At 67.2% G+C, this 230,686-nt stretch carries 203 protein-coding genes, 1 tRNA gene, 2 pseudogenes and 1 other annotated feature (1 of these 207 cut by a window edge); of the genes and pseudogenes, 94 read left to right on the plus strand and 112 right to left on the minus strand.

Going from position 1 to position 230,686, the window contains the following annotated elements; translation table 11 throughout:
• The 3 genes from CGU34_RS10025 to nusA form a co-directional block, all read right to left on the minus strand.
• Positions 1–314 (minus strand): translation initiation factor IF-2 N-terminal domain-containing protein (locus CGU34_RS10025; RefSeq protein ID WP_198517746.1); only part of this gene is annotated, 314 nt, incomplete at its 3' end.
• Positions 315–369: 55 nt separating this feature from the next.
• A complete protein-coding gene (locus CGU34_RS10030) occupies positions 370–642 on the minus strand; it encodes a YlxR family protein (RefSeq protein ID WP_100814022.1) in 273 nt (90 codons plus the stop codon).
• A 62-nt stretch (positions 643–704) separates the two neighbouring features.
• Complete coding sequence (gene nusA, locus CGU34_RS10035; RefSeq protein ID WP_100814023.1) at positions 705–1,691, minus strand: transcription termination factor NusA; 987 nt, start codon at positions 1,689–1,691, stop codon at positions 705–707.
• 105 nt (positions 1,692–1,796) lie between these two features.
• On the opposite strand from nusA, the gene CGU34_RS10040 reads away from it, so the two are divergent.
• The 4 genes from CGU34_RS10040 (at position 1,797) to CGU34_RS10055 (ending at position 5,849) form a co-directional block, all read left to right on the plus strand.
• A complete protein-coding gene (locus CGU34_RS10040; protein WP_198517747.1) occupies positions 1,797–2,570 on the plus strand; it encodes an NADH:ubiquinone oxidoreductase subunit 4 (chain M) in 774 nt (257 codons plus the stop codon).
• A 106-nt stretch (positions 2,571–2,676) separates the two neighbouring features.
• Positions 2,677–4,125, plus strand: a complete 1,449-nt coding sequence (locus tag CGU34_RS10045) for an alanine/glycine:cation symporter family protein (protein WP_332870617.1) — start codon at positions 2,677–2,679, stop codon at positions 4,123–4,125.
• Positions 4,126–4,177: 52 nt separating this feature from the next.
• Positions 4,178–4,984, plus strand: a complete 807-nt coding sequence (locus tag CGU34_RS10050) for a DUF1206 domain-containing protein (RefSeq protein ID WP_100814024.1) — start codon at positions 4,178–4,180, stop codon at positions 4,982–4,984.
• 52 nt (positions 4,985–5,036) lie between these two features.
• Positions 5,037–5,849, plus strand: a complete 813-nt coding sequence (locus tag CGU34_RS10055) for a DUF1206 domain-containing protein (protein ID WP_100814025.1) — start codon at positions 5,037–5,039, stop codon at positions 5,847–5,849.
• Between the two features lie 30 nt (positions 5,850–5,879).
• On the opposite strand, the gene CGU34_RS10060 is transcribed toward CGU34_RS10055, so the two are convergent.
• The gene (locus CGU34_RS10060; RefSeq protein ID WP_232711631.1) at positions 5,880–7,718 is read right to left on the minus strand and encodes a lipase family protein; all 1,839 of its coding nucleotides are present in this window, start codon (positions 7,716–7,718) and stop codon (positions 5,880–5,882) included.
• A 127-nt stretch (positions 7,719–7,845) separates the two neighbouring features.
• Here CGU34_RS10060 and CGU34_RS17390 point away from each other — a divergent pair, with 127 nt between their 5' ends.
• The gene (locus tag CGU34_RS17390) at positions 7,846–8,076 is read left to right on the plus strand and encodes a GPR1/FUN34/YaaH family transporter (protein WP_232711632.1); all 231 of its coding nucleotides are present in this window, start codon (positions 7,846–7,848) and stop codon (positions 8,074–8,076) included.
• Between the two features lie 27 nt (positions 8,077–8,103).
• Complete coding sequence (locus tag CGU34_RS17395) at positions 8,104–8,460, plus strand: hypothetical protein (RefSeq protein ID WP_232711633.1); 357 nt, start codon at positions 8,104–8,106, stop codon at positions 8,458–8,460.
• Positions 8,461–8,506: 46 nt separating this feature from the next.
• Here the strand turns inward: CGU34_RS17395 and CGU34_RS10070 are convergent, their stop codons facing one another.
• Positions 8,507–10,273, minus strand: coding sequence for a proline--tRNA ligase (locus CGU34_RS10070; protein WP_100814027.1), 1,767 nt, complete (start codon positions 10,271–10,273; stop codon positions 8,507–8,509).
• A 196-nt stretch (positions 10,274–10,469) separates the two neighbouring features.
• On the opposite strand from CGU34_RS10070, the gene CGU34_RS10075 reads away from it, so the two are divergent.
• From CGU34_RS10075 to CGU34_RS10090, 4 genes are all read left to right on the plus strand, one after another.
• Positions 10,470–11,411, plus strand: coding sequence for a linear amide C-N hydrolase (locus CGU34_RS10075; RefSeq protein ID WP_100814028.1), 942 nt, complete (start codon positions 10,470–10,472; stop codon positions 11,409–11,411).
• 73 nt (positions 11,412–11,484) lie between these two features.
• On the plus strand, positions 11,485–12,729 hold the full coding sequence (locus tag CGU34_RS10080) for an IS30 family transposase (protein WP_306342117.1): 1,245 nt from the start codon (positions 11,485–11,487) through the stop codon (positions 12,727–12,729).
• Between the two features lie 263 nt (positions 12,730–12,992).
• Positions 12,993–14,714, plus strand: coding sequence for a maltose alpha-D-glucosyltransferase (treS, locus tag CGU34_RS10085; protein ID WP_232711661.1), 1,722 nt, complete (start codon positions 12,993–12,995; stop codon positions 14,712–14,714).
• Entirely contained in the window at positions 14,711–16,183 is a 1,473-nt protein-coding gene (locus CGU34_RS10090; protein WP_198517748.1) for a maltokinase N-terminal cap-like domain-containing protein, read from the plus strand. The genes treS and CGU34_RS10090 overlap by 4 nt, the downstream gene beginning before the upstream one ends.
• 93 nt (positions 16,184–16,276) lie before the next feature.
• Here CGU34_RS10090 and ispG read toward each other — a convergent pair whose 3' ends face one another.
• Positions 16,277–17,407 carry a flavodoxin-dependent (E)-4-hydroxy-3-methylbut-2-enyl-diphosphate synthase gene (ispG, locus tag CGU34_RS10095; RefSeq protein WP_100814030.1) on the minus strand — a complete coding sequence of 377 codons (1,131 nt, stop codon included), beginning with the start codon at positions 17,405–17,407 and terminating at the stop codon, positions 16,277–16,279.
• A gap of 67 nt (positions 17,408–17,474) precedes the next feature.
• On the minus strand, positions 17,475–17,753 hold the full coding sequence (locus tag CGU34_RS10100) for a 2TM domain-containing protein (protein WP_100814031.1): 279 nt from the start codon (positions 17,751–17,753) through the stop codon (positions 17,475–17,477).
• Between the two features lie 203 nt (positions 17,754–17,956).
• Here CGU34_RS10100 and CGU34_RS10105 point away from each other — a divergent pair, with 203 nt between their 5' ends.
• On the plus strand, positions 17,957–19,882 hold the full coding sequence (locus tag CGU34_RS10105) for a chorismate-binding protein (RefSeq protein WP_100814032.1): 1,926 nt from the start codon (positions 17,957–17,959) through the stop codon (positions 19,880–19,882).
• Between the two features lie 19 nt (positions 19,883–19,901).
• Here the strand turns inward: CGU34_RS10105 and CGU34_RS10110 are convergent, their stop codons facing one another.
• On the minus strand, positions 19,902–21,281 hold the full coding sequence (locus CGU34_RS10110; protein WP_100814033.1) for a M50 family metallopeptidase: 1,380 nt from the start codon (positions 21,279–21,281) through the stop codon (positions 19,902–19,904).
• A gap of 124 nt (positions 21,282–21,405) precedes the next feature.
• Here CGU34_RS10110 and CGU34_RS10115 point away from each other — a divergent pair, with 124 nt between their 5' ends.
• From CGU34_RS10115 to CGU34_RS10125, 3 genes are all read left to right on the plus strand, one after another.
• The gene (locus CGU34_RS10115; RefSeq protein ID WP_144237953.1) at positions 21,406–22,014 is read left to right on the plus strand and encodes a hypothetical protein; all 609 of its coding nucleotides are present in this window, start codon (positions 21,406–21,408) and stop codon (positions 22,012–22,014) included.
• A gap of 86 nt (positions 22,015–22,100) precedes the next feature.
• Complete coding sequence (locus CGU34_RS10120) at positions 22,101–22,832, plus strand: YcnI family protein (RefSeq protein ID WP_100814034.1); 732 nt, start codon at positions 22,101–22,103, stop codon at positions 22,830–22,832.
• Positions 22,833–22,935: 103 nt separating this feature from the next.
• The gene (locus CGU34_RS10125; RefSeq protein WP_198517749.1) at positions 22,936–24,582 is read left to right on the plus strand and encodes a Mur ligase family protein; all 1,647 of its coding nucleotides are present in this window, start codon (positions 22,936–22,938) and stop codon (positions 24,580–24,582) included.
• Positions 24,583–24,650: 68 nt separating this feature from the next.
• On the opposite strand, the gene dxr is transcribed toward CGU34_RS10125, so the two are convergent.
• Positions 24,651–25,736, minus strand: a complete 1,086-nt coding sequence (dxr, locus tag CGU34_RS10130) for a 1-deoxy-D-xylulose-5-phosphate reductoisomerase (protein WP_100814035.1) — start codon at positions 25,734–25,736, stop codon at positions 24,651–24,653.
• 93 nt (positions 25,737–25,829) lie between these two features.
• Positions 25,830–26,780 carry an FKBP-type peptidyl-prolyl cis-trans isomerase gene (locus CGU34_RS10135; RefSeq protein ID WP_100814036.1) on the minus strand — a complete coding sequence of 317 codons (951 nt, stop codon included), beginning with the start codon at positions 26,778–26,780 and terminating at the stop codon, positions 25,830–25,832.
• A 128-nt stretch (positions 26,781–26,908) separates the two neighbouring features.
• Between CGU34_RS10135 and CGU34_RS10140 the strand changes: the two genes are divergently transcribed.
• Positions 26,909–27,694, plus strand: a complete 786-nt coding sequence (locus tag CGU34_RS10140) for a lysophospholipid acyltransferase family protein (protein ID WP_100814037.1) — start codon at positions 26,909–26,911, stop codon at positions 27,692–27,694.
• A 39-nt stretch (positions 27,695–27,733) separates the two neighbouring features.
• On the opposite strand, the gene CGU34_RS10145 is transcribed toward CGU34_RS10140, so the two are convergent.
• Complete coding sequence (locus tag CGU34_RS10145) at positions 27,734–28,207, minus strand: OsmC family protein (protein ID WP_036294882.1); 474 nt, start codon at positions 28,205–28,207, stop codon at positions 27,734–27,736.
• A 53-nt stretch (positions 28,208–28,260) separates the two neighbouring features.
• On the opposite strand from CGU34_RS10145, the gene CGU34_RS10150 reads away from it, so the two are divergent.
• Both CGU34_RS10150 and ald read left to right on the plus strand, forming a co-directional pair.
• The gene (locus CGU34_RS10150; RefSeq protein WP_100814038.1) at positions 28,261–29,259 is read left to right on the plus strand and encodes an asparaginase; all 999 of its coding nucleotides are present in this window, start codon (positions 28,261–28,263) and stop codon (positions 29,257–29,259) included.
• A 59-nt stretch (positions 29,260–29,318) separates the two neighbouring features.
• The gene (gene ald / locus CGU34_RS10155; RefSeq protein WP_100814039.1) at positions 29,319–30,434 is read left to right on the plus strand and encodes an alanine dehydrogenase; all 1,116 of its coding nucleotides are present in this window, start codon (positions 29,319–29,321) and stop codon (positions 30,432–30,434) included.
• Between the two features lie 19 nt (positions 30,435–30,453).
• Here the strand turns inward: ald and CGU34_RS10160 are convergent, their stop codons facing one another.
• From CGU34_RS10160 to prmC, 17 genes are all read right to left on the minus strand, one after another.
• Complete coding sequence (locus tag CGU34_RS10160) at positions 30,454–32,004, minus strand: APC family permease (RefSeq protein ID WP_100814040.1); 1,551 nt, start codon at positions 32,002–32,004, stop codon at positions 30,454–30,456.
• 113 nt (positions 32,005–32,117) lie between these two features.
• Positions 32,118–34,916 carry an FtsK/SpoIIIE domain-containing protein gene (locus tag CGU34_RS10165; protein ID WP_100814041.1) on the minus strand — a complete coding sequence of 933 codons (2,799 nt, stop codon included), beginning with the start codon at positions 34,914–34,916 and terminating at the stop codon, positions 32,118–32,120.
• A 57-nt stretch (positions 34,917–34,973) separates the two neighbouring features.
• Positions 34,974–35,867 carry a PP2C family protein-serine/threonine phosphatase gene (locus CGU34_RS10170; RefSeq protein ID WP_232711634.1) on the minus strand — a complete coding sequence of 298 codons (894 nt, stop codon included), beginning with the start codon at positions 35,865–35,867 and terminating at the stop codon, positions 34,974–34,976.
• Between the two features lie 285 nt (positions 35,868–36,152).
• Positions 36,153–36,800: a DUF5684 domain-containing protein gene (locus CGU34_RS10175; protein ID WP_036294917.1), complete on the minus strand. Its 648-nt coding sequence runs from the start codon at positions 36,798–36,800 to the stop codon at positions 36,153–36,155.
• Between the two features lie 99 nt (positions 36,801–36,899).
• On the minus strand, positions 36,900–37,667 hold the full coding sequence (locus tag CGU34_RS10180; RefSeq protein ID WP_036294870.1) for a YaaA family protein: 768 nt from the start codon (positions 37,665–37,667) through the stop codon (positions 36,900–36,902).
• Positions 37,668–37,757: 90 nt separating this feature from the next.
• Positions 37,758–38,018, minus strand: a complete 261-nt coding sequence (locus CGU34_RS10185) for a F0F1 ATP synthase subunit epsilon (RefSeq protein ID WP_036294867.1) — start codon at positions 38,016–38,018, stop codon at positions 37,758–37,760.
• Between the two features lie 2 nt (positions 38,019–38,020).
• Positions 38,021–39,475: a F0F1 ATP synthase subunit beta gene (gene atpD, locus CGU34_RS10190; protein ID WP_036294864.1), complete on the minus strand. Its 1,455-nt coding sequence runs from the start codon at positions 39,473–39,475 to the stop codon at positions 38,021–38,023.
• Between the two features lie 41 nt (positions 39,476–39,516).
• The gene (locus CGU34_RS10195) at positions 39,517–40,419 is read right to left on the minus strand and encodes a F0F1 ATP synthase subunit gamma (protein ID WP_100814042.1); all 903 of its coding nucleotides are present in this window, start codon (positions 40,417–40,419) and stop codon (positions 39,517–39,519) included.
• Positions 40,420–40,439: 20 nt separating this feature from the next.
• The gene (gene atpA, locus CGU34_RS10200; protein ID WP_036294857.1) at positions 40,440–42,080 is read right to left on the minus strand and encodes a F0F1 ATP synthase subunit alpha; all 1,641 of its coding nucleotides are present in this window, start codon (positions 42,078–42,080) and stop codon (positions 40,440–40,442) included.
• Positions 42,081–42,160: 80 nt separating this feature from the next.
• Entirely contained in the window at positions 42,161–42,967 is an 807-nt protein-coding gene (locus CGU34_RS10205) for a F0F1 ATP synthase subunit delta (protein WP_100814043.1), read from the minus strand.
• On the minus strand, positions 42,967–43,536 hold the full coding sequence (locus CGU34_RS10210; RefSeq protein WP_100814044.1) for a F0F1 ATP synthase subunit B: 570 nt from the start codon (positions 43,534–43,536) through the stop codon (positions 42,967–42,969). Before CGU34_RS10210 ends, CGU34_RS10205 begins: the two co-directional genes overlap by 1 nt.
• A gap of 29 nt (positions 43,537–43,565) precedes the next feature.
• On the minus strand, positions 43,566–43,802 hold the full coding sequence (atpE, locus tag CGU34_RS10215) for a F0F1 ATP synthase subunit C (RefSeq protein ID WP_036294846.1): 237 nt from the start codon (positions 43,800–43,802) through the stop codon (positions 43,566–43,568).
• Between the two features lie 43 nt (positions 43,803–43,845).
• Positions 43,846–44,682: a F0F1 ATP synthase subunit A gene (gene atpB, locus CGU34_RS10220; RefSeq protein ID WP_198517750.1), complete on the minus strand. Its 837-nt coding sequence runs from the start codon at positions 44,680–44,682 to the stop codon at positions 43,846–43,848.
• A 194-nt stretch (positions 44,683–44,876) separates the two neighbouring features.
• Positions 44,877–45,446, minus strand: a complete 570-nt coding sequence (locus tag CGU34_RS10225) for a hypothetical protein (RefSeq protein WP_100814045.1) — start codon at positions 45,444–45,446, stop codon at positions 44,877–44,879.
• On the minus strand, positions 45,443–46,618 hold the full coding sequence (locus CGU34_RS10230; RefSeq protein ID WP_198517751.1) for an MraY family glycosyltransferase: 1,176 nt from the start codon (positions 46,616–46,618) through the stop codon (positions 45,443–45,445). Before CGU34_RS10230 ends, CGU34_RS10225 begins: the two co-directional genes overlap by 4 nt.
• Positions 46,615–47,307, minus strand: a complete 693-nt coding sequence (locus CGU34_RS10235) for an L-threonylcarbamoyladenylate synthase (RefSeq protein WP_100814046.1) — start codon at positions 47,305–47,307, stop codon at positions 46,615–46,617. The genes CGU34_RS10230 and CGU34_RS10235 overlap by 4 nt, the downstream gene beginning before the upstream one ends.
• 192 nt (positions 47,308–47,499) lie before the next feature.
• A complete protein-coding gene (gene prmC, locus CGU34_RS10240; RefSeq protein WP_100814226.1) occupies positions 47,500–48,387 on the minus strand; it encodes a peptide chain release factor N(5)-glutamine methyltransferase in 888 nt (295 codons plus the stop codon).
• 203 nt (positions 48,388–48,590) lie between these two features.
• Between prmC and cysK the strand changes: the two genes are divergently transcribed.
• From cysK to CGU34_RS10260, 4 genes are all read left to right on the plus strand, one after another.
• Positions 48,591–49,529 carry a cysteine synthase A gene (gene cysK, locus CGU34_RS10245; RefSeq protein WP_100814047.1) on the plus strand — a complete coding sequence of 313 codons (939 nt, stop codon included), beginning with the start codon at positions 48,591–48,593 and terminating at the stop codon, positions 49,527–49,529.
• 1 nt (position 49,530) lies between these two features.
• Positions 49,531–50,109, plus strand: coding sequence for a serine O-acetyltransferase EpsC (gene epsC, locus CGU34_RS10250; protein WP_198517752.1), 579 nt, complete (start codon positions 49,531–49,533; stop codon positions 50,107–50,109).
• 165 nt (positions 50,110–50,274) lie between these two features.
• The gene (locus tag CGU34_RS10255; RefSeq protein ID WP_100814048.1) at positions 50,275–51,018 is read left to right on the plus strand and encodes an ABC transporter ATP-binding protein; all 744 of its coding nucleotides are present in this window, start codon (positions 50,275–50,277) and stop codon (positions 51,016–51,018) included.
• The gene (locus CGU34_RS10260; RefSeq protein ID WP_036298826.1) at positions 51,000–52,595 is read left to right on the plus strand and encodes a hypothetical protein; all 1,596 of its coding nucleotides are present in this window, start codon (positions 51,000–51,002) and stop codon (positions 52,593–52,595) included. The genes CGU34_RS10255 and CGU34_RS10260 overlap by 19 nt, the downstream gene beginning before the upstream one ends.
• 16 nt (positions 52,596–52,611) lie before the next feature.
• Here CGU34_RS10260 and CGU34_RS10265 read toward each other — a convergent pair whose 3' ends face one another.
• The 12 genes from CGU34_RS10265 to CGU34_RS10320 all read right to left on the minus strand — a co-directional run bounded on the left by CGU34_RS10265 (position 52,612) and on the right by CGU34_RS10320 (position 67,308).
• Positions 52,612–53,019 (minus strand): phage holin family protein, encoded by a 408-nt coding sequence (locus tag CGU34_RS10265; RefSeq protein ID WP_036298833.1) that lies wholly within the window; start codon positions 53,017–53,019, stop codon positions 52,612–52,614.
• Between the two features lie 112 nt (positions 53,020–53,131).
• A complete protein-coding gene (locus CGU34_RS10270) occupies positions 53,132–54,100 on the minus strand; it encodes an endonuclease domain-containing protein (protein ID WP_036298828.1) in 969 nt (322 codons plus the stop codon).
• Positions 54,101–54,279: 179 nt separating this feature from the next.
• Entirely contained in the window at positions 54,280–55,353 is a 1,074-nt protein-coding gene (gene prfA, locus CGU34_RS10275; protein ID WP_100814228.1) for a peptide chain release factor 1, read from the minus strand.
• Positions 55,354–55,379: 26 nt separating this feature from the next.
• Positions 55,380–57,680, minus strand: a complete 2,301-nt coding sequence (gene rho / locus CGU34_RS10280; protein ID WP_036298845.1) for a transcription termination factor Rho — start codon at positions 57,678–57,680, stop codon at positions 55,380–55,382.
• A 134-nt stretch (positions 57,681–57,814) separates the two neighbouring features.
• A complete protein-coding gene (gene thrB, locus CGU34_RS10285; RefSeq protein WP_036298836.1) occupies positions 57,815–58,801 on the minus strand; it encodes a homoserine kinase in 987 nt (328 codons plus the stop codon).
• A gap of 13 nt (positions 58,802–58,814) precedes the next feature.
• Positions 58,815–59,900 (minus strand): threonine synthase, encoded by a 1,086-nt coding sequence (thrC, locus tag CGU34_RS10290; protein WP_036298838.1) that lies wholly within the window; start codon positions 59,898–59,900, stop codon positions 58,815–58,817.
• Position 59,901: 1 nt separating this feature from the next.
• Complete coding sequence (locus tag CGU34_RS10295) at positions 59,902–61,227, minus strand: homoserine dehydrogenase (RefSeq protein ID WP_036298840.1); 1,326 nt, start codon at positions 61,225–61,227, stop codon at positions 59,902–59,904.
• A complete protein-coding gene (gene lysA / locus CGU34_RS10300; RefSeq protein WP_036298842.1) occupies positions 61,224–62,660 on the minus strand; it encodes a diaminopimelate decarboxylase in 1,437 nt (478 codons plus the stop codon). Before lysA ends, CGU34_RS10295 begins: the two co-directional genes overlap by 4 nt.
• Before the next feature lie 93 nt (positions 62,661–62,753).
• Complete coding sequence (add, locus tag CGU34_RS10305) at positions 62,754–63,854, minus strand: adenosine deaminase (RefSeq protein ID WP_157811277.1); 1,101 nt, start codon at positions 63,852–63,854, stop codon at positions 62,754–62,756.
• Positions 63,854–64,663, minus strand: a complete 810-nt coding sequence (locus tag CGU34_RS10310) for an LmeA family phospholipid-binding protein (RefSeq protein WP_232711635.1) — start codon at positions 64,661–64,663, stop codon at positions 63,854–63,856. Before CGU34_RS10310 ends, add begins: the two co-directional genes overlap by 1 nt.
• A gap of 2 nt (positions 64,664–64,665) precedes the next feature.
• Positions 64,666–66,333 (minus strand): arginine--tRNA ligase, encoded by a 1,668-nt coding sequence (argS, locus tag CGU34_RS10315; RefSeq protein WP_036298855.1) that lies wholly within the window; start codon positions 66,331–66,333, stop codon positions 64,666–64,668.
• A 123-nt stretch (positions 66,334–66,456) separates the two neighbouring features.
• Complete coding sequence (locus CGU34_RS10320; protein WP_036298858.1) at positions 66,457–67,308, minus strand: transglutaminase-like domain-containing protein; 852 nt, start codon at positions 67,306–67,308, stop codon at positions 66,457–66,459.
• A 307-nt stretch (positions 67,309–67,615) separates the two neighbouring features.
• Between CGU34_RS10320 and CGU34_RS10325 the strand changes: the two genes are divergently transcribed.
• Positions 67,616–68,431: an SGNH/GDSL hydrolase family protein gene (locus tag CGU34_RS10325; protein WP_051513525.1), complete on the plus strand. Its 816-nt coding sequence runs from the start codon at positions 67,616–67,618 to the stop codon at positions 68,429–68,431.
• A 66-nt stretch (positions 68,432–68,497) separates the two neighbouring features.
• A tRNA-Arg gene (locus tag CGU34_RS10330) sits at positions 68,498–68,570 on the plus strand.
• Between the two features lie 280 nt (positions 68,571–68,850).
• Here the strand turns inward: CGU34_RS10330 and CGU34_RS10335 are convergent.
• From CGU34_RS10335 to CGU34_RS10355, 5 genes are all read right to left on the minus strand, one after another.
• On the minus strand, positions 68,851–69,456 hold the full coding sequence (locus tag CGU34_RS10335) for a hypothetical protein (protein WP_036300627.1): 606 nt from the start codon (positions 69,454–69,456) through the stop codon (positions 68,851–68,853).
• 1 nt (position 69,457) lies between these two features.
• Positions 69,458–69,874 (minus strand): RNA polymerase sigma factor, encoded by a 417-nt coding sequence (locus CGU34_RS10340; protein WP_332870622.1) that lies wholly within the window; start codon positions 69,872–69,874, stop codon positions 69,458–69,460.
• Positions 69,875–70,045: 171 nt separating this feature from the next.
• On the minus strand, positions 70,046–70,954 hold the full coding sequence (locus CGU34_RS10345; RefSeq protein ID WP_036300626.1) for a CPBP family intramembrane glutamic endopeptidase: 909 nt from the start codon (positions 70,952–70,954) through the stop codon (positions 70,046–70,048).
• 53 nt (positions 70,955–71,007) lie between these two features.
• A complete protein-coding gene (gene trmB, locus CGU34_RS10350; RefSeq protein WP_100814051.1) occupies positions 71,008–71,763 on the minus strand; it encodes a tRNA (guanosine(46)-N7)-methyltransferase TrmB in 756 nt (251 codons plus the stop codon).
• Between the two features lie 162 nt (positions 71,764–71,925).
• Positions 71,926–72,768 (minus strand): DUF3097 family protein, encoded by an 843-nt coding sequence (locus CGU34_RS10355; RefSeq protein WP_100814052.1) that lies wholly within the window; start codon positions 72,766–72,768, stop codon positions 71,926–71,928.
• A gap of 222 nt (positions 72,769–72,990) precedes the next feature.
• Here CGU34_RS10355 and CGU34_RS17550 point away from each other — a divergent pair, with 222 nt between their 5' ends.
• The 4 genes from CGU34_RS17550 (at position 72,991) to CGU34_RS10375 (ending at position 77,316) form a co-directional block, all read left to right on the plus strand.
• Positions 72,991–75,084 carry a TPM domain-containing protein gene (locus tag CGU34_RS17550; protein ID WP_100814053.1) on the plus strand — a complete coding sequence of 698 codons (2,094 nt, stop codon included), beginning with the start codon at positions 72,991–72,993 and terminating at the stop codon, positions 75,082–75,084.
• A 102-nt stretch (positions 75,085–75,186) separates the two neighbouring features.
• On the plus strand, positions 75,187–75,939 hold the full coding sequence (locus CGU34_RS10365; RefSeq protein ID WP_036300614.1) for a PspA/IM30 family protein: 753 nt from the start codon (positions 75,187–75,189) through the stop codon (positions 75,937–75,939).
• A gap of 85 nt (positions 75,940–76,024) precedes the next feature.
• Positions 76,025–76,855 (plus strand): arginase family protein, encoded by an 831-nt coding sequence (locus CGU34_RS10370; RefSeq protein WP_100814054.1) that lies wholly within the window; start codon positions 76,025–76,027, stop codon positions 76,853–76,855.
• Positions 76,852–77,316: a hypothetical protein gene (locus tag CGU34_RS10375; protein ID WP_036300610.1), complete on the plus strand. Its 465-nt coding sequence runs from the start codon at positions 76,852–76,854 to the stop codon at positions 77,314–77,316. The genes CGU34_RS10370 and CGU34_RS10375 overlap by 4 nt, the downstream gene beginning before the upstream one ends.
• Here the strand turns inward: CGU34_RS10375 and CGU34_RS10380 are convergent.
• Positions 77,295–77,768: an SIP domain-containing protein gene (locus tag CGU34_RS10380; RefSeq protein WP_100814055.1), complete on the minus strand. Its 474-nt coding sequence runs from the start codon at positions 77,766–77,768 to the stop codon at positions 77,295–77,297. The genes CGU34_RS10375 and CGU34_RS10380 overlap by 22 nt on opposite strands.
• Positions 77,769–77,955: 187 nt before the next feature.
• Here CGU34_RS10380 and CGU34_RS10385 point away from each other — a divergent pair, with 187 nt between their 5' ends.
• Genes CGU34_RS10385 through CGU34_RS10395 form a run of 3 tightly spaced genes read left to right on the plus strand, consistent with a single transcriptional unit; the run spans position 77,956 to position 80,888 of the window.
• Positions 77,956–78,807 (plus strand): DUF222 domain-containing protein, encoded by an 852-nt coding sequence (locus tag CGU34_RS10385; protein ID WP_157811278.1) that lies wholly within the window; start codon positions 77,956–77,958, stop codon positions 78,805–78,807.
• Positions 78,740–80,089: an IS256 family transposase gene (locus CGU34_RS10390; RefSeq protein WP_100813506.1), complete on the plus strand. Its 1,350-nt coding sequence runs from the start codon at positions 78,740–78,742 to the stop codon at positions 80,087–80,089. The genes CGU34_RS10385 and CGU34_RS10390 overlap by 68 nt, the downstream gene beginning before the upstream one ends.
• Positions 80,090–80,120: 31 nt before the next feature.
• Entirely contained in the window at positions 80,121–80,888 is a 768-nt protein-coding gene (locus tag CGU34_RS10395) for an HNH endonuclease signature motif containing protein (protein WP_157811279.1), read from the plus strand.
• A 181-nt stretch (positions 80,889–81,069) separates the two neighbouring features.
• Here CGU34_RS10395 and CGU34_RS10400 read toward each other — a convergent pair whose 3' ends face one another.
• Positions 81,070–81,789: a tyrosine-protein phosphatase gene (locus CGU34_RS10400; protein WP_036302041.1), complete on the minus strand. Its 720-nt coding sequence runs from the start codon at positions 81,787–81,789 to the stop codon at positions 81,070–81,072.
• Positions 81,786–82,286 carry a carboxymuconolactone decarboxylase family protein gene (locus CGU34_RS10405; RefSeq protein WP_036302039.1) on the minus strand — a complete coding sequence of 167 codons (501 nt, stop codon included), beginning with the start codon at positions 82,284–82,286 and terminating at the stop codon, positions 81,786–81,788. The genes CGU34_RS10400 and CGU34_RS10405 overlap by 4 nt, the downstream gene beginning before the upstream one ends.
• A gap of 115 nt (positions 82,287–82,401) precedes the next feature.
• Here CGU34_RS10405 and CGU34_RS10410 point away from each other — a divergent pair, with 115 nt between their 5' ends.
• The 6 genes from CGU34_RS10410 (at position 82,402) to CGU34_RS10435 (ending at position 88,589) form a co-directional block, all read left to right on the plus strand.
• The gene (locus tag CGU34_RS10410) at positions 82,402–83,340 is read left to right on the plus strand and encodes an alpha/beta fold hydrolase (protein WP_036302037.1); all 939 of its coding nucleotides are present in this window, start codon (positions 82,402–82,404) and stop codon (positions 83,338–83,340) included.
• Between the two features lie 201 nt (positions 83,341–83,541).
• Positions 83,542–85,053 (plus strand): ABC transporter substrate-binding protein, encoded by a 1,512-nt coding sequence (locus tag CGU34_RS10415; RefSeq protein WP_100814058.1) that lies wholly within the window; start codon positions 83,542–83,544, stop codon positions 85,051–85,053.
• On the plus strand, positions 85,050–86,000 hold the full coding sequence (locus CGU34_RS10420; RefSeq protein WP_036302018.1) for an ABC transporter permease: 951 nt from the start codon (positions 85,050–85,052) through the stop codon (positions 85,998–86,000). Before CGU34_RS10415 ends, CGU34_RS10420 begins: the two co-directional genes overlap by 4 nt.
• 56 nt (positions 86,001–86,056) lie before the next feature.
• Positions 86,057–86,974: an ABC transporter permease gene (locus tag CGU34_RS10425; protein ID WP_036302029.1), complete on the plus strand. Its 918-nt coding sequence runs from the start codon at positions 86,057–86,059 to the stop codon at positions 86,972–86,974.
• Positions 86,971–87,792: an ABC transporter ATP-binding protein gene (locus tag CGU34_RS10430; RefSeq protein ID WP_036302016.1), complete on the plus strand. Its 822-nt coding sequence runs from the start codon at positions 86,971–86,973 to the stop codon at positions 87,790–87,792. Before CGU34_RS10425 ends, CGU34_RS10430 begins: the two co-directional genes overlap by 4 nt.
• On the plus strand, positions 87,789–88,589 hold the full coding sequence (locus CGU34_RS10435) for an ABC transporter ATP-binding protein (protein ID WP_036302014.1): 801 nt from the start codon (positions 87,789–87,791) through the stop codon (positions 88,587–88,589). The genes CGU34_RS10430 and CGU34_RS10435 overlap by 4 nt, the downstream gene beginning before the upstream one ends.
• A gap of 162 nt (positions 88,590–88,751) precedes the next feature.
• On the opposite strand, the gene CGU34_RS10440 is transcribed toward CGU34_RS10435, so the two are convergent.
• The 4 genes from CGU34_RS10440 to CGU34_RS10455 all read right to left on the minus strand — a co-directional run bounded on the left by CGU34_RS10440 (position 88,752) and on the right by CGU34_RS10455 (position 91,425).
• Positions 88,752–89,369: a GNAT family N-acetyltransferase gene (locus CGU34_RS10440; protein ID WP_100814059.1), complete on the minus strand. Its 618-nt coding sequence runs from the start codon at positions 89,367–89,369 to the stop codon at positions 88,752–88,754.
• A gap of 9 nt (positions 89,370–89,378) precedes the next feature.
• Complete coding sequence (locus CGU34_RS10445) at positions 89,379–90,071, minus strand: uracil-DNA glycosylase (RefSeq protein WP_100814060.1); 693 nt, start codon at positions 90,069–90,071, stop codon at positions 89,379–89,381.
• Between the two features lie 4 nt (positions 90,072–90,075).
• Complete coding sequence (locus tag CGU34_RS10450; RefSeq protein ID WP_100814061.1) at positions 90,076–90,570, minus strand: phosphoribosyltransferase; 495 nt, start codon at positions 90,568–90,570, stop codon at positions 90,076–90,078.
• Positions 90,571–90,639: 69 nt separating this feature from the next.
• The gene (locus CGU34_RS10455) at positions 90,640–91,425 is read right to left on the minus strand and encodes an SDR family oxidoreductase (RefSeq protein WP_100814062.1); all 786 of its coding nucleotides are present in this window, start codon (positions 91,423–91,425) and stop codon (positions 90,640–90,642) included.
• 289 nt (positions 91,426–91,714) lie between these two features.
• Between CGU34_RS10455 and CGU34_RS10460 the strand changes: the two genes are divergently transcribed.
• Both CGU34_RS10460 and metX read left to right on the plus strand, forming a co-directional pair.
• On the plus strand, positions 91,715–93,037 hold the full coding sequence (locus CGU34_RS10460) for a bifunctional o-acetylhomoserine/o-acetylserine sulfhydrylase (protein WP_100814063.1): 1,323 nt from the start codon (positions 91,715–91,717) through the stop codon (positions 93,035–93,037).
• A 258-nt stretch (positions 93,038–93,295) separates the two neighbouring features.
• Positions 93,296–94,501, plus strand: a complete 1,206-nt coding sequence (metX, locus tag CGU34_RS10465) for a homoserine O-acetyltransferase MetX (protein WP_036302003.1) — start codon at positions 93,296–93,298, stop codon at positions 94,499–94,501.
• 21 nt (positions 94,502–94,522) lie between these two features.
• Here metX and CGU34_RS10470 read toward each other — a convergent pair whose 3' ends face one another.
• From CGU34_RS10470 to CGU34_RS10495, 6 genes and pseudogenes are all read right to left on the minus strand, one after another.
• Positions 94,523–95,221 (minus strand): potassium channel family protein, encoded by a 699-nt coding sequence (locus CGU34_RS10470; RefSeq protein ID WP_036302002.1) that lies wholly within the window; start codon positions 95,219–95,221, stop codon positions 94,523–94,525.
• A pseudogene (locus CGU34_RS10475) lies at positions 95,214–96,544 on the minus strand (TrkH family potassium uptake protein). The gene CGU34_RS10470 and the pseudogene CGU34_RS10475 overlap by 8 nt, the downstream one beginning before the upstream one ends.
• A gap of 65 nt (positions 96,545–96,609) precedes the next feature.
• Positions 96,610–97,872: an MFS transporter gene (locus CGU34_RS10480; protein ID WP_036302027.1), complete on the minus strand. Its 1,263-nt coding sequence runs from the start codon at positions 97,870–97,872 to the stop codon at positions 96,610–96,612.
• Positions 97,873–97,976: 104 nt separating this feature from the next.
• Positions 97,977–98,315: a thiamine-binding protein gene (locus tag CGU34_RS10485; RefSeq protein WP_036302000.1), complete on the minus strand. Its 339-nt coding sequence runs from the start codon at positions 98,313–98,315 to the stop codon at positions 97,977–97,979.
• A gap of 14 nt (positions 98,316–98,329) precedes the next feature.
• Entirely contained in the window at positions 98,330–99,598 is a 1,269-nt protein-coding gene (locus tag CGU34_RS10490; RefSeq protein ID WP_232711636.1) for a hypothetical protein, read from the minus strand.
• A gap of 35 nt (positions 99,599–99,633) precedes the next feature.
• Positions 99,634–100,419, minus strand: a complete 786-nt coding sequence (locus tag CGU34_RS10495; RefSeq protein ID WP_332870623.1) for an ADP-dependent NAD(P)H-hydrate dehydratase — start codon at positions 100,417–100,419, stop codon at positions 99,634–99,636.
• A 136-nt stretch (positions 100,420–100,555) separates the two neighbouring features.
• Between CGU34_RS10495 and CGU34_RS10500 the strand changes: the two genes are divergently transcribed.
• Positions 100,556–101,644 carry an NADH:flavin oxidoreductase/NADH oxidase gene (locus CGU34_RS10500; RefSeq protein ID WP_036301996.1) on the plus strand — a complete coding sequence of 363 codons (1,089 nt, stop codon included), beginning with the start codon at positions 100,556–100,558 and terminating at the stop codon, positions 101,642–101,644.
• 24 nt (positions 101,645–101,668) lie between these two features.
• Here CGU34_RS10500 and CGU34_RS10505 read toward each other — a convergent pair whose 3' ends face one another.
• From CGU34_RS10505 to CGU34_RS10515, 3 genes are all read right to left on the minus strand, one after another.
• Positions 101,669–102,760: an epoxide hydrolase family protein gene (locus CGU34_RS10505; RefSeq protein ID WP_036301994.1), complete on the minus strand. Its 1,092-nt coding sequence runs from the start codon at positions 102,758–102,760 to the stop codon at positions 101,669–101,671.
• A gap of 68 nt (positions 102,761–102,828) precedes the next feature.
• Positions 102,829–103,875 carry a hemolysin family protein gene (locus CGU34_RS10510; RefSeq protein ID WP_036301992.1) on the minus strand — a complete coding sequence of 349 codons (1,047 nt, stop codon included), beginning with the start codon at positions 103,873–103,875 and terminating at the stop codon, positions 102,829–102,831.
• Entirely contained in the window at positions 103,872–105,269 is a 1,398-nt protein-coding gene (locus CGU34_RS10515; RefSeq protein ID WP_081766491.1) for a hemolysin family protein, read from the minus strand. The genes CGU34_RS10510 and CGU34_RS10515 overlap by 4 nt, the downstream gene beginning before the upstream one ends.
• A gap of 771 nt (positions 105,270–106,040) precedes the next feature.
• Between CGU34_RS10515 and CGU34_RS10520 the strand changes: the two genes are divergently transcribed.
• Positions 106,041–106,604, plus strand: a complete 564-nt coding sequence (locus CGU34_RS10520; RefSeq protein WP_036302020.1) for a hypothetical protein — start codon at positions 106,041–106,043, stop codon at positions 106,602–106,604.
• Between the two features lie 145 nt (positions 106,605–106,749).
• Here CGU34_RS10520 and CGU34_RS10525 read toward each other — a convergent pair whose 3' ends face one another.
• Positions 106,750–108,204, minus strand: a complete 1,455-nt coding sequence (locus CGU34_RS10525; protein WP_100814064.1) for a GuaB1 family IMP dehydrogenase-related protein — start codon at positions 108,202–108,204, stop codon at positions 106,750–106,752.
• Between the two features lie 156 nt (positions 108,205–108,360).
• On the opposite strand from CGU34_RS10525, the gene CGU34_RS10530 reads away from it, so the two are divergent.
• Positions 108,361–112,137, plus strand: coding sequence for a multifunctional oxoglutarate decarboxylase/oxoglutarate dehydrogenase thiamine pyrophosphate-binding subunit/dihydrolipoyllysine-residue succinyltransferase subunit (locus tag CGU34_RS10530; protein ID WP_100814065.1), 3,777 nt, complete (start codon positions 108,361–108,363; stop codon positions 112,135–112,137).
• A 108-nt stretch (positions 112,138–112,245) separates the two neighbouring features.
• Here CGU34_RS10530 and CGU34_RS10535 read toward each other — a convergent pair whose 3' ends face one another.
• Genes CGU34_RS10535 through CGU34_RS10545 form a run of 3 tightly spaced genes read right to left on the minus strand, consistent with a single transcriptional unit; the run spans position 112,246 to position 114,495 of the window.
• Entirely contained in the window at positions 112,246–113,550 is a 1,305-nt protein-coding gene (locus CGU34_RS10535; RefSeq protein ID WP_036301986.1) for a GNAT family N-acetyltransferase, read from the minus strand.
• Between the two features lie 34 nt (positions 113,551–113,584).
• Positions 113,585–113,830 (minus strand): zf-HC2 domain-containing protein, encoded by a 246-nt coding sequence (locus CGU34_RS10540; RefSeq protein WP_036301984.1) that lies wholly within the window; start codon positions 113,828–113,830, stop codon positions 113,585–113,587.
• Positions 113,827–114,495, minus strand: coding sequence for a sigma-70 family RNA polymerase sigma factor (locus CGU34_RS10545; protein WP_036301982.1), 669 nt, complete (start codon positions 114,493–114,495; stop codon positions 113,827–113,829). Before CGU34_RS10545 ends, CGU34_RS10540 begins: the two co-directional genes overlap by 4 nt.
• A gap of 46 nt (positions 114,496–114,541) precedes the next feature.
• Here CGU34_RS10545 and aroA point away from each other — a divergent pair, with 46 nt between their 5' ends.
• From aroA to bcp, 3 genes are read left to right on the plus strand one after another with little or no spacing between them, the layout of a single operon-like run.
• A complete protein-coding gene (gene aroA, locus CGU34_RS10550; protein WP_100814066.1) occupies positions 114,542–115,912 on the plus strand; it encodes a 3-phosphoshikimate 1-carboxyvinyltransferase in 1,371 nt (456 codons plus the stop codon).
• Positions 115,913–115,926: 14 nt separating this feature from the next.
• Positions 115,927–117,024 (plus strand): ribosome small subunit-dependent GTPase A, encoded by a 1,098-nt coding sequence (rsgA, locus tag CGU34_RS10555; protein WP_100814067.1) that lies wholly within the window; start codon positions 115,927–115,929, stop codon positions 117,022–117,024.
• Positions 117,021–117,497, plus strand: coding sequence for a thioredoxin-dependent thiol peroxidase (gene bcp, locus CGU34_RS10560; protein ID WP_036295597.1), 477 nt, complete (start codon positions 117,021–117,023; stop codon positions 117,495–117,497). Before rsgA ends, bcp begins: the two co-directional genes overlap by 4 nt.
• 30 nt (positions 117,498–117,527) lie before the next feature.
• Here the strand turns inward: bcp and CGU34_RS10565 are convergent, their stop codons facing one another.
• Positions 117,528–117,953: a histidine kinase gene (locus CGU34_RS10565; RefSeq protein WP_100814068.1), complete on the minus strand. Its 426-nt coding sequence runs from the start codon at positions 117,951–117,953 to the stop codon at positions 117,528–117,530.
• A gap of 257 nt (positions 117,954–118,210) precedes the next feature.
• Between CGU34_RS10565 and CGU34_RS10570 the strand changes: the two genes are divergently transcribed.
• Positions 118,211–118,459, plus strand: a complete 249-nt coding sequence (locus CGU34_RS10570; protein WP_036295594.1) for a WhiB family transcriptional regulator — start codon at positions 118,211–118,213, stop codon at positions 118,457–118,459.
• A 6-nt stretch (positions 118,460–118,465) separates the two neighbouring features.
• Here CGU34_RS10570 and CGU34_RS10575 read toward each other — a convergent pair whose 3' ends face one another.
• From CGU34_RS10575 to CGU34_RS10585, 3 genes are read right to left on the minus strand one after another with little or no spacing between them, the layout of a single operon-like run.
• Positions 118,466–119,959, minus strand: coding sequence for a sensor histidine kinase (locus CGU34_RS10575; protein ID WP_036295592.1), 1,494 nt, complete (start codon positions 119,957–119,959; stop codon positions 118,466–118,468).
• A gap of 9 nt (positions 119,960–119,968) precedes the next feature.
• Positions 119,969–121,297: an AAA family ATPase gene (locus tag CGU34_RS10580; RefSeq protein WP_144237967.1), complete on the minus strand. Its 1,329-nt coding sequence runs from the start codon at positions 121,295–121,297 to the stop codon at positions 119,969–119,971.
• Positions 121,294–121,920 (minus strand): SAF domain-containing protein, encoded by a 627-nt coding sequence (locus CGU34_RS10585; protein WP_100814069.1) that lies wholly within the window; start codon positions 121,918–121,920, stop codon positions 121,294–121,296. The genes CGU34_RS10580 and CGU34_RS10585 overlap by 4 nt, the downstream gene beginning before the upstream one ends.
• A 179-nt stretch (positions 121,921–122,099) precedes the next feature.
• Between CGU34_RS10585 and CGU34_RS10590 the strand changes: the two genes are divergently transcribed.
• Entirely contained in the window at positions 122,100–122,378 is a 279-nt protein-coding gene (locus tag CGU34_RS10590) for a helix-turn-helix domain-containing protein (protein ID WP_100814070.1), read from the plus strand.
• A gap of 16 nt (positions 122,379–122,394) precedes the next feature.
• Here CGU34_RS10590 and CGU34_RS10595 read toward each other — a convergent pair whose 3' ends face one another.
• Positions 122,395–123,009 carry a hypothetical protein gene (locus CGU34_RS10595; RefSeq protein WP_100814071.1) on the minus strand — a complete coding sequence of 205 codons (615 nt, stop codon included), beginning with the start codon at positions 123,007–123,009 and terminating at the stop codon, positions 122,395–122,397.
• A gap of 129 nt (positions 123,010–123,138) precedes the next feature.
• Here CGU34_RS10595 and CGU34_RS10600 point away from each other — a divergent pair, with 129 nt between their 5' ends.
• Together CGU34_RS10600 and CGU34_RS10605 are read left to right on the plus strand one after the other, a co-directional pair.
• Positions 123,139–123,612, plus strand: a complete 474-nt coding sequence (locus CGU34_RS10600) for an Rv3235 family protein (RefSeq protein ID WP_232711637.1) — start codon at positions 123,139–123,141, stop codon at positions 123,610–123,612.
• A 67-nt stretch (positions 123,613–123,679) separates the two neighbouring features.
• Positions 123,680–125,155, plus strand: a complete 1,476-nt coding sequence (locus CGU34_RS10605) for a DHA2 family efflux MFS transporter permease subunit (protein ID WP_100814072.1) — start codon at positions 123,680–123,682, stop codon at positions 125,153–125,155.
• Positions 125,156–125,174: 19 nt separating this feature from the next.
• Here CGU34_RS10605 and CGU34_RS10610 read toward each other — a convergent pair whose 3' ends face one another.
• The 3 genes from CGU34_RS10610 to secA all read right to left on the minus strand — a co-directional run bounded on the left by CGU34_RS10610 (position 125,175) and on the right by secA (position 129,815).
• Positions 125,175–125,528, minus strand: a complete 354-nt coding sequence (locus CGU34_RS10610) for a hypothetical protein (RefSeq protein ID WP_100814073.1) — start codon at positions 125,526–125,528, stop codon at positions 125,175–125,177.
• Between the two features lie 66 nt (positions 125,529–125,594).
• Positions 125,595–126,821: a pyridoxal phosphate-dependent aminotransferase gene (locus CGU34_RS10615; RefSeq protein WP_036295575.1), complete on the minus strand. Its 1,227-nt coding sequence runs from the start codon at positions 126,819–126,821 to the stop codon at positions 125,595–125,597.
• 171 nt (positions 126,822–126,992) lie between these two features.
• Positions 126,993–129,815, minus strand: a complete 2,823-nt coding sequence (gene secA / locus CGU34_RS10620) for a preprotein translocase subunit SecA (RefSeq protein ID WP_100814074.1) — start codon at positions 129,813–129,815, stop codon at positions 126,993–126,995.
• A gap of 437 nt (positions 129,816–130,252) precedes the next feature.
• Here secA and CGU34_RS10625 point away from each other — a divergent pair, with 437 nt between their 5' ends.
• Positions 130,253–131,788 carry a stealth family protein gene (locus CGU34_RS10625; protein ID WP_232711638.1) on the plus strand — a complete coding sequence of 512 codons (1,536 nt, stop codon included), beginning with the start codon at positions 130,253–130,255 and terminating at the stop codon, positions 131,786–131,788.
• Here CGU34_RS10625 and CGU34_RS10630 read toward each other — a convergent pair.
• Together CGU34_RS10630 and CGU34_RS10635 are read right to left on the minus strand one after the other, a co-directional pair.
• Positions 131,745–132,734 (minus strand): phosphodiesterase, encoded by a 990-nt coding sequence (locus CGU34_RS10630; protein WP_269800304.1) that lies wholly within the window; start codon positions 132,732–132,734, stop codon positions 131,745–131,747. The two genes, CGU34_RS10625 and CGU34_RS10630, sit on opposite strands and share 44 nt — an antisense overlap.
• Positions 132,735–132,837: 103 nt before the next feature.
• Entirely contained in the window at positions 132,838–133,575 is a 738-nt protein-coding gene (locus CGU34_RS10635; RefSeq protein WP_036295571.1) for a YqjF family protein, read from the minus strand.
• Between the two features lie 79 nt (positions 133,576–133,654).
• On the opposite strand from CGU34_RS10635, the gene CGU34_RS10640 reads away from it, so the two are divergent.
• Complete coding sequence (locus CGU34_RS10640) at positions 133,655–134,296, plus strand: PadR family transcriptional regulator (RefSeq protein ID WP_036295569.1); 642 nt, start codon at positions 133,655–133,657, stop codon at positions 134,294–134,296.
• A gap of 41 nt (positions 134,297–134,337) precedes the next feature.
• Positions 134,338–135,651 carry a hypothetical protein gene (locus CGU34_RS10645; RefSeq protein WP_036295567.1) on the plus strand — a complete coding sequence of 438 codons (1,314 nt, stop codon included), beginning with the start codon at positions 134,338–134,340 and terminating at the stop codon, positions 135,649–135,651.
• A 95-nt stretch (positions 135,652–135,746) separates the two neighbouring features.
• On the opposite strand, the gene hpf is transcribed toward CGU34_RS10645, so the two are convergent.
• The 5 genes from hpf to mtrA all read right to left on the minus strand — a co-directional run bounded on the left by hpf (position 135,747) and on the right by mtrA (position 141,511).
• Positions 135,747–136,412, minus strand: coding sequence for a ribosome hibernation-promoting factor, HPF/YfiA family (gene hpf / locus CGU34_RS10650; protein WP_036295564.1), 666 nt, complete (start codon positions 136,410–136,412; stop codon positions 135,747–135,749).
• Positions 136,413–136,528: 116 nt separating this feature from the next.
• Positions 136,529–137,239 carry a ComF family protein gene (locus CGU34_RS10655; RefSeq protein WP_100814075.1) on the minus strand — a complete coding sequence of 237 codons (711 nt, stop codon included), beginning with the start codon at positions 137,237–137,239 and terminating at the stop codon, positions 136,529–136,531.
• Positions 137,240–137,326: 87 nt separating this feature from the next.
• The gene (locus CGU34_RS10660) at positions 137,327–139,009 is read right to left on the minus strand and encodes an LpqB family beta-propeller domain-containing protein (RefSeq protein WP_100814076.1); all 1,683 of its coding nucleotides are present in this window, start codon (positions 139,007–139,009) and stop codon (positions 137,327–137,329) included.
• Positions 139,006–140,706, minus strand: a complete 1,701-nt coding sequence (gene mtrB / locus CGU34_RS10665; RefSeq protein ID WP_232711639.1) for an MtrAB system histidine kinase MtrB — start codon at positions 140,704–140,706, stop codon at positions 139,006–139,008. The genes CGU34_RS10660 and mtrB overlap by 4 nt, the downstream gene beginning before the upstream one ends.
• Positions 140,707–140,830: 124 nt before the next feature.
• Positions 140,831–141,511, minus strand: a complete 681-nt coding sequence (gene mtrA / locus CGU34_RS10670) for an MtrAB system response regulator MtrA (protein WP_036295559.1) — start codon at positions 141,509–141,511, stop codon at positions 140,831–140,833.
• A gap of 218 nt (positions 141,512–141,729) precedes the next feature.
• On the opposite strand from mtrA, the gene CGU34_RS10675 reads away from it, so the two are divergent.
• From CGU34_RS10675 to CGU34_RS10700, 6 genes are all read left to right on the plus strand, one after another.
• On the plus strand, positions 141,730–143,031 hold the full coding sequence (locus CGU34_RS10675; RefSeq protein WP_100814077.1) for a hypothetical protein: 1,302 nt from the start codon (positions 141,730–141,732) through the stop codon (positions 143,029–143,031).
• Positions 143,028–143,690 (plus strand): DUF4129 domain-containing protein, encoded by a 663-nt coding sequence (locus tag CGU34_RS10680; RefSeq protein WP_051512988.1) that lies wholly within the window; start codon positions 143,028–143,030, stop codon positions 143,688–143,690. Before CGU34_RS10675 ends, CGU34_RS10680 begins: the two co-directional genes overlap by 4 nt.
• 26 nt (positions 143,691–143,716) lie before the next feature.
• On the plus strand, positions 143,717–144,934 hold the full coding sequence (locus tag CGU34_RS10685) for a DUF4350 domain-containing protein (protein WP_232711640.1): 1,218 nt from the start codon (positions 143,717–143,719) through the stop codon (positions 144,932–144,934).
• 20 nt (positions 144,935–144,954) lie between these two features.
• Entirely contained in the window at positions 144,955–145,911 is a 957-nt protein-coding gene (locus tag CGU34_RS10690) for an AAA family ATPase (protein ID WP_036295603.1), read from the plus strand.
• 8 nt (positions 145,912–145,919) lie between these two features.
• The gene (locus tag CGU34_RS10695; protein ID WP_036295556.1) at positions 145,920–147,245 is read left to right on the plus strand and encodes a DUF58 domain-containing protein; all 1,326 of its coding nucleotides are present in this window, start codon (positions 145,920–145,922) and stop codon (positions 147,243–147,245) included.
• 145 nt (positions 147,246–147,390) lie between these two features.
• Positions 147,391–148,179: an aquaporin gene (locus CGU34_RS10700; protein WP_036295553.1), complete on the plus strand. Its 789-nt coding sequence runs from the start codon at positions 147,391–147,393 to the stop codon at positions 148,177–148,179.
• Between the two features lie 84 nt (positions 148,180–148,263).
• Here the strand turns inward: CGU34_RS10700 and katG are convergent, their stop codons facing one another.
• From katG to CGU34_RS10715, 3 genes are all read right to left on the minus strand, one after another.
• Positions 148,264–150,588, minus strand: coding sequence for a catalase/peroxidase HPI (gene katG / locus CGU34_RS10705; protein ID WP_036295550.1), 2,325 nt, complete (start codon positions 150,586–150,588; stop codon positions 148,264–148,266).
• Positions 150,589–150,619: 31 nt separating this feature from the next.
• A complete protein-coding gene (locus tag CGU34_RS10710) occupies positions 150,620–151,096 on the minus strand; it encodes a Fur family transcriptional regulator (RefSeq protein WP_036295547.1) in 477 nt (158 codons plus the stop codon).
• 72 nt (positions 151,097–151,168) lie between these two features.
• Positions 151,169–152,164 carry a stage II sporulation protein M gene (locus tag CGU34_RS10715; protein ID WP_036295543.1) on the minus strand — a complete coding sequence of 332 codons (996 nt, stop codon included), beginning with the start codon at positions 152,162–152,164 and terminating at the stop codon, positions 151,169–151,171.
• Between the two features lie 17 nt (positions 152,165–152,181).
• On the opposite strand from CGU34_RS10715, the gene CGU34_RS10720 reads away from it, so the two are divergent.
• Positions 152,182–153,027 carry an RDD family protein gene (locus tag CGU34_RS10720; RefSeq protein WP_036295541.1) on the plus strand — a complete coding sequence of 282 codons (846 nt, stop codon included), beginning with the start codon at positions 152,182–152,184 and terminating at the stop codon, positions 153,025–153,027.
• A gap of 43 nt (positions 153,028–153,070) precedes the next feature.
• On the opposite strand, the gene CGU34_RS10725 is transcribed toward CGU34_RS10720, so the two are convergent.
• On the minus strand, positions 153,071–154,354 hold the full coding sequence (locus CGU34_RS10725) for an HNH endonuclease signature motif containing protein (protein ID WP_157811280.1): 1,284 nt from the start codon (positions 154,352–154,354) through the stop codon (positions 153,071–153,073).
• 145 nt (positions 154,355–154,499) lie between these two features.
• Positions 154,500–154,706, minus strand: a complete 207-nt coding sequence (locus tag CGU34_RS10730) for a DUF3499 family protein (protein WP_036297937.1) — start codon at positions 154,704–154,706, stop codon at positions 154,500–154,502.
• A gap of 141 nt (positions 154,707–154,847) precedes the next feature.
• On the opposite strand from CGU34_RS10730, the gene CGU34_RS10735 reads away from it, so the two are divergent.
• Positions 154,848–155,294, plus strand: a complete 447-nt coding sequence (locus tag CGU34_RS10735; protein ID WP_232711641.1) for a metallopeptidase family protein — start codon at positions 154,848–154,850, stop codon at positions 155,292–155,294.
• A gap of 68 nt (positions 155,295–155,362) precedes the next feature.
• Here the strand turns inward: CGU34_RS10735 and CGU34_RS10740 are convergent, their stop codons facing one another.
• The 4 genes from CGU34_RS10740 to manA all read right to left on the minus strand — a co-directional run bounded on the left by CGU34_RS10740 (position 155,363) and on the right by manA (position 161,637).
• Positions 155,363–156,766, minus strand: coding sequence for a DUF5719 family protein (locus CGU34_RS10740; RefSeq protein WP_051513321.1), 1,404 nt, complete (start codon positions 156,764–156,766; stop codon positions 155,363–155,365).
• On the minus strand, positions 156,763–159,927 hold the full coding sequence (locus tag CGU34_RS10745; protein ID WP_232711642.1) for a glycosyltransferase: 3,165 nt from the start codon (positions 159,925–159,927) through the stop codon (positions 156,763–156,765). The genes CGU34_RS10740 and CGU34_RS10745 overlap by 4 nt, the downstream gene beginning before the upstream one ends.
• A gap of 57 nt (positions 159,928–159,984) precedes the next feature.
• Positions 159,985–160,305, minus strand: a complete 321-nt coding sequence (locus CGU34_RS10750; RefSeq protein WP_081766244.1) for a WhiB family transcriptional regulator — start codon at positions 160,303–160,305, stop codon at positions 159,985–159,987.
• A 159-nt stretch (positions 160,306–160,464) separates the two neighbouring features.
• Positions 160,465–161,637 carry a mannose-6-phosphate isomerase, class I gene (gene manA / locus CGU34_RS10755; RefSeq protein ID WP_036297941.1) on the minus strand — a complete coding sequence of 391 codons (1,173 nt, stop codon included), beginning with the start codon at positions 161,635–161,637 and terminating at the stop codon, positions 160,465–160,467.
• Positions 161,638–161,834: 197 nt separating this feature from the next.
• Here manA and CGU34_RS10760 point away from each other — a divergent pair, with 197 nt between their 5' ends.
• From CGU34_RS10760 to CGU34_RS10780, 5 genes are all read left to right on the plus strand, one after another.
• Complete coding sequence (locus CGU34_RS10760; RefSeq protein WP_100814079.1) at positions 161,835–163,238, plus strand: O-antigen ligase family protein; 1,404 nt, start codon at positions 161,835–161,837, stop codon at positions 163,236–163,238.
• On the plus strand, positions 163,235–164,581 hold the full coding sequence (locus tag CGU34_RS10765; protein ID WP_232711643.1) for an O-antigen ligase family protein: 1,347 nt from the start codon (positions 163,235–163,237) through the stop codon (positions 164,579–164,581). The genes CGU34_RS10760 and CGU34_RS10765 overlap by 4 nt, the downstream gene beginning before the upstream one ends.
• Positions 164,582–164,634: 53 nt before the next feature.
• Positions 164,635–166,545 carry a glycosyltransferase gene (locus CGU34_RS10770; protein ID WP_100814080.1) on the plus strand — a complete coding sequence of 637 codons (1,911 nt, stop codon included), beginning with the start codon at positions 164,635–164,637 and terminating at the stop codon, positions 166,543–166,545.
• The gene (locus CGU34_RS10775; protein WP_100814081.1) at positions 166,542–167,555 is read left to right on the plus strand and encodes a glycosyltransferase family 2 protein; all 1,014 of its coding nucleotides are present in this window, start codon (positions 166,542–166,544) and stop codon (positions 167,553–167,555) included. The genes CGU34_RS10770 and CGU34_RS10775 overlap by 4 nt, the downstream gene beginning before the upstream one ends.
• A gap of 93 nt (positions 167,556–167,648) precedes the next feature.
• Positions 167,649–168,761, plus strand: a complete 1,113-nt coding sequence (locus tag CGU34_RS10780; RefSeq protein WP_100814082.1) for a CAP domain-containing protein — start codon at positions 167,649–167,651, stop codon at positions 168,759–168,761.
• Between the two features lie 58 nt (positions 168,762–168,819).
• Here CGU34_RS10780 and CGU34_RS10785 read toward each other — a convergent pair whose 3' ends face one another.
• Both CGU34_RS10785 and CGU34_RS10790 read right to left on the minus strand, forming a co-directional pair.
• Positions 168,820–169,557, minus strand: a complete 738-nt coding sequence (locus tag CGU34_RS10785) for an ABC transporter ATP-binding protein (protein ID WP_100814083.1) — start codon at positions 169,555–169,557, stop codon at positions 168,820–168,822.
• Positions 169,557–170,348, minus strand: a complete 792-nt coding sequence (locus CGU34_RS10790; protein WP_100814084.1) for an ABC transporter permease — start codon at positions 170,346–170,348, stop codon at positions 169,557–169,559. The genes CGU34_RS10785 and CGU34_RS10790 overlap by 1 nt, the downstream gene beginning before the upstream one ends.
• Before the next feature lie 822 nt (positions 170,349–171,170).
• On the opposite strand from CGU34_RS10790, the gene CGU34_RS10795 reads away from it, so the two are divergent.
• Entirely contained in the window at positions 171,171–171,659 is a 489-nt protein-coding gene (locus tag CGU34_RS10795; protein ID WP_100814085.1) for a nucleoside deaminase, read from the plus strand.
• 12 nt (positions 171,660–171,671) lie between these two features.
• Here CGU34_RS10795 and CGU34_RS10800 read toward each other — a convergent pair whose 3' ends face one another.
• Together CGU34_RS10800 and glf are read right to left on the minus strand one after the other, a co-directional pair.
• Positions 171,672–171,929 carry a hypothetical protein gene (locus CGU34_RS10800; RefSeq protein ID WP_100814086.1) on the minus strand — a complete coding sequence of 86 codons (258 nt, stop codon included), beginning with the start codon at positions 171,927–171,929 and terminating at the stop codon, positions 171,672–171,674.
• Between the two features lie 292 nt (positions 171,930–172,221).
• Positions 172,222–173,358: a UDP-galactopyranose mutase gene (glf, locus tag CGU34_RS10805; RefSeq protein ID WP_100814087.1), complete on the minus strand. Its 1,137-nt coding sequence runs from the start codon at positions 173,356–173,358 to the stop codon at positions 172,222–172,224.
• A 181-nt stretch (positions 173,359–173,539) separates the two neighbouring features.
• Between glf and CGU34_RS10810 the strand changes: the two genes are divergently transcribed.
• The 5 genes from CGU34_RS10810 to CGU34_RS10830 are packed head-to-tail and all read left to right on the plus strand — an operon-like array spanning position 173,540 to position 178,616.
• On the plus strand, positions 173,540–174,076 hold the full coding sequence (locus tag CGU34_RS10810; protein ID WP_232711644.1) for a GtrA family protein: 537 nt from the start codon (positions 173,540–173,542) through the stop codon (positions 174,074–174,076).
• Complete coding sequence (locus tag CGU34_RS10815; RefSeq protein ID WP_100814088.1) at positions 174,073–174,906, plus strand: glycosyltransferase family 2 protein; 834 nt, start codon at positions 174,073–174,075, stop codon at positions 174,904–174,906. Before CGU34_RS10810 ends, CGU34_RS10815 begins: the two co-directional genes overlap by 4 nt.
• On the plus strand, positions 174,903–175,913 hold the full coding sequence (locus tag CGU34_RS10820; protein WP_198517753.1) for a glycosyltransferase: 1,011 nt from the start codon (positions 174,903–174,905) through the stop codon (positions 175,911–175,913). The genes CGU34_RS10815 and CGU34_RS10820 overlap by 4 nt, the downstream gene beginning before the upstream one ends.
• Positions 175,897–176,826 carry an NAD-dependent epimerase/dehydratase family protein gene (locus CGU34_RS10825; RefSeq protein ID WP_157811281.1) on the plus strand — a complete coding sequence of 310 codons (930 nt, stop codon included), beginning with the start codon at positions 175,897–175,899 and terminating at the stop codon, positions 176,824–176,826. The genes CGU34_RS10820 and CGU34_RS10825 overlap by 17 nt, the downstream gene beginning before the upstream one ends.
• Positions 176,826–178,616 carry a hypothetical protein gene (locus CGU34_RS10830; protein WP_100814089.1) on the plus strand — a complete coding sequence of 597 codons (1,791 nt, stop codon included), beginning with the start codon at positions 176,826–176,828 and terminating at the stop codon, positions 178,614–178,616. The genes CGU34_RS10825 and CGU34_RS10830 overlap by 1 nt, the downstream gene beginning before the upstream one ends.
• Here CGU34_RS10830 and CGU34_RS10835 read toward each other — a convergent pair.
• Positions 178,588–180,825: a hypothetical protein gene (locus tag CGU34_RS10835; RefSeq protein WP_100814090.1), complete on the minus strand. Its 2,238-nt coding sequence runs from the start codon at positions 180,823–180,825 to the stop codon at positions 178,588–178,590. The genes CGU34_RS10830 and CGU34_RS10835 overlap by 29 nt on opposite strands.
• A 145-nt stretch (positions 180,826–180,970) precedes the next feature.
• Between CGU34_RS10835 and CGU34_RS10840 the strand changes: the two genes are divergently transcribed.
• The 12 genes and pseudogenes from CGU34_RS10840 to CGU34_RS10900 all read left to right on the plus strand — a co-directional run bounded on the left by CGU34_RS10840 (position 180,971) and on the right by CGU34_RS10900 (position 193,182).
• Positions 180,971–182,104: an NAD-dependent epimerase/dehydratase family protein gene (locus CGU34_RS10840; protein ID WP_100814091.1), complete on the plus strand. Its 1,134-nt coding sequence runs from the start codon at positions 180,971–180,973 to the stop codon at positions 182,102–182,104.
• 58 nt (positions 182,105–182,162) lie between these two features.
• Entirely contained in the window at positions 182,163–183,032 is an 870-nt protein-coding gene (gene rfbA / locus CGU34_RS10845; protein ID WP_100814092.1) for a glucose-1-phosphate thymidylyltransferase RfbA, read from the plus strand.
• Positions 183,032–184,030, plus strand: a complete 999-nt coding sequence (gene rfbB / locus CGU34_RS10850; RefSeq protein ID WP_100814093.1) for a dTDP-glucose 4,6-dehydratase — start codon at positions 183,032–183,034, stop codon at positions 184,028–184,030. The genes rfbA and rfbB overlap by 1 nt, the downstream gene beginning before the upstream one ends.
• Before the next feature lies 1 nt (position 184,031).
• Positions 184,032–184,589 (plus strand): annotated as a pseudogene (locus tag CGU34_RS10855) (dTDP-4-dehydrorhamnose 3,5-epimerase family protein); the annotation flags it as partial.
• A gap of 138 nt (positions 184,590–184,727) precedes the next feature.
• The gene (locus CGU34_RS10860; RefSeq protein ID WP_100814095.1) at positions 184,728–185,564 is read left to right on the plus strand and encodes an ABC transporter permease; all 837 of its coding nucleotides are present in this window, start codon (positions 184,728–184,730) and stop codon (positions 185,562–185,564) included.
• Positions 185,564–186,301, plus strand: coding sequence for an ABC transporter ATP-binding protein (locus CGU34_RS10865; protein WP_100814096.1), 738 nt, complete (start codon positions 185,564–185,566; stop codon positions 186,299–186,301). The genes CGU34_RS10860 and CGU34_RS10865 overlap by 1 nt, the downstream gene beginning before the upstream one ends.
• A gap of 15 nt (positions 186,302–186,316) precedes the next feature.
• Positions 186,317–187,564, plus strand: a complete 1,248-nt coding sequence (locus CGU34_RS10870; protein WP_100814097.1) for an acyltransferase family protein — start codon at positions 186,317–186,319, stop codon at positions 187,562–187,564.
• A 5-nt stretch (positions 187,565–187,569) separates the two neighbouring features.
• Positions 187,570–188,448: a glycosyltransferase family 2 protein gene (locus tag CGU34_RS10875; protein ID WP_157811282.1), complete on the plus strand. Its 879-nt coding sequence runs from the start codon at positions 187,570–187,572 to the stop codon at positions 188,446–188,448.
• 112 nt (positions 188,449–188,560) lie between these two features.
• On the plus strand, positions 188,561–189,556 hold the full coding sequence (locus CGU34_RS10880; RefSeq protein WP_100814099.1) for a glycosyltransferase family 2 protein: 996 nt from the start codon (positions 188,561–188,563) through the stop codon (positions 189,554–189,556).
• 504 nt (positions 189,557–190,060) lie between these two features.
• A complete protein-coding gene (locus CGU34_RS10890) occupies positions 190,061–191,275 on the plus strand; it encodes an aminotransferase class I/II-fold pyridoxal phosphate-dependent enzyme (protein ID WP_232711645.1) in 1,215 nt (404 codons plus the stop codon).
• 18 nt (positions 191,276–191,293) lie between these two features.
• On the plus strand, positions 191,294–192,223 hold the full coding sequence (locus tag CGU34_RS10895; RefSeq protein ID WP_100814101.1) for a glycosyltransferase family 2 protein: 930 nt from the start codon (positions 191,294–191,296) through the stop codon (positions 192,221–192,223).
• Entirely contained in the window at positions 192,220–193,182 is a 963-nt protein-coding gene (locus tag CGU34_RS10900; protein WP_100814102.1) for a hypothetical protein, read from the plus strand. Before CGU34_RS10895 ends, CGU34_RS10900 begins: the two co-directional genes overlap by 4 nt.
• Before the next feature lie 563 nt (positions 193,183–193,745).
• Here the strand turns inward: CGU34_RS10900 and istB are convergent.
• The 3 genes from istB to CGU34_RS10915 all read right to left on the minus strand — a co-directional run bounded on the left by istB (position 193,746) and on the right by CGU34_RS10915 (position 198,292).
• Positions 193,746–194,534, minus strand: coding sequence for an IS21-like element helper ATPase IstB (gene istB, locus CGU34_RS10905; protein ID WP_100814103.1), 789 nt, complete (start codon positions 194,532–194,534; stop codon positions 193,746–193,748).
• Entirely contained in the window at positions 194,534–195,739 is a 1,206-nt protein-coding gene (istA, locus tag CGU34_RS10910; protein WP_100814104.1) for an IS21 family transposase, read from the minus strand. The genes istB and istA overlap by 1 nt, the downstream gene beginning before the upstream one ends.
• Positions 195,740–195,840: 101 nt before the next feature.
• Positions 195,841–195,958 (minus strand) — a sequence feature (AL1L pseudoknot).
• A gap of 420 nt (positions 195,959–196,378) precedes the next feature.
• Positions 196,379–198,292, minus strand: a complete 1,914-nt coding sequence (locus CGU34_RS10915) for a hypothetical protein (protein WP_157811285.1) — start codon at positions 198,290–198,292, stop codon at positions 196,379–196,381.
• Positions 198,293–198,448: 156 nt separating this feature from the next.
• Here CGU34_RS10915 and CGU34_RS10920 point away from each other — a divergent pair, with 156 nt between their 5' ends.
• On the plus strand, positions 198,449–199,669 hold the full coding sequence (locus tag CGU34_RS10920) for a hypothetical protein (protein ID WP_157811286.1): 1,221 nt from the start codon (positions 198,449–198,451) through the stop codon (positions 199,667–199,669).
• A gap of 228 nt (positions 199,670–199,897) precedes the next feature.
• Here CGU34_RS10920 and CGU34_RS10925 read toward each other — a convergent pair whose 3' ends face one another.
• The 5 genes from CGU34_RS10925 to CGU34_RS10945 form a co-directional block, all read right to left on the minus strand.
• Positions 199,898–200,770, minus strand: coding sequence for an NAD-dependent epimerase/dehydratase family protein (locus CGU34_RS10925; protein WP_100814107.1), 873 nt, complete (start codon positions 200,768–200,770; stop codon positions 199,898–199,900).
• A 50-nt stretch (positions 200,771–200,820) separates the two neighbouring features.
• Positions 200,821–202,803 (minus strand): hypothetical protein, encoded by a 1,983-nt coding sequence (locus tag CGU34_RS16970; RefSeq protein ID WP_198517754.1) that lies wholly within the window; start codon positions 202,801–202,803, stop codon positions 200,821–200,823.
• Positions 202,804–203,078: 275 nt separating this feature from the next.
• Positions 203,079–205,202: a glycosyltransferase gene (locus CGU34_RS10935; RefSeq protein WP_157811288.1), complete on the minus strand. Its 2,124-nt coding sequence runs from the start codon at positions 205,200–205,202 to the stop codon at positions 203,079–203,081.
• 158 nt (positions 205,203–205,360) lie between these two features.
• On the minus strand, positions 205,361–206,302 hold the full coding sequence (locus tag CGU34_RS10940; RefSeq protein WP_100814110.1) for a glycosyltransferase family 2 protein: 942 nt from the start codon (positions 206,300–206,302) through the stop codon (positions 205,361–205,363).
• A gap of 25 nt (positions 206,303–206,327) precedes the next feature.
• Entirely contained in the window at positions 206,328–207,443 is a 1,116-nt protein-coding gene (locus CGU34_RS10945) for a glycosyltransferase (protein WP_100814111.1), read from the minus strand.
• A gap of 144 nt (positions 207,444–207,587) precedes the next feature.
• On the opposite strand from CGU34_RS10945, the gene CGU34_RS10950 reads away from it, so the two are divergent.
• From CGU34_RS10950 to CGU34_RS10965, 4 genes are all read left to right on the plus strand, one after another.
• A complete protein-coding gene (locus CGU34_RS10950) occupies positions 207,588–209,369 on the plus strand; it encodes a DUF4012 domain-containing protein (RefSeq protein WP_157811289.1) in 1,782 nt (593 codons plus the stop codon).
• A gap of 145 nt (positions 209,370–209,514) precedes the next feature.
• Positions 209,515–210,039, plus strand: coding sequence for a hypothetical protein (locus tag CGU34_RS10955; protein WP_157811290.1), 525 nt, complete (start codon positions 209,515–209,517; stop codon positions 210,037–210,039).
• 118 nt (positions 210,040–210,157) lie between these two features.
• The gene (locus tag CGU34_RS10960; protein WP_100814114.1) at positions 210,158–210,838 is read left to right on the plus strand and encodes a hypothetical protein; all 681 of its coding nucleotides are present in this window, start codon (positions 210,158–210,160) and stop codon (positions 210,836–210,838) included.
• A 142-nt stretch (positions 210,839–210,980) separates the two neighbouring features.
• Positions 210,981–212,123, plus strand: a complete 1,143-nt coding sequence (locus CGU34_RS10965; protein ID WP_036298517.1) for a glycosyltransferase — start codon at positions 210,981–210,983, stop codon at positions 212,121–212,123.
• A 10-nt stretch (positions 212,124–212,133) separates the two neighbouring features.
• On the opposite strand, the gene CGU34_RS10970 is transcribed toward CGU34_RS10965, so the two are convergent.
• The 5 genes from CGU34_RS10970 to CGU34_RS10990 all read right to left on the minus strand — a co-directional run bounded on the left by CGU34_RS10970 (position 212,134) and on the right by CGU34_RS10990 (position 216,941).
• On the minus strand, positions 212,134–213,573 hold the full coding sequence (locus CGU34_RS10970; protein WP_100814115.1) for an LCP family glycopolymer transferase: 1,440 nt from the start codon (positions 213,571–213,573) through the stop codon (positions 212,134–212,136).
• Positions 213,570–214,037: a 5-(carboxyamino)imidazole ribonucleotide mutase gene (gene purE, locus CGU34_RS10975; RefSeq protein WP_036300365.1), complete on the minus strand. Its 468-nt coding sequence runs from the start codon at positions 214,035–214,037 to the stop codon at positions 213,570–213,572. The genes CGU34_RS10970 and purE overlap by 4 nt, the downstream gene beginning before the upstream one ends.
• A gap of 193 nt (positions 214,038–214,230) precedes the next feature.
• A complete protein-coding gene (locus CGU34_RS10980; RefSeq protein WP_100814116.1) occupies positions 214,231–215,364 on the minus strand; it encodes a 5-(carboxyamino)imidazole ribonucleotide synthase in 1,134 nt (377 codons plus the stop codon).
• A 101-nt stretch (positions 215,365–215,465) separates the two neighbouring features.
• Positions 215,466–216,047, minus strand: coding sequence for a PH domain-containing protein (locus CGU34_RS10985; RefSeq protein ID WP_100814117.1), 582 nt, complete (start codon positions 216,045–216,047; stop codon positions 215,466–215,468).
• Between the two features lie 81 nt (positions 216,048–216,128).
• A complete protein-coding gene (locus CGU34_RS10990) occupies positions 216,129–216,941 on the minus strand; it encodes a biotin--[acetyl-CoA-carboxylase] ligase (protein WP_100814118.1) in 813 nt (270 codons plus the stop codon).
• A gap of 233 nt (positions 216,942–217,174) precedes the next feature.
• On the opposite strand from CGU34_RS10990, the gene CGU34_RS10995 reads away from it, so the two are divergent.
• From CGU34_RS10995 to CGU34_RS11005, 3 genes are all read left to right on the plus strand, one after another.
• Positions 217,175–218,002, plus strand: coding sequence for an endonuclease domain-containing protein (locus tag CGU34_RS10995; RefSeq protein ID WP_100814119.1), 828 nt, complete (start codon positions 217,175–217,177; stop codon positions 218,000–218,002).
• A 208-nt stretch (positions 218,003–218,210) separates the two neighbouring features.
• Positions 218,211–219,815 (plus strand): acyl-CoA carboxylase subunit beta, encoded by a 1,605-nt coding sequence (locus tag CGU34_RS11000; RefSeq protein WP_036300354.1) that lies wholly within the window; start codon positions 218,211–218,213, stop codon positions 219,813–219,815.
• The gene (locus tag CGU34_RS11005) at positions 219,812–220,027 is read left to right on the plus strand and encodes an acyl-CoA carboxylase subunit epsilon (RefSeq protein ID WP_036300355.1); all 216 of its coding nucleotides are present in this window, start codon (positions 219,812–219,814) and stop codon (positions 220,025–220,027) included. Before CGU34_RS11000 ends, CGU34_RS11005 begins: the two co-directional genes overlap by 4 nt.
• A gap of 257 nt (positions 220,028–220,284) precedes the next feature.
• Here the strand turns inward: CGU34_RS11005 and CGU34_RS11010 are convergent, their stop codons facing one another.
• Genes CGU34_RS11010 through CGU34_RS11025 form a run of 4 tightly spaced genes read right to left on the minus strand, consistent with a single transcriptional unit; the run spans position 220,285 to position 224,670 of the window.
• Complete coding sequence (locus tag CGU34_RS11010) at positions 220,285–221,313, minus strand: hypothetical protein (protein ID WP_036300357.1); 1,029 nt, start codon at positions 221,311–221,313, stop codon at positions 220,285–220,287.
• Positions 221,310–222,680: an ATP-binding protein gene (locus CGU34_RS11015; RefSeq protein ID WP_232711646.1), complete on the minus strand. Its 1,371-nt coding sequence runs from the start codon at positions 222,678–222,680 to the stop codon at positions 221,310–221,312. The genes CGU34_RS11010 and CGU34_RS11015 overlap by 4 nt, the downstream gene beginning before the upstream one ends.
• The gene (locus tag CGU34_RS11020; RefSeq protein WP_036300359.1) at positions 222,670–223,332 is read right to left on the minus strand and encodes a response regulator transcription factor; all 663 of its coding nucleotides are present in this window, start codon (positions 223,330–223,332) and stop codon (positions 222,670–222,672) included. Before CGU34_RS11020 ends, CGU34_RS11015 begins: the two co-directional genes overlap by 11 nt.
• Before the next feature lie 9 nt (positions 223,333–223,341).
• Positions 223,342–224,670 (minus strand): class I SAM-dependent RNA methyltransferase, encoded by a 1,329-nt coding sequence (locus tag CGU34_RS11025; protein ID WP_100814121.1) that lies wholly within the window; start codon positions 224,668–224,670, stop codon positions 223,342–223,344.
• A 118-nt stretch (positions 224,671–224,788) separates the two neighbouring features.
• On the opposite strand from CGU34_RS11025, the gene CGU34_RS11030 reads away from it, so the two are divergent.
• On the plus strand, positions 224,789–225,436 hold the full coding sequence (locus CGU34_RS11030) for a Maf family protein (RefSeq protein ID WP_100814122.1): 648 nt from the start codon (positions 224,789–224,791) through the stop codon (positions 225,434–225,436).
• 78 nt (positions 225,437–225,514) lie between these two features.
• A complete protein-coding gene (locus CGU34_RS11035) occupies positions 225,515–227,281 on the plus strand; it encodes an acetyl/propionyl/methylcrotonyl-CoA carboxylase subunit alpha (RefSeq protein WP_100814123.1) in 1,767 nt (588 codons plus the stop codon).
• Between the two features lie 53 nt (positions 227,282–227,334).
• On the opposite strand, the gene CGU34_RS11040 is transcribed toward CGU34_RS11035, so the two are convergent.
• On the minus strand, positions 227,335–228,789 hold the full coding sequence (locus tag CGU34_RS11040) for an NAD(P)H-quinone dehydrogenase (RefSeq protein WP_100814236.1): 1,455 nt from the start codon (positions 228,787–228,789) through the stop codon (positions 227,335–227,337).
• Between the two features lie 136 nt (positions 228,790–228,925).
• Between CGU34_RS11040 and CGU34_RS11045 the strand changes: the two genes are divergently transcribed.
• Together CGU34_RS11045 and CGU34_RS11050 are read left to right on the plus strand one after the other, a co-directional pair.
• Positions 228,926–229,759, plus strand: a complete 834-nt coding sequence (locus CGU34_RS11045) for a purine-nucleoside phosphorylase (RefSeq protein WP_036298381.1) — start codon at positions 228,926–228,928, stop codon at positions 229,757–229,759.
• A protein-coding gene (locus CGU34_RS11050) for a phospho-sugar mutase (RefSeq protein ID WP_051513459.1) crosses the window boundary here: on the plus strand, positions 229,756–230,686 show its 5' portion. It continues 797 nt past the right edge of the window; the window shows 931 of its 1,728 coding nt (coding positions 1–931); the start codon lies at positions 229,756–229,758; the stop codon falls past the right edge of the window. The genes CGU34_RS11045 and CGU34_RS11050 overlap by 4 nt, the downstream gene beginning before the upstream one ends.

A 230,686-nucleotide genomic window follows, 5' to 3' on the forward strand; every position in this document is an offset into this window, starting at 1 on the left:
GGGGTCGGCGCAGCCGGAGCGGGAGCGGGAGCGGGAGTCGCGGCGGGTGCCGCGGGAGCAGCCGGAGCCGCGGGACGCACGGGGCCGGGACGACCGGCCGGGCGCGGTGACGATGCGGCGGCGGGTGCCGGAGCCGCGGGCGCTGCTGCACCCTCGGCCTGAAGCGCCTGACGAAGCTTGCGAGCCACGGGGGGCTCGATGGTGGACGAGGGGCTCTTCACGAACTCACCGAGCTCTTTGAGCTTGGCCAGCGCGACTTTACTGTCGACGCCGAGTTCAGAGGCGATCTCGTGCACGCGTGGTTTGGAAGCCACAATTCTCCTGTCTGGGTCCACCCAGGCAGGGCAGACCGTTAGTCGCGGACGGGACTCATTTCGAGCCGTTCACTTTGTTTCCATAGCCGTTCAGCCTGTTCTCTAACGTCTGCGCGTCGAGTGGTCCCGAGACGCGTAGTGCTCGTACGAACGCGCGGCGCCGCAGTGCGGTTTCCACGCAGGCGAGCGTCTCGTGCACCCACGCGCCCCGACCCGGCATCGTCGCACTCTCGTCGGGGACGAGTTGGGATTCGATGGAAACGACCCTCAGAAGGGCCGACCGGGGAGCACGCGCGCGGCATCCGACACACGTCCGTACAGGTTCCATCCTACACCTCCAGCAGGCCTCGCTCGTTGAGCGAGCGCAGCGAGACGAAACGCTCGGATCGACTAGGACTCGAGGATGCTGTCCGGCTGAATATCGATCTTCGCGCCCGTCAGCTTGGCCGCGAGCCGCGCGTTCTGGCCCTCCTTACCGATCGCCAGCGACAGCTGGTAGTCGGGAACGAGTGCACGGACGGCCTTGGTGGAAGCATCCAGGATGAAGCTCGACGTGACCTTCGCGGGCGAGAGGGCGTTGCCGACGAACTTCGCGAGCTCGGGGTCGTAGTCGACGATGTCGATCTTCTCTCCACCGAGCTCTTCGGTCACGGCGCGAACACGGCGGCCCATCTCGCCGATGCAGGCGCCCTTGGCATTGATCGAGGGGTCGTTGGCCCGCACGGCGATCTTGGTGCGGTGGCCGGCCTCGCGCGCGAGCGAGATGATCTCCACCAGGCCCGATGCGATCTCGGGCACCTCGAGAGCAAACAGCTTGCGTACGAGACCCGGGTGCGTGCGTGAAACCGTGATCGAGGGACCCTTGGGGCCCTTGCCGACGCTGGTCACATAAACGCGCAGGCGCGAGCCGTGCGGGTAGGCCTCGCCGGGCGACTGCTCTTCGGGCGGCAGGATCGCCTCGACCGAGCCGAGATCGACGTGGATCATGCGCGGGTTGGGACCCTGCTGCACGACACCGGCGACGATGTCACCCTCTTTGCCCTTGAACTCCCCGAGCACCGCGTCATCGGCGATGTCTCGCAGTCGCTGTCCGATGACCTGCTTCGCAGCGAAGGCGGCGATGCGGCCGAAGTCGTCGGGAGTGGTCTCCTCTTCGCCGATGACCGCGTCATCGTCATCCGTCACGGGGATGAACACGCCGACGTGACCGGTCTTCCGGTCCATCTCGACGCGGGTTCCCGGGGGTACCTCACCCGTGGGCGACGTGTGCTTTCCGTAGGCGGTCAGAATCGCCTGCTCGATGATGCTCGCGAGTTCGTCGAAGGGGATTTCCTTCTCCCGCTCGATCGTCTTCAGCAGTCCGAGATCGATATCCACGGAGACCTCCCTATTCAGCTCTCGTCCACGCGTCATACGCGTCGACATCCCCCCTACGTTACCGGATGACATCGAGCCGCGCCCTGAGACCCTTACCCTGATCGCATGCAATCTGCTCGACCGGTCGTCGCGACCCTCGTCATCGTCGCCCTGCTCCTCGTCTCCGGCTGCTCAGCCCCCTCGACCGTGCATGCTGAGGATGACGATCTCGGCACCGTCGACGTCTACGAGATCGAAACGGATGCTGCGCTCTCCCCCACCCCCAGCGACCCGGCGCACGAGATCTGGACGATGTTCGTCGGCGTCGTCACTCAGACCGTCGCAGCCGACACCTTCAACGCGTACTGGGTCGGCGAGTCATCCGACACCGACACCATGGCGTACGTGTCCCGCGACATCGACGACCCCACCCAGTGGATGCTGGTCGCGAACGCCGCCTACGCCGACGACTCAGACACTCTCCTGCAGACGCTGATCCACGAGTACGCGCACGTGCTGAGCCTGAATGTCGACCAAGTACCCGAGGCATCCGGCTCGTGCGAAACGCTCGAGCTGAGCGAAGGATGCGCACTTCCGACGTCGTTCATCGATGAATTCCAGGTCGAGTTCTGGGATGCCTACGGGGAGAACGCACCGGGGCCGGACAATGACGACGCGGACGTCGCGTACGCGTTCTATGAGACGCACGAGGAGGACTTCGTCAGCGACTACGCTGCCACGAACGTCACCGAGGACTTCGCCGAGTCGTTCGCGGCGTTCGTGCTCGAGGCAGAGCCGGACTCGGATTCGCCGCTCGCGCAGAAGCTCGACTTCTTTTGGAACGTCCCCGAGTTCGTCGAAATCCGCGCGCACATCTCTGAGGAGTTCGGTCTCGAGTGATGCGGATGTCCCCGCATCCGAGCGATCCCACCGACATACTGTCCGCATGGATGCGATCAACGACTGGCTCCTGACGTAGGGCGACAACCTCTGGACCTGGATCATCGTGCCCGTGGTGGTGATCCTCGGCCTCTACTTCACGGCACGATCCGGTGTCGTGCAGTTCCGGCTCATCCCCGAGATGTTCCGGACCCTGACCGACAAGACTCCGCGTACCGCCACAGGTGAACCCCAGTCCGTCTCCGCCTTCCAGGCGTTCACGATCTCGGCTGCATCGCGCGTCGGCGTCGGCAACATCGCCGGTGTCGGCACGGCGATCGCGGTCGGGGGGCCCGGGGCGATCTTCTGGATGTGGTTGATGGCGTTCGTCGGCGGCGCCTCGAGCTTCATCGAGTCATCCCTCGCGCAGCTGTTCAAGGTCCGTGACACGGACGGGTTCCGCGGTGGACCCGCCTATTACATGCAGCGGGGGCTCAAAGCGCGCTGGCTCGGGATCTGGTTCGCGATCATCCTCATCGTCTGTTTTCCCTTCGCATTCTCGTCCCTGCAGGCCAACACGATCTCGGCGACGGTCAGCGGCAGCCTGGGCGAGGATGCCGCGCCCTGGCTCCCGTGGGCTGTGGGTATCGCGATAACTGTCCTCACCGCGCTGGTGATCTTCGGCGGCGTCCGCCGCATCGCATCCGTGACCCAGGCGCTCGTGCCGACCATGGCGCTGCTCTACCTGTTGCTGGGACTCGCCGTCGTGGCCCTGCACATCGACCAGCTGCCCGTCGTGTTCACCCAGATCTTCACGCAGGCGTTCGGGTTCAACGAGGTCGTGGGCGCCGCCTTCGGGTACATCGTGCTCACGGGCGTCAAGCGCGGCATGTTCTCGAACGAGGCGGGACTCGGCTCGGCGCCGAACGCCGGCGCGAGCGCAGCCGTGACGCACCCCGTCAAGCAGGGTCTCGTGCAGACTCTCGGCGTCTACTTCGACACGTTCCTGGTGTGCACGATCACCGCGTTCATCATCCTCGTATCGGCGCCGGACCTGACCGAGGCGACGCGGGGAATCGGATTGACCCAGGGGGCGCTCGTGTCGACCCTCGGCGAGTGGTCGAACATCGCGCTGACGATCATCATTTTCCTGCTGGCGTTCAGCTCGATCCTCGGCAACTACTACTACGGCGAGTCGAACATCGAGTTCATCACCAGCCGCCCGTACGCCCTGCTCGGCTACCGCATCCTCGCCGTCCTGGCAGTTCTCGCCGGCTCAGTCGTCACGGCCGACCTCGTGTGGAACTTCGCCGACGGGGTGATGGGATTGATGGCGCTCACGAACCTGATAGCGATCGCCCTGCTCTCGGGTATCGCTTTCCGTCTGCTGAAGGACTACACGCGCCAGCGTAGGGAAGGACGCAATCCGGTCTTCACGCGTGCGCTGATGCCCGATATCGAGGGGATCGAGTGCTGGGAGGACGAGCTCTCGGTTACCGGCCCTATCGATGTCGTCGACAAGAAGTACGAGTCCCGCAAGCACCGCGATCACCTGCACGGGGCGCCCAAGCTCTGAGCGGCCGTTCCCCGCGTTCATCGGCTCAGCACCACGCGTTTAGGCTGAGCCGATGGACACCGCGGCCCCGAAACGCGTCGTGCGCGAAGCGACGCAGGTCCCGTGGTTTCGTGCGCTGGCCCGGCTCGGGTATGTGTCGAGCGGGGTCGTACACGGGCTGATCGGCTTGATTGCGTTGATCGTGGCCTTCGGAGGCGACGCCGCGACGGATCAGACCGGCGCCCTGCGCGCCATCGCCGCGCTCCCCCTGGGCTTCACGCTCCTCTGGATCATCGCCGCGGGGTTTTTCGCCCTCGCCGTGTGGAAGATCGCGGAGGGCGTGCTCGTGCGTGGCGACAATGCCTTGCGGAAGTGGGGTGCTCGCGTCGGGCAATGGGGCCAGGCGGTCGTCTTCGCCACGTTCGGAACGGTGGCAGGTGCCATCGCGATGGGAGCACGACTCAGCAGCGAGCGAGCGGCAGAGCAACTCAGTCGCGGAGTCTTGGATATCCCCGGGGGAACCTTCGTGCTCATCGCAGTGGGCATCGGGGTCGGCATCACGGGCATCTCATTCCTTTTCATGGGTGTTCGCCGCAGTTATCGCTCACAGGTTTCGGTTCCGGATGGCTCGCTCGGTCGTCTCGTCGACACACTCGGGATCGTCGGGTTCATCGCCAAGGGCGTCGCGCTCGTCGTGATCGCGGTGCTGCTCGTCGTCGCCGCGGCCCGTGACGAGGCGCGCACCGCGGGAGGCCTCGACGGCGCGCTCCGGGCCCTCCTCGATCTCGCCTTTGGGCCCCTGCTGGTCGGAATCATCGGCATCGGATTCGTCGCCTACGGGTTGTTCTGCTTCTTCCGCGCCCGCTACGCGCGGATGTGAGGATCCACACCCTCTGGCATGAACGACGCGAGGCGCGCGTACGCTCAGGAGAATGACACCCGACGTAGCGGATTCCGCCGAGGCAACCGCTCGCAAGGCGCCCTCGCACCCCGCTTTCCGCACACTTGCCCGCACCGGCTATGCCGCCAACGGCGTCGTCCACCTCTTGATCGGCGCCATTGTGCTGGCCGCAGGCGCGGGCGGCGGCGAATCGGATCAGACGGGTGCTTTTCGTGCGATCGCCGAAGCGCCGCTCGGATTCGTTGCTCTCTGGGTGCTCGCTGTCGGGCTGGCCGCGCTCGCCCTCTGGTACGCGGTCGAGGGTGTACTGACCAGTGAAGAAGATGCGCGCAAACGCTGGGCGAAGCGCGTCGGCGAGTGGGCCAAAGCCATCGTCTACGCGGCCATTGGCTTCAGCGCAGCATCCGTCGCACTCGGCGCGGGATCGAGCGGCGACCAGGGCGCCCAGAACGCGAGCAGCACCGTGCTCTCCCTCCCCGGGGGACCCGTTCTGCTCGGAGTCGGCGGCCTGGTCATCGTCGTGATCGGTGGAGCTTTCGTCGTGAAGGGCGTGACGCGCAGCTTCCGCGAGAAGCTCCGGATGCCCGGCGGCACCACCGGGCGGATCGTGACCGTACTCGGCGTCGTCGGGTATGTCGCGAAGGGCGTCGCACTCGCGATCGTCGGCGTCCTGATCGTGACGGCGGCCGTACAGGTCGACCCGGGTGAGGCGGGCGGGCTCGACCGGGCGATCTCGTCGCTCGTCGCGCTACCCTTCGGACCCTGGCTGGTCGGTGCCGCGGGTCTCGGCTTCATCGCATACGGAATCTATTGCTTCTTCCGCGCGCGCTACGCCCGCCTGTGACCCCATAGCTCAGGGTCAACGGAATAGCTGTCAAGCGGGGCAGTCGTTGGCCGCCGCCGTCACGGGGACACCGTCGAAGCGCGCCTCGGTCCAGCGCATCATCGTCGACAGAAACGGCGAGCCGGGCAGCATCGGTCCGGTGTGATCCAACTCGTCGAAGACCCGCACCTGGAGAGCCTGCCCCTCGGCGCATCGCTCTTCGACGAAGCGCTCGTACAGAGTTGTCGGGATGACCTCGTCCTGCCCGCCCCACGCCAACAGGACGGGGGATGTCCACGGCCCGGTCGCCGCATTCTGCGCGAGCCTCTCCCCCAGCGCGCCCGCGGTCAGGTCGGCGTCGTACAGGGGCCGATCGGCCGATACGCCGAGCGCGGCGAGCACGGACACGACCACGCCGGGCTCGGTCGGGCAACGCTGGGTCATCTCTCGCACGATCGAGCGTCCGCCCGGGGCGACGTAGTCAGCGATCATCACGTCGGGATAGGTGTCTGCGTAGGGCACCAGCACCCAAGAAATCAGCACGGACAGGATCGCCGAATCCTGCGTCCGCGCGAGCTCCTCCGCGAGCGCGAGGGGATCTGCCGCGGGCGATATCGCTACCGTCCCCTGCACGCTGAGTTCGGGCGCATAAGTGGGTGCGACCTGGCTCACCCAGAGCGCGGCATGCCCACCCTGCGAGTGCCCCCACACCACGACCTCCGACGAGAGCCACATCCCGTCCGCATCCTCCGCGGCCCGCACTGCATCGATGGCCGAGCGGGCCTCGCTCTCGCCGATCAGATAGGGGAACGTACCGGGCGCGCCCTGCCCGGTGTAGTCCGTCGCCACAACGACCCAGCCGGCCGCGAGGGCCCGATCGATCGCGGGGATTGCCCAACGGGTGGCCGAGGCATCCGCAAGGCTTGGCGCGCACCCGCGGGCGACACCCGTCGTTCCGTGGTTCCAGATGATGACGGGTCGCGGTCCGGGTGGCATCTCGGCGGGTGAGATCACCAGCCCGCTGGCGAGCGCGCGGTTACCGAACGTATCGGTCGTGCTGTACAGGATGCGTCTGACCTCGCCTCCGACGGGGGTGCGCCCGCTGTACGAGCCCTCCCGCAGCAACGTGCCCGGGGCGCTCGGGGGCCCATCGGGGGCGTCATAAAAAGCGTCGACGACCGGGGCCCCGTCGGCGAGCCACGTACTCACCCACCACGATCCCCCCGCGAGTCCCAGCAACACGGCAGCGAGCGCGTAGCGGCCCGCCGCGGCCCAGATGAGGCCCCGACGGCTTCCGGTCGTCTCGCCCGGCCGCGGGGAGCGTCCTCGGATCCGACGCGACGCGCGCCAGGTCAGAACGATTCCGAGCACGACGGTTCGCAGCCCGAATGCGATCGCGACGACGAGCAGCGTGACGTCCGGCCACAGCAGGGCGAGCAGACCGAAGACCACCTGTGCCACGCCCGAAGCCCCGGCGAGAACCCGCTCGCTGACCCGGCCACGGAAGACGCCGATGGCCGCACCGAGCCCACCGAGAACCAGCAGACCGGCGATGAGTTCGGGCAACAGGTCGAGATTGCGACCGAGCCAAAACAGGATGACGCCGCCGCCGATGATCCAGAGAATGGCCAGCACGATGTTCGCCCGGCGCGGGACGTCACGCGGGGAGATCAGGTCCATCACGCCGGACGCGATGGCGCTCACCCCGATATAGATCGCCAGCACCCACAGCGATGTCAGCGGGCGGGTGACGATGAAGACGCCCAACACGATCAGAGCGAGCCCGACGACAACTCCCACCCAAGCCGGCGCGTGACCCACGAGTCGGCTCACCCCGCCGCGACGCGGCACAGGCACGGGTGCGCGCGGGGGTGTGGGCTCGTCAGTCACTCGGGCAATGCTAGATCGACTTCCGGGACGACTGCCGTACGGCGCACCCCGCGACCATCGGACACGAGGTCGATAAGCACGGTCGGCGGCGGCACCTTCGAGAGCCCGTGTGGGTTACGTTCGCCTCGTGCCCCTTACACAGGCCCCGCCGCCCACACGCACTCTCCGCACCGCCGACCCTGGACTCATCGGACTCCTCGGCTTCGCGATCGCGACCCTCACCGCGCAGCTCGCGCATCTCGGCGTGCAGAACGAGAGCTCGGTCTTCTGGGTGGGCGCGATCTTCGGCGGTGTCGTTCAGATCATCGCGGGGATGCTGTCGTTCACCATCGGCGACGACTTCCACTTCCTCGTGTAAAACGCGTTCGGGTGGTACTGGCTCTGCATGCCCGGGTTCCTGCTCGGCGGAGAGCTCGGATTCTTCGAGGTCGCCGGACCCGCGCGCGGCGTCTTCACCCTGATGTTCGCTGTTCTGGCGCTGCTGTTCGCTTTTCCGGGCGCGATGCACAACTCGGTTCTTCCGATCACCCTGCTGTGCGTTTCGGCCGGGCTTGCACTGCAGTCCGTCACAGCGTTCGGGGGCGTCGAGGCATTCGGCGCGGCGGGGTCGATCCTGCTGATCGCGGCATCCGCATTCGCGACCTACATGCTCATCGAGAAGTTCATCCGTCGCACGATGGGGCGTGCCATCGTGCCACTCGGTCCATCGTGGCTGCGCGGGTCACGCGACCCGGAATCCTAGCCCCGCAGCGGTCGTTGAGCGAGCGAAGCGAGACGAAACGCCCGCCTTAGCCGCCCAGTCGCGCGATCGCGTCGGCGACGGGCACGACCTCGCGGTCACCCGTGCGGCGGTCCCACAGCTCGACCTGGCCCTCCGCGGCACCGCGGCCAACGATGAGGATCCGCGGCACACCGATCAGTTCAGCATCACCGAACTTCACACCAGGCGAAACCTTCGGGCGGTCGTCGTAGAGCACGTCGAGTCCGGCGCCCTCGAGCTCATCGGCGATGGACGCCGCGAGGTCGAATGCCACGGCATCCCGTCCCGTCGCGACGACATGCACGTCGAACGGCGCGACCGAGGTCGGCCAGATCAGGCCCTTGTCGTCGTTGTTGAGCTCGGCGATGATCGCCAGGATGCGGGTCACGCCGATGCCGTACGAGCCCATCGTCACCGTGACGAGCTTGCCGTTCTCGTCGAGCACCTTCAGGCCGAGCGCCTCGGCGTACTTGCGCCCGAGCTGGAAGACGTGGCCGATCTCCATGCCACGTGCGAGGTTGACCGGTCCCGAGCCATCCGGAGCCGGGTCGCCGTCGCGCACCGTCGCTACCTCGACGAATCCGTCGGCGACGAAGTCTCGACCCGCCACGAGCGAGTGCACGTGCTTCTCGTGCGCGTTCGCGCCGGTGATCCAGGCGGTGCCGTCGACGACGCGGGGGTCGAGGACGTAGCGGATGTTCGTTGCGGACTCCGTGCCGAGGATCGCCCCGGTCGGCGACCACGGACCGATGTACCCCTTGACGAGCAGGGGGTGCTTGGCGAAGTCGGCTTCGGTCGCAGCCTCGACGGCAGCGGGAGCGAAGGCGACCTCGACACGCTTGTCGTCGACGTCGCGATCGCCGGGCAGGCCGACGACGACGAGCTCGCGCGTTCCGTCGAGGTGCGTCAAGGCGAGCACGACGTTCTTGAGCGTGTGCGCGGCGGTCCACTCCCCCTCAGCCGGGGCGTCGAGGTACGCGTTGGCGTGGTCGACGAGCGTCGCGATCGTCGGCGTATTGGGCGAGTCGAAGATGACGGGTTCGGACAGCCCGTCGAACGGGATCGGCTCGGGCGCCAGCGTCGTGAAGGCCTCGACATTAGCGGCGTATCCGCCGTCGGAGCGGACGAACGTGTCCTCACCGACGGGGGTCGGGTGCAGAAACTCCTCGCTCCGCGAACCGCCCATGGCTCCAGCATCCGCCTGCACAATCACGTACTCGAGGCCGAGGCGCGAGAAGATGCGCTCGTAGGCATCCCGCTGCGCCTGGTAGCTGGCGTCGAGACCCGCGTCGGTGTAGTCGAACGAGTAGGCGTCCTTCATCGTGAACTCGCGGCCGCGCAGGAGGCCGGCGCGGGGACGCGCCTCGTCGCGGTACTTGTCCTGGATCTGGTAGATCGACAGAGGCAGGTCTTTGTACGACGAATACAGGTCCTTCACGAGCAGCGTGAAGACCTCTTCGTGCGTGGGGGCGAGCAGGTAGTCGGCGCCCTTGCGGTCTTGCAGGCGGAACAGCGCGTCGCCGTATTCCTCCCAGCGGCCCGTGACCTCGTAGGGCTCGCGCGGCAGCAGGGCCGGGAAGTGGACCTCGTACGCTCCGGCGTTCGCCATCTCTTCGCGGACGACTGCCTCGATCTTCGCCTTGACCTTCAGCCCCAAAGGCAGCCAGGCGAAGACCCCCGGCGCCTGGCGCCGGATGTATCCGGCGCGCACGAGCAGCCGATGGCTCGTGACTTCGGCATCGGAGGGGTCCTCACGGAGTGTGCGGAGGAAGTAGTGCGAGAGACGTGTGACCACGATCGTCAAGTCTAGGCGCGCGGATGCCTCGGTCCCGGCGCCCTGTGCACCCGGCCCCTCCGCGCTCGCCTCCGAGGCGCTAGACCCGCTCACCTGGCACTCGATGCGGGGCGGTCGCCCCGAACACAACATCTAGTGCCAGCCAAGCGGAACGTAGCCAGGCCACGATCACAGCCGGGCGGATAGGCTCACCCGCGTGTGCACCCGCATCTTCTGGAACGACAACCCGATCGCCAAGACCGTGGCCCGCTGCATGGACTGGGCCGTCAGCGACGAACCCGAGCTCTGGTACGTCCCGGCCGGGCAGCAGCGCTCCGGAGACGCGGGCGAGGACTCCCTCACCTGGGTCTCGCAGCACGCCAATGTGGTCATCAGCATGTGGGGCATCGGTACCGTCGACGGGCTGAACGACGCTGGCCTCGCGGCGCACGCGTTGTACCTGGACCCGACGGATGTCTCATTCCCCGCCGCGGATGCACGGCCCGCTGTCGCCCACACGATGTGGGTCCAGTACCTGCTCGACAACTTCTCCACCGTTGCGGATGCGATCGCGGCCGTGGAAGACATCCGGATCGTGGCTCCCCTGCTCCGGGGCGAGACTTTCGGCGTGCACATCGCCATCGAGGACAGCACCGGTGACTCGGCCATCATCGAACCGATCGGCGGACGGATGGTCGTGCACCACGGCCCCGAGTTCACCGTGATGGCGAACTCGCCGACGCTCGACCAGCAGCTCGAGAACCTCGCGCGCTATCGGCCCTTCGGCGGCGAGCTGCCTCCCCCGGGCGACATCACGTCGTCAGACCGGTTCGTCCGCGCGGCGTACTTCCTGCACTATCTGCCCGAGCCCGCGGGCATCGACGAGGCCGTTGCCGGGGTCGTGCAGTTGATCGCCAATGTCTCGGTGCCGTACGGCGCCCCCTACGCTGACGGCGGCGTCTATCCGACGTGGTGGCGCTCGGCGGCGGATCTCACGAACCGCACCTACTTTTTCGGGTCGACGCGGAGCCCGGGCATCTTCTGGATCGACCTGCCCGCGCTCGCGGGTATCACCGATGTCCTCCGCCTCGACCCACGCGATACGTCGCTGGTCGGCGACGAGACGGCCCGACTCGAGCCTGCCGCTCTCCGCTACTGAGCCGGTCAGCCTCGAGCTGTCACGAAACGCTCGATAAGGGACGGCGGTTTCAGGTTCTTAGCGCAACGCCTTCATGGAGGAGGGTGTTGTGTCGAGGAAGGTTCCGTGGGCGATGCGCGCGGAGGCGGTTCGCGGCCTGATTGCTGGTCGCTCGGCGCTCGAGTTCGCGCCGACGCTGGGTGTCAGCATGAGCGTGGTGAAGTTGTGGGCCAGGCTCGCGGGCGTGGAACTGATGATGGGTCGAGGCGGTGGTGCGCGGCCGATGCCGATGGATGCCGTGATCGGTGAGGGTGGTGATCGCGAGTATCGGCGCCTCACGCTGGCGGACCGATCGCTTATCCAGGCGGGTCTGGCGATGCGTCCGCCGCTGTCGGTTCGACGGATCGCGGCGGAGCTCGGGGTGTCGGCCTCGACGGTCTCTCGCGAGATCCGCGCGCACCAGGTGCAGCACTGGGAGACGCGTCATTATGACGCGCGTATCGCGCATTATCGGGCGTTAGCGGCGCGGCCGCGGTCTCGGCCGGGAAAGCTGGAACAGCCCGCGGTGCGAGCGGCGGTCGTGTCACGCTTGAACGACAAGTACTCGCCGCAACAGGTCGCGGGCGAGTTGAAGCTGCTGTTTCCCGATAACCCGGAGATGCACGTGTCGCACGAGACGATCTACCAGGCGCTCTACGTGCAAGGCAAGGGCGCGTTACGACACGAGCTGACGGTTGAGAAGGCGTTGCGGTCCGGACGAACAACACGGGTCCCGCAGTCGAAGCTGCCGCGCCGGTCCAGTCGCCCCTGGCTGGACGGGGCACGACTGACCGATCGTCCCGCTGAAGTCGAGGACCGGGCGGTGCCAGGGCATTGGGAAGGCGATCTCGTCGTTGGGCCCGGCAACTCCGGGATCGTGACACTTGTCGAACGCAAGCACAGGTTCACGCTCTTGGGCCGGCTGCCGGGGCAGCGCGACAGCAAGACCGTCACCGACGTGCTTGCCAGCATGATCGCGGAACTCCCCGCGACGCTGACTCGCACGATCACGTGGGACCAAGGCGCAGAGATGGCCGAGCACGCCGCGTTCACGATCGCCAGCGACTGCAAGGTGTTCTTCTGCGACCCCCACTCGCCCTGGCAGCGAGGCACGAACGAGAACACGAACGGCCTGATCCGTGACTTCTACCCCAAGGGCACGAACTTCAACGAGGTCACCGACGACGACCTTGCCGAGACACAGCGGCTGCTGAACATCCGACCACGCCGCACCTTGGGCTACCGGAAACCAGCTGACATGATCAACGAACTGATCAACGGTGTTGCACTAGCCACCTGAAACCGCCGACCCGGATGCAGCGGTTTGTGACAGCTCGGCGACTCGAAGACCGAAAGCACCGCGACCAATAGCGCAACGCCCACCCCCGCGCAACGGGTGCCCGGAGGATCGCGCAATGAGATCGCCTGTGACAGGTTAGAGAGGTGGTTCACCGTCTGCCTGCCACCCCGCACGCGTAGGACCAGCGACGACCGTATCCGAGTGAGGACGAACGTATGACTGCCCCCGCAGAGCCCGCCCCGTATACGGCCTCGATCCCGATCATGACGCAGGAGCCGTTCCCGGACACTCCGGGTAGCCCCGAACCGGAATGGTTCAAGACGGCGGTCTTCTACGAGGTGCTGGTGCGCTCGTTCAAGGACGGCGACGGCGACGGCACCGGCGACTTCCGCGGTCTGATCGACAAACTGGACTACCTCAAATGGCTCGGGGTCGACTGCCTGTGGGTTCCCCCCTTCTTCCCCTCACCCTTGCGCGACGACGGGTATGACGTCGCCGACTACACCGGGGTCCTGCCCGAGCTCGGCACCGTGTCGGACTTCCAAGAGTTCTTGAACGCTGCGCACGAGCGCGACATCCGCGTGATCATCGACTTCGTCATGAACCACACCAGCGACGAGCATCCGTGGTTCCAGGCGAGCCGCAACGATCCGGACGGCCTGTACGGCGACTTCTACGTGTGGAGCGACACAGACGAACTGTACGAGGACGCCCGCATCATCTTCGTCGACACCGAGCCGAGCAACTGGACCTGGGATCCGGTCCGCAAGCAGTACTTCTGGCACCGGTTCTTCTCGCACCAGCCCGACCTCAACTTCGACAACCCGAAGGTGCACGAGGCGATGATCGACGCCATGCGGTTCTGGCTCGACATGGGCTTGGACGGGTTCCGGCTGGATGCTGTCCCGTACCTCTACGAGCGGCCGGGCACGAACGGCGAGAACCTGCCCGAGACCCACGAGTTCTTGCGGAAGGTGCGCAAGATCGTCGACACCGAGTACCCGGGCCGCGTGCTGCTCGCCGAGGCGAATCAGTGGCCGGCCGACGTCGTCGACTACTTCGGTGACCCCGAGGTCGGCGGTGACGAGTGCCACATGTGTTTCCACTTCCCCGTGATGCCCCGCATCTTCATGGCGGTGCGTCGCGAATCGCGCTTCCCGATCAGCGAGATCCTCGCCGAGACACCCTCCATCCCCTCCGGCTGCCAGTGGGGCATCTTCCTGCGCAACCACGACGAGCTCACGCTCGAGATGGTGACGGACGAGGACCGGGATTACATGTGGAACGAGTACGCGCAAGATCCCCGGATGAAGGCCAACATCGGCATCCGTCGTCGTCTTGCTCCCCTCCTCGACAATGACATCGACCGGATCGAACTCTTTACCGCGCTGCTGCTCTCTCTTCCTGGATCGCCCGTGCTCTACTACGGCGACGAGATCGGCATGGGCGACAACATCTGGCTCGGCGACCGTGACGGTGTCCGCACGCCGATGCAGTGGACATCCGATCGCAACGCCGGGTTCTCGACGGCGAACCCGGGCAAGCTCGATCGCCCCATCGTCCAGGACCCCGTGTACGGCTACCTCGCGGTCAACGTCGAGGCGCAGCAGGAGGACCGCTCGTCGCTCCTGCACTGGACGCGCCAGATGATCCATGCACGAAAGAAGCACCCCGCGTTCGGGCTCGGCAGCTTCAACGACCTGGGCGGCTCGAACCCATCCGTGCTGTCGTACTCGCGTGAGCACACCAACGAAGACGGCTCGGTCGACGTGATCGTCTGCGTCAATAACCTGTCGCAGTTCCCCCAACCCGTCGAACTCGACATGCGCCGCTTCGAGGGGATGGTGCCCGTGGAGTTGATCGGCGGGGCGCCGTTCCCGCGCATCGGCGAGCTGCCTTACCTGTTGACCCTCGGCGGCCATGGGTTCTACTGGTTCCAACTGCACGAGCCGGCGACGGAGTCGGAGGAGGTGGGGTTGCTGTGAGCGACATCGATTACGCCCTGTTGGAGGGCTATCTCGTACGAACACGTTGGTTCGGCGGCAAGGGACGTCCCTTCGGGGTTTCGCAGGCGCGAGTGCTCGCTGAGCTCTCGGCACCCGAGCGGCCGAGCGTGACGGTCTACCTCGTCACGGTGGAGTATGCCGACGAGGTCGGCGGCACCGAGCTGTACCAGGTGCCGTTGGCCGGCTACGACGACATCGAAGATCGGATCGGCCACGCATACGTCGGCGCGGTCGAGATAGATGGGCACCAGCGGCACCTTTACGATGCCGTGCACGACCGCGACGCGATGGCGCTGTGGCTGGACGCGTTCGTGGCCGCCGAGGCGAGCGGCCAAGCCGACGCCGGCGGGCTCCGATTCCATCGACTTCCGGGCGGCGAGCCCCTCGATCCCGAGCTGCGCCCCTCGCCGATGACGGGCGAGCAGTCCAACTCGTCGGTCAGGTTTGACGAGACCGCGATGATGAAGATCTTCCGCAAGCTCAGCCCGGGTGTGAACCCCGACATCGAGATTCACGAGGAGCTCACACGGGGCGAGTCGGAGTACATCGCCGAGCTCTACGGGTGGATCGAGGCCACGGTCGACGGCGAGGTCATCCAGCTGGCCATGCTGCAGGAGTTCCTCCGCACCGCCACCGACGGGTTCGAGCTCGCGATGGCGAGCGTCCGAACGTTGTTGGCGGATCTCGAACAGGGAGCGGATGACTCGGGTGGCGATTTCGCGGGTGAGGCCGCGCGCCTGGGCGAAGCCCTCGCGAAGGTGCACGCCGTGCTGCGCGAGCGTTTCCCGTCCGGTCGGACCGGCCAGGAGGCGACCGCCGCTCTGGCCGCTGCCATGACGGAGCGTCTGGACCAGGCACTCCGGGTGGTCCCCGAGATCGAGCCACACGCCGACCGACTGCGCGCGGTCTACGCCGAGGTCGCGGCGCTCGACGGACTCGACGTGCAGCGCGTGCACGGCGACCTCCACCTCGGCCAGACGCTCCGTACGTCACGCGGCTGGCGCCTCGTGGACTTCGAGGGCGAACCGGGCCGACCCTTCGCGGAGCGGGCGCTACCCGATTCGCCGTGGCGGGACGTCGCCGGGATGCTGCGTTCGTTCGACTACGCGCCCGGTGTCGTCGAGATGTCGTTGGCCGGCACGAGCCGGATCATCGATGAGGACGAGTGGGCGCTGCGGGGCGAACGGGCGAGCGAGTGGTCCTCTCGGGCACGCGATCACTTCGTCGACGGATACGTCGCCGCTCTCCGTTCGTCGGAGGACGGCGACATTGCGAGCGACGATGGCGCGGAGACCACCCTGCCCGAGGACGAGGCCGGCGCGCACGAACGTCGCGTCCTGCTCGCGGCATACGTCGCCGACAAGGCCGTTTACGAGGTCGTCTACGAAAAGCGCAACCGCCCGGCCTGGGTGGGAATCCCGCTGGCCGCGCTCGCGCGGATCAACTGAACGTCGGAGATCCGGTGGGCGTCGGAGAGATCGCGCCCCGAGCATCCGACGTCGGCCGGATCTCCGACCGTCGACGGGACGCGGGGCGCCGGATCAGGCGGTGATGACCTGCGCGGTGCCGGGGGCCGCGCCCGGACCCATCTCATCCGCGAGACGATTCGCCTCTTCGATGAGCGTCGCGACGATCTCGGACTCGGGGACGGTCTTGATGACCTGCCCCTTCACGAAGATCTGTCCCTTGCCGTTACCGGATGCGACGCCCAGGTCGGCCTCGCGGGCCTCACCGGGCCCGTTGACGACGCAGCCCATGACCGCGACGCGCAGCGGCACCGTCATGTCCTTGAGTCCCTCGGTCACGTCGTCGGCGAGCGTGTAGACGTCGACCTGCGCGCGCCCGCACGACGGGCACGAGACGATCTCGAGCTTGCGCTCGCGCAGATTCAGCGACTGCAGGATCTGATGACCGACCTTGACCTCTTCGGCGGGCGGCGCTGAGAGCGAGACGCGGATGGTGTCTCCGATCCCCTCACCGAGCAGGATGCCGAATGCCGTCGCGGACTTGATCGTGCCCTGGAATGCGGGTCCCGCCTCGGTCACGCCGAGGTGCAGGGGCCAGTCACCCATCTCGGCCAGAAGACGGTACGCCTTGACCATCACGACGGGGTCGTTGTGCTTGACCGAGATCTTGAAGTCGTGGAAGTCGTGCTCTTCGAAGAGGGATGCTTCCCAACGCGCGCTCTCGGCGAGCGCCTCGGGTGTTGCCTTGCCGTACTTCTGCAGCAGACGAGGGTCGAGCGATCCGGCGTTCACGCCGATGCGGAGCGAAACTCCGGCTGCCTTCGCGGCGGCAGCGATCGAACCGACCTGGTCATCGAACTTCCGGATGTTGCCCGGGTTCACGCGCACAGCGGCACAGCCCGCGTCGATCGCTTGGAAGACATACTTCGGCTGGAAGTGGATATCGGCGATGACCGGGATCTGGCTCTTCTTCGCGATGATGTGCAGCACATCCGCGTCGTCCTGAGAGGGCACGGCCACGCGCACGATCTCGCAGCCGGATGCCGTGAGCTCGGCGATCTGCTGGAGCGTGGCGTTGATGTTGGTTGTCGGCGTCGTACACATCGACTGCACGCTGACCGGCGCATCGCCACCGACGAGCACCTTGCCGACGCGGATCTGTCGACTCTTCCGACGAGGTGCGAGAACATCCGGCACCTTCGGCATCCCGAGATTTACTGCTGGCACGGACCCAGCCTACGCGGGTACCACGGGGGCAAGGCCCGCTCCCAGCTCACTCGGAGAGGCGCTTCATCTCGCTTTGGATCTGGCCCTCGCTCGGACCGCTTGCCCCGGCACCGAATGCACGGATGCCGGTGGCCACAACGCCGATCGCGATTCCGGCGATCGGCCAGATCGGCCAGAATCCCTCGAACCCGCCGGACATACCGCCCGAGAACGCCCAGATCAGGACGAAGAGAAGGCTCAGTACCACCCAGGTGATGAGTGCCTGCCAGAAGTGGTTCTTTGCTTTCAGGCTGCTGATGGCACGCCCGCGAAGATCGTCGCTCATGGCGACAGCATAGGGGTGGCCACTGCTCGGCGTCAGTCCCGAGGCACCGGTAGGCGCGTGCTATCGTGACGGCATGTCCGCGAACCGTTCCTGGTGGCCCGCCTCCTAGGCGGTGTGTTCGCGTTTCCACGAATCCAGACCGCCCGCCGTGGCGGTCTTTTCGTTGAGTGACCGCCCCGCCGGGCCGAGCCGAAGGACCCACGATGACCGGCCATCGCCCCCCCAGTGATGCGGATGGCAGCGAGCTGCTGCAGCGCCTGCGCGACTCCGCGGAGGATCGTCCCCTCATCCTGATCGCGCGTGATGGCGCCGATGTCGAGATCTTCACGGGGACCGTCGTGGATGTCGAGCTGCTTGCCGATATCCCGCTGGTCGACGCGCAGGGATCCCCGCAGGAGGTCCTCGCGTTGGTTCCGTACCGTCAGGTGCGGGAGCGCGGGTTCGAATGCCACGACGATGGAGCACCGCTTCGTTGCATCATCGTCACCGAGCGCGGCACCCTGTCTCGAGACGAAGCGATGCGCGTCCTGCCGACCGCACCCGTGCCGCTGCATGACACCGGGTTCAACGTCTCCGACGAGGATTACGCCGAGATCGTGCGCGACGTCATCGCCGACGAGATCGGACGCGGTGAGGGAGCGAATTTCGTCATCCGCCGCGACTTCACCGCCCGCGTAGACGCCGATCCGCGCGAGACCGCGCTGACCTGGTTCCGCGCGCTGCTCGAGCACGAACGCGGGGCGTACTGGACCTTCGCGATCGTCACGCCGGGCCACGTCGCGGTGGGCGCAAGTCCCGAGGCGCACGTCAGCGCCAGCGGCGGCGTCGTCACGATGAACCCCATCTCGGGCACGTTCCGTCACCCCGCTGGCGGCTCGACGCCCGAAGCCCTCACCGCGTTCCTCGAGAACACGAAAGAGACCGAAGAGCTCTTCATGGTCGTCGACGAAGAGCTGAAGATGATGAGTGCCGTCTGCTCGGATGGCGGGCGCATCACGGGTCCGCATTTGAAAGAGATGTCGCGACTGACGCACACCGAGTACATGCTGCGCGGCCGCAGCACGCTCGATCCTCGGGACATCTTGCGCGAGACGATGTTCGCTCCGACCGTCACGGGCTCTCCGATGCAGAATGCGTGCACGGTGATCCGCCGGCACGAGACGACCGCCCGGGGCTATTACTCCGGTGTGGCCGCCCTTTTTACCCCGAATGGGGACGCGCACGACCTGGATGCGCCGATCCTCATCCGCACGGCGTACCTCGTCGAGGGGCGCCTGCGGGTGCCCGTCGGCGCGACGCTCGTGCGCCACTCGGACCCGGATGGCGAGGTCGGCGAAACGCACGGCAAGGCCGCGGGTCTGCTCGGTGCGATCGGCGCGGTTCCGCGCGAAAGTGCGCCCGCACCCGTCGCGGATCCGGATGCGCCGACCACGCCGCGCGCGCCTCTCGCGGAGGACCCGGCGATCGCGACGCTGCTCGCCTCACGCAACTCCCGTCTGGCGCCCTTCTGGTTGAATCCGCAGGATGCCGACGCCCCGGGCCCGTTCCTCGGGCGTTCTGCTCTCGTAGTCGACGCCGAGGACCGATTCACGACGATGCTGGCGCACCAACTCCGCCACCTCGGGCTGACCGTGCGCATCGCGCACTGGTCCGAGGTGACGGATGCCGAGGCATCCGATGCAGAGTTGCTGATCGCCGGTCCAGGACCGGGCGACCCGCTCGACGACAGCCCGCGGATGCGCCGCATGCGCGGGATCGTGTCGGCGCGGCTGGCGTCTGGGCGCCCGCTGCTCGCCGTGTGCCTCAGTCACCAGATTCTGGCGAACACGCTGGGAATGACCCTGGCGCCGCTGGCGCGCCCGCACCAGGGCCTGCAGCTGAGCGTCGACGTGTTCGGCAAACGCCCGTCGATCGGGTTCTACAACACGTTCACGGTCAGCGTCGAGCCCGGAACGACGCGGGTCGGTCATACCGAGATCGCGGCGGACCCGGTATCCGGCGACGTCTATGCGATGCGCGGACCCGGATATGCGTCGGTGCAGGGGCATCTGGAATCGATCCTGTCGCGCGACGGCATCGAAACGCTCGAGCGCTTGATCGCACAGGCCTTCGCCCCGGTCAACGCCTGACCCGACCGGTCACAACCCATCAGTTGAACAGCTGGATCGGATTGAACACGTCGGCCAGCAGCAGCAGCGCGCCCATTCCGATCAGCAGAATCACGACGACGAACGTGACGGGCACGAGTTTGGTCGCATCGACCGGCTTCGGCGGCGGGCGACGGAACAGGCGCGCCCACGCCTTCTTCACACCCTCCCACAACGCGACGACGATGTGACCGCCGTCGAGCGGTAGCAGCGGCACCAGGTTGAAAACGAACAGCGCGATGTTGAGCGAGCCCAGCAGCCCGAGTAGCACGGAGATCCGGCTGAGGATCGGCGCATCCGTCGAAGCGACCTCGCCCGCGATCAGGCCAACGCCCACCACGCTCATCGGGCCGTTCGGGTCACGCTCGCCGCCGGTGAACAGTGCAACGCCCGTCTCGTACAACTTCACCGGCAACTGCGCGACGATGCCGACCACGGCACCGACGTTCTCGACCGCGGCTTGCGGGCCGGTCCAGATCGGCTGACTCTGCAGTTCGTTCGCCGGGGTGATGCCGACGAAGCCGACATCCTGGGTCTCCGCCACGCCGTTCGCGTCGACGACCGGCTGCCCGGCGTCGTCGTAGACGGGGCGCTCGGCGAGCAGGGGCGTGACCGCGAGGGTCTGTTGTGCACCGTCCCGCTCGATCTCGAAGTTCAGGCGTGTGCCGGGGTTTTCTCGAATGATGGCGGATGCCTCGTCGAACGTCGCGACGGGTGTTCCATCGATCGACAGGATGCGGTCGCCGGGAAGGATGCCGGCTGCCGCCGCGGGGCTCGCGGGGTCGTCCGGGCCGCACTCGGTCTGTTCGGATCCGGCCGCGACGACGCACTCGCTCACGGCGGCGACGGAGGTGGAGGCGCTCTGCACCCCGATGCCGCTGAATACCAGCATGAAGAGCAGGATGGCGAGCAACAGGTTCATGGCAGGGCCACCGAGCATGATGATGATGCGCTTGTAGACCGGCAGACGATAGAAGGTCCGCGTGTCGGCGGTGCCGATCATCGTCTCTTCGTTGGCTACGCGCGCGTCCTGGATCATCGCCGCGAACATTCCCGCCGCACGGCCCTGGCGCGGCTGCGCTCCCGCTCCGTCGGCGTCCGGAGCGCCCACTCGCGCGACCTCGGCCTCACGTTCGGCGGGCGTCGGGGGGTACATGCCCGACATCGAGATGTACCCGCCGATCGGAAGAGCCTTGACGCCGTACTCGGTCTCGCCGAACTTTCGCGACCACAGAGTGGGGCCGAGCCCGATCATGTATCGACCGACGCGCACACCGAAGAGCTTGGCGGGCACCAGGTGCCCGACCTCATGCAACGCGATGGAGATCGCCAGGCCGACGACGATGACGAGCAAGCCAATGGCGAAAGTCAGCACGGTCACGGGCCCACGCTACCGCCGGTTGCTTGGAGCGCGCCCCGAGGGTCGTTTGCGTGAGGCCGGAGGGGCGGGAGGACGCGGCTAAAGTTGACGGGGAGCACAGCGAAACGAGCGGATGGGGGCCGGCATGCGCACACGTCAACTGCGCGCGCTCCGCGGCTCGGCCGCAGCCACGATCGCCGTTCTCTTCGCTGCGGTCTCGCACACGATCGGCGGCGGCTCCGCGCCGAGCGTCGCGATCCTGCTCGGGGTGTCTGCGCTCGCCTGGCCGGTCACAACGGCGCTCGTCGGTCGGGGGCTCCGTCCCCTCGGGCTCGCGTCGGCCGTGATCATCACACAGGTGGCTCTTCACATCGTCTTCGCACTGACCTCGGGCCCCGGTGCGTCCGCGGGCTCACTGACCCAGAGCCTTGCCACGCACCAGCACGGTCACGTCGTCATGGACTCCGCGGGAGCTGTCGCTCAGATCGTTCTGCCCTCGCCAGCGATGCTCGCCGCGCACGCGCTCGCTGCCGTCGCGTCCTTCCTGGCACTGTTCGCCGGCGAACGGATGCTTCGGGCCATCGCGGCATGGACCCTCCGTCTCCTCGCGCGTGCCGCCGTCGCCGCGCGCGGCTCCACCTCGGTTCCGCGTGCGAGCTTCGTGGTCGCACCGGCACCTCTCTTCCGATTCGGTCGGGGCGCTGTTCGCCGCCGCGGGCCACCTCTGCAGTGGGGCGACGCACTCGTCGCATGATCCGCCGGGCAATCCGCTCGCGCGTTCCCCACGAATCCGTTGCAGCGGCTCATCGCCGCGCGGCGTCCACAGAGAGAACTTCGAACATGAACAGCACGACCCCTGCACCCACCCGTTCCACCCGCCGCCGCTTCGGCGCCCGGGCCGCGGCCGCAGTCCTCGCCTCGGCGGCGCTCGTCGTCGCGGCTCCCCTGGCCGCTCAGGCACACGTCACCGCGACGCCGGATGCCGCGACAGCCGGCGGCTACGGCACCCTGACCTTCGCCTTCAGCCACGGCTGCGACGGTTCGCCGACGACCGCACTCGAGATCACGATCCCCGAGGGGATGTCGTCGGTTTCGCCGACGATCGCCCCGGGATGGGATATCGATGTGCAGCGTGACGGCGAGGACGGGCCCGTCTCGCTCGTCACCTACACGGCGCAGCAGCCCGTCGAGGACGGACTCCGCGCGACCGTCGTCCTCGGCGTGCAGTACGCCGAAGACACGGCGGGCGAAACGCTCGCGTTCCCGGTGAATCAGGTGTGCGAGGTGGGCAACACCGACTGGGCCGAGATCGCCGAGGACGGTGTCGACCCGCACTCCCTCGACGCTCCCGCGCCCACGGTGACCGTCGGCGAGGCGACCTCGGACGAGCACGGTTCGGATCACTCGGACGCGGAGCACTCCGACTCCGACGCAGAGGACATGACCGACGCGTCCGCGACCGCCTCGACGGAGGCATCCGCTCTGCCGATCGTGCTGGGTGGTGCCGGACTGCTGCTCGGTGCGGGCGCGCTCGTCGTCGCCCTGCTCGCGTTCCGTCGCACCCGCAGCTGACGTACGATCCCGGATGCCTCGGCCCGGTCGTCCCTCGCGGGCGACCGGGCCGAGGTGCTCCCTCCGAGGCATCCGTCCACTCGTCTGATTAGATGGAGGCGCCATGACGACACCCGCCTCTGAATCATCGTCTGACTCGACCCCGGGTGCGTCGCGGCTTCCGCCGGTGCTCCGGCCCGAGCGGCCGCCCGTGCGCTCGTTGCAGGCACTCGCCGACCGGTACGCGACGGCCGTGCACGGTGACATCGCCGACGCGACGGTCTCGGGCATCACGCTGGCCACCGCCGATCTGCGCCCGGGCGAGGCTTTCGTTGCGATCCGGGGCGTCAACCGGCACGGCGCCGAGTTCGCGACGCAGGTTGCCGAAAAGGGCGCCGTCGCCGTGATCACGGATGCCGCGGGCGCTGAGATTGCGGCCGGCGCCGGCCTGCCCATCATCGTCGTCGACGATCCGCGCGCGATGCTCGGAGATCTGTCGGCCTGGGTCTACGGCACCGGCCCGGGCGATGAGCTGCCGATCCTGCTCGGCACGACCGGCACGAACGGCAAGACCAGCACGTCACACCTTCTCGCCGGCATCCTCGAACAGCTCGGGGTGGTCGTCGGGCTCAGTTCCACCGCCGAGCGGCACATCGCCGGAGAGGTCATCGTCTCGCGGCTCACCACACCCGAGGCATCCGAATTCCACGCCCTCCTCGCCCTGATGCGCGAGCGTGGCGTCGAGGCGGTCGCGGTCGAGGTGAGCGCTCAGGCGCTGAGCCGTCACCGCGTCGACGGGCTCGTCTTCGACGTCGCGGCGTTCACGAACCTCACCCACGATCACCTCGACGACTACCCCGACATGCGGGCGTATCTCGAGGCGAAGTTGCCCCTGTTCCAGCCCGATCGCGCCCGCCGCGGTGTGGTCTCACTCGACTCGGCCGCGGGCGCCGAGTTCGTCGCGAGCTCGGGCATTCCGGTCGTCACGATCGGCACGCCCGCGATCGCCGCCGATCCCGAGTCCGCCGCGGCCGCCGACTGGACGGTCACGATCCACGACGAAACGCAGGCCGGCACACGGTTCACGCTGTCCGGCCCCGACGGCGAGCTGACCACCGTCGTCCCCGTCATCGGCCCACACATGGCCGCGAACGCAGGCCTCGCGATCGTCATGCTGCGCGAGGCCGAATATTCGTGGGAGCGGATCGTCCAGGCTCTGGAGCGCGACGGCACGATCCATGCGTACCTACCCGGCCGCACGGAACGTGTCTCGGGTGATCGCGGACCCGCGGTGTTCGTCGACTTCGGACACTCCCCCGACGCCTTCGAAAAGACCCTCGCCGCGGTGCGCCGCGTCACGCCGGGCCGGGTGCTGATGCTCTTCGGCGCGGATGGCGATCGCGATGCCACCAAACGCCACGACATGGGGCGGACGGCGGTGCAGGGCAGCGACATCCTCGTCGTCACCGACCACCACCCGCGCTTCGAGGACCCGGATTCGATCCGCGCGACCCTGATCGAGGGAGCGCGACGCGCGCGGCCCGATGCCGAGATCCACGAGTACTCGCCGCCCGAGCTTGCTATCGAGGCGGCCGTCGATATGGTCGGCGAGGGCGATGCGATTCTCTGGGCGGGCCCGGGGCATCAGGACTATCGCGACATCCGCGGTGTGCGCACACCGTACTCGGCGCGCGAGCTCGCGAGGCGGGCGCTCAAGGCGCGCGGTTGGCCGGTGCCGGAGCCGCACTGGCCGGTCCCCTACCCCGACTGACACGCACACACGTTTCGACCCGTCGCTGAGCTCCTCGCTCAACGAGCGACGACACCGAAACGACTGCCTCAGGATGCAGCGGCGATCGCGGCATCCGCGGTACGGCGAGCCCAGGCCTCGGCGTCGGCGAGGCTCTCTCGGGTGAGGGCATCCGGCGCCTCGTGCGCGTCCACGACGCGCGCCACGGTGTCGACGATGCCGGTGAACCCGAGGCGCCCCTCGTGGAACGCATCCACAGCCTGCTCGTTCGCCGCGTTGTAGACCGCGGGGTAGGTGCCGCCGGCACGACCGACCCGTTTGGCGAGCGCGACCGCGGGAAAGGCCTTCTCGTCGAGAGGCTCGAATGTCCAGGACGTCGCCGTGGTCCAATCGAGCGGGCGCCCGACGCCGCCCACGCGGTCCGGCCAATCCAGCCCCAGCGCGATGGGCAGCCGCATGTCGGGCGGCGACGCCTGCGCCAACGTCGAGCCGTCCACGAACTCGACCATCGAGTGCACGATCGACTGCGGGTGCACGACGACGTCGATCTCGTCGTACGGGACATCGAACAGCAGGTGGGCTTCGATGACTTCCAGCCCTTTGTTGACGAGGGTGGCCGAGTTCGTCGTGACCATCCGGCCCATGTCCCACGTCGGGTGCGCGAGCGCCTGAGAGGGCGTCACGGCCTCGAGCTGGGCGCGGGAGCGCCCGCGGAACGGACCGCCGGATGCCGTGAGTACGAGACGCCGCACCTCGTGCGCTGCCCCACCGCGCAGACACTGGGCGATCGCGGAATGCTCCGAATCCACGGGCACGATCTGGCCGGGCGCCGCGATTCGCGACACGAGGTCTCCCCCGACGATCAGGGACTCCTTGTTCGCGAGCGCGAGCGTGCGGCCGCACTCCAGCGCTGCGAGCGTGGGCCCGAGGCCCACCGAGCCCGTGATCCCGTTGAGCACGACATCCGTCTCGACATCGCGCACCAGCGCCTCGGCCTCATCCGCTCCCAGCGCGGTGTGCTCCACCCCGAACTCGGCGGCCTGGGCCTCCATCGTCGCGCGATCTGTACCTGCGGCAAGTCCGACGACCTCGAAGCGTCCCGGGTTGGCGCGCACGACGTCAAGCGCCTGCGTGCCGATCGAGCCGGTGGATCCGAGGATGATGATGCGGCGCATCCGGTCAGCCTACCGAGCGGGCACAGCAGGTCACTTCGACAAGCTCAGCGACCGTAAGCCCATTCGACAGGCCCGCCGACCGCGCCCGGGGGCTCAGCCCGCGGCGCGCTGCGTGGCGAGGATGTCGACGACGAAGACCAGGGTCTCGTTCTGGAGCTCGTTGCCCTCGACGGCGCCGTAGCCGAACTCGGGCGGGATCACGACGAGAACCTGCGAGCCGACCGTCTGGCCCTCGAGCGCCTGACGGAACCCGTCGACGACTCCGGTGGTCGTGAAGCTTGCGGGCGCGCCGCTCTCCCAGCTGGAGTCGAAGACCGTGCCATCCGACCACTTCACGCCGGTGTACTGCACCAGGACGGTGTCGCCCGAGTTCACGGTGGCACCATCGCCCTGCTTCAGCACCTCGACGTCGACCGTCGTGGGCGCATCGCCACCCGGGAGGGTGATCGTCGGTGCGCCGTCCTCGGCGAGTTCGACGGTCGGGAATCCATCCACGGGCGCCTGCTCGGCACCCCACGCGGCGAGGGGCGTCACGCCGAGCACATCGACGACGTACACCTCAGCGCTCAGTGTCTCACCGGTGGTCGAGTCCTCGCTCGCCGGGAAAGTCAGCACGATGCGTGAGCCGATGTTCGCGCATCCCATGATCTGCCCGAAATTGGAGTCGCTCGTGACGGCGGCGGGCAGAATCTCGCCCTCGACGTATCCGACGTCGCCGAGACGCTCGCCGGTGTCGGCCGAGAATGCGCTCAGCGCGTACTCGACGTAGTCGCCCTCTTCGAGCGGGTCGCCGTCGCCCTCGGTGATGACCGTACGCTCCAATTCGGGAACGTCGAGTCCCGTCGTGAAGGTCGCGGTCGATACCGCGCCGGCATCGCCTTCCACCGTTACGGACTCGGACGCATCTCCGGAAGGCGCGGCGACGTCGCACAGCGATCCCGTGCCGGAGGCAGAGGCGTCGGGCGTTCCCGAGCCGGAGCAACCCGCCAGGACGATGGCGGACAGGGCGAGCGCCGACAGGGCGGCGAGCGGGCGAATGCGCACGGATAAACCTCGATGCTGTTCGGGGAAAGACCTCCATCCTGACGGAGGTTTCTTTGACTCACCTGAACGCCCGCACGCGCGGCGCCCGCATTCCCTGGCGTGCATGCTTCGCACGATAACCTCGGGCAATGACCGCGGCAGAACCGGAGCCCACAGGCGCGCCCGAAACTCCCGAACTCGCGCATAGCGAACCCGGGATGGGCTGGACCTACCGATTGGGCCGTACGTTCGTCGCTCCGCTCGCGCGAACGGTCTACCGTCCGATCATCGAGGGCCGCGAGTACGTTCCTCGCGAGGGCGCCGTGATTCTCGCGAGCAACCACCTGTCTTTCATCGACTCGGTCGCCATCCCCGTTGCGGCACCCCGACCCGTGCACTTCCTGGCGAAGTCGTCGTACTTCGAGGGCGCCGGGATGTCCGGATGGTTCCGGCGTGAGTTCTTCTTCGCGATCGGAGCCGTTCCCGTCCAGCGTGGAGCCGGTCAAGCTGCGCTGGATGCCCTCGACCAGCAGCGGGCTCTTCTCGATTCCGGCCGCGCGGTGGCTCTCTATCCCGAGGGCACCCGGTCGCTCGATGGTCGCCTCTACCGCGGTCGGACGGGCGCTGCGTTCCTCGCATTGCAGACCGGCGCCCCCGTCGTGCCTGTGGGACTCATCGGCACGGCCGAGGTCATGCCCGTCGGTGCACGGATGCCGTCGCTCCGCCAGCGGGTGACGGTCCGCTTCGGCGCACCGCTCGATCTCTCCCACCACGGAGCGCCCGAGTCGGGGCGTGCTCGCCGGGGCGCGACGGACGAGATCATGGCGGCAATTCATGCGCTCACGGGTCAGGAACTCGCCGGAACATACAACGAGGCGCCCGCCCAGGGCGCCGTCGAGAAGATCAAGCGCGTTCTTCCGCACGAGCGGCTCTGACCCGCCAGCCCGGCACGACGCCGGTTGGATCGCGCAGCGTCAGTCCGCGGCGCTGATGCTCGCCTCGTGGCGCACCGGGAAGTTGACGGAGTTCGCAATGAAACACCACTCGTTCGCGAGCGTGTGCGCCCGATGCGCCTCTTCCAGCATCGAGGCATCCGCGACCACGACCCGCGGCCGCAAAAGCACCTCGGTGAAGGCGCCTCCCCCGCGCCCGTCGAGTGCCATCGTTCCCTCCGCCTCGTCGGAGTAGTCGAGCACGATCACTCCGAGCGTGACGCACGCGTGCAGGTAGCTCAGCAGGTGACACTCCGACAGAGCAGCAACGAGAAGGTCTTCGGGATTCCACTTGGTGGGGTCCCCCCGGAACGGACGATCCGCGGATGCCTCGAGCCCGAGTTTTCCGGCGATCTCGATCGTCACCGACCGGTCGTAGTCGCGGTAGCCACTGGTGCCCGTCCCGCGATCGCCGGTCCAGGTCGTTGACACGCGATAGCGGTGTTCGCCGTTCATACGGGAAGTGTCGCACGCCTCGCCCAGCACGGGCTCGCGATTAGGCTGACCTGGTGTCAAGATCCCTCACCGTTCCGGGCGCCGTCGAACTCGCCACCGTCGATCGCGGCGGCTTCGTCGAATCTCGGCACAGTGGCGTCGCGGTCGTACTCTCGCCCGACGGCACGATCCGTGCCTCCTTCGGCGATGGGGAGGCGGCGCTCCTGCCCCGCTCGAGCCTCAAGCCGCTGCAGGCCGTCGGGATGCTCACGGCGGGCGTCGAACTCGAGGGCGAGCGGCTCGGCCTCGCCACCGCCAGTCACACCGGCACCGATCGCCATGTCGGCGTCGTCCGCGCCATCCTCGAACAGGCCGGATTGACCGAGGATGCCCTGGGCTGTCCGGCCGCGCGCGCGTCGGATGCCGAAACCCGCGACCGCCAGATTCGTGACCTCGATCCCGCGGCCCCCGTCCGGATGAACTGCTCGGGAAAGCACGCCGGAATGCTGCTCACGTGTGTCACGAACGACTGGGACACGGCAGGCTACCTCGACGTCGACCATCCGTTGCAGCGTCATCTGCGCGACACGATCGAACGCCTCACGGGCGAGAAGGTCCAGGCGAGCGTCGTCGACGGATGCGGGGCGCCGATTCATGCGGTAACCCTCAGCGGCCTCGCACGCGGCATTCACCGGATGGGCACCGCATCCGAGCGTTCTCCCTTCGCCCTACACCGTCACGCCGCGGCCGTCGTGCGCGCCGTTCGCGAGAACCCGTGGACGATCGCCGGCCCCGACCAGCCCGACACGCTCATCGCCGAGCGCTTGGGGGTGTTCGCGAAGCTCGGCGCCGAGGGCGTTCAGGTCGCGGTCGCGCCCGATGGCACGACGGTGGCTCTGAAGATGCTCGACGGAGGCCAGCGCGCGGCACCCATCGTCGCCCTCACCCTGCTTCAGACGGCTGGCGCTCTGAGCGCGGCCGATGTCACCCTCGTCGCGAACGATCTGCACCTCGACATCCGCGGCGGTTCCGAGATCGTCGGCCGCATCCGCCCCACCGTCGGCGTCTCGTGACGGACGCAAACGTCTGCATCTGACGTACCGCATTCACCGCCCTCAGGAGGAGAGACCGCATGAGGATCGCCGTTCCGACCGAGGTCAAGAACAACGAGTATCGGGTCGCGCTGACCCCCTCCGGTGCCCACGAACTGGTGCGTGCCGGACACCAGGTGTTGGTCCAGAGCGGTGCCGGAGAGGGATCGTCGCTGCCGGATGCCGAGTATGCCGCGGCGGGCGCGACACTGATCGACGACGCCGACGAGGTGTGGGCGGCAGCCGAGTTGGTGTTGAAGGTCAAGGAGCCCGTGGCATCCGAGTATCACCGCTTCCGCTCGGGACTCGTGCTGTTCACCTACCTGCATCTGGCCGCTGACCGTGCGCTGACGGAGCGTCTGCGGGATGACGGGGTCGTCGCGATCGCGTATGAGACCGTCCAGTTGCCGGGCGGCGCCCTCCCCCTTCTCGCGCCGATGAGCGAGGTCGCCGGCCGCTTGGCTCCGACCGTCGGGGCGCACACCCTGCTGAGATCGGAGGGCGGGCTCGGTGTTCTGATGTCGGGTGTTCCGGGGACGCGCCCCGCCCGGGTGACGATCATCGGCGGCGGCGTGGCGGGTGCGAGCGCCGCTGCAGTCGCCGTAGGCCTCGGCGCTGATGTCACGGTCTTCGACACTCAGGTCGCGCGCCTGCGGGAGCTTGACGATCGTTTCGCCGGGCGCGTGAAGACGGCCGCATCCAATCCGCTCGATCTCGACCGGGCGGTGATCGACTCCGATCTCGTGATCGGCGCGGTGCTGGTACCGGGCGCGCGTGCGCCGAAGCTGGTGACCAATGAGATGGTCGCACGCATGCGTCCCGGGAGCGTGCTCGTGGACATCGCCGTGGACCAGGGCGGATGCTTCGAGGACACGCATCCGACGACGCACGCGGACCCCACTTTTCGTGTGCACGGGTCAGTCTTCTATTGCGTGGCGAATATGCCGGGCGCAGTTCCCCATACCTCGACCGCGGCGCTTGCCAACGCGACGCAGCCGTACATCCGTCAGCTCGCGGGCCGCGGGTGGCGCGCGGCGCTGACGGCTGATCCCGCGCTCGCGCACGGCTTGAACGTCGCCGAGGGCCGGATCGTCAACAGGGGCGTGGCGGAGGCGCACGGCCTGCCGTTGGCCCCGCTCGAGGATCTCCTCGGCTGAACTCCCGCCGCGTGCGGCTTTAGGCGAGTCCTCCGTCGATCGAACGCCCGTAGTCGGACGGGTCGTCGGGCACGAGCACCTCGGAGTCGCGGTTGAGCGTCTCACCGCGGAAGAACGGCTTCGAGCGCGGAAACGCGAACCAGATGAACATCAGCACGACGCCGACCGCCAGGGCGCCGATTCCGAGGACGAAGGTGCTTCCGATGCCGAGCAGGGACCCGCTGTATCCGTAGTCGACGTCGTACATATCGATGGCGGACTGAACGAAGGCGTAGGTGAGCATGAGGGCACCGAGGAGCGGCAGCAGCCCCTTGTAGACGAAGTCGCGCCCCGATCGGAAAAGGTCTTTCCGGAAGTACCAGACGCAGGCGTAGCCGGTGATGCCGTAGTAGAAGGCGATCGCGAGTCCGAGAGAGAGGATCGAGTCCTGCAGGATGTTGTCGCTGATGAGGGTCATGCCGATGTAGTACAGCGACGCGACAACACCCATCACCACGGTCGAGAAGGACGGGGTCTTGTACGTCGGGTGCACCGAGGCGAAACGACGCGGCAGGGCCTTGTAGGCCGCCATGGCGAGGGTGCCGCGAGCGGTGGGAAGGATCGTGGTCTGGGTGGACGAGACGGCCGAGATGAGGACCGCGACGACGAGCACCCACCCGAAGGGGCCGAGCAGGCCGTCTTTGATCGCCAGGAAGAAGTCGTCGGCGTTGGCTTCGTTGCCGAGCCCCGTGCCGTCCGTTCCGAGACCCGCGTACATCATCGCGGCGACCGTAACCGTCACGTAGGTGACGAGCAGGATGACCGTCGTCAGAAGCGCGGCGAGGCCGGGAATGCGCTTGGGGTCCTTCGTCTCTTCGTTGAGCGCCAGGCAGGTGTCCCAGCCCCAGTAGATGAAGAGCGCGAGGAGGATGGCCTCGATGAATCCAGACCAGTCGGTGAACCCGAGGGGGTTGAACCACGCCCAGTCGAAGGGTGTCGCGTCGGGTGCGGTGCCCGAGAAGAACTGCGTGAGGGCGGCGATGACGAAGATGGCGAGGGCGATGTATTGGATGGCGAGCAGCACGTTCTGCACGCGCTCACCGATCTCGACACCCCGCCAGCTGATCCACGTCATCGCGGCGATGAAGAATACGCCGGTGCCCGTGACGAGCGGAACGTTCTCGGAGAGCGAGCCGTCGCCGATGAGGGACCAGAAGTAGATGGCCGCGATCTGGGCGAGGTTGGCGAGCACGACCATTCCGGCGACGGCCACACCCCAACCGCCCATCCATCCGATGAACGGGCCGAATGCCTTGGTTCCCCAGGTGAAGGTGGTGCCGCAGTCGGGGACGGCTCTGTTCAGCTCGCGGTACGCGAAGGCGATGAAGAGCATCGGGACGAAGGCGATCACGAACGCGATCGGGGCCTGGGCTCCCACGGCGAGCACGACGAAGCCGAGGGTCGCGACGAGCGAGTAGACGGGCGCCGTCGAGGCCAGTCCGATCACCGTCGATCCCCAGAGCCCGAGCGTGCCGGTGGCGAGACCCTTGCCTTCGGGGCGGCGGAGGTCGATCGGAGTGGTGGCGGTCATGTCCACACCTTGGCCGAGCGCACGGCCCCTGCGCACGTAAAAATCGCGTGGGCGCCTTCCGCCCCCCGTGGGACTCTCCCTCGACACGTGTCCAGCGGTGACCCCGATACCTCTCACGTCACTCCGAGCAGATTCACCCGCACTGGCCGCGAGGCGGGGGCGCACAGCCACGCCCGCCCGGCGCCCGGGCGCGCGTAGGGCGGCAGCGACCGCTCCCCCGCGACGGTCCGCAACTCGGTCGCGCAGTCCGCGTCGATAACCAGGGGATGCCGAGCTCGCAGCTCCTGCAGCAGCCCCCAGCGGGCCAGCCAGTCTTCGCCATCGCCGACGAGAATCTGCGGCTCTCGCGATTCCTCGACGATGTCGGAGATCCGAGATGCCGCGGGGATCTGTCGGAGCAGGCGTACGTCGCGGGAACCGTCCCCACTCGCCCGCAGAGCATCCACAACCGCATCCGTCTGGCGCGTCACGACACCGGTCAGCACCTCGGGGTACCAGTTCGCGAGCCTCGAGGGCGCAGACGACGGGCGCTCGTCGGTCCACGCGAACTGCACGTCCCCGGTCGCCAACCGACCCCGGCCGGGCGGAAGATCGGGCCGGAAGGCGCTGCCTTCGCCGCCCGCCGCGACATGATCCACCCGGGTGCTGAGCGCCAACAGCGCGCGCTGCGGCAAAGCATCCACGATCCGAGCCAGTCGCCCCGACAGCGACCGCGCTGTGACGACGAGCCGACCGGCGCGCGCGATCCGGTCCAGTCGTTCGCTCACCGCGACCGAATGGTCGGGCGGAAAGCGCGCGAGAAGGTCGTCCGCGTCATCGATCAGCCACAGCCCGGATTCGTCGGCACCCATGAGCGTGTCCCAGGCCCCCTCGAGATCCTCGGGGACGACGATGGCGTCACCCGCCTGTGCCGCGATGAGCGCGATGATCGACGACTTGCCCGACGCCCCCCGTCCGACAACGGCGAGTCCACCCGTCTCGGCGAGCGCAACCGGGAACTGGCGCTGCCGGGCCGGGTCGTCCGCGAGCGCGAGCAAGACGCCCGCGTCTGCCTCCGAATGCTCACGCAGGGAACGCTCACGAAGGTGTTCGAGCGTCACCAGGGCCGGAAGCGCCGGAAGCCACGGCGAGCGGGGTGCATCCTGAGTCCGGGTGGAGGCCGCGATGTCTGCGAGATCGGCGATGCTGGTCAGCGCGACTCTCAGGGGATGCGGGGCCGAGTCTCCCGCCCTCCGCACGAAAGCGCGGCCGCTCCCGGGCAACCCGCCAGGCAAACGCGACGCAGAGTCATCACCGATCACCGCGCGGCTGTCGGCAGAGTCCGCGGCGCGTAGCGCAATCCGAAGCGGACAGTTCGCGAGCAGGGCGTCGGGCATGGCACCCGAAACCCGTTGAGACCCGAGGACCAGGTGCATACCGAGCGCGCGTCCCCGGGCCGCGACATCCGCGAAGATCCGATGCAGTCCCTCGTGCTCGGCGAGCAGCGCAGCGAATTCGTCCACGACGATGACGAGCCGCGGCAGATCCACGCGTGGATCCGCAATGTCACGTGCACCGCGGAGGGCGAGTTCGTGCTCGCGCCGCCGCATCTCTGCGCGCAGGCTCGCGATCGCGCGCTCGGCGGAGCCGCCATCCAGGTCGGTGATGACGCCGGTCACATGGGGTAGGTCGGCGAGTGCGTCGAACGTCATGCCGCCCTTGAAGTCCGCGAGCAGAAAGCTGACCTCTCGCGTCGAGTAGGCGGAGCACAGACCGGCGATCCACGTGGTCAACAGTTCGGACTTGCCGCTGCCCGTTATCCCGGTGATCACTGCATGAGGACCGTCGCGCACGAGATCGACGAGCACGTGCCGGTCCCCGTCGCATCCCAGCGCCACCGACAGGCCACCGGGAGAGCCGACACCCGGCACGTTGCGCAAGGCAGAGAACGTGACCGCCTGATCCGACTCATACCGCCCGTAGAGCTTCTGGCCGCGATCCGTGAGGACTCGGGCCATCGCGCGTGCCTGCGCGTCCGACACGGCCTCGACGGCCAACTCGGTTCGGTCCACCCCGATCACGAGCGTCGCGTCGTCCGGTTCGCGCACGTCCAGGACGACGCCGCATCGGGGATCTATCGTCGACCCCGCGCTCCCCCACGTCAGAAGCACTCCGGTCGGAGTCGGGCCGGCACCAGCCGGGCCGACGACGACCCGCGTCGGACCGTCGCCCCGCTCACCGTTCGGCAGTGCTCCGCTCGGTGCTTGGTGATGAGGCAGCCCCGACATCCATTCCCATTTGTCAGACCGCGCGCTCTCGATCCGGAGCGTCTCGGGCGTGTGCGTGAGGCAGAGCTGCAGAACGAGTGCTCGGAGGACGGCCAGGGCCAGCGACGGTTCACCGCGTACGGCGATGCCCCCTCGCCAATCGGCCGTCAGAGGCGCATCGGCCAGACGGGCGGATGCACGCCTCAACCGCTCGGCCTCGGGTCGGGATGTGTCGCCCGTCAGCCGCGTCATGCTCGGTCGTCGCCCGTGACCGAGGACGGCAAGGTCGCGCGCGCCCGGCGGTGCGGCTCGCCAGATCTGCTCAGCTCGAAGAGCGAATGCCGCCACATCCGGGTGTTTTGCGCGCAGTTCGCTCCGTTCACGGCTCTGGCGCTCGATCGCGGCGGCTTCGACCTCGGCCAGGGCTCGCGCGTACTCGGCCTCGGAGCGTGCGCGCTGACGACGACCGCTACGGGCATGGTCGATGAGCCCGCCAAGAGCGACAAGTGGACCCAGCAACGCGAAGAGCAACGCGAAGGGCGATCCGATGATGGCCCACAGGACGACTCCGCCGATGAGCGGCACGATGGTCGCCACGACCGGAAATGACGCACGGGTGGGAGCGACCGGGACCGCGGGCAGATTCAGAGGTTCGTCGAAAGACACGCAACCAGTCAATGCGTGTCATGGCCGGCGTGAACGCCGGATCCCCCGAACTCGGGATCAGGAGGCGGAATCAGCCTCTGGGGAGGACGCGCCCGAAACGGATGCCTGCGGACGTCGTGCGGATCCGCGCTCGGCCGTATCGGTGTCGTCATCGGTGAGGTCGGGTGGCCGCGTCCCCGGCCGCCGCACGTCAACCACGACGATCGAGATGTTGTCGCGGCCGCCGTTGTCGAGGCAAGCCTGCATCATCTGCTCGATCGCGACCTGCGGGTCTTCGTTCTCGAGCAGGAAGTGACGGATGCCGAAGTCCGTGAGCTCCTTGGTCAGACCGTCCGAGCAGATGACGAAGCGATCACCGTCCAGAACGTCGAGTCGGATGTAATCGGGATGAACGCTCTCGCTCGGCCCGACCGCGCGGGTTATCACGTTGCCGTACGGGTGATTCTCGGCCTCTTCGGGACTGAGGCGACCGGAGGCGATCAGCTCCTGGACGACCGAGTGATCCGTGGTGACCTGAGCCAGCGTGCCATCGCGCAGCAGGTAGACCCGAGAATCCCCGATATTGAGCGTGACCCAGGTGGGTTCGACGCCCGTGGTCTCGAGGAAGATCCCGGTGACGGTTGTGCCGGTACCGTCATCTGTCGCCTCGGGGTGGGCGATGATGTCCTTCACCGCCCGCGAGAGAGCCTTCTCGATCGACTTCGGATTGATCCGGCCGTCGCGCACCAGATCACCGAGACGATCGACGGCACTCGCACTCGCGATCTCGCCGCCGAGGTGCCCGCCCATCCCGTCCGCGACGATAAAAAGCGGATAGTCGGCGAGGACGGCGTCCTGGTTGAGCTCGCGTCGCATCCCTCGATGCGTCACCGCAGCCCACGAGAGCGAAAGTTCGCCACCGCCCTTGAGCGTCACGGTGCGGCGATCTGCGATCGCGTCGAATTCGGGCACGCGGTCATCCCTCCGATGGGCCAGCGACTCGGTGCGCCGAGATCACGCCGACCGCGCGCGGCGCGGCGCGGCTTACACATCCTAGTAGACCGCTCCCGACCTGCGGATTTCGCTCGACGGTCCGGGCATCACCCCGAGAGGTGACACCGGCAGCCACACCGTGTTCGCTCTGGGCGAACAGGCGTCGTCAAGCGGACGGACGAGGCCGAGCGTGGTGGTAGTGATCGGGTCGCTGGCACGACGAAACCCCCGCCGGGAACAGAGCGGGGGTTTCGACTGTCGTGATTACGGCCGGGGCGCGTTCGGGTCCTCGGGCGCTGCCGGAGGCGCCGGAGGCGCTGCGGGCGGCGGGTACGAGCCCGCCGGGGGCGGGTAGGCGCCGGGCTGGGTGGCCGGGTTGGACGGGAATCCGCCGGCAGGCGTCTGGACGGGGATACCGCTCCAGACCGTCTTGTCGGCGAGGAAGGTGCGCGCCCACGGAGCTGCCGGAATCGCGGTGTTCCAGCGCGACTTGTCGAAGGCCAGAATGCCGAGCCACACGATCGTGAGGAAGAAGTAGAGGATCAGCCAGACGGCTTCCTTCTGGAGCTTCAGCCCCACACGCCACGCAGCCATGAGCGTGTATAGGAAAGCTGCGAGCAGGATCAGCTGCCCGAGGACCGGGACCCAGCTCAACACTCCGCCGGCGAGCCACAGGACAAGCAGCCACCAGGGGTTGAGGTCGCCGAGCTTGACGAAGATCAGGGTGTTGTAGATCGGCACCCAGGCGCGCCACTTGCCCTGGACGCCGGCCTTCTCGAAGATCTTCATGAAGAAAATGGAGCCGATGATGTATCCGGCGAGGGCGATCAAGAGGAAAAGGGGCAGGAGGATGAGCAGGAAGGCGAGCGCTGCTGCACCGGACCCGTCGTCGTAGCTGATGCTCAAAGGCATGATGATATCCATCTGTCGGGGCCTGTCGGCCGCGGTTCGCAACCCATAGGGGCGCGTGTCACATGGTAGCGAGATTCCGAGCGAACATGCAGGAGAATCTCAGGTAACTCCAGATCTTGCTACGACCAGGGACCAGACGCGATCCTCTCCGGGGCGCACATCGATGCCGGCGGCACTCGCCCAGCGAGCAAACGCCGCGGCCGTTCGGATGCGCGGCCGATCGAGTGCAAGACGTCGCGTGAGCTCACCCTTCGCGTGCTTGTTGAAGTGGTTGAGTGCGCGCACCGATCCCCCCTCGTCCGATGCGGTGACGACACGCAGGTAAACCGACGGCGTCGACGGCGGGAGGGGCCCCAGGGCGACATACGCCTCAGACCGAAGATCCAGGACGAACGAAGCGCCGGATGCCTCGACCGCGGCCGTGACCGCGGCTGCCCAGTGTCGGCGGAGAGGCCCGAGCGCCGGCATCGACGCGGTCGCGCCCAGACGGTAGGCGGGAATCGGATCGAGCGCACCGACGGGGCCGAACGGAGCGCTGTGGATCATGACGTGGCTGCCGAGCCAGCGCCGCGCGGCCGGGCCGAGCTCTCCTGCCGCGAGGGCGTCGTAGAGGACGCCGGTGTACCGGTCGACGGCGGCCATGACCGGTGCCATCCGCAACGCGGAATTCACCTCGATCTCGCCGAGTTGGCGCGGACCCAATCCGAGCACGCGCGCGGCCAGAGCGGAATCGCTCGATAACTCGACAAGAGCGTCGATGGCCTTCTGCCGTGAGGGCATCAGGGAAGGTAGCGCAAGCGCGCTCAGGTCGAGGGATCCTGTGCCGCCGGGCCTCTTGGTCTCGGATGGGGGAAGCAGGATCAGCACGAAGACTCCGGAGCGCGGGATGCGGGTGAGGGATCACGAACGAACGAAGGCGAGGAGCCCCATGGGCCCCTCGCCTTCATGCCGTCGGAATTAGCTGACCAGCGCCGCGTTGCCCGCAACGATGGTGAGCTCGTCGCCCTCCATCGAGAGGAATCCGTCCTGCGCGCTGGCGAGGACCTTCGAGCCGTCGGGCTGCGTGATGCGCACCTGGCCCTCGGCAAGGATCGCGAGGATCGGTTCGTGACCAGCCATCAGACCGATCTCGCCTTCGACCGTCTTGGCGATGACCAGCGTCGCCTCGCCGGACCACACCTCCGCGTCCGCGGAGACCAGGCTCACGTTGACGGGCATGTTCAGCCGTTTTCCTTCTGGATCTGCGCCCAACGCTCTTCGACGTCGCCGATACCGCCGACGTTGAAGAAGGCCTGCTCGGCCACGTGGTCGAAGTCACCCTTGACGATCGCGTCGAACGACTCGATGGTCTCCTTGATCGGAACCGTCGAACCCTCGACACCGGTGAACTTCTTCGCCATGTAGGTGTTCTGCGAGAGGAACTGCTGGATGCGGCGTGCACGCGACACGACGACCTTGTCCTCTTCCGAGAGCTCGTCGACACCGAGGATCGCGATGATCTCCTGCAGTTCCTTGTTCTTCTGCAGGATCTGCTTCACGGCGGTCGCCACACGGTAGTGGTCGGCACCGATGTAGCGCGGGTCGAGGATACGGCTCGTCGACGTCAGCGGGTCGACGGCCGGGTACAGACCCTTCGACGCGATCTCGCGCGAGAGCTCGGTCGTGGCGTCGAGGTGGGCGAACGTCGTCGCGGGCGCCGGGTCGGTGTAGTCGTCGGCGGGGACGTAGATCGCCTGGAGCGAGGTGATCGAGTGACCACGCGTCGAGGTGATGCGCTCCTGGAGAACACCCATCTCGTCGGCGAGGTTCGGCTGGTATCCCACGGCAGACGGCATACGGCCGAGCAGCGTCGAAACCTCGGAACCGGCCTGCGTGAAGCGGAAGATGTTGTCGATGAAGAGCAGCACGTCCTGCTTCTGCACGTCACGGAAGTACTCCGCCATCGTCAGCGCCGACAGGGCGACGCGCAGACGCGTTCCGGGCGGCTCGTCCATCTGGCCGAAGACGAGGGCCGTCTTCTCGAAGACACCCGCCTCTTCCATCTCGTGGATCAGGTCGTTGCCCTCACGGGTGCGCTCGCCGACACCGGCGAACACCGAAACACCACCGTGGTCCTGTGCAACGCGCTGGATCATCTCCTGGATGAGGACCGTCTTGCCGACGCCGGCACCTCCGAAGAGGCCGATCTTTCCACCCAGAACGTACGGCGTGAGCAGGTCGATGACCTTGATGCCGGTCTCGAACATCTGCGTCTTCGACTCGAGCTGGTCGAAGTTCGGGGCCTTGCGGTGGATACCCCAGCGCTCGGTGATCTCGATCTTCTCGCCCGGCTTGGCGTTGAGCACCTCACCGATGACGTTGAACACCTTGCCCTTGGTGACATCGCCGACGGGCACCGTGATGGGGCCGCCGGTGTTGCGCACCTCCTGGCCGCGGACGAGGCCGTCCGTGGGCTTCAGGGCGATGGCGCGCACGAGGTCATCACCCAGGTGCTGAGCGACCTCGAGCGTCAGCTCGGTCGACTCTTCGCCGATCGTGATCGTGGTCTTGAGCGCGTTGTAGATGTCGGGGATCGCGTCGTGCGGGAACTCGATGTCGACGACGGGACCGTTGACGCGCGCTACGCGCCCGACGACCGCGGTCTCCGTCGTTTCGGCGGTGGCGGTGGGGGTCATGGTCTTCTTCTCTTTCGTGTGGGCTTATTTGCTCGAGATGCTTATTTACTCGAAGCCAGGGCGTCGGCGCCGCCGACGATCTCGGCGATCTGCTGCGTGATTTCTGCCTGGCGCGCGTTGTTGCGCAGACGTGTGTACGTCGTGATGAGCTTGTCGGCGTTGTCGCTGGCCGACTTCATCGCCTTCTGCGTTGCGGCATGCTTTGCGGCAGACGACTGCAGGAGGGCGTTGAAGACGCGGCTCTGGATGTAGACGGGCAGAAGCGCGTCGAGAACCGTCTCGGGGTCGGGCTCGAACTCGTACAGCGGGTATACCGCGTGCGAGTCGGGCTGGGATGCATCCGACTCGACAACCTCGAGGGGCAGCAGACGAACGGTCTCGGCCGACTGCACCATCATGCTGACGAAGCGGTTGTAGACGAGGTGGATCTCATCGACGCCATCCGTGTCTCCGCCACGACGATACGAATCGAGCAGCTCGGCGCTGATCTTCTCGGCGGTCGTGAACTGCGGGGTGTCGGTGTCGCCGATCCACTGCGCCGCGCTCGCGAGCTTGCGGAACTGGAAGTAGCCGACGGCCTTGCGCCCGACGAGGAAGTACGTGACTTCCTTGCCCTGCGAACGCAGGAGGGCAGCGAGTTCGAGGCCCTCACGAAGGATCTGGGAGTTGAACGCTCCCGCGAGCCCGCGGTCCGAGGTGAAGATGACGACGGCCGACCGGCGGATGGCCGGGCGTTCCGTCGTGAGCGGGTGTTCGACGTTGGAGTGGGTCGCGACCGCCGAGACGGCCCGCGTCACGGCGCGCGCGAAAGGTGAGGACGCCTTGACGCGCGCCATCGCCTTCTGAATGCGCGAAGCCGCGATCAGCTCCATCGCCTTGGTGATCTTCTTGGTCGTCTGAGCAGAAGAGATCTTCTGCTTGTAGACCCGTAGTTGTGCGCCCATGGTTTCGCTGTCGCGTCTCCTTAGCCCCGGCGGCCCTTGACGATGCGCTCCTGGTTGACGTCCTCGGCCTCGGCGGCCTCGACCTCTTCGTGTCCGGGAGCGGAAATGCTCTGGCCCTTGCCACCCTGGAACTCGAGGGTGAAGGCGTCGACCTGCTTGTCGAGCTCGGCCAGGGTGTCATCGTCCAGCACGTTGGTCGTGCGGAGCGTGGTCAGGATTTCGGTGTTGCGTCGCAGGTGATCCAGCAACTCGCTCTCGAACCGCAGCACGTCCTCGACGGCGATCGTGTCGAGCTTGCCGTTGGTGCCGGCCCAGATCGAGACGACCTGGTCCTCGACCGGGTAGGGCGAGTACTGCGGCTGCTTCAGCAGCTCCGTCAGGCGGGCGCCACGTGCCAGCTGGCGGCGCGACGTCGCGTCGAGGTCGCTCGCGAACATCGCGAATGCCTCGAGCGAGCGGTACTGGGCAAGCTCGAGCTTGAGCGTTCCCGAGACCTTCTTGATCGACTTGACCTGTGCGTCACCACCGACACGCGAAACAGAGATACCCACGTCGACCGCGGGACGCTGGTTGGCGTTGAACAGGTCGGACTGCAGGAAGATCTGGCCGTCGGTGATCGAGATCACGTTGGTCGGGATATACGCCGAGACGTCGTTCGCCTTGGTCTCGATGATCGGAAGACCGGTCATCGATCCCGCGCCGAGTTCGTCGGAGAGCTTCGCACAACGCTCCAGCAGACGGGAGTGCAGGTAGAAGACGTCACCCGGGTAGGCCTCGCGGCCCGGCGGGCGGCGCAGCAAGAGGGAGACGGCGCGGTAGGCCTCGGCCTGCTTCGACAGGTCATCGAAGATGATCAGGACGTGCTTGCCGCCGTACATCCAGTGCTGACCGATGGCCGAACCCGTGTAGGGCGCGAGGTACTTGAAGCCGGCGGGATCGGACGCGGGCGCGGCGACGATGGTGGTGTACTCCATCGCTCCGGCATCCTCGAGCGCGCCCTTGACGGCGGCGATCGTGGAGCCCTTCTGGCCGATGGCGACGTACACGCAGCGAACCTGCTTGTTCTCGTCGCCCGACGCCCAGTTGTCCTTCTGATTGATGATCGTGTCGATCGCGATGGCCGTCTTACCGGTCTGACGGTCGCCGATGATCAGCTGACGCTGACCACGGCCGATCGGGATCATCGCGTCGATGGCCTTGATGCCGGTCTGCATGGGCTCGTGCACCGACTTGCGCTGCATGACGCCGGGGGCCTGGAGCTCAAGAGCACGACGCCCCTCGGTTGCGACCGGGCCGAGACCGTCGATCGGGTTGCCGAGCGGGTCGACCACGCGGCCCAGGTAGCCGTCGCCGACGGCGACCGAGAGGACCTCACCCGTGCGGGTGACCTGTCCACCGGCTTCGATGCCCGAGAACTCGCCCAGGATGACGACACCGATCTCGTGCTCGTCGAGCGTCTGCGCGAGACCCTGCGTGCCGTCCTCGAAAATCAGGAGCTCGTTCGCCATGACGCCGGGCAGGCCCTCGACGTGGGCGATGCCGTCCGCGGCGTCGACAACCGTGCCGACCTCGGTCGCGGCGGCGCCCGTGGGCTCGTACGCTGCGGCGAAGTCCTTCAGCGCGTCACGGATGACGTCGGGGCTGATCGATAGTTCTGCCATTGTCTTCCTCTGTCTTGAGAGTGCTGTCTGGTGCGGGGCTCTCGCTCCGCGTTCCGCACGGGGTGCGGGAATCCTGGGTGTCAGCTCGCCAAACGCTGGCGGAGCTCCGCAAGTCGCGCTGCGACCGAGGCGTCGATCACGTCGTCGGCGATCTGCACGCGCAGGCCTCCTACGACGGACGAGTCGACGACGGTGTTGAGCGAAACCTCGCGGCCGTACTTGGCGCTCAGCAGGCGAACGAGTTGCGCCGCCTGCGCGTTCGAGAGCGGAGTGGCCGTCGTGACGGTCGCGACCGTACGGTTCAGCTCGTCCGAAACGATCCGCATGGTGCGCGAGAGGGCCTCACGGACACGACGCTCCCCCGGCTGCTGAACGATCGATGCGACGGTCAGCGCGGTGCCCGCACTGACGCGGCCCGCGAGCAGCGTGTCGACGAGCGCACCCTTCGAGGTGGCATCGCCGAGGCGGCTGCCGAGCGCGAGCTCGAGCTCGGGGTTCTGCGTGACCATCCTCGAGACCGAGAACAACTCGCCCTCGAGATCGGTCGAACCCTCGGAACCTGAATTCGTTGAGATCGCCACGACCCGGATCGCGAGCTCTTCGATACCGGCGATCAGATCGGTAGCCGAAGACCACCGCTGCTGAACCGCGAACGAGAGAAGCGAGACGGTCACGGGCGCGAAGGTGGGGCCGAAGACATCCTCGACGACCTTCTGCCGCGAGGCCGTCGAGGCCGACGGGTCGGCCAGCGCACCGCTCAGGTGCGACGAAGAACCGACGACCCGTGCCGAGTGGAAGAGCTGACTCGCCACGGCGAGATCAAGTCCCTTCGCCCCGGACAGCTCGGCGTTCGACGCGCGCTGCGCCTGAGTGGTCGCGCTGCCCATTACTCGGCCTTCCCCGCAGCAGCCTTTTCGGATGCCTCGAGCTCGGCCAGGAAGCGGTCGACCACAGACTTCGCCTTCGCGTCATCGGAGAGGGACTCGCCGATGACACCGCCGGCGAGGTCGAGCGCAAGCGTTCCGACCTCCGAGCGGAGCGAGACGAGAGCGCCCTGGCGCTCGGCCTCGATCTGCGCGTGAGCAGTCGCGGTTTGACGTGCAGCCTCGGCGGCCGCGGCTTCCTTCGCCTCGGCGACGATACGCTTGCCGTCCTCACGGGCGGCTTCGCGGATCTCACCTGCCTCGCGGCGGGCGTCGGCCAGCTGCGCGGTGTACTCCTGCAGCGCCGCCTCGGCCTGCTTCTGCGCCTCGTCGGCCTTGGCGATGTTGCCCTCGATCGCGGCGGACCGCGCGTCGAGCAGCGCCGTCATCCGCGGAAGGATGACGCGCCAGAACACCAGCAGGATGACGACGAAGCACACCGCGGACCAGACGATGTCGTAAATCGCCGGGATGAGCGGGCTGGGCGCCTCGCCCTCGCCTTCAGCGGCGAGAGTGACAAGAGCGTTCAGCATCCTGTCTCCTTAAGTGTGGGTCTGATGACTTAGAAGCCGAAGATGAAGCCGGTCGCGATACCGATGAACGCAAGCGCCTCGGTGAACGCGATACCGATGAACATCAGGACCTGAAGGCGGCCGGCCAACTCGGGCTGACGTGCGACGCCCTCGATGGTCTTGCCGACGACGATGCCCACGCCGATGGCCGGGCCGATCGCGGCGAGGCCGTAGCCGACGGTCGCGACGGAGCCGGTGACCTGGGCGAGAACCGTAGTTGCATCCACGGGTGTGTTTCCTTTCGGTGGGGGGCGGCGGTTGCCGACCCGATCAGTGCTCTTCCGCTACCGCGAGCTGGATATAGACCGCGGTGAGGATGGTGAAAACGTAAGCCTGGAGGAACGCCACCAGGATTTCGAAGAGAGTGAAGGCGAAACCGAACGCGAGCGTTCCGACGCCGAGGAGCGACCAGAAGCCGCCGAGCGAGAAGATGAAGAACTGCGTCGCCGCGAAGAACAGGACGAGCATCAGGTGACCGACGATCATGTTCATCAGCAGTCGAAGCGTGAGCGTGACCGGCCGGATGATGAAGGTCGACAGGAACTCGAGCGGAATGATGATGATGTAGAGCGGCCAAGGCACGCCCGACGGCATCAGCGAGTTCTTGAAGAAGTTACCCGGGCTCTTCCGGATACCCGCATAGATGAACGTCACGTAGGCGACGATCGCGAGCAGTAGCGGCATCGCAATGACGCTGGTACCCGCGATGTTGAGCAGCGGGATGATTCCCGTGATGTTCATGAACAGGATCAGGAAGAAGAACGTCGTCAGGATCGGCAGGAACCGGTTGCCGTCCTTGCGCCCCAACAGATCGTGCGCGATGTTGACGCGGACGAAGTCCAGGCCCATTTCGACAACACTCTGGAAGCGGCCGGGGACGATCTTCATGCGGCGTGTGCCGATGAGGAAGACGACGATCAGGACGACGGACGCGAGGATCTGAATCAGGTTGATGCGGGTGAGCGCAAACCAGGTTCCCTCGAAAAGGACGGCGTCAGGGAAGAACTCCCAGATCGACGGCGGATGGAATCCACCATCGTCAGTGCTTGCGGTGGCGATCAAAGTCGCGGCTTGAGTCAACTGCGCTGGCTCCAGCTTCGGGAGCATCGGAGGGTACCGATGCGACGGGAATGGTCAGAGTCAACCGCGGCGGTGCACGTCACTGTGTATCGGTAAGACTGCGGAAAAGACTGCCGAAAAAACGTCTAACGACGGTGTCTGTTACGACTGTGTCTGTCACGAACCTCAGTTCGATGCACGGCCCAGGGGAACGTCCCAACCCTATCAAGGATCTGAGCAGGTCACGAATCCGCGGGCGGCTTTGTGATGCTCCGGGATGTTTCAGGGGAGCTGTTATCGCCCGGCCCGGTGACATCGCCTAGCGCTGTCATCTCATCGGGCATCTTCACGTCACTCACGTAGGGCAGACGCATCCGCAGCATGACGACCACGTCTACGGCCAGAGAGGCGACGATTCCCGCGATCAGTCCGACGAAGAAGACCGGCGGAACGATCCATTCCTGCCCGCGCAGTACAAGCAGGACGACGATGAAGATGACGAACTTGAGCAGCCATCCGCCCAGCACGATCCCGAAGAAGATGGGGACGAAGAGGGGGTCACCGAACCATCGGTTGGCGATCAGGATGCTGACAGCCGTGATGCCGAGGAACACCGCCGCGGTGAGCACGCCCGCGAGAGCACTCCACGAGCCATCCGCTCCCGCGATGAAATAGCCGATGACCGCCCCGAGGATGGCGAGGGCTGCGGTGAGCAATCCGCCCCAGCGCAAAATCGTCGCGAGGATCGGGGTACTGGCGACGACGCGGCCCGAGGATGGGCTCGCTGCGTTCGGCGGGGACGGGTCGGTCATGGCAGTTCCTCCACGGGGGTCAGAATCTCGTCGGGGGCGCGGGAGCCCGCCTCACGGCGGGGCCGACGCGAGGGCATGAACGTCAGGACCAGGCACGCGGCGGCGCCGACAACGGCGAAGACGACTCCGATCCAATAGGACAGTTGATTGCGTTCGGCGATGAACATCAGCAGGACGGCGAAGCTGATGACCGCCGTCCAGGCGTAGAAGATCAGCACGGCATCGCGGTCGCTGTGCCCCATGTCGAGCATGCGGTGATGCAGGTGCTTGCGGTCGGGCGAGAAGGGGCTCTTGCCCGCGTGCAGGCGGCGGAGCACCGCCATCCCGAAGTCGAGCAGAGGGAGCAACACGACAACGACCGGAAGAACGATCGGGATGAAGGCACCGAGCAACTGCGAGCGGCCGAAGTCCTCGGGATCGAGGGCGCCCGGCGGGATGGCACCCGTGATCGCGATCGCCGATGTCGCCATCAGCAGACCGAGCAGCAGAGCACCCGAGTCGCCCATGAACAGCTTCGCCGGACTCCAGTTCAGGGGCAGGAAGCCCAGGCACGCGCCCACGAGCACGGCGGCGATGAAAGTGGCGAGCGAGAAGTTGTTCGTCGCGAACTCGCGCAGCAACAGATAGGAGTAGACGAAGAACACACCGTTCGCGATCAGGCAGACACCCGCCACGAGCCCGTCGAGGCCGTCGATGAAGTTGACCGCGTTCATCACGACGACGATCGAGAAAACGGTGAGGGTGAAACTCACCCAGCTCGAGCCGACCGTCATCCCGCCGATGGGCAGCGAATAGATCTGCAGCCCCCCGACGCCCGCGATCAGGCCGGCAGCGAGGAATTGGGCCCCGAGCTTGATGAGCCAGTCGAGGTCCCAGAGATCATCGACGACACCCACGATCACGATCAGCAGCATCGCGCCGAGGATCGCGTAGATCTGCTGCGGAGCGGACCAGAACGGGTTGAAGAAGTCGTTGGCACGCGACACGACGAATGCCGCGACGATGCCGAAGAACATCGCGACCCCGCCGAGCCGAGGCGTCGGGGTCTTGTGGACGTCGCGCTCGCGGATGCCGGGATACAGCTTGAAGCGCATGCTGAGCTGCCATACCGCCCACGACAGAACGAGCGTCAGAAACGCCGTGAAGAGGATCGTGAAGATGTACTGCTTCACGCGGTGGCGCCCGATTCGAACGCGGCGGATTCGAGCGAGTCGCCCAGCAGCTCCCGCAACCGTTCGGTCGAGACGGCGCCCACGCGAAGGACGCGCACCCGGGCATCCTTATCCCGGCGGGCCAGGGCCGTCGCATCGATGATGGTCGAGGCCACGCCCGTGCTCGAGGGTCCGTCATCGAGGTAGACCTTGACGCTCGAGCGCAACATCCGCTCGGCCTCGAGAACGGAGGTCGCGGCCGGACGGCCCGTGAGGTTGGCGCTCGAAACCGCGAGCGGCCCCGCATCCTGGATGAGATCGAGGGTGACGCGGTTGTCGGGCATCCGCACGGCGACCGTGCCGTACGTCTCACCGAGGTCCCACGCGAGCGACGGCTGGCTGGGCAGCACGATCGTCAGACCCCCCGGCCAGAACTCACCGATCAGCCGTTCGATCGGCTCGGGTACCTCGCTCACGAGGGCCGCGAGCATCGGCGCGCCCGAGACGAGAACGGGCGGGGGCGACTGGCGCCCGCGCCCCTTGGCGGCGAGCAGGGAAGCAACGGCGGCCGGACTGAAGGCATCGGCGGCCACCCCGTAGACCGTGTCGGTCGGCAGCACCACGAGTTCACCACGCGCGATCGAGCGTCGTGCGTGCCGCAGGCCCGCGAGGAGCTGCGCCTCGTCGCGGCAGTCGAAGATGTCGGACATGTCCCGCCAAGTCTACGGCGGGCGCGGGAGTGCCCGTTCTCAGCGCGAGAGTGCCCGTTCTCAGCGCGAGAGTGCCCGTTCTCAGCGCGAGAGTGCCCGGCCAGGCACCCCCACACCGCATAACGGGCACCTTCGGCGTTGGAACGGGCACCTTCGCACGCCAGAACAGGCACCCTCGCGGAGGTCAGAGGGTCAGGGACGCAGCGCGGTCGTCGCGCGGTCGCGCATCGTCAGATCCGGATGCGTCGCTGCCGCGCGCCATCCGTCCGCCGTCAGGATGTCGCGCACCGCCGCGCCCTGCCACTCGCCGTGCTCGATCACGACCGTGCCACCGGAATGTGCCAGCCGGAGGGCCGCCCGGCTCACCCGGCGCACGACGTCGAGGCCGTCGGGCCCACCGTAGAGCGCCGCCTCGGGGTCGTGAAAGCGCACCTCGGGGTCGCGCGGGATCGCGTCGTCCGGCACATACGGGGGGTTCGAGACGACGACATCGACTGTGCCATCAAGCTCGGTCAGGGCGGTGTCGAGGTCACCCCGAACGATGCGCGCGTTGGTCGCTCCGACGAACTCGGCGTTGCCCTTCGCCCAGATGAAGGCATCCGGCGACTTCTCGACTCCGTAGACCACCGCGTGCGGCACCTCCGTCGCGAGAGCGAGGGCCAGGGCGCCACTCCCCGTGCCGAGATCAACGGCAATCGGCGAGGGCGTTGCCGCCGCCCCGAGCGAATCGATGGCGAACTGCGCGACGATCTCGGTCTCGGGCCGTGGCACGAAAACACCGGGGCCGACCCGCAGAACTAGGCGACGGAACGGGGCGAGCCCGGTGAGGTGCTGCAGCGGGACCCGCGCGGCACGACGCTCGACGAAGGCTTCGAAGGCCGCAGCATCCGTGTCCTCGATTGCATCGCCACGGATGCTCGCCGCCTGCACTCCCCCACGAGAAGTGCCGAGCACGTGCGCCGCGAGCAGTTCGACGTCGACACCGGGGTCGGCGATGCCCGCCGCGGCGAGTCGCTCGGCCGCCTCACGAAGGAGGGGTGCGAGCGCGCGCGACGAAGAGGGCGTAACGGAGGGGGGCATGAGCGCCCCCACATTACCGGGGCACCCGACCGGGCATTACCGGGGGCAACCGGGCCGAGCCGCGGATCCGCGGATTCGTCACAATCGCGCCGGGCCCGATGGGCCTCGCCTAGGCTCGTGGGAGTGCGTCGACGACGACGCCGGAGCTTCGATCCATCCCGCGACATCCCGTGACATCCCGTGACATCCCGAAAGGCACGCCCATGGCCGGCATCCACTCAGACATCACGTCCGCATTCGGAAACACCCCCCTCGTCCGGTTGAACCGGGTCACCGAGGGGCTCGGCGGCGTCGTGCTGGCGAAGCTGGAGTTCTACAACCCGGTCTCGAGCGTCAAGGACCGCCTGGGCATCGCGATCGTCGACGCGGCCGAGGCATCCGGCGAGCTGAAGCCCGGCGGGACGATCGTCGAGTCCACGAGCGGCAACACCGGCATCGCCCTCGCCATGGTCGGCGCAGCCCGCGGGTACAAGGTCATCCTGACGATGCCCGCCTCGATGTCGAAGGAGCGCCGCACCCTGCTGAAGGCGTTCGGCGCCGAGCTGGTCCTCACGGACCCCACAAAGGGGATGTCCGAGGCCGTCAACATCGCCAAGCAGATCGTCTCCGACACACCGGGCGCGATCTGGGCCCGCCAGTTCGAGAACGAGGCGAACCCGGCGATTCACCGCAAGACCACCGCCGAAGAGATCCTCCGCGACACGGACGGCGACATCGGATACTTCGTGGCCGGCATCGGCACGGGCGGCACCATCACCGGCGTCGGCCAGGTGCTCAAGGAGCGCGTGCCGGGAGTCCAGATCGTGGCCGTCGAGCCCGCCGACTCCCCCATCCTCACCAAGGGCCACCCCGGTCCCCACAAGATCCAGGGCATCGGGCCGAACTTCGTGCCCGAGATCCTCGACCGTGACGTCATCGACGAGGTCATCGACGTCTCGTTCGAGGACACCCTCGAGGTCGCGCGCACGGTCGCGACGGACGAGGGCATCCTCGTCGGAATGTCGAGCGGTGCCGCCATCTGGGCCGCGCTGCAGATCGCCGCGCGCCCCGAGGCCGCGGGCAAGAACATCGTCGTCATCGTCCCGTCCGCGGGCGAGCGCTACCTCTCCACCGCTCTGTACGAGCACCTGCGCGAGGAGTGACGTGGGCCTTCGTTCCGCTTGGCTGACGATCCGAGAGGATGTCGCAGCCGCCCGCCTGCGAGACCCCGCCGCGCGCGGGGACCTCGAGATCGCGCTGCTGTACCCGGGGCTGCATGCCGTCTGGGCCTACCGTATCCATCACCGCCTGTGGGTGCGGGGTGCGAAGTTCTTGGCACGTTCGCTGTCGCAGGTGACCCGCTGGCTGACCGGCATAGAGATCCACCCCGGCGCGCGCCTCGGACGTCGCTTCTTCATCGACCACGGCATGGGCGTCGTGATCGGCGAGACCGTCGAAACCGGCGATGACGTCATGCTCTATCACGGTGTCACGCTCGGCGGCCGTCAGCGTGAGGGCGGCAAGCGCCACCCCACTCTCGGCGACCGCGTGGTCGTCGGGGCGGGAGCGAAGATCCTCGGGCCCGTCGTGATCGGCGGCGACTCGGCCGTCGGTGCGAATGCCGTCGTGACCCGCGATGCGCCCGCGAACTCGGTACTGGTCGGCATTCCCGCCAAGGCCCGCGCCCGCCGTCCAGGCGAGGACACCCGGGCGCTCCTGACCGCCCCCGAGTACTCGATCTGACGCAGCGGGGCGAGCACGACGAGCGATCGACCCGCGCGACGCACCTGTGCGACACACGCACGGTGATATACCAGTTCGCGGAGGGCCCGATAGCGTGAAACGGTGACCTCGCCGACTCCTGCCGCAGCCCCGCCGCGCCCACAATCCGTTTCCCCCGCTCTCGCCATGCAGCTGAACGGTCTCGTGAAGCGCTTCGGTGAGAAGATCGCGGTCGACCAACTCGACCTAGCGGTACCCGAGGGATCGTTCTACGGGCTGGTCGGTCCGAATGGGGCCGGCAAGACCACCACGCTGTCGATGGCCACCGGACTGCTGCGTCCGGACGCCGGCCGCGCATTCATCCACGGCGTCGATGTCTGGGCGGAGCCGGTCCGCGCGAAGGCCATGATCGGCAACCTCGCCGACGGCGTGCGCCTGTTCGACCGACTCACCGGCGAGCAACTCGTGACCTACACCGGCATGATGTTCGGGCTTTCGCATGCGGATGTCGCGGCTCGCACGGCGGACCTCCTCCGCATCATGGACCTCACGGCGGCCGCCGGCACCCCTGTCGTCGACTACTCGGCGGGTATGACGAAGAAGATCGCCCTGGCCTGCGCTCTCGTGCACGCCCCCCGCATCCTCGTCCTCGACGAACCGTTCGAGTCGGTCGACCCCGTCTCGGCCGCGAACATCGAGGACATCTTGCGCGACTACACGAGGGGCGGCGGAACGGTGATCGTGTCGAGCCACTCGATGGACCTCGTGCAGCGCATGTGCGACCACGTCGCCGTCATCGCGGCAGGTCGCGTGCTCGCTGCAGGTACGGTCGCCGAGGTGCGCGGCGACGCGACACTGCAGGACCGATTCGTCGAGCTCGTCGGCGGCCGTCACCACACGGAGGGGCCCGAGTGGTTGCGACTCTCCTGAGGATCCGGTTCCGCGTCCTCGGCAATACGCTCTCCCGACAGCCATGGCAGCTCGTCGGATTCATCTTCGGCGCCCTGTGGGCCGTCGGCGCCGTCGCGCTCATCGCGCTCGGTCTGTTCTTCGTCGGCACCCTCGGCCTGGAGGTGACGCGGCTCGTCCTCATCGCGGGCGGGAGCCTCCTGACGCTCGGCTGGGTCCTCGCACCGGTCTTCGCGGCCGGTATCGACACGACGCTCGACCCGTCGCGTCTCGCGACGTTCCCCCTGACGACAACCCGGATGATGGTCGCGCTGACCGCTGCCGGTGCGACCGGAATTCCCGGTCTAGCAACGATTCTGGGCGGTCTTGCGAGTCTCGTCGCCTGGTGGCGGTGGCCGATTGCGCTTGCGGCGGCGGTCGTCTGCGTGCCGCTCGGCATCCTGATCTGCGTTGTCGTCTCACGGACCTTCGCCTCGATCGCGGCCGGATTGACGGGTGGCCGGCGAATCCGCGAAATCGTGTGGATGCTGGCGTTCATCGTGCTCATCCTCGCGGGTCCGATCATCGCCGGAATCACGTCGCTTGTGCGGGCAGCGAGCGGCCCCTCCAACGACGTGACCGCCCTGACGGGTGTGCTCGAGACCGTGTCCTGGACACCTCTCGCGGCCGCGTGGTCGGCACCGGGCGATCTCGCATCCGGGGCGCCTCTCGTCGCCGGCGCTAAGCTGCTCATCGCGCTCGCGACCGTCGCGCTGTTGTGGTTCATCTGGCACCGGACCCTCTCGGCGTCCCTCATCGCGCCCCCCGCTCGGGGCGGCCGCAAGGTCGCCGCCGGAAAGATCGGATGGTTCGGCCGCTTGCCCACCGGCGGCACCGGCGCGAGCTGGGCACGCTCGCTGACCTACTGGATCCACGATCCGCGCTACCTCCGTCAGCTCATCACCGTTCCGCTCGTGCCCGTGCTCGTGATGTTCTGGGCTCGAGGCGATGCGACGAACACCTTCATCGCATTCAGCGCCACCTTCGTCGCCTTCGTCCTCGGGATCGTGCCGTATGCGGATGTGTCCTACGACGGCAGCGCCTTCGGCACGATCGTCGCGACGGGTGTTCGCGGTCGTCAGGACCGTCTCGGCCGGATGCTCGCGGCCGCGACCGTCGGGCTTCCGCTGGTGATCCTCACCGCTGTGGTCACACTCGCGATCACCGGCGATTGGCATTTGGCGCCCGCGATCATCGGTTCGGCGATCGGCATGCTGCTGACGGCATACGGCGTGTGTGCGGTGAGTTCGGCCTACCTGCTCGTGCCCGTGCCCGCGGCGGGCGACAATCCCTTCAAGCGCGTGCCCGGAGCGACGTTCTCGATCTTCCTCGGCTTCCTGGCCGTCTGGATTCTCGCCGCGGTGCTCGCATCGCCCGAGATCATCCTGGCGATCATGGCCGCCGTGACGGGTGATGTGCTCTTCAGCTGGCTCGCCCTGGCCGTCGGCGTGGTGCTCGGCGTTGTGTTCTTCGTCCTCGGCGTGGGGATCGGCGGTCGGGTCTTCGACCGCACGGCGCCGAGCCTGCTGCAGCGCGTGCGGGCGACCGCCGGCAGCTAGATCCCGAAGAGCGACCTCAGGGGCGGGACTCGCGGGCCTCTACGATCTTCTTCTTGAGGAAGATCATGGGCAGGAACATGGTCGCAAGGGCCGTGATCAGCCACACGATGACGGGGCCTAGAACCCACGCGACAGCATCCGTGATGCGCAGGCCTCCGATCGGCAACAGCACGACGACGAGCAGCGCCACGAACGTCGAAACGATACCGATGCCGCCGAGCAGCGCGGGCGCATAGCGGCGGGCCATCTTGGCGATCCAGGGCGCGAGCACGCTCTGCAGCACCGCGAAGATCAGCACGCAGATCACGAATCCCCACCACTCGTTCCACTGGATCTGAAAACCCGGCAGCAGCCAGTCGGCGACGAGCAGCCCGAGAGCTGCGGACAGAACGAAGATGAGGCTGCGGATGACGAAAGCGATCACGTGGTGACCATATCGCGCCCGGGCCACCGCCATCCGCTGCCGTCCGGTGCTCCGCTGTCGCATATCGACGTTTACCGGGCCGCCCGAGGTCGATATACGACAGCGGAGCACCTTAGGAACGCTGGGCCAGCGCCGCGCATACGCGGGTGATGAGTTCGGTCGGCTGCGCGAACAGCATGGTTCGGCTCACGCGGATCACACGCCAGCCCGCGGCCTGGAGGGCATCGTGCTTGGCGAGGTCCCGGTTCCACGTCGCCACGTCGGTGCGGTGGTGATCCCCCTCATACTCGATCGCGATCTTCAATTCGGGATAGGCCAGGTCGACGCATCCGATAAACAATCCGTTCTTGTCATAGGCGTCGTAGTCGAGGACCGGCTCTGGTAACCCCGCGTCGCAGATCGTGAGACGTGTCCATGACTCGGGCCGAGACGCAGCACCTGTTCTGAGGAGAGGAAGGGCCGCGCGTAACGCCGGTCCGCCCACCCGACGCCCGGCTCGCACAGCCTGCTCGAGTTGATGTCGGCTCGCCAGGGGCGGTGGCATCTCGCGTACCCAAGGCCCCGGCATCCGCTGCACACGGATGAAGGAGTCACCCGCGGCGACGAGGTCGTACGGATGCCGCAACACAGCACCAAGCATCGCCCAGGTTGTGGCAGGGCTTGCGACGCGCAGCCCCGTATCGGGGTGCACGACGACGCGTGTCTGGGTGCTCCGCGCCTGATGACCGCGTACACCCCTGGCTCGAGGCAGCCGGTGAGGGTGCAGAACGCCGACGTGCAGTTCCTCGGTGGCCCCGAATGGCACCGCCGCGCCCCACAGGATCGCAGCGCTGCCGTGGCTGAAGAACTCATCGGACGTCATCCGCTCCGCATATTCGGACATCGCGCGGACAATTCGCGCCCGATGGAGCTCGCCTTCGGTTACGACGTCCGGGAGTCTGAGTTCCCGGCGCGAGCGCACACCGTGGAACGGGCGCCGGAGGTCGGACCCGCGCAGCCTGCCTTCTCCGATTCCGTTTGCACGAGCGTCGGCGGTGCGGAAAGCAAGCGGCAGGTCGTCGGGGAGCGGGATGCGGGGCATCGAGTCACTCTGTCGCCCGGGCAGCATCCGCAGCGCCGTCAACACCGCGACGGTGGAGTCCCGGGACCCAAGGGCCCCGGTGGAGGACGCAAGACGCCGCTCCGCTGTCGAACATCGACCTTCACGCGGCGCATCACGGTCGATTTGCGACAGCGGAGCGAGGTGGGAAGGGGCTAGCGTCAGGTGCCGAGAGAGGCCAGGCGCTCTTCCTCGTCCGCCGCGATGCAGGAGTCGATGACGGGGCCGAGGGCGCCGTCCATGACCTGGTCGAGGTTGTAGGCCTTGTAGCCCGTCCGGTGATCCGCGATGCGGTTCTCGGGAAAGTTGTAGGTACGGATGCGCTCGGAGCGATCCATCCCGCGGATCTGCGACTTGCGGGCATCGGATGCCGCGGCCGCGATCTCTTCCTGCTGCCGCGCGAGGATCCGGGCGCGAAGAACGCGCATGCCGGCCTCGCGGTTCTGCAGCTGCGACTTCTCGTTCTGCATCGACACCACGATGCCCGTAGGCAGGTGCGTGATGCGGACCGCGGAGTCGGTTGTGTTGACGGACTGACCGCCGGGACCAGACGAGCGGAACACGTCGATCTTGAGGTCGTTCTGGTTGATCTCGACCTCGTCGGGCTCATCCACCTCGGGGAACACCAGCACGCCGGTCGTCGACGTGTGGATGCGACCCTGGGACTCGGTCGCCGGCACGCGCTGCACGCGGTGCACACCACCCTCGTATTTCAGGTGTGCCCAGACGCCCTGGGCGGGGTCGGCCGACGATCCCTTGATCGCGACCTGGACGTCCTTGTACCCGCCGAGGTCGGACTCGGTGCGCTCGAGCAGCTCGGTCTTCCAGCCCTTCGAAGCGGCGTACTGGATGTACATCCGCAGCAGATCCGCCGCGAAGAGCGCGCTCTCCGCGCCGCCCTCACCGCCCTTGATCTCCATGATCACGTCGCGTGCGTCGTCGGGGTCGCGCGGAATCAGCAACCGCCGCAAGCGTTCCTGCGTCGCCTCGACGCGCTCCTCGAGCCCGGGCACCTCTTCGGCGAAGGCTGAATCCTCGCGCGCGAGTTCACGCGCGGCCGCGAGATCATCGGTCGCCGCGGTCCACGCGTCGTACGCGGCCACGATCCGGCTCAGCTCGGCGTAGCGTCGGTTGACGCGTTTCGCACGGCCAGCATCGGCGTGCACGGCGGGGTCGGAGAGTTCCTCCTGCACCCGCCGGTGCTCGTCGATCAGTCCGCGAACGGAGTCGAAAATCCCGGGGTCGGCCACGGCGGACCCGATCAGCGGATGTTGTTGTCGTGCCCGTGGCTGCTGCCGTGCGCGCCCTGCGTGGGTGCCGGGATCGACTTCTGCATCTGCACGAGGAACTCGACGTTCGACTGCGTCTCTTTCAGCTTGCCGAGCACGACCTCGAGGGCCTGCTGCGGGTCGAGACCCGCGAGCGCACGACGCAGCTTCCACGTGATCTTGACCTCGTCGGCCGAGAGCAGCATCTCTTCACGACGCGTGGAGGATGCGTTCACATCGACCGCCGGGAAGATGCGCTTGTCGGCGAGCTGACGGCTCAGGCGCAGTTCGCTGTTGCCCGTTCCCTTGAACTCTTCGAAGATGACCTCGTCCATCTTGGACCCGGTCTCGACGAGCGCGGTCGCGAGGATCGTGAGCGATCCGCCGTTCTCGATGTTGCGCGCGGCGCCGAAGAAGCGCTTGGGCGGATACAGAGCCGAAGCATCCACGCCACCGCTCAGCACGCGACCCGAGGTCGGCGCCGAGATGTTGTAGGCACGGCCGAGACGCGTGATCGAGTCGAGCAGCACGACGACGTCGTGACCGAGCTCGACGAGACGTTTGGCGCGCTCGATGGCGAGTTCGGCAACCGTCGTGTGGTCTTCGGCGGGGCGGTCGAACGTCGAGGCGATGACCTCGCCGCGAACCGTCCGCTGCATGTCGGTGACCTCTTCCGGACGCTCGTCGACGAGAACGACCATGAGGTGAACCTCGGGGTTGTTCGTCGCGATCGCGTTGGCGATCTGCTGCAGCACGATCGTCTTGCCCGCCTTGGGGGGCGCGACGATGAGACCGCGCTGACCCTTGCCGATGGGCGCGACGAGATCGATGATCCGCTGCGTCAGCTTCTCGGGTGCCGTCTCGAGACGCAGGCGGTCCTGCGGGTAGAGCGGCGTGAGCTTGCCGAATTCGACACGGGTCGCGGCGTCTTCGACCGACAGGCCGTTGATCGCGTCGACCTTGACGAGGGCGTTGTACTTCTGACGCCCCTGGTGCTCGCCCTCGCGGGGCTGCTTGATCGCACCGACGACCGCGTCACCCTTGCGCAGGTTGTACTTCTTGACCTGGCCGAGCGAGACGTAGACGTCGCTCGGGCCGGGCAGGTAGCCGGACGTGCGCACGAACGCGTAGTTGTCGAGGACGTCGAGGATGCCGGCGATCGGGATGAGAACGTCATCGTCGCCGATCTCGGTCTCGAACTCGTCCATGGGCGTGCCGGGTGAACGCTTGGTGCGACCGCGGCCGCGGCCACGACCGCCCTGGCCGTTGTCGTCGTCGTCCACGGGGCCGTTGTTCTGGGCCTGCGCGTTCTGACCACGCTGGTTCTGGTTGCCCTGGTTCTGGTTGCCCTGGGCATTCTGGCCGCGCTGGTTCTGGTTGCCCTGGGCATTCTGGCCGCCCTGGTTCTGGTTGCCCTGGGCGCTGTTCTGACCGCCCTGGTTCTGGTCGCCCTTGGCCTGACGGCCCTGGTTCTGGTTCGGGTTGCCCTGGTTCTGCTGGCCACCCTGGTCGCCCGAAGCGGCGGTGCCGTCCTGGCCATCCTGTGCGTCACGGCCACCGCGGCTGCGATTGCGGTTGCGGTTACGGCTCCGACGGCTGCCCGTCTGCTCGCCACCGTCGGCATCGTTCTGGCCGCCATCGGTCTGGCCACCGTCGTTCTGGCCGCCGTCGTTCTGAGCGGTGTCGTTCTGGGCGCTCTCGGTGGACGACGCGGATGCCTCGGCACCCTCGGCATCCGATCCCGCGGCTGCGGAATCGGCCGACGGCGCGACCGCCGGAGCCTCGTCGGTCGACGGGGTTGCGGTGGCCTCGGGCGCGTCGGCAACGGGGGCCGAGGCATCCGTCGTCGACAGCGCGGCGGCCGTGAGGGCCGCAGAAACCTGCGCCTCGACGTCGGCGTCCAGTGCCGACTGCGAGGTCTTCAGCGTGTGGCCGAGCTCTGCGGCCACGGCGATGACGCGCTTGGCGTCCACACCGAAATCGGCCGCGAGTTCGCGCACGCGCCGACGGTTCGAGACGCGCGCCGGCTTCGCAGCGCGCGAACGCTTCGAGGTGGGCGCCTCGTCCGGAGCGGATGCGTCGGCTTCGGCCGAACCCTGCTCGGGCGCCGCCTCGGCGGGCGCGCCATCCTGAGGCGCTGCGTCCTGAGGAGCTGCGTCCTGGGGCGCGGCGTCCTGGGTCGCGGCGTCCTGAGGCGCTGCCTCAGTGGTCTGTGCGCCCTCGGGCGCGGTGTCACCGGTCTGCTCACCCTGAATGGGGGTGGCGCCGGTCTGGATCTCGGAGATTGACTCCACGAGTACTCCCTTGCACGTGTGAATGAACACGACTGCATGCGATGTCGCCGCGGCGGACACCCGCCCACGCCGAAAGAATGGAGAAAGATTCGGGGGGCATGCAGTGCTTCGCAGATTGCGATCGGAGGCCAGATTCACGCGGCCGAAAACGGCTGTGTGGCACCCTCCGTGTGTTCCCTCACTGTAGCACCTTTGAAGTCGACGGCCAGCATGAGGGCCTCCCACGCGGTGTCGGCCACGCGCGCCACGACGTCGGCCGCCTCGAGGCGTCGCCCCGGTCCGTCCGCAAGGACGAGGACGCTCGGACCCGCCCCCGAGACGACCGCGGCGAATCCGGCGAGACGCAGGGCCCGCACGATCCGCAGCGTCTCGGGCATGGCTTCGGCGCGGTAGTCCTGGTGCAGACGATCCTCGGTCGCGGCGAGCAGCAGCTCGGGGCTCTGGGTCAGCGCGGCGATGAGCAGGGCCGACCGCGAGACGTTGAAGACCGCATCCTCGCGCGGTACGTTCAGCGGCTGCAGGCTGCGAGCAAGGGACGTGGACATCGTGAAGCCCGGGACGAACACCAGGGGTGCGACACCGCGGTGCACCAGCAGCTTTTTGTGCTGCGGTCCATCCGGCGCGATCCACGCGATCGTCAGGCCGCCGAAAAGCGCGGGCGCGACGTTGTCGGGGTGGCCCTCGAGCTCGGTGGCGAGCCGGAGCAGGTCGTCGTCAGAAACGTCGACCCGTCCCTCCAGAAGCGAACGGGCGATGACGAGTCCGGAGACGACGGCGGCACCGGACGACCCCATACCGCGACCGTGCGGGATCGTGTTGTGTGCTTCGAGCCGCAGGCCCGGCATCTGCTGCCCGAACGCGTCGAACGCGTACTGGATCGAGCGGACCACCAGATTTGAGGCATCCCGCGCGACGTCTTCCGCGCCCTCGCCCTCGACGAGGACCTCGAGGCCGGGCTCGGGCAGCACGTTCTCAGGAAGTACGGTCACCACGATCTCGTCGTAGACGCTCAGCGCCAGCCCGAGTGTGTCGAATCCGGGGCCGAGGTTCGCGCTCGTCGCGGGAACACGCACCACGAAGGTCCGCGGGGCTGCATCGGTAGCCCGAAGGGCTGTGTTCACGCGGTTGCCCCACTCACGCGACGGGCTCGGCGACGAGGTCGAGCACGGAAGCGACTTCGGATGTCTCGGCATCGACCACGATCGGCTCCACCTGCGAGCCGTCAGCGCGACGAAGCGCCCACTGGGGGTCCTTGAGTCCGTGACCGGTGACCGTGAGCACGACGCGCGCGCCCTTCGGGATCACACCGGCCTCGACCCGGTCGAGCAGACCCGCGACGCTGATCGCCGAGGCGGGCTCGACGAAGATGCCGACCTCGCCCGAGAGCAACTTCTGGGCTGCGAGGATGCGGTCGTCGTCGATCGCGCCGAACCATCCGTCGCTCGCCTCGCGCGCCTCGAGTGCCAGCTCCCACGAGGCGGGGTTGCCGATGCGGATCGCGCTCGCGATGGTCTCGGGGTGGCGGACGACCTCACCGCGCACGAGCGGGGCGCTGCCCGCGGCCTGGAACCCGAACATGCGGGGCAGGCGCGTCGCGACACCGCGGTCGACCTCTTCGCGATAGCCGCGCGAGTAGGCCGTGTAGTTGCCGGCGTTGCCGACCGGGATGAGGTGGAAGTCCGGAGCGTCGCCGAGCTGCTCGACGACCTCGTAGGCGGCCGTCTTCTGACCCTCGATGCGGTCGGGGTTGACCGAGTTGACCAGGTGCACGGGATAGTTGTCGGCGAGCTCGCGCGCGATCTCGAGGCAGTCGTCGAAGTTTCCGCGGATCTGGATGAGCTTGCCGTTGTGCGCGACGGCCTGGCTGAGCTTGCCCATGGCGATCTTGCCCTCGGGCACCAGCACGGCCGCGGTGATGCCGGCGTGCGCGGCGTAGGCCGCAGCCGAGGCCGAGGTGTTACCTGTCGACGCGCAGATGACGGCCTTCGCCCCGTGCTCGACGGCTCGAGAGAGCGCGACGGTCATGCCGCGGTCCTTGAAGGATCCCGTCGGGTTCATGCCCTCGAACTTGACCCAGACATCCGTGCCCGTCATGCGCGAGAGTGCCGGAGCGGGCAGCAGCGGCGTGCCGCCTTCACCCAGGGTGACGACGGTCGACGCGTCAGTGACGCCCAGACGATCGGCGTATTCGCGGAGGACTCCGCGCCAGAGGTGTGCCATATCAGTCTCCTTCTACCCGCAGAACCGAAACCACGCGCTCGACGACGCCGCTGGCGGCGAGTCGGGCGACGGTGTCGCTGAGGTCCTGCTCGAGTGCCTTGTGTGTGCCGATCACGATGCGTGCGATGCCGGGGCCACCATCCGGGTCCGCGACGACCGTCTGCTCGACGGTCGCGATGGAGACCCGTCCCTCGCTGAGGATCCCGGCGACGGTGGCGAGCACGCCCGTCTCGTCGCTGACCTCGAGCGTGATCTGGTACCGCGTCGTGACGCGGCCGATCGGCAGGATGGGCAGGTTGGCGCGGGTGGACTCCCCCACCCCGACGCCGCCGGCGATGTGGTGGCGCGCTGCCGAGACGACATCGCCGAGAACGGCGGATGCTGTCTGCACTCCCCCGGCGCCCGCGCCGTAGAACATGAGGCTTCCTGCGGCTTCCGCCTCGACGAACACCGCGTTGTTGGCGCCGTGGACGCTCGCGAGCGGGTGCGTGCGGGGCACGAGTGCCGGGTAGACACGCACCGAGATCGCCTCAGCGGGTCCGGCGCCCGAGGCATCCTCGATCCGTTCGCATACGGCGAGGAGTTTGACGACGTATCCGGCGTGCCGCGCGGATTCGATCAGCGCGGCATCGACCGAGGTGATGCCCTCGCGGTGCACGGTGTCGAGCGGAACGCTGGTGTGGAACGCGAGGCTCGCGAGGATCGCGGCCTTCTGCGCGGCGTCGTACCCCTCGACGTCAGCCGTCGGATCGGCCTCGGCATAACCCAGGCGCTGCGCGTCGGCGAGAACCTCGGCGAAGTCTGCGCCCTCGGTGTCCATGCGATCGAGGATGTAGTTCGTGGTGCCGTTCACGATGCCCATGATGCGGCGCACGCGGTCACCCGCGAGGGAGTCGCGGAGCGGGCGAATGATGGGGATCGCGCCCGCGGCGGCGGCCTCGTAATAGACGGATGCTCCGACCTGGTCCGCCGCATCGTAGATCTCGGCGCCGTGGGTTGCGAGCAGCGCCTTGTTGGCCGTGACGACGTCCGCACCGGACGAGAGGGCGTGCAGGATCGACGTGCGGGCGGGCTCGAGCCCACCCATCAGCTCGATGACGATGTCCGAGCCGACGATCAGCGACTCGGCATCCGTTGTGAAGAGCTCGCGCGGCAGGTCCACGTCGCGCGGGGCGTCGACATCGCGCACGGCGATGCCGGCCAGCTCGAGGCGCGCACCGGCCCGGTCGGCCAGTTCATCGCCGTGGCGCAGCAGCAACCCGGCGACCTGCGAGCCCACGGCTCCGGCGCCGAGCAGCGCAACGCGCAGGGTGCGGTAGTCGGTCATCGGTCTCCCCTCCGACCCGCAAGCCCGGCGTCGCGGGAGAGTAGGTCGTCGATCGTCTCGCCGCGCACGATCACGCGCGACGCTCCGTTCCGGACGGCCACGATCGGCGGTCTCGGAACATGGTTGTAGTTGCTCGCGAGCGCGTAGCAGTAGGCCCCGGTCGCCGGCACGGCGAGCAGGTCGCCGGGTGCGACATCCGCGGGCAGGTATTCGGCGTCGACGACGATGTCGCCCGATTCGCAGTGCTTGCCGACGACGCGCACGAGGGCGGGCTCTGCCGTGCTGGTGCGGTCGGCGATGCGGGCCGAGAACTGCGCATCGTAGAGCGCGGGGCGCGGGTTGTCGCTCATGCCCCCGTCCACGCTCACGTAGCGACGCGTGGCCGATGCCGTGGAGCCGGCGGTGTCGGATGTCTCGACCGAGACATCCTTCGTCGTCCCGACCTCGTACAGCGTGACGCCCGCGGTACCCACGACGCTCCGGCCCGGCTCGAACGCGAGGGCCGGGATCGGGACGCCGAGCTTGTGGGCCTCGCTCGCGACGACCGACACGATGCCCTCGGAGAGCTCGCCGATCGGGGTCGGCTCGTCGGCCGAGGTATACGCGATGCCGAATCCCCCGCCGAGGTTGAGGACCGGGAGCGGCCCGCCCGGGAGGTCGGCAAGCACGCCGAGCAGGCGGGCCGCGGAGGCCCGGAAGCCGTCGGTGCCGAAGATCTGCGAACCGATGTGGCAGTGCAGCCCGACGAGGTTCAGTCCGGGCGTCGCGCGCACCCGGGCGACGAGCTCGGGGGCGAGTTCGAGGCCGAAGCCGAACTTCTGGTCTTCGTGCGAGGTCGCGAGGAAGTGGTGGGTCTCGGCGTGTACGCCCGTGTTCACGCGCAAGAGAACGTCTTGAGGGGCGCTCTCATTGCCGATGCGCTCAACGATGGCGGCGAGGCGGTCGAGCTCCCACACGCTGTCGATCACGATCGATCCGATGCCGACCTCGACCGCACGCTCGAGTTCGCCGACCGACTTGTTGTTGCCGTGGAACCCGAGCTGGGCAGCAGGCACACCGGCGGCGAGGGCGACCTCAAGCTCACCGCGCGTGCAGACGTCGACCCTCAGACCCTCTTCCATGACCCAGCGTGCGACCTCGCTCGACAGGAACGCCTTGCCGGCGTAGTACACGCGTGCCGTCGTGCCATGGCGCGCCGCCGCATCCTCGAAAGCCTCACGCGTGCGGCGAGCGCGAGCGCGCACCTCGTCCTCGTCGAGTACGAGCACCGGGGTGCCGTACTGCGCCGCGAGGTCGCGGACGGCGACGCCACCGAGTTCGAGCTGGCCGTCGTCCCGTCGATGCGCGGCGGCGGGCCACACATGCGGGGCCAGCGCATTCGCGTCGGCGGGCGGCACGAGCCATCCGGGGGCGAGCGGCGAGGCGACGGACACGAGCAGACCAATCGGGTGGATACGGCAAGGGATCAGCCGCGGGAAGCAGCGGGTGCCCGGGCGGAGGTTCTCACGCAGGGCGACGCTTGCAGTCTAGCCGCCAGCCCGCGCCGCTCCGTTTTCACCGCCGTCGGCGACGACGTCCCGCAACGGGGCGACATCCGGGCCGTCGGCCGATGCGAGGCGGTCCCGCCACCCCCGCCGGGTCGACTCATCGACGAACGCGGCGGCGACGCTGTCCTCGGCCATCCGATGCATGAGCCGATCGTCGAAGCCAAGATCCTCGCGGAGCACCTCTGCCTCTCTCGAAAGCATCGAACCCGTCTGGCGGGGGTTGTCATCGCCCAGCACGACACGGACACCGGCGCGCGCGAACCGGGCGGCTGGGTGGTCGTCGAGAGAGTCCACCGCCCCCGTGTACAGGTTCGATGTCGGGCAGACCTCGATGGCGATACCCCGCTCGACGAACCAGTCCATGAGCCCGGGTTCGCGAGCGATCCGTGCGCCGTGCCCGATGCGCGTCGCGCCGAGCAGTTCGACGGCTTCGACCGCCGCCCGTCCGGGCGCCGCCTCCGCGGCGTGACATGTCAGCCCGAGCCCGGCACTCCCGGCGATCGCGAACGCGTCGACATACCGTTCCAGCTCGGGAAACCTCTTCTCGTCGCCCGCCAGGTCGAAGCCCACGACGCCGCGGCCCGCGGCCCGCGCGGCCGCCCGTGCCACCGCCTCATTCGCCTCGGTCGGGTCGCTGCGGAGCGCCGCGACCACGACGCCCGCGGGCATCCGTGTCGCCGCGGCGCCGTCCGCCACCCCCCGGCAGACGGCCGCGATCACCGCATCCAGGTCTCCGCCGGAGACGTGCGAGGCCGGTCCGAAACGCAGCTCGAGGTAGTCCTCGCCGTCCGCGGCGGCGTCCTCCACGGCCTCACGGGCGATGCGTTCGAGGTAATCCAGGCGGGAGAAGAGCGGGAAGGACGACACGACCTTGACGAGATACTCGGTGAGATCCGCAGGCCGCTCCAGCTGCAGTGCCTGCGCCCAGTCGCGGTCGGCATCCGGCAGGCCCAGCTCTCGGGCGACCTGGGCGGCCGTCTCGGGCCGCACCCGTCCCTCGAGGTGCGAGTGCAGGTTGATGAGCAGGGTCCCACCCGTCCGAGGCGCGATGGGGCGAGCGGCATCGATCGCGACGATCATCAGCCGCACACGCCGGAGTCCTGGAGGGTGGGATCCACCAGGATGCCGCTGGCGATGTCGAAGTCCGCCACGACCCGCTCATCGACCACGGCGACGTCGGTCAGGGTGAGCCCGGCGGGCAGCGACGACGCGATACACACCTGCCACGTCTGCAGAACGACGTCGGCAAGCGCGCCGAACTGGTCGCGCAGGCCCTGCGCATCGGCGCTCGCGCCGGCGACCGACAGCGATGCTGGGGTGAGGGCGAGCGCGCCGGCCTGCGCCGAGGGTGTGAGACCCACGCCGACCGGTATAGCGACGCCGAACAGATTGAGGTCGATCGAGATCGCGACCTCGGACCCCGCGAGCGCGAGCGACTCCTCGGGGAACCCCTCGACGCCCGCGAGCAGCGTGCGCACCTGCTCTTGGTCGAGCGAAACCGTCGCCTCGGCCGAATCGAGCGGACCGTCCACGGCGAGTGGCACACCGCGCGCCGTGACATCAACATCTCCTGTAAAGCCCTGGAGCGAGACATCCTGTGCAGAGATCCGAACCTCGTCGAATCGACCCGAGATCAGCTGCGGGATGACGAGCCCCTCGACCTGCACCTCGGCTTGCTCGGCTGGGACGCCGAGCTCACTCGCGAGTGCCCCGCGCACGCCGCGCTCGACCAGGTCGCGCGCCAGCCACTCGCCGGCGAACGCGGCGCCGCCGAAGAGCACGATCACGACGACGAGCGAAACGATCCAGGGCCACAGCCGGCGCTTGCGCCGGGGCGGGGGCGCATCGTCCCAGTAGAGGGTCGGCGCGTCCTGCGGCGGCGTGGTCATCATTACATCCGTTCGGGCGCCGAGACGCCGAGCAGGTCGAGACCGTTGCGCAAGACCTGTCCGGTCGCGTCGTTCAGCCAGAGACGGGTGCGGTGGACGGGCTCGATCGGCGCATCGCCGAGCGGAATGACGCGGCAGTTGTCGTACCAGCGGTGGTACAGGCCTGCGAGCTCTTCGAGGTACCGGGCGACGCGATGCGGCTCCCGCACCTCGGCCGCGAATCCGACGATGCGCGGGAACTCCTGCAGCGCCCCGAGCAGCGCCGACTCGGTCTCGTGCGTCAGGAGTTCGGGGGCGAACTCGCTGCGATCGACACCCGAGTCTTGGGCGTTGCGGGCGACGTTGTGCGTGCGCGCGTGGGCGTACTGCACGTAGAAGACCGGGTTGTCGTTGGTGCGCTTGCGCAGAATCTCGGGGTCGAGCGTCAGGGGTGAGTCGGCCGGGTAACGCGCCAGGGAGTAGCGCAAGGCATCCGTCCCGATCCAGTCGCGCAGATCGTCGAGCTCGATGATGTTGCCGGCGCGCTTGCTGAGTCGCGCGCCGTTGATCGACACGAGCTGCCCGATGAGCACCTCGATGGCTGTGTCGGGGTCATCCCCCGCGGCTCCGGCGAGCGCCTTCAGACGGTGCACGTAACCGTGGTGGTCGGCGCCGAGCAGGTAGATCTTGTGCGCGTAGCCGCGGTCACCCTTGTTGAGGTAGTACGCGGCGTCGGCGGCGAAGTACGTGTACTCACCGTCGGACTTACGGATGACTCGGTCTTTGTCATCGCCGAAATCGGTCGTGCGCACCCACACCGCACCGTCCGCATCGAAGACGTGACCCTGTGCCCGCAGGCGATCGACGGCCTCGTCCACGAGGCTGGGCCCACCATCCGCGGGCTTGGCGTGCAGGGTCCGCTCGCTGAACCACACGTCGAAATGCACGTTGAACTTGACGAGCGAGCTCTGCAGATCGCCGAGCTGAAGAGCATAGGCGCGCTCGCGGGCGACCGCGAGCTGATCACCCTCGGGCAGGTCGAGCAGGCCGGGCTCTTCCGCGAGCACCCGCTGCGCCAGGTCCTGGATGTACGAGCCGGGGTAGCCGTCCTCGGGGGTGGGCTCGCCTTTCGCCGCGGCAAGGACGGACCCGCCGAAGCGGTCCATCTGCACACCCGCGTCGTTGATGTAGAACTCGCGGACGATGGTCGCACCACTGGCCGCGAGCACGCGCCCCATGGCGTCGCCGAGCGCAGCCCAGCGGGTATGCCCGATGTGCATGGGACCTGTGGGGTTGGCGCTGACGAACTCGAGGTTGATCGTGCTGCCGCGCTGCGACTCGTTCGTGCCGTATGCGGCCCCCGCCTCGACGATCGTGCGGGCGAGGGAACCTGCCGTGGCGGCATCGAGGGTGATGTTGATGAAACCCGGGCCCGCGACATCCACGCTCTCGATGCCCTCAGCCTGGGCGAGGGCTTCGGCGATCTCGCCTGCGAGCTCGCGCGGGTTCGCGCCGACGAGCTTCGCGAGCTTGAGGGCGGCGTTCGAGGCCCAGTCGCCGTGGTCGCGGTTCTTCGGACGCTCGACCGGAAGGTCCGCCGCGGTGAGCCCGTCGGTCGAACCCGGGCGTCGCGCCTCGGCGAGCGGGCGGACGACGGCGAGCAGGGCGGCGGAGAGATCCTCGGGGTTCATAGCTGGCCCAGTCTAGTTCGGCGCCCGTGTGGGCCTCGGTCGCGCTCGCCGTCGCGCGGACGGTCGCTGAGCTTGTCGAAGCGACCAGCGGAGTCCCTTCGACAAGCTCAGGGACCGCGAGGGTCAGCCGAGCTGCACAAGCTCCACGTGGTCGTCGGGGACGGATGCCTCGGCGAACGGATCCGCGGTCGGATCATCCGGGTCCGACGGGCCCGCGACATCCGGCACCACCCAGGCGTCGACGTGCAGGCGGTCGAGCCCGACCTGCGCGCCGTGGAAGCTGAGGAATGCGCAGTCCGCCGCGTCGCGCCCGGTCGCGATACGCACGAGCGAGCGCCGGTCGGCCAGTCGCGTGGCGTCGATGACGTACCAGGCCCCGTCGAGGTACGCCTCGGCCACGGCGTGGAAGTCCATGGGGGTGAGCCCCGGGGCGTAGCAAGCGGCGTAGCGGGCGGGCACGTCCATGGCCCGCAGCAGGGCGATCACGACGTGCGCGTAGTCGCGGCACACTCCCTGCCCGGTCATGAGCGTCGTGACGGCGCTGTCGGTGCCGAGGCTCAGCCCCGGCGTGTACGTCACCGACTGCTCGACGAAACGCGTTACCGCGGCGATCAGCTCAGCGCCCGCGAGGCCGGCGAACTGGTGGCGTGCCTGCGAGAACACCTCATCGGACTGGCAGTAGCGGCTCGGACGCAGGTAGATGATGCTGTCGAGCTCGCTCGTGCGCGCCGGTCCGGTCTGCCCCTCGACGACGGCCTCGTACCGCACGCGCAGGGGGCCGGGCTCGCCGGTGAATCGGTGCAGGCGGGTGCCGTCCTGGTCGATGATCTCGGTCGGGGTGTACACCAGATCGTCCCGTGTGAAGGTCAAGATCTCGCTCGCGAGGGGCACCTGGCGCGCGGTCGTCAACGAGAAGATCAGGTCGGCGGGGCCGGCCAGATCGAGGTCGAGTTCTGCGGTGACGATGCGCTGCACCGAGACATCCTCGCACGCGCGCGTGACGCCCCCGCGCGCCCTTGCGGAGCCCGCGCCTGTGCCGGTTCGATGGCCACGCGCACGCCCGTGTGACGCCCGCCGCTGCTCGCCGGGCGACGCGGTGCAGACCTCCTCTCCCTCGCCTGAGCGGAGGGAATCTGCCGAGCGGAGGGAGGAAAGCGCGGGATCGGCCCTCCTCTCGGCAGATCTCCTCCCCTCAGCGGAGGAGACCCACCCGAGCGGGCCCCGACGACGCACGACGACTACCGTGGCATCTGCACATAATTCCGTGACTTACCCTCTATTCATGCCCGAAGCTTCCCGCCGTCCGCGCGTGCGCGTCGGCGTGGTCTGGGCGATGGCCGCGGCGGTCGTGGCAGCCGCCGTGATCGGCGCCTGGCAGCCGTGGCAGCGCCCCACGCCTGCTTCCGATGTTGCGGGCGGCGCCGGACTCCAGAACGCCGGAACGGATGCCTCGGCCCCGGCCGCCCTGACCATTCCGTCCGATGCGACGGTGCTCGTGTTCGGCGACTCGTGGACGTACGGTTCCGCGGCGAGTGACCCGACTCTCGGCTACGCGTACGAGCTCGGACGCCGGACCGGCTGGACGACCGTCGTCGACGGTGTGCGCGGCAGCGGGTACCTGAAGCCGGGCATCGACGGACCGTCCTTCGGCGAGCGCATCGCGGCACTCGATCCCGAGCTCGATCCCGACCTGATCATCGTGCAGGGGTCGATCAACGATCGGCTGCTCGTCGCGAAGAGCGACTATGCCGGCGCCGTGAATGCGGCCTGGGACGCGCTTTCCGCAACGTATCCGGATGCTTCGATCGTCGTGCTGGGACCTGCCCCTCAGGTGCTTCCGGTCGAGGGCGGCACGGCCCTGATCGACGCGGAGCTCTCACGCTTGGCCGCCGAACGGGGCTGGTGGTACATCTCCCCCATCGACGACACGTGGATCGTCGCGTCGAACTATTTCGATGTCATCGACACGGGCGTCGGCAGGAATCATCCGTCCACCGCCGGTCACGCGTACCTCGCGGAGCGATTGGCGCAGGCGCTCGCCGAGCGGATGGCTGTGGTCGAGGCCGTCGCCGAGACCCCCGCGCCGACCGACGGTTGACCGGGCTTTCGTTACGCTTCGCCTGCACCGGAAGGCGCTCCGCCGGGTGATAACCTCGATCGGTACGCCTCCGTAGCTCAGGGGATAGAGCGTTGGTTTCCGGTACCAAAGGTCGCTGGTTCGATTCCAGTCGGGGGCACTGCACAGAAGTCCCGGGTTTTCACCCGGGACTTCTTCGTTTTCGGGCGCTCGTACCAGGACGCGTTTGAACTGGGGCACCGAAAGCGTTGCGGGGCAGGTTTCACCCTGCCCCGCAACACCTCAGGTGCCCCACTTCGAGCCAGACTCCGGGGAAGCGGAACCGCTCCACCGAGAACGAGCGCGGCGGCGAGGCCGATCACAGCCGCCCGCGGTACACGGCGACGATTCGGCCGGGCACTGGCTGTGTCGGCGCGGGCCAGGGCCAGCACTGCCGCGCCTCACGGGTTGGGGTTGACGCTCAGATTCTCGTCGAGTTCGATCCATCCTTCGGGGGCCGAGCCAGGGGGACCGATCTGCGCCTCAAGGAGTCCGGGAGCACTCGTCCGGATCCAGTACCCCCATAGCGTGATGCCTCCGCAGCCCGTGTATCCGTCGGTGCGGTCGCGCACATCGATGACCATGCAGATCGAGCCCTCATCAACACCCCGGACGATCCAGTAATCGATGTCGTCATGCGTTCCGACGTAGCGGGAGGTCTCGGGTCGCAGATTGTCATACCCGCCGTCGAGCTTCTCGGCAGGAAGCTCGTCTTGCGCGGTCCGAGGCCGTGCATAGGCCGCGATGTCGGAGAACGGCTCGGCGTCCTCAGTCATCGAGCCGGATGGCGCCGGCGCTGGAACCGCAGGCGCGACGCTCCCCCGCCCGAGCATCCCCGACGCGAATGCTGCACCGACCGCGATACCCGCGACCACGACCACCGCAGAGACGCTGACGGCCACGCGCGCACGGCGCCGACGGATGCTGTCGGCCCGCGCCGCGCCGGCGAGCACCAGCCCGCGCATCTCGGCCTTCTCGTCCGGGCCCAGTACTGTTCGATCGTCCATGTCAGCTCTCCCACATCGGGATGATGTCGTCCCGCAACCGGGCTTTCGCCCGTGCAAGACGCGACTTCACCGTGCCGACCGGGATGCCCAGCGCGGCAGCGGTGTCCTTCTCCGGATAGCCCTCGAGAATCGTCAGCACGACGACCTCGCGCTCGCGCGTCGGCAGCCCCTGCAGCGCGCCGAGGAGTCCGGATTCGTCGGCGATGACCGGTGCCGGGACATCCTCCGCTCGCGGCGTCCGGGCGAGCAGGTTCCGATACCGGCGCGCCGATCTCTCCAGATTCCGCGCCGCGTTACTGACGGTGTTCAGCAGCCACGGCAGGGGCGACCCATCGACCAGACGCACCGAACGACGCTTGCGCCACAGTTCTGAGAACGCGATGACCACGGCATCCTTCGCATCCTCGCGGATGCTCAGAAAGCGCGAAGCGTGCCGAAATAGCCGGTCGCCGTGCGGTCGAACAGTCGGGCCAGCGCAGCCTCGTCGTCCGCGCAGACACCCGCCCAGTCGTGTCGGTCTTCGTCGCTCATACCCGGTTATGTCCGGCCGACCCGAAAAGGTTCACGGCGTCTGAAATCCAACAAAGCGTCAGACGAGGAACAACCCGTCGAGCACTCCAGGGTTGTGCGCGTGCACCAGCACCAGGAAGACGACCGCGTCGAACAACAGGTGCACCGTGACGACGTACGCCAGCGACCGGGTCTTCAGGAAGATGAAGCCCTGCAGAAGGGCGAACGGGATCGTCAGCAGCGGACCCCACGCCTGGTACCCGAGCTCCCACAGGAACGAGACGAACACGATCGCCTGCAGCCCGTTCGCGACCCACATCGGGAAATGACGACGCAGCAGCACGAAGACCGTGCAGATGAAGAAGAGCTCATCCCAGATGCCGACCGCGCCCACGCCCGCGAACAGGCGCGCGATCAGCTCGGGCGTGTTCACGACGGGCCAGTTCGTGTAGACGCCCGAGGTGATGAAGTAGAAGGGCAGGATGAGCCATCCGAGCGCCAGCACGACGACGAGCCACGTCCACTGGAACGTCGTCCACCTGCCGCCTCCGCGCCAGGGGAACCGGATCGCATAGTCCCGGTAGACGTAGCGCGAGATCAGATACGGCACGAGCACCGCGCCGCCCAGCGCGAGCGTGAAGCGCACCATCGCCCAGTTGTCGAGTTCGGCCTTCAACGGAATGACGCTGACGATGAGCATCCCGATCGCGATCAGCGACAGGTCGCGGACGAGGCTCGGCGGACGAGTAACGCCTCCAGCGGCGTGCGGGTCCGAGAGGGAATCGGATGCCTCCGCGGAACCCCGACCATCCAGGCGACCGCGCAGCAGCCAGGCGAGCAGCATCCCGAGGGCCAAAAGCGCCCAGCCGAGCCACGCGATCTGCAAGACGAAGAGGGCGGGGGCCGCGAGACAGATCACGAGCGCCGGCAGCAGCCCGATCCAGACCGTCGGACGGACGGGAGCGTTCTTATCGGTGAGCGCAGGCATCGGAACCAGTCTCTCAGACGGTGCGCGATCCCGAGTGAGCGCGCATCGGGCAGCTACGCAGAGACGCGCCGATAGGCCAGATCACGGATGGCCCGACCCGCCCGGATTCCCTTGCGCTCGAACGCGGTCATGACGCGTCCGTCGAACCTCTCGGCCCAGTCGCCGTCGAACGCGCGCTCGAAGTGCGGCGAGGCATCGAGCGCGACACGCATTCCACGCGCGTAGTCTTCCCAGTCGGTCGCCATACGCAGTATGGCCCCGGGCGCGAGGGCGCGGGCGGCGGCGTCCGCGAATTCTTCCGTCACGAGCCGGCGCTTGGTGTGCTTGTTCTTGTGCCACGGGTCGGGGAAGAACACCCACAGTTCGGCGACGGATGCCTCGGGCAGCAGAGTCGTCAGCACCTCGGGCGCGTTCGCCTCGATGACCCGGATGTTGCGAGCACCCTCGCGCTCGGCGTCGAGCATCGTGCGGGCAAGCCCCGCGCGGAACACCTCGACGGCGAGGAAGTCGGTTTCGGGATGCGCGAGCGCCGCCGCGATGATCGCGTGGCCCTGCCCCGACCCGACCTCGACGATCAGGGGGGCTGTGCGCCCGTAAACCTTGGCCGGGTCCAGGCGAGCATCACGATGGACGGACGTCTCGGCGTTGCCGCGCTCAACGTCGATCAGGTAGGCGGGGGCGAGCTCGATCCAGGCGCGCTCCTGACCGTCCGACATCCGGCCGCCCCGCCGGACGAACGAAACCGGCTTGTCTCGGAAGGTGGGTTCGTCGGGTTCGGTCACACTCTCCAGGCTATCGAGCCCCGGCATCCGTCCCCCGCCGCGCCCGTCGGCCCGCGGGCGCTACCAACTCCGCCGAAACACCCTTTCTGCGGCGAAACACCCCCAGGCACAGGGTGTTTCGGCGCAGATGAGGTGTTTCGCCGCCTCGAGGGCCGCCGGGAGGGCCAGGGAGGGGCGCACGCCGACGTCTCAGGACGTGACGAAGTCGATGAGTTCTTCGACGCGGCCGAGCAGGGCGGGCTCGAGGTCGCGGTACGACGACACCGCGCCCAGCACCCGGCGCCACGCGCGAGCCAGGTCGGCGGGAGTTTCGGCCGGCCAGCCCAAGCCTCGGCAGATGCCCGTCTTCCAGTCGATCCCCCGCGGAACCTCGGGCCACGCCCGGATACCCAGTGCCTGCGGCGTGACGCACTGCCAGACGTCGACGAACGGATGCCCCACGATCAGCATGTGCGCGCCGTGCGGCCCGCGCGCCACGGCGTCGGCGATCCGCGCCTCTTTCGAGCCCGGCACGAGGTGGTCGACAAGCACCCCGTAGCGGCGCTTCGCGGACGGCGGCTCGGCGGCGAGCATCGCGTCGAGCAGGTCGACACCCTCGAGATACTCGACGACGACGCCCTCGATGCGGAGGTCATCGCCCCAGACCTTCTCAACCAGTTCGGCATCGTGCCGACCCTCGACGAGGATCCGGCTCGGCAGCGCGACCCGGGCCCGGGCGTCGGCGACCGCGAAAGAACCCGACGCCGTGCGGGCGGTCGCCGGCCGGGCGGCAGGCGCGGAAGGCGCCGGCGGTCCGAGCTCGACAAGCTGACCATCCACCATGAATCCGGGGCCCAGGGGGAACAGGCGACGACGCCCATGCCGGTCCTCGAGCTCGACGTGGCCGGACTTCACGCCGGTCACGGCGCCGCACCATCCGTCCGTAGCGACCTCGACGACCAGGTCGCGTTCGGCGGCTACCCGCGGCACGCGGCGGGCGTTCTTGTCCCGCCATCCCGCGGCGAGCACGTCCGTTCCGTACCTGTCGTCCATGTCGCCTTCCGGGGGTCTCGCGGGTCGGGCGGGTGGTTCGTTCCCGCCCGCGACATCGGTCACCTGCCGCGAAACGCTACCTCGCCCCCGCAGCCCGATCGCGCGGGCTCGCCGTGAGCGCGCGCGATCGCCGTGTGGGCGCTGGGCGCCCGCTATCGGGCATGCCGGACGACGCATAGACTCGTCGGGTGGGCTGTTCCTCGGCCCTCGAAGGGGGTCGCGATGCGCGCGCGCTGGTCTCTGAATGCGCGCGCGGCTGCACTCGGCCTGTTCGTCACGGCACTGCTGCTGGGTCCTGCCGCGGCAGCAAGCGCGACTGCGCCGGTCACCCTCGGCACCGGCTACGTCCTCGACGACGTGGGTGTCCTCACGTCGGACGAGATCTCGGCCGCGGAAGCCGACCTCGCCGAGTTCCGCGAGGAGTCGGGCCTCGACCTCTGGGTCGTTTTCGTCGACGAGTTCACCGACCCGTCGTCGTCTGCGGACTGGGCCAATCAGACCGCGCTCGACAACGGTCTCGGCCCGACGCAATACCTGCTCGCGGTAGCAACGGAATCCCGACAGTTCTACCTCTCGGGCGACAGCGCGGGCCCCGTGACGGACGAGCATCTCGGCGCGATCGAGCAGAACGCCACACAGCCCGCGCTCGCCGACGATAACTGGCTGGGCGCCATCGACGCGACGGCCGCGGGACTCGGCGAGGCAATCGGCATCACGACCGACGGCGGCACTGATGGCGGTGGAACGGATGGCGGCGCCACCTCGGGCGGCTCGTCCGGCTTCCTCCCCCTCCTCGCGGTCGGCGCTGTGGTCGTCGCCGGATTCGTGCTGGTCGGATGGGTGCTGCTGCGCAAGCGCAAGCGTCCCACCGGCGCCGGAGTAGAGGCCCCTGTCGTGTCGACCGAAGAGCTCGAGCGACAGGCATCCGCAGCCCTCGTCGCCACCGATGACGCGATCACGACAAGCACGCAAGAACTCGGCTTCGCGAGGGCGCAGTTCGGCGACGAAGCCACGGCCGAATTCGAGGACGCTCTCGCCCGTGCCCGCGCGGCGATGACCGAGGCATTCGGACTGCAACAGTCCCTGGACGACGAGAAGCCGGACACGGATGCCTCGGCGCGGGCGGCATACTCTCGCATCCTCGAACTCTGCGCTGCAGCGAACGCCGACCTCGATGCCAAGGCCGCGGCCTTCGACGAGCTGCGCCAGCTCGAGCGGAACGCTCCCGAGGCACTGGTCCGCGTCGAGGACGAGAGGACCAAAGCTGCGGCAGCGATCGAGGCAGCCGATGCCGCTCTGGCCACGCTCGGGACCCGATACGCTCCGGAAGCCTTCGCCACCGTCGCGGACAACCCCGATCAGGCCCGCGCTCGCCTGGAGTTCGCCACGGAACAACTCGCCGAGGCGCAGCGCGACGTGGGCGCGGGCAGGGGCGGCGAGGCCGCCATCGGCATCCGCGCCGCCGAGGACGCGGTCGATCAGGCACGGCTCCTCGAAAAGGCGATCGACGACCTCACGACGAACCTTGCCGAGGGTGAGCGCCAGGCGGCCGCGCTCGTCAGCGAGCTCGAGACGGACCTCGCGACCGCCGCGTCCCTCCCCGACCCGGACGGCCGCATCGCCGCGGCAACGCTTGCGACGCGTCGCGGTCTCGACGAAGCACGGAAATTGCTCGTTTCGCCGAGCCGGCCCCTCGCCGCGCTCGAGGCGCTGCGAGCCGCGAACGAGCAGATCGATGCCGTCATCGCGGGGGTACGCGACGCCCAGGCTCGCGACGAACGCGCCCGCCAGCAACTCGCGCAGGCCATGTTGCAGGCTCAGGCGCAGATCTCGGCGGCCGACGACTACATCACTTCACGCCGCGGCGCGGTGGGGGCGACGGCCCGCACGCGACTGGCCGAGGCGCGCGCTTCGCTTGCGGGGGCGCAGCAGCTCCAAGCCACCGATGCGGCCGCGGCGCTCGGGCAAGCCGGTCGTGCGGCGCAGCTCGCGGCCGAGGCCACGAGCGCAGCCCAACGCGACGTCGGTGCTTTCGACGGCGGCGGCCTCGGCGGGGGTTTCGGCGGCGGATCAGGCTCGAACAGCGGATCCGGGATGCTCGGGGCCATGCTCGGAGGCGTCGTGCTGAACTCCCTCCTCGGCGGGGGCGGCTCGCGCTCGTCGGGCGGCTTCGGGGGGCTCGGCGGACTGGGCGGCTTCGGAGGTAGCTCCCGCGGGGGAAGCTCACGCGGCGGCAGCTTCGGGGGCGGCCGCGCCCGCCCCGCCAGCTTCGGGGGCGGCGGAACCCGAGGACGACGCGGCGGAGGCCGGTTCTGACCCGGCGCCCGGCATGACAGCCGATCGGTGCCCCATGCATCCGTCATCCAGATCACAAACCACAACAGACCACGTGAACAGCCAACAAGGAAGGAAACCGTAATGGCCAAGCAGTCCATTTTCGGCCGCATCTCAACCCTCGTGCGGGCGAACGTCAACGCCATGATCGACCAGGCCGAAGACCCGCAGAAGATGCTCGACCAGCTCGTCCGCGACTTCACGAACAACATCGCCGACGCCGAAACCGCGATCGCCGAAACCATCGGAAGCCTGCGCCTGCTCGAGCGCGACCACCAGGAAGACATCCAGGCGTCCAAGGAGTGGGGCGGCAAGGCTCTCGCGGCGAGCCGCAAGGCCGACCAGTTGCGCGCAGCCGGCGACCCGACCGACGCCGACAAGTTCGACAACCTGGCAAAGATCGCGCTGCAGCGTCAGATCGCGGCCGAGGGCGAGGCTCGTGCCGCCGAGCCGCAGATCGCGTCGCAGACCGAGGTCGTCGACAAGCTCAAGGATGGCCTCAACGGCATGAAGCAGAAGCTCGAGCAGTTGCGCGCCAAGCGCAGCGAACTGCTCGCGCGGGCAAAGACCGCCGAGGCGCAGAACCGCGTGCACGACGCCGTCAAGTCGATCGACGTCATGGACCCCACGAGCGAGCTCGGACGCTTCGAAGACAAGATCCGTCGTCAGGAAGCCCTCGCCGCGGGCAAGGCGGAGCTTGCCGCGTCAAGCATCGACGCGCAGTTCGAGAGCCTCGAAGACCTGGGTCAGCTGACCGAGGTCGAGGCGCGCCTGGCCGAGCTGAAGTCCGGTGGCCCGCAGCGCGCCGCGATCGACGCGCCGAGCCCCGACCTCTGAGCAACGAGCACGACCGCGCCGCGGCATCCGTCATCCCGAACAGGAAGCGGATGCCGCGGCGCGGCGCTTGCGGAAAGATAGGCAGATGACGCGCTTCGTGATCGTCCCGCAATGGCAGGGCTCGTCGTCGAGTCGCGCGATGCAGCTCGTCGACGGGGCGACCGCCATTGCGGGTGATCTGCCTCGATCGGCGTGCACGTTCGTCGAGGTGCCGGCCGAGGCGGGCGAGAGCCTCGAGACGAGCGTGCGGCGCCTGTCTACTCTCCGCCGCGTGCGCGAGTTGGTGCAGGATGCCGTCTCGAACGGTGACGGTCCGGCGATCGTGATCGGTGGCGACTGCGGCGTCTCGGTCGGAGCAGTCGCGGCCGTCGTCGGCGAGGGTGGCGCCGCTTCCGATGTTGCGCTCGTCTGGCTCGACGCGCACGCCGACCTGCACACGCCCGAGACCGTCGTATCGGGTGCGTTCCACGGCATGGTGCTGCGCGCCGTCCTCGGCGAGGGCGTCGAGGGGATGACGCTTCCGGCCGGCGCGATCACGCCCGATCGGGTGCTACTCGTGGGGACGCGGGATCTTGCGGCGCCCGAAGAGGACTACATCGCCAAGACGGGCATGCGGATGCTCCCGGTCGAGAGTCTCGCCGACCCGGCATCCGTTGTGGCCGCGGTCGCCGAGACCGGTGCGAGCCGCGTATTTCTGCACATCGACCTCGATGTACTCGACCCGGGAGCCGTCGCGGGCCTCGCCTTCCCGGTTCCGTTCGGGGCACAGCCCGCAGACCTGATCGCCACGATCAAGGCTCTGCGAGAGCGCTTCCCGCTCGCGGGCGCCGCGATCACCGAGTTCTCGCCGTCGTCCCCCGACGATGCCGTCGACGATCTGGGTACGATCCTCCGCATCGTCGGAGCCCTCGTATGAGCCCCGCCACTCCCCCGGTCGGATGGCGCGAACGCGCCGATCGAGCCGTGCGCCGCGGAGAACTGCTGGACCGATTCATCCCCGCGTTCCTGCTCGACTCGCCCGTCAGCCGCGCCGGATATCTGTACGCGACGGGCGTCGCCTGGGTGTGGGGCGGGTTGCTGAGCACGGGGCGCATCGAACGTAAGCAGGGCCTGTGGGTGTTCCGCGGGATGCCCAAGTGGGCCTTCGCGCGCGGTGGTGTGTGCACGGGCGCATGCTTCTTGACCGGCGACGGCACCATCCCCGCCTCGGTCCTGCGGCACGAGGCGATTCATCGCCGACAGTGGCAGAAGTACGGGATGCTGATGCCGCTGCTCTATGCCATCGCCGGACGGGACCCGCTCCGCAACCGCTTCGAGATCGAGGCAGGCTTGGAAGACGGCCGGTACGTTCCGCGTCAGCGGGCGAGCAAGCCGTAACGCTGGGGTGTGGTGATCGCCGTCGGCGCGACACCGCGACGTTCGGTCAGGTGCTCGAGGATGTCGGCGGTGCCGAGGAATCCGCCGAGCAGGGTCACGCGCGTATCGTCGCCCTCGCCGCAGATCATCTCGTCGGCCCAGGCCGTGACGGCGCGGGTCAGCGCGGCGCCGGATGCACAGGCGCGGCTGGTTCCCGGCTCACCCGAGCGGCGCGACCGGTCGAGCCACGTCAGCGTCATGCGCTGGGGCACCTCGAAGTCCGTGATGTAGGACGCATCCGGCACCTCCACGAAGATGCGACCCGTGGAGCAGAGCGGCAGCGTCACGAGCAGCGCCTCGAGCTCGGTGAGCGAGGTCTCGTCGGCGGTCACCAGGTGCTGCACGCGGCTCGCACGCGACGCACGACGCGTCGTGGTGCGGGGCGCAGCGGTGGGGAGGGAATCGATCGACATGATGCCTCAACTATACCCCGGAGATAGGCGAGCCTTACCTTTGTGGCCGTGAATAACCTGCGCGACTCGATCCCCGGTGCGGATGCTACGGGTGCGGGCGGTTTTCTCATGTTGTTCTCATCTGCGAAGGCCTGATCCGGGTGCTTTTCGGGGATTCAATGTCGGTGGTTGGTCGGATGATTTAGTCATGACCGAATCCGCACTGAACGCCCGCCTTCGGGCTGACGCGCGGATGAATGTGATGCTGCCGAGGCTGATCGAGATCCGTGCGGCGAAAGCCCGGTTGGATGCGGAAGAAGCCCGGATGTTGGCTGAGGCGCAGACGATCGCTTCGGACTGGACCGAAGAAGCCGACAACAGTCGCGTCGGCTCAGACGCCGGGTTCCCGTATCGATCGATCGCGGCCGAGATCGGCGCCGCGCTGCGGGTCAGCGACCGCACGGTGCAACGTCAGATGGGTGAAGCCGCAACGCTCGTGAACGACTACGTCGGGACGCTTGAGGCTCTGGATGCCGGAGTCATCTCGACCGCGCACGTGCGGGCGATCGTCACGGCCGGGGCGATCATCGAAACCGCGGAGATGCGGGCGGAGTTCGAGCAGGATGTGCTGCAGATCGCGGCGACGGAGTCCGCGACGCGGCTGACACCGTTGGCGAAGCGCCGCGCCGAGTGGTACGCGGACACCACGTTCGAGCAGCGCCACCGCCGCGCCGTGGAGGATCGGGCCGTGTGGGTGACCGATGTCGACGACGGGATGGCCGAGCTGCGCGCGCTCCTGCCCGCCGTGGTCGCGCACGGCGTGCACGACCGCCTCAGCGAGATGGCACGCTCCGTGATCGATGCACGGCGGGGTGGTGACGCAACAGGCCCGGATGGCGCCGCAGGCACCATTGCCGGGACCCTCGCAGGAGGGTGTCAGATCGTTTGTGTAAGGGGTGTCTGCTTCTTATGGAAGGACGACACTGATGACCATGATCGACAAAGAAGCTCGAGCGGAGCGACGGCGACGGCAGGAGGAAGGCTCCAGACGGCTGCGTGAGTCGGGGGTGCTGGATGATCTGTTCGCGAAGATTGATGCTGGCGAGGTGCAGCTCGATGGCAGGGACGGGTTGATCCAGCAGTTGATCAAGACGGGTCTCGAGCGTGGTCTGGGCGCTGAGCTGACCGAACATGTCGGTTACGAGCGTGGTGATCCCGAGGCGCCGCTGCATGACAACTCCCGCAATGGTTCGTTCCCGAAGACGGTCTCGACGGTCGCTGGCGATGTCGAACTCTCGATCCCGCGGGACCGGAACGGGACGTTCATCCCGAGGCTGGTGCCGGTCGGCCAGCGTCGCCTCGGCGGGTTGGACGAGATGATCGTGTCGCTTTATGCCGGCGGAATGACGGTGCGCGATATCGAACACCACTTGGCGTCGACGATCGGCACCGAGATCAGTCGCGAGACGATCTCCAAGATCGTCGACGAGATCTCCGACGAGGTCCTTGCCTGGCAGTCTCGGCCGCTGGAAGCGTTCTACCCGGTCATCTACTTGGACGCGATCGTGGTGAAAGTCCGCGACGGCGGACACGTGCGCAACAAGGCCGCTCACATCGCGGTCGGCGTCGATATGGAAGGCGTCAAGCACGTCCTGGGCATTTGGGTGCAGCAAGCCGAGGGCGCGAAGTTCTGGGCCTCCGTCTGCGCCGAGCTCGCCAATCGCGGCGTCCGCGACGTGCTCATCGTCTGCTGCGATGGGCTCACCGGCTTCCCAGAAGCGATCGAGGCGACCTGGCCTGAATCGCTCGTGCAGACCTGCGTCGTTCATCTGATCCGAGCGTCAATGCGGTTCGTCTCCTACGGGCAACGCAAAGCCGTCGCCGCCGCGTTGAAGCTGATCTATCAAGCCCCCGACGCGGACGCGGCGAGGGCAGCGCTGGAGGCGTTCGCGGCCTCCGATCTGGGTCAGGGCAATCCGCACACGGTCGCCGCGTTCGAGAACGCGTGGGAGCGGTTCACCCCGTTCCTGGGGTTCCCGCCCGAAGTCAGGCGGGTGGTCTATACGACGAACGCGATCGAGTCGCTGAACTTCCAGCTGCGGAAAGTGACCAAGAACCGGGGTCACTTCCCGAACGACGCGGCAGTCGTCAAGCTGCTCTGGCTCGCGATCTGCAACATCGAAGACAAGCGAGCCCTCGAGCGGGCGAAGGAACGCGGCAAGCCCTCGAACGAACGCAAAGCCCCACCGCGGCTGGTCGAAGGCGCCGTCACCACGAACTGGAAGAAGGCGCTCTCGCAGCTCGCGATCGCGTTCCCCGACCGAATCAACCCCTACCTCTGACCACCCACCGATGCCCGCTTACACAAACAACTTGACAGGCTCCCTCGCAGGGGTTGAGGCAGAAGCCGAACCCGCCGGCGACATCCGTACGACGGATCAGATCCGTGCGGACATCTTCGGTGACCTGCTCCTTACCGCCGCACCCACCGCCCACGATGGCGGTCCCACCGACCTCGGCGCGATCCGTGCGAGCGTGCAGATCACCGTCCCGGTCATGAACTTGATTGAGAAGCGGATCACGGACCCCTATGAGACCGCGTTCCTCGTCGGGCACTCCCCCGTCGACCCGCAAACGGCGTGCATGCTCACCGCGGGAGCGGCCGGGTGGGACCGGATCCTCACCCACCCCATCTCCGGTCAAGTCCTTGCCGTTGACAGGTACCGACCCAGCGAACAACAACGAAGACACCTCGCGGTGAGGGATCAGCACTGCCGGTTCCCCGGATGCCGGATGCCCGCGAAACGCTGCGATGTTGACCACACCACAGATCACGCCCACGGCGGGGTGACCTGCGAATACAACCTCGCGTTGCTCTGTGAGAGACATCACATGCTCAAACACCACACCGCCTGGACCGTCCGACAACTCCCCGGCGGGGTCCTCGAATGGACCAGCCCCACCGGACGCGTCTACCTCGACACACCCATCAGCACCATCGAATTCGCCCCCGACCCCGAACACGAAATACCCGAACCATGGGCACCCGACACAATCACGCGAGTGCCCGAAGAGCTCGAACCCGACGACATCGAATACGACAACGTCGAATTCGACCCCCTCGAACTCATCCCCTTCTGACCGACGCCCGTGAACACCATCCCCGCCCGTTGAGCGAGCGCAGCGAGCCGAAACGCACGCACGCACTGACGTTTCGACTCGTCGCTACGCTCCTCGCTCAACGAACGAGCACCCGCCCGTTGAGCGAGCGCAGCGAGACGAAACGTCAGCCCACCAATTCGACCGGCAACCAGGTCGAGGGTCAGGACGAGGCGACCAGCACGCGGCGCAGTTCGACGATCTCGTCATCCGCGAGCCCGTGCGCCTCGAGAAACCCGACCGGCGACCCGTACTGCTCACCCAACCGCTCGAGAAGTCGCTGCATGACCGGTGCCGGCGAACGCGTCGCGAGCTGCTCGATGTTGACGGCCTCGGGGTGCACGGCGCGGATCCGCTCGACGACCTCACGATTGCGCTTCTCCGGAAGCAACATCTCGGTTCGCGCGTAATCGGCGATGACGGCGTCGCGATCGACGCCCGCCGCGAGCAGGGTGAGCGCAACGGTCACGCCGGTCCGGTCCTTGCCGACGGTGCAGTGCACGAGCACGGGCTGATCCTCGACGATGGCGCGCACGACCTCGACGACCCGCGCGGCCGACGCATCGATCATCTGCCCGTACATGGCGTCGAGATCCATATCTTGCGCGAAGAACGAACCCACCGAACCGTGGAACAACGGCACCCGAACGGTCTGTGCGGACTCGGTCCCGAGACTCGGCGAGCGCTCGACCTCGTCGTCCGCACGGAGGTCGACGACACGCCTCAGCCCGAGGGTTCCGAGAGCCGCGCGGCCCGGATCGGCGACGGCGGCGAGGTTGCCGGATCGGAACAAGACGCCGTGTCGCGTAACTCCACCGTCGGCGGGCAGACCACCGGTGTCCCGAAAGTTCAGTACTCCGGGAACGAGGGACGCATCGCTCACGCCGTGCTCACGCCCGCAGAACCCTCGGCCGCATCCGTCTCGAGCGGCGGCACGGGATACCGGCCGGCGATGGCCACCCGGTTGAACGCGTTGATGGAAACACTCAACCAGCTGATGGCGGTGTACTCCTTCTCGGAGAGGATGCCACCGACGCGGTCGTAGACCTCGTCGGAGATGCCGCCCTCGTGGATGAACGTGAAAGCCTCCGCGAGTTCGAGAGCCGCTCGCTCCCGCTCCGAGAACACACCCGACTCTTCCCACGTCGGCAACTGCGCGACGAGGTCGGCCGTGCCACCGGCTTCGATCAGACGTGCCACGTGGATCCGCGCACAGTAGGCGCATCCGTTCAATTGCGAGATGTGCAGCAGCACGATCTCGCGCAGACGCTGGTCGATCCCGTTCTCACGGGCTATGGCGCCGACAGCCTTCGAGAACGCATCGAGTGCGCGGAAGGCGGTGGGCTCCGCGCGGGAGAGGTGCACCCGCGGCTGAGTCATGACCCCATTCTATCCGCGCACCGCCCCATGCGACCCGGTCCGAAATTCGCCGCGCCTCGCGAACGGCGGCAGAATGGGCACGACCGCGCTTCCGAGCCGTAGAGGACCCTCCCTGATGAGTGACACTTTCGACGAGTTCTCTTTCGTCGCCGAGCAGGCCGAGGCCGCAGGAATCGCGACACCGGAGACGGCGCACGAGCGCCTCACAATCCCGCTCGAGGATGGACGCAGCCTCAGTGCGCTGCGCTGGGGATCCGAGAGCCCGCGGGTGACGTTCTTGCACGGCGCCGGGCTCAATGCCCACACCTGGGATACCACGATCCTGGCCCTCGGCATCCCGGCGCTGGCGATCGACCTGCCCGGCCACGGCGATTCGTCGTGGCGTGACGACGCCGACTACCGGCCGCGGACGATCGCGCCCGACATCGCCGCCGCTCTGGATGCGTGGACGGATGCCCCTCAGGTGCTCGTCGGCCAGTCTCTCGGCGGTATCGTCGCGGCGGCGTGGACTGCGGCGCATCCGGAGTTCGTCGAATCGCTCGTCCTGGTCGACGTCACCCCCGGAATCGACCCCGGCGAGGGACCCGCGGTGCTTCGTGAGTTCTTCTCCGGGCCGACCGACTACGCAACCCGCGACGAGCTCGTCGACCGGGCCATGGCTTTCGGCCTCGGCGGCGACCGCCGTGCCACCGAGCGCGGCGTCTACCTGAACAGCCGCGTGCGCCCCGACGGCCGTGTCGAGTGGAAGCACCACATGGCCCGCCTGGCCGCGACGGCACTCGCGCCCACCTCCTCCGGGACCACCGAGCCTGACGCCGCCGCGCCCGCGCGCGAACCGGTGCTCGGCGGCCATGGCTGGGACGACCTCGCAGCCGCGCGCGTCCCGCTGATGCTCATCCGCGGGACGCAGGGGTACGTGTCCCCGGCGAACCTCGCGGAGTTCGAACAGCGCCTGCCCCACGCATCCGTCGTCAATGTGGAAGCCGGCCACAACGTCCAGGAGAACATCCCCGTGGAGCTGGCGAACCTCGTGCGCGATCGAATCGCCGACTGAGCCGATACCTCACGCCGGGAACGTATGAGGCGGTTGTGTCGTTATACAAAGCCGTCAGGTCAGAAGCATCCGGCTGAGCGCTCTAGGCTGGGTGATCGCAGCAATGACGCACTCTGAGATTTGACGCACCCTGAGAATTTTTCCAGCCGCGGCGCTCGCACAGCAATCCGACGCCGCGGTACCTGCGAAAGGACCTCCCCCATGTTCCGCCGTCCCGCACTGCTCGCCGCCGCAACGCTCGCGGCCGCAGCCCTCGTCCTGTCCGCCTGCTCCGGCGGCGCCGAACCCGACCCGTCGACGCCCGCTGCCGAGGCCGAGCCCAGCGCCACCGTCACGGTGCGCCTGGTGCTCGAGCCCAGCAACCTCAACATCCGCGAGACGTCGGGCGCTGCCCTCGACCAGGTGCTCGTCGACAACGTCTACCAGGGCCTGATCGCCCGCACCCCGGAACAAGAGATCGTCCCCTCGCTCGCCAGCGACTACACGGTGTCCGAAGACGGTTTGACCTACAGCTTCACGGTGCGCGAGGGCGTCACCTTCCACAACGGCGAGCCCCTCACGCCGCAGGATGTCGTCAGCTCGCTGACCACGGCACGCGACAACCCCGCATTCGTGGACTCGGGACGCCTGGCCGGCATCACGTCGATCACCGCCGACGGCCAGAACGTGGTCCTGACCCTTGCTGCGCCCGACTCGACGCTGCTCTGGACCCTCACGGGTCGCGCGGGCCTCGTGTTCAAGGAGGGCGATGCCACCGACCTCAACACCGCCGAGAACGGCACGGGTCCGTTCACGCTCGCCAACTGGCGCCAGGGCGACAGCATCACCCTCGCCCGCTACGACGGCTACTGGGGCGAGCCGGCAGCGGCAGCCGAGGTCGTCTTCGACTACATCCCCGACAGCACGGCAGCGCTCAACGCAGCCCTTGCGGGCGAGGTCGACGTGCTGACCGGGTTCGACGCCAACTTCCAGGAGCAGATCGAGGCGAACGGCGATTTCGCCCTCGTCACGGGCCCCTCGACGGACAAGGGCACCCTCGCGTTCAACTCGCGTGCGGAGCCGCTCGACGATGTCCGCGTGCGCGAAGCGATCCGCCGCGCCATCGACCATGACGCGATCATCGAGGCGTTGGGCGCCGGCGAGACCCTCTACGGTCCGATCCCCGAGCTCGACCCGGGCTACGAAGACCTCTCCGATGTCGCACCGTTCGATCCCGAGGCGGCGCAGGAACTGCTCGCCGAAGCGGGCGAGGAAGACCTCGAGCTGACCCTGACGATTCCGTCGTTCTACCCCACGACGATCGCGCAGGTGCTGGTCTCGCAGCTCGCCGATGTCGGCATCACGCTCACCGTCGACTCGGTGGACTTCGCGACGTGGTTGCAGGATGTCTACGTCAATCAGGACTACGACCTGAGCTTCGTGTTGCACACCGAGGCGCGCGACTTCGAGAACTGGGCGAACCCGGAGTACTACTTCACCTACGACAACCCCGAGGTGCAGCGCCTGTACGCTGCATCCGTCGCCTCGCTGGACGAAGAGACCGCGGCCGACCTGCTGCGCCAGGCCGCGCGCCTGGTGTCGGAAGACATGGCGGCCGACTGGCTGTACAACGGCCAGTCCGTCCTCGCGGTTGGCAGCAATGTCTCGGGAATGCCATCAACCAACGTCAACGAGCGCCTCAACGTCGCGGGGCTGGGTAAGAGCTCCGATTGATCCGGTACGCGCTGACACGGCTGCTCCTGCTCCTCGCGGGGTTGCTTGTTGCCAGCGTGCTCATCTTCGCCACCCTCAGGGTGCTCCCGGGTGACGTCGCGCAGTTGATCGCGGGCGCGCAGGGCACGCCCGAGCAAGTCGCCGCTATCCGCGACCGGCTGAACCTCGATCAACCCGTCGTCGCGCAGTACCTCGAGTGGATCGGCGGTCTGCTGCGGGGCGATCTGGGCACCTCTCTCATCACCGGGGCGCCCGTCGTCACCGAGCTCGTCCAAAAGGCCGATGTCACCGTGCCCCTGGGGCTGATGTCGCTTCTCATCGCGTTGCTGTTCAGCCTGCCTCTCGGTGTGCTCTCGGCCATCCGCCGCAACCGTGCGGGCGGGACGGCGATCAACGTCGGCTCGCAAGCGCTGGCCGCCGTGCCGGTCGTCTGGGCGGGCATGATGCTCGTCGTGGTGTTCGCGGTATGGCTCGGATGGCTGCCCGCTCAGGGCTTCCCGCGCGAGGGGTGGGGCAACCCCGGCGCCGCCTTCCGTTCGCTCCTGCTCCCTGCCCTGACAATCGGCATCGTCGAGGGCGCACTGCTGCTGCGCTTCGTCCGCAGTGCCACGATGCAGGCCGCGGGTGAAGACTTCGTGCGGACCGCAGCCGCAAAGGGCCTCACCCGCACCCAGGCCCTTCTGCGCCATGGTCTGCCCAGCGTCGGCCTCTCCGTCATCACGGTGCTCGCGCTCCAGGTCGCCGGCATCATCGTGGGCTCCGTCATCATCGAAGAACTCTTCGCCCTGCCCGGGATCGGACGGATGCTCGTGGCAGATGTCGGGGCGCGTGATCTGCCGAAGGTGCAGGGCGAGCTACTCGTCCTGACAGGTTTCGTGCTGCTGCTCGGGTTCGTCGTGGACATCGTCCACCGGGTGCTCGACCCGCGGCAGCGGGAGGCCCAGTGACCAACAAAAGAGTGACCGACACAGCTGTGACCCACACGACAGTGACCGGCGAGAGGGTGCGAAAGCGGCGGGGCAGCGCGCTCGGTCGCCTGTGGCGCCAGTCGACGGGCCGATTCGGCCTGATCGTCGTTGGGCTCGTTGTGCTTACCGCGGCGGTCTCGCTCGTCTGGACCCCGTTCGACCCCCAACGCGTCGAGATCACCGACCGCTGGGCGCCGCCCGGCTGGCCGCACCTGCTCGGCACCGACAACACGGGCCGCGACATGTTGAGCATGATCATGGCCGGCGCGCGAACGACGGTGTTCGTCGCCGTCGGCGCGGGCATCGTGGCCACCGTCTTCGGCGTTCTGCTCGCAGCCCTCGGCGCGCTCACGGCGCGCTGGGTTCGTGAGACCGTGGCGGTGCTGGTCGACATCCTCATCGCCTTCCCCGTCCTTCTGATCGCGATGATGATCTCCGCCGTGTGGGGTGGCTCCCTGTGGATCGTGGTGTGGGCGGTGGGCATCGGTTTCGGCGTCAATATCGCCCGGGTCATGCGACCGGAGTTGCGACGTGTGCTGCGCAGCGACTTCGTCATGGCGGGCAAGGCATCGGGGCTGACCCCCCTGCAGAACCTCGGCCGCCATCTGCTGCCGAACGTCGCGCCCGTCTTCATCGTGCAGCTGTCGTGGTCGATGGCGGTCGCCGTACTGGCCGAGGCGGGGCTGTCGTACCTGGGGTTCGGCGCCTCGGTCACCGAACCCTCGTGGGGTCGGCTGCTGGCCGATCTGCAGGGGTTCCTGACCGTCTACCCGCTCTCGGTCGTCTGGCCCGGGCTCGTCATCACGATTACGGTGCTCGCGCTCAACCTGCTGGGCGATGCCATCCGCGAGGCCACCGACCCCACCCTGCGCGAAGCCCGCGGGTCAACCCGCCGCGAAGCTGGCCCTTCAGCTCGTCGCGCGCGCACCCACATGCCGGAGGTCATCTCGTGAGCCTCGTGGTGCGTGACCTCGTCATCGAAATCGACGGTAATCGTGTCGTCGACGGCATCTCGTTCGACGTTCCGGACGGCACTCGCCTGGGACTCATCGGAGAGTCCGGATCGGGCAAGTCGCTGACCGCCCTTGCGATCCTGGGGCTGCTGCCCGAGGGAGCCGAGGCATCCGGCAGTATCGTCTGGGACGGCCGCGAATTGATCGGGATGCCGGATCGGGAACTCGCTCAGCTGCGCGGCGACGACATCGGCATCGTCTTCCAAGAACCCCGAGCCGCGCTCAATCCGATCCGCACGGTCGGGCGCCAGATCGCGGAGTCGATCCGCATCCACGAGCGCGCGTCGAAGCGCGAGGCCTGGCAGCGCGCCCTCACCGAGGCGGAACGTGTTCGGCTGCCCGATCCCCCGCAGCTCCTGCCGCGCTACCCCCACCAGCTCTCGGGCGGTCAGCTGCAACGCGTGGCGATCGCGATGGCGCTCGCGTGCCGGCCGCGACTCCTGATCGCCGACGAACCCACGACGGCGCTCGACGTGACGATTCAGGCCGAGATCCTGCGCCTGCTGCACACTCTCGTCGACGAGGACGGGATGTCGCTGGTGTTCATCACCCACGATCTGGCGGTGCTCTCGCAGATCGCCACGCACGGCATCGTGCTCGAACACGGGCGCGTCGTCGAGTCGGCCCCCGTCCGCGAACTGCTGACGGCACCGCGCTCCCCCGTTACGCAGGGACTGCTGCGGGATGCCACGGCGACGGTGTGGCGCTCGGCGGATCAACGCGAGGCGCAAGCCCGCGGGGCGGAGGATGCGTCATGAACCGCGACGTTCTGCTCACCGGGCGCGGCCTGACCCGCCGACACGCCCTGCCCCGGCGCACCCTGTTCGATCCGCGCCGCGTGACGACCGCGCTCGAGGACGCCGACATCGATGTGCGCGCGGGCGAATCCGTCGGCATCATCGGCGAATCGGGATCGGGCAAGTCCACCCTCGTGCGGCTGCTGCTCGCGCTCGATACGCCGACGTCCGGCAGCGTGTCCTTCGAGGGACGGGGCGTGGATGCCTCGGCATCCGCTCGCGATCTGCACTGGCTACGGCGGGGCACGGGCATCGTGTTCCAGGATCCGTACTCGTCGCTCGACCCGCGCATGAGCGTCGGCAGGATCGTCGGCGAACCGCTCTGGGCGCTCGGCATCGAGGGCGACCGCCGCGCGCGCGTTCGCGAGGTACTCGATCTTGTCGGACTCGAACCCGGGATGGCCGAACGCTTCCCCCACGAGTTCTCGGGGGGTCAGCGCCAGCGCATCGCCCTCGCGCGCGCGATCGTGCACGGCCCCCGCCTCCTCGTCGGGGATGAGCCGCTGTCAGCCCTCGACGTCACGGTCCGTGCGCAGATCCTGGCGCTGCTGAAGAAGCTCCGGGACGAACAGGGCATGGCGCTGCTGCTGGTCTCGCACGATATCGGTGTCGTGCAGAACGTGTGTGACACCGTGGTCGTCATGAAGGACGGACGGATCGTCGAGGAAGGGCCGACCGAGCGGGTGCTGCTCGAGCCGCAGGTCGCCTACACCCGGCGCCTGCTCGACTCGATCCCCATCATCGATCCGGGAATCTGACCGCGCCGCCACGCACCATGTCCCACTTTTTGGGATGCGCGTCCCACTTTCGCCCGCTCTGACAGCCGCATAGCGGAAGAAAATGGGACATCGTCGGATCGGATGTCCCACTTCGCTGGGGCTGCCTGCCGAGGCTCAGCCCACCCGCCGCGCTCACGCGGGTCAGCGACGGAACAGTCCGCGCTTGTTCTTCTTCTTCGGTGAGAGGGACTTCTGCAGATAGATCGTGCCGAGCCAGCGGCCGAACTTGAAGCCGACCCGGCCCATCCGACCAACCTCGACGAAGCCGAGCTTTTCGTGGAGAGCGACGGATGCTTCGGCACCCTTATCGCTGATGACGGCGACGATCTCGCGAATCCCCGCCTGCTCGCACGCCTCGATCAGCGCCTCCGACAGCGCCCTACCGAGCCCTTTGCCCGCGGCGGCGTGCCCGAGGTAGATGGAGTTCTCTACCGAAAACCGATAGGCCGACTTCGACGACATCGGCTGCACGAGCGCATACCCGAGGATCTGGCCGGACGGCGACTGCGCCACCAGGAAGGGGAGCCCGGCTGTCGCGAGGAGAGCGACCTTGTCACGCCACTGCGCGAGAGTCCATTTCTTCTCATCGAAGGTGACAACCGAGTTGGTGACGTAGTAGTTGTAGATCTCGCGAATATCGGGGATGTCGCGATCTTCAACGGGGCGAATCTCGTACGTGAACATCGGTTCGGGCTGCGGAGGCTTGCGCAGGTGCCGCGGCAGCTTCCGGCGATCGCGATCGTATTCCTCCTCCAGCATCCCGCCAGCCTACGCGGGCAGACGCCAGTCGACTGCGGTCGATCCGGCCTTTTCGAGCATCTCGTTCGCGCGTGAGAACGGCTTCGATCCGAAGAATCCGCGCGAAGCGGACAGCGGCGACGGATGCGGCGACTCGATGATCGGGGTCGCGTCGAGCATCGGCTGAAGGTTCGCGGCATCCCTCCCCCACAAGATCGCGACGAGTGGCCTATTACGCGCCGCGAGCGTGCGGATCGCGAGCTCGGTGACCTTCTCCCAGCCCCAGCCACGATGGGACCCGGACGCGCCGGGCGCGACGGTCAGCACACGGTTCAACAGCATGATCCCCTGATCGGCCCACGCCGACAGGTCGCCGTGCGGCGCCGGTGGGATGCCGAGATCGCTGTCGAGTTCTTTGTAGATGTTCGCGAGGCTCCGCGGGAGGGGGCGGACATCATGCTCCACCGCGAAGGAGAGGCCGATCGGATGTCCGGGCGTCGGGTACGGGTCCTGCCCGACGATCAGTACCTTGACGGCATCGAGGGGACGCTGAAACGCACGCAGAACGCGATCCCCCGCGGGTAGATAGCCGCGTCCCGAGGCGACCTCGGCACGCAGTCTCTCCCCGAGAGCGGCGATGTCAGGGGCGACGGGTTCGAGCGCGCGGGCCCAGCCCGCATCGATCAGACCGTCGTCGGCGAGTTGCGCGAGCGAGCGAGCCATCGGATCAGGAAGCATCCTCTTCGATGACCGAACCCTTCCACGACCACGGGAAGTCAATCCAGAGGGCGGTCTCGCGCCAGGAGTAGTCCGGCATCGCGATCGAACCGGGCTTGGTGTAAATCGTCGCCGAACGCACGTCCGCGCCGCGCTCAGTCAGCAGGCGCACGGCGAGCGCGAGAGTCCGACCGCTGTCGGCCACATCGTCGACGAGCAACACGCGACGCCCGGCGAGGTACTCCATGTCGAGTTCGGGGCGCAGGAGTTCGGGGGCATCCAGGACCGTGCCGATGCCGGTGTAGAACTCGACGTTCAGGGCGCCGCAGTTCTTCGCCCCGAGGGCATACGCCATGGCGCCGCCGGGCAACAGGCCGCCGCGGGCGATCGCGACCACGACTTCGGGGACGAAACCGTCGGCGACGATCGTGCGGGCGAGATCCCGACATGCCTCGCCGAAGCCGTCCCAGGTCAGGTGCTCGCGCTCTCCCGTGTACTCACCCATGCGGGGTGACTCCTTCCCGGCTCATGCCGTCGTCGTGCGTGTCAATTCCGTCTCGCGCTGCGCCGGGGATCACTCGCGGTCCGCGCGAACCCGCAGCGATCCACGCGCCAGGAGGTACTGCGCGGACTGCGCCACAGGGCGCATCGTCACGAGATCCAGGTTGACGTGAGCGGGAGCGTTCATCGCGTAGACGATGACATCCGCGACGTCCGAGGCGACGAGTGGTGCCTCGACGCCGTCGTACACGCGATCCGCCGCCGCCGAGTCGCCGCCCAACCGATTAAGGGTGAACTCGGGCGTGTGCACCATGCCCGGTGCGACCTCGACCACGCGGATCGGCTCGCCGTTGAGTTCGAGGCGCAGGGCGTGCACGAGCATCGCCTCGGCAGCCTTCGCTGCGTTGTAGCCCGCACCACCGGGGTAGGCGACCTGCGCCGCCGTGGACGTCACGAAAACGGCATCGGCATGACCGTCTTCCGTCGCGGCCTCGCGCATGAGGGGAAGCAGCGCGGCGACGAGACGCTGTGTCGAGAGCACATTGACCTCGTACATCCACGTCCAGTCGGATGGGTCGCCGTCCTCCACCCGCTGCGTGCCGCGGGCCCCACCGGCGATCTGAACGAACGCATTCACGGGCCCCGTGCCCCTGAGCCACCCGGCGAGCGCATCGACGTCGGCCTGGTTCGTCAGGTCAGCAGCGAAGACCTCGGCGCCCGTCTCGTGCGCGAGCTCCGCGAGACGCTCGGCGCGGCGAGCCACACCGACCACATCCCACCCGGCTTCGCGGAGAGCCACCACGGTCGCCCGCCCGATTCCCGAACTCGCACCCGTCACAACCGCACGCCTGTTTGCCACGGACCCACGCTAGTCCGCCCCGACGGGGTGGACGAACCCCGGACGCCAGTCCGAGGCTCGTGCACCCGCGCACCGCGCGCATGTCCCACCTTTTCACCCCATGCGGCGCTGTGGCGTGAAGAGTTGGGACATCGGCGGGCGCGCGTCGGCCGGGACGGATTCCGGATCCAGACCGCCGCCGGATTGTATTACGTAACATTTCCCGACCGTTGTCGAGACATCCGTCCATCCGTAGCCTCGCTACAGACGCGACACCCGCCGCGCCCCGCAAACTACAGGAGTATCCATCATGTCCGCACCGGAGAACTGGCGCTTCGAAACCAAGCAGGTCCACTCGGGCGCACAGCCCGACCCGACCACGAAGGCACGCGCGACGCCGATCTACCAGACGACGTCGTACGTCTTCGACAACACCGAGCACGCCGCGAACCTCTTCTCGCTGGCCGAGTTCGGCAACATCTACACGCGCATCATGAACCCGACGCAGGACGTCGTCGAGCAGCGCCTCGCCGCGCTCGAGGGCGGCACCGGTGCCCTTCTCGTCGCGAGCGGCCAGGCCGCCGAGACGTATGCGGTCCTGAACATCGCGCAGGCCGGCGACCACATCGTCTCGTCCTCGTCGATCTACGGCGGAACGTACAACCTGTTCAAGTACACGCTCGCGAAGCTTGGCATCGAGACCACGTTCGTCGAGAACCAGGACGATGCCGATGAGTGGCGCGCCGCCGTCCGCCCGAACACGAAGCTGTTCTTCGGTGAGACCATCGGCAACCCGAAGATCAACGTCCTCGACATCGCGAAGGTCGCGGGCGTCGCTCACGAGAACGGCTTGCCCCTGATCGTCGACAACACGATCGCGACGCCGTACCTCATCCGCCCGCTCGAGCACGGCGCCGACATCGTCGTCCACTCGGCAACCAAGTTCCTCGGCGGTCACGGCACGGTCATCGGCGGTGTCATCGTCGACGGCGGCACGTTCGCCTGGTCGAAGAACGTCGAGAAGTTCCCCGGCCTGACCGAGCCCGACCCGTCGTACCACGGCGCCAGCTACACCACCGCCGTCGGCGACGCGCTCGCGTACATCATCAAGGCACGCGTCACGCTGCTGCGCGACCTCGGCGCTTCTATCGCGCCGCAGAGCGCCTGGCTGCTCATCCAGGGCATCGAGACGCTGTCGCTGCGTATCGAGCGTCACGTGCAGAACGCGCAAGAGATCGCCGAGTGGCTCGAAGACCACGAGGATGTCGCGTCGGTCAACTACTCGGGCCTGCCGTCCTCGCCCTGGTACGCCGCGGCGAACACCTACGCGCCGAAGGGCGTCGGTGCGGTGCTGTCGTTCGAGCTCAAGGGTGGGGTCGAGGCGGGCCGCGAGTTCGTGAACTCGCTCGAGCTGTTCAGCCACCTCGCCAACATCGGCGACGTGCGCTCGCTCGTCATCCACCCCGCATCGACGACGCACTCGCAGCTGACCCCCGAGCAGCAGCTCACGGCGGGCGTCACGCCCGGTCTCGTGCGCCTCTCGGTCGGCATCGAGAACATCGAGGACCTCAAGGCCGACCTCGAGCAGGCGCTTGCCGCGGCCCGCAGGGTCTCGGAGGCCGCGCGCGCGTAATTTCGCGTCACCGGATGCCCCGGGCCCATCCCCCTCGTCGGGGACGCGCCCGGGGCATCCGTGTTTCGTCCCGCTCGAAGGTGCCCGTTCCACGCGCTAGAGTGCCCGTTGTCGAGCGAGACGGCGCCGAAACGGGCACCCTCGTCGACCGACACAACGGGCACCCTCGCGGTCAGAACGGGCACCCTCGCGCGGTAGGTGGGGTGGGGTGACGTAACGTGTCCGCCCCGACGACGCGGGGCACGTCAGAATGGACGGATGGACTGGCAGAGCTCTGAGGACACCTATCCGGCGATGCCGGTGACGGAGGCCGATGCGCGCATGCTGCTGGGCCGACCGCCCGCGACCGGTGCGTGGCGCGACGGCGACCCCGTCGGCGACCGACGTTTCGCCGCGTTCGGGCCGTTCCGCACCGAGGGCGGCGCCGAGCTTCCGAGCTTTCGCCTGGCCTTCGAGAGCTGGGGCGAGCTGAACGCCGCGCGCGACAACGCGGTCCTGATCCTGCACGCCCTGACGGGCGACAGCCACGTCCGAGGTCCCGCGGGGCCGGGGCATCCCACCGACGGGTGGTGGTCCGACATCGTCGGCCCCGGAGCCGCAATCGACACCGACCGCTGGTTCGTCGTCGCACCCAACATGCTGGGCGGATGCCAGGGGTCGACCGGCCCCGCGAGCATCGCGCCCGACGGCTACGAGTGGGCCTCGCGCTTCCCGTATGTCACGATCCGCGACCAGGTCGCAGCCCAGGCGCAACTCGCCGACGAGCTCGGCATCGAAGTGTGGGCGGGCGTCGTCGGAGGCTCGATGGGTGGAATGCACGCCCTCGAGTGGGCCGCAGGACTTCCGAGCCGTGTCGCCCGCGCGGCGATCATTGCGGCTCCGCCGATCAACACCGCCGATCAGATCGCGCTCAACTCGGTGCAGCTCGACGCGATCGCCATCGACCCACGATTCCAGCGCGGTGAGTATTACGACGCGGGCGACGGGGACGGCCCGCATCGCGGACTCGCCCTCGCCCGACGCATGGCGCTGCTGAACTACCGCAGCCCCACCGAGCTCAACCAGCGATTCCAGCGGTCATGGCAGTCGGGAGTGAGCCCCCTCGGTCACGGCGGACGCTTCGCGGTCGAGTCCTATCTCGACTTCCATGGCAACCGCTTCACCCGCCGTTTCGACGCGAACAGCTACGTCCGTCTTGTCGAGGCGATGAACTCCCACGACGTCGGGCGCGATCGCGGCGGCGTCGAACAGGCCCTGGCACAGGTCACCGCACGAACACTCGTGCTCGGAATCGACAGCGATCGTCTTTTCCCCGTCGAAGGACAGGAACGGATCGCCCGCGCGATCCCGAACACGCTCGACGGAAACTCCCCCAGCGTCATAACGAGCGACTACGGGCACGACGGGTTCCTCATCGAGACACACGTCGTCGGCGCGCACCTGCGACGACTGCTCGAGGACTAGTCGGCGCGGCCGCCGGCGCTCCTATCGCAGCTGAGCGAAACCCTCCGCAGAACGCGTCTTGCCCACCACGAGGATCGTGTCGCCCTCGCGCAGCACGGTCTGATTGTCCGCGTTATCCCACACGTCGTCGTGTTGGTAGGCCGCGATCGTGACCCCGTGGGACTTGCGCAGTCCCGTCGAGCCGAGTGGAACATCCTGGATCGATGCCGGTACGGGAGCCTTGACCATCGCGTAGCCCGGCGCGATCTCGATGAAGTCGAGGGCCGCTCCGCGAACGAGGTGTGCCACCCGGCGGCCCATGTCCTTCTCGGGATAGATCACCTTGTGCACCCCGAGCTGCTCCAGAATCAGCCCGTGCTCGTCGTTGACGGCCTTGGCCCAGATCACCGGGATGTCCATATTGAGCAGCACGGAACAGGTCAGGATGGATGCCGAGATGTTCCCGCCGATCGACACGACGACGCGGTCGAACTCGTCGATCGCGAGCTGGTGCAGCACCTCGCGTTTGGTGGAGTCGGCGCGCACGACCTGCGTGAGCTCGCCGTTGAGGGACTGGACGATGTCTTCATCGAGGTCGATGCCGAGCACCTCGGTGCCGGATGCCATGAGCTCGAGCGCGAGCGAACGTCCGAATCTGCCGAGGCCGATCACGGCGACCGAGTCCGCCTCGGCGATGCGCCGCGATCGTTCGCTGGCGCCGAACTGCGGGAACTTAGCCAATGGCCGGCCTTTCTTTCGGAAGTTCGTACAGGATCCGTCGCTCGCGGAGCGCAAGGGCCGGACCGAGGGTGAGTGGGCCGATGCGGCCGAGGAACATCAGGATGACCAGGACGACCTGCGCGCTCTCGGGCAGGGACGCGGTGATGCCCGTCGACATCCCGACCGTCGCGAACGCCGAAACCGTCTCGAACAGGGATTTGTCGAGGTTCTCGCCGCTCAAGAACATGATGAGCGCGGTGCCCGCGATCACCGCGGCAACGGCCAACAGGACGACCGTGATCGCCTGACGGTGAACCGCGCGAGAGAGGCGCTTGCCGAAGATGTTGACCGCACCCTCACCGCGCAGTTCGGTCACGAGGATGAAGAACAGCACGGCGAACGTCGTCACCTTGATGCCGCCCGCGGTTCCCGCGGGGCCGCCACCGATGAACATCAGGACGTCCATGCCCAGCCAGGTCTCGTCATGCATGTCACCCACGTCGACCGAGTTGAAGCCCGCGGTCCTGGTCTGCACCGATTGGAAGAATCCGGCGAGAACGCGCGACCACGGGTCGAGTCCGCCGAGGGTTTCGGGATTGCTCCACTCGACAGCCGTGATGTAGACGGTTCCTGCAACGAGTAGCACGGCGGTGACCGCCAGCACGAGGTTGGTGTTCATCGACCAATGAAGCGGGCGACGGAACTCGCGGCGGAGCTGCATGATCACGGGGAAGCCAAGTCCGCCCAGGATGATCGCCGCACAAATCGGCAGGCAGATGAACGGATCGCTCACGAAGCCCATCAGGCTGTCGCTGTAGAGCGCGAACCCCGCGTTGTTGAAGGCCGAGACCGCGTGGAACAGGGCGAACCAGGCGGCTTCGCCCACGGTGTAGCCGTAGCCGAGGAGGAACCGCAGGAAGAGCAGAATGAACGCGCCGGCCTCGATGATCACCGAGATCAGGACGATGCGGCGGACGAGCCCGCGTACGTCCTCGAGCCCAGCGTCTTCGCCTCGGCTGCGGTGTTCAGCCGCGACCGGACGGACATCTTGCGCGCCAGCACGACCCCGATCAGGGCCGCGAAGATCATGATGCCCAGGCCGCCGAGTTGGATCCGAACCAGGATGACGACCTGCCCGAAGCCCGTCCAGAAAACCGGGGTATCGACGACGATGAGCCCGGTGACACACACGGCGCTCGTTGCCGTGAAGAGCGCCTCGACGAAGCTCGCCCCGCCCGGCCCGACTCTGGCGATCGGGAGCATGAGCAGAGCGGTACCTACGGCGATCGCCGCGGCGAACCCGAGCACGACGGCCTGGGCGGGTTGCAGGTGATGGCGCGACAGTCCCTTTTGCCGACCCCGCCCCGCCGTCCGACCGCGCGCTGCCGCCGCGGCCGGCGTTCTCTTCCTCACCGCAGGACTGTACTCCCCGTCGCGGGTTCCGGAAGTGTCCGCCGGACGCTCGCGGTGGAACGGGACTCGAGCGCGAAAGCGACAACGGCGATGCCCACACCGAGTGCGGCGAGCGTCGCACCGACCCACGACGGCATCACGAAGCCCCACCCGAGCGCGATCACGACGCCGCCGAGGGCGGCACCGAGGCTGTTGCCGATATTGAGGGCCGAGTGATTGAGGGCCGCGGCGATCGTCTGGTTGTCACCCGCGACATCCATGAGTCGCGTCTGGATCGCCGGGCTGGTGACCGCGGACGCAACGCCGATGAGGAAGATGAAGACGATGAGCGGCACGATGTACGCCGCGGTCGCCGCCAGAAGCGCCTGCACCACTACGAGCACCGCGAGACCCCCGATGAGGGTTGCGCGCAGATTCTTGTCGGCCAGTACCCCGCCGAGGAGGTTGCCGACCATCATCCCGACGCCCATCACGACGAGCACGATCGGCACGACCCACAGAGGGCTGCCCGAGATCTCGGTGACCAGGGGTGAGATGTAGCTGTACACCGCGAAGAACCCGCCGAATCCGATGGCGCCGATCGCGAGCGTCAGCCACACCTGGCCAATTCGGAAGACAGCTAGTTCGGCCCGGAAGGTGCGCCCTGCATCCCCCGTGTGAGCAGGCACGAACACCCAGACCATCACGGTGCCGGCCGCGAAGATCGCGGCAACGACGAGGAAAGCCAGCCGCCATCCGCTCGCCTGCCCGAGGAACGTGCCGACCGGCACGCCCACGACGTTGGCGACCGTCAGGCCCATCAGCACGATCGCGACGCCCTTCGCGCGCTTGCCGGGTCCCAGCACATCGGCGGCGATGAGAGCGCCCATCCCGAAGAACGCGCCATGCGGCAGGCCTGCGAAGAAGCGAGACAGAGCGACGAGCTCGAATGTGGGGGCGATGACCGTGAGCACGGTGAAAAGCGTGAGCGCGGCGGCCAGAGCCACGATCACCCGGTTGCGCGGAAAACGGGCCACAAGCCCCGAGATCGTCGGCGCCCCGACGACCACGCCCAGCGCATAGAGCGAGATCAGCCACCCAGCCTGGGCGATCGCGTCGTCCGGCGAATTCGCCCAGACGCTCGGCAGCAGATCACGTGCGATCTCGGGAAGCAGACCCATGATGACGAACTCGGTCATGCCGATTCCGAAGCTGCCGACCGCGAGCGAGATGAGTGCCCAGGTGGCGACCCGTCGGGACGGGACGCGAGATGAGCCGATATCGGAAGGCGCTGCGGATGTCACCGAGCGATCCTATCCCGCGTTTCGAAACGATTCGAACGGAGCCACTCCCCTAGCGAGTCTCTGAGGAACGGATGCTTCGGCTACGCGCCGGCGGACTCGTCGAGCGCCCGCTCGAGCCGCTCGATCTTGCCGTCGATCTCGCCGGAGTAGCCGGGCCGGATATCGGCCTTCAGCACGAGAGACACACGCGATCCGAACGGCATCACGGCCTCGGTCGCCCGACGCACCACATCGAAGACCTCATCCCACTCCCCCTCGAGCTCGGTGAACATCGAGCTCGTGCGATGCGGCAGTCCGGAGTCACGCACGACGCGCACCGCGGCGGCGACCGCGTCGTGAACCGAGCCATCCGCAGCGGCGCCGGAGTCCGACGAGCCGCCGGGCGTTCCGCTGGGGGCTACTGAAAAGGCAATGAGCATGATTCTCCCGAGGATCAGCGAGCGGACACGAACCGGCGAAGGTCGCGCTTGCGCGCGTTGATCTTCGCCGCGGAGCGAGTCGGCACCCGAACGAGTGCCGTGACGGTGAAGACGAGCAGAACGATCGTGATGACGTTCCGAGCGGTCAGAAGAGCGACCGGGACGGGCTGTGTGTTCAGCACCCCGCCGTAAACGATCGGGTAGACGACCTGCGTCAGCGCGGCGCTGACCAGCGACAACGCGGCCACCGTGCTCGCGCGCGTCCGATCCAGCACGATCCAGAGGACGAGCGGCGCGATCAGCCAGGTCTGGAACTGGGGCGAGCCGACCTTGTTGAACACGATCAGCACGAGAACCACGGCGAGCGCGAGGGGCGGCATGAGACGCACGTATGACGCACCACGCCAGGCCTTGTACGCGCCCAGCCCGGCGACCCCCGCCACCGCCGCCGCCAGCAGGGGCGTCATCACGGCGATCACGATGTCGACGTTCGGACCCGTCACCTGAAAGGTCAGGATGTCGTTGTCATAGAACGCGAAAGAACCCGGAACCCCCGCGACGGCCTGCCAGAGATAGAAGGTGCTGACGGGCGCCTCGAGTTGCAGACCCCGTCCGGTCTGCTCGCCGATGAAGTCGAAAGCATGGCCCGAGCCGCCGAGCACGATGATCCCACCGAGCACGAGGGCGGTGACGAGGGCGGCCGAGGCGATCACGGTCAGGCGCCGACGAAGGGCGACCACGGCCGCGGCGATGAGTGCGGCCGGCCAGATCTTCATCCAGGTCCCGACCGCCAGCAGCGCCGTCGCCACGGCGGGCCGACCCGCGAGCCACAGCAGACCGGCAACGGCCAACGGCACGGTGACGGCATCGATCCGATACATCCCGATCGGCCCGAGCAGCAGCGCGTAGGCCAGCCAGAACCAGGCGGCGGAGACGCGGGCACGAGACCGGGCGCGTCCGATCAGCAGGGCGAACGCGATCGCGTTCAGTGCCGTCACGAGGATCGACCACGCGATGATGTAGCCGCCGAGCCACGCCAGGGCACGCGCGAAAATCATGGGCACGAGCGCGAGCTGCGGATACACGAACGGCGTCGTGATACCGACGATCTCGCGCCCATCGACCGCGGCGTCGGCCCACGGTTCGTACACGAGGTAGACGTCGCCCATGGGCTGGTTCGGCAGAACCCAGCCAAAGACCGCGACGACCAGATGCACGACGGCGAAGGCGACCCACAAGACAGTGCGGTGCTTCATCCACTCCCGCCACAGCCCACCCGACACCCGCTCATCCTAAGCGCGCGTCCCCTGCGCTCACGTCAGTGCGACAACAGCGCCCAGACGGCCGGGATCGCCTCGGCGACCTCGAGCGCGACGAGCGGATGTCCCCGCCCGGCGCCCCGACGGCGTTCCGGCTGATCGGTTCCGTCGTCGAGCGGCGGCAGTCCTGAGGCGATCCGACCCGCAGCACCGTGCAGCCACACCGCGGATACCGCCAGCGGCCCGAGGGTCTCGGGGTCGTCGATCGCGGCCGAACTGCGCGCCGCGACCAGCGCACCCACGACACCGGCCAGCACGTCGCCCGTGCCCGCGGTCGAGAGCCAGGGCGCCCCGGATTCGACCAACCCCAGCCATCCGCCCGGTGTCGCAACCCACGTGCGCGCACCCTTGAGCAGCACCGTTGCGCCCGTCTCGGCGGCGGTCTCGCGAGCGGCGGATGCGTCATCCGACCATTCCCGCGAGAGCCCGAGCTTCACCCGCAGGCGGGCCAGTTCTCCCCGATGCGGGGTCAGCACGCATGGCGCCGTCGCTCCTTCGACGCCGAGTGCTCCCGCGTCGACGACGACCGGTTCCGCACCGCCCAGGATGTCGGCGAAGCCCGGATCCTCATCCGCGTCGCCGTCGGTCCCGCGAGCGGGCATTCCCGACCCGATCACCCACGCCTGAACCCGGCCCGTTCCACGCACCGTCTCGGGTCTCCGTGCCAGCACCAGGGATGCCGCGGCATCCGGTCCGACGTACCGCACCATCCCGGCGCCCGCGCGCCATGCGGCCTCGACACCGAGCACCGCCGCGCCCGGGTACCGGGCCGAGCCCGTTCGCATTCCGACCACGCCGCGGGAATACTTATCATCGTCGTCCGTTGGGCTCTGCAGGTGCGCGGCCGTCTCGGCTGCAGACCATGGCGACGGATGCGACATCCCCACACGTTACCGCCGCGCCATCTCCCGAGGAGCCCCTGTGAGCCTGCTGTTCCAGCCCATGACCATTCGCGCGACCGAGATCGCCAACCGGCTGTGGGTCGCCCCCATGTGCATGTACAGCGCGGAAGAGGGCGTGCCGAACGACTGGCACCACGTGCACCTCTCCCAGTTCGCATCCGGCGGCGCGGGCCTGGTCGTCGCAGAGGCGACCGCCGTCGTGGCCGAGGGACGAATCTCGCCGCGCGACACGGGCATCTGGACAGACGAGCAGCGGGATGCCTGGGCCCCCATCGTCGCGTCGATCCACGCCCGCGGCGCCGCGGCGGGCATTCAGCTCGCCCACGCCGGCCGCAAGGCGTCGACGTGGTGGCCCTTCGCCGGTCGCGGCCACGGCAGCGTCGCCCTCGACGAGGGTGGCTGGACGACGTTCGCTCCCTCGGCCCTCGCCTACCGGGGGTACGCCGAGCCTCGCGAGCTCGATGCGTCCGGCATCGACGCCATCGTCGAAGGGTTCGTCTCCGCCGCGCGGCGTTCGATCGAGGCCGGGTTCGATGTCCTCGAGATCCACGCGGCCCACGGCTACCTCCTGCACGAGTTCCTCTCACCGCTCAGCAACCAGCGCACCGACGAGTACGGCGGCAGCCTCGAGAATCGCGCCCGCCTGTTGCTGCGGATCGTCGCCGCAGTGCGGGCCGAGGTCGGCGACGCGGTGCCCCTGTTCGTGCGTTTCTCGGGCACGGATGCCGCCGAGGGCGGCTGGAGCGTCGAGGAGACGGCGACGGTTTCCGTGTGGGCCGCCGCAGCGGGCGCCGACCTGTTCGACATCTCGAGCGGCGGATTGGTCGCGCACCAGCAGATCGTGACCGGCCCCGGCTACCAGGTTCCTCTCGCGGCCTATGTCCGTCGCGAAACCGGGTTGCTCGTGAGCGCCGTCGGCTCGATCACCGAGGGTTCGCAGGCGGAAGAGATCCTGCAGCAGGGCGACGCCGACGCGATCTTCGCCGCGCGCGAGTGGCTTCGCGACCCGCACTTCGGCCTGCGCGCCGCCGTCGAACTCGGCGAGGGCGCCGACCTGTGGCCGGCGCAGTACGCTCGCGCAGCACTCATCCCGGCACGCTCCGCCTGACCCGCGGATCAGGCGGGCCAGAGATCACCCCAGGTCGTCGACGAATCCGCGTAGTTCGCGGGCGAACAGCTCCGGCTGCTCCCATGGCCCGAAGTGGCCTCCTCGCGGCATCTGCGCCCACCGACGCACGTCGAAATATCTCTCGGCATAGACGCGCGGCGCCGGGTGGATGTCTTTCGGGAAGATCGCGAATCCGGCCGGAACGGGCGCCGCACCGGTCGTGCCGGGCGGGTGCAGGGCCGAGTCGCGGTAGTAGCGCGCCGCCGAGGCGGCCGTGGACGTGACCCAGTACAGCGTGATGTCATCCAGGAGCTCGTCGGGCGTAAATACGCTGAACACGTCACCGCCGTTGTCGCTCCAGGCGCGGAATTTCTCGAGGTACCACGCCGCCAGAGCGATCGGCGAGTCGGTGAGGGCGTACGCGAGCGTCTGCGGCTTCGTGCGCTGCAGCAGGGCATAGGCGCCCTCGGTCTGGCTCCACTCGGTCATCGAGTCGGCCCAGGCCTTCTCGTCGTCATCGAGGGATGCCGGGTCGAGGGTGTAGCGGTGCCAGAACGGCACATCGCCGAGATGTACCCCGATCACGCGATCCGCATGGCGATGAGCGATCGTCTCCGCAATCGTGCTGCCGACGTCACCGCCGTGCACCACGTAGCGGTCGAACCCGAGCTCCCTCATCGTGGCGGCCAGCAGGTCTGCGACGTATGCCGAGCCCGAGCCCGGTTGTTGGGGTCGGTCGGAGAACCCGAATCCGGGGATGCTGGGCACGACGATGTCGAACCGGTCCGCGAGCAGCGGCAACGCCTTTTCGAACCGCAGGAAAGAGTCGGGCCACCCGTGCACGAGCAGAAGCGGGGTCATTCCCGGCGTTCCCGCACGGATCGCGTGAACCGCGGGACTTCCGATCCGCACGTGTTCGAGAGCGTTCAACCGTGCCTCGGTCGCGCGCCAGTCGTATCCGTTCGTCCACCGATCGACGAGCGTCCGCAACGCCGTGGGGTCGGTCCCCCACGACCAGTCGTCCTCGACGACCGAATCGGGCCATCGCGTGCGTGCCAGACGATCAGCGAGGTCATCCAGGACGGTTTGCGGGACGTCTATGCGGAACGCGGTCATGCCGCCACGCTAGACCCCGCCGCCGACGTCCCCGCCGAAATGCGACAGCGACGCGCGAACGACGCAACTCAGCGCCGGCGTGTGGCGTCCTGCACCTCTCCGACGAGCTCCTCGATGATGTCCTCGAGGAACAGCACACCGGTCGTTTCACCCCGCTGGTCGCGGACTCGCGCCAGATGGCGACCCGTCCGACGCATGGTCGCGAGCGCGTCCTCGAGGTCGGTCGTCTCTTGCACCGGAACCATATGGTGGATGCGTTTGGCGGGCACGGGCCGATCGAGTCGCTCATCCGGGACATCCGCTGACCGCAGGACGTCCTTCAGGTGGACGTATCCGACCGGCTCACCCGCGGCATCCACGATGACGTAGCGCGAGAAGCCGTGCACCGCGACGGCTCGCTCGATCTGCGCCGGCGTCGTCGTTTCGGGCAGGGTCACGAGCTGGTCCAATCGCACCGCGATATCGCGCGCCTTCTTGTCGGTGAACTCCACCGCCGCGGCGAGCGCGCCCGACGAGTCGTCGAGCACGCCCTCGCTGGTCGACTGGCTCACGATCGTGGCCACCTCGTCGAGCGTGAATGTCGACGCGGCCTCATTCTTCGGCTCGACCCGGAACAGGCGCAGCACGGCGTTCGCGATCCAGTTGAGGGTCGCGATCACCGGGTGGAAGAGCTTCGACACCCACACGAGCGGCGTCGCGAGGATGAGCACCGCGCGGTCGGGTACCGAGAACGCGAGGTTCTTCGGGATCATCTCCCCGAACACCACGTGCAGGTACGACACGATCAGCAGCGCCACGACGAACGCGACGACGTCGACGACGGCTTCCGACAGCCCGGTCAGCCCGAACGGCACCGCCAGGAGGTGGTGGATCGCCGGTTCCGAGACGTTCAGGATCAGCAGCGAACAGATCGTGATGCCGAGCTGCGACGTCGCGAGCATGAGTGTCGCGTGCTCCATCGCGTAGAGGGCGGTCTTCGCGGCGCGCGACCCCTTCTCCGCGAGCGGCTCGATCTGCGAGCGTCGGGCCGAGATCACGGCGAACTCGGCGCCGACGAAGAAGGCGTTGAACGCCAGGAGGACGACCAACCAGACGATTCCTGCCCAATCGCTCACGAGGCACCCCCGCTCTTCGTCGCGGCGCCGCGACCATTCGGTTCCGTCCCGCGGCCTCGCAGGATGCGCTCGGCTCCCGTCGTCTGCGATGGCTCGCTATCGAGTCCATCGGCGTCGCTGGGGTGAGGTGTGAAGCGGATGCGGTCGACGCGGCGTCCATCCATCCGCTGTACGGCGAGCACACCGTGGTCGGTTTCGACCGTGTCGCCCGGCGCGGGGATGCGCTCGAGGCGGCTCATGATGAACCCCCCGATCGTGTCGTAGACCTCGCCCTCGGGGACACGGATGCCCGTGCGATCCTGTAGTTCATCCGGTCGCCAGTTCCCGGGGAACGTGACCGAGTCCTTGCCGCGGACGAGGCCCGCGCGGCTGCGGTCGTGCTCATCCGACACCTCGCCGACGATCTCTTCGACGAGGTCCTCGAGGGTGACGACACCGGCCGTTCCGCCATACTCGTCGACGACGATCGCGAGCTGGTAGCCGCGGGCACGCAGCTCGGCGATCAGGACATCGAGGTGCACGGTTTCGGGCACGCGCAGCGGTTCCGTGGCGAGGGCGGCGGCCGGGACATCCGCTCGCTTCTCGCGCGGCACGCTGACGGCCGCCTTCAGGTGCACGACGCCCACGATGTCGTCGAGCGAGTCGCCGATGACGGGGAATCGGCTGTGGCCCGTGCGACGTGCGAGCTGGATGACATCGTCGGCGGAGTCGTCACGCGCAACAAAATGCATGCTCGGGCGAGGGGTCATGACGTCGTCGGCCGTGAGCCGCGAGAACAGGAGCGTGCGGTTCAGGAGCGAGGCGGTGTCCTGCTCGAGCAGACCCGCGCTCGCGGAGCGCCGGACGAGGGACGAGAGTTCCTCGGCCGTGCGGGCGCCCGACAACTCTTCTTTCGGCTCGATGCCGATGGCACGCAGAACGCCATTGGCCGAGCCGTTCAGCAGCACGATCGCGGGGCGAAACACCATCGTGAATGCCACCTGGAACGGCAGCACGAGCTTCGCGGTCTGTCGCGGCAGCGCGAGAGCGAAGTTCTTGGGCACGAGCTCGCCGAGGATCATGGAGAAGATCGTCGCGACCGAGATGGCGACGATGACCGCGATCGGCGAGACGAGGGCCTCCGGCATCCCCCATCCCGTCAGCACGGGACGCAGCAGGCTCGAGAGCGCGGGCTCCATCGTGTAACCCGTGAGGAGCGTCGTGAGCGTGATGCCCAGCTGCGCGCTCGAGAGATGGGTCGAGGTGATCTTCAGCGCGCCGATCGTGAGCGACAGGCGGGATTCACCCCGCTCGCGCCGCGCCTCGAGGTCGGCACGATCCAGATTGACGAGGGCGAACTCGCTGGCCACGAACAGGCCGGTGCCCACGATGAGCAGAAGCCCCACTCCCAGCATGACCAACTCGTACGTCACGCGTCGACCCTCGCGGGTTCGATCGGGCGGTGGGGCGAGCGTCTACAACTGGGGGGGTCGTCCATCGTGGGGTCGAGTTTACCCGAGGTCCGCGTGGCCGCGCCCGCCGAGTGCACGACTTCGCGCCCGCACCCCACCCCACGGCGCCGAGCGCGCCCGCGCACCACGATGGCGCCACTACCCGGCATCCGCTACGTCGATCGATGGCGCGGATGCCGCAAACAGGCGCCGACGTGTGACGACCCCCTCGCAACGCGACCACGGCCCTAACCGTCCTCCCCATCACCCTCCGCAGCCACCTGATCGCCGTCCGCCGCATTCGGGGAGCCTGAGCGAATCCCGCAACGCCATGATCGAGGCGTGACAGCAGCCCGGATCTTCCCGATCGAGATCATCCGCCGCACCGACCGCGACGAACCCATCGATGATCGCAAGCTCAGAAGGCTCTTGGCCTCGGGCGAGTGGACTCGAATAGCGCCGGGTGCATTTGCACGAACGTCCGATTGGCGGTCAGGAACACCTCTTGACCGGCATCGCACCCGGGTATCCGAGGTCGCGCGCAGGATGCGCCGACCGGCAGTTCTGTCGCACTTCGCTGCCGCCTCGATCCACGGGATAGATGTTCTGGGTCCTTGGCCGCAGCTCGTCGACGTGACGGTGCCGCGTTCATCGGGCGGACGCTCGAGCGGAGACGTCCGTCGCCGCACTCGAGAGCACGGTGAGCCGGAGACTCAGCCGTGGGGCCGACATCGCGTGACAACGCCAGCCCAAACGGCGCTCGACCTCGCTCGCGCTCTGCCCTTTGTCGACGGAGTCGCCGTCGTCGACCAAGCCATCCGTCAGGAACGGCCGGGCGGCGCGCTCACGACGCGCGCCGAGATCGAGCGACTCTGGGAACTCGACAATCGACACCGCGGGAACCCTCGCGCCCTCCGGGCCATCAGCTTCGCGAATCCGCTCGCCGCTAACGTTCGCGAGTCGCAGAGTCGGGTGCTGCTTGCGCGGCTGGGTTTCCCTACGCCGCGCCTTCAGGAGCGGCGGGTCCTGCGCTCGGGACGGCTCGTCTTCGGCGACTTCTACTTTCCGACCTACGACCACTGGGCTGAGCTCGACGGTCGAGGGAAGTACCGCAGCCCGGATTTCGGTGCAGATCGAGACCCCGTCGCGATCGTCATTGATGAGAAGAACCGCGAGAACGAAATTCGCCGGGAGGTGCGCGGATTCAGTCGGTGGGAACCCGTAGACGCGGACAATGCGCGTGTGTTGTACGACATCCTCACGTCCGACGGGCTGCCGAGCTGCCTGCCCCGACCATGATCGCCGCGTCCGGCCCCAGACATCGCGCAACATGACGGCGCCAGTTTGCCGCATCCGCTACGTCGATCTATGGCGCGGATGCCGCGAACAGGCGCCGACGTGTGACCGGATGCTTCGGAGGGACCCGGACGTGTGAAGCCCCCGCTCACCAGCTGACCGGGAGCGCCTTGCCTTCTTCGTAGCCCGCGGCGGACTGCAGACCGACGAGGGCCCGGTCGTGGAACTCCGAAACCGTCGCCGCCCCCGCGTATGTAAAGGACGACCGCACACCCGACGTGATCATGTCGAGCAGATCTTCGAGCCCGGGACGGAGCGGGTCGAGGTAGATCTTCGACGACGAGATCCCCTCGGCGAACAGCTCCTTGCGGGCAAGCTCGTACGGGTCGAGGCGCCCGAACCGGTCGTGCACGGCCTTGGTCGAGGCCATCCCCCACGACTCCTTGAACACCCGGCCATTCGCGTCCGCGAGCAACTCACCCGGCGCCTCGATCGTGCCGGCGAACCACGAACCGATCATGACGGATGCGGCACCCGCCGCCAGCGCGAGCGCGACGTCGCGGGGGTACCGCACACCACCGTCCGCCCAGACGTGCGCACCCATGATCCGCGCTGCCTCGGCGGTCTCGAGCACGGCCGAGAACTGCGGGCGCCCGACCGCCGTCATCATGCGCGTCGTGCACATGGCACCCGGCCCGACACCCACCTTCAGAATCGACGCGCCGGCCGTCACCAGATCGTGCACACCCTCTGCGGTGACGACATTGCCCGCCGCGATCGGGATGTCGAGTCCGAGCTCGGCCACCGTCCGGAGCGCCGCGAGCATCCCGTCCTGGTGTCCGTGCGCGGTATCCACGACGAGCACGTCGACTCCGGCCGCCGCGAGCGCCTTGGCCTTGGCTGCGACGTCCCCGTTGATGCCCACGGCCGCCGCGACGGCCAGGCGTCCCGATGAATCGAGGGCGGGCCGATACAGGGTCGAGCGCAGGGCGCTCCGGCGGCTCAACGTTCCGACGAGGCGCCCGTGCCGCATGACGCAGACCACGTCGACACCGGCGGCGACGATCGTGTCGAAGGCCGCACGGGGATCCTCGACATCCTCCGCCTCGAGCGAGGGCGTGTCACCTCGCGCGAGGTCTCCCAGCCGAGCGTCCGGCAAAGCTGTGGCCAGCCGGGACGCCGGAACGATGCCCAGGATGTCCGCTGCCGAAACATCCTCGCCACCGTCGGCGACCACGATGCCGTGCCCGGGCGTCGCGGGCAGGATGCGCAGCGCTGCCGCGACGGTCGCCTCGGGCGGCAGCACGAGTGCGGTGTCCCACAGCACGGGCTGACGCTTGACCCAGCGGATAGCAGCATCCAGTTCCTGCAGCGGGATGTCCTGAGGCAGCACGCCCAAACCACCCCGGCGGGCGAGCGTCGCGGCGAGGCGAGCACCTGTGACCGAGTTCATGTTGGACGAGACGATCGGGATCGTGGCCGGGGTGCCATCGTGCGGTGCCAGGTCGACCTGGAGGCGACTGGTGACCGCCGAGTGCCGTGGCACCAGGAAGACATCCGAATAGGTCAGATCCACCATTGGCCGCTCACCCGAGAATTCCATGCTTCCACGGTAGCCACTTGGGCCCGCCGCGGGGCACGAACGACGGCCTCGTCCGCGGCGGGTCTCTGGGATCTGAGATAACCTAGGTGTTCGTGCGCGTGGGCCACGAAGAGGCGCTGCGCGACGACCTTCATCGATGAAAGAGGGCGATCCAGCGTGTCGAGCCAGGTGACAGGCGTCGGGACTTCGAACGAGGGAGAGTTCGGGGCCAACGAATGGCTCGTCGACGAACTCTACGAACAGTTCAAAGTCGATAAGAACTCCGTAGATAAGGCGTGGTGGCCGACTCTGGAGGCGTATCACCCGGTCGATGTCGACGACGCATCGGATGCATCTGCTTCTCCGTCGGCCGCGAGCACCGCCCCGTCGGCATCGAGCTCCGCTCCGCAGCAGTCGGCCGCAGTGGCCGCCGAGCCCGCCGCATCCGAACCGAAGAGCGAGCCGCGACCCGTCACGGCGCCCATCCCGGTGATCGGCGCACAGCCGGTTGCACGCACGACGACGCGCCCGGCATCACCGCAGCCGATCCCCGCGCAGGCGCCCGAGAAGCCCAAGGCGGCCCCGGCCCCCGAGCCGCTCGAAGAAGACACGATCACGCCGCTGCGCGGCATGCCGAAGGCCCTCGCGGCGAACATGGACGAGTCGCTGACCGTCCCGACCGCCACGAGCGTCCGCACGATCCCGGCGAAGCTGATGATCGACAACCGCATCGTGATCAACAACCACATGTCCCGTACCCGCGGCGGCAAGGTCAGCTTCACGCACCTCATCGGCTGGGCCATCATCCAGGCGCTGAAGGACTTCCCGAGCCAGAACGTCTTCTATGCCGAGATCGACGGCAAGCCCTCGGTCGTGGCGCCCGCCCACATCAACCTGGGCATCGCGATCGACATCCCCAAGCCCGACGGAACCCGCGCCCTGCTCGTCCCGAGCATCAAGCGCGCCGAGTCGATGACGTTCGGGGAGTACCTCGGCGCCTACGAAGAGATCGTGTCGCGCGCCCGCAACAACAAGCTGACGGCGGCGGATTTCCAGGGCACCACGATCTCGCTCACCAACCCCGGCGGCATCGGCACGGTCCACTCCGTCCCACGCCTCATGCGCGGCCAGGGCTGCATCGTCGGCGCCGGCGCGCTGGAGTACCCGGCCGAGTTCCAGGGTGCGAGCGAGAAGACCCTCAACGAGCTCGCGATCGGCAAGACGATCACGCTCACCAGCACCTACGACCACCGCGTCATCCAGGGCGCCGGTTCGGGCGAGTTCCTGAAGAAGGTGCACGAGCGCCTGATCGGTCAGCACCACTTCTTCGACGACATCTTCGCCGCGCTCCGCATCCCGTACGCGCCGATCCACTGGGCCGCCGACATCAACGTCGACATCGCCGAGCGGATCGACAAGCAGGCCCGTGTGCAGGAGCTCATCAACTCTTTCCGTGTACGCGGACATCTGATGGCCGACATCGACCCGCTGCAGTACGAGCAGCGCACGCACCCCGACCTCGAGATCGAAGAGCACGGGCTGACGTTCTGGGACCTCGACCGCGAATTCGTCACCGGTGGTTTCGGTGGCAAGCGGATGGCGAAGCTGCGCGACATCCTGGGCGTTCTGCGTGACTCCTACTGCCGGACGATCGGCCTGGAGTACATGCACATCCAGGACCCGGGCCAGCGCCGCTGGTTCCAGCAGAAGGTCGAGATCAAGTACACCAAGCCGACCCACGACGAGCAGCTGCGCATCCTCAGCAAGCTCAACGAGGCCGAGGCATTCGAGACCTTCCTGCAGACCAAGTACGTCGGGCAGAAGCGCTTCAGCCTCGAGGGCGGCGAGTCCTTGATCCCGCTGCTCGACGAGATCCTGCAGGGCGCCGCGGGCGCCGGGCTCGATGGAGCCGCGATCGGCATGGCCCACCGCGGCCGCCTGAACGTTCTCACCAACATCGCCGGCAAGACCTACGGTCAGGTCTTCCGCGAGTTCGAAGGCAGCGTCGCGCTCGGCAACAAGCGCGGCTCGGGCGATGTGAAGTACCACCTCGGCACCGAGGGCACCTTCATCGACGACCACGGCGTTGAGCTTCCGATCTACCTCGCGGCCAACCCGTCGCATCTCGAGACCGTCGATGGCGTGCTCGAGGGCATCGTGCGCGCAAAGCAGGACCGCAAGGCCATCGGGACGTTCTCGTGGCTGCCGATCCTCGTTCACGGCGACGCGGCTTTCGCCGGTCAGGGCGTCGTCGTCGAGACCCTGCAGATGTCGCAACTGCGGGGTTACCGCACGGGCGGAACGATCCACGTGGTCGTCAACAACCAGGTCGGCTTCACCACGCTCCCGCAGGACGGGCGCTCGTCGGTGTACGCCACGGATGTCGCCAAGACCATCCAGGCGCCGATCTTCCACGTCAACGGCGATGACCCCGAGGCCGTGACGCGCGTCGCGCAGCTGGCCTTCGAGTACCGCGAAGAGTTCCACCGCGACGTCGTGATCGACCTGGTCTGCTACCGCCGACGCGGCCACAACGAGGGCGATGACCCCTCGATGACGCAGCCGCTCATGACGAACCTGATCGAGGCGAAGCGCTCGGTCCGTCGGCTGTACACCGAGTCCCTCGTCGGCCGCGGCGACATCACCGAGGAAGAGTACGAAGAAGCCAAGCGCGACTTCCAGGATCGCCTCGAGATCGCCTTCGCCGAGACGCACGCCGCCGAAACCGGTTCGCACGGTGTCATCACGGATGCCGATGCCGAGGTCGAGGAACTGACCTGGGGCGACATCGAGACCACCGGGGTCGCAACCGATGTCGTGCACCTGATCGGCGATGCCTTCGTGAACAAGCCCGAGGGCTTCACGGTGCACACGAAGCTCCAGCAGCTGCTCGACAAGCGCTACGACATGAGCCGCAACGGCACCATCGACTGGGGCTTCTCCGAGCTGCTCGCCTTCGGATCGCTGCTGCTCGAGGGCACCAACGTGCGCCTCGCGGGTCAAGACTCGCGCCGCGGCACCTTCGTCCAGCGCCACTCGGTGCTGCATGACCGGGCCAACGGTCAGGAGTGGATCCCGCTGACGAACCTGAGCGATCGCCAGGGGCGCTTCTGGGTCTACGACTCGTACCTCAGCGAGTACGCCACGATGGGCTTCGAATACGGCTATTCGGTCGAGCGGCCCGACGCACTCGTGCTGTGGGAGGGACAGTTCGGCGACTTCGCCAACGGAGCCCAGTCCGTCATCGACGAGTTCATCACGTCGGCCGATCAGAAGTGGGGCCAGCAGTCGAGCGTCGTGCTGCTGCTGCCGCACGGCTACGAGGGCGCAGGCCCCGACCACTCGTCGGCCCGCATCGAGCGGTTCCTGCAGATGTGCGCGCAGGACAACATGACGGTCTCGCGCCCGTCGACGCCCGCGTCATACTTCCACCTGCTGCGCCGTCAGGCCTATGCGCGTCCGCGCCGCCCGCTCATCGTCTTCACCCCGAAGGCCATGCTGCGTCTGCGCGGTGCGACGAGCCCGGTCGAGGCGTTCACGTCCGGCCGGTTCGAGCCGGTGCTCGACGATGACCGCGGCATCGAAAAATCACAGGTCAAGAAGGTCCTGCTGCACGCGGGAAAGACTCACTGGGACCTGCGCGGCGAGCTCGAGAAGAATCCCGACCCCTCGATCGCGCTCGTGCGCCTGGAGCAGTACTACCCGGCGCCGATCGACGAGTTGAAGGCCGTCATCGCCGGATACCCGGGTGCCGAGCTGGTGTGGGTTCAGGACGAGCCCGAGAACCAGGGCGCGTGGCCGTTCATCGCACTCGAGGTGGTCAAGCATCTCGAGGGCCGCACGATGAGCGTCGTTTCACGCAGCGCCGCAGCCTCGCCCGCGACGGGCTCGCCGAAGGTCCACGCGATCGAGCACGCCGAGCTGATGAAGAAGGCCCTCGCGCCGGCCCAGTAGTCGTTCGGATTCGTCGTTTCGACTCGCGTTGCTCGCTCAACGACCGGGATGTCCTCGGTCGTTGAGCGAGGCCCGCAAGGCCGAGACGAAACGGCCCGCGCCTCGCCCTCAGTACCAGATGCCGAGCGCCGGCGCGGTGTCGCCCGAGAACGCCCTGCTCAACGCACGCACCGCGTCGTCCTCCCCGGTCAGCTGACCAGCCGAGCGCAGAGTCGCCGCGTGCACTCCCCCGAGGTAGAGCGCTGCGAGGGATGCAACGGGCATCGATACCTGCGGCGTCGCGTCTGTGGGCGTGACCCGGGCCTCGCCATCCGTCCCGATCTCGAGCATCCATGTCCCCTCTGCGAAGCCGAGCGGATCGCTCACCGCGATGACATGCGTTCCCGCGGCAGCGTATCCGCGCCCCGCGAGAGCGCCGGGAACGTCGAGAATCCGCAGCCACTCGTGATCGTGAACCGAGACGTGGGCACCGCGTCGATCGGCGAGCAGCCACGGGAGCGGCTCGTCGACCGACCGCAACGACGCCCGAACGCGCGACACGAGATCGTGGCGCAGGACGAAACCCCAGAGCGCGCGGTACGCCTCGTCACCATCGGCCACGAGATAGGTGATGTCGAGCGTGTGGCGCGCCATGTCGGCCGGGTCCTCAGTCAGGCGGTAAACAACCGCACCGCGCACGACGCCTTCTGCGTCGGCGTAGCGCACGACGCGCGTGCGGCCCGGCTCCTTCGAGCCACCCGCAATCATCGCGAACTGGCGCCATCGCCCCGTCCAGCCATCCACATCGCCCGGCCGCGTCACGCGGACGCGCTCGTGCAGGTCTTCCAGTAGCGCCACGGCCTCTTCCCGGCGGACGTAGTCGAACGATCCGGGCACGTCGCCGCCCCGCCATCCGGCCCGGCGTGTGTCGATATCCCACGTCGTCGCCTCGACCGCGGGGGCGAATCCGAAGCGGCCATAGATCGTCGCCTCAGAGACTGTCAACCCCGCGACGGCCACTCCTGCGTCGCGGGCGGTGCGCAGCTCGCCCTCGAGCATCGCGCGCGCAATGCCTCGACGCCGCCGGGCCGGCGACACCGTAACGCCACTGATCGCCCAGAACGGCGTCACGCGGTCGCCGGGTACGGAGAGCTCGCCGACCCACGAGTTCACCGTGGCGACAGGAACCTGCGGATCGAGCCCAGCCTCGTCGTAGACGCCAATGCGGCGGCGGTAGCCGATCGACTCCCCGAACTCCCGCGCTTCGTCATCCGTCGGCTCTTCGCCGAGGAATCCGCGCGCCTCGGCGGTCGAATACGCTCGCAATGCTTCGGGATCTGCCGGGTCGACCAGGCGATACAGCAGTGCGCGCTGCGCGAGCGCAGCCGTGGATATTTCGTCGAGGGGAAGGGTGCGGGCGTCTGTGCGTGCCATCCTTCGAGGCTACCCGCCCACCCAGATACCGCTTCTAGTGGTGGGCCGCCTGGACGGTGCGCAGCTTCGCGAGCACCTGATCACGAAGGTCTTCGGGCGCGCTCTCGCGGCAGGCCCGCGCCAGGACATCGGTGAGGGTCTTGGCAACGAGAGCCTCGTCGCGGCATCCGGGGCATTTCTCCAGATGCTCGCGAATGTCGGCGTGCTGCGTCTTGCACACTTCGTTTCGCAGGTACTCCTCGAGGTCTCGCCTCGCCTGGTCACAACCGCAATCGGTCATTTCTTCGCTCCCGGACTGGCGGAGACGATGCCCCGCTCTTGTGCGTATTCGGCCAGCATTTCGCGAAGCAATCGCCTTCCACGGTGAAGGCGGCTCATGACTGTGCCGATCGGTGTCTTCATGATGTCGGCGATCTCCTGATAGGCGAAGCCCTCGACATCCGCGAGGTACACCGCCAACCGGAAGTCCTCCGGGATAGCCTGCAGGGCGTCTTTCACGACGGACGCGGGCATGTGATCGATCGCTTCGGCCTCGGCGGATCGGTTCGTCGACGCGGTCGTCGACTCCGCTCCCCCGAGCTGCCAGTCCTCCAGGTCATCGATCGTGCCCTGGTACGGCTCGCGCTGCTTCTTGCGATACGTATTGATATAGGTGTTGGTGAGGATGCGGTAGAGCCACGCCTTCAGGTTGGTGCCCTGGTGGAACGTGGCCCACGAGGCGAAAGCCTTCACGAACGTCTCTTGCACCAGATCCGCAGCATCCGCGGGATTGCGCGTCATCCGCATGGCCGCGCCGTAAAGCTGGTCCATGAACGGAAGCGCCTGATCCTCGAATTGGGCGCGTGCGATCTGCGCCGGCGCGACGTCGACCTCTGGTTCAGGCTGCTCGTCCATGACGTCCCAGTCTAGGCGCGCCAGAACGAGCGACGCAGGAGTGCGTTCCATCGTCCGAATCATCGTGTCCTCTCGGGGCTCGATAGAGTAGAACCCGATGACACCGCACGGCTATTCCCCTCGCGCCGACGAGACATCTTCTGATGCGCCTCAGCCCACTGCCTGGCGAGCGCCCGTGGCCGTGTCACCCCTCGATGCGCGCCTGTCGATTCCTGGTTCGAAGTCGTTGACGAGTCGCGAACTGGTCCTCGCTGCGTTGGCCGACGGACCGAGCCGTGTCCTCTCTCCCCTGCACTCACAGGACTCCGAGCGGATGGTCGGGGCGCTGCGGGCACTCGGCGCACAGATCGAGCCGTCGCCCGGCGAAGGTCCGTTCGGTGACGACTGGATCATCACGCCCCCCGCCCCGTTCGCCGGTGGCAGCGAAATCGACTGCGGCCAGGCTGGCACGGTGATGCGCTTTGTCGCACCCCTCGCCGGCTTCGCGCACGGAGACGTTCGGCTGACGGCGCACGAGACGGCCCTTCACCGCCCGATGGGCGAGCTGATCCGCGCCCTCCGGGATATCGGACTCGACATCGACGACGGCGGTCACTGGTCGCTCCCGTTCGTCGTGCGCGGCCACGGTCACGTGCGGGGCGGCGAGGTGCACATGGATGCATCCCGCTCGAGCCAGTTCGTGTCGGGTCTGCTGCTCGCGGCACCGCGGTTCGACGTCGGGCTGCACCTCATCCACACCGGCGAGCGGTTGCCGAGCCTCCCCCACATCGAGATGACGATCGAGGCGCTCGCGCACCGCGGCGTCCACGTGGAGCGCCCCGCGCCGAACGAATGGATCGTGGCCCCGGGCGCCGTCCGGGCGAAAGACGTCACGATCGAGCCGGATCTGTCGAACGCGGCACCCTTCCTGGCTGCGGCGATGATCGCGGGCGGGTCAGTGACGATCGCGGGTTGGCCGGCCCACTCCACGCAACCGGGCGCGCTGCTCGGCGACCTGCTGCACCGCGCGGGGGCGCGCGTCGCCCGCCGCGGCGGTGCTTTCACCGTGACCCGCACAGCACCGCTCCGTGGTTTCGACGTCGATCTGTCCGCGGCCGGAGAGCTCGCCCCCACGATTGTGGGACTCGCGGCTCTCGCCGACGGCCCGTCGAACATCACGGGCATCGGACACATCCGTCTGCACGAAACCGACCGGATACGCGCTCTCGTCGATGGACTGAATGAGCTCGGCGGTGAGGCGAGTGAGTTGCCCGACGGCATCCGCGTCGTGCCGCGTCCGCTCCACGGCGGCCTGTGGAAGTCGCACCATGACCACCGGATGGCGACGACCGGCGCCCTGCTCGGTCTGAGCGTTCCGGGCATCAAGATCGACGACCTCAGCGTGACCGCCAAGACTTTGCCGCAGTTCGAACAGCTGTGGAACAGCATGCTCGCGGGCTCGTCCGCGGCGCCCAGCGCGCCCGAGTAGACGATGCGTAAACGATGAGCGGCTCGGATCCGCACTGGTGGGATTACGACGACGCCGAAACGGACGAAACGGACGAGCTCGACGAATCCGACATCCGGATGCGTCCGAATCCCAAAGCGAATCGACCGCGCAGCAAGCGACGCCCCGCTCATACCGACGCGGAGATCGGTCGCGTTATCGGCGTGGACCGCGGCCGCTACTCGGTACTGATGCGCGAAGACGCCCCCGACGAGCACGAGGTGTCCGCCGTTCGGGCACGGGAGCTGCGCAAGCAGCCGATCGTCACGGGCGACCGGGCTCGGGTCGTCGGCGATACCTCCGGTGACGAGGGGACACTCGGCCGCATCGTCGGCATCGAGGAGCGGACGACCCTGCTGCGGCGGTCGGCGGATGACACCGACCAGGTCGAGCGCATCATCGTCGCGAATGCCGATCAGATGCTGATCGTCGTCGCGGCCGCGGATCCCGAACCCCGTACCCGCCTCGTCGATCGCTACCTGGTGGCGGCGTTCGACGCGGGCGTCCGCCCGATGCTGGTCGTCACGAAGACCGACCTCGCCGATCCCGCCGAATTCCTCAGCCACTTCGAGGGTCTCGACGTCGAGGTCTTCACCAGCGCGCAGGGCGAGGTGCCGATCGAGCGCATCGGTGCGGCGCTCGTCGGACACTCGACCGTCTTCGTCGGTCATTCGGGGGTCGGCAAATCCACCCTCATCAACGCCCTCGTGCCGAGTGCGAAGCGCGCGACGGGGCACGTGAACGAAGTCACGGGGCGCGGGCGCCACACCTCATCGTCGACGGTCTCGCTGCGCTACGTCGGGGATGCCGGACGCGGATGGGTCATCGACACCCCGGGCGTCCGTTCCTTCGGCCTCGGCCACGTCGACCCGGCCAACATCCTGCGCTCGTTCACCGACCTCGACGAGATCGCGAAGGACTGCCCCCGCGGGTGCACGCACCTGCCGGATGCGCCGGACTGCGCGATCGCCGAAGCTGTTGCCGAAGGACGTCTGGGGCCCCACGGCGCCGCACGGTTCGATTCCCTGCAGCGCCTGCTGTTGACCTTCGGAAAGGTGGCGGGACGCGAGCGGCACCCTACGCTGGACGAATGAGCACTGCACGCCTCGAGCCCGGTACGCCCGCCCCCGACTTCACCCTGCCCGACCAGGACGGCACCCCCGTTTCGCTTGCCTCGCTGCGCGGCAAGCGCGTCGTGCTGTTCTTCTATCCGCGCGCGATGACCCCCGGCTGCACGACCGAGGCGTGCGACTTCCGCGACAGCCTCGCCCCGCTGCACGCCGCGGGTTATGTCGTCCTCGGAATCTCGCGCGACGAACCCGCGACGCTCCGTGAGTTCCGCGAGCGCGACGGGCTGACCTACGACCTGCTGAGCGACCCCGATCACTCGGTCCACGACGCCTACGGCGCCTGGGGCGAGAAGCAGAACTACGGAAAGACGATCGAGGGCGTCATCCGCTCGACCTTCATCCTGGACGAGGACGGACGGGTCGACCAGGCCCTCTACAACGTCAAGGCGACGGGGCACGTCGCCCGCATCCGCAAGCTCGTCGGCATCGACGCCTGAGCGGCACGCGGGGGCTTTACGTCGGGTGATTTACGAGTCGGCGGGCTGCGCGTCCCGTTGACCCGCCGCGCGTGCGGCTGCGATCACCAGGATCAGCGTGATCACCGCGGGAACGGCAAGCGCGAGCGCCACGAGCGGGTGAGCGTAGGCACCGGTGGCGGCGCCGAGCGCCACCGCGAGGATCAGCAGCTGCGCGACGATAGCGCCCGAGCGGCCCCATCCGCGATCGCGCAGGATCGCGATCGCGAAGGCGAAGAGGGCAACCGCGGCGATGACGGTCATCAGGATCAACGCCCAGGCGGTGCCCAGATCCGTCGTGTCTCCCGCGATCAATGACGGCATCATCCATCCCGCGAGCGCGGCTACGGCGATTCCCTCGAGCCCGACGAGGATCGCGGCGGCCCACGTTGTGGCATTCGCTTCGATCGGCTGCGGCGCGGTGGCTTCTGGTTGCATTTCCCTACCTCACCGCTCCCTGTGCGCCCGATCTATTGTGAAGAACCACCAAGCCACTGGGCCGATGCTCAGCATCCTGCACAGAATTCACGCACTCGACCCTTGATCGGACCGAAGCCGTGTGGGACGATGGTGAAAGCCATGTGCTCCCACAGCGCCGTGGGGCGAGCATTCTGCTCGCACCTACCAGGGTAACGGACCCGAAACCGATCTCTGAGCACTCGCTCACAACCCACCACGCAACAAGGAGCATCTGCATGGACTGGCGCGACAAGGCCGCATGCCTCACGGTCGATCCCGAACTGTTTTTCCCGGTTGGCAACACCGGGCCGGCGGTCGACCAGATCGAGAAGGCGAAGGCCGTTTGCGCCCGCTGCACCGTGACGGAAATCTGTCTGCAGTACGCCCTCGAGTCGGGTCAGGACTCCGGCGTCTGGGGCGGCCTGTCCGAAGACGAGCGACGCGCACTCAAGCGTCGCGCCGCGCGCGCCCGCCGCGCCTCGTAACCCGGCTCAGCCCCTCGGCCTGTCGATCCACCGCAGCGGAATGTCGATCGTGACTTCCGTTCCGCTGCCCATGATCGTGTGCCAGTCGATCGTGCCTCCCAGCTCACCCTGGATCAGCGTGCGAACGATCTGCGTGCCGAGCCCGCGCCCGACCTGACCCTCGGCCAGGCCGACGCCGGTGTCTCGAACGCTCACCTTGAGTCGCGACGACGACCGCTTCGCCTCGATCTCGACCTTGCCTTCGCGACCGGCAAGGCCGTGCTCGACGGCGTTCGTGACGAGCTCGGTGAGCGCGAGCGCGAGGGGCGTGGCGTACGCGCTCGGCAGCTTGCCGAACGTCCCCGTCGAGCGTGTCTGAGCGCGCGTACCCGCGCCCGCGGCCACCTCGGCGACCAGCTTGAGCACGCGGTCGAACACCTCGTCGAAGTCGACGGTCTGCGTCAAACCCTCCGAAAGCGTGTCATGCACGACAGCGATCGCCGACACACGACGCATCGCCTGGACGAGAGCCTCGCGCGCTTCTTCGGAGTGGGTGCGGCGGGACTGGATGCGCAAGAGGGATGCCACGGTCTGCAGGTTGTTCTTCACCCGGTGATGGATCTCGCGGATCGTCGCGTCCTTGGTAATGAGTTCCTGCTCCTGGTGGCGCAGCTCCGTGACATCGCGGCAGAGGACGATGGCGCCCGAGCGCTCACCGTTCTCGCGGAGCGGGATCGCGCGAAGCGACACCGTCACTCCGCGCGCCTCGATGTCGGCCCGCCAGGGCGCACGACCCGTCACGACGAGCGGCAGTGATTCGTCGATCGTCTCCTTCGCGGGAAGGATGCGGGTCGTCACCTCGCTGAGCGACTCACCTTCGAGCTCGTCGTCGAATCCGAGACGCCCCCACGCGGAGAGGGCATTCGGGCTGGCAAAAGTTGTGGTGCCGTCGACATCCAGACGGATGAGTCCGTCGGATGCGCGGGGCGCACCCCGCCGCGGCCCGGTCGGGGCCGACAGGTCGGGGAAGTCTCCGCGCGCGATCATGCCGAACAGATCGTCGGCGCAGTCGTTGAAGGTGATCTGCTGTCGGCTGGGCGTGCGGGCCTCGCCGAGGTTCGTGTGTCGTGTCAGAACCCCCAGGACCACCGCCGGGTGGCCCTCGCGTAGCGGGCCACGAACGATCGGCACCGCCCGCACCCGGGTCGGCGTCTCTTCGAACCAGTCGGGCGAGGCCGAGTCGATGATGCGGACACCGTGCGCCGCATCCTGCACCTGGGTTCGCCACTGCGGACGCACCTGGTCACCGACGATATCGCGGTAGAAAAGCGTGGCCGCTCCTGATGGACGGGTGTGAGCAACGGCAATGAACGAGTCATCGCTGGTCGGCACCCAGAACACGATGTCGGCGAAGGCGAGGTCCGCGAGCAGCTGCCCGTCACCCGCGAGGCGATGCAGCCATTCGATGTCATCGGCGCTCGAACGGCCCTGGGCGGAGACGAGTTCACTGAGGGTCGGCACCGATCCAGCCTATGCCGTGAGCCGCTTATCCCACCCCTTGCCCCGGCCGTGAGAGACGCGGGAGAACACCGATGGCCGTCGCGCCGCATGCCCTTCGTTCCCGCCGCCGATCGTCGCATCGTGCGCCGCACTGTGGCGGTCATCGTGCCTCAGAACCGGCATCAACACGTCGCCCGTGAACCGGCGCATCGCGCCCACCAGAGCAGATCGGGGCGCGACGGCCACGATGGGCTGAGCCTGCAGCACGGCGGCGTCCGCCGCGCGCTGATCCTCCGGCAAGAACGCCACGTCGCGGATGCCCGCGAACCGATCGAGCGTCCGCCGGATCTGGCCACGGGCGTCGAGACCGAGACCGCCCGGCCGCAGCCGATTTGCGAGGACGAGCACCGGTGTTGATCCCGCGATCGCGCGTAGCTCGGCGTATCCCCGCACGAAGCGGGCGACACCGACGGGGTCGGCCGTGCAGACCGCCACGATGACGTCCCCGGAGCGCAGCGCAGCGATCGTCGCGGCATTGCGGCGCGGACCCTCGAGATCGTGCATGAGCTCTTCGTCCTGTTCGACTGGCGCCGCCACATCGACGACCGTGTATGGCGCCCAGCGCCGTGCGGCCTCCAGCGCGATCGTGACGCGATCTGCCGCGAGTTCCGGCCATCGGCCCCGGCGGTTGATTCCGCACAGCACATCGACGCCGGCGCCCGCCACCCGAACCGGTGCGCTGATGCGGGCGAGCTCCCGCTCATCGAGCGTGCCGAGGCCCGCCTGGCGACAGGCCGAGGGAAAGCCTGGGCCCTCGTCGGCGAGGCCCAGTGCCAGCGCGAGCGACGGAGCGTGCGAGTCTGCGTCGATGAGTGCTGTCCCCGCTCCCCCGCGGGCCAGCTCGAACGCGAGCATACTGGCGACGGTCGAGCGGCCCGGCGCCCCCTCGGGGCCCCAGACCACAACGACACGTCCCGCCGCGGCACTCGGGATGAGGTCATCCTCTCGAACCACGCCCCGAACGGCGGCCGCGATCTCTTCCGCCCGTGGCGCCACGAGGGAGGCGGCTAAGCCGAACGCCGCGGCGACCCGCTCGCCGTCGGCGTCGCCCGCGAGCGTCACGATTCGGATCCCTCGCCGATCGCATACCGACACCAGATGGGAGCCGAGAGTGCGGCGGTCAGCCGCCAGAACGAGTACGTCGACTCCCTCGAGTACCTCGAGAGCGCTCACGAGATGTGGGTCCTCGAGCACGACCGGATCGATCACCGTTTCGATGCGAACACCCGTTCGCTCGAGTTCCACCGCGAGTCGCTCACCACGGTGACCCGCGACGGCCAGCACCACCCGCGGACTCATGCGCCGCCCGCCGCCGGGACGATCGACAGCGCGGCCGAAGCCGCGACAGCCTGCAGCACAGCCGCGACATCCGATCGCGGTACAACGAGTTCGAGCGACGAGCCGCGGGCCCCCAGCAGGCTGTCGGCCTCTTCGACCGCGGCGACCGTCGCGTCGGCGACGAGGATGGCGGGGGTGCCGAACACGCCCTGTTCCAGAACCGGCGACGCCCACAGTTCAACGACGCTCCCGGCGACAACGTCCGACGGCACTGCCGTCGTCGTTTGGACGACGACCGTCGTCACCCGCGCGCGCACCCCGTCTTCGAGCGCGCTGACGGGCACGAGCTCACCTTCGGTGACGGTACGTGTTGCGAGGGAACCGGGGACCAGGGCATCCGGGCTGAGGTAAACACCCTCGGCAGCCCCGAGCGACGCCTCGACGACCCGCAGATCGGCGGCCGTCACTTCGTCCCCGGGCACGATCGTGCGCGCCGCCGCGAATACGGGAACCGTCTGCCGGGCGACCGTGACCGTGGCCCACACACCGGTGACCGAGGCGACGATGAGCCCCAGGCCGACGAAGAATCGCACGTCGTTCCAGAATGCGCGCGGGCGCCGCGGTGGGCCGTCGAGAACGGTCATATCGATCCCCCATGGTCTTGCGGCGTGTGGCGGCGAGTCGCCGCGGCCTGTGGCTGTGCGTCGATGTCTGGACGCCGATCGGCGCTCCGCACCATCGTCGCCGATCCCGCTGCAACGCCCCCGTGGTTATCCACAGGATGCCGCGCCCGACGCCGCGTCGGGGGGGCCATAATGGGGTCATGTCCGAGAGCTCCCCCAGCCCTCGCTACCTGGCTCCGTCGCAGGTGGCTGAGCTGTTGAGCATCTCGGTCGACGAGGTCATGGATCTCGTGCACGAGGGTCGCCTACGCGGAGCCCGACTGGGCTCCCCCGCCAAGTGGCGTATCGAAGAGCAGAGCCTGCGCGGCTACATCGACGATCAGGTCGAAGAGGCCCGCCAGATGCATCTGTGGCAGCAGTCGCAGGCGGCAAGCTTCCCCGAAGTATGGGGTTCGGGGAACGCGACCCGGCCCGAGTAGACCGTTCCCCGGCTGCTCACAAAAGCGCCGGCGACTCGCCCCGCTCGAGCGAGAGCCACGCGATGGCGTCGAACGGTACGAGCCGGAACGCGTGCACCTCTCCTGTTCGACGTGCGGCCCCCGCGTCGTGCACGGCGAGATCGAGATGATCAAGACCCACGCGGTCGATCGTCCCGAACTCCGCTCCGCCCCACAGTCCGTGCGCCCGCACCGGCACACGGCGTCGCGCGAGGTCGCGCAAGACGAACCCCAACGTCAGCCTGTCCGCAAGCCCGGCATTCACCCGCTGCGCGTCCGGACGGGCGGCGCGCATGAGCGCGACCTCCGACGTCGTGAGCGATGCGACGGCGGCCGTGCGCACCAGCGCGAGCCCACCGGTGGGCGTTTCGAGGCGGAGTGCCGCGAAGTCCGTACCGACCGCCTCGACCGAGCCGCGCAGAACGGAGCTGTCGGCGAGCGCAACGGAGACCGTCTCGCTGACGGCGGCACCGGCGAATGCGACCAAACGGTCATGCAGACGGACACGCGAAAGGCGCAGACGTTCGCTCTCGCTGTCGAGTGCGGCGCGCTCGCTTTCCCACTCCGCGGCGAGCTGCCCCTCGAGGTCTTCGAATAGCCGCTCCCAGCGCACAACAGGACCCTAGGTGAAAAGTTTCGGATTGATCACGAGTTATCCACAGAGGGCAAATCCCCAGCTTGGGCTGGGCTTTGCTGTGGTCTACTGCAATCTCAGCCCGGTCAGCGAGAGATGGGGGTCTCCATGAGCACACCAGCCGGCAATGCCCAACAAGGCATGGCCCGACAAGGCGTGGCCCGACAAGGCGTGGCTTCACGTCGTGTGCGGTCGGTGGATGCGGACGAATTCTTCTCACCGCAGCGCACACCCTCCTCCGCTCTGCCCGATCCCGAACCGCTGATCACCAACCTCGCTCGCGGCGTCATGGAAGTTTTCGCCGGCGTGCGAGAAGTCGACCAGCTCGCGCGGTGGTTCGCCGAGGATGCCTACCGTCGACTCCTCACCCGCAGCAATCTGGCGGCCCGTGCGCGCAACGCGCGCGGTGTGCGGGCGATTCGGCCGGTCTTCGACATCCTGAGCGTTCGACACATGTCCCCCGCCGATGGCGTCGTCGAGTCCGTCGTCATCCTCGCGGGACCTCACCGCACGCGGGCCATAGCGCTGCGACTCGAGGGAACCGACGGGCGCTGGCGCGCGACATCCCTGGCACTGCTGTAGCCGACGGCGCGCAAAAGCCCAGGTCAGCCTGGACCATGAGCGCACGCGGTACTGCCATGATGACACCGTGACCGTTACCCCGAACGTTTCCCCCACACCCGAGAAGATCTCTCCCGCGAATCGCATCGTCCTCGCGCTGCTGCTCGCCAGCGCTTTTGTCGTCATGCTCAACGAGACGATCGTCGGCGTCGCCCTGCCCACGATCATGAAGGACCTCGGGGTTGACCCCGTGACCGGCCAGTTCCTGGTCACGGCGTACATGCTCACGATGGCGGTCGTGATCCCGCTGACCGGGTTCCTCATGAAGCGCTTCACCACACGACAGGTGTTTCTGGGTGCCATCTCGCTGTTCGTCGCGGGTACCGCCGTCGGTGCGATAGCTACTCTGCTGCCGGAGAGCATCCAGTTCGGCGTACTGCTGATTGCACGCATCCTTCAAGCAGCGGGTACGGGCGTCATGACGCCCCTCCTCATGACAACGATCATGACGGTCGTTCCTGCATCGCGGCGCGGAGTGATGATGGGCCTGATCGGCGTCGTCATCTCGGTCGCCCCGGTCCTGGGTCCGCTGGTCGGTGGCGTGATCGTCACCTTCCTGCCCTGGTCGGCCCTGTTCCTCACCATCCTTCCGCTCGGGATCGTCTCGCTCGTGCTGGGTATGCGGTACATGGTCAACATCACCCCGACCGCGAAAGTACCGGTCGACATCGTCTCGGTGGTCCTGTCGATCTTCGCTTTCGGAGGAATCATCTACGGCCTCGCGAGCTTCGGCGACCGGGTGAGCGATGCCGGCGGACTCCCGCCGTGGGTTCCGCTAACGATCGGTCTCGTCGCTCTCGTCGTATTTGTTCTTCGGCAACTGCGCCTTCAGCGCACCGACTCCGCCCTGATCGATCTGCGCATCTTCACGTCGAGCACCTTCACCTGGGCACTCGTCACGATGGTCGTGATGAACGCGATTCTCTTCGGATCCCTCACCCTGCTCCCCTTCTACATCCAGGAAGGGCTCGGCGCAGACCCGTTGCAGTCCGGATTGATCGTCATGCCCGGCGGTCTGCTCATGGGCATCGCGGGCCCATTCGTCGGCGGCCTGTACGACAAGATCGGTCCCCGCCCCCTGATCATCCCGGGTGCGTTCATCACGACGTTCGCGCTGACGCTCATGGCGATACTCTTCACGCCGAATGCGTCTCTGGGGACCGTGGCCGTTCTGTACCTCGTGCTGTGTTCGGGTTTGGCGCTGTTGTTCTCCCCGTTGTTCACGGTCGCGATGGCCGGTGTGCGTCCGAAGTACTACACCTACGCGAGCGCCGGGATCGGCACGGCGCAGCAGATCGCCGGCGCGCTCGGCACATCGGTGTTCATGGTGATCTATGCCATGGGACGCGGCACGACCGCTACTCCCGAGTCTGTTGCGGATGGCACACACGGCGCGCTCGTGGTCGCGGCGGTCGCCTCGGTGGCGATCGTCGTGTTCGTCTTCTTCGTCAAGAAGCCTGCGCTCCAAGAAGAGCCGGCAGAGTTGGAGCCTGCTCGGGTGTGAGCGTGCGACATCCGACTCGCTAGTCCTCCGGCGCGTCGATCAGGTCGAGGAGTTTCTTCAGCTCGTTCTCGATCTCGGTGTGGTCGTACTGACCGGCGCGGGATTCGCCCGAGATGACGCCCGAGCGATGCACACGGCGGAGGTCTCCGTAGGGGAAGCTGTACGCCTGCTTGGTTTCGGGGTTCGCGCTCTTGTCGATGCCGAGGTGCCAGTGGGAGAACGCGGTCCACCCCGCACTCTCGATGAACGCGTTCTCGTCTTCGGCGTTCGGCGCCGCCTCCGACCAGTCGTCACGTTGGTCCCGCACGACCTTGCCCTCGCGCACGAGCGAACGGGCCTGCCGAAGCGCCGGTTGGTTCAATTCGATAGCCATGCCCGGCACGCTAGGACGGGCTTCGTCCAGCGCACAGGGCCTTGACGAATCCGTTCTGCGTGCTAGTTACTGCCGGTACGAGGATAGGAAGTTACCGAGACGCTCGATCGCATCCGCGAGGACCCGAGATTCGGGCAGGGTGACGACCCGCAGGTGGTCGGGCGTCGGCCAGTTGAAGCCCGTGCCCTGCACGAGCAGAACACGCTCGGCCACCAGGAAGTCGTAGACGAACTTCGCATCGTCACGGATCTCGTGGACCTCGGGGTCGAGTCGCGGAAAGGCATACAGCGCACCCCGGGGGCGCACACACGACACGCCGGGGATGGACTCGAGCCCCTCCCACGCGACATCCCGCTGTTCGTGCAGCCTGCCCGACGGAGCGATGAGCGCGTCGATCGACTGCACGCCCGACAACGCCGCCTGCACCGCATGCTGCGCGGGCACGTTCGGGCACAGACGGGTCGAGGCGAGCAGGTTGATCCCCTCGAGGAAGCCGGCGGCGTGCGCCTTCGGCCCGGTGATGACCATCCAACCCGAGCGGTAGCCCGCGACCCGGTACGTCTTGGACAGACCGTTGAAGGTCAGGCAGAGCAGGTCGGGCGCGATCGATGCCATCGGGATGTGCTTCGCGTCATCAAAAAGGATGCGGTCGTAGATCTCATCCGCCAACAGCAGCAGCGAATGCTCGCGGGCGATCTCGGCGATGCCCTCCAGAATCTCGCGGGTGTACACAGCGCCCGTGGGGTTGTTCGGGTTGATCACGACGATCGCCTTCGTCTGCGGCGTGATCTTCGAGCGGATGTCTTCGAGGTCCGGCTGCCATTCGGCGTTCTCATCGCAGAGATAGTGAACGGGCGTGCCCCCCGACAGGCTCGTCATCGCCGTCCAGAGCGGGTAGTCGGGCGCCGGGATCAGCACTTCGTCACCCTCGTCGAGGAGCGCCTGCATCGTCATGGTGATGAGTTCGGAGACCCCGTTGCCGAGGAATACGTCATCGGGGTCGATACGGGGAAAGCCGGGCTCTTCTTCATAGCGGTACACGACCGCCTGGCGAGCCGACAGGATGCCTCGGCTCTCGCTGTACCCGTGCGCGGTCGGCATGGCCGCGATCATGTCGCGGACGATCTGGTACGGAGCTTCGAAACCGAACGTCGCAGGATTCCCCGTGTTGAGCTTGAGGACCGTCTGTCCCTCGGCCTCGAGCCGGGCGGCCTCGACGAGGGCGTTGCCGCGGATCTCGTAGAGGACGTTCTTCAGCTTCGAGGACTGATCAAGGGGGCGGAGGGTGCTCATCGGCTCAGGATATCCCCGTGCCGAGCGTGCCACCGGACACCCCGTGGCCTGGTCGCTCGGCGCGAGAATGCCCGTTCCCGACGCGAGGGTGCCCGTTCTCGACGACAACGTGCACCCTCACGAGCGAAGCGGGCACCCTCGGGCGCGAAACGGGCCCCCTCGCGGGTGGGGCTACTTGCGCTTCGAGGCCGCGCGGCGGTCGGCGCGGTTGACCGGAGCCTGCGTGGGTGCCGCGGCCGGGGCATCCGTCCGCTGTCCGAACGCCCCACGCGCGGCGGGTGCCGCCTCCGGTTCCGGACGCGCACCCTGCGCGACCCGCTGCGCCGTCTCGCGCTGCAGCTTCGCCGTCGCGGCCTGCTGAACCTGGCCGCGCTCGTTGCGAACCTCGACCTCGCCGGCGTCGTTCGGTGCGGAGTACTCGAGCTTCTGCTCGGGCGGTGCGTCCAGACCCTTGGCCGCGACCTCGGGGTGAGCCTCGGCGCCCTCGCCCGTGCTGCGGACCTCGACCTCGAGGTTGTACAGGTACCCGACGGTCTCTTCCTTGATCTGTCCCATCATCGCCTGGAACATCTGGAAGCCCTCGCGCTGGTACTCGATCAGCGGATCGCGCTGGGCCATCGCGCGCAGGCCGATGCCGTCCTTGAGGTAGTCCATCTCGTAGAGGTGGTCGCGCCAGCGGCGGTCGAGCACCTGCAGCACGACGCGTCGCTCGAGCTCTCGCATCGCCTCGGAACCGAGCTTCTCTTCGCGGTTCTGGTACGCGATGAGGGCGTCCGAAAGCATCTCGCGCTTGAGGACTTCGGGCGTGATCCGTCCCTTCGTGCCGGCCTCGGCGACGACCTCGTCGATCGTCACGCCGACGGGGTACAGGGTCTTCAGCTCGGTCCACAGGGCGTCGAAGTCCCAGCCCTCGCTGTGCCCGCTGCCCGTGTGCTCGTCGATGACCGCCGCGATCGCGTCCTCGATGAAATGCCGGACGCGACCGGCGATGTCGTCGCCCTCGAGGATGTGCCGGCGGTCGGCGTAGATCGCCTCACGCTGACGGTTCAGGACATCGTCGTACTTGAGGACGTTCTTGCGGGTCTCGGCGTTGCGGGACTCGACCTGCGACTGCGCGCTCTTGATGGCGCGGCTCACCATCGACGACTCGATCGCGACGTCGTCCGGGAAGTTCGCCCGGCTGAGGATGGCCTCGGCGGCACCGGACTGGAAGAGACGCATCAGGTCATCCGTCAGAGACAGGTAGAACCGGCTCTCGCCCGGGTCTCCCTGACGGCCGGAGCGTCCGCGCAGCTGGTTGTCGATGCGTCGGGATTCATGGCGCTCCGTGCCGAGGACGTAAAGCCCTCCGACGTTCACGACCTTCTCGGCCTCGTCGTTGACGCGGGCGCGGACGGCGTCGTACACGCCCTCCCACTCGGCCTCGTACTCGTCGGGGGTTTCGACCGGGTCGAGCCCCTTGGCCTTCATCTCCTGCACAGCCAGGAATTCGGCGTTTCCCCCGAGCATGATGTCGGTTCCGCGACCGGCCATGTTGGTGGCGACCGTGACGGCTCCGGGGAGCCCCGCGCGGGCGACGATCTCGGCCTCGCGCGCGTGGTTCTTGGCGTTCAGGACCTCGTGCTTGATGCCCTTCTTGGCCAGCAGGCGTGAGAGGTACTCGCTCTTCTCGACGCTGACGGTTCCGACCAACACGGGCTGACCTGTTTCATTGCGTCGCGCGATGTCCTCGACGACCTGCGCGAACTTGGCCTGCTCGTTCTTGTAGACGAGATCGGACTGGTCCTTGCGGACCATCGGCTTGTTCGTCGGGATCGGGACGACGCCGAGCTTGTAGGTCGACATGAACTCGGCCGCCTCGGTCTCGGCCGTACCCGTCATACCGGCGAGCTTGTCGTAGAGACGGAAGTAGTTCTGCAGGGTGACGGTCGCGAGAGTCTGGTTCTCGGCCTTGACCGGCACACCCTCCTTCGCCTCGATCGCCTGGTGGATGCCCTCGTTGTAACGACGACCGGCCAGGATGCGTCCGGTGTGCTCGTCAACGATCATGACCTCGTCGTTGATGACGACGTAGTCGGTGTCGCGCTTGAACAGCGCGAGAGCCTTGATCGAGTTGTTCAGGAACGAGATGAGCGGGGTGTTGGCCGACTCGTACAGGTTGTCGATGCCGAGATAGTCCTCGACCTTCTCGATACCGGGCTCGAGCACACCGATGGTGCGCTTCTTCTCGTCGACCTCGTAGTCGACGTCGACCTCGAGGGTGCGTGCGATCTTGGCGAACTCGGTGAACCAGCGGTTGGCCTCACCCGAAGACGGGCCCGAGATGATGAGCGGCGTGCGGGCCTCGTCGATGAGGATCGAGTCGACCTCGTCGACGACCGCGAAGAAGTGACCACGCTGCACGAGGTCCTCCTGACGCCATGCCATGTTGTCTCGGAGGTAATCGAAGCCGAACTCGTTGTTCGTGCCGTAGGTGATGTCGCACAGGTACTGCTCACGCCGCTGTGCCGGGGTCTGACCCGACACGATCACTCCGGTGGTCATCCCGAGCGCGCGGAAGACACGGCCCATGAGCTCGGACTGGTAGGTCGCGAGGAAGTCGTTGACCGTGACGACGTGGACGCCCTCACCCGCGATCGCATTCAGGTAGGCGGGCAGCGTTGCGACGAGCGTCTTTCCCTCACCGGTGCGCATCTCGGCGATGTTCCCCAGGTGAAGTGCGGCGCCGCCCATCAGCTGAACGTCGTACGGACGCTGGCCGAGCGTGCGCTTGGCCGCTTCGCGGACGGCGGCGAACGCCTCCGGGAGCAGTTGATCGAGCGTTTCGCCCGCCGCGTAACGCGCGCGGAGCTCGGTGGTCTCGCCGCGGAGCTCATCGTCGCTCAGCTGCGAGTAGTCCTCCTCAAGGGCGTTTACGGCCTTGACGACCTGCTGCAGCCGCTTGAGGATGCGACCCTCGCCGGCGCGAAGCAGTTTCTCGAGAGGGTTTGCCACGGCAGGATCTCCATCCGATCGGATGCCGCGCGGTCGGATGCCACGCGACAGGCATACGGTTTCATGTTACCGGTCCGTGACCTGGAATCCCCTGGGTGGTCGCTCACGAAGATCCCGTCGCTGTCAAGGGGCGCATCCCGCAACACGCCGGACACAAATGCTGACTTACACTGCGGAGAGGGGCTCGCATCGCCGGATCCGGCGATCGCCCCCGACGACGATAAGGCAGCGATCGACCGCGGCGAGGACGCCCGCGGGTCGCACGACAGAGAAACAGGTGATCGATGACGCGACGTGTCGTTTCAGAACGCGGGACCCCTCCCATGCGACGTGGCACATCGGGGCGGAGCGCGCTCGCCGGCCAGGCCCATACGAGGGAGTCCACTCTGGCACACGGCGCCGCTTCCGATGCACCCACCGCGGGCTGGGCCCCTGTCTTGGAACGAGACGATGTGGTGCTCGTCGGCGGTGTTCCCCACCTGGTGGCGGAGGTCACGCCGCAACAGGCCGAAACCGACGATCTGCTGCGGCTTGCCGCCCTCCTCGAGGCCGCCGACATCGAACCGATTCTGCTGCGCCGCGCCAGCGGGCGGCCGGCTCTCGCCGTCGACGCCGGGGCGCGCAAGCGAGCGATCGCAGCACTCCGGGCGGATGCCGCATCCGAGCCGTGGGTCGTCGGCCGCGCCGGTCGTGCTCGCGTCTTCGGCGCGGGATCGAACAACCCGTTCGGGCGCGACGAGAGCGCCACCGTCTACCGCCCGCGGGTCAGCCCGAGCGGCACCTTGCGCCTCGGCGCCAGTCACGGCATCCGTTTGGAATTCTGGCGTTGGGACGGAGACGTCGTCACCGCCCCCCACGCGAACGCCCTTACGCGCCGCGTGATTGCCACGGACGACCTGAACTTCACAACGATCGACCTGCACGGAAAGCAGTGGCGAACGCTGGACGGCATGTTCTCCCCCGGCCCCTCCGAGTTCACCCACGACGTCGACATCGTCTTCTCCTGGGTCGACGGCTCCTCGAGCGACTTCCAGCGCGAGCGCGCCCGGCGGATGAGTCGCTATGTCGTCGGCGATGGCGACGAGCATTCGGCTCGCTTCCGTCATCTCGACGAGATCCGCTACGCCCTGCGTTCCGTGAACCAGTACGCACCGTGGATCCGGCGCATCTTCATCGCGACCGATAGCCCGGCCCCCTGGTGGCTCACCGAGCACCCGAAGGTCACGATCGTGCGGAGCGAGGAGTTCTTCGCCGACCAGGCTTCGCTCCCCACGCACAACTCGCACGCGGTCGAGGCGCAGCTGCACCGTATCGAGGGTCTCGCCGAGCACTTCCTGTACGCCAACGACGACATGTTCTTCGGGCGCCCCGTGCGCCCCGAGCTGTTCTTCACGGCGGCGGGGATCTCACGCTTCGTCGAGTCGAATGTGCGCATCGGGATCGGCGCGACCGATCATCAGCGCAGTGGCCACGACAACGCCGCCCGCATCAACCGCGCCCTGCTCGAAGAGCGTTTCGGTCGCGTCATCGCGCGAGACCTCGAGCACTGCGCCGCGCCGCTGCGCCGCAGTGTCATGTACGAACTCGAAGAGGCCTTTCCCGAGGACTTCGCTCGGACGGCGGCCGCGACGTTCCGATCGGCGACCGACATCTCGGTCACGAATTCGCTTTACCACTACTACGCGCTCATGACGGGGCGTGCCGTCACGACGCGCGAGCCGCGAACTCGCTACATCCAGACGACGCTGCAGCCCGGCATCCGTCAGATGGAGCGGCTGCTCGCGCGGCGCGATGTCGACATGTTCTGCCTGAACGATGGCAGCCGTCCCGAGGTGCCCGAGGCGCTCAGGGAGCGTGTCTTGCGGGACACGCTCGAGGGTTACTTCCCGATCCGGGCGCCGTGGGAAGTCACCGCATCGGGAGAGCCTGTCAGCGGACGATCGGAAGAGGCGTCGTCGGCGGTTGGTTCGTAACGACCCGACCCGAGTCGTGGAGTCGCTCGGCGCGGAGGGCGCGCGTCGCGGAGTCTGGGATGACGATGCCTGCCGCGGCGATCCGTCGAGCGCTCTCAGCGGGATCGACGTAGCCGAGGGCGACGGTGTCACCGACGGAGACGACCGAGTGCACGACGGTTTCGTCGAAAACATGCACCAGGTTGTAGGCCTGCGCGGCATCCTGCGGGCGCGTCCCCCCGACCATCACGCCGAGATCCTGCGTGTAGCAGGTGGCGGATGCGACGGAAACGGGGATACCCGCGAACGTCGCGGCCGTCGAGTAGTGCAGGTGCCCGGCCAGGATCGTGCGAACATCGCTGCCTCGCAAGACGGAAGCGAGTCGTGACTGGTCGCGCAGCTCGACCGTGACAGCCAGGTCGAGAACGCTCGGCACGGGCGGGTGGTGCATCGCCAGGATCGTGCCGTGCGCAGCCGGGATCGCGAGTTCGACCTCGAGCCACTCGAGCTGAGCGTCCGTGATCTCGCCGTGGTGGTGCCCGGGGACCGAGGTGTCCAGCGCGATGACCCGCAGGCCATCGATGTCGTAGACGGCGTCGAGCGGAGCCGAGGCATCCGCTGTGTCGTCGGGGAGCAGACCCGCGCGAAACGAGGCACGGTCGTCGTGGTTGCCCATGACCCAAATCACCGGGGCGCCGAGGCGTTCGGCCCACGGGTCGACAAGGGCGCGGAGTGTCGCGTACGCCTCGGGCTCGCCGTGGTCGGCGAGGTCGCCCGTGAAGATGATCGCGTCCGGCGTCGTTCCGGACTCGGCGATCTGCGCGAGCGCGCGGCCCAGGCGGGCGGAGGCATCGATCGAACCGTAGAGGGGGTCATCCCCCGCCCTCAGGTGCGTGTCGCTGAGGTGCAGCAGTTGATGACTCGGACGGGCGTACTCGGCGATGCGCACGCCGTTTGCGGTGATCACCCACGAAATGTTACTGGCATGTTTCGAATACCTGGGTGCGAAACGGTGAACGATGTCTGTTCGTGACGTGGATTCCGGATGAATCGGATGCCTCAAGGGCGGTTCAGGAGCGGCGGACGATCCCCCCGCGTGCGAAGCTCGCCGTCACGCCGGGGCTGAACAGAACCGAATCCGGCGGACGATCGCTGACTCCGGGCAGGCCCGCCGCCGCACACAGTTCGTCGTACAGCCCGGTGACGCGCGCGGGATGCAGAATCCAGGGCTCGTGCGTGTTCGGCAGCCACCGGGTTCGACCGAACCGGCTTTGGTAGAGCCCCCATCGAGCCGTCAGAAACCGCGAGAGCTCATCATCGACGGTGGTGTCGCTGTCCACGTCGACCGCGAGCCTGAACCTCGCGCCCGAGGCGGAGGGGACAGCGACACGGCGCGACGCGTACTCCCAGCCGTCTGCATGTGGGCGCTGAGCCGTGCGCGCCCACACGTACGGCAGAGAGAACAGCGCCCGTGCCGCCAGCACCGCGGGCAGGCTCGACGCTTCGAGCGAGCGGAAGACCACCCCGCGACGGCCGTCGCGGTCGACGCCATAAAGACGAACGTTGACCTCGGTGAACGACCCCAGGCGATGCAGAGGCGGAAAGGGGCCGATACGCGCGTCGCCGAGCTCGAACGCGATCAACCCGACCCAGGACGAACCACCCTCGACATCCGGAGCGATCCCGGGCGGCAGGAGCGGCGCGACAACCGCGGGATCGACCCGCCAGTGGACGAAGGCGACGTTCCGCCACTCCTGAGCGGCGACGATGCGGCCTGTCAGCGCGGGGGCGACGCGAGAGTGGTCCATGTCGGCCTTCCGAATAACCCTGCTCGATATTCATATACTCGGTTATGTATACCGAGAATGCCGTTCGTCTGGAGATGTCATGTCCGTCCGACAGAGCTTGCTGGCGATCCTGGACCAGGGCCCATGCTACGGCTACCAACTCCGGTCCGAATTCGATCGGAGGACGGGCTCGAGCTGGCCGGTCAACGTCGGCCAGATCTACACAACACTGGATCGACTCGAGCGTGATGGCTTGGTTGCACAAGGAGATACCGACGAGCACGGTCACGTCTATTACGAGATCACGGACACCGGTCGGGCGGAAGTACGAGAGTGGCTCCGCTCCCCCGTCACGCGCGTGAGAGGAACCCGCGACGAACTGCCACTGAAGCTCGCTCTTGCCGCGACACTTCCGGGCGTCGACGTGGCCGCCATCGTCGAGGCGCAACGACGGTCATCACTCGCGGGACTGGAAATGCTGCGGGAGGCGCGGCGCGCGGACGATGTTGTGTCCGTCCGCGGCGAGGAACTCGCGCGGCAACTCGTCCTCGATGCCCAGGTGTTTCAGGCGGAGGCGGAGGTGCTCTGGCTCGACCATGTCGGGAGCCGACTCGCACAGCACCCCCCGATGGAGGCGGCGCTGCCGCTGGTCGCCGACCGTCCGCGACGAGGGCGCCCGCCACGAACGGCTCCGCCCGCGGCAGCGTCGAGCGTTCTCGCAGGGCGCACTCCGATCGTCTGAACCACGGAGGGGCACAGGCGAACCCGGCTTAGGATCGGAACATGGCCGGATTCTGGGGCAAACGCAAGCGTGAAGAGCAGTCCGCACTGGATGCGCAGGACGCCGAACTGGCGCGCCGCGCGGGTCGGGCGCTGGTCGAGGCCGACGAGCGCATCCGGGTCACCGCCGATGAACTCGATTTCGCCAACGCTGAGCTCGGCGAAGGTGCGACCAAGGATCTGCGTGAGGCGCTCGACGCCGTCCGTCACCACCTTGCCGAGGCCTTCCACCTCAACCAGCTGAACCACGACGAGATCCCGGACACCCCGCAGGAACTGCGCGAGCGGAACGCGCGCATAGCGCAGCTCTGCGAGTGGGCCGAGAACCTGCTCGACGAGAAGACGCAGACCCTCGCCGAGAAGATCGCCAAGGTTCGCCGAGCGCCACAGATCCTCGCTCAGGTCCGCTCCGACGCCGAGCGCCTGCGGGAGCGCCTGCCCCAGGCTCGCACGACCGTCGCGCGGCTGTCCGAACGCTACGCCCCCTCGGCGTTGCAGCAGATCGACCGGGCGCCGGACGAGGCCGAACAACTGCTGTCGTTCGCGCTGCACAGCGCGGACATCTCGGAGCGGCGACGCGAAGCATCCCGCCGCGAAGAGGCCATGCTCGCGCTCGAGACCGCAACCGAGGCCGTCCGTCGTGCCGGGACGCTCCTCGATGGCATCGACGACTTCGAGATCGAGGCGCTGCGCGCCGAATCGACGCTCGCGGATGTCATCGCCGACTCGCGCGGCGACGTGATCGCGGCACGGGATGCTCCGGCCACACCCCAGGTGACGGCCGCGCTCACCGCCCTGCAGTCCGCACTCTCGGCGCTTCCCCCGGCCAGCGAGAAGGCCGACCCGTTCGCTCAGCTCTCGCATCTGCGCGAGGCGAACACGGCGCTGGACGTCGCGGTCGACAAGGCACGCGAGCGCGCTGCGAAGCCGCTGCCGACTCCCGCCCAGATCCGGCACGCCACCGATGACGCCGACCGTCAGATCGCCGTCGCTCGCAATGTGATCGCCGGCCACCGCGGGTGGATCGGTGCCGACGCTCGGACGCGTCTCGCCGAAGCCGAACGCACGCGCGCCGACATGGCCGCGCTTCCCGGCGACGAGGATTCGCGCGAAGAGGCCTTCCAGCTCGCGCGACGCGCGGCCCACCTCGCGAGCGAGGCACTCCAGCTCGCTCAGCGCGACATCGACTCGTCACGCCCCCCGCAGGACGACGGCTGGGGTGGCGGCGGACGACGCGGCGGCCAGGGCGGCGACGGCATGGGCGGCCTGTTCGGCGGTCTCGTCATCGGCAGCCTGCTCGGCGGCATGTTCGACTGATCCGCTCACCGCCCACGAAACGACGCAACATGCCGTGCGGCACTCGGGCTGCACGGCATGTTGCGTCGTTTCGATGAAGCGGAAGCCTCTGGATGCTACGAGGCGAGCGCCTCCGCCGGCGGCGCCGACTGCGTGCCGAGCGAGATCACGCCGTAGTCCCAGCCCTTGCGCCGATACACGACGCTGGGCTTGTCGGTGCGGGCATCGATGAACAGGAAGAAGTCGTGCCCGACGAGCTCCATCCGATCGACGGCCTCTTCCACCGCCATCCATTCGGCGTCGAAGCTCTTCACCCGAATGACGACGGGTGTGTAGTCGGGCTCATCCTCGTTTCCCGTGATGAGGGGGATCTCACCCGTCGCGACGGCGTGGATCATGTCGGCGGATGCCGGCTGCACGTCGATGCCCGTGATCTCACCGCTGCCCTTCTCGAAGTGAGCGCCGTGCGGGTGCTTCCGCGCGTCCACGCGCTTGCCCTTGGCCCGACGCAGCTGCTCGCACATCTTGTCGACTGCGAGGTCGAGGGCGGCGAACTTGTCGGCGTCCGTGGCTTCGGCCCGGACGATTGGGCCCTTACCGATCAATGTCAGCTCGACCGTGTCGTCTTCCATGCGCCCGCCCTTGTAGGAACGGTGCGTGACCTTCACCTCGAGCCGCTGTGCTCGAGGGACGAGGTGTTCGATGCGGGTCGCTTTCTCCTCGACCACTGATCGGAATCGATCCGTGACGCTCACTCCAACGCCGACGATGCCTGTTTCCATCTTTGACCTCCTTGCTCGGGACGATCCGCCCGTACAAGAGCGGATCGTGCGCTCGCCTTGGTCCCTCCCACGCTAGCCCTGTGGGCGGGGGGTGTCACCTGCGAGTTTCGGATGCATCACCCGTGCGTCCTCGCAGCGGCGTGTCCTCTCAGGGGCGTGGCCGCGATCGTGGCGGCGCCCACGACGACGGCGCCCGCTGCCCGCAGGGCCCGAGCTGCCTCGATGAGTGTCGCCCCCGTCGTCACGACGTCGTCGACGATCACGACCCGAAGTCCATCCGCCCGCAATCCGCCTGTTTCGTGTGCGAGCATTCCTCCGCGCAGATTCTCGAGACGCTCGATCCGGCCGAGCCCGCGCTGGTCAGCCGCCGTACGCTGCAGCCGGAGCAGACGTTGCGGTTTCACCCCGGCGCGCTGCGTAACAAGGTCGACGACCCGGAATCCGCGGGCACGCAGACTCTTCGTGCTGGACGGGATCGGCACCGCGATAAGCGACGCAGGCGCAGCACCCGTCGAACGGGCGACCTGCCGAAGGGCAGACGCAAGCGCCGGCGCGAGGTGCCGCGCGAGACGCGGTCGGGCATCGCGTTTCACCGCCCGCAGGATGGACGCTGCCGGCCCCGCGAACGGCACACCCGCCCAGACCTCGAGATCGTCACCGGGAATCACGATGCGCGCGGGGACCGGTGCCAGCGCCCGGAGGCACGCAGCACAGATCGAGGCGCCGGGCTCGAGACATCCGGCGCAGCGTTCGGGGAGCACGATCGCCGCGGCATCCGCAACCGCACGACGCCCCAGCCGCCATGCCTCGCGAATAGTCGATTCCATCGGTCCAGCGTGGGTGCCGCAGAGCACGGCCGCGCAGCTTGCGCGGGGATCCACGCTCACGCCGGCACACCGCGCGGCTGGGGAGGATCAGTTCGCGCCGAGTTGCGATGCGAGCACCAACACGTCGTCCGCCGCGCGTTGCCACGTGGTGCCGCGTCGCACATACAGGGCGCCCTCCACGGTGAGCAATCGCGCGGACGAGGCGGTCGGGCCCGCCGCGAGCGACACGGCCGAACCCGTCGGACCGCCGCTCGAGGTGCTCATGCCGCCGACCACCTGCTCTGTGACGATCATGCCGTCGGTGCCCTCGGACAGGATCCCGAGGGTCCGGTCGTCGAGCCAGGCGATATCGGCTCCGACCCCGTCCAGGCGCAGAAGGCGTTCGGGCGTGCCCAGCGCAACCGGCTCGCCATCGGCGTTGCGCTCGATGCCGGCGACCACCACCCAGTCGCGGCCGGAATCGGTCACGACGGCGGCGATCCGGGTGCCGTCTCGCGAAACCTGCATCGCGGCGATCTGCGTCGCACCCGGCCAAGCGTTGGCGACCGAGAGGTTCTCGCCCTCGACCGTCGAAACGCCGAGAGCGGAGGGCTGCGATTCGGGAACGGACCAGATCGCATTGTCGGGATCGATCGCCGGATCGATCAGACCGGCGCGATCGTCGGCTGTCGAGACCTCGTTACCCTCGACCCTTGCGACACCCCCGGCCGCGAGGAGCAGGGCGGCGACTCTGCTTCCGCGTCCCACCGCGATCGATTCCGCATCGAGCTCGGATATTCGCGCGCTCAGGCCGGGGAGGGTCGTCAGGTCGTCTTCACCGAGGTATCCGAAGCTCTCGGCGGTCTGCACGAGCGGACGCGCGTCGACGGCCGTACTGAGTGTCTGCGCGGGTTCGACCGCCAGCTCTGTGCCGTCCACGAGCAGTTCGACGCCCGCCACCCCTGTGCCCTGCAGGCTCGCCTGGAGTTGGCGCAGCAACCGACCGAGCGTGACGGGGTCGGCATCCAGCGCCGCCGCTCCCAGCTCGACCTGGGCGATGCCCTGAACGACGGGCACAGCGGATCTTTCAAGCACCACGCCGTCGGGAACGGCGGAGACGACCGCGCCGCTCAGCCACGGGCTCGGGGTGCCGCCGATGATCGCCTCCGTGATGCGGGTGGTCACGTTCTGCCGCGTCGGGAACCAGCGCACGTCCGGAACGAGAAACTCCCACCCGGGGTCGAAGAACATCACGCCGTACGCGGTGAACACCACGCGGAAGTCCTGCTCGTTCAGCACGATCCCATCGGGCGCAACGCTGATGCGCCACTCACCGTCGTCCTGCTGTTCGAGTTCGTAGTCGAGGGTGGCAGTACCGGCCTCGGTCGCGTGGAACGCCCCCGTCTCGTCCACGTCACCCGTCTGGGCGATGGTCATCTGCACGGTGCCGGTGTCGTTGTCGGTGTCGGTGTCCACCGCGGCGATGCTGCGTGAACCCGGGCGGTCGATCGTGACGCCGGTGTCGGGGCGCCAGGTGACGTCGGGGGCGAGGAAGAGTCGCGCGATCTCCCAGCTGCCCGCCGGGCTCGTGGCGGCCGCGACGAATCCTTCGACGATCTGCTCCGGGGTGGCTCCGGGCTGTGGTCGGTTGGGGAGAAACGAGAAATCGGGGACGTCCGGTGCTTCGCCGAGGGCGAGTCCGGGGTTGACGGACCCGGCCGTCGGCAGACCTGCGCAGCCCGCCAGAACCAGCATCAACGCCGCCAATGCGCCGACGATCCGGGCCCTCATGACACTCCCCCGGACCGCGCCGAATCGCTCGATGCGTCGGCCGTGAGCTCCGCGGACAACACGGCCGCGTCACCCAGTACGCCGATTGGCTGCGTCAGGCCCAGGGCATCGAGCGCGTCCGTCTCGGCGTCGGGCTCGGTGCGCAGGGGCGGTGCTTCGATCGTCCCGCCGGGCTGCCGCGGCAAGGTCAGCACGAAATTCGAGCCCCCACCGGGCTCGCTCCAGACCGCGAGCGTGCCGCCGTGCAGACGGGCGTCTCCGAGGGCGATCGAGAGCCCGAGGCCCGTGCCGCCGATCGAGCGTTTGCGGGACGGGTCCGCCCGCCAGAAGCGATCGAAGACCCGCTCGGCATCCGCCGGCTTCATGCCCATCCCGAAGTCGCGAACGCCGATCGCGACGGCGGTCGAATTGCTGTCCACACTGACCACGATCGGCCGCCCCTCACCGTGCTCGATCGCGTTACCGAGGAGGTTGCGGACGATACGTCGCACCCGACGGGCATCCATGTCGACCGGGGAATATCCACCGGGTGCCACCAGCCGTACGTCGGAGCCGTGCTTCTCTGCCAGCTGTGCCATCTCGGCGATGATGTCTTCGGCCAGATGCGCCAAGCTCGTCGCCTCCCACTCGAGTTGGACCGATCCCGCGTCGTACCGGCTGATCTCGAGCAGATCACCGAGCATCGTCTCGAAACGTTGCACCTGAGCATGCAGCAGTTCGGCCGCGCGGGACGCCGCCGGATCGAAGGTCTCGCGACGATCGTTCAGGATGTCCGCGGCCAGTCGGATCGTCGTCAACGGGGTGCGCAACTCGTGCGAGACATCCGAAACGAACCTCTGCTGCACCAGAGAGAGGTCGGCGAGTTCGAGAATCTGGGCCTGGATACTGTCCGCCATCGCATTGAACGACCGACCGAGCGTTGCCAACTCGTCCTCACCGCGGACGGGCAAACGCACCTGCAACTCGCCCGCCGCCAACCGCTCACTCGTTTCGGCTGCCTCGGCGATCGGCGTGGCGACCGCGCGCAGCACGAACCACGAGATCGCACCGATCAGAACGATGAGCGTGATCCCGACGATCCACAGCGTGCTTTGGACGAAGCCGAGGGTTTGCGAAGCCGCGGAGAGGTCATACGCGAGGTACAGCTCGTACGCGCCGACCTCGGGCACGAGCAGCTGCTGACCGACGACGATTCCCGGAACCGTTTGGCCCGAGTCATCCTCGAGCGTTACCGATTGCCACCACTGCGACGTCGGCTGTGCCTGCACGCGCTCGCGGAGGCCCTCCGACACGATCTCTTCGTCGAAGCCGCCGGCGGTGAAATCCTGTGGCGCGATCGATGACGGAGCCGAATCGACGCGGAAGACCGCGATCCGGTCGCTCGAGGATTGGCGCGCGATGTCGTCGCCCACACCCCTCATCAGGTTCTGCAGGCGCACGCGGTCGCCCTGAACCTCGCCCGCATCGAGCGTCGCCTGCGCCGCGACGGTGGCACGGCGGGAGTCGTCGAGTACCTCGTTGCGGCGCGACTGGAAGAGATCGTTCTGAATCGCCAGAGCCATCCACACGCAGGCGATCAGGATCGCCAGCGCCGTCAGGGCGAGGGTGATCAGAACGGTACGGAAGCGGAGCGAGCGACGCCACAGACGCGAGGTGCCCTCGACCCAGGTCGACGGATGCCGCCACGCGAACGACACGAATGTCCGTGTGGCCTGCGGGACGGTCCCCGTCGCTGCCGTGTTCGTTGCTGTCGTTTTTGTTGCTGCCGCGTTCCTCGCTGCGGTCGCGTTGGACGCGGTCGATGACGGCGTCACAGGAACCTCAGACGACAGCGCCGGCGCGGTAACCCACGCCGCGCACCGTGGTGACGATCTTGGGGTTATCGGCGTCGAGCTCGACCTTGGCACGCAGACGCTGCACGTGGACGTTCACCAGGCGGGTATCGGCCTTGTAGTGATAGCCCCAGACCTGCTCGAGCAGCATCTCTCGCGAGAACACCTGGTGGGGCTTGGCTGCGAGCGCGACGAGCAGTTCGAACTCGAGAGGAGTGAGGGCGATGATCTCGCCCGCACGGCGCACCTCATGGGCGGCGACATCGATCGTGAGGTCGCCGATGCGCAGCGGCGCTCCCGTGCTCTCCGGCGTGGGGCGCAGGCGCGTCCGGATGCGCGCGACGAGTTCTTTGGGGTTGAACGGCTTGACGATGTAGTCGTCGGCGCCCGACTCGAGACCCTTCACGACATCCGCTGTGTCGGTGCGCGCGGTCAGCATGATGATCGGCACACCGGACTCGGCACGCACGAGAGTGCACACCTCGATTCCGTCCATGCCAGGGAGCATCAGATCGAGCAGGACGAGGTCCGGACGCTCGGTTCGGAACGCATCCAGCGCCTCGGAACCGTCGGAGCAGAACACGGGGTCGAATCCCTCTGTGCGCAGGACGATCCCAATCATCTCGGCGAGGGCGGTGTCATCGTCGACGACCAGGATGCGTGAACTCATGGAACGGGGTTTCGTCCTTCTGCGACGGAGTGTCGTGCGCGGCCCGAGCGCGGCCGGTACCCACAGAGTAGTCGACAGCGCCCGGACGTGGACTGCACACCGCCGGCAGGACCCTCGGGAGCGCCCGCGAGAGCGGAGGGAGGGTGTGACACGATGGATGTGCCACCACCGGCGCGGGGTCACATATCCGCGCCGCCGAGCGCCTACGGAGGACTCAGATGAGCGCCCAGCACGCGTGGACGCCCGCGCCCCGGCCCGGGATCATTCCGCTGCATCCGCTCGGGTTCGGCACGATTCTCGGCCGCTCCTTCGCGGCCCTCCGGCACAACCCGGCGGTGCTGTTCGGCTTCGCGCTCGGCGTACAGGCCATCGCCTTCATCATCCTGCTCGTTGGCATCGGCGGCATCGGATGGCTCACCTTCTCGCGCCTGGACACGCTGCGTGAGGGCACGGAAGAATACGACGCGGTGCTCGCCGGTTCGGCCCTCATCACCGGTCTTGCCGCATTCGTCCTCGGCCTGCTCGCGACAGCGCTGCAGGTCATCGTTCAGGCCGTCGTCGTCGGCGAGGTGTCGCATGCCGTCGTCGCCGAGAAACTGCGGCTCGCGACACTCTGGCGTCACGTGCGCCCGAGCTTGGGCCGGCTCCTCGCATACGCAGCGCTCCTGCTCGTCGCGATCGCTGTTCTCGTGGGGATCGTTACCGCGGCGATCATCGCCATCGGCGTCGCCGTGCATCCGGCCGTCGCGATCGCGCTGACCGTGCTCGTGATCCTGGGCGCGATTCCCCTGACGCTCTGGCTGAACACGAAGCTGCTGCTCGTGCCGAGTATCCTGATCCTCGAGCGCACGACGATCCGTGCGTCCGTCGCCCGATCATGGGTGCTCGTGCGGGGGCGCTTCTGGGCCGCCCTCGGCGTGATCGTCATCATCTCTCTGCTGTTCGGCACGATCTCGCAGTTCGTCAGCCTGCCCCTGTCGTTCCTCAGCTCCGGGCTCACGACGATCTTCGCCCCGACGGGCGAGCCCAACACCGGTGCCGTGATCGCGATCGTCGTGACGGTCGTGCTCACCTACGTGATCACCCTCGCCATCCAGGCCGTGGGGCTCGTCGTGCAGTCCACGGCGAGCGTGCTGATCTACATCGACTGTCGGATGCGGCGCGAGGGCCTCGACATCGAGCTGCTGCGCTACGTCGAGCGACGCGATGCCGGGGATGACTCGCCGCCCGACCCGTGGCGTCCGCGCGCGGGTGGACCATCCTCCGCTCCCCCTGCTCCGCCTGGGTGGGGACAGCCGCCGTATCCCGCTCAGCCTCCGTACCCGACACAAGCGCCTTATGCGGGCCAGCAGCCCTATCCGACACAGCCTCCTTATCCCCCGCAACCCCCGTATCCGGCTCAGCCTCCCTACGCCGCACCCCAGCAGCCCCCGCCCGCGCCGCCCGTGGCTCGCGATGCCCGCACCTGGGCACCGCCGACCGCGGGCGACGGGGAATCCGACCCCCAGCCGCCGTCGTGAAGGTGCTGGACGTCCCTGTCATTCCCGACGGTGCCGAGGGACGGGAGTGGGCCGAGCGCGAACTCGCCGATCCGCGCTACGCCGCGGCCGAGCCGACACCGCTCGATCGACTCGCCCAGGCCGTCGGCGAATTCCTCGAATCGCTGTTCGGCGCGGGGGCCCCGGCGGGTCTCGGCCCCGCCGTCCTCGTGGGGCTCGCCCTCCTCGCGATCGCCCTTATCGTCGTCGCCTTCGTGATCTGGGGCCGACCCCGACTCTCGCGGCAGACGACGGTGGCCGCCCCCCTGTTCGGTGAGGACGACACACGTTCGAGCGCGGACCTCCGTCGAGAAGCATCCGCGCGCGCCGCGGCCGGGGATTGGGATGCGGCGATCGTGCTGCGCTTCCGTGCCCTGGCACGCTCGAGCATCGACCGAGGCATCGTGGCAGCGCGGCCGGGCGCGACGGCGCAGTCGTTCGCTCGCTCGGCGGCCCGCGCCTTCCCGGATCTCGGCGGCGCGCTGTCCGACGCGGCATCCGTCTTCGACGACGTGCGCTACCTGCGGCGGCCCGGTTCACCGGATGACTACGAGCGTGTCGCGGCGACCGCTGCCGCCGTCGAGGCGGCCCGACCGCAACGCGACGAGCACACCGTTGACGCTGCGGGACGGCGACGATGATGCCGGATACACGCACCGTAGACCACGTGCCCGTGCCCGGACCGGCCGCGACCGATCAGCGGCTGCCGGACGACGGGCGAGGCATGAGACGCCGCCGCGTTCTCGGCTGGACCGTGATCGCTGCGTTCCTGATCCTCGTCGGTATCGCCGCGGCTCTGCTGTCCGGAATCGGAGCGTGGAACGAGCGAGACCGCCTCGACCCGGAGAGCGTCGGCCCCGGCGGCACCGCCGCGCTCGTGGAGATCCTGCGGGAGCGGGGCGTGGACGTCACCGTGACGCGTGACCGCGACGAGACGATGCGCGCGCTCGCTGAGGCGCCTGCCACCCTGGTCATGGCGGACTCGGCGATCCTGGGGGACGACGCGCTGCAGGCGATCTTCGACGCGGCGACCGACGTCGTCCTGATCGATCCTCGGACGCGCGGCGTGGAGATGCTCTTTCCCGGAGCAACCGCCAGCGGCTTCGCACCCGCCGAGACCGTCGACCCGGAGTGCGAAACGGATGCCGCCGTACGCGCCGGTTCCGTGATGCCCGGACGCCTGGTCGAGCCGGGGACATCCGACGCCGTTGCCTGCTACCCGTCGGGCGACGGATTCGGTCTGCTCACGAGCTCGTCAGGGGAAGGTCTCACCGCAGCGTTCGACGGTCGCGACCTGATCACCAACGAAAACCTCGCCGCGGACGGGAACGCCGCACTCGCCCTCAACCTGATGGGGCGGCTGCCGAACCTCGTCTGGTACGTGCCCTCCCTCACCGACAGTGACATCGCCACCGAACCCACCCTCGGCGAGCTGACCCCGGGATGGGTCACCCCCGCAATCGTCCTCCTGGGCGCGAGTGCGGTTGCCGCCGCACTCTGGCGTGGGCGCCGCTTCGGTCCGCTCGTCCTCGAACGCCTGCCCGTAACGGCGCGGGCGAGCGAAACGATGGAGGGTCGCGGTCGTCTTTACGAATCCGGCCGGGACGCTCTCTACGCCGCGGACTCCCTGAGACTCGGCACGTTGGAGCGCCTCCGGAGGGCTCTCGCGCTGCCACCCGCGGCGAGCGCGACCGATATCGCCGATGCATCCGCCCGCCTCGCGGCTCTCCCCCACCAGGACGCCAGACGCCTGCTGATCGAGGATGAACCGCGCGACGAACGGGAGCTGATCGCGCTGAGCGACGGCTTGCGGGCGCTCGAAGCAGCCGTCGCCCGCGGAATCCGGGGCGAGGGCGATGCACAACCGGAGCAGACGAAAAGATGACCATGGATGAGGGAGAACGGATGAGCGACGATGCCCTGCGGGAGTCGATGAACCGCGTGCGCGAAGAGGTGGGCAAGGCCGTCGTCGGACAGGACGGCGCGGTTACAGGCCTGCTGATCGCGCTACTCGCCCGCGGCCACGTGCTGCTCGAAGGAGTCCCCGGTGTCGCCAAGACGCTGCTCGTTCGTTCGTTCAGCCGGGCGCTCGGGCTGCAAACCACCCGCATCCAGTTCACCCCGGACCTGATGCCGGGCGATGTCTCGGGATCGCTCGTCTACGACGCCCGCGCCGGTGAGTTCGAGTTCCGCGAGGGGCCGGTGTTCACGCATGTGCTGCTCGCCGACGAGATCAACCGCACACCCCCGAAGACACAGTCGGCTCTTCTGGAGGCGATGGAGGAACGTCAGGTGTCGGCGGACGGTGTCACGCGCCCCCTGCCGGACCCATTCCTGGTCGCCGCGACGCAGAACCCCGTCGAGCACGATGGCACTTATACGCTCCCCGAGGCGCAGCTCGACCGTTTCCTGCTGAAGCTCGTGATCGAAGCGCCCGACCGCGACGCCGAGGTGTCCGTCCTGCGTCGCCACGCCGCGGGATTCTCGCCGCGTGACCTCGAGGCCGCGGGGGTCGAGCCCACGGTGACGATCGCCGATGTGCACGCCGCTCAGCGGGCCGCGGCCTCCGTCGCCGCAACAGACGAGATGCTCGCGTACGTGGTCGACCTCGCCCGCGCCACACGGTCGAGCCCGTCGGTAGACCTCGGAGCAAGCCCGCGCGCGTCCACGGCCCTCCTCGCCGCCTCAAAGGCCTGGGCGTGGCTGGGCGGCTACCCCGCGATCACCCCTGACCACGTGCAGACGATGCTCGTACCCGTCTGGCGGCACCGTGTGCGGTTGCGGACCGAGGCCGAGATCGAGGGGGTGACGGCCGACGCGATCCTCCGCCAGGTCGTGCAGCAGACCCCCGTGCCGCTCTAGGGGGCGCCGTGTTCGTCACCGGACGCCTCGCGGTTCTCGTCGGCCTCGGCGTGGTGCCCGTCATCCTGCTCTCGCTCGCCGCGAGCGCTGGTAACGCGGGTGCCGTCGCGTGGGCCGCGGTTGCGGGTTGGCTCCTGCTCTGCACGCTCGTGGCGGTCGCGGATGCTTCGGCGGCCGCCGACCCGCGGGACATCCGCGTCGAGCGCGACACACCGGGTCGTGCCCGACTCGGCGTCGCGGTGCGGGCGTCGATCACGGTCGCGGCCACGGGACGGCGGCGCCTGCGCGGTCTGCTGCGCGACGGGTGGGAGCCGACGGCGGGCGTCCAGCCCTCGCGTCACCGGCTCGATATCCCGGCGGGTGAGAGCCGCACGATGCCGGTGTCGTTTGTTCCGAGGCGACGTGGCGAGCGCCGCACGGCGTTCGTCGCGGTGCGCAGCCTCGGCCCGCTGGGTCTCGCCGGCCGTCAGGCCGTCACCCCCGCACCGGCCTCGCTGCGCGTCCTGCCGCCGTTTCATGCGAGCCGGCACCTGCCCTCTCGGCTCGCGCGCCTGCGTGAGCTCGACGGGAGCACGAGCGTTCAGGTGCGCGGCCAGGGCACCGAGTTCGATTCACTGCGCGAATACGTCCGCGGCGACGACGTCCGCTCCATCGATTGGCGTGCCACAGCGCGGGCGCGTACGACCATGCTCCGCACGTGGCGACCCGAACGCGACCGCCATGTGGTCATCGTGATCGACACGGGAAGAACGTCCGCCGCTCGCGTGGGCGACGGCACGCGGTTGGATGCGGCCATGGAATCCGCCCTGCTGCTCGCCGCCCTCGCCGACAGGGCAGGTGATCACGTTCACCTGCTCATGTTCGACCGGGTCGTCCGCGCGCGGGTGAGCGGCGTCCGCGGTACCCGACTCTTGCCGGCGCTCGTGGATGCCATGGCGGGCGTCGAGCCGCAGCTCATCGATACGGACTGGGATGCAGCGCTCGCGCAGGCCTCTCGGTTCACGTCGCACGCGTCGCTTGTCGTTCTGCTGACCGCACTCGACACAGCCAGCGCGAGCCGGAGCCTCCTTGCGCAGCTCCCGGCCGTGACGGCGCGGGGCCGTGTACTGGTCGGCGCCGTCACCGATGTGATGATCGAGCAGACCGCGGCGAAGCGTGAGCGAAGCGATGATCTGTGGCTCGCCGCGGCGGCCGAACGCACTCTGCTCGACACACGCCGCCTCAGCGATGCGTTGATGCGGCTGGGTGCCGAGGCGATCCTGCGCGGACCGGATGACCTGCCCCCGCAGATCGCGGACCGCTACCTCGCGCTCAAGGCGGCCGGCCGGCTCTAGGCATCCGTCGGCCCGTTGCCCGCGGCGCCGTTTGTTGCGGTGACGTTTGTCGCGGTGACATTTGTTGCGCGGACGTTTGTTGCGCGGCTCTCGCGCCCGGCGAACCCGCGCCGCTACGCTCAGCACGAGAAGAGAGGAGTCCGCCATGACGGAACCCGCAAACACCCCCTCCACCGCGACAAAACTGGCCGCAGAAGCGCTCGGAACCTTCCTGCTCGTGTTCGGATCGATCGGCACGGCCCTGTTCGCCGCCACCTTCGGAATCAGCGATAACGGAACGCCCCTCGGCGTCGGCTTCATCGGCGTCTCGCTCGCCTTCGGGCTGACCCTCATGGCGGGCATCTACGCCTGGGGCCCGATCTCGGGCGGTCACTTCAACCCGGCCGTGACCCTGGGGCTCGCCGCATCCGGTCGATTTGAGTGGAAGAACGCACCCGGCTACATCATCGCGCAGCTCGTCGGCGGAGCCGTCGGCACGACGCTGATCGTGCTGATCGGCCTGTTCGGGCCGGACGGATGGCTCCAGACCGCCCAGGACGGCGGCTTCGCCAGCAACGGCTTCGCCGAAAACTCTCCGGGCGGCTTCGGAATCGGGGCGGCCATCATCGCGGAGGTGCTCTTCACGGCCATTTTCGTGCTGGTCATCCTCGGGGTCACGCACGCGTCACGCGGCACGGGTCCGGCCATGGCGGGCCTCTCGATCGGCCTGACACTCACTTTCATCCACCTCGCGTCGATCCCCATCGACAACACCTCGGTCAACCCGGCCCGCTCGATCGCCACCGCGATCTACGGGGGCGGCGACGCCCTCGCGCAGTTGTGGGTCTTCATCGTGTTCCCGCTCGTGGGTGGCCTGATCGCCGGGTTCGCCCACCGTGCGCTGTTCGAGCCGAAGCCCGCCTTCCCGGCGCAGGCCGAGGCCCGGACGCGGTAATACGCGCCCCGTCGCAAGCACAGAGCGGCCCGCCCCCTCGGGGACGGGCCGCTCTGGCGTCAGGCGCCGATCAGACGGTGCCGATCAGACGAGGTCGAACCGGTCGAGCTCGGTGACCTTGCCCCACGCGGCGACGAAGTCGCGGACGAACTTCTCGTGCGCGTCGTCCGAGGCATAGACCTCGGCCAGGGCGCGCAGCTCGGAGTTCGAGCCGAACAGCAGGTCGACGCGGGTGCCGCGGCCGAAGACCTCGTCCGTTCCGTCGATGCGACCCTCGAACGCGTGAGAGCCCGGGTCGAGCGGCTTCCACGTCTTGCCGAGGTCCAGGAGGTTCGCGAAGAAGTCGTTCGTCAGGACGCCGGGGCGCTCCGTGAACACGCCGTAGGCCGAGTCGTCCCAGTTCGCGCCGAGGACGCGCAGCCCACCGACCAGCACCGTCATCTCGGGCGCCGTCAGCGTGAGCAGGTTGGCGCGGTCGATCAGGTGGTACTCGGCCGGCATCGGCGCGAGCGGTCCCTGATAGTTCCGGAAACCGTCGGCGGAGGGCTCGAGATAGGCGAACGAGAGCTCATCGGTCTGCTCCTGCGAGGCGTCGGTGCGCCCCGGGTGGAACGGAACCTCGGCGTCGACTCCCGCATCCTTGGCTGCCTTCTCGACACCCGCGTTGCCCGCGAGCACGATCAGGTCGGCCAGCGAGACCTTCTTGCCGTCCGTACGGCCATCGTTGAAGGATGCCTGGACACCCTCGAGCACCCCGAGCACACGTGCCAGCTGCTCCGGCTTGTTGACGGCCCAGTCCTTCTGCGGCGCCAGGCGGATCCGCGCACCGTTCACGCCACCGCGCTTGTCGCTGCCCCGGAAGGTGGATGCCGCGGCCCAGGTCGTCGCAACGAGTTCGGCGACCGTGAGGCCCGACGCCAGGATCTGCTGCTTGAGCGCCGCGGCGTCGGCCGCGTCGATCAGCACGTGGTCGACCGCGGGCACCGGGTCCTGCCAGATGAGCTCCTCGGCGGGAACCTCGGGGCCGAGGTAGCGCGCGATCGGACCCATGTCGCGGTGCGTGAGCTTGAACCACGCACGCGCAAAGGCATCACCGAAGGCCTCGGGGTCTTCGAGGAAGCGGCGCGAGATCGGGCCGTAGTCCGGATCCATCCGCAGCGCGAGGTCGCTCGTCAGCATGCGCGGCTCGCGGCGCTTCGTCGCGTCATGCGCCAGCGGAACCATGTCGGCTCCCCCGCCGTTCGTCGGGCGCCACTGGTGGCCACCGCCCGGGCTCTTCATGAGCTCCCAGTCGTAGGCGAACAGGATGTGGAAGAACTCGTTGTCCCAGCGCGTGGGGTGATACGTCCACGTCACCTCGAGGCCCGAGGTGATCGTGTCGTCGCCCGCGCCGGTCCCGAAGTTGTTCTTCCAGCCGAGGCCCTGGTTCTCGAGCCCGGCGGCTTCGGGGTTGGCCTCGACGTTGGTGTCGGGGGCCGCACCGTGCGTCTTGCCGAAGGTGTGTCCACCGGCGATCAGCGCGACGGTCTCTTCGTCGTCCATGCCCATGCGGCCGAAGGTCTCGCGGATGTCGCGGGCCGAGGCGAGCGGATCGGGATTGCCGTTCGGGCCCTCCGGGTTGACGTAGATCAGGCCCATCTGCACAGCGGCGAGCGGCTTCTCGAGCTCGCGGTCACCCTCGTAGCGCTCGTCCGCGAGCCACGTGGTCTCGGGGCCCCAGTACACATCGTCGTCCGGCTCCCAGACGTCGGGGCGACCGCCACCGAATCCGAAGGTCTCGAAACCCATGGTCTCGAGGGCCACGTTGCCGGCGAGGATCATCAGGTCGCCCCACGAAAGGCTCTGGCCGTACTTCTTCTTGACGGGCCACAACAGACGTCGCGCCTTGTCGAGGCTGACGTTGTCGGGCCAGCTGTTCAGGGGCGCGAAACGCTGCTGACCCGTGCCACCGCCACCGCGACCGTCGGTCGCGCGGTAGGTGCCGGCCGAGTGCCACGCCATGCGGATCATGAGGGGGCCATAGTTGCCGAAGTCGGCCGGCCACCAGGGCTGGCTCTTCGTGAGCGTCTCGGCGATGTCGGCCTTGACGGCGGCGAGATCGAGGGTGGCGAACGCGGCTCGGTAGTCGAAGTCGGCGCCGAGGGGATCGCGCGCCGGCTGGTTCTTCGCGAGGATCTTCAGGTTCAGCTGGTTCGGCCACCACACCCGGTTGGCGGAACCGGTCGTCGGGTGGGGCTGCGCGCTCGGCTGGCCGTGGATGACGGGGCAGCTGGCATCGTCCGGGTTCGGGCTGGGACGGGTCTCGCCGTCCTCCCGCTCGTTAACGGGCGTGTCGATGTCGGTGACGGACTGGTCCGTGGCGGTCGGGTCGTTTCCGATACCCGTCGTGGTGTCGTCGTTCTCGCTCATGGTCTTCCTTTCTCGGGGACTACGTGTGGGATCAGGGAGTCGTGGATGCCGCAGGTGCTGCGGTGCCTGCGTTGACGGCGCAGTCGGGGCAGGTGCCCCAGTAGGTCACCTCGGCGGTGTGCACGGCAAAACCATGGGTGTCGGACGGCGTGAGGCAGGGGGCTTCGCCGACGGCGCAGTCGATGTCGGCGACCGCTCCGCACCCCGTGCAGATCACGTGATGGTGGTTGTCATCGACGCGCAGTTCGAACAGTCCCGGCCGCCCGGCGGGCTCGATGCGCCGAACCAATCCCGCGTCCACGAAGTCGCCGAGGGCGTTGTAGACCGACTGCAAGCTCGTCTGCGGTACCGAGAGGGCGACGAGTTGGAAGACGGCGTCAGCGCTCGCATGCGGGCTGACCCGCAATGCCTCCACGACGGCTCTCCGCGGCTCCGTGACCCGCAGGCCGGCACGACGGATGAGCTCGGCGGCTTCCATCCCGTGAGGGAGGAGGGCGGTTGAACTCATGTCCCCAGTCTAGCGACCAGTTTTGATCGAATCAAAACAAGGGGCCGTGAAAATTCGATGAACGGATGCCTCTCACCCGGAGACGAGAATCGGCGTTCCCGTCTCGGATTCCGAGAGGTCGCCGGTCTCGCCAGCCCGCGCCGCCCGCCCCCCGACGAACACCATGTAGACGACGAACGCACCCAGCGCCAGGGCACCGATGCCGATCTTCACAACCCACGGCCACGGCTGCGCCGTCACGAAGCCCTCGATGATTCCCGACACCAGCAGGGCCAACAACAGCCCGATTGCCACGGTCGCCAGCGATCGGCCGGCGGATGCGAGTGCCTCGAGGCGCGTCCTCGGACCGGGTGCGATCCAGGCCCAGAAGATGTGCAGTCCCGCGGCTCCGGCGACGAAGATGCACGTCAACTCGAGCAGCCCGTGCGGGAGGATGAACAGCACGAAGACATCGCCGCGGTCGAAGGCGAACATCACGGCGGCTGCGGTCCCGACGCCCACCGCATTCTGCACCAGCACCATGACGGGCCAGAACCCGGTGATCCCGAACAGGACGCACTGCGCCGCGATCCACGCGTTATTCGTCCAGACCGTCCCCGCGAACACCGCCGCGGGGTTCTCGGAGTAATAGCTTGTGAACTCTTCTTCCGCGTAATACTGCAGCCCCGCCCGGTCACCGAGGGCGGCGACGAGAGCGGGATCGCCCGCCACCCACGCGGCGACGATCGCGACGACCGCGACGAAGAGGACGGCGATGACGAGTGTCGTCCAGCGCACCCGATACAGCGCAGCGGGCAGCTGAAGAGCGAAGAAGCGCGGCAGCGCTCGCAAGGGGTTGGCGCTTGCGCGCGTCAGGCGCAGTCTGGCCGCGGCGAGCAGGGTCGAGACGACGTCACCCTGAGGCGCCCGCCCCGCCGTGGACTTGATTTCGGCGAGATCGGCCGAAGCGGATTGGTAGCGTGCGACCAGCTCGTCGGCTTCGGCGCCGGTCAAGCGGCGGCGTGCCGAGAGCTCGCCGAGCCGTTGCCATTCGGCTGCCCGTGCGGCCGCCAGCGCGTCGAGGTCCACGCGCCTAAACTACCCGCATGACGCCTCGACCCTCCCCGGAGGCCATCCACCTGGCCCAAGACGAGGTACTCACCGGTGAAGCCGTAGCCCTCGACGTCCAACCGACCGGCGTCCTGCTTCGGGCGGTCGGCGCGGTGATCGACATCCTGTTGGCTACCGTTCTGATGATCGCTGCATTGCTGATCATCACGGGCCCGCTCGCGCCGCTTCTACCCGAGGGCGCCCAACAGATGACGGTGATCGTCACGCTCGTTCTGGTGCTCGTCGTGCTTCCGACCGCCGTCGAGGCCACGACGCGGGGACGAAGCCTCGGGCGCCTGGCGGTGGGGACTCGCATCGTGAGATCGGATGGTGGGGCCTCCGGTTTTCGTCAGGCTCTGATCCGAGCCCTCGTAGGCGTGCTGGAGATCTACTTCACCCTCGGCGTGGTTGCGGTGCTCGCCGGTGCATTCACTCCTCGATCGCAGCGCCTCGGCGATCTGCTCGCGGGAACGTACTCGCAGAGAACGCGCGTGGCTCCCCTGCCGCCCTCGCTTCCACCGGTTCCACCGATGCTCGACCAGTGGGCGTCTGTTGTGGACGTCGCACGCCTTCCGGATCGCCTCTCACGGAGGCTCGCGCAATTTCTCGGGCAGGCGCCGCGCCTGGCGCCCGCAGCGCGTGACCGCATAGCGGAAGAACTGCGTGATGAGGTTTCCGCTTTCGTCTACCCCATGCCGAACACCGATCCCCTCACGGCGCTCTTCGGAATCGCGGCGGCGCGGCGCGACCGGGAGCTGCGCGCCCTCAGCGCCCAAGATGAGCGGAGGGTTGACCTCGCGCCGATCCTGGAGCGCGTTCCCCCCGGGTTTCCCCGGCACTGAGGGCCACTTCGACGAGCTCAGCGACCGGGCGCGGCGGCGTGCTCTAAAACGGGGGTGGATCCGTGTTGGGGACGAAGTGGATCGCTGGGGGTGGTTTGTCGATGTAGACGTGACCGCCCGGGGAGGTCCATTCCAGGACTCCGCCGCCGAGCTGGCGAACGGTCCAGGCCGTTTCGCCTTTCAGGACGTGATGGCGTTTGCAGAGACAAGCCAAGTTGCAGACATCCGTGGCGCCGCCGAACGCGTAATCGAGGGTGTGGTCGCGATCGCACCGGTGCGCGGGTTGCCGGCACCCGGGGAACCGGCAGTGCTGATCCCTCGCCCGCAGGAACCGCTTCATATCCGCCGACGGGGTGTACCGATCAACCGCAAGCACACACCCGGTAATCGGATCGGCCAAGACGCGATCCCACCCGGTCGCGTAGCCGGCCAATACGCGGGCCGTGGCGAGGTCGATCGGACAGCGGCCGACCAGTTCGGCCGGCTCATCCGTCACACCGGCGAGTGCGAGAGCCGGGACGGTGACGTTCACGATCCCGCGAATCGCCCCCAGCCCGCCGGCCCCGTCCGAGAAGCCGGCACCCGTTTCCACGGACGGGGTCACGGTGAGCAGCATGTCCGCCACCAGGTCCGCCCGGATCTGATCCAGAGTCCGCGTGTCCGTCGGGTCCGCGTTCTTCAACGCCTGGGCTTGTTGCGTGATCCGGTCGTGCATCGCATGGGCCAACACGGCGGGTTGAGCGGAGATGAACTCCGCCATGCCGTCACCGATGTCTCGCACACACGCACCCCGCAAAGCGCGAGCCTCCTTGTGCCGCTCCGCCAACGGACGCGGCTGCAACGACTCGGCGAGCCGCGCGAGCGACGCCCCCAACCGCCCGGGCGTGGTCCCCTCGGCCCGGAGCAGCGCTTCGGCCTCGAATTCCGCCCGCGCTTCCGGATCGGTGAGGGGGAGTCCGTGTTCCATGATCACCGCGACATGCCCGCCAGCGATCCGTCCCTCTTCCCACGCCGCGAACGTGGCCGGGAACGACTCCTCCAAAACCGCAGCGTCGTTCATGCGGCGCTGCACGGTCCGGTCGGACATGTTCATCGCTGCGCCGAGTTCTGCCGCCAAAGCCCGGAACGGCAGCTCCGCTTCGCGGGAGGAAGGGGAGGCGAGTTCGGCAACGCGTCGCGCACCGACGCGCGCGGCCCTTGCGAACAATCGCGCGAGCGCGGCCTCAGTACGCGCGTTCGCACGCCAGACTTCGATGCCCTCCCCAGCGAGCTCGCGCGCGATCGCGTCCACGCCCGTCGTCTCGACGTCACCATGGTTCGAATGCATGTTCGAAACTCTACGGATGACCACCGACATCCGAACCCCGAAAATGGCCCGGAATCACACCAAAGGAAGGCGAAATGATGAGAGTTTTCACATTTACAACGAGCACGGGGTGTTCGACGACTCCTGACGCGAACGATGCCCGAGCTCAGGCGCGGAGCGTCTCGTGACGCACGACGACCCAGCCCTTGGGCACCGACATCCGCTCGGTGTGGATCGCGCACAGGTCATGCGCGTGCGGGTCGTCGGCAGCGCCGAGGGGTCCCAGAGCAGCCATCTGGTCGCCGTAGTCGTAGGTCAGCGTCGAGATGGCCTCGCGGGCGCAGCCTACTTTCGAGCAGAGTCTTCCATGCATCGAGGTCAGCGTAGTCGTGCGATCGGCGGCCCCGGCCGCGGCGCGCGGTGCCGGTTCAGACCTGCGCCCCGATGCGCGGTGCGGATGCCTGTTCCCCAGCCGACGAGGATTCACACCCGGGCATCGGCCTAAGATCGAGGCATGATCGCTCGGCGAGGAAAGTCCGCGCGCGGCGGCGATCCCGGGCCCCGCCCGGATCGCCATGGACGGCACGGCCGGCAGGGCCGGAGCCCCGTCGTCCGCCCCCCGATCGGACCACTCGACACCCGGTTCGAGCGCTTCGACATCGCGGTCGGGGCGGCATCCGATTTTCTCCGCTCCGCGTGGCCCGAACTGCGCGACGTCGAATTCCACATCGGTCATATGCCCGCCGAGCCGCACGAAGACGGGATCCCGCGCTGGAGCATCGATCGCGAAGCGCGGCGGATCGTGCTCTTCCGCATCCCCATCGAACGTCTGGTCCGAACCCATCGGGACGACGAACTCCACCGGCGCATGATGATCGAGGGCAACGTCTTCCGAGCCGCCGCCGAGTACCTCGATCGCGATCCGTGGGACCTGGGTCCCGAACGCTTCCGCTACTTCTGACGCGCCGGCTCATGCGTCGCATCGTCCGGCGCCCACTCTCACGGGACCGAGCCTCACAGGACCCACTCTCACGGAACGACGACGACCGCTGCCGACGCTTGCGCGGACGCGGCCACGGGGTAACCGGCCAGAGCAGTTGCTCCGGCGTAGCCGACGGACGCGAAGACGGTTCCGGATGCTTCGATACGCCACACGCCGGGAGTGACATTCACCGTCTGCGAAACACCCGCCGGAATCGTTAGCTCGACAGGTGCGCCGCCGCTCAGGGGGGTGAGCGTGACCTGTACCGACTCGGCGTCGGCCGCAACACGGAGCGCCGGCGATGTGTCGCCGGGTGCCTGCGCAACCGCGACGTGCGAGGGTTCGTCCAGTGCCGGGGACGCGGCGATCCAGGCATTGTCCCGCACGCCATCCGCGGCGGTCGCACTCCACCCCGCCGCGACGACGGGAGAAGAAGCCTCGACCTCGACCGTGTAGGTGCCGGCGGTGAGACCGGGAAGATCGAGCTCGAGCGGCACCCCCGCGGTCAGGGGAACATCGACCGGTGTGCTGGCGGGCTGCGCGGCGCCCACGGCGTACACACGGATCGTCGCGGTGACGTCCTGGGTCGGTGCGAGCACACGTACCGAAGCGGTGGCGACGTTGCTCGCGGCTCCCTCGCCGGGTGCCGGCGTGACCAGACCGACGATGACCTGGCGTTCGGCGGGTGCGGAGGTCGGCCCGGTGACATCCAGCCCGACGGGCTGGAGTGTCTGCGTCCGGCTCGACTGAAGGCTCGCGACGACCGCCGCCCCCTGCGCCTGCACGCGCACAACGGGCGCGAGTTCTCCGAGTGCCAGACCCGCGAGGGGCACCACGGCCTGAGATCCCGCCGCGATCACGATGTCTCGTCCACCCGGAGGGGTGAGCGCCCCACCCGACGCGTAGACGGTGAGCTGCACCGTCGCAGGCACGTCTCCGGGATTGGCGAGGACAACGAGGTCCGCGGATCCCGTCGTCGTCGCGCCGCCGACCAGCCAAGACTCGAACTGGGGGGCGGTGCACGCGGCGGCCGCGAACCCGAGCAGGTCCTCGTCCGCGACGGACGCGGATTGGGCCGCCGCCACGGTCGCCGGCACGTCACCGGTGGGATCGAGTCGCAAAACGCGCGGACCCTCGCCCACGGGGGCGGCCAACACGTCCTCCTGCGGGGTCCCGTCCGGCGATCCGGACACCACGGCCGCATCACCGGCGATGGTGACATCGCCCGCGGCTCCGACCGTCCGACCCGTCGCGAGCAGCGGACCCGGGCACACGGCCACGGTCTGCGACGGCGTGGGTGTGTCGACGATGCGAAGAGCTTCCCGCGCGAGGCCCGGCAGATTCGCTCCGACCGCCGCAATCACGATGGCGACGATCACGACCGCGACCAACGCCCCGATGAGCACCCGCGTCCCCGTCGTCAAAGCGCGCAGCCAGCCCGTCGCCCTCATGCTCGGTCCTCCTCGTTCGAGGGACGCGCCGCATCGTCGGTCGGCGATTCATCCTGAACGGGCAGATCGTTCGGTCGCCCGTCCTCTGACTCGAGATGGTCGGCTTCGGCGCGTTGGGTCGTGGCGGGCTCGGCCTGCTCAGGCGCGGCGGGCTCGCGCGCGGCGGGGTCGGGCACGGCCTGCCCTGGCACGGCCTGCTCCGGCGCTGCCTGCGCGTGTGAGGTCTGCACGGGCGCGGGTTGCACCGCATCCCGCGTGGTCTTCGGGCGCGCGCGCGGCTGACGCCCCGGGCGCACGACCGGCATTCCCACCAGACGCGAACGGGACCGGGCAGCGCGGCGCGACGCCGCGGTCGGGAAGGCGAGCAGCAGGGCGATGAGGACGATGATCGCCTGGCCGCCGGCGATGGTCCGCTGGATGGCGATGTCTGCCCGACTGAGCGGCGCTCGCGGCGCGATGTCGATGTCGTCCGTGACCCGCCAGAGCTTCCCCCGCACGGTGTCGCCGACGGCTTCCAGTCCGGCGCGAGCATCCAGGGAAGCGATGGCCTGAAGCGAGAGGGCATCGGATGCCTCGGTCCCCGCACCATCCCCCAGCAGAACGAAGCCGATGCCCTCGGCGGCGAGTTCGCCGGCCGCATCGACGACACTCGGCGACACCAGTTCGGCGGACAACGCGGCGAGGGCTTCCGCCGACGCCGTGGGCTCTGTCGCGGTGCTGAGCTGGGTCGTCTGACCGCCGAGGGTCTCGCTCGCACCCCAGACGACGCGTGCCGAAACGGCTCCATCGGCGAGGGGTGTGAGGACCAGGGTGCCGAGATCTGGGTCGTCCCGGCCGACCGCTGCCACGAACGCGGGCAAAGTGGACGAGCGACCGTTCTGCAGCGCGCCGCGATCCTGGATCGTCGCAGACAGTGCGGGCAGCGACAGCACGACAACGCCGGCGACGGCGACCACAACCGCCCAGGGCCGGAGGGCTCCGATCGGTCGCGCAAGCGGGGTGTCCGCCGTGACGACCGCCGCACCCGCGACTCCGAGCCAGGCGAGGCTCAAGGCACTTCCGGGCCAGAGCGCCACGGGCGTACCCGCTGCGAACTGCACCACGAAACCCGCGGCGAAGAAGGCGGATGCGAGTCCCAGCACAGCGACAGCGACGAGCGTTGCTCCGACCGGCCAACGCGGAGTGCTGAGCGACACCAGCGCGAGCACGGCCAGCGGCACCAGCGGAAGCGCGAGCCACCACGCGGCAGCAACATCGCCGGCGCCGGCCGTGCTCAGCCACGTCGTCCAGCCGGCGAGGTCCGGTGTCGGGAATCCGCTGGCGAGCAAGGCACGACCTGCGACATCCGCCGCGGCCTGAGGCGCCGCCCACACCAACCCCGGGTCGGCCAAGAGCCCCCATGGGTCACCGCCGCGAATACCCCGGAACCAGATCAGCGGAGCGAACAGTGCGAGCGCCGGTACCGGCAGCCAGACGACGCGCGCCGCGCCCCGTCCCGCTGTCACCAGCGCGGCGAGCCAGAGAACGGCCAGCGCGGGGGCGAGCGAGGGCGCACAGGCAACGACGGCGGCCAGCAGCAACGACGCAACGCCAGCGGAGCCCCATGATCGACGCGCCATCGCACCCGCATAAAAAAGCCAGGGAAGGAGCAGATGCACCAGTACCGCGGCGGGACGCCCCTGCATCAGGGACGTCAAGAACGTCGGCGCCAGGGCCCAGAGGATAGCGGCGGCGATGCGTAGCCCGGAGCGCCCGGTCAATCGCGTCGCGGCGAACCATCCGCCGAGCGCCGCCAGCGGCAGGGCCAGGATCCAGAGAACAACAAGGGCCGTAGACGGGTTCCACGGGGTGATGCTGCCCAAAATCGCTACCACTGCCGCGAAGGGGTCTGCCGGTCCGACAACGTTCAGGCCCAGTTCCCGCCGGCCGTACACGGCATCGCTCCAGAGACCCTGAAGGGTCGACGAGAGCGGAAGCAGGCCCCCGCCCTCGACGCTGCTCCAGGCGAGCAGCGGGAAGAAGGCGATCGCACCGACCACCAGGGCTGCGAGCACCGTCCAGGCGCCACCACCCGTGAAGAATCTGAGTTCGGTGCGGACATCGGCTTCGGTGGCCATGTCATCCGGATCATCGAACCGCCGCGACAATTCTGATCGCGTCACGCGCAGCGGAGCCAGTTGCGACCAGGGCACGCGGATGCCGGTGGCCCGTGCCGCCGCTCGAATCCGTCCCCGCGCCCGCGCCACGGCACCCACCCGCGCCCAGGCCAGCGCGCTCGCCCGCCACTCGCCGAGAACGGAGCCGGGCGACTTGCGAATCAGGTGCAGGATAGTCCGCGCCGCCGCGAGCGGCAGGATGCTCAGCCAGATCAGCGGAACGAGTCCGGGCAACGCGTAGACGAGTCGGCGATGCAGCTGGGCCGTCCGCGCCATGAACTCTCGCTGACGGGTGCGGCGGCCGTCGCGCGGAGCGGGCAAGCCCGCAACGCCGTCACCCGCGACCGCAACGCGCGCCGCTGGAACCAGAGCGACCCGACCGCCGATGAAGCGACTCCGGATGCCGAGATCGAGACCTTCGTCAGCCCCCTCGAGACCGGAGTCGATGCCACCGAGCAAGTCCCAGACAGCGCGGCGCACCAGCAGACCGCGCACGTCGGCACCGAGCGCGTCCTCGGCCCCATCGTGCTGGCCCTGATCGAGCCGACCATCGACGAGGCCCACGCTGCGCCCGTAGCGGGTCATCGAAACACCGAGCGAGACGATCGCATCCGGAGCGTCCCAGGCCACGAGCTTTGGCGCTGCTGCGGCCACCGACGGCTGGACTTCGAGCGATCCCGCCAACAGGCGCAGGGCGTCGGAGTCGGGAGCCGTATCTTGGGCAAGCAGCCAGACGGCATCCGCGTCCGCGAGCCGCACGCTCGCCATCCGGACGGCGCCCGCGTATCCCGTGTTGCGCGGGGCCTCGATGACCGCTTCCGCCCCGGCCGAAGTCGCCAGTTCGGTCAGGCGAGCGGGTACACGACCGCAGACGACCAAGGTCAGGGCATCCGGGCGACGAGCGCCCGCGCTCAAGGCCTCGAGGGTCCGTTCGAGGTGACGAAAAACCTGGTCGTCCGCGCCGTCGACGCGCACGACCAGAAGAGCATGAACACGGGCTGGCATGACTCCGTCAGCCTAGGCGCGCTCTACCGCACCCACCGGGTGAACGCGCCGCGCGCGTCAGACCGCCCGGCGCTTCAGCTTGCGGCGCTCGCGCTCCGAGAGGCCTCCCCAGATACCGAAGCGCTCGTCGTTCGCGAGTGCGTAGTCGAGGCACTGCCCCCGCACCTCGCATGTCGTGCAGACACGCTTGGCGTCACGCGTGGACCCGCCCTTCTCCGGGAAGAAGGCCTCCGGATCCGTCTGCGAGCACAGCGCATCGGTTTGCCACGACAAGGGATCTTCGTCCTCGACAGGCCGTCGAACTCCCGGAACCCCCAAATTAACCGGGTCGACGAACCAGTTGTCGGGAACGCCGGAACGATATTCCGTACCCGCCATTTCGTCTCCCACCTCTTAGTCCCCCCACACACGCAATTGCGTAGGACTAATTACACCGTTGTCATTCGCTCCAGGTCAAGCGCGGCATCGTAAACCCTCAATCCGGAGATGAAGCTTCACGACGCGCCGGTCCCCCCTCAGGTTGTCCCAAAGAACTGCTCAGCGGCCGGGCTGCGCGAAAAAGACGTCGCCCGTCCCTCCGACCCGCACCGAACCTTCGTCGGGGGTAATGAGACATGCGACGCCCGGTGTCAGCGCGAGCGAACCTCCGACGCCGTGAAGACGGGGTCGCCCGCGTGTTGCGACGGCGATCGCCGGACCGACGAGCTGAAGGACTGTTTCTGGATCTGTGGCGGCTTCTCTCGTCACGCGTGTGAGCGAGAAGTCCGGCACGGGCGGCGCGAAAATCTCGACGCCGGGCGTCGCCGCTTCCGGCGCGAGTAGTTCGACACGGCCGGGACGGGTGTCGAGCACGCTCAACAGCTCCGGAACATCGACGTGTTTGGGCGTCAGCCCGCCACGCAGCACGTTGTCGCTTGCGGCCATGATCTCGACGCCGAGGCCGCGAAGGTAGGCGTGCGGCACCCCTGCCGGAACGAAGAGAGCTTCGCCTTCGACCAGCACGATGCGGTTCATCAGCAGCGCGACGACAACACCCGGATCACCGGGATAAGCCCCTTCTATCCGTTCGAGCGCCGCCAGATCGTCTGCGAACCGCGAGTCTCCCCGCGACTGCGCCGCGGCGATCAGCGCGGCCGCTCCCCCGACCTTGCCCGCCAACAACGCGCCGACGAACGACGCGATCGCGGAGCTCGGGTCGCCGCTGAGGAGACCAGCGCGCAACCGCGCGAGATCCGGATCATCGACGCCCAAGGTATCCAGGAGCTCGACGAGCTCGTCCGCGGGCCGAAACCCGGCGAGCGCTTCGAAGTCCCCGTCGATCGCGACGATGACCTCGGGCTTGTGGTTGGCGTCCCGATAATTGCGGTGCGGGGCATCCTGCGGCACACCCGACGCCTGCTCTCGGTCGTAGCCGACGCGCGCCTGGTCCAGCGTGGGGTGCGCCTGAATCGACAGGGGCGCGGCCGCCGCCAGCAGCTTGAGGAGAAATGGAAGCGGACCGGTGATGCCCCGCTCCTCGCCCTCGTCCGCGATCCATACGTCGAGCGTCCTCCCGGTGCCGTCTTCGACGATCGCGGGAGCGCCCGGGTGATCGCCGAACCACACCTCGGCCTCCGGCCTCGTGGACGCCGGACGCCCCTGAAGGCGCGCTATCGCGTCGCGAGAGCCCCAGTCATAGTTGCGTGGGACATTCGAGAGCGGTACGAGCATGCGAACAGCCTAAATCGCGTGTGCCTCCGTCACCGCTCGGCCCCACGAGAGGACTTCAGCGCGAGAAGAGGATGCCCCGAGCCCAGGAGTCCTCCCCCCGCGCCGAACTCCTCCCGCCGCGCGCACGCCCCAGACCGCCCGCACCTCCCACGCGGCACCCGGGAAGGGCCACCCGATGCGGGTAGCCTGATTGCACCATGGCCGTCCACACGCGACACCCCGTTGGCGCCCCTCCCTCGGCGCCCATCCGCGAATCCACGGGGCACCTGCTGTTGCGCGGCTACACGATCTTCGTCCTGTTCGTCGCGCTCGCGACGACGTTCTGGTTCAACCTGCTCGGCGCCGTCGGACTCGTGATCCTCGTCTGCACCACGACGCTCGTGAGCGGGATCCTCTGGGCCGTGCTCCGCCCCGTGATCGCGTGGCGGCAGCTGCCGTGGCTGCCACTCGCGTACGTCGCGTGGGCCGGGGCGTCGGTGATCTGGTCGACGTGGCGCGATGCGACCGTCCTCACCTGGGTGCTGCTCGCCGCAACCACCGTCCAGGGCCTCTTCATCGCAAGCGTGCTGACCTGGCGCGAGCTCGTGCGTGCGATCGCCTCCGCCCTGAAGTGGGTGATGGCCCTGTCGATCCTGTTCGAGCTGTGGGTCTCGCTCATCGTGCAGCATCCGATCCTGCCGAACTTCCTGCTCTGGGACGGCGACATGGTCACCGAACTGGACTGGTCGCGCAACAACTTGTTCGACGGCGGGCGCATCCAGGGCATCGTCGGCAACGCGCACCTGCTAGCGATCGCGGCCCTGCTGGCGATCATCGTCTTCGCGATTCGCATCGCCTCGGGCGCGCCACGCAAGGCCCTCTTGTACGGATGGATCGCGCTTTCGGCGTTTCTCCTGTGGCGCTCGAGCTCGGCAAGCGTGTGGCTCGCGGTCGTCGCCGTCGCGCTGGTTCTGGTGACGGCGCTCCTCATGCGAACGACCCGTAGACCGGGCGAGCGCACCAAGTTCTACGTCGCGTATGCCGCCGTCGGACTGGGTGGCGTTCTCGCGGCCTGGTTCGGGCGAGACGCGATCCTCGAGCTGCTCGGTCGGGGCGGCGACCTCACGGGCCGCACGGGCATCTGGGAGGCCGTGTGGGCCCGAGTCGTCGAGCATCCGGTGCTGGGTTGGGGCTTCTCCACGCCGTGGCTGCCCTGGGTGCCTGAGATCGACGGTTGGATCGTCGTGAACGATCTGACCGTTTTCCACGCGCACAACATGTGGCTCGATGCCCTCTTCCAGGTCGGTGCCATCGGCCTGGCTCTGCTCGCGCTGACCTACGTGGCCCTCATCTGGCGGGCGTGGTTCTTCGCGATCGACCGTCCACGCTGGGATCTGACGGCAGACCGGCCTTACCAGGCGCTCACGCTGCTGCCGACGCTCGTCATGACCGTGCTGCTCGTGCAGGGCCTCGCAGAATCACGTCCGCTCTCCGAGTGGGGCTGGCTGTTCGTCGTCATGCTGTCGCACAAGATCGGGCAATCGCCGCTTGTCGGCGAGGGCCCGGCCGAGCGTCGACTCGCGATGGAGCGCGGCGAGCAGGTCGAGCGGACGACGCGGTGACGAACCCCGCGCGGATGCCGCGGCATCCGTTGCTCGAGTGGACCTGGGACGCGCTCGATTCCGCCGCGTTTGCGCGGGCGTTCACCCTCGCCGTTTTCGGGACGGTGGCTCTCTCGTTCGCGATCCAGAGGACCGCGGGGGTGGTGACCTACTCCACGGTCATCGCGGGGCTGTGTGCCGTCGGTCTCGCAGTCCTACTGCGTCGCCGATCCGAACTCACCCTCGTGCGCCTCGTGCCGACCACCCTCGTGCTCTTCTTCGTGTGGCTCGCGGCGACCGCCGTGTGGAGCACAGAACCACCCCGAACGCTGGTCGGATGGCTTGTGCTCGCGGGACCCGCGTTCCTCGCCATCGTCATCGGACACGTCCGCGACACCCTGCAGACGGTGCGAGCCCTCGGCGACACGCTGCGCGCTCTGCTCGCCCTCTCGCTGGCGCTCGAAATCCTCTCGGGCATCCTCCTCGACCTGCCGATCAGATTTTTGGGGATCCAGGGGAACATCGTCCTCGGGGGTCCGGTCCAAGGCATCTTCGGCACACGCAACATGCTCGGCTTCGTCGCGGTGATCGCGCTCATCACGTTCGTCATCGAGTGGCGTACCCGGTCGATCCCCCGCGGTCTCGCGATCTTCTCCCTCGTCCTCGGCGGATTGCTCGCACTGCTTTCCGCATCACCAACGGTCTTCGTCCTCGCGCTCGCGGTCGCCGTCGCGACGGGCGCGCTGGCGCTCGTGCGGCACGCGCCGCCCGAGCAACGACGAAGCCTGCAGATCTCACTCCTGTCGCTCGTCGTTGTGGGCGGTGTGTTCGCGTACTTCTTCCGTCGCCCGATCATCGCGATCCTGAATGCGGGCTCCGACTTCGCCACGAGAGCCGAGCTCTGGGACACGATCCTGAACATCTACGTGCGATACCGCCCGATACAGGGTTGGGGGTGGGTCGGCGCCTGGCCGACGGAGGAATTCCCCTACACGTCGATCAACATCATCACGGACGAGACGCACGCGACCGCCCTGAACGCGTACCTCGATGTGCTTCTGCAGAGCGGATGGGTCGGCCTCCTGCTTTTCGCCGGCATGTGCGCCCTCGCCCTCGTCCGCTCATGGCTCGTGGCGAGCAAGCGGCGCTCCGTCCTCTACGCCTGGACACCGCTGGTCTTGATCACGCTGCTCGTTGATTCGATGTTCGAGAGCTTCACGCTCGGCGGATTCGGGTGGCTCCTGCTCGTGGTGTGCGTCGTGCGCGCCGGGCTGAGCAGGTCGTGGCGGGAGGGCATCCAGCCACCCGCGCCAACGAGCGGCTCCCCGGCGCTCCCCCAGCAACCCCGGGATGGCGCAGGGTAGGCTTCACTGTCGGCTCGACGCCTGCGCGCCCGCCCACTCCCGGAGAATCGCTCGTGACCCACGTCCTGCAAAATGTCGTCTTTCCCCTCGATCGCGACCCGGATCTGCTGCCGCTCTACGCCGACCCGGAAACGTGGTCGGTCGTTGACGAGCAGCCCGTACGCGTCTCGAGCGTCGCGCACCTCGGCAACATCCTCGACCGCCGACGCGCCCGCATCGTCGCCGGTCGCCGCGTCTCTCTCGGCACCTACTTCAACGCTTTCCCCGCCTCGTACTGGCAGCACTGGACCGCTGTCCGAGACGTGCGTTTGACCGTCCGCACGACGGGTCGCGCGACCCTGCTGGTCTACCGTTCGAACGGCGAAGGCGCCCGGCAGCGCCTCGATACTCGCGAGGTCGACGGAGAGGCGACGTCATCCTTCGACGTGCGCCTCGACCAATACAGTGACGGCGGCTGGATCTGGTTCGACATCGTTGCGGACGATTCCCACGCGACTCTCGAGGGCGCGGAGTGGACGACCGAACAGGAGCCGGTCCGTCGGGGCGGCGCCACACTCGGGATCACGACGTACAACAAACCGGATTACTGCATCGCCACGTTGCAAGCACTGTCCGAGGCGCCCGAGGCTCTCGAGGTCATCGATCGAATCCTGGTCATCGATCAGGGCACACAACGCGTGCAGGACGAGGGCGGCTACGAAACGGTGGTCGCCGCGCTCGATGACAAGCTCCGCATCATCCTCCAGCCGAACCTCGGCGGTTCGGGGGGCTTCGCGCGGGCGATGTCCGAGACCCTCGAAGCGGGAGAAAGCGACTTCGTCCAACTATTGGATGACGACGTACAGATTGAGCCGGAATCGATCCGTCGCTCGGTCGTCTTCGGCCGGTACGCGAGCGTTCCTACCATCGTCGGTGCACACATGTTCGATCTCCTCGATCGACCGAAGCTCCACGCGTGGGCAGAAGTCGTCGACGAGACCCCTTTCATGTGGCGGACTCTCAATCAAGAGCGAATGCCCCACGACTTCAGCGTCGCCAACCTGCGACAGAGCCCCCAATTGCACGCGCGCCTCGATGCCGATTACAACGGCTGGTGGATGTGCCTGATCCCGGTCGAGACGATCAGGGCCGTCGGGCTCTCCCTCCCCGCATTCATCAAGTGGGACGACGCCGAGTACTGCCTCCGCGCGGGACGGGCCGGCTTCCCGACGGTCTCGGTGCCGGGAATCGCTCTGTGGCACGTGTCGTGGCTCGGCAAGGACGATTCGATCGACTGGCAAGCGTACTTCCACGCGCGGAACCGCATCGTTGCCGCGCTTCTGCATTCCGGGCAGCCGGAGGGCGGCACTCTGTTGCGCCACAGTCGACGCGTCGACCTCAAGCACCTCATGATGATGCAGTACTACCCGGTGACGCTCCGCCACCGGGCGCTGCGGGACATCCTGTTGGGACCGGCTCATATGCGAGCCGGACTTGCGACTGCCATGCCCGCCGCGCGGGCGCTGGCCGCGGACTTTCCCGAGACGGTCGTACACCGGGATTCGGGCGTGCCGATGCGTGCTCGACGTGGCCGCCAGGTGTTCGGCAGGAAACGAAAGCACGAGTTCGACAGTCCGACGGGCCTGCGCCTGCGCTGGTTCACGGCGAAGACGATCGCGTCGCACGTGCTCCACAGCCCGCGACCCGAGAACGTCGCTCAGCCCGAGGTCGAATTCGCCAAGGGCGACGCGCACTGGTGGCGCGTCCCGCTGTTCGACAGCGCGCTCGTGAGTGCTGCGGATGGATCGGGCAAGAACGTTTATACGCGCGACCGCGCGCAGTATCGCCGGCTCCTGAAGGACAGCATCCTGCTTCACCGCAGGCTGCGCCGAGGGTGGGCGGATCTGGCCGCTCAGTACCGGGCCAGCGCCGGCGAACTCAGTTCGCACGAGGCATGGAAGCGCACCTTCGAGGGACAATCATGACGACGACGAGTCCTCAGCACGCAGGACGGGAGCATGCCCTGTTCGATCCAGCATCCGCGACCATCGCGATCGTGACGTACAACCGCTCGGCGCTGCTGTCCAAGCTGCTCGCGTCGATCGTGCGAATGGATCCCCACCCGGGGCACGTCGTCGTCATCGACAACGCGTCCGTCGATGACACCGCAGAGGTCGTGGAGTCCTTCCGCGAGCAGATCCCCGCGACGATCGTCTACCGGCGTCTCGAGACGAACACCGGAGGGTCGGGCGGCTTCAGCGAGGGCATGCGCGTTGCGTATGAGCTTGGCTCGACGTGGATGTGGCTGATGGACGACGACGTCGAGGTCCTGCCCGACGGCCTCGCCCGGATGGGCGACTGGGCTCCGCGGTTCAAGAGCATCCAGGGTCGCCGCTACGACTACGACGGCAGCGAGTTCTACTGGCAGTACCGACTCTCGATTCCGTTGGGCATTCCCATCCCCTTCGCTCCGGCGGGGTTCGATGAGGCGCGCTTCCGCGAGATGAACTCCGGATGCTTCGAGGGGATGTTCATCCACCGCGACATCGTGCAGAAGGTCGGTCTGCCCGATCCGCGCTTCTTCATTTACTGGGATGACTCGGTTTACGGATGGCTCGCGTCACGCCACACGACCGCGGTGATCGTCGACGAGTTTGTCCTGCGGCGTACCCGCGAGATCCGGCAATGGGACATGGGCGTGCGGCACCTGAACGCCTCGAGCAACGCGTACCGCTACTACATCATGCGAAACCGCGGGCACATGCGGCACTACTTCCGAACCCAGGGCGCGCTTCGTCCCGTTCGTTTCGCGATCGGGACCTTCCTGACGTTCGCGAAGGAGCTGATCCGTCTGGTCTTCGTGGAGCGCACGGTTCGCGGCACGAGCAACCTCTGGCGTGGGCTCCGCGACGGGCGGAAGATCGCACGCGACAAGGCGTGGGAGCCGATGCCCCCGCTCGGCTCGCCAATCACTGAACCCCGAACAGGTCGTTGAGGCAGTTCGTTACATGGGAGCCGTTAGCGGCCCTCAACCGGGGTAAGAACCCTATCCGAGAGCAACAACGGTCGGATTCGCTAGCCTTGGCTGATGCGACTTAATGATCGCCGTAAGCGGATCACTCCCATCCGCGGGTCGTGGGCAGTGCGGCTAATGCTCGCGATCGTCGTAGCTTGCAGCGCAGTAGTTGGGTTACCGGCAACGCCCGCGGCCGCCTACGAAGAGAGCACGATCGTCGCGCTCGCGAACCAGTCCCGGGCTGCACAGGGGCTCCGCGGTCTCGTGCGGAACACATCGCTCGACCACGTCGCCCTGGGCTGGGCGAATCAGATGGCACTCAACGGGTTCATTTCGCATAATCCCTCGTACACCTCAGAGATCCCCGGGGGGTGGACATCGGCGGGTGAGAACGTCGCCCAGGGTTATGGAAGCGCATCCGCCCTCCACGAGGGCTGGATGAACTCCACTGGTCACCGAGCTAACATTCTGGGCGACTTCACCGACATCGGAACGGCACTCATCCGGGCCAATGGAACAACTTGGGCAGTGCAGGTATTCGCCAAATATCCGGGTAGCGAACCGCAGGCGCCCGCCGGACACCCGAGCGTCGCTCGCATTGGGACGGGCGCCGTATCGATAAAAGGGCCGTCTTCTGAGTTGCTCCCCGGCGTGACCGTCGAGATCCGCTCCGAATCCTGCGACGGGGAGCCGGTTTGGAACACGACAACGACGAGCCGACCAGATGCCTACGGAGCTTTCGGTATCGGCCTAGCCCCCGGCCGGTATTGCATCAAGACGCTTTCAGCGCCCCCGCCTTATTCCGTCGCCCCGGATGTCGTCTTCACGATCGAGCCACGACACGAGAATTGGGTGACGGTGTGGTTGCCTGGCCCCACTCTGAAGCGGATCGTCACGGGAGCCTTGGTGACGAAAAGCGTTCGCGATCGCCCCGTCAACGGCGTCACTGCTCATATCCGGGAAGGGTCGTGCGTGATCTCGGGCCAAGGGGTCTGGCAGAACACGACGGCGGCGAATCAGTGGGCGCAGGGCGGGTTCGGTATTTCTTTGGCAGAGGGGCTGTATTGCGTCAGCACCCTTGGAGTTCCGCTTGGATACGAGACTCCCCAGCCATTTGAAGTGACGGTCGCCAGTCCCTCTCCGTATTGGATCACGATTTGGGTGCCTGGACGTGGGCCCAGCTAGCCTCAATCATTTATACGCGCCCAGCTGTTCCGCTACGTATATGAGCGAGCGACCGCGCTCAGCTGTTGTGGTCGGCGTTGTACCGGTCGAGGACCTCGTCGATAGGGCCATCCAGCACGAGCCGGTGCTTGTCGAGGTACAGTCCGCGGGTGCAGAAGCGGCGCAGGTCCCGCTCGTTGTGCGAGACGAAGAACAGTGTCCGTCCCTCGGCCAGCAGCTCATCGATCCGCATGTAGCACTTCTCTTTGAACGCCTTGTCCCCCACGGCCAGCACTTCGTCGACGAGCAGAATCGGCTCCTCGAGTTGCGAGACGACCGCGAACGCCAGGCGCACCTTCATGCCGCTCGACAGGTGCTTGTACGGGGTGTCGACGGAGTCGTGCAATTCGGCGAAGTCGATGATGCCGTCGAACCGGCGGGCAACCTCGGCCCGGGACATCCCGTGCAATCCCGCCGTCAGGCGGACGTTCTCGCGCACCGTCAGGTCGCCGACGAATCCACCGGTGATCTCGATCAGCGGCGCGACACCCCCGTTTACCTGCACGGTACCCTCGTCGGCGAGCAGCACCTTCGCCACCAACTTCAGGAGCGTCGACTTGCCCTGACCGTTGCGTCCGACAACCCCGATCGACTCCCCCGGCTGGACGTCGAACGAGACGGTGCGCAACGCCCAGAATTCGTTCGGACGGACGCGACGGGATGCCCCGGCGAACAGGTCCTTGAAGCTACGACGCCCGCGACGATTGCGGCGGAACCGGATGCCGAGGTCGCGCACCTCGATGGCTGCCCCGCTCATCAGAGCTCCTTCAGGACGGGTCGTTCGAGCTTGCGGAACACCAGGATCCCGAGACCCAGGAAGGCCAGACACATCACGGCACCGACCACGATGCTGAGGGTGTCCCAGACCTCGGGAAAGAACCCGACGCGGTACAGCGTGAAGATGCCCGACAGCGGGTTGAACGCCGCCAGCTGCGGGAAGAGGCCGGGCAGGTCGCCCACGCTGTAGATAATCGGCGAGGCATAGAACAGCACGCGCAAGATCAGCTTGGTGGTGCGCTCGAGGTCGGTGTACAGAACACACAGCGGTGCAACCAGCAGGCCCAGACCGACGAGCAGCGCCGTCTGCAGAATGATCGCAACGGGGAACCAGAGCAGCCCCCATCCGACCGGCGCGCCGGCGATGATCGCGAAGCCGACGAGCACGGGCAGCGAGCAGAGAAACTCGACGCCCTTACTGAGGACGATGCGGTTGACCCAGATCGATCGAGGAATCGCTGTCGACCGGACGAGCCGTGCGTCTTTATTGAATGCACGGGTGAAGTCCGAGACGGCCGAGTTGAACCAGACCCACGGCAGCAGCGCCGTGATCAGGAACACGATGTAGGGCTCGTGTCCGACCGTGCGCTGGAAGATCTGCGTGAAGACGAACCAGTAGATCGCGCTCATGACGAGCGGATCGAGGATCGACCACACGTATCCCAGGGCGCTCGTGGCGTAGCGAACACGAAGGTCGCGGGCCGAAAGCAGCCAGAGGGAGTGCAGGTATCGCCGGGCGGAGCCGGGGCTACCGACGGCGGCGGTGGTCACGCATGCGAGTCTAGTTCGGCGTGGGCAACCGTTCGGATGTGCTTGGAATCTGATCGTTACTTGCATAGCGCGAGCGCCAACGCCCCCGTGTTTAGACTCGCGCTATGTGCCGCGCCTTCCCCGCCGTCCTCTTGGCAATCTGTCTGATGATGACGGGATGCGGTTCTTCGCCCGCCATTGTCGCGTCTACATCGGATCCGACTTCCTCGGGCTCGCCCAGTCCGACCCCAACGGCGACTCCTTCCCCTGGAGCGTCAAATACCGCGCCCGTCGACGATGAGCAGACCCCGCAGGATTCTCCGGATGAGCAGGTCGCTGAGCCTGTGCCGGCCCCGTCCGAGACAAGGGGACCGGACGAGGTCGACCCAGCGGACTACACGTCCGACGCAGTCGACCCCCAAAACGGAAACATCCCCCTACCCGGAGTAGCGTTCCGAACTGCAGACGGGCTCATAATATGCGGAATCTTGACCTCAGGATACGTGGCTGGGCAAGCAGGGTCGGGTTCCTGCACGATCGATTCCTATCGCGACGTTATTCCCCAGCCCGCAGACCGCGAGCCGTTTGTCAAGTCCGTCATGGCGGATCCCACGACAGGTTCTTATTTTCTGTATCCGGACCGCTTCGCACATCCCGATCGAGAAATTCCTGTTCTCGCCGCCGGAAAGTCGATCCGGTTCGAGGGAACGAGTTGCTCAGTAAACAGTGACAGCGTGACGTGCGTAATCTCTTCGACCGGGCGGGGATTCACCATCTCTCAATCGGCATACCAACTGTTCTGACAGCGAAAGTCAGCCCGCGTCGAGCACAACTAGGAGTTTCATGCCCGCATCTCTGAGCGATGAGGATCTCGGCCACTTGCGCGAGAGCATCCGCGTCGCCGAGCAGTCGCGCGCCGAAGGGTCGCATCCGTTCGGGTCCTTGGTCGTCGACGTCCGCGGCCGAATCGTGTCGTCCTACGGCAACAACTCTTTGCCGCCCCACGGAGACCCCACGCAGCACGCGGAGATGCGCGCGGTGGCCGCTGCCGCGCGACTTCTCGGCCCGGACGGGATGCGCGGATCGACCCTCTTCACAAGCGCCGAACCGTGCGCGATGTGCGCGGGCGCTGCCTACTGGACAGGCATCGACCGCGTCGTTTATGCGCTCTCTGAGAGGCGTCTGCTTTCACTCACGGGTGCGCACGAGGAGAACCCGACACTCGACCTCCCGTGCCGCGAGGTGTTCGCCCGGGGTCAGCGCACCGTCCAGGTCGTGGGACCCATGCTCGAGGACGAGGCCGCCCAGGCGCACACGGGCTTCTGGGTCTGAAGGCTTCTCGGGCTAGAGCGCGGCGCGGATGCGCTCAAGTTGGCCGCGATCCGTCGGCGCGACGGCGTAAAGCCCCTGTTTCACGAAGTCGTCCGCGACGATCCCGAACGGGGCCACCGAGTCGAGGTAGGTCAGGTACTCGTCCTCGGACGCGAACTCGTAGATGCGAACTTCGCTCCCGTCAAGTCTTCCCACTCCCCACTGGGAGACGTAGTCGGCGGTGCCGCGGAGCGTGAAGTCGGCGAGGCCCAGTCGATCGGCGATGTTCATCAACTCGTGCTGCGCAGGTGAAGTAGGTGACGCGATGGGCTCCGGCGAGGATGTCACGACAGGCGAATCCGACGCGTGGGTTGAAGGCGACACCGATACCGTCGGAGAATTGCTAACGCCAGGAGACGATGGGGCTGCCGCTTCGGGCTCTGCGGCACAGCTCGAGATCGCGAGTGCAACGGCAAGGACTGCCGCAACGGGTAGGTAGCGCTTCACGCGACGAGCCTAACCGCGCGTTTTACATTCTTGAGCCGCCCACGCCAGCGGAACGTTCATCGGGGTCACGCGCGAGTCACGCGAGCTGGTTGTTCCACATCGACAGCGCGGCCCCGATCGCCATGTGCATGTCGAGGTACTGGTACGTCCCGAGACGGCCGCCGAACAAAACATCCTTCTCGCCCTTCGCCAGCTCGCGGTAGGCGAGCAGACCGGAGCGGTCCTCTGGCGTGTTGACCGGGTAGTACGGCTCGTCCTCGCGCGTTGCGAAGCGCGAGAACTCGCGCATCACGACCGTCTTGTCGGCGGGGTACCGGTCCGCGCGCTCCGGGTGGAAGTGCTTGAACTCATGGATGCGCGTGTAGGGCACGTTCGCGTCGGCGTAGTTCATGACCGGGGTGCCCTGGAAATCACCGACGGGCAGCACCTCCTCTTCGAAGTCGAGCGTGCGCCACGACAGCTCACCCGCCGCGAAGTCGAAGTATCGATCGACCGGCCCGGTATAGACGATGGGAAGCTGCCCGACGGTGGCCGCCTTGTTCAGCGGCTGTGACTCGTCGAAGAAATCGGTCGAGAGCTTCACGTCGATGTTCGGGTGATCCGCCATCCGTTCGATCCACGCCGTGTACCCGTCGGTCGGCAGCCCTTCCCAGGTGTCGTTGAAGTACCGGTTGTCGTAGGTGTATCGCACGGGCAGGCGGGAGATGATCTCGGCCGGCAACTCGGTCGGTGACGTCTGCCACTGCTTGGCCGTGTAGTCACGGATGAAGGCTTCGTATAGCGGCCGCCCGATCAGCGCGATGGCCTTCTCTTCGAGGTTGGCGGCATCCCTGACGTCGAACTCGCCTGCCAACTCGTGAACGAGCGCGCGCGCCTCGGTCGGTGAGTACGCGGCCTGGAAGAACTGGTTGATCGTGCCGAGGTTGATCGGGAGCGGATACACGACACCCTTGTGGTTCGTGTAGACGCGGTGCACGTAGTTGGTGAAAGTCGTGAAGCGGTTGACGTACTCCCACACGGTCGGGTTGGAGGTGTGGAACAGGTGCGCCCCGTAGCGATGCACCTCGATACCCGTCTCGGCCTCGTCCTCGCTGTACGCGTTGCCGCCGATGTGGTGGCGACGGTCGATAACCGTGACTTTGCGGCCGGATTCGGCCGCGCGTTCGGCGATCGTCAGGCCGAAGAAACCTGAGCCGACGATGAGAAGATCCATGGCGTTACTTTCGTGAGGGGAGGGCGCACTGCGTTTGCATCACCTCACACGGGCGGCGCAACTCCCGATGGATTCTACCGGCGCGGCTCACGATCGCTGGGTCCGCGGCGCGCGCCCAGGAATGACGGAGACACGCTGCGGTACTCTTTACACCGCCCGGGACTGCCGCGAGCGCTACACGATGACCAACGAGACCCCGGTAGGACAGGTGACGGACAAGGTGACCGACGCGCGCGATCCCCGCGATCCGCAAGAGGGCCCCGCCCCCGAGCCGGCCGCAGAAGCAATCGGCGGCATGTCCGGCCCCGACGGCCCCCTCCTTCGACTGATTAAAGACCGACGCATCGCGTTCCTCATCGTGGGCGTAACCAACACGGTGGTCGGTTTCGGATGGTTCGTGCTCTTCGACCTCACGATCGGCCGCCTCTGGGGCTACATGGCGACGCTTCTGTTCGCCCACGTCGCCGCGGTCCTGTGCGCCTTCATCCTGTACCGGAAGTTCGTTTTCCGTGTGCGGGGGCACGTGTGGGTGGATCTCGGACGATTCGAGTTGGTCTACCTCACTGCACTCGGGGTGAACGCGATTCTGCTTCCGATCCTCGTCGAGTTCGCGCACCTCCAGCCCATCGTCGCGCAGGCGCTGATCGTCTTCGTGACGACACTCATCAGCTATTTCGGGCACAGTCGTTTCTCCTTCCGCCGGAAGGTCGCCGAATGAGCGGCGCACCCACGCTGAGCGTGGTGATCCCCGCGTACAACAACGGCCGCACGCTCGCCGAGACGATCGATTCCGTGCTCTCTCAAGAGGGCCTGGACTTCGAGTTGATCATCGCGGACCATTCGTCCTCCGATGACACACGCGCCGTCATGTCGCGGTACGCCGCCGATCCCCGTGTGACGCTCCTCGACACGGAGGCGGGCGGGGGCGCGGGACGCAACTGGAACCGTGTTTCAGACGCCGCCCAGGGCGAGTTCATGAAGCTCGTCTGCGGTGATGACATCCTGCGTCCGGGCACCCTGGCACGTCAGGTCGAGCTCTTGCGCGCCTCGGGCGCCGTTCTCACGGCATGCCGGCGCGACATCGTCGACGCAGACGGCAAGGTCTTGATGGCCGGCTGGGGGCTCCGCGGACTGCGCACCCCGATGCCCGGCGACGCTGCGATACGCAAGGCCGTTCTCGCAGGATCGAACCTTTTCGGCGAACCCGCATCCGTCACGATGCGCCGCGCAACCTTCGTCGAGTGCGGCGGATGGTTCGACAGCTTCCCCTACTTGATTGATCAAGCCAGCTATTCACGTGTTCTGTTGCATGGCTCGTTCGTGCCCGACCCCGAGGTCGGCGCGACGTTCAGGATGAGCTCGGCGCAGTGGAGCGTCGCGCTCACCCGCGACCAGGCGTCGCAGGCTCGAGGATTCCACGGGTGGTTGCACGCCGAGCACCCGACGGTGATCTCGAGCGTGGATCGCACTATCGGCGATATTCGGGCGACGCTCATGGCGCACGCGCGCAGGCTGTCCTACCGAGTGCTGGAGAGGAGGATGCGATGACCGAGCCCGCCCCGGAGTACACGCATTCCGTGTCCGTCGTCGTTCCCGTTTATCAGGGAGCGCGCACGCTGCGCGCGTTGATCGACGAACTCATCCCCCTCGTCGAGGGCTTCCGGACCCCGGCCGGCAACGCGGCCCGGGTCGAGGAAGTCATCCTCTCGTACGACCGCGGACCGGACGACTCCGGTCGGGTCATCCGCGAGCTGGCGTCCGAGCACACGTGGATAAAGCCGGTGTGGCTCAGTCGCAATTACGGCCAGCACGCCGCGACTTTGGCGGGAATCGCGTCATCCGGCGGCGACTGGATCGTGACGATGGACGAGGACGGGCAGCACGACCCGGCCTATGTCGGGGTGATCCTGGACGTAGCCCTGCGAGACCACGCGGACGTGGTCTATGCCGAACCCGAGAATCGACCGCCCCACGGCTTCGTCCGAAACACGGCGTCGCGCACGTCCAAGCGCATGCTCGAGTCGCTCTTCGGCGGCGGCAAAGCGTCGCACTTCAACAGCTATCGACTGATCCTCGGCGAGGTGGGGCGAAGCGTCGCCGCCTACGCCGGCACCGGGGTGTACCTGGACGTGGCTCTGGGATGGGTCGCAGCGCGGGTTGTAACCGCCCCCGTGCTTCTCCGGGAAGAAGGAGACCGACGCTCGGGCTACTCCTATCGGCGATTGTTCGCTCACTTCTGGCGAATGGTCCTGACCTCGGGAACACGCGGGCTGCGACTGGTAACGGCGACCGGAGTCGTCTTCTTCGTCGGCGGAATCCTGTTCGCGCTCTACCTCGTCGTCATGAGGTTCGCCGTCGGCGACATCCCGGAGGGGTGGACGTCGCAGATGGTGCTCTCGGCCGTCGGCACCGGAGTCATCCTCGTCTCGCTCGGCATCATCGCCGAGTATCTGGGCGTCGCCGTGCACGCCGCACTGGGCAAACCCTCGTACCTGATCGTCCGAGACCCGGCGCTGGGGCCTCTCGGCCACGATGGCCGTGACACAGACCGCTAGGTGGGTCATCGGGCGGGGATTGCTCGGATCCGCCGTCTCCCGGACACGTGACGACGCACCGCTCGAAGCGCCCGTCCAGTGGGCCGACGCGGAACGGGCCCATGCAGACCTGGCCACCGGACTTCGCCGACTCCTTTCGACCGACGCGACTCGGGTGGAGATCTACTGGTGCGCGGGCCGAGGCGTCACATCGTCGCCCCCGTCCCAGCTCGAAGCCGAGTTCGATACCTTCGACGGCTTCCTGCGCTTGCTGGTTGCGCTTCCCGCAGCAGACCGAGCCCGGCTCGCGTTCTTCCTCGCGTCGTCCGTCGGCGGAGCCTATGCGGCGTCGCCGCACCCTCCTTTCACGGAGCGGACGGAACCGGCGCCGTCGTCTGCGTACGGTCACACGAAGCTTCGGATGGAGCGGGCACTCGAAGCTGCCACCGTTGCAGGCGGTTGGCGATCATTCGTCGCACGGATCACCAACCTTTACGGGCCCGGACAGGATCTCGCCAAGGGCCAGGGGCTGCTCTCGGTCATCGTCGCCAGCTACGTGACGCACCGCCCCGTGTCCATCTACGTATCGCTGGACACCCTCAGGGACTACATCTACGAGGACGACTGCGCGCGAGTGATCGATGCAGCGGTGAGCCGCGTCGCGTTCGAACCAGCCGGCACGATCGTGACGAAGATCGTGGGCGCCATGACGGCGCAATCTATCGGCGCGATCCTCGGCGAGAACACGAAGCTGAGGCGACGACGGCCACGCGTCATCCTCGGCCAGGGTGATCCGCGCGGACAGGCCAACGACCTGCGTGTGCGCTCAGAGGTGTGGACCGATCTCGACGCGCTGGTCAAGACGACGATCCCCGAGGGGTTGGACAACCTCTACCGCGCTCAGCTCGCTCAGCTCGCTCGAGGACACCGCTGATGTCCACCCGCTCTCGGCTACTCACCGCCCTTGCCGCGACGATCGCCGCCATCGTGTACGCCGCGGTGCAGCTGCGCGTCGTGCTGACGGCCGATCCGGGGGCATTCCGGGCGCTCCGGACGGCCTTCTGGCATGACCAGCTGGGCTACCTCAGCATCGTCGCGGATGTCGCCACCGGCAATCTCGACTCGGTCGAGCCCGTCACCGTGACCGGTGTGAACCACTATCCGCGGACGTATTACGCACTCGTGGGATTGGCGGCGCGAGCGACGGGCATGGACGCGGTCACGGCGTGGAACCTGATCTCATCGCTCATCCAGATTGCCGCCGTCGTGATGCTCTCGGTCGTGATGAGCGTGCTCGCTCGGCGGTGGTGGGTCGGGGCGTTCGCGCCGCTGCCGTTCTTCACCGGCACCCTGTCGGCCGTGACGTCTGGATCATGGCTCACCGGGCTCGAACACCACGCCGTGCTCTGGGGCCCGTACGGCGTGCTCTTCTCGAACAATGCCGAGACCGCGGGCCTGTCGATCATCGTGATCGTCCTCTCCGCGCTTGCTCTCGTGTGGGCGCGGCCTGCTCGCCGGAGTGCCCGGATCACGGTGAGCGTGCTGGCCGCCGCCGCACTCGGCAGCCTCTCGGGGTTCCAGACCTACAGCTTCATCACGGGCATCTACCTCGTGTCCGCCATCCTCGCCGCGAACTATCTGCGACGAGCGCACTGGGGATGGATCGCCGCAACGGCGGCGGCGGTCCTCGTCGTTGTTCTGGCCGGACCGCTCATAGCGGACCGCGTCGGTCAGCTACCCACGCTTGTCTTCGGCCTCCTGCCTGCGGCCCCCGGGCTGATTCGCGGTCTGCTGGCGACACGGGGAGCGCTGGCGCTCTACGCCGCGATCACCGTTGCGACCGCCGCGCCGCAGATCGGATGGACCGTGTCAGGCATCCTCGGAGGCGATCCGTTCCTTGCCTATCGCGTCGCATCGAACGTCAACCTCGGTGTGGTCGACCTCCGCACGGCGATCGCCTCCCTACCCGTCGTACTGCCGTTCCTCCTCATCACAATCATCGCCGCGCGCCGTCGCGACACCTTCGGGGTCGCCGCGCTGATCGGCACGGCTGTAACGGCCGCGATGCTCGCCCTCAACGACCTGTGGGGTGCCAACGCCGAGCCCTACCGTTTCTGGATCGACCTGTTCCTGCTCGGCGGGGTCGTTCTTGCACTCGGGGCCTCGCGCCTCTACGGCGGCGTACCCACACGGACCGAGGCGCGGTCGAGCGACCAACACGCGACCCGGACGACCCCGCCGTGGATCCGAGCGGGGGTAGCCGTCTGCGCGCTCGTCTACGTCGTATCGCTCGCCGACCTGTGGCTGTACTCGACGGACGCGACGATGAACGCGACCTGGAACCCGGGATCATCGCGAGAGAGCGCGATCGCGGCCGCGGCGCACGCGGCGGATTCATCGAAGGGCGGCTTGATCGTCTCTGACACGTGCATCGACCCCCGGACGACGAAGGTTGTCTCCGCCGCTCCGATCGCGTACTTCTATCTCGGCATGGCCTGGCCTGCAGAGGTCGATGCGGTGAGCGAGGTCATGAGCGGACGCGACGACGATCTGCTTCCCGCTGACTCTCTCGTCGTCTCCGACACGCGTTGGTTGGTGACCGACTCTACCTGCGCCACTACACCCGTCCTGGACGGCGCGGAGAAGACACGGGAGGACTCGTTCGACTATGCCGGCACGGACGGGTCTGGCTCGATCACGCTGTGGCGGCTATCGACGCCGTAGATCGACGATCCAGCAACGTCCGCAGGCGCCGGTTCGCGACAGGCCAGCCAGCCAACACGATCAAGGCGAGCAAGAGACTCACCATCTCTACCCACCATCCGGGCGGCTGAAACTGCACGACGATGACGTCTCCCGTCTGAGCCTCCGACAGATCCAGCGTCGCGAGGTAGCCTCGCGTCTCGGCAGCGAACGTCGCCCCGGACACAGTGTATCCAGGCCAGGCGAGCCGGCTCAGAACGATCTGGCTGTCGTCCCCGATCGAGCCGACACGCAGTTCCAGTCTGGAGTCGCTCTGCTCGAGGACCTCGACCGTCGTCCCAGCGGACTCCCATGCGACGCCGCCGGCTGTTGCAACCGGCGCGTCTCGCTTTAGCACGCGCGTATAAACACCGTCGTCCGCCGTACTCCACCCCGCCGGCGGTTCGGGCACACCGTCGGGGAAGGATGCCTTGATCACGACGATCGTGTTGACGCCGAGCAACGCGGAAACCTCTTGGCCGGTCGCGGTGTCGGTCGATAGCAGCGTTCCCAGCGCGTCGGAGCACGTAGAACCCCGCAGATCCGCGCACAGATCCCTCACGTAGTCACGGAACGGCAGCACCGTATAGGTGCTGCTCACTGTGCTGTCAGAGAAGTACCACTGGTTGGCGACGAGTCGCTCCTCATAGCTGGCGGCGTCTTCCCAACTCGCGTAGATATCCCCGACGACGATGACATCGTCGGGCATGCCATCAAGGATCGACGCGGACTCCGCCGCGTCGACCACGGGAAGTTTCGGCAGGATCGTGCTCGGAAACAGAGCCATCTGGGGCACGACGAGAAGCACCCCGACACCCGCGGCGACGACCGCCGCGGCCGCCTGGGCTCTCGGCCACGCGATGACCCCGCGATAGAAGAGCCCCCACAGGACGACGACACCGACGGCTTGGCACAGCATCGACAAGGCGATCTGCCGCCATTCCCACGTCGTGCTCACCGCGCTGAACCATCCCGACCCAGCGATGATGGCCAGCGCAGTTACCAGTGCGCGACGCGGCGAACGCAGCGGGCGCGCCTCGGAGGCGATGGCCGCGAACACGACGACCACGGCGATCACGACATAGGGCATGAACCGCACGGGCCACCGGATGGGGCCGATCTGGTCGGGACCCGTCACGAGCAGCAGCACCAGCCCGCCCACCACCAGGGCAGGGATCAGGCGGGCCATCAGCGCTCGTGACGGTCGAAACAGGGCGAACGCGGGCACAGCCCACAGGGCGTACATGAGAGGGGACTCCGTCACGCCTCCGGCCCACGACCCGATACTCCCCGTCGCCAATGCCGAGGACGTCGCAGCCAGATCTGCGAGATCCGCGTTCAGGAACCCGCCGTTGGCGATCGAGGTTGTGCCCCGCACCGTCACGGGAGCGGTGAGGACGCTGGGGAGGTAGACCGTGACCGTGAGGAGGGCCGAGTAGATGCCCGCCGCAAGGGTGCTGGCGATGCGCCACCGATCCCGGTGCAGGATGGCTCGGATCAGCGATTCCCCGAGGACGAACACCAGGACGATCACACCGAATACGTATCCGAACGTGATGAGGATGCCCGCCGCGATCAAGAACGGGAAGGGGTTTAGTTTTTCCTCGACGACTCGGCGCAATCCCCACCAGGCCCAGGGCAGCACAGCCGACGCGAACAGCCCGGTGGTCCAGGACGCCGCGTCCATGTAGACCGTGAATCCGCCCAGCGGTGCAAGGACACCGGCCGCCGCGGCCCACGGAGCGTCTGCCGAGAAGCTCCGGGCGAGCAGGTACACGCCGAGCGCCATCACTCCGAGCATCGTGATCTTGACCACCGTGACGGTGACGAAGACGTCGCCAGCGAGTCGCGTGACAATGCCGATCACCCAGTTCAACGGGTTGAAAACGCCCCACTGACCCTCGGCGAGATAGTTGCCAGCCGTCCAGGTGTGCGGATCGAAGAACGGCAGTTGTCCGCTCAGGAGAAGTTCGCCGATCCTCCACCACTGCCCGGCTGTTCCGGTTTGTGTGTCGTCGGCGAAGTAGAACTCAGGGGTGACCAGCAGCCGCGCGGAGGCGACGAAGATCGTGACCAGCACCGCCGCGAGCGGCCACCAAACGACAGCCGAAAACGGGCTCTTCCCGCGCGATGGGGTTCGCGCGACCGACGGTGATCTGTCGGTCTGAGGCTCGACGGCTGCGGCGGACATCGGGCCCCTTCCATGAATCGTGGTGACTCTATCAAGAGACGCTGATCGCGACCGGCTCACCACCGCCGTGGCCTCGTCAGCCACACATGGCAGGATGGGCTGTTGGAGAAGTCAGCCACCCACCGAGTCGAGAGCGTGAACCGATATGCCACGTCGCGTACTGATAACAGGGGGCGCCGGGTTCATCGGTAGCCGCCTCGCCGAACGCTTCGCGGGTGCCGGAGATGTCGTGACGGTCCTTGACTGCCTCTTGCCGCAGGTGCACGGCGACGACCCGGATCGGTCTGAGTCACTGCAGCGAGCCCGGGCCGCGTCCGACGTGGTGATCGGGGATGTCACATCACGCGACGACCTGCGTTCGGTCGTCGGCGGCCAGGACATCGTCGTCCACCTCGCCGCCCTGACCGGCACAGGCCAATCGATGTACGAAATCGACCGCTACACAAACGTCAACATCCAGGGGACCGCGCGGCTGCTCGACATCCTCGCGGCGGAGGAGAACGCGGTTTCGCGCCTCGTGGTCGCGTCGTCGCGTTCGGTGTACGGGGAAGGCTCCTATCGCTCTGCCGACGGCGTGACCGTGTACCCGGAGCCCCGACGGGAAGCAGATCTGCTCGCGGGTGACTTCGACGTTCATCTCAACGGCGCAGACCCGCTGTCGATGGTGCCCACCCGCGAGAGCGCGCTCCTGCATCCCTCCTCGATATACGGCATCACGAAGCAGGTCCAGGAACAGCTGGTGATGACCGCGTCTCCGACGCTCGGAATCGAGCCGGTCTCATTGCGATATCAGAACGTCTACGGCCCCGGACAATCTCTGAACAATCCGTACACGGGGATCCTCTCGATCTTCTCTTCGTTGATCCGCCAGGGCAAGGAAGTCAACATCTTCGAAGACGGCTTCGAGAGTCGGGACTTCGTGTACGTCGACGATGTCGTGGAGGCCACCTACATGACGGCGGTTTCCCCCGCTGCCGCGGGTCAGATCTTCAACGTGGGCAGCGGCACCGCTACTACCGTGCTGGACGTCGTTGCCGCTCTCTCCGAGGCCTATGGCCGGGCAGCGAAGACGAGAGTCTCCGGAAGTTTCCGGATCGGGGATATCCGACACAACGTTGCTGACGTGTCGGCGATAGAAGCGGCCGTCGGCTTCCGCGCCCGAGTGCCGTTCACGGAGGGCGTTCGGAGATTCGCGGCATGGGCCGCCGAGCAGCCGCTCACAGAAGATATGTATCAGCGTTCGCTCGATGAAATGGCAGCACGCAACCTCTTGAAGTGACGACGCTCTCCGAACAACCGATGACAGAGGCCCCACGGGCCGTGGAAGGACAACCCTTGTGAAGGGCATAATCTTGGCGGGCGGCTCCGGCACCCGTCTCCATCCGATCACCCTGGGCGTGTCGAAGCAATTGATCCCGGTGTACGACAAACCGATGGTCTACTACCCCCTCTCGACGCTGATGCTGGCGGGTGTACGCGACATCCTGGTCATCACCACGCCCCACGACGCCGCACATTTCGAGCGTTTGCTCGGCGACGGGTCACAGTTCGGCGTGAGCATCACCTTTGCACAGCAGCCCTCGCCGGACGGCCTCGCTCAGGCATTCACGATTGGCGCCGATTTCATCGGTGACGACAGTGTCGCCCTGGTTCTCGGCGACAACCTTCTCTACGGCCCAGGCCTGGGAACGCAGCTCAAGCGATACACGAACGTCGTCGGCGGCGCTGTTTTCGCATATTGGGTCGCTGACCCCGGGGCCTACGGCGTCGTGGAGTTCGACGCCGAGGGCCGCGCGATCTCTCTCGAAGAGAAGCCTGAGCACCCGCGAAGCAACTACGCCGTTCCCGGGCTGTACTTCTATGACAACGACGTCGTCGACATCGCACGCAATCTCGTCCCAAGCCATCGCGGCGAGTATGAGATCACGGACATCAATCGCGAGTACCTGACCCGCGGATCGTTGCACGTCGAGGTACTGCCGCGCGGAACGGCCTGGCTCGATACAGGCACATTCGATCAGATGACGGACGCCGCGGAGTACGTGCGAACAATGGAGCGCCGCACAGGTCTGAGAATCGGTGTTCCGGAAGAGGTCGCGTGGCGGCAGGGATTCCTCGATAACGACCAGTTGAGGGAACGCGCCGCGAAACTCGTCAAATCCGGATACGGAAAGTATCTGCTCGACACGTTGGAAAGAGGTCGCTAATGGCACGTCTCGTCGTGACAGGTGGAGCCGGATTCATCGGATCGAACTTCGTACACCATGTGGTCTCCCATACCGATCACCACGTGACGGTCCTCGACAAGCTCACTTACGCGGGGAACCGACGCTCCCTCGACGGGCTCCCCGACGACCGTCTCGCCTTCGTCCACGGCGATATCGCGGACGCCCCACTCGTGGACGAATTGTTCCGATCTGCAGATGCGGTGATCCACTATGCCGCCGAATCCCACAACGACAACTCGCTCGATGATCCGCGACCGTTCCTCGAGACGAACATCATCGGCACTTACACGCTGCTTGAGGCGGCTCGCAGGCACGATACGCGGTTCCACCACATTTCGACCGACGAGGTCTACGGCGATCTGGAGCTCGACGACCCGCAACGCTTCACCGAGTCCACGCCCTACAACCCGTCCTCTCCTTATTCGTCGACCAAGGCCGGGAGCGACCTCCTGGTGCGCGCATGGGTGCGGTCTTTCGGCGTTCGAGCGACGATCTCTAATTGTTCGAATAACTACGGGCCGTACCAGCACGTCGAAAAATTCATTCCGCGCCAGATCACGAACGTCATCCGAGACATCCAGCCCCGGCTCTATGGAGCCGGCGAAAATGTGCGCGACTGGATCCACGCCGACGACCACTCCTCAGCGGTACTCACGATCCTCGAGAAGGGCACGATCGGCGAAACGTATCTGATCGGAGCAGACGGCGAGAAGAACAATAAGGACGTCGTTGAGATGATCCTGCAGCTCATGGGCCGCCCGCGCGATGCCTACGACCACGTCACCGACCGCGCAGGACACGACATGCGCTACGCGATCGACTCGACGAAGCTTCGAGCGGAACTCGGTTGGCGGCCGTCTTTCCAGGACTTCGAGGCCGGTCTCGCGGCGACCATCCAGTGGTACCGCGAAAACGAGGACTGGTGGGCGCCGACGAAGGACCGCGTTGAAGCCTTCTATGCTTCGAAGGGGCAGTGAAGTGGCGATGGAGTTTGGAAAAGAACTAGTTCGACACGACACCACCATCCCCGGGCTCGAGTTATGGGACATCCCTGTGCACGGCGACTCACGAGGCTGGTTCAAGGAGAACTGGCAACAGGAAAAAATGGTTTCGGCGGGACTGCCCGATTTCCACCCTGTGCAGAACAACATTTCTTTCAATGAAAAAGCGGGAACTACCCGCGGCATCCACGCGGAACCGTGGGACAAGTTCATTTCCTTGGCCTCCGGCAGCGTGTTCGGGGCGTGGGTCGATCTGCGACAGGGAGAGACGTTCGGCACCATATTCACCGCGGAGCTAGACCCCTCCACCGCGATCTACGTGCCGCGCGGAGTCGGAAACTCCTATCAAACGCTCGTCCAACACACGTCTTACAGCTACCTCGTCAATGAGCACTGGTCGGCCGAAGCGCAGTACACATTCCTCAATGTCGCTGATACCACAGTTGCGATCGCGTGGCCGATTCCTCTCGCAGACGCAGAGCTCTCGGCGAAGGACCTGCAGCACCCGTTCCTTGATGTGTTGACGCCGCTGCCGCACGAATGACGATGCCCGGCGCGTTGAGGGCGGTCAGTCCGGATCAGGCGGGAATCCCGGTCCAGCGATCTGACAGCGTCAGCTGCATCGCTCAGGTAGATTGGGGTGATTTGTGTCCACAACGTGCGACGGAGAGATATGGGCTATCTGAAGGAGGTCGTCGGGGCGCGCGAGCTGCTAGCGAACCTGGCGCTCCGGGAGATCCGAGGCAAGTACAAGCGGACAGTGCTCGGACAGCTCTGGTCCTTGGCAAATCCCTTGGCCCTGATGCTTATCTACACAGTGGTGTTCTCGCTGATCTTGCGCGTTCAGCCAGGTCCCGGCGATCCGAGCGGCCTGAACATATTTGCGCTTTGGCTCCTCGCCGGCTTGCTGCCCTGGCTCTTCTTCGCGAATTCTGTGAGTCTCGCCATGGGCTCGCTCGTAGATAATCAGAACCTCATCCAGAAGGTGTATTTCCCGCGGATCGTGCTGCCCCTTTCGGTCATCGCTTCGATCGCCTACACCTGGTGCCTCGAGATGTTGGTTCTCATCATTGCGCTTTCCATCGCGGGGGCCGTGGTGTGGCCCTGGTTGCCGTTGGTCGTCGTGGCCATGGTCTTGCTCGCGCTCTTCGCTGCTGGTTTTGCCCTCATGCTCTCAGTCGCGAACGTCTATTTCCGAGACACCCAGTATCTGATGGGCTTGCTGTTCCAGCTGTGGTTCTACGCAACGCCGATCATCTACCCACTTTCGTATGTCGCCGATCTGTCGGTCAACACCGGCGGAATCGCAGGCACCAACATCACGCCGCTGGACCTGTTCCGTCTGAACCCCATGGAAGGATTCGTGGACATATTCAGAACGATGCTCTACGACAACAGAGCTCCCGAGCCGATCTCGTTCCTCATTTGCGCAGCTTGGGCGGCGGCGGCTCTGACCATCGGCCTGTTTGTTTTTCAGCGCAGGGATGCACGCTTGGCGGAGCTGCTGTGATGAAGGGGCAAGTGGACGTCGTCGATGTCGGGAAAAAGTTCCGGCTCTACAAAGAGCGGAACCAGAGTCTCAAGTCGGCCGTTATGCGTCGGCGGATGTCCGTGCACGAGGACTTCTGGGCGGTCCGCGACGTGAGCTTCACCGTCCCGGCAGGATCGACGTATGGCCTTATCGGAGGCAACGGGTCCGGCAAGTCGACCCTTCTGAAGTGCCTCGCGAAGATCTTCACTCCGAACGAGGGCGAGATTCGTGCCGAGGGCAAGGTCGCGGCCCTTCTCGAGGTGGGGTCGGGGTTCCACCCAGAACTGACTGGTCGGGAGAACATTTTCCTGAACGGCTCGATCCTCGGGATGAGCCGAAAGCAAATCCTCGCGCGGCTCGACGAGATTATCGATTTCTCGGGCGTCGAGGCCTTCATCGACCAGCCCGTCAAGAACTACTCCTCCGGAATGTACGTGCGCCTCGGCTTCGCCGTAGCTATCAACGTTGAGCCTGACATCCTTGTCGTCGACGAGGTCCTCGCGGTCGGCGACGCCGAGTTCCAGGAGAAGTGTGCACTCAAGTTCTCGGACTTCCGGCGCGAGGGGCGGACCGTGATCTTGGTCAGCCACGCTATGGATGCTGTACGGACCATGTGCGACGAGGTCGCGTGGCTACGAGACGGCCACCTCGTCACCACAGGTCGTCCGGACTCCGTGATAGATGAATATCTCGCTTCGCTTCATGGCGATGCATAACGAGCGGAGGGTTGGATGACCGCCGCAGGCCCCACCGACCTACCCTCACCGCGACGGTCATGGCGTAGTTTTCCCGACCATTCTCTCGGGCGTGCGCTGGACGGGCACCGGAATTCCCTGGGGCTGTTACGTCTTGCCCTAGCGACGCTCGTCATCTTCGACCATGCCTTCCCTCTGGGGGGATTTGGCGAAGACCCGTTCTGGCAGTACACCCGGGGGCAAACGTCACTCGGTGGGATCGCCGTCGGCGGGTTCTTCGTCATCAGCGGGTACCTCATCGTGAAGAGCGGCGCCAGCGCAGACATCATTCAATTTCTGTGGCGGCGCGTCATCCGAATTTTCCCAGCCTTTTGGGGCGTCTTGGCGTTCGGGGCGTTCGTCGTCGGTCCATTGGCGTGGCTCCGCCGCGGGTCAGAACTCTCCGACTACTTTGTCTGGACATCTAACGGCCCGTTCGCGTACATCACCGCGAACTGGACGCTAACGATCAACAACTACGGCATCCTCGATGTCTTCTCCGGAACGCCCTACGGCCAGCAGCTGGGCGGTGCGAGTGTGCTCAACGGCTCCTTGTGGACGTTGGCATACGAGTGGGGCTGCTACATGCTCGTCGCGGTGCTGGCGATAGCGGGAGTGTTGTCTCGAGCTCGCATCATCGTTCCAGTCTTGACGGGCCTGGTGCTCGTCGCGCAGGCGATCTCACTCGCTGCGCCCGGAAGTATCGCGCAGGTACTTCCCCTCCTCGGAGACCCACAGGTACTTTTCCTCGCCTTGGCATTCCTCGTCGGATCAACATTCGGGATCTACTCGGACACAGTGGCCTTCGATGACAGGATCGGTATCGGCGCGATAGCAGTGTTCATCGCAACAGCTCTGACCGGCGGGTTCTTGACCTTGGGTATCGTCGCCGGCGGCTACGCGGTCCTTTACCTCGCAGCTCGCCTGCCACGGAGCGTGCAGTGGATCGGCGCTCGGAACGACTATTCGTACGGTGTCTACGTTTACGGCTTCCTCGTGCAGCAAAGCCTCGCGGCTGCGGGAGCGAATCAATGGGGATACGTGCCCTATGTGTCACTGACGATCGTCATAACCTTCGGGCTAGCATGGCTCAGCTGGCATTGCCTTGAGAAGCATGCGCTTGCGCTCAAGTCATGGGGTCCCGGAAAGGGCTTGCCGTGGCTATTGCGCCGCGGTAGCTCATCATGGGGCGGCACCCCGCACAAACTCTCCGAAAAAGACTCGACCGACGGGGCGGCTAGATGACTCGCTTGGCCATCCAATCAGTGCTCTTCGGCAATGACCCGGGCGCCATTCTTCGCGCCGCGGAGGCCGCGGGAAACTCGGCACAGCGGGCGATGGCGGCAGGACTGATCGGTGATTGGGAGTATCGACTCGGCGACTGCTCGCCGAGGCCGCTGTTCTCGGAATCGTCCGCAGACCTTTGGCGGACAGCAGTCGAGGGCTTCGGCGGCGAAGCTGCCTACACGTACTTCGACGAGAACCTCGGCTCAGCGGCTGGTCATAACCGTGTTGCCGGCGAATCGCGCAGCGACTTCATCATCGTGATGAACCCCGATATCCGGATGAGCCCGGACACGATTTCCTCGCTCCTGCGCGCAATGCATCCCGACGTCGGCATTGTCGAAGCAAGACAGCTCCCCCTCGACCATCCGAAAGAATACGAGCAGTACACAGGCGACACGGCTTGGGCCTCAACTGCGTGCGCGATCACGCCTCGAACAGTCTTCGAGGCTGTAGGCGGGTTCGACGCGGATGCCTTCTTCTTGTATGGCGATGACGTTGACTACTCGTGGCGAGTCCGTCTCGACGGATATCGAGTGGTTTTCGAACCGAGTGCCCGCGTGTTCCATGACAAGCGCCTGACCATCGACGGCGATTGGCCAACATCCGCTGCCGAGCGGTACTACTCAGCCGAGGCGGCTCTGATGCTCGCGCAGAAATACTCTGCGGATGAGCGCGTAGAAACTCTGTTGGAGCAGTTCGATTCCAGCGGGATATCGTTCCTGGAACGAGCTGCGTCGAAGTTCCGCTCGCGTCGTTCGGCCGGAACACTGCCACGTCAGCTCGACCCAGACCACCGTGTTGCGAAATTCTTAGGTGACTTTTATGCCATCCACCGATTCTGATCAGCCGATGGGTTCGAGCTTCAGCGGGCCGACTCTGATGTCACTGCTCACGCGTCTGGGTGACGGCGCTAGCGCTGACCCCAGCCTTCGGCGAGCAATAGACATTTTGTCTGTGCAGACCGAGCGGCAGAACTCGGAGAACCGCCCGTTTCTTTCCGTCGTCGTTCGAACGCAGGGTCGCAGGCTGGAGGCTCTCGCGGACGCGATGCTCTGCCTCTACGGCCAGAGTTCCGCGGACTTCGAAGTCCTCCTCGTGTGCCATGATGCCGACCCCGCTTCCGCCGTCAGCATCAGCGCGCTCGTGGAATCACAGCCCGCAAGCTTCAGGGAACGTATCTCTACCATCGAGGTCACCGGCGGCCGCAGGGCACGCCCGCTCAACGTCGCGACCGAACGCGCACAGGGACGATATATCGCCTTCTACGATGACGACGATCTTCTTTTCGGGCACTGGGTCGAGGCATTCCGCATTTCGGCTGAGCGCGCGCCCGGTCGGCTCTTGCGGGCTCGCGTCGCGTCTCAGCGGGCCATCCCAGAAATGTGGCCGCAAGATCAGGATGGTTTTCGGCATACGAGTTGGCCCAACACCGAATACCCCGCCCATTTCGACCAACTCGCTCACTTCGGCATGAACTACTCCCCCTTTATGGGCTGGGCCTTTCCACGAGAGCTCTTCCACACATACGGTCTGCGCTTCGATGAAGAGCTCTATGTGTGCGAGGACTGGGACATGATCCTGCGTGGTTCCCTCATTTGCGGAGTTGAAGAGGTGCACGAACTGACTGCCATCTACCGGCGGTGGGAGGGGATCGAATCGTCGTACACGAGCCATCACTCGGCCGAATGGGAAGCGTCGCAAGCGCGTGTCATCGCGAGACTCAATGAGTCCCCGATTATCTTCCCCCCGGGCACAGTCATGGAGATCCTCGCGCTTCTCAGCGCTCGCTCTGAACTCAATAACGTCCGGGGCGGGCTTGAGGCGATATACACGAGTCGATCCTGGAGAATCACGGAACCGGTCCGGGGTGTTCTCCGCTACGCGGCATCCGGCGCCCGATTCACGAAGCGGGCGGTACGCCGGGTCATTCCGTCACGGTCGAGCCAATGAGCAACTATGCGATCCTGGGAGCCGGCGGGCAGGCTCGGGAGACGGCGGATTTTGCAGATACTCTTCCCGATTTTCTCGCGGTAGACCTCGCTCTCGCTCCGTCAAATCCCGCGTTCCGGACCGTTTCGATCTCTGAACCGTCGACGTCAGACCGCGATGTCCCCGTCGTGGCAGCGATCGGCGCACCGGGCGCACGCCGGGAGTTGGTTTCCCGATGGCCGGGACATCGGTACGCCAAGATAATCTCGCGCCACGCATATATCGCCGCCGACGTCGAAATTGGGCCGGGGTGCATCGTCGCTCCCGGCTCAGTCATCATGACCGGTGTTCGATTGGGTCCACATACGCTCGTGAATGCGGGTGCCACGATTGGGCACGGAACGATCCTTGAGGAGTACGCAACCCTCGGTCCCGGAGCCCACGTCGGTGGCGACAGTCATATCGGTGCAGGCACATATATCGCACTCGGTGCGGCGGTCTCACACAAGATTGAGATCGGCGCGGGTGCAGTCGTCGGCGCTGGAGCAGTTGTCCTCGAAAATCTGGCCGGCGGCGCTCTCTATGTTGGCGCCCCAGCTCGGCGGGCACGCTCTCAGGAAGGATGGCTTCATGCCCTTTGACATTCCTTTCATCAAGCCAGTGATGCCGCCGCCGGAAGAAGTCGCAGCTGATGTGTCACAGATAGTCTCGTCCAACTGGTACACGAACTTCGGCCCCTTCGAGCGTCGGTTTCGCGAGCAGATCGCCGCCTATGTCGGTGAAGTGAGCGCCGCCACCTTCTCGAACGCGACGATCGGCTTGCAGGCTGCCCTCACGGTCATGCTGGCGGGAAAGCCGGCCGGGCTCGTTATCGTCCCATCGTTTACTTTCGCAGCCGGTCCGCACGCTATCCGATCTGCTGGGCATCAGCCCCTGTTCATCGATATCGATCCGGCGACTCTTCAGCCTTCAGCGGCACACGCGCGCAGCGCGCTCAACGACTACGGCGACCAGGTCTCGGCAATCCTCCTCTGCAATACCTTCGGAATCGGCACCTCGGTCGCCGAGTGGGAGGCTATGGCCCAGGACGCCGGGATTCCTCTCATCATCGACTCGGCCGCGGGTTTCGGGTCGCGCTATCCTGACGGCCATCGACTCGGGGCGCGCGGAGACTGCGAGGTGTTTTCATTTCATGCGACGAAGCCGTTCGCCATTGGCGAGGGCGGTGCACTTTTCTCTCGGGACGCCGAGATAGCGACGCGCGCGCGCGAGTTTTCAAACTTCGGCTTCTCCGGGCTGCAGGGCGCGACCGCTGCCGGAACGAACGGAAAACTACAAGAGATCAACGCCGCCATCGGCATTCGACAGCTGTCTCGATTCGACGCGGTGATTGAATCCCGACGCGGAGTCCTCGAGAGCTACCGTCAGGTCCTTGAGTCGACAGGCGCCGGCGGACTAGTCCCTAACGCGGACCAATCATCGGTGTGCTTCGCGTCCGTCGTCTTCGTTGATCGCGACACTCGCGACCATGTCGTGACGAGTCTTCGGGACCAAGGCATCGAGGCGAGGGTGTACTACGCGCCGCCTGTGCACGAGCAGCCGACCTTCGCGGACGCCGCGATAGCTGGTGACCTCCACGGGACGGCCCTGATCAGCTCCCGTATCGCCTGCCTACCCGTATACGAAGACCTCCCTGCACGAGCTCTGAGTGCGCTAGAGCTCGCAACGTTGAAGCAGTGACCGGATGGAGCCAAACACATGACGCGAGACAACGATCCCGACGCCGAAAGCGACCGGCTGGAACGCCGCCTCGACCAGATCCACGCCCATCTCACTGAACTCGAGAGCCGGCAAAGAGGAATGCTCGATGAAACTCGGATTCGTTGGCGCGAAGAAGATGCGATCCTGCAACGTCTCGTGCTTCGAGCAGAAGTCGAGATCGAGTCCGAGCGTCGACAGCGGGACCATATCCAGGACTCCCGCGACCGGCTCGCGAGATTTCGTGAGGAATCCGGATACGACGAACTATGGGATGACGACAATCCTCTCGTCTCGGTAAGGATTGCGACTTTCGACCGCACCGAGCAACTCATCGACGTCGCCATTGAATCGGTCCTCAAGCAAACGTACGACAACATCGAGATCGTCGTCGTAAATGATGGACCAAATCCGCGTACGCAGGCGGCGCTGAAGGCTCTCGGGAATGACAAGATCCGATACAGCGAGCTACCTCGGCGTACTGACTATCCTCAACATCAGCATCTGCGCTGGATGGTCGCCGGTGCGGCGGCCATGAACGAGGCTGCGAGGCAGGCACAAGGCAAGTGGATCGCGCCACTCGATGACGACGACGAGTTCGCGGACGACCACATCGAGCGCATCCTGCGGTTGGCAAGAAGCGAACGTGCCGAGCTCGCGTACGGTGCACTCATTCGTCGTGACCTCGACGAGGGCACAAAGGAACTCATCTTCTCCGATCCGCCGGTGATTGGGAAGTTCAGTTTCCAATCCTCCATTTACCTGGAGGGCCTCCGTTTCTTCAGCTACGACGAGGAGAGCTGGAGAGTGGAAGAGCCGGGGGACGGAAATCTGATCAGAAGGATGCGGGAGGCCGGGGTGCGGTTCGCGGGCACGCCCGACGTGCACGCTTTCATGAATTCTCACCGGTTCGACCGCCGAGACTCATGATTCGTCCGCCGCTGCACATCCACGTCGGCGCGGCCCGGCATTTCCTCGGTTGGGAACTGGAACACTTCGAGCAATACTTCATCCTCGTCGATCAGCCGGACCCTGGTGTATCGCTGCTCGCTTTTGGCCCCGACGTCATCCGGTCGGGCTCAGAGCTACCCGCAAGTAGTCGCTTTCTGATTCAGTTCCCCGGATTCGGGCACAATCCGTTGCACGATCTCGCCGTCCGCGACGCTGATCTCCAACTGATCAATGACCGATACGACCTCGTCTTCGTAAATCCTGGACCGCTGGAGGTTGCCTATTCGACTTCAGACCGACTACGTATTTTCCCGGTGAGCATCAACGTCCGACTCCTCGAACAAACTCCTGCACGGTACCGATCAACCCTCGACTCACTAGTGCACGTTTCGAGCCGAACCGCCCAAAAGGACTGGCAGCGCAGCGCATCGATCATGAAGAAGTCCGGGCTGCATCACGAGGTGTATCCACCTTTGGATGATGAACTTCGCCTCCAGATGGGACTTCGCGCACACCGGCGGGCCGCACTAGCTGCGAAAGTGGGTATCCGCCTGAGCGTGATGCCTTTAGGCTACGTGAGCCACGCCGAGACGATCAAGACCTATCGTCGGCACGACGGATTTGTGCATGTGGCACGCGATGTTCGACACCAGACGATGATCGATGGGAAATACACCGCTGCGTTGATGGAGGCGGCCGCGACCGGCGCCATCACGTTTTGGCACGATACCCTGTCCCTCGGTAACGACTTCGAGACCGTGTTCGATCTGCCCGAAGATACGCGGGCCGCGGCAGATCGCATCCTAGAACTCCGAGACACGCTTGACATCAAGCAGCACAGTATCGATACCGCGACAGAGATGCGAGCCAAAGCTGACCCCGGGCGCTCGGTCCGTGTGCGGGTCGACCAGATGATGGAAGTGATCGACTCGCGCTAGGCCGCGGCAGAGATGCGAGCCGGGATCGCCCGTCCGTTCGTGAGCGGCTCCGTGTCCAGTCGTAATTACCGTGAGTTCCACGATCATGTGGTGCGAGTGTGTAGCGCCCGGCTTCATCGGAGGCTTTCAGTGACCGGTTCGCGGAGCGCAGCGGGGACTTGGTGAATCGTAGTGGGTGCTGCTCGACCTCGACGGAAGCGATCCTGCCGATCGCGGAGTTCAGCGGCAGTGGTTGCACCAATCGATGTATCCGGCGACCGCAGAGCCGATCAGGCGCGGTAGGAGTGAACGCCCGCTCGACCAGATCCAGAGGCAACTCGGAAGGAGCCCGGGAAGGGTCGTGCGCGGTCCCCGGTGCCGCATTACCCCGCGGAGCTCGTCACCGCGCATCAACCGCGTGGACCTTCCGAACCCTGTAGCCGCTGTGGTTCTAAGAATGAACGCGTCGGATCCGTGTCAATGCGACCTCATCGATGACCGACCGTGCCGAGAGTTCTGTCGACGACGCTCGAAAAGTAGGCCATTGCGACGTGTGAAAACGAGGCCACCTGGTTGTCGTTCGGTCAGTCTGCCGGATCTTGGGTTCTGATGCTCGGAAGGCTGTCGATCCCGCGTCCGCGGAGCCGGTAGCTGGCGCCCTTCAAGGTGAGGACGTCGGCGTGGTGAACGATGCGGTCGATCATCGCGGCGGCGACTGCTTGATCGCCGAAGACCCCGCCCCAGCCTGAGAACGGCAGGTTGCTGGTGAGGATGAGCGAGGCGTGTTCGTAGCGGCTCGAGACGAGTTGGAAGAACAGGTTCGCGGCGTCTTGCTCGAAGGGGAGGTAGCCGACTTCGTCGACGATGATCAGTCCGTAACGTCGCAGCCGTGCGAGCTCGCGAGGGAGGTTCCCTTGCCGGTGCGCGTCGGTGAGGCGGGTGACCCAGTCCGTCGCGGTCGCGAACAGCACCCGGTGGCCGTGCCGTGCGGCGACGATCCCAAGTGCGGTCGCGAGGTGCGTCTTCCCCGTTCCGGGCGGGCCGAGCAGGACCACGTTCTGCGCTTCGAGCAGGAAGCCTCCCGATGCGAGAGCGGCGATCTGCTGCCGGGTCGCGGGCTGGGCGTCCCAGTCGAAGTCCTCGAGCGTTTTCCGCGCGGGAAACCCGGCCGCTTTGATCCGCAGCTCCGCGCCGGAGGCGTTGCGGGCGCTCACTTCGCGTTCGAGGACGGCGGCGAGGTAGTCCTCGAACGACCAGCCCGCGTCCCGTGCTTGGTCGGCCATCCGACTGGCGGCTTCGGTGATCCGGGGAGCTTTGAGCGCGCCGGCGAGGTAGGTGATCTGCTTGATCGACTCGGTCTGCTTGCCGGCCATCACGCGACTCCTTCGATCCCGAACGCCCGGTCGTAGTCTGCGAGATCCCTCGTGAGGTCGTCGCCGAGGGCGGCAGGGCGGGGAGCTTGGAACTGCTGCCGCAACCGTTTCGCCGTCTCGACATGCGTGGGATCGGTGACCGTGCTCCCGCGCGCCCAGACGCGGGCGTGGTCAGCGACGATCCGCCCGTCGAGCCGAACCCGAACCCGGTCGAGGTCGGCGGTGACGTCAACGAGCCGCCCGATGGCTTGCGGATCGACGGAGTAATCGGACGCGTCGAGACGGACGTAGTAGTCGCGTCCCAGCCTTACTCGCTCTCGCCAACCGAGCTGCAGCGGGATCGGCGGGAGCGGCAGCATCCGGGACCGGTCGTGCTCGATCAGATCGACCGGGCGGGCCTTGATCGTCCGCACGACCCTGCTGTTCGCTCTCTCGAGCCAGTCTGCGAGTTGAGCGTTGAAGTCCGCCGGTGAAGTGAACGTGCGGCCGGGCATGAACGAGGTCTCGAACCAGCCGTTGCGGCGCTCGACGATCCCCTTCGATTCGGGGTCGTAGGGGCGCAGCTGGACGACCTTGGTGGCGAGGGTGCCGGCGAACGCGGCGACGCCTTGTGCGAGCCGACCCTTCTGCCCGATGCCGGGCTCGTTGTCCCAGATCAGCCTGCGCGGGACACGGCCGAGTTGCTGGATCAGCTCCCACGACCCCAGCAGCAGATCCTCGGTTTTGCGCGTTGGGATCATCTTTGCCGTGACGAAGCGTGAGTGCGCGGCGACGATTACCAGCACGGGCAGCAGCACGCTCGTGCCGTCCTCGAGCGGGATCTTCGCCGGTGGGAACCAGAGATCGCATTGGGCCGCATCACCAGCAGCCCAGCTGAGCCGGTCAGCGGGGTCAACCGGGCGATGCTCCGGCCGCAACCGACGCACGTTCTCCCGGAACCAGGTGATCGACCCCGACCATTCGACCCGCTCCGCGATCACCGTCGCTGGCATCTCCGGATGCTCCGCCAGCAACGCTCGCACTCGCGCCTCGAACGGCGTGAACGACGTCTCCTGCGCCGGCCGCTCATACTTCGGCGGCCGATCCGACGCCAATGCTCTATCGACCGTTGACCTGCCGATGCCCAGTTGCCTCGCGACCTGACGATGCGGAACTCCATCCGCGACGAGCCGCCGAATCAATGCCCAATCCTCCACCGAGATCACCCACCCAATCTGTCTGGGTGGCCTCGTTTTCGCCCGTCGCTATGGCCTCGTTTTCAACCGTCGCCGACAAGTTCGGCGGTCTTGGCCGCGTAGTGCGCGGAGGGGGCAATCGGCGATGCCTCGCAGACCGGCTCGACCCCGAAGTCGTCCTTGTCTGTGCGCGTCGATGTAATCGACCTTCAGCTTCGTGGGCGCTTGAGCTCCGCCGCAAAAAAAGCCGATGCGCTCCGCAGGATCGCGATCGCTCGTCGCAATTCTCGAACTCCACGCTCGAGGGCAGCAATATGCTCCGCGTCATCCGTGGAGCGGCCCGGTCTCAGACCACCGTCGATTTCCGCACGGTGCACCCCGTGGCGCAGCGTGTTGGTCGGTATCCCGAGCTGATGCCCGACGTTCGTGCACGCCCCCGGCGACGACCATCCTCATCGCGCGCGGCCAGAACCAACCGCACCGCCCGGTCCTTCGACTCAGGCGGATACTTCCTCAACTTCCCCGTGCTTCTCATCCTTTCGTACTGTCAGGAGCCTCCACCAGAACCGGGGCGCAACACTGCCTGCTCGACCGTGACGTTCGAGGACGGCCCGCGGTTCTCTCGCGAACGATGCGGGTGGATGGGCGTCTAGGGCCGACCAGGCTCACTCAGCCCACGCTGATTTGCCAGGTTCCGTCGGCCGTTATCTGCATCGTCGCGGGGCTCCGCGCGGACACGGACCCCCAGTAGGACCCGATCTCGTTTGCCAGGAGATCCATGTCACCACGTGAGTCCCTGGACCACACGCCGAAGTAACCACCGCCTGTGTGAGAGATGTTAGCGACCGTACCAGGAGAGTCGAATACGACTACGTCGTCGCCCATGCCGACCGCGGTCGATGACACGTGGCGGGCCGAGGAGATATTCGAGATAGTCATCGTCCAGTGGGCATTCGCGGTGATCTCAAAACCCGTGTAGTGAACCGGGAAATAGTCCGTAAATCCGGCGATCCGTCGACCCTGGTATGCACCAACGGTGCTCACGAGCAGGTCGCGTTTTCCGTCCTGGTCAAGTGCCCAAACCCCGGTGTACCCCGTGCACGAAGGGCAACTGAAATCCACGATCTTCTGTCCCGAGTAGAAGTCCGCGGGCACGACTGAGTCGCCCGAACCCTCCAACGGCTGGGAAGCAACCCACACGGTGATCCACATCGGTGAAGGGGCAACGACATCTATTTGGACCGGCGCCGGAATCCTGTACCCAGCCGGAACACCTTGTGTCGTGACACAGTGGGTTCCGGTCGCGAGAGAGATCCCGAATCCCCCAGACGCCCACCGGCTACTCGCCGTGGTGTTCTGCCAAACGCCGGGGCCACCGACCCCACACGGTCCCTCCTGAATGAGCGCAGTGACGCCATTTACTCCATTACCGTTCGCATCCTTCGCCACCAAAGCGCCGGTAACGATCGGTCGCACGATCGGTCCCGGCACCCACACCGTCACCCAGTTCGCGGGGCGCTCCTCCATCGTGAACATCACGTCAGCGGGAATCCAGTACGGGGCGGGCACATTGAGTGTCTTAATGCAGTACTGCCCGGGCTGGAGCCCGATCCCAAACGCGCCGTAAGCGTCCGCCCGATCCGTGGTGGTGGTGTACCAAACCGCGGGGCCAGAGCAGGTGTTCTTCCGAATCTCGACGGTCACACCGGGGAGTAGTTCAGAGGACGGGCCCTTGATCGACACTGCGCCGGTCCCGAGCACGGCGGGAGTGGGAGGCGTCGAGACATTCGTAGTGACGGTAATCACGACTGAGTTGGACTCGCGGATCGGCTCACCGAATGACCCCTCTAGTGCGTAGATACGATACTTCGGATACCCGTCCTCACCGGGTGCAACGGGCGAAGGATTATCGGAGTTCGCCGCAGGATTGATAACACCGGATATGTTGCCGTTGGCGTCGGAGACTAATTCCAGGTGGTCGCCCGCCCCGGAGATATCGTCAATCTGCAACTCCAACATCAGGTAAACGGTTGAATTCGGGCTCCAGCCAGATCCCGTGAAGGCGATCCCCTCGCCCCAGTTGGGGCCAGCCACGACGATGGTATTCGGCACGACGATCGTGGCCGCTGGCAGCATCACCCTCTCCGTAACGGTGAAATCCACTTGGTTGGAGACCCGACTCTGATTGCCATTAGCTGGGGCGGCGAGCTCGGAAGCTACCAGATACACGCGGGAGTTATGCTCGCCACCGGTCGCGGGAATGATCCACCCCTGCGCAAAGAAGGGCATGAAGGGAGATAGTTCGCCGGTCGAGTTGGCAGGAAGCGACGTGCCGGTCAGTACGTACGGGGCAGCCTCGTCACTGGCAACCACGATGTCGACGGAGACCTGCGCGTTCGGGGTGAAGCCGGACCCGGTGAAGGTTATGGGTGCGTCGAGGTACCCCTCTTCGAAAGTGGTCGGGCTTGTTACCGAAAGCACCGCGTCAGGGAGCGCTGCCTGCGCTTCCGCGGCCGGAACGATCGATGTCGCGACTACCGCCGCGGCGACTACCGTGAAAAGTGCTGCCCTAATGCTGCGCAAAGCTAATCCCCCATGCCCCCAGTCGGCCCCCCATCGACGCCGACACTCATCAACATAGCGATAGCAGGGCGGTGTCGCCATCCTGGGTGGTGGGTCGATCGGACGGACTGGTACGTTTTGGTCACACGCCAGCAGCCAAACGAGTAGGGGTAATCTATGACCGCAACAGCCTCACCTCCCCGAACGCGACGAAACGCGTTGCGCTGGGCGGCTGGACTGCTCACCCTGATTTGCGCGTTCGGCGCTGTGCCCACCGCCGCGAGCGCTGAGGTCATCGGAACCGGGGCTGTGTCAATCAAGGGTCCTGGGTCCGAACTGATACCGGGCGTCGATGTCGAGATCAGGAAAGACGACTGCAGTGGCGCGGCCGTGTGGCGCACGACCACCACGAACCGGCCCGACGCTTACGGCGCATTCGGAATCGGCCTCGCTCCCGGCTCATATTGCGTCCTCACACAGGCGGCCCCCGCTCCCTACTCGATCACTGCCCCCGTCATTTTCACGATGGAGGCTCGGGCTGGGAACTGGGTCACCGTCTGGCTTCCGGGACCGCCGCCTGTCGTGAGCGGCGCGCTGGTGGCAAAGGACATCACAGGCGGTGGTGTCAACGGCGTCACGGCCCTCATCGAGCAAGGAACCTGCGCCTCACCCGCTGCCGCTGTCTGGGAAAACACGACCGCAACGAGCCGCTGGTCCACGGGCGGGTTCGGGATCTCGCTCGAAACCGGAACGTACTGCGCACGAGCGACGGATGTGCCGTTCGGATTCGACGCTCCCGCTCCCGTCGACTTCACCGTCTCGACCCCCGGGCCGATCTGGGTCACCCTCTGGCTGCCCGACACCGTCTGGTCGGGCACGGGCACGTCCGAGGACATTCCCGTCGACTTCGTAGGCGGATCGAAGATCGTCGAATTCTCGTGTCCGGAATGCTCACCAGAGGAGACCACAGGATTCATAAGCAACGATGAGGCCTGCTGCGCCCGTTTCGGGGTTGGCAGGGAGCACACGTACGTCATTGGAAAAGGTGGCGTTTTCGCCCCGCATTTGAAGACCCTACGAATCGATGCGGACGCAGCTTGGACGCTGAAGTTTCTGGAGATGTCGAGGGCGAGGGTGGCCGGCGCTACGACGTCAGGCGAGGGTATGGACATCCTGGTCTTCCCTGAGGGGCCAAGCTCCGTCACCCTCTCGTTCCACGGGAGCGGGGAGCACGCGCTCTGGATTGTCGAACCCAGCCTGAAGGCCGAGGACACGAGCCTCAAGGCGGAGGACATCGGACTGGGATCAGGTGATTTCTGGGGACAGGTGACGATACCGAGTCCCTCGGTGGTGCACGTGTACACGACAGGGACGTGGCAGATCGATCGGCAACAGTGATCGAAGCGCGTAGGAAAGCCTCTTACGAACTCGACTAGAGCAAACCACAACCAACGCAGAAACGCCCCCACCTTGCAGCCCGAAGCTGAGGATGGGGCGTTTCTCTGGGCAGACCATCGGCGATCGGTCAGCGCGTCGAAGGAACGGCGCAGCATGAAAGGCATAAAAATCTGAGCGGCGGGCAGTTTTAGGGATCCTGACCTGACCCCCACTATCACCCGGAGGGGGTCATTGCTCGTGTGACGCTCTAGCCGCAGAAACAAGCTGGCGAACATCGTCAGCGACGCCCCAGATCGCAGGCGAGTCGTACGCCCGTTCCGGAAATGCGCCGTAGTCGAGCCGTACATTCAAGCCGTTCTCCTCGATGAACAACTCGACTTTCTCGGCAAGGGCGACCGGAACGCCGGAACTTGTATTCAAGATCCCCGAGATGCCGGGAGTCATCGCCACGACGGCGATCTGCTCCGCGAGGTCTCGGACATGAATGAAGTCGTACTTCTGCCTACCCATTGTGAACGGGATACTCGCCTGCCCGCTCTCCTCGGCATCCAGAAGCCGAGTAAATATGGACTTGTTACGACGGTCGTCACCGTAGATGTAATAACTGCGCAGCCAGCACAGTTCGGTTTCGTTCGAGGATGCCAGGAAGAGTGAACGGCGGAGAGCGTCCTTCGCTATGCCGTACAGAGATCGAGGGTTCGTCGGGGTCTCTGCGGTAACTCCTCCCTCCCAATAGCCGATCTCGTGCATCGTCCCAAGCACAGCCAGCCGGCTAACCCTCTTGGCTGCTTCCGTCAAAAACCGGAAGTGCGAGGAAAGCGTCAGCATGTGAGACGGCGCCTGGTGGGAGAACCCGTCTTGCCACGCGAGATGGACAAGAATGTCACGGCTGTCCGCGAACAAAGGGTCGACGTCCGCGTTGATGTCCAGGACGTCGATCTCGCAGGTCTCAGCCCGAGGATCGATGTCAGCGGGAGGGAGCGTCCGTGCGACCGCGAGCACGCGGCAGCCCCGGTCCAACAGCGCCGAAACGACGTGCCTTCCGATGTACCCGCTCGCGCCCGTGACAATGACCCGAGGAGCGTTAGCGTTTTGCGGCATGATGCAGCCAGTTTATCGTCCCCGTTGGCGTGAGCCGAACGACATTAGGGTCAGCGCACATCGACAACTGCGCACTGCGGCGCGGTATCGGCACCTGCACCAGCGTTTATCGCGTATGCGCAGACCCAATGTCTGCCGGGAGGCATCGGAACTATCGCATGGTATCCGTGATATCCATCCGCCCCGGGGTGTACCTCCGCACCAGGCGGGTAGGCGGCGTCGGCGGTGAGAGCAAGCCACGTGTTTCCCGCCTGCACGACTACCGTCGTGCGTGTGGCGACAGAATCCGGGTCGACGGCGTAGCCCCACAGCTCAATCCCTCCGGGCACGGCCCAGGCGCCCATCATCCGACTCTTCGGCGATTGATCCACGACGACCGGCTGCGGCACCGTGACTTGTTGGCATCCCGCGTTGACATCGGCACCAGCGGCGAGGTTGCGGAAGTAGACACACAACCAGTGCACGCCGGGGGAAGCGTCGACGCGCCCTCCCCAACCATGGTTCGGGCCCGATCCCGGGTAGAGACTTTCAGCCGTCGGATTAGGTTGATCCGCGCGCCACTCATACCAATTGCTGTCTAGTTGAACGATGACGCTGACCGGCTGAGTTCGCGCATCGGGATCGACCACCCATCCCCACAGGCCGACCTGCTGTCCGACTACGCTGACTTCTTTGACTTGTCCCTTCGGCGATACATCTGCGATCGACGGCACGTAGACATCTTTGCAACCGAAGGCTGTGTTTGTTCCCTGCTTTTGGTTGATCATCGTGACACAGACACGGTGATCTCCCGGGGCCGCCGGGAGCACTCCGCCCCAGCCGTGATTCGTGCCTGCTCCAGCAATGAGCGTCGGACCGAGTGCGTAGGGCGCAGACGCCTTCCACACGAACCACGTTTGATCGACTTGGATGTGAAGATCGACTGCGTTCGGAACGTTGTCGGGATCGATCGACCAACCCCACATGTGGATACCATCGACGCTCGCCCAGACATCCTTCCATTCTCCCCGCGGTGAGACGCGAGGGGGAAGGCTTATCTCGCGACAACCGAGCGACGTATCCTTGCCCAATCCAATATTGATCGCATCCACGCATATCCGTTGCGTCGTCCCAGGCGGCGCAGCGACCATACCCGAAAATGCGTGACGCGCACCGGCTCCAGGGTTCGCCGCCGCGACTGGCTCATACACCTGGTCCGCTGTCCAGACGGTCGTAGCTCCGGCAACGGTGATCCGGATCTGTAGAGCGGCGGTCACATCGTCGACGTCCAGCGCCCACCCTCGAAGGAGGATCCCGTCCTCGTTCGTTGACATCTCCTGAATGACGCCGAGAGGCGACCGGCCTTGCCCCGTGGTTGGACCAAACCAGTCAGTGAAGAAGTTGTAGAAGTTCCGATTCCCGTAGCTCCCGCAGACGTCTCCCGTGCCGTACCCGGCAGCAAGGGATGAAGCATTGGGCTGATAGGGCGTGTAATTGTATAGAGCGGCCGTGGCATAGTTCGTCACGTTGACGTTCGTTCCGCCGCACCCTTCTCTCGGGCTGAAGCCGATCCAATGGACACCGGGTTGGCGAGAAAACCTTCCGGCCGAGTAGTTCTTGAGGGAAGTCACCCCCGCCAGAATCTGAGGCCCGATCCCCGAGTACGCGGGGTCACAAGGGGCAGTATCGGGGCAATTCGCTCCCATCGCGAAAGTGAAATTGCGCTCGGTGGGCGCTCGCCCTGTGACAAGGCTCTGTTCCTTCTCGAGAGTTACCAGGATCACCTTTGCAGAGATGCCACATGCAACCTGAGTCCGGTAGATCAAATCCGAGACGCGCATGGTCCCACCCTCGATTGCGCTGCACACCAGACTTCCCGTGCGGTGCGATATCACGGCGGAACGAGTCGAGACGCTCGCCATACTGGAGTTGAGGCATCGACCGTTTGTGCATCGGTTCTTCTGATCGAGAAACTCTTGTATCTGGGACGCCGACATCGCGCCTCCATCGAAGAAGAGCGAATCTTCGATGATCGTGCCTGCGTCGAAACCCACGACTGCTGCAGTAGCGACGTCCCGGACGGTTGGTTGGGATATCGCAGCCGTCGCGCTCGAAGCGGTAGCTGGCGCGGCGACGAGGGGCGCCATCGTTGCCATGACGACGGCAGCCGAGGCTACTAACGCTAGGCTGCGGCGCCACTTCCGGTACCGCCCGTTCACTACGAGATTCGAAGCACGCATGTGTTCATTGTGAACTAAAGTGACGGATGTTACTACCGGAGGCAGCGCCGCAACCCCGGCATGCACCCGCGGCGTTATGAAATCGACGGCTATACCGTGCTGACGCCCGCGAATATGGCGTGGGCGGCTTCATCTAGGACAGCCGCACGCGCGTCGAAGGAATGCTCCTGACGGACGCGATGGGCGATCTCCGCAAGGCGCGTGTCAGGGGGAAAGAGCGCGTCGGGATCCGTGCTCAGCAACTTCACGAGGTGCGCGGCATCACGGTAAACGACCACAGCACCATCGAATATCTCCTCAATTCCTTCTACCGACTCTGATACGACCCGCCCCCCCACGGCGACGGCGTCGAAGGGTCGCATAGCAATGAAACCTTCGCGTCGCATCGCCGGCCACTGGTCATTAAGCACGATGGACGCGGTTTCGTATCGTAGCGGCAGGTCGACATTCGCGATCGACGGCGCCGCAATGGCCGCCTGCGAGATGAAAGGCCGCCAATCGGGGCCGTAGACGCGAACAGGGATGCCCGCAGCCAAGGGTTCGACGACGCTGGGTCGAGGGATACCGCGTGCCGTGCCCACAAAGACAATGTCCGTGCCGCGCGGGTGACCCCTCGGCTGAAACAAGTCGGTGTCCGTTGCCTCAAGAAGCGGGCTGACGCGCAGCCCCCATCGTTCAGTCGCTCGCCTCGACCATCCCTCAGAAGCAGCGAATACACGGTCGAACTCAGCGACTTCTTCCCGGCTGATGTCATCGGGGTGGCTAATGATCCACTGCAGCGAGATCCCCCATTTAGGAGCGTCAATACGGTACGGGCCACGCACCACTACGCTCACGTCATCCAGGTATCCAGTGTCACGGTCCCGCGCATCGTAGGCGTCTATGACGACGAAATGACCTCGGCGTTTCAGCGCTGAGGCCAAACCCCTCGCGAAATGGGTGTCGCCCCAAACGTCACCTCGGCGACCGGGCGGTGCGCAGATCTTGATAGCCCATCTCTGCGCAGCGAGATCTGGCCGCCGCCAGACGAGTAGGGGCACCGGAGAATAAGCACCGCGAGGGCTCCACCCGCGCACATCGAATCCTGCAGCCGAGATAACGTCCTCGGCCCGTAGCCGGTCCGCTCCCACGGCTTTCGGAATCAGCCCACGACGTCGCCGGCTACCGCGGAACGCAAGTTCGGGCTCTTCGAGCACGGGAAGAACGTCCAATAGCACCCGGGATGGCCTGCCGATCGCCGCGAGCCGCCGCGAGAAGTCTTCCAATTCCGCGCCACCGCTGGACCGCATCCCGCCAATCGCGCGGTAGTCCGATGCTGCAACAGCAAACGACCTTCCGGTCGCGAGAGGCACTTCAAGAACGCGGTCCGGAATGACGGCGGAGTCCTCGTGCGGATGGTGGCGGAGAATACGGTAGGCCCGACCTTGGGTGACTTGTGCCGCGCCTAGACCGGCGAGTGTACCGTCTATTGCGCGGTGTGCCGGAATAACGAGGGATCCGCGCGCCTCAGTCGCGAGGGCCGCGATCTCCGAATCCGCGAACTCTGAGCGCGCGTCAAGTGCGATCAGGAGTTGAGGGCCCTGGAGCCGCTCCACCTCGTCGTTCAGCGCGTCTGCCCACTCCGTCCGCGCACGGTATAAGTGAACGGCAACTTTCGGCTCCATTGCAGCGAGCATCTGGCCGGATATCCATTGGGATGCATCTGCGCCTACCATGGCGACCGAACCGGCCGCCCGACCCGACTGCACGAATTCAGCCGCCTGCGCGAGCTTGAGGTGGTAGCGCCGATCGCGCGCTTGAATGAACCAGATAACAGCGTCCCGCGTTCGCGTGCCCCCGGCGCGCGCCGCGCCGATTCGAGAAGAATGGCCGCCTGCTGACCAACTGCGGGCGGCTTCCAGCGCGAGATGTCTCATCTCGGATGCCGTCATCGATCGCTCCGTGTCGCCCACGCGCAACGACAATTCAATCGAGGGGTCATTCCAGGCTCGTTCAAGACCGGGAGCGCCGTCCCCTGCCAACTCTGTGGCGTTCCACCAGGGATGTACCGCAATCGTCGCTCGCTCCCCCACCAAGTAGGCATACAGGGCAGGAACGCGAAATACCTCGGGTAAGCCTCCCCCGGCGAAGACCTCGTCGAACAGGGGGTTAAGGCTCAGCCCTCGCCGAAACCCGCGGGCCACGTAATGCCACACAGCTGCGTCCTCGGGCATGCGGGAGAGGCCAAGTTGAGCGGCATAGAACTCAGCATCGACTAGCCCAGACTGACTGATGACGCGATGCCACCACACCCGGTCGGCCGCGCGGACAACTGCACCGAGGACGGGCACATCTCGGGAAGCCCGTATGCGGGCCCTCACCGCGCCGATGCTCAAGAGCGACCCGACGCTCGGCGTCCGTTCGATCGCCCGCCGAGCTTTCGCAAGCGCCTCCACAGCGGGTGGCGATCATAGATCTCTTGGACGATGTCGTGACGTTGTCGCTCGAGTTGAGAACTCAGCTCGTGTGCAAATTCGCGCCGCAATCGTTTCTCGACCAAGGCTATGTAGAGCGGGAGACCAGGTCCGTTCGCGTCCACCCACTCGCGTAGCGCCCGCTCACGCACAACGAGATCGTCCTGCTCGTGCAGTTCCGCGAGGGCGAACATACTGTTACCGTCAGCGCCTCTCGCTGATGGCCGCTGGGTCCAGAATGCGAGGGGTTCTCCTGCGAGAAATCCGACAGAGAACTTTGCCGCTACGCGCAAGTAGAAGTCCCAGTCCTCGACCGCCTGAAGCGATTCGTCATACCACCCGGCAAGGTCGTGCAGCGATCGGCGGTAGAGGAAAGAAATGGGAACCGCTCGGTTCACCTCCAATAATTCAATCAACGAGAGCCGTGACATCCCTTCCCAGAAGGGCGTCTGCCCAACCTCAACCCACTGCTCACCGCGCCGTTCCTCGTAGACGATGGCCGTGCTGACCATGACTCCGACGTCGTCCGGATGGTGGTCGAGCCAATCTACGGTTTGCTCAAGGAACCCCGGGGCCCAACGGTCGTCGTCATCGTGGAGCACGATGTACTCACCCCTGGCGGAGCGGATCCCCGCATTTGCGGCGGCGCAGCGACCGCCAGGCGCGGGCGCGTCGATTGCCCTCACCCGACCAGCGCAGGGCGATTCGCCGGCGACGGTACGGACCGCGGCGCCGTCACCCCCGTCGTTGACGACCACGATCTCCCAATCCGTGAAGGTCTGTGTGGCGATGTCCGCCAGGGCCCGACGGAGGAACGCCGGACGGTCTTTCGTGCGGACGACGACAGAGACGCGCGGCATAGCCGACAGCCTAGGGGAAGCGATGTCAGAGCTCTGCGTGCAGCTGCCACACGCGCTCGGCGGCGTCGCGCCAAGAGAACGCACGCGCACGCGCCGCCGCCAACACGCGCAGGCGTGACGAGAATGAGTCCTCGACCATGACACGTCGGAGTGCCTCGGCGATCCCATCCGAATCGCCCACGCCGACGAGGTGCGCGCCGTCCGCCAGCAGCTCCTCGTTCTGCGCAGTCCTGACCGCGACGACGGGCGCCCCGATGGCGAGGGCCTCGAGCGTGCGCCACGGGAACATCGTGCCCCCCGTCATCGCGATCACGGCCCCAGCACTCCCGAGAAGGGCTGCTCGATCGGGCGTCGCCAGCGTTGGCGTGGGGTGCACGCGTTCCGCCAACAGTCCGGCGGAGACCGCCTGGTCTGCCAGAAGAGCGGTGTCGCCTTCGTCCGCATCCGCGATGACCACGTGGAGATCCGTGCCCGCCGCGGCACGCAAGGCGGGGGCGAGTTCGTTGTGAGCGCTCGCGCGGCCCAGGACGACAACATACTGATCGGGCAGAGCGAGGGCGCGAACGCGCCCGGGCGCGTCGACGGGGATGCGGAAGTCCTTCGGCGGGGCGCCTGCGATGACGCGGATGCGGCCGCCGAACGACGCGATCTCGTCCAGCTCGGCTGCCATGGCATGCGTCGGAACAACCACGGCGTCGGCGAACCGAACAGCGCGCTTGAGCATCGCGCGCTGCCACGCGGCATCGGCACGATCCAGGTTCTCGGGTGAGGTCCATGCCTCGAGACTCCAGAGAGTGACCACGGTCTGGTCATGATCGTGCGCGCGATCGTGCCGGACCAGCGGCGCCATCAGAGTCGGCGAGTGAATCATCCCGCCTGCCGAGCCGAGTGCCGCGCCCATCCGCCAAGCCGCCGCGAGCTCTCGACGCGGAACTGCGGCGGTCCACACATTCGCGAGCGCCTCGAAGGTCGAACTCGGTTGAGCGTCTACGGGCCGGGACGCGGGGAGGATGCCCGCGACATCGCAACCCGACGGCGCGGAATCGATGAGCGCGCCCACGAGGTTGGTGGACGCCTCGGTCAGGTCCGGCGACGTCCTGCTCACCACCTGGTCGAGCACTACTCGGAGCCTCGCTGTCACTCTTTTGACTCTACCCGCGCGACCCTGACGTCCACCTGTGACGCGCTCGTAATGCCGGCCTTCGGCACGGTCTCGCACTCCGGAGTCCACAGCTCCAGACACCCGTGAACGGATTCTCGGCGTCGGGCTGCTTGAATGAGGCCCGTGTCTGCAACCCACCACCTCAACCGCCGGCGACGCCGCCGAGTCTGGCTGATCTCACTCGGTATCGCGCTTCTCGTGCTCATGGCGGCCGCCCTCTGGCTCGGCACCCGCGCCCTCGTCGCTCGGGACGCCCTCGAGTCCGCCGCCGAATCCGCATCGACCATCCCGGTTCTGGTGCAGACCGGGGACGCGTCCGGAGCCGTCTCAGCGGCACGGGACTTCGAGACGAGTGCCGATGCCGCCCGGGCCGCGACATCCGATCCCGTGTGGCGCGTCGCCGAATGGCTGCCATGGCTCGGGTCGGACCTGACGGCCGTCCGCGGCATGAGCGAAGTCGCCGCCGATCTCGCATCCGCCGCTGTCCTTCCCCTCGCCGAACCTCTCGGCGAAATCGACATCTCATCCCTCGGCTTCGCGGATGGGCGCATCGATGTCGCTCCGCTCGCCGGAGCATCGCCCGTTCTGACCACCGCCAACACCGCCCTGCAGCGCGCCGTGGATCGCGTCAACGCGTTACCCGAGCCGACGCTTCCGGTCGTCGCGGATGCCCTCGACCGGCTGCAGGACGCCATGGCCGAGGCGGCAGCGGTTATCGACGGGCTGGACCGCGCCGCTGCGGTGCTCCCGGCGATGATCGGAACGGACGGTCCGCGCACCTACCTGCTGCTCGTACTCAACAATGCTGAAGCGCGGTCCCTCGGCGGGATCGCCGGTGCCGGGGCAGTCCTGCGGTTCGACGACGGGCGCATCACGATCGAGCGGCAGTTCTCGTCACGCGATTTCGAACGCGCCGAAGAGCCCGTCATCGATCTGTCGCCCGGCACGATTTCCCTCTTCGAGGACCTTCCGGGCCGCTTCATCCAGAACACCGCGAGCTCGCTCGACTTCACCGAGACCGCGTCGGCCGCCGCCGCCCTGTGGGAGCACACCAGCGGGCAGCGGGTCGATGGCGTCATAGCGATCGATGCCGTCAGCATCTCGTACCTTCTTAACGCGACGGGCCCGGTGCAGGCAGGACCGTTTTCGCTGAGCGCCGCCAACGCGGTCGATACCCTGCTGTCGACCGCGTACGCGCAGATTCTCGACACGACCATGCAGGACGAGGCGTTCGCACTGGTTGCACGGGCGATCTTCGAGGCTCTCGCGGCCGGTGAGGCCGACCCGGGCATCCTGCTGGGAGCTCTCGGACGATCAATGGAGGAGCAACGTCTGCACGTCTGGAGTTCCCACATCGAGGAACAGGCTCGCATCGATGGCACGCCCCTAGCGACGATGCTTCCGCCGGATTCGGATACCACGCGCATCGGAATCTTCGTCAACGACGTCACGGGCGCGAAACTCGACTACTACGCGACACCCTCCACCCATGTCGAACTGGACGAATGCGCCGAAGACCCTCGCGTGACCGTCAGCGTCGACTGGACGAACACGATCCCTGCGGACGCCTCCTCGATACTCCCGAAGTACGTCCTCGGCCCCGAACTCATGGTTCCGGCGTTCGGAGATACCCTCACGCGCATAGCTGTCGCCGGGCCGGATGGCTGGCTCGCGACGGACTATTCGATCGACGATGAGCGCCAAGGCGTCCAGACGGCGCAGTTCGGCGATCGCACCGTGCTCCAGCACGAGTTCGTCACGTCACCGGGTGGGTCGCACCGCATCGTCGTCGTGTTCACGGCGCCCCAGGGTACGTCGATCGAAGAGCGGCCTGTCGACGTCGTATCGACTCCGCTTGTTCATGCGAACGAGGTGGAAATCACGTACGCCGAATGCGCCGGTTGATGTAAGGTGTGAAGCGTCAGCTGGGGTAGTTGACATCAATTTGGGGAAGTCTTCGCAGGACACCTTCGGGTCGTCCGCGATACGTGCATCGGATGCTGGGGAGCAACGGTGCACGCATACTTCGCGTGAACACTGGGGAAATCTCATGCTGAAGAAGAATATTGTCGTGCTCGGAATCGCGCTCGGGATCATGGCGTTGGGGGCACCCGCCGCCGCATCCGCCGTCGATGACCCGTATGTCAGGCCCGCAGCCGTCTCTATCGATGACGCCGCCATCTCGCAGTGCGAGACGTCGACGATCTCGTTCGGGGCGCGCTACTGGGTCAGCGGCGAAACGGTCGCTGTCACCGCCGCAGGTGCCCGTGTCGCGGGCGCGAGCTTCACGCCGAGTGTCACCGCGGGCGCGGACGGAAGCCTCACGGCAACGTTCCAGCCTCCCGCCGACGGCGAGGGCGTGTACGACATCACCTTCACCAGCGCAACGCAGAGCTACACGGCTCCGATCACGGTCACGCCCGTCGCGAACTGCGAGGCCGACCCGCAGGTCGACCAGGCTCTCGCGCTCACGGGTGGCGGCACCTCGCCGTGGATCTACGGCATCGGTGGCGGACTGCTGGTCGCGGGCTCGGCCCTGATCACCGTTACTGTCCTGCGCCGTCGCCAGGCCTAAGCCCGCAGATACGTCCCTCACGGCGCCGCACGCAAACCGCGGCGGCGCCGTGAGGCGTGTTTTCGCCTGCCATGAGAGCCGCACCAACCGGTCATCGCCGACCCACCCGGGGAGAAAGATGATCACGCGCGTCGTTGCTGTCGCCCTTGCCGTCATCGCGATGATGTGCGCGGGTCCGGCAGCCGCCGCGAGCATCGATGACCCGTACGTCGCCCCCGCAGGGGTGTCCGTGACACCCGCCGTCGTCGAACCCGGCGGTAACTCGACGATCGAGTTCTCCGCGGGATTCTTCGAAGCCACAGAAAGCGTCGCGACGGATGTCTCCGGTGCCCTTTGGCGGGGTGCTCGAGTGCTCGGCGCCGGTGGCACAGCGACCCTCGTCAGCCGCGCCGACGGCGGCCTGACGGCTGTTTTCCACGCGCCCGAACGTGGCTACGGGCGATACGCGATCACCTTTTCGGCGTCCCGCGACTACGTCGCCATCGTCACCGTCACGAGCGGGAATGGGACGCATCCCGGAGCAGGCAGTTTCTCTCCCCCAGGCCCCGACCTCGGAGTCGCACCGCCCGGCGAAGTTCCCGGCTCCGGCACAACACTCGATCCCCCGAGCCTCCCCGACGAGTGGACCGGTTCTCCCGATCGTGAGGGACGGGTGCAGATCCCCGGAACCCGTCCGGACGCCCCGGAGTGGCCGGGCATGGACTACCTCCCCTGGACCATCGTGCTGCTCGCGGCGATCGCAATCATTGCCACAACCGTCACGACAACACTGGTGATTGCGGCCCGACGACGCGGTTGAGCTTCCACCGAGGCCCGGCGGCTGCGCGTTCCGACAGCAGACGCTGGGGAGAGACGCAGCTTCGTATCCCCGTGTCGGGATATTCTTGGCGTCGTCGATGACGGCCCCGTCCGGGGAACGCTGAATGAACGAGGGGTGCGCCGTGGACCTCTCGATCGTCGTCCCGACTTTCAACGAAGCACCGAACGTCGCCGAACTCGTTCGCCGGATTGCGGCTGCGACGGAGGGTCTCGAGCGCGAGATCCTCTTCGTCGATGACTCCACCGACGACACCCCCGCCGAGGTCGAGCGGGCGGCGGCCGTCACGCCGATGCCGGTCAGACTCGTCCACCGAGAAACGCCGGCTGCCGGGCTCGGCGGGGCCGTCGTGGAGGGCATTCGTCTGGCTCGAGCGGATATCTGCATCGTGATGGACGGCGACCTGCAGCATCCTCCCGAAGTGATTCCCGAGATGCTGCGCGCGCAGCAGCGCACGGGCGCCGGGATCGTCGCAGCCTCGCGGTACACGGGCGGCGGTGCGGCAACGGGGCTCGCGGATGCGGTGCGCACGGCGGTTTCCCGCGGAGCGACGCTCCTCACCAAGGCCATGTTCCCCCTACGGCTCCGCGACTCGACGGACCCGATGACCGGCTACTTCCTCGTCGACCGGACGCAGCTCGACCTCGACCGGCTCCGGCCACGAGGCTTCAAGATTCTGCTCGAGATCCTGGCGAGGAATGACATCGCCGTCGCTGAAGTCCCCTTCGATTTCGCGGAGCGATCGGCTGGCTCGTCCAAGGCATCCATGCGTCAGGGCATGCGGTTTCTCGCCCAGCTCTCGGTGCTGAAGTTCGGCAAGATGTCGGGCTTCGCGCTGATCGGCGCGGTCGGCGCGGTGGCGAACATCGGGATCATGGCCGGACTCACCCATCTCGGGATGAGCTACATCTGGGCCGCGATCATCGCGGCAGAGGTGACGATCGTCGGCAACTTCGTCCTGCAGGAACGCTTCGTCTTCCGCGAGATGCTCGGAAACGCGTCCGCTCGCTGGCTGCGCTTCGCGAAGTCGTTCAGCTTCAACAATGCCGAAGCGCTCATCCGCATCCCGGTACTCGCCCTGTTGGTCGAGACCTGGCATATTTCCAGTGTTCTGGCCGCCGCGATCACGCTCGCCGTGGCTTTCGTGGCGCGCTTCGCCTTCCACTCGCTCGTCGTCTACGCCCCGCAGCGAGAGGGCGCCCCCTCACGCAGGCGGGTTCTCGCGCAGAAGATCGACGAGCAGGCGATGCAGCCGGGCGAGCTCTAGTTCGGCCGAGCTACGGCGTGGGTGTCGGAGTCGGCGGGTGGAGCGCCGCCTGAACGATCTCGCGCACGTAGGCGTAGTCCGGTTCTTCCGCGTCGACTCCACCCTCGGGCGTCAGCTCGATCGTCGTAACCGGCAGTTCCCTCGTCTTCATGGCGAGCTCGGCGAAGTACGGCAGCATCGATTGCGGCAGGTCGGTCTCGACGAGCGCCGTGCCCGCAACCGCGACGTCTTCGAAGCGCGAGAGCACGTTGCTCGGGGTGAACTGCGCGAGGATCGCCGTCTGCAGTTCGCGCTGGCGACGCATCCGGTCCCAGTCGTTCGTCGTGTAGCGCGAGCGCGCGTACCACTGTGCAGTGTCGCCGTCCATGTGCTGCGAACCGGCCTCGATCCACCCGATCGCCCAGTCCTCGGCCGACTGGCCGGTATAGGCGGGACCGCCACCCTTGGGCAGACGCTCGACGACCGTGATGTCGACGCCACCGAGTGCATCCACGAGCGCCGCGAAGCCGTGCATATCGATGAAGACGTAGTACGGGATCTCGATACCCAGGATGCCTTCCGCGGCATCCTTCGTCGCCTCGATCGCGGGCGTCGAGCCGGCAGCACGGGCATCGGGATAAAGCGCGTCACCGTCGCGGCAGACCTCGACCTCGGTGCGGAGCTGGTTGATGCCCGATCCCCAGCCACACGACGCGTCGGCGTGGTTGGTGTGCCCATCCGGATACAGATCCAGCATCGGCCCCGGGGCGAACGGGAACCCGGGCATGTCGCGTGGGATGCCGGTGATCGTTGCCGCGCCGGTGTCGGCGTTGACCGAGACGACCGAGATGCTGTCGTAGCGCATCGAATCGCGGCCTTCGCCGCTGTCTGCACCGAGGAGCAGAATGTTGTAGTAGCCATCCGAGGGCGGCACGGCAGGCCCGCCGAGGCCGAAGATCGAGCCCAGCGTGCCGCGCGTCGTGCCGACGAGATCCGCGGCGTACAGCGCACCGCCCGACGTCAGGACGAGCAGTCCCGCGAGGACGGCCGAGACGCCCACCCGTGCGATGGGGCGGAGCTTGACCAGCCGCACCAGGCGGAAGGTGTCGATCGCCAACACGACCCAGAGGGCCGCATAGCCGACAAGCAAGCCCTGGATCAGCAGCAACGCGATCCCGTTCGTTGCGATCCAGTACACCAGGAAGGGCCACAACATCGCCGCGACCGCGGTCAGGATGAGCACGGTCCACAGGAACAGCGTGGCTCCGAGCGCAAACCGGCCGAGCCGCTTGCTGCCGGCCAGCACCTGGGCGGACCCGGGGACCAGCACGTTGAAGATGACGAGCCACCACGCGCGCCTGCGCATGTAGTCGGCTGACCCCGAGTCGGGGTACCGAAGCGGCAGCTGGTTGACGATCGGCGGCAGGGACGGCGCTACGCGCGGCAGCCGGGTGGGAGCTGCGATGCTCACAGCGCGTCCTTCAGCCGCCGGTTCTTCTCCTCGACCTCGGCCTCGAGGCGGCGGGCGTAGTCGTCGAGCGAACTCGCGAGGGCGGGGTCAGAAGCGCCCAGAATACGTGCGGCGAGCAGTCCCGCGTTCTTCGCACCGCCGATCGACACGGTCGCGACGGGGATCCCGCCGGGCATCTGCACGATGCTGAGCAGGGAGTCGAGCCCATCGAGGGTCGCGAGCGGCACGGGCACGCCGATGACCGGAAGAGTGGTGACAGAGGCGAGCATGCCCGGCAGATGAGCGGCGCCGCCCGCGCCGGCGATGATGACACGGATGCCTCGGGCCCGCGCTTCGCGACCGTACGACATCAGCTTGTCGGGCGTTCGGTGGGCGGAGACGACCTCGACCTCGTGTGGGACAAGCAGGTCCGTCAGGATCTGGGAGGCGTCGCTCATGACGCGCCAGTCGGAGTCGGAGCCCATGACGACGCCGACGATGGGCGCGTCGGAGGAATGCAGCGGCCGGGTCACCCGACCAGGCTAGGCCCCACTCCTGCAAGAATGCCGTTCCGCCGCGCACCGGCCTGGGATGTCCCACCTTTTCACCTCAAAACGGCGTTTGGGGTGAAAAGGTGGGACATCGAAATGTATGGCGGGGTGCGGGGGCGCGGGGCGCTCAGTCGAAGTGGGCCGCGGCGGCGCGGGCTTCGTAGGCGACCTCGTCCAGCTCCTCGCCCGCGGCGTTGATGTGTCCGACCTTGCGCCCCGGTCGAGGCTCCTTGCCGTACAGGTGGATCTTCGCGCCCGGATGCGCCGACATCGCCGCGGGGACGAGTTCCGCGAGTCCCCCCTCTGCGGGACCGCCGAGGATGTTGACCATGACCGTCCAGGGAGCGTGCGGGGTCGTGAGGCCGAGCGGCAGGTCGAGGACGGCACGCAGGTGCTGTTCGAACTGGCTCGTGAGCGCGCCATCCTGAGTCCAGTGACCGCTGTTGTGCGGGCGCATGGCGAGTTCGTTGACGAGCAGGCGATCGTCCGTCGTCTCGAACAGCTCCACCGCAAGCATGCCCGTCACGCCGAGCCCGTTGGCGATGTCCCTCGCCATATCGGCCGCGACATCCGCCAGGCGCGCACCGGCGCCTGGCGCGGGGGCAACGACCTCGGCACAGACCCCGTTGCGCTGGACCGTTTCGACGACGGGATACGTGGCGACCTCGCCGCGGGGGCTCCGAGCGATCTGCTGCGCGAGCTCGCGTCGAAAGTCCACCAGTTCTTCCACCAACAGATCGCCACCCCGTGCGTCTTCGGCGAGCGCGGCAAACCAATCCGCGGCTTCCGTACCGTGTCCGACGACGCGAACGCCCTTCCCGTCATAGCCACCGCGCGGGGTCTTCACGACGGCGCGGCCGCCGTGGTCGTCGATGAACCACTGCAGGGCATCGGCGTCCGACACCGCGGCCCAGTCGGGTTGCGGCACCCCGAGCTCGGCGAGACGCGTACGCATGCGGATCTTGTCCTGGGCGAATTCCAACGCCGCAGGTCCCGGATGCACCGCGACACCGGCCTCGAGCAGCGCGTGCAGGACAGGCTGCGGAACGTGTTCGTGGTCGAACGTGACGACGTCAACGTCGCGGGCGAACGCGAGAACCGTATCCGCGTCGCGGTAGTCGCCGACCTGGGTCGCGGCGAGCGCCGCCGACATGTCTTCCGCCTCAGCGAGCACCCGGATGTCGATGCCCAGCTCGACGGCCGGCGCGATCATCATGCGGGCCAGCTGGCCCCCGCCGACGACTCCGACGCGGTATGTCATGGTCTTCCCCTCGCAGGTGGTTGGACGTGCGCCTCCATCCTTTCACCGGAGCGCACGAATCGCGGGCCGCCCTGGTTCGGCGGCCCATCGATGTTGCCGGCTCAGGCAGGGAGCGGCGGACGAGGCGGGGCGGCCATGGATTCATCGCTCGCCATGCCCTGCGCGTCGCGGTGCGCCAGGATCTGGCTGACCTCGATCTGATCGGCGAGCACCTCTTGCAAAAGGACGACGTCGGGAACGTTGACCAAGCGCAACGGCTCGTCGACCCCGTTGCTCAAGATGATCGTTCCGGCCCGCCACATCCGCTGGATGGGACCGCGGCGGAGGCTGATCGTGTAGCCCCGTGAGTGCAACAGCTCCCGCGCATGCCGAGACAGCACCCCGCGACGCGCGATGACGCGGCGCGTCGTGATCGTGTACGTGCGACTAGCCCAGACGATCCAGGGCAGCACGACGAGAAGGAGCACGATCGCTCCGGCGGCGGCGAGAAGCATCCAATTCTCGAACGGCGCGGGAAGGTTGTCGTAGAACCACCCCGCGGCGCCTGCGACGGCCACGACGACCAGTGCCGACCAGCCCAGGCGCCGAGCACTCCCCCGCGTCCGCGCGACCAGCCGCTCGGGCGCGGCGGTGCCGGGCGGCGGCGCCGGCAGGCGATTGCCGTACGTCGTCGGCTGGGTCATGCGCTCATTCTGCCGGTCGTGGGCGCGGGATGACGCATCCCACGCGGCTGCACGATCAGCGAACGTGAACGACGTCGCGGTTCACCGGACGTGCACGACGTCGCCGGCGACGACGGATGTCTCGTCCACCCCGTTGCGGACGACGAGTTCGCCGTGCGGCCCGATCCGTACCGCCTCGCCGACGAGTTCGGTTCCGTCCGGCAGATGGACGCGCACCGAGCTGCCGATCGTCCCGCAGAGCGCCTCGACCTCGTCGTGCACGCCTGAGCGCGACGCGTCGCCATCTTCCATGAGAAGAGCGCCTACGAGCTCGCCGAGCGCGGCGAGGTAGTCGGCCAGGAGCGTGTCGAGCACCGGCGGGGTGACGGTCATGCCGAGCACCGCGAGTGATGTCGCTGTGGGAGTCGGCAACTGTTCGGCGGTCATGGCCGTGTTGACGCCCGCGCCCACCACGATCGAATCCTGCGCACCGGGCGCGACCTCGGCGAGGATGCCACAGACCTTGCGACCATCGACCAGCACGTCGTTGGGCCACTTCATCCGCACCGTGTGCGTGTCGCCGAGCGGCGCAGAGAGCTGGCCCGCGACGGCGCGAGTCAGGGCCGCCCCCGCGATGAGCGGTATCCAGCCGCGATCCACCGGCCGGAGGCCTGAGACGTCGAGAACGACCGAGATCGCCAATGCGCTGCCCGCGGGCGCTTCCCAGGTCCGCCCGCGACGACCGCGGCCATCCGTCTGGTCATCGGTGACCAGCACCGACAGATTCGGCCAGGCGCCGGGATCGAGCGTGTGATCCCTGACCAGGTCGGCGTTCGTCGATCCGGTGCGGGAGACGACCTCGACGCGCGTGGCGACGGTCGCGGCGGCGGGAAAGTCGAGGATGTGCAAACCCATGCCCCCAGGTTAGGCGTGCCACGCGGCGCAGCACCGCAAGAGGACTTCGGCGCGGCAAGAGGAGCATCCCTACCCCAAACCCCTTCCCGCACCCCGAACTCCTCCTCCCACGCTGTCGCGAGCTTCCCCGCGCCGTTGTCCACGCTCCCTCCCCCGCTCCGGGGAGCGCACAGTGTCCCCCGTTTCGCACCCGACAGACGCTCACATCGCAGAGCGATTGCAACTATGTGGGCATGGATCTTCAGTTGTGGCTCAGGAAGCGCGGCGGGTGGGCGCACCGCTCCGATGCGATCGAGGCGGGATGGACCCGCTATCGCCTCGAACAGGCGCTGCGCTCGGCGCTCATCATGGTCACGGCGCGACAGTGGCTGCATCTTCCGGGCATCGACGACGACCTCCGAGCGGCCATGAGCGCGAGCGGACGAGTGACGTGCGTCTCCGCGGCACGGATGCTGGGACTCTGGATTCCTCATCCGCCCGACCGCCTGCATCTCGCCGTTCACCCGCACGGCGGGCGGGACATTTCTCGCTTCGTGGCACACCGCAATCTCGGGCCCGTCCGGGCTCTCCCACGATCGCCGCTGGATGCCATCGAAAACGTCCTCGCCCGCGTGGCGACCTGCCAGCCGCATCTTGAAGCGCTGGCGATCTGGGAGTCGGCGATCAACAAGCGCCTCGTAACCGTCGCGCACCTGCAGGCGGTCGACTGGACGACGCACGCCGCTCGAGCACTCGCATCCGAAGCCGGCGGCGCCTCGGACTCCGGGCTCGAGACGCTCGTCGTCCATCGGCTCGCGAGGCTCGGCGTCCACGCCGTGCAACAGGTCCCTCTGCTGGGCCACGAAGTCGACCTTCTCATCGGGCAGCGACTCGTCATTCAGCTCGACGGATTCGCGTACCACCAAGCGGCGCAGCGCCGGGCCGACATCGCGCATGACCGGCGCCTGCGCCTCGCCGGGTACACCGTGCTGCGCTTCGACTACATCGAGGTCATGGACCGCTGGCCCCTGGTCGAGCGACAGATCCTCGCGGCAGTCGCACAGAACCTGCACCTCGCATGAGGACTTCGGCCCCGCGAGAGGAGGATGCGGGTCTGACATTCCTCATCTCGCGCCGAAGTCCTCCCGCGGCGCCGCGCAGGGCCGCGAACGACGTTTCCGAGAGGCGGGCGTGAGAAGAGGGCGAGAGGGGTTGCACAACGGATGCTCTGCGTCATTGTGCGAGACCGTCAACCGTGCGAGCGCGGGGGGCCCGGATAGAGTGAATCGCGTGAGTCATGAGCCCGACCTGTCCACCGCCGGCAAGATCGCGGATCTGCGCGCCCGATACGACGAAGCGGTGGTTTCCGCCGAACTCGTCGCGCGCGAGAAGCAGCACGCGAAGGGCAAGCTGACTGCCCGCGAGCGCATTGAACTGCTCGTCGACACGGGCAGCTTCGTCGAGATCGATGAGTATGTGCGCCACCGCACGACCGCCTTCGGGATGGATAAGTCCCGCCCCTATGGGGACTCGGTCGTGACCGGGACGGGCACGATCCACGGTCGCACCGTCGCGGTGTACGCCCAGGACTTCCCCACGTTCGGCGGATCGCTCGGCGAGGTCGCCGGCGACAAGATCATCAAGGTGATGCAGCTCGCCCTGCGCGGAGGGATGCCGATCATCGGCATCCTGGACTCCGGTGGCGCACGCATCCAGGAGGGCGTCGTCGCCCTCGGCAAGTACGGCGAGATCTTTCGCCTGAACACGGCGGCGTCGGGCGTCATCCCGCAGATCTCGCTCATCATGGGCCCCGCCGCGGGCGGCGCCGTCTACTCCCCCGCACTGACAGATTTCGTCATCATGGTCGACAAGACCAGCCAGATGTTCGTCACCGGCCCCGACGTGATCAAGACCGTCACGGGCGAGGACGTCGGGATGGACGAGCTCGGCGGCGCGTACACCCACAACACCCGCAGCGGCGTGGCCCACTACCTCGCCGAAGACGAGGACGACGCGATCGACTATGCGCGGACCCTCCTCGGGTTTCTGCCGGACAACAACATGACGGACGTCCCGATCTACGAGTCCGGATTCGAATGGGAGACGACGGATGCCGATCGCACCCTGAACACGGTCATCCCGGACTCCCCGAACCAGCCGTACGACATCCACCAGGTCATCTCGAAGCTCGTGGATGCACCCTCGGGTTCGGGCGCCGGCGACTTCCTCGAGGTACAGCCGCTCTTCGCTCCGAACATCGTCATCGGGTTCGGTCGGGTCGAGGGTCGCTCCGTGGGCATCATCGCGAACCAGCCGTCGCAGATGGCGGGCACGCTCAACATCGACGCCGGCGAGAAGGCCAGCCGTTTCGTCCGGTTCTGCGACGCGTTCTCGATCCCGATCCTGACTTTGGTGGACGTGCCCGGATACCTGCCCGGTACAGACCAGGAGTGGACCGGAGTCATCCGTCGCGGCGCGAAGCTGCTCTACGCCTACGCCGAGGCCACCGTTCCGCTCGTCACCGTGATCCTCCGAAAGGCCTACGGCGGCGCGTACATCGTGATGGGCTCGAAGCAGCTCGGGGCCGACATGAACTTCGCCTGGCCGAGCGCCGAGATCGCCGTGATGGGCGGGCAGGGCGCGGTCAACATCCTGTATCGCGGTGAGATCAAGCGCGCTGAAGAGGCGGGCGAGGATGTCGCAGCCGTCCGCACGCGACTCGCGAACGAGTACACCTACAACGTCGCCTCACCGTTCCTCGCGGCCGAACGAGGCGAGCTCGACAGCATTATCGAACCCGCCTCGACCCGAGTGATGGTCGCCAAGGCGCTGCGGTCGCTCCGGACGAAGCGCGCCACGCTACCTCCCAAGAAGCACGGGAACATCCCGCTGTGAGCTCACCCGAAGACGTCTCGGTCGAGGTCCTCCGCGGCTCCCCCGACGAGCAGGAGCTCGCCGCTTTGCTCGCCGTCGTCACCGAGGCGTACGTCCGAGAGGCGGACGCGGTCGTCGCGGAGGACGACGCGGGATCGTCGGCTTGGGCCCGGAGCGCTCGAGGGCTCCGTCGACCCCTCGAGCGCGGACTGCCCTGGGGCCGCTCGAGCTGAGCGAGCGGATCGCACCCCGCTCATCGAAAACCCTGGAAAACCGGGAAAACTGTCCCCCAAAGTACCTACAGACACGGATTTCGGCACCGCCGCATACTTGTCGTGCGTGACACGCTCATGCGTATGGCCGTGACCCCCGATTCTCGGGACAACGGCTCCCGCGGACGATTTTCGGGTAATCGTTCCGCAACGGAGAGGGGCGGGCGACTTCGCCGCCCCTCTCCTCTCATGGACAGGTTGCTGCGGAGTCCGTGATGTCAGCGTCCCGGGTGCCGGATCTCACGCCACAGGTCGACCGAATCTTCATCGGTCTGCTCCACCACGAGGCGTCCCACAACCGTGACCGCGACGTTGTCATCGGGGGACGTACGGATGATGATCCTGTTCGATTGCGAATCACGCAACGCCTCGGCGAGTTCCGCACGGATCTGGCTCAGATCATGGTCGGGCACACCCTCGAGTCCGCCCTCGTCGAAGACGCTCACCTGCGCGCCCCGACGTCGCGCCGCATCGATCTCGGCGCGCACACCGTCATCGAGCAGACGGGGTCCGCGCAGCTCGTCGCGGAGCCGCGCCTCGGCCATACCCGCTTCGCGACGCTCGGATTCGCTCAGCAGCCCGTGCATGGCGATGACGCGTGCGAGAACCGGTCCGCCGACCGCCAGGGCCCGCTGGAGTTGAACCCGACGTTCGCGCTCGCGTCCCTCCTGCGCGGCTTCCCACGCGGAGGTGACGGCCTGCAGCTCGGCCAGCTGGTCGGCGTCACGCTCGGCACGATCGATCAGGAAGACCAGGAGGTGCGCCACCCCGACCCAGACGATCGAGCCGACGAGACCCTGGCTGAGCGCCTGAACGGGCCCCATCCAGATCATCGAGCCGATCGAGAGCAGGACGGTGCCGGCCCAAGCGATCCAGGTTCTGCGTCGCACCATCAGCACGACCATCAGGGCGCCGCCGCCCCCGACGTACCACGTGCCGTAGGTCGCCGTTCGTGCGACGCCCTCAGCGTCGGCAACCGCGAAACCCGTCATCGACGGAACGATCGCGACCGTGACGAGCGCGACGACAGCTGCCCAGAGCGGCATCGGCTCGCGGGGAGAGTCTGCCCCGGCCACGGGACGCGGGACCGCGAAGATCGTCACGACCGTCGCCGCGAGGTAGAGGATCAGGCCTGCAACGAGGAATCCGGGCCGCTCAGGGGGGTCGGTCGTCCAGAGCACGCCTCGCGCAGCCTGGTACATCGCGAAGGCCAGCGCGAGCGCGGCGAGCACGGTACGGACGGTCATCGTCGCACCTCTCTCCAGCGCAGCGTCACGGTCGTGCCGTGGGGGCCGGAATCGATCACGGCCTCTCCGTCGATCGCGGCAATGCGGGCGAGGATCGAGGCGCTGATTCCGAGACGGTCGTCAGGGACCGCATCGACATCGAAACCCGGGCCCTTATCCGACACCACAACTTCGACGGCCGCCAGACGTTCGTCGCTCTCCACGACACTGCGCGCCGCACCTTCGACCTGATCCGCATCGACACGCGTCGCGTCTGTGTCCGACTCGGCCTCGGGATCGGCGGGACGACGCACGATCGCCTCGAGCCCGACCCCGTCGGCGTGCTGGATCGCGTTGGCCGCCGCCTGCGTCGCGGCCCGGATCATGGCGGCGGCGACTGCCGGCGGCACCTTCGGCTCGCCTTCCGCGGCCTCGACGCGGACCTGCAGCCGGAGCCCCAAGTCTGCGAGGGAGGCCTGAATGCCGCGAGCGAGTGCCTTCATCGTCGTCGGCTGGGGATCGATCCCGCCGCTCGGGGTGCCCGTGTCCGCGAGACCCTCCAGCGCTTCGCGCGCCATGGACATCGCGAGCGATCGAGCACGGGGGCCATCCGCTCTCTCGGCGGCGATCAAGGCGGCCAGCACACTGTCGTGCATGAGTGCGGAGACGGCGACCCGCTCCTCTTGTGCGGCCTGTGCTTCCGCGGCCTGGGCGTATGCGGCGACCGTGCGGGCGCGTTCCCGATCCACGCCGGAGGCCATCCGCCGGAAGATCGTCACGAGCGTCATGAGCAGGCCGCCGAGGATCAGCGAGTACGGCACCTCGAAGACCGCGGCAAGCAGGAACTCGGGCTCGAAGCCGCCTTGCCAGATCCGCACGAAACCGTAGATCAGCGGCGTAGCGATGGTCCACGCGAGTTGGAGCGGAAAACGGAAGGCGATGACCGCGGCGATCGTTGCGACGTTGATCAGGTACCACGGCCACGGTTCGGGCGTAGCCGTCGGCACGGATCCCGCCGTCGCGAGCGGCCAGATCGCCAGCATGACGATGTAGATCACGGCGAAAGCGCCGGTGGCCACACGAGCGGTTGCCCGGAAGAAGCACGCACCGCACATGATGATGAGCGATCCGAAGACGATCGTCAGAAGCGGAATGGTCCAGCCGGGGCGAAGCCCCGCGTTGTTGCCGAGAGCGATGAAGAACGCCTGGATGCCGAGGACGAAGCATCCGACCGCCGCCGCGATCGCCGCGATCCGCTCGATGCGGCGACGTGTGAACGTACCCTGCCAGGCGGAGGCCAGTCTGCCCTGTGGGATCTGGCCCCACGCGCGATCCCACGCGACCGTCGTCTCTGTCGCGGCGTCCGCGGTGTCGATGTCAGGCGACACCGGATGGATCCTCCGACGGCTCGACGATCCCGTCCTCCATCGCCCGGCGCAGCAGGTCGACCTTCGTCGGTGCGGGCCTGCCGACTTCGACGTACTTGACGCGGACCCGGGTGATGTTCTCTTTCGCGGTGGAGTAAGCAACACCGAGTCGATCGGCGACCACCTTGAGCGGCAACCCCGCTGCGTAGAGCCGCAGAACCTCACGCTCGCGAGCCGAGAGCTGGGCGTCAGCGAAGGCACGATCACCGTCGACGGCACTCGCCCACTCGACGTTGTCGAGGTGCTCCCCCGCCGCGACGGTTCGGATTGCTGCGATGACGTCGCCGATCGGGGAACTCTTGCTGACGACGCCGGCAGCGCCCGCCATGAGAGCCTCGCGAACGGCAGCCGGGCGATCGGCCACGGAGTGGATGATCACGCTCGACCCGTCCGAGACCAGGCGGCTCACGTTGCCGGTCGCCGTGGTGCCGTCTCCGAGCGTCAGGTCCAACACGACGACGTCGGCCGGAGCGGAGCGTGAACCGGTACGCCACGCCAAATATTGGGCGACGGTGGCGCCGGAGAAGACCAGATCTTTGCCCGCGCGGGCAAGCGCTGCTTCGAGTCCCAGGCGTACGGATTCGTGATCGTCGATCAGGGCAACCCGCGTCATGGGGACAGCCTAGCGGCGGGAGGCGGCGGAATCTGTGGCGGCGCGGGCGCCGTCTCTCTCGAAGACGGCGATGGCCTCGACATGGTGCGAATTGGGGAACAGATCCAACGCTCGCAGGTCACGCAACTCGTACCCCTCGGCCTGGAACGTCGCCGTGTCTCGCGCGAGCGCTACCGGATCGCAGGCGACATAGATGACGGTGCGGGGTGCCAGCGCCGCGATGGCTTGCACGACACCGGCCCCGGCGCCCGCACGGGGCGGATCGAGAAGGACGGTCGCCTCCCGGTACGCGTCAGAGAACGATCCGCTTGCGCCGGACGCCTCGGCCACCTCCGCCGCGAGGAACCGATCGACGCGCGCCGTGATCGCCTCGGCGTTGCCCCAGTCGCGCAGGTTTCGCGCCGCATGATGGGTCGCACGGGAAGCCGACTCGACCGTCGTGACGCGGGTCGAGGACCCGCCGACCTCGCCCATCACGGCGGCGAACAGGCCGACCCCGCCGTAGAGGTCGAGGTTCGCTGCGTCCGGATCGAAGCCCGTGCTCACGAGTGCTTTCGCCACCGCATCGGCGAGCGTCTGCGCCGCGAGACGATGGACTTGCCAGAAGCCGCCCGCGTCCACACGGAAAGACCGGCCGCGCGCCGTTTCGACGATGACCTCGTGCCCCGCGGTATCCGCGCCTCGGCGGGGTCCGCCGCGTGCGCCCCGGCGTGGGCGCGAAGCATCCGTCCGCTCGATGACGCGGACCTGCCCGTCCGCCGGCAGTACGAGATCGACGCGGTCGCCCCGGCGAGTGCCCAACGCCAGGGCCGCCTCGGCGAGGGCCGGAGCGGCCAGGGGGTGCGACGTGACGGGCACGATGTCGTGCGACCGTGCCGCATAGGGTCCGACCGCGCCATCCGGGCCGACGTGCAGGCTCAAGCGCGTGCGCCATCCTGTACCGTCCGGGGTCTCGTCCGCTCCCGCGGCCTCGACGACCACGTCGACGGGGCGGTGCGCGAAACGCTCGAACGCCTCGCGGAGCACCCGAGCCTTGAGCTCGCGCTGCGCATCGAGACGGATGTGTCCGAAGTCCGCGCCGCCCGGGCGCTCGTGCGGAGCCCTGTCGATGTCTGCCTCGGGCCAGATGTGCGGGCGACGCGTCTCGGCCGCTTCAAGCACCTCGACGGCCTCGGCACGCCAGAACGCCGGGCGCGAGGCATCCGTGATGCGTGCGCGCACCCGCTCGCCCGGTATCGCGTCGGGGACGAAGATCACCCGGCCCTCATGGCGGGCAACGAAGATGCCGCCGTGCGCAACACCGGTGATCTCGAGGTCGATCGTTTCGGCGGTGTCCACGTCACGAGCATTTCACAGTCGTCAGATTTCACAGTCGCCCCACTTCCCCGTCGCCATCGCCATCGCGAGAGCTCTCGCCGAACGGACGCGCCTCGCCGTCGCTCGCTACCGTGGAGACATGCGCGTCTGCCTCGCCTCCACATCTCCCGCCCGCCTGATGCTGCTGCGCCAAGCCGGCATCGAACCCCTGACCCTGGCGCCAGACGTTGACGAGGACGAGGTCATCCGCGCGGTCGAGGCTTCCGAAGCCCGTACCCTCGCCCCCGACGAGCACGTCCTGCTTCTGGCACGACGCAAGGCGGCGGACGTTGCGGCGCGTCTTGTTTTAGAGGACCCCACCTTCGACGGACTCGTGATCGGCGGCGACTCGATGTTCGAACTCGACGGAGAGATCCTCGGCAAACCCCACACCCCCGAGAACGCGACCGCAAGGTGGAACGCCATGCGCGGCAAGACGGGCGTGCTGCACTCGGGGCACAGCGTCTTCCGGCTCGGCCCGGGGCGCGAGCCGAGCGAGGCGCACGCGGTCGCGTACGCGTCCGTCACCTTCGCGGACGACATCGATGACGCCGAGATCGCCGCGTACGTCGCGACCGGTGAACCCCTGCATGTCGCGGGGGCTTTCACGATAGACAGCCTCGGCGCCCCGTTCATCGTGCGGATCGAGGGAGACCCGTCGACCGTCGTCGGGATGTCTCTGCCCACCCTTCGTCGTCTGGCCCGCGAGCTGGGCGTGGAATGGACGAGTCTGTGGCGGGCGTTGTAGACGTTCCCCCACGTTCTGCGCGGCTTCTTGTCGGGACCTGTCAAAACACGGGGCCGGAGCGTCGGTAGGCTGGCGACCATGCCCGAATTTGGCAAAGTCCTCATCGCCAATCGTGGCGAAATCGCAGTCCGTATCATCCGCGCCACCCGCGACAGCGGGCTCGGGTCCGTCGCCGTGTATGCCGATCAGGATCGTGACGCGCTGCACTCGCGACTCGCGGACGAGTCCTATGCCCTTGAGGGGGCGACGAGCGCCGAGACGTACCTCTCCATAGAGAAGATCCTCTCGGTCGCGCGCCGCTCGGGTGCCGATGCCGTGCACCCGGGCTACGGCTTCCTCGCCGAGAACTCCGCCTTCGCGCGCGCTGTCATCGACGCGGGACTGGTCTGGATCGGCCCGCCACCCGAGTCAATCGACGCGCTCGGCGATAAGGTCACTGCGCGCCACGTCGCGGAGCGGGTCGGTGCACCCCTTGCACCCGGAACCCCCGGCCCCGTCTCGAACGCCGATGAGGTCATCGCGTTCGCCCGGGAGGTCGGCCTGCCCGTCGCGATCAAGGCCGCGTACGGCGGCGGCGGGCGTGGCCTGAAGGTCGCCCGCGAGTTCGACGAGATCGCCGAACTGTTCGACTCGGCCACGCGCGAGGCCGTCACGGCCTTCGGTCGCGGCGAGTGCTTCGTCGAGAAGTACCTCGACAAGCCGCGCCACGTCGAGACCCAGTGCCTGGCGGATGCGGCGGGCAACGTCGTCGTCGTCTCAACCCGCGACTGCTCCCTCCAGCGCCGTCACCAGAAGCTCGTTGAAGAGGCACCGGCGCCCTTCCTCACCCCGGAGCAGACCCGCACGCTCTATGAATCGTCGAAGGCGATCCTGCGCGAGGTCGGATACGTGGGTGCGGGCACCTGCGAGTTCTTGATCGGCGCGGACGGCACGATCTCGTTCCTCGAGGTCAACACGCGACTGCAGGTTGAGCACACCGTGTCGGAAGAGGTCACGGGCGTCGACCTCGTGCGCGAGCAGTTCCGCATCGCAGCCGGCGGCCTCCTCGAGGGCGGCGACCCCGAGGTCACCGGACACTCGATCGAGTTCCGCATCAACGGCGAGGACCCGGGTCGCGGATTCCTCCCCCAGCCCGGACCGATCCACGTGTTCAAGACGTTCGGAGGCCCCGGCATCCGTCTCGACTCCGGTGTGACCGCCGGCGACACCGTGAGCGGCGCGTTCGACTCGCTGCTGGCGAAGATCATCGTCACCGGCCGCGACCGGGCCGAGGCACTCAGCCGCGCCCGCCGCGCGCTCGACGAGTTCGAGGTCGCGGGACTGCCGACCGTGCTGCCCTTCCACCGCAAGGTCGTTCGCGACCCGGCCTTCACGGCCGAGGACGGCACCTTCGGGGTCTTCACGCGCTGGATCGAGACCGAGTTCGCGAACGACATCCCGCCGTGGGACGGCGAACTCAGCGATCCCGCTCCCGCCGAGGCGCGGCACACAGTCGTCGTCGAGGTCGCGGGCAAGCGCCTCGAAGTCAGCCTGCCCGACCGGATCGTCTCGTCCACGACGACAGCCGGCCGCCCCGCGGTCGTGCCCCCGTCACGCCGGGATCACGCGAAGACCGTGCTGTCCGGAGCATCCGGTAACGCCGTCAAGGCACCCATGCAGGCGACGATCGTGAAGCTCGCCGTCGAGGACGGCCAGCAGGTCGTCAAGGGTGACCTGGTCGTCGTGCTGGAGGCCATGAAGATGGAACAGCCGATCCAAGCGCACAAGGACGGCGTGGTCGGCGGGATCGACGCCAACCCCGGAACCACCGTCTCGGCCGGCCACCAGCTGCTGACCATCAGCTGAGGCGGGCGCCCACCGTCGCGGCCGGGACCCGCTCAGCCCCGGTGCCGCGGGCGTCAGGCCTCGTCGAGATCCGGTCCGCGGTCGACGATGTGCATCGAACGCGCCAGGTCGGTGATGCTGCTCGTGAGCGAGGGGTAGACCGCGAATGCGCGTGAAAGCTGGTCGACGCTGAGCCGCCGGTCGACCGCCACCGCGATCGGATAGATGAGTTCGGATGCCTTGGGTCCGACGATCACGCCACCGAGCACGGTTCCCGAACCGCGCCGGGCCATGAGCTTCACGAAGCCATCCGTGATGCCCATCATCTTCGCGCGCGGGTTCGCGGCGAGCGGCAGCTTATGCACGACGCCCTCGATCTTGCCGTCGAGGATGTCCTGCTCGGACCATCCGACCGTCGCGATCTCGGGGGCCGTGAAGATGTTGGCGGCGATCCGGCGGCGCTCGATCGGGATCACGATGTCGCCCATGGCGTGGAACACGGCCGTCCGACCCTGCATGGAAGCCACCGATGCAAGCGGGACGAACGTCGTGCAGTCGCCCGCGGCGTAGATGTTCGGGACGGAGGTGCGTGAGACGCGGTTGACGCGAATGTTGCCGGACGATGTCATCTGCACGCCCGCCTCTTCGAGGCCGAGCCCCGCCGTGTTCGGGATGGACCCGACGGCCATCAGACAGTGGCTGCCCTCGATGCGGCGCCCGTCGGCGAGGGTCACGACCACGCCGTCGCCGTCGCGGACGACAGAATCGGCGCGTGCCTTCGAGAGCAGGGTCATGCCGCCACGGCGGAAGACCTTCTCGAGCACGGCCGCGGCATCCGCGTCCTCACCCGGCAGAACTTGGTCGCGGCTCGAGACGAGCGTGACCTTGGCACCGAGGTTCATGTACGCCGAGGCGAACTCGGCGCCGGTGACGCCCGACCCGACCACGATCAGGTGCTCGGGGAGCGTGGGCATGTCGTAGAGCTGCGTCCAGGTCAGGATGCGCTCGCCATCGGGCTTCGCGCTCGGCAGTTCACGGGGCGATGCGCCGACCGAGATGACGAGCGTGTCGGCTTCGACGCGGTCGAAGTCGGTGCCGTGCGGACCGGTCGAAACGACCACGGCGCCGGGGCCCTCGAGCCGACCGTGACCCGAAATGATGCGGACGCCCGCGTCGAGGAGCGTCTGACGCATGTCCTCCGACTGCTGGCGGGCAAGCGAGAGCAGACGCTTGTTCACGGCGGCGAGATTGATCGCCACCTCCGGTCGGCTGGGCTTGCCGTCCGAATTGCGGGCGAAGAATTGGACGCCGAGATCGGATGCTTCGGAGATCGCCTTCGCCGCCTCCGCGGTGGCGATGAGGGTCTTCGACGGCACGACATCCGTGATGACCGCGGACCCCCCGACACCGGCTCGTTCGACGAGAGTGACTTCGGCGCCGAGTTGGACGCCGGACAGCGCCGCCTCATAGCCACCGGGCCCGCCACCGATGATTGCGATTCTCTGTGTGCGTTCGAACTCACCCGACATGGTCCCCATTGTGTCATCCGCGGCAACGCGGGCTGACGACACGGCCCTGGAGCCAGCACGGCGCGCTTCAGCCCTTCCGCTCGCATCCATCGCGTCGCGTGTGGCCGACGGGGCCCGCGCTTCCTAGAGTGGGGGGATGTCAACGCATACCCCCCACCCCCTCGATGACCCCGCTGCGGACCCGTTCGCGATCGCAGCCGAGGCGGCCGCCGATATCGCGCGGCTGACCGGCGTCGAGAAGCACGACATGGCCCTGACGCTCGGATCGGGCTGGGGCCGCGCCGCGGAACTCATCGGAGACACCGTCGCATCCTTCCCGGCGACCGAAGTCACGGGATTCAGCAAGCCCGCCCTCGAGGGCCACGTCGGAACCCTGCGGAGCGTCCGGACACCCGGCGGCAAGCACGTGCTGGTCATCGGGGCGCGCACCCACTACTACGAGGGCCACGGGGTCCGACGCGTCGTCCACAGCGTGCGGACCGCCGCCGCGGCGGGGGCGCAGATCATGGTGCTCACGAACGGTGCGGGCGGGATCCGCGAAACCTGGGCGCCCGGCCAGCCGGTCCTGATCAGCGACCACATCAATCTCACCGCCGACTCCCCTCTCGAGGGTGCGACGTTCATCGACCTGACCGACCTCTATTCGACGCGGCTGCGCGACATCGCCCGAACCGTCGACCCGAGCCTCGACGAGGGCGTGTACTGCCAGTTCCGGGGACCCCACTACGAAACCCCCGCCGAGGTGCAGATGGCGAAGGCGATCGGCGGGCACATCGTCGGAATGTCGACTGCCCTCGAAGCGATCGCGGCGCGTCAGGCGGGCATGGAGGTGCTCGGCTTCTCGCTCATCACCAACCTGGCCGCCGGCATCCAGAAGACCCCGCTCAGCCATGAAGAGGTCATCGAGGCCGGTCGCGAGGCCGAGCCTGTGATTTCATCGCTGCTCGCCCGCGTGATCGGCGAGCTATGACCGAGACGATCCCTTGGGGCGCGGATGCTGCCGCGTCCGCCGATTCCGCGCTCGAGGCCGCGCGCGCGTGGCTCGCCGAAGACCCGGACCCCGAGACACGGGATGAGCTGGCCGGGCTGATCGAACGCGCCGAGGGCGGCGATGCCGAGGCATCCGCCTCGTTGCACGACCGATTCGACACCCGTCTGGCGTTCGGGACCGCGGGTCTGCGTGGCGAGCTCGGGGCCGGCAGCAACCGGATGAATCGGGTGCTGGTCGCGCAGAGCGCCGCCGGTCTCGCGGCCTTCGTGCGTGACCGGGTGCCGGCTTCCACCCCGGAGACGCCCGCCTCGATCGTGATCGGGTACGACGGACGCAAGAATTCCGCGGTGTTCGCTCGAGATTCGGCCGAGATTTTCGCGGGCGCGGGGCTGCGCGCCATCCTGCTCCCCCGCATGCTGCCGACGCCCGTGCTGGCGTTCGCAGTGCGGCATCTCGGGGCGGACGCCGGCGTGATGGTCACCGCCAGCCACAACCCGCCGCGCGACAACGGGTACAAGGTCTATCTCGGCGGCGAGGACGACGGGGCGCAGATCGTGTCCCCCGCGGACGCCGAGATCGCGGCGCGCATCGACGACATCGCGGCGGACGTCCCGGTCTCGCGCATCCCGCGATCGCTCGGATTCGAGGTGCCAGGCGAGGACATCCTCGACGCCTACGTCGCCCAGACCGCGGCCACCGCGCCCGCTCCCGAAGGCGCTCGCGACCTGCGCTGGGTGTACACCGCGATGCACGGCGTCGGGCACGAGACGCTCGATCGCCTGCTGTCAACGGCCGGGTATCCCGCACCCATCACCGTCGATGCGCAGATTGCGCCCGACCCCGATTTTCCGACCGTCGCGTTCCCGAACCCGGAAGAGCCGGGCGCCATGGATCTCGCGATCGAGG

Source organism: Microbacterium lacus (genome assembly GCF_002812805.1).
GTDB classification, from domain to species: Bacteria; Actinomycetota; Actinomycetes; order Actinomycetales; family Microbacteriaceae; genus Microbacterium; species Microbacterium lacus_A.

Coding starts and splice junctions, on each gene's coding strand:
- CGU34_RS10645 (WP_036295567.1), top strand. CDS start 134,338: ATGGCCGGATTCTGGGGCAAACGCAAGCGTGAAGAGCAGTCCGCACTG.
- CGU34_RS10030 (WP_100814022.1), bottom strand. CDS start 642: ATGGAACCTGTACGGACGTGTGTCGGATGCCGCGCGCGTGCTCCCCGG.
- CGU34_RS10935 (WP_157811288.1), bottom strand. CDS start 205,202: ATGCCCGAGGACGCAGCTGTGTGGCATTACGTGGCCCGCGGGTTTCGG.
- atpB (WP_198517750.1), bottom strand. CDS start 44,682: ATGCTCCCGAAGCTGGAGCCAGCGCAGTTGACTCAAGCCGCGACTTTG.
- CGU34_RS10580 (WP_144237967.1), bottom strand. CDS start 121,297: ATGAGTCCGCGGGTGGTGCTGGCCGTCGCGGGTCACCGTGGTGAGCGA.
- CGU34_RS10295 (WP_036298840.1), bottom strand. CDS start 61,227: ATGACCGACTACCGCACCCTGCGCGTTGCGCTGCTCGGCGCCGGAGCC.
- CGU34_RS10745 (WP_232711642.1), bottom strand. CDS start 159,927: ATGCCAGCCCGTGTTCATGCTCTTCTGGTCGTGCGCGTCGACGGCGCG.
- CGU34_RS11035 (WP_100814123.1), top strand. CDS start 225,515: ATGCCCGAATTTGGCAAAGTCCTCATCGCCAATCGTGGCGAAATCGCA.
- CGU34_RS10660 (WP_100814076.1), bottom strand. CDS start 139,009: ATGAGGGCCCGGATCGTCGGCGCATTGGCGGCGTTGATGCTGGTTCTG.
- CGU34_RS10840 (WP_100814091.1), top strand. CDS start 180,971: ATGCCACGTCGCGTACTGATAACAGGGGGCGCCGGGTTCATCGGTAGC.
- CGU34_RS10800 (WP_100814086.1), bottom strand. CDS start 171,929: ATGAACATCGCCGATCGACTGGGCCTCGCCGACTTCACGCTCCGCGGC.
- dxr (WP_100814035.1), bottom strand. CDS start 25,736: ATGCGCCGCATCATCATCCTCGGATCCACCGGCTCGATCGGCACGCAG.
- CGU34_RS10055 (WP_100814025.1), top strand. CDS start 5,037: ATGACACCCGACGTAGCGGATTCCGCCGAGGCAACCGCTCGCAAGGCG.
- CGU34_RS10985 (WP_100814117.1), bottom strand. CDS start 216,047: ATGACCCAGCCGACGACGTACGGCAATCGCCTGCCGGCGCCGCCGCCC.
- CGU34_RS10615 (WP_036295575.1), bottom strand. CDS start 126,821: ATGAGCACCCTCCGCCCCCTTGATCAGTCCTCGAAGCTGAAGAACGTC.
- rfbB (WP_100814093.1), top strand. CDS start 183,032: ATGGCACGTCTCGTCGTGACAGGTGGAGCCGGATTCATCGGATCGAAC.
- CGU34_RS10720 (WP_036295541.1), top strand. CDS start 152,182: ATGACGCCTCGACCCTCCCCGGAGGCCATCCACCTGGCCCAAGACGAG.
- CGU34_RS10115 (WP_144237953.1), top strand. CDS start 21,406: ATGCGCACACGTCAACTGCGCGCGCTCCGCGGCTCGGCCGCAGCCACG.
- CGU34_RS10785 (WP_100814083.1), bottom strand. CDS start 169,557: ATGAGCGGGGCAGCCATCGAGGTGCGCGACCTCGGCATCCGGTTCCGC.
- trmB (WP_100814051.1), bottom strand. CDS start 71,763: ATGCCGGGGCTCGATAGCCTGGAGAGTGTGACCGAACCCGACGAACCC.
- CGU34_RS10860 (WP_100814095.1), top strand. CDS start 184,728: ATGGGCTATCTGAAGGAGGTCGTCGGGGCGCGCGAGCTGCTAGCGAAC.
- CGU34_RS10120 (WP_100814034.1), top strand. CDS start 22,101: ATGAACAGCACGACCCCTGCACCCACCCGTTCCACCCGCCGCCGCTTC.
- mtrA (WP_036295559.1), bottom strand. CDS start 141,511: ATGAGTTCACGCATCCTGGTCGTCGACGATGACACCGCCCTCGCCGAG.
- CGU34_RS10610 (WP_100814073.1), bottom strand. CDS start 125,528: ATGGCTATCGAATTGAACCAACCGGCGCTTCGGCAGGCCCGTTCGCTC.
- CGU34_RS10080 (WP_306342117.1), top strand. CDS start 11,485: ATGGAGGAGGGTGTTGTGTCGAGGAAGGTTCCGTGGGCGATGCGCGCG.
- CGU34_RS17395 (WP_232711633.1), top strand. CDS start 8,104: ATGCCCGGGTTCCTGCTCGGCGGAGAGCTCGGATTCTTCGAGGTCGCC.
- CGU34_RS10345 (WP_036300626.1), bottom strand. CDS start 70,954: ATGCCTGCGCTCACCGATAAGAACGCTCCCGTCCGTCCGACGGTCTGG.
- CGU34_RS10515 (WP_081766491.1), bottom strand. CDS start 105,269: ATGCTGGGAGTGGGGCTTCTGCTCATCGTGGGCACCGGCCTGTTCGTG.
- CGU34_RS10225 (WP_100814045.1), bottom strand. CDS start 45,446: ATGACCGACCCGTCCCCGCCGAACGCAGCGAGCCCATCCTCGGGCCGC.
- ispG (WP_100814030.1), bottom strand. CDS start 17,407: ATGCCGAAGGTGCCGGATGTTCTCGCACCTCGTCGGAAGAGTCGACAG.
- CGU34_RS10865 (WP_100814096.1), top strand. CDS start 185,564: ATGAAGGGGCAAGTGGACGTCGTCGATGTCGGGAAAAAGTTCCGGCTC.
- prmC (WP_100814226.1), bottom strand. CDS start 48,387: ATGCCCCCCTCCGTTACGCCCTCTTCGTCGCGCGCGCTCGCACCCCTC.
- CGU34_RS11040 (WP_100814236.1), bottom strand. CDS start 228,789: ATGTCGGGTGAGTTCGAACGCACACAGAGAATCGCAATCATCGGTGGC.
- thrC (WP_036298838.1), bottom strand. CDS start 59,900: ATGGCACACCTCTGGCGCGGAGTCCTCCGCGAATACGCCGATCGTCTG.
- CGU34_RS10960 (WP_100814114.1), top strand. CDS start 210,158: ATGATCACGCGCGTCGTTGCTGTCGCCCTTGCCGTCATCGCGATGATG.
- CGU34_RS17550 (WP_100814053.1), top strand. CDS start 72,991: ATGCGCGCGCGCTGGTCTCTGAATGCGCGCGCGGCTGCACTCGGCCTG.
- CGU34_RS10640 (WP_036295569.1), top strand. CDS start 133,655: ATGTCCGTCCGACAGAGCTTGCTGGCGATCCTGGACCAGGGCCCATGC.
- atpD (WP_036294864.1), bottom strand. CDS start 39,475: ATGACCCCCACCGCCACCGCCGAAACGACGGAGACCGCGGTCGTCGGG.
- CGU34_RS10255 (WP_100814048.1), top strand. CDS start 50,275: ATGCAGCTGAACGGTCTCGTGAAGCGCTTCGGTGAGAAGATCGCGGTC.
- CGU34_RS10370 (WP_100814054.1), top strand. CDS start 76,025: ATGACGCGCTTCGTGATCGTCCCGCAATGGCAGGGCTCGTCGTCGAGT.
- CGU34_RS11010 (WP_036300357.1), bottom strand. CDS start 221,313: ATGACCGTCCGTACCGTGCTCGCCGCGCTCGCGCTGGCCTTCGCGATG.
- CGU34_RS10390 (WP_100813506.1), top strand. CDS start 78,740: ATGATCGACAAAGAAGCTCGAGCGGAGCGACGGCGACGGCAGGAGGAA.
- CGU34_RS10355 (WP_100814052.1), bottom strand. CDS start 72,768: ATGGACGACAGGTACGGAACGGACGTGCTCGCCGCGGGATGGCGGGAC.
- CGU34_RS10675 (WP_100814077.1), top strand. CDS start 141,730: ATGAGCGCCCAGCACGCGTGGACGCCCGCGCCCCGGCCCGGGATCATT.
- CGU34_RS10995 (WP_100814119.1), top strand. CDS start 217,175: ATGGATCTTCAGTTGTGGCTCAGGAAGCGCGGCGGGTGGGCGCACCGC.
- CGU34_RS10435 (WP_036302014.1), top strand. CDS start 87,789: ATGAACCGCGACGTTCTGCTCACCGGGCGCGGCCTGACCCGCCGACAC.
- CGU34_RS10380 (WP_100814055.1), bottom strand. CDS start 77,768: ATGTCGATCGATTCCCTCCCCACCGCTGCGCCCCGCACCACGACGCGT.
- CGU34_RS10140 (WP_100814037.1), top strand. CDS start 26,909: ATGACCGCGGCAGAACCGGAGCCCACAGGCGCGCCCGAAACTCCCGAA.
- CGU34_RS10710 (WP_036295547.1), bottom strand. CDS start 151,096: ATGAGTTCAACCGCCCTCCTCCCTCACGGGATGGAAGCCGCCGAGCTC.
- CGU34_RS10040 (WP_198517747.1), top strand. CDS start 1,797: ATGCAATCTGCTCGACCGGTCGTCGCGACCCTCGTCATCGTCGCCCTG.
- CGU34_RS10940 (WP_100814110.1), bottom strand. CDS start 206,302: ATGCCGCGCGTCTCTGTCGTCGTCCGCACGAAAGACCGTCCGGCGTTC.
- CGU34_RS10900 (WP_100814102.1), top strand. CDS start 192,220: ATGATTCGTCCGCCGCTGCACATCCACGTCGGCGCGGCCCGGCATTTC.
- CGU34_RS10410 (WP_036302037.1), top strand. CDS start 82,402: ATGAGTGACACTTTCGACGAGTTCTCTTTCGTCGCCGAGCAGGCCGAG.
- CGU34_RS10590 (WP_100814070.1), top strand. CDS start 122,100: ATGTCCGAGAGCTCCCCCAGCCCTCGCTACCTGGCTCCGTCGCAGGTG.
- CGU34_RS10795 (WP_100814085.1), top strand. CDS start 171,171: ATGCCCGCATCTCTGAGCGATGAGGATCTCGGCCACTTGCGCGAGAGC.
- cysK (WP_100814047.1), top strand. CDS start 48,591: ATGGCCGGCATCCACTCAGACATCACGTCCGCATTCGGAAACACCCCC.
- aroA (WP_100814066.1), top strand. CDS start 114,542: ATGACACCGCACGGCTATTCCCCTCGCGCCGACGAGACATCTTCTGAT.
- CGU34_RS10545 (WP_036301982.1), bottom strand. CDS start 114,495: ATGGAACGCACTCCTGCGTCGCTCGTTCTGGCGCGCCTAGACTGGGAC.
- CGU34_RS10270 (WP_036298828.1), bottom strand. CDS start 54,100: ATGCCCCGCATCCCGCTCCCCGACGACCTGCCGCTTGCTTTCCGCACC.
- CGU34_RS10365 (WP_036300614.1), top strand. CDS start 75,187: ATGGCCAAGCAGTCCATTTTCGGCCGCATCTCAACCCTCGTGCGGGCG.
- istB (WP_100814103.1), bottom strand. CDS start 194,534: ATGGCCGGCAAGCAGACCGAGTCGATCAAGCAGATCACCTACCTCGCC.
- CGU34_RS10050 (WP_100814024.1), top strand. CDS start 4,178: ATGGACACCGCGGCCCCGAAACGCGTCGTGCGCGAAGCGACGCAGGTC.
- CGU34_RS11045 (WP_036298381.1), top strand. CDS start 228,926: ATGTCAACGCATACCCCCCACCCCCTCGATGACCCCGCTGCGGACCCG.
- add (WP_157811277.1), bottom strand. CDS start 63,854: ATGATCGTCGCGATCGATGCCGCTCGCCCCATCGCGCCTCGGACGGGT.
- CGU34_RS10815 (WP_100814088.1), top strand. CDS start 174,073: ATGAGCGGCGCACCCACGCTGAGCGTGGTGATCCCCGCGTACAACAAC.
- metX (WP_036302003.1), top strand. CDS start 93,296: ATGGACTGGCAGAGCTCTGAGGACACCTATCCGGCGATGCCGGTGACG.
- CGU34_RS10210 (WP_100814044.1), bottom strand. CDS start 43,536: ATGCTGAACGCTCTTGTCACTCTCGCCGCTGAAGGCGAGGGCGAGGCG.
- treS (WP_232711661.1), top strand. CDS start 12,993: ATGACGCAGGAGCCGTTCCCGGACACTCCGGGTAGCCCCGAACCGGAA.
- CGU34_RS10195 (WP_100814042.1), bottom strand. CDS start 40,419: ATGGGCGCACAACTACGGGTCTACAAGCAGAAGATCTCTTCTGCTCAG.
- CGU34_RS10100 (WP_100814031.1), bottom strand. CDS start 17,753: ATGAGCGACGATCTTCGCGGGCGTGCCATCAGCAGCCTGAAAGCAAAG.
- CGU34_RS10655 (WP_100814075.1), bottom strand. CDS start 137,239: ATGGAATCGACTATTCGCGAGGCATGGCGGCTGGGGCGTCGTGCGGTT.
- CGU34_RS10405 (WP_036302039.1), bottom strand. CDS start 82,286: ATGACTCAGCCGCGGGTGCACCTCTCCCGCGCGGAGCCCACCGCCTTC.
- CGU34_RS10495 (WP_332870623.1), bottom strand. CDS start 100,419: ATGCGAACGGGCTCGGCCCGGTACCCGGGCGCGGCGGTGCTCGGTGTC.
- CGU34_RS10750 (WP_081766244.1), bottom strand. CDS start 160,305: ATGGCGGGTACGGAATATCGTTCCGGCGTTCCCGACAACTGGTTCGTC.
- CGU34_RS10505 (WP_036301994.1), bottom strand. CDS start 102,760: ATGACCGCGTTCCGCATAGACGTCCCGCAAACCGTCCTGGATGACCTC.
- CGU34_RS10725 (WP_157811280.1), bottom strand. CDS start 154,354: ATGCATTCGAACCATGGTGACGTCGAGACGACGGGCGTGGACGCGATC.
- CGU34_RS10740 (WP_051513321.1), bottom strand. CDS start 156,766: ATGAGGGCGACGGGCTGGCTGCGCGCTTTGACGACGGGGACGCGGGTG.
- CGU34_RS10920 (WP_157811286.1), top strand. CDS start 198,449: ATGACCGCAACAGCCTCACCTCCCCGAACGCGACGAAACGCGTTGCGC.
- CGU34_RS10830 (WP_100814089.1), top strand. CDS start 176,826: ATGTCCACCCGCTCTCGGCTACTCACCGCCCTTGCCGCGACGATCGCC.
- argS (WP_036298855.1), bottom strand. CDS start 66,333: ATGAACCCCGAGGATCTCTCCGCCGCCCTGCTCGCCGTCGTCCGCCCG.
- CGU34_RS10535 (WP_036301986.1), bottom strand. CDS start 113,550: ATGGCACGCACAGACGCCCGCACCCTTCCCCTCGACGAAATATCCACG.
- purE (WP_036300365.1), bottom strand. CDS start 214,037: ATGGGCTCCGACTCCGACTGGCGCGTCATGAGCGACGCCTCCCAGATC.
- ald (WP_100814039.1), top strand. CDS start 29,319: ATGAGGATCGCCGTTCCGACCGAGGTCAAGAACAACGAGTATCGGGTC.
- CGU34_RS10310 (WP_232711635.1), bottom strand. CDS start 64,663: ATGACCACGCCGCCGCAGGACGCGCCGACCCTCTACTGGGACGATGCG.
- CGU34_RS10450 (WP_100814061.1), bottom strand. CDS start 90,570: ATGGGTGAGTACACGGGAGAGCGCGAGCACCTGACCTGGGACGGCTTC.
- CGU34_RS10445 (WP_100814060.1), bottom strand. CDS start 90,071: ATGGCTCGCTCGCTCGCGCAACTCGCCGACGACGGTCTGATCGATGCG.
- CGU34_RS10780 (WP_100814082.1), top strand. CDS start 167,649: ATGCGACTTAATGATCGCCGTAAGCGGATCACTCCCATCCGCGGGTCG.
- CGU34_RS10565 (WP_100814068.1), bottom strand. CDS start 117,953: ATGCAACCAGAAGCCACCGCGCCGCAGCCGATCGAAGCGAATGCCACA.
- CGU34_RS10585 (WP_100814069.1), bottom strand. CDS start 121,920: ATGACCGTTCTCGACGGCCCACCGCGGCGCCCGCGCGCATTCTGGAAC.
- CGU34_RS10895 (WP_100814101.1), top strand. CDS start 191,294: ATGACGCGAGACAACGATCCCGACGCCGAAAGCGACCGGCTGGAACGC.
- atpA (WP_036294857.1), bottom strand. CDS start 42,080: ATGGCAGAACTATCGATCAGCCCCGACGTCATCCGTGACGCGCTGAAG.
- CGU34_RS11020 (WP_036300359.1), bottom strand. CDS start 223,332: ATGACGCGGGTTGCCCTGATCGACGATCACGAATCCGTACGCCTGGGA.
- CGU34_RS10700 (WP_036295553.1), top strand. CDS start 147,391: ATGACGGAACCCGCAAACACCCCCTCCACCGCGACAAAACTGGCCGCA.
- CGU34_RS10125 (WP_198517749.1), top strand. CDS start 22,936: ATGACGACACCCGCCTCTGAATCATCGTCTGACTCGACCCCGGGTGCG.
- CGU34_RS10570 (WP_036295594.1), top strand. CDS start 118,211: ATGGACTGGCGCGACAAGGCCGCATGCCTCACGGTCGATCCCGAACTG.
- CGU34_RS10810 (WP_232711644.1), top strand. CDS start 173,540: ATGACCAACGAGACCCCGGTAGGACAGGTGACGGACAAGGTGACCGAC.
- CGU34_RS10955 (WP_157811290.1), top strand. CDS start 209,515: ATGCTGAAGAAGAATATTGTCGTGCTCGGAATCGCGCTCGGGATCATG.
- glf (WP_100814087.1), bottom strand. CDS start 173,358: ATGGATCTTCTCATCGTCGGCTCAGGTTTCTTCGGCCTGACGATCGCC.
- CGU34_RS10235 (WP_100814046.1), bottom strand. CDS start 47,307: ATGTCCGACATCTTCGACTGCCGCGACGAGGCGCAGCTCCTCGCGGGC.
- CGU34_RS10175 (WP_036294917.1), bottom strand. CDS start 36,800: ATGCCTTTGAGCATCAGCTACGACGACGGGTCCGGTGCAGCAGCGCTC.
- hpf (WP_036295564.1), bottom strand. CDS start 136,412: ATGGAAACAGGCATCGTCGGCGTTGGAGTGAGCGTCACGGATCGATTC.
- CGU34_RS10820 (WP_198517753.1), top strand. CDS start 174,903: ATGACCGAGCCCGCCCCGGAGTACACGCATTCCGTGTCCGTCGTCGTT.
- CGU34_RS10540 (WP_036301984.1), bottom strand. CDS start 113,830: ATGACCGATTGCGGTTGTGACCAGGCGAGGCGAGACCTCGAGGAGTAC.
- CGU34_RS10990 (WP_100814118.1), bottom strand. CDS start 216,941: ATGGGTTTGCACATCCTCGACTTTCCCGCCGCCGCGACCGTCGCCACG.
- CGU34_RS10980 (WP_100814116.1), bottom strand. CDS start 215,364: ATGACATACCGCGTCGGAGTCGTCGGCGGGGGCCAGCTGGCCCGCATG.
- CGU34_RS10325 (WP_051513525.1), top strand. CDS start 67,616: ATGCCCGAAGCTTCCCGCCGTCCGCGCGTGCGCGTCGGCGTGGTCTGG.
- CGU34_RS10415 (WP_100814058.1), top strand. CDS start 83,542: ATGTTCCGCCGTCCCGCACTGCTCGCCGCCGCAACGCTCGCGGCCGCA.
- CGU34_RS10835 (WP_100814090.1), bottom strand. CDS start 180,825: ATGTCCGCCGCAGCCGTCGAGCCTCAGACCGACAGATCACCGTCGGTC.
- CGU34_RS10160 (WP_100814040.1), bottom strand. CDS start 32,004: ATGACCGCCACCACTCCGATCGACCTCCGCCGCCCCGAAGGCAAGGGT.
- manA (WP_036297941.1), bottom strand. CDS start 161,637: ATGCTCGTACCGCTCTCGAATGTCCCACGCAACTATGACTGGGGCTCT.
- CGU34_RS10730 (WP_036297937.1), bottom strand. CDS start 154,706: ATGCATGGAAGACTCTGCTCGAAAGTAGGCTGCGCCCGCGAGGCCATC.
- CGU34_RS10760 (WP_100814079.1), top strand. CDS start 161,835: ATGGCCGTCCACACGCGACACCCCGTTGGCGCCCCTCCCTCGGCGCCC.
- rsgA (WP_100814067.1), top strand. CDS start 115,927: ATGAGCGGCTCGGATCCGCACTGGTGGGATTACGACGACGCCGAAACG.
- CGU34_RS10335 (WP_036300627.1), bottom strand. CDS start 69,456: ATGGACGATCGAACAGTACTGGGCCCGGACGAGAAGGCCGAGATGCGC.
- CGU34_RS10205 (WP_100814043.1), bottom strand. CDS start 42,967: ATGGGCAGCGCGACCACTCAGGCGCAGCGCGCGTCGAACGCCGAGCTG.
- CGU34_RS10775 (WP_100814081.1), top strand. CDS start 166,542: ATGACGACGACGAGTCCTCAGCACGCAGGACGGGAGCATGCCCTGTTC.
- CGU34_RS10105 (WP_100814032.1), top strand. CDS start 17,957: ATGACCGGCCATCGCCCCCCCAGTGATGCGGATGGCAGCGAGCTGCTG.
- CGU34_RS10635 (WP_036295571.1), bottom strand. CDS start 133,575: ATGGACCACTCTCGCGTCGCCCCCGCGCTGACAGGCCGCATCGTCGCC.
- CGU34_RS10870 (WP_100814097.1), top strand. CDS start 186,317: ATGACCGCCGCAGGCCCCACCGACCTACCCTCACCGCGACGGTCATGG.
- CGU34_RS10460 (WP_100814063.1), top strand. CDS start 91,715: ATGTCCGCACCGGAGAACTGGCGCTTCGAAACCAAGCAGGTCCACTCG.
- bcp (WP_036295597.1), top strand. CDS start 117,021: ATGAGCACTGCACGCCTCGAGCCCGGTACGCCCGCCCCCGACTTCACC.
- CGU34_RS10145 (WP_036294882.1), bottom strand. CDS start 28,207: ATGAACGGCGAACACCGCTATCGCGTGTCAACGACCTGGACCGGCGAT.
- CGU34_RS10600 (WP_232711637.1), top strand. CDS start 123,139: ATGAGCACACCAGCCGGCAATGCCCAACAAGGCATGGCCCGACAAGGC.
- CGU34_RS10690 (WP_036295603.1), top strand. CDS start 144,955: ATGAGCGACGATGCCCTGCGGGAGTCGATGAACCGCGTGCGCGAAGAG.
- CGU34_RS10385 (WP_157811278.1), top strand. CDS start 77,956: ATGACCGAATCCGCACTGAACGCCCGCCTTCGGGCTGACGCGCGGATG.
- CGU34_RS10525 (WP_100814064.1), bottom strand. CDS start 108,204: ATGGAATTCTCGGGTGAGCGGCCAATGGTGGATCTGACCTATTCGGAT.
- CGU34_RS10485 (WP_036302000.1), bottom strand. CDS start 98,315: ATGCTCATTGCCTTTTCAGTAGCCCCCAGCGGAACGCCCGGCGGCTCG.
- CGU34_RS11030 (WP_100814122.1), top strand. CDS start 224,789: ATGCGCGTCTGCCTCGCCTCCACATCTCCCGCCCGCCTGATGCTGCTG.
- CGU34_RS10440 (WP_100814059.1), bottom strand. CDS start 89,369: ATGCTGGAGGAGGAATACGATCGCGATCGCCGGAAGCTGCCGCGGCAC.
- CGU34_RS10375 (WP_036300610.1), top strand. CDS start 76,852: ATGAGCCCCGCCACTCCCCCGGTCGGATGGCGCGAACGCGCCGATCGA.
- katG (WP_036295550.1), bottom strand. CDS start 150,588: ATGAGCGAGAACGACGACACCACGACGGGTATCGGAAACGACCCGACC.
- CGU34_RS10925 (WP_100814107.1), bottom strand. CDS start 200,770: ATGCCGCAAAACGCTAACGCTCCTCGGGTCATTGTCACGGGCGCGAGC.
- CGU34_RS10185 (WP_036294867.1), bottom strand. CDS start 38,018: ATGCCCGTCAACGTGAGCCTGGTCTCCGCGGACGCGGAGGTGTGGTCC.
- CGU34_RS10735 (WP_232711641.1), top strand. CDS start 154,848: ATGATCGCTCGGCGAGGAAAGTCCGCGCGCGGCGGCGATCCCGGGCCC.